This window comes from Segatella bryantii (genome assembly GCF_022024215.1).
Classification (GTDB): domain Bacteria; phylum Bacteroidota; class Bacteroidia; order Bacteroidales; family Bacteroidaceae; genus Prevotella; species Prevotella bryantii.
In genome coordinates this window covers 1,085,172-1,315,857 of sequence record NZ_CP091798.1, presented here as the reverse complement: position 1 = coordinate 1,315,857, position 230,686 = coordinate 1,085,172, and the positions used below count along the sequence as shown (strand labels likewise).

At 39.3% G+C, this 230,686-nt stretch carries 204 protein-coding genes, 2 tRNA genes, 5 pseudogenes and 1 riboswitch (2 of these 212 only partly in view); of the genes and pseudogenes, 111 read left to right on the top strand and 100 right to left on the bottom strand.

What is annotated here, in order from left to right; genetic code table 11:
* A protein-coding gene (locus L6471_RS09600; RefSeq protein ID WP_074548715.1) for an aminoacyl-histidine dipeptidase crosses the window boundary here: on the bottom strand, positions 1-623 show its beginning. It extends 835 nt beyond the left edge of the window; 623 of the gene's 1,458 nt are visible here — the first part of the coding sequence; its start codon is at positions 621-623; the stop codon falls past the left edge of the window.
* An 89-nt stretch (positions 624-712) separates the two neighbouring features.
* Here L6471_RS09600 and L6471_RS09595 point away from each other — a divergent pair, with 89 nt between their 5' ends.
* The 4 genes from L6471_RS09595 to L6471_RS09580 all read left to right on the top strand — a co-directional run bounded on the left by L6471_RS09595 (position 713) and on the right by L6471_RS09580 (position 3,033).
* On the top strand, positions 713-931 hold the full coding sequence (locus tag L6471_RS09595; protein WP_027452820.1) for a hypothetical protein: 219 nt from the start codon (positions 713-715) through the stop codon (positions 929-931).
* Positions 932-949: 18 nt separating this feature from the next.
* Positions 950-1,540, top strand: coding sequence for an OmpH family outer membrane protein (locus tag L6471_RS09590; protein WP_006281096.1), 591 nt, complete (start codon positions 950-952; stop codon positions 1,538-1,540).
* A gap of 82 nt (positions 1,541-1,622) precedes the next feature.
* Entirely contained in the window at positions 1,623-2,279 is a 657-nt protein-coding gene (nth, locus tag L6471_RS09585; RefSeq protein ID WP_027452818.1) for an endonuclease III, read from the top strand.
* A 40-nt stretch (positions 2,280-2,319) separates the two neighbouring features.
* Entirely contained in the window at positions 2,320-3,033 is a 714-nt protein-coding gene (locus tag L6471_RS09580) for a DUF2461 domain-containing protein (protein ID WP_074548713.1), read from the top strand.
* A gap of 119 nt (positions 3,034-3,152) precedes the next feature.
* On the opposite strand, the gene L6471_RS09575 is transcribed toward L6471_RS09580, so the two are convergent.
* Positions 3,153-4,208 (bottom strand): glycoside hydrolase family 43 protein, encoded by a 1,056-nt coding sequence (locus L6471_RS09575; RefSeq protein WP_143067162.1) that lies wholly within the window; start codon positions 4,206-4,208, stop codon positions 3,153-3,155.
* A 1,246-nt stretch (positions 4,209-5,454) separates the two neighbouring features.
* Between L6471_RS09575 and L6471_RS09570 the strand changes: the two genes are divergently transcribed.
* From L6471_RS09570 to L6471_RS09560, 3 genes are all read left to right on the top strand, one after another.
* Complete coding sequence (locus L6471_RS09570; protein ID WP_237797269.1) at positions 5,455-6,390, top strand: hypothetical protein; 936 nt, start codon at positions 5,455-5,457, stop codon at positions 6,388-6,390.
* The gene (locus L6471_RS09565) at positions 6,365-8,488 is read left to right on the top strand and encodes a hypothetical protein (RefSeq protein WP_094448750.1); all 2,124 of its coding nucleotides are present in this window, start codon (positions 6,365-6,367) and stop codon (positions 8,486-8,488) included. Before L6471_RS09570 ends, L6471_RS09565 begins: the two co-directional genes overlap by 26 nt.
* Positions 8,489-8,557: 69 nt before the next feature.
* Positions 8,558-10,648: a beta-galactosidase gene (locus tag L6471_RS09560; protein ID WP_237797268.1), complete on the top strand. Its 2,091-nt coding sequence runs from the start codon at positions 8,558-8,560 to the stop codon at positions 10,646-10,648.
* Between the two features lie 38 nt (positions 10,649-10,686).
* Here the strand turns inward: L6471_RS09560 and L6471_RS09555 are convergent, their stop codons facing one another.
* Positions 10,687-11,769: a hydroxymethylpyrimidine/phosphomethylpyrimidine kinase gene (locus L6471_RS09555; protein WP_074548705.1), complete on the bottom strand. Its 1,083-nt coding sequence runs from the start codon at positions 11,767-11,769 to the stop codon at positions 10,687-10,689.
* Positions 11,770-11,962: 193 nt separating this feature from the next.
* On the opposite strand from L6471_RS09555, the gene pdxS reads away from it, so the two are divergent.
* The 3 genes from pdxS (at position 11,963) to L6471_RS09540 (ending at position 15,298) form a co-directional block, all read left to right on the top strand.
* Entirely contained in the window at positions 11,963-12,835 is an 873-nt protein-coding gene (gene pdxS, locus L6471_RS09550) for a pyridoxal 5'-phosphate synthase lyase subunit PdxS (protein WP_006281087.1), read from the top strand.
* Between the two features lie 40 nt (positions 12,836-12,875).
* Positions 12,876-13,454 carry a pyridoxal 5'-phosphate synthase glutaminase subunit PdxT gene (pdxT, locus tag L6471_RS09545; protein ID WP_006281086.1) on the top strand — a complete coding sequence of 193 codons (579 nt, stop codon included), beginning with the start codon at positions 12,876-12,878 and terminating at the stop codon, positions 13,452-13,454.
* 74 nt (positions 13,455-13,528) lie between these two features.
* Positions 13,529-15,298 carry a beta-ketoacyl synthase N-terminal-like domain-containing protein gene (locus L6471_RS09540; RefSeq protein ID WP_237797267.1) on the top strand — a complete coding sequence of 590 codons (1,770 nt, stop codon included), beginning with the start codon at positions 13,529-13,531 and terminating at the stop codon, positions 15,296-15,298.
* Here the strand turns inward: L6471_RS09540 and L6471_RS09535 are convergent.
* Positions 15,276-16,598 carry a class I adenylate-forming enzyme family protein gene (locus L6471_RS09535; RefSeq protein ID WP_237797266.1) on the bottom strand — a complete coding sequence of 441 codons (1,323 nt, stop codon included), beginning with the start codon at positions 16,596-16,598 and terminating at the stop codon, positions 15,276-15,278. The genes L6471_RS09540 and L6471_RS09535 overlap by 23 nt on opposite strands.
* Before the next feature lie 83 nt (positions 16,599-16,681).
* Positions 16,682-16,909 carry a phosphopantetheine-binding protein gene (locus L6471_RS09530; protein ID WP_006281083.1) on the bottom strand — a complete coding sequence of 76 codons (228 nt, stop codon included), beginning with the start codon at positions 16,907-16,909 and terminating at the stop codon, positions 16,682-16,684.
* Positions 16,910-17,040: 131 nt separating this feature from the next.
* On the opposite strand from L6471_RS09530, the gene L6471_RS09525 reads away from it, so the two are divergent.
* A complete protein-coding gene (locus tag L6471_RS09525) occupies positions 17,041-17,295 on the top strand; it encodes a hypothetical protein (protein ID WP_027452809.1) in 255 nt (84 codons plus the stop codon).
* A gap of 548 nt (positions 17,296-17,843) precedes the next feature.
* Here the strand turns inward: L6471_RS09525 and L6471_RS09520 are convergent.
* The 4 genes from L6471_RS09520 to L6471_RS09505 form a co-directional block, all read right to left on the bottom strand.
* Positions 17,844-19,964 (bottom strand): M3 family metallopeptidase, encoded by a 2,121-nt coding sequence (locus L6471_RS09520; RefSeq protein WP_027452808.1) that lies wholly within the window; start codon positions 19,962-19,964, stop codon positions 17,844-17,846.
* Between the two features lie 188 nt (positions 19,965-20,152).
* Entirely contained in the window at positions 20,153-20,896 is a 744-nt protein-coding gene (locus L6471_RS09515; RefSeq protein WP_051214605.1) for a tRNA1(Val) (adenine(37)-N6)-methyltransferase, read from the bottom strand.
* Positions 20,897-20,941: 45 nt separating this feature from the next.
* Positions 20,942-21,517 carry a TlpA family protein disulfide reductase gene (locus L6471_RS09510; RefSeq protein WP_237797265.1) on the bottom strand — a complete coding sequence of 192 codons (576 nt, stop codon included), beginning with the start codon at positions 21,515-21,517 and terminating at the stop codon, positions 20,942-20,944.
* A gap of 62 nt (positions 21,518-21,579) precedes the next feature.
* The gene (locus L6471_RS09505) at positions 21,580-22,383 is read right to left on the bottom strand and encodes an AraC family transcriptional regulator (protein WP_006281078.1); all 804 of its coding nucleotides are present in this window, start codon (positions 22,381-22,383) and stop codon (positions 21,580-21,582) included.
* A 91-nt stretch (positions 22,384-22,474) separates the two neighbouring features.
* Between L6471_RS09505 and L6471_RS09500 the strand changes: the two genes are divergently transcribed.
* The 4 genes from L6471_RS09500 to L6471_RS09485 all read left to right on the top strand — a co-directional run bounded on the left by L6471_RS09500 (position 22,475) and on the right by L6471_RS09485 (position 27,325).
* On the top strand, positions 22,475-23,305 hold the full coding sequence (locus tag L6471_RS09500; protein WP_237797264.1) for an alpha/beta hydrolase: 831 nt from the start codon (positions 22,475-22,477) through the stop codon (positions 23,303-23,305).
* Between the two features lie 73 nt (positions 23,306-23,378).
* The gene (locus L6471_RS09495; protein ID WP_237797263.1) at positions 23,379-23,870 is read left to right on the top strand and encodes a phenolic acid decarboxylase; all 492 of its coding nucleotides are present in this window, start codon (positions 23,379-23,381) and stop codon (positions 23,868-23,870) included.
* A gap of 200 nt (positions 23,871-24,070) precedes the next feature.
* Complete coding sequence (locus L6471_RS09490) at positions 24,071-25,876, top strand: hypothetical protein (protein ID WP_237797262.1); 1,806 nt, start codon at positions 24,071-24,073, stop codon at positions 25,874-25,876.
* A gap of 153 nt (positions 25,877-26,029) precedes the next feature.
* Positions 26,030-27,325: an NCS2 family permease gene (locus L6471_RS09485; RefSeq protein ID WP_237797261.1), complete on the top strand. Its 1,296-nt coding sequence runs from the start codon at positions 26,030-26,032 to the stop codon at positions 27,323-27,325.
* A gap of 115 nt (positions 27,326-27,440) precedes the next feature.
* On the opposite strand, the gene L6471_RS09480 is transcribed toward L6471_RS09485, so the two are convergent.
* The 17 genes from L6471_RS09480 to L6471_RS09400 all read right to left on the bottom strand — a co-directional run bounded on the left by L6471_RS09480 (position 27,441) and on the right by L6471_RS09400 (position 38,171).
* Complete coding sequence (locus tag L6471_RS09480; RefSeq protein WP_027452803.1) at positions 27,441-28,127, bottom strand: nitroreductase family protein; 687 nt, start codon at positions 28,125-28,127, stop codon at positions 27,441-27,443.
* 87 nt (positions 28,128-28,214) lie between these two features.
* Positions 28,215-28,679 (bottom strand): DEAD/DEAH box helicase family protein, encoded by a 465-nt coding sequence (locus L6471_RS09475; protein WP_237797260.1) that lies wholly within the window; start codon positions 28,677-28,679, stop codon positions 28,215-28,217.
* Positions 28,680-29,197: 518 nt separating this feature from the next.
* Positions 29,198-29,899: a CPBP family intramembrane glutamic endopeptidase gene (locus L6471_RS09470; protein ID WP_237797259.1), complete on the bottom strand. Its 702-nt coding sequence runs from the start codon at positions 29,897-29,899 to the stop codon at positions 29,198-29,200.
* 21 nt (positions 29,900-29,920) lie between these two features.
* Entirely contained in the window at positions 29,921-30,490 is a 570-nt protein-coding gene (locus L6471_RS09465) for a DapH/DapD/GlmU-related protein (RefSeq protein WP_074548825.1), read from the bottom strand.
* A gap of 1 nt (position 30,491) precedes the next feature.
* On the bottom strand, positions 30,492-31,034 hold the full coding sequence (locus tag L6471_RS09460) for a beta-class carbonic anhydrase (RefSeq protein WP_027452799.1): 543 nt from the start codon (positions 31,032-31,034) through the stop codon (positions 30,492-30,494).
* Between the two features lie 19 nt (positions 31,035-31,053).
* Complete coding sequence (locus tag L6471_RS09455; protein WP_237797258.1) at positions 31,054-31,860, bottom strand: YqiA/YcfP family alpha/beta fold hydrolase; 807 nt, start codon at positions 31,858-31,860, stop codon at positions 31,054-31,056.
* A complete protein-coding gene (locus L6471_RS09450) occupies positions 31,857-32,060 on the bottom strand; it encodes a hypothetical protein (protein ID WP_074548693.1) in 204 nt (67 codons plus the stop codon). The genes L6471_RS09455 and L6471_RS09450 overlap by 4 nt, the downstream gene beginning before the upstream one ends.
* A 130-nt stretch (positions 32,061-32,190) precedes the next feature.
* Positions 32,191-32,619 (bottom strand): ribonuclease H, encoded by a 429-nt coding sequence (locus tag L6471_RS09445; protein WP_237797257.1) that lies wholly within the window; start codon positions 32,617-32,619, stop codon positions 32,191-32,193.
* Between the two features lie 508 nt (positions 32,620-33,127).
* Positions 33,128-33,463, bottom strand: a complete 336-nt coding sequence (locus L6471_RS09440; RefSeq protein WP_237797256.1) for a helix-turn-helix domain-containing protein — start codon at positions 33,461-33,463, stop codon at positions 33,128-33,130.
* Between the two features lie 111 nt (positions 33,464-33,574).
* Positions 33,575-33,802: a hypothetical protein gene (locus L6471_RS09435; protein ID WP_237797255.1), complete on the bottom strand. Its 228-nt coding sequence runs from the start codon at positions 33,800-33,802 to the stop codon at positions 33,575-33,577.
* 133 nt (positions 33,803-33,935) lie between these two features.
* Positions 33,936-34,493, bottom strand: coding sequence for a flavodoxin (locus L6471_RS09430; RefSeq protein ID WP_006282629.1), 558 nt, complete (start codon positions 34,491-34,493; stop codon positions 33,936-33,938).
* Between the two features lie 12 nt (positions 34,494-34,505).
* The gene (locus L6471_RS09425) at positions 34,506-34,973 is read right to left on the bottom strand and encodes a flavin reductase family protein (protein ID WP_237797254.1); all 468 of its coding nucleotides are present in this window, start codon (positions 34,971-34,973) and stop codon (positions 34,506-34,508) included.
* 56 nt (positions 34,974-35,029) lie between these two features.
* A complete protein-coding gene (locus tag L6471_RS09420) occupies positions 35,030-36,148 on the bottom strand; it encodes a cupin domain-containing carboxymuconolactone decarboxylase family protein (protein WP_237797253.1) in 1,119 nt (372 codons plus the stop codon).
* Between the two features lie 69 nt (positions 36,149-36,217).
* Entirely contained in the window at positions 36,218-36,613 is a 396-nt protein-coding gene (locus L6471_RS09415) for a putative quinol monooxygenase (RefSeq protein WP_237797252.1), read from the bottom strand.
* Positions 36,614-36,623: 10 nt separating this feature from the next.
* Positions 36,624-36,770, bottom strand: coding sequence for a hypothetical protein (locus tag L6471_RS09410; RefSeq protein WP_237797251.1), 147 nt, complete (start codon positions 36,768-36,770; stop codon positions 36,624-36,626).
* Positions 36,771-37,111: 341 nt separating this feature from the next.
* Entirely contained in the window at positions 37,112-37,924 is an 813-nt protein-coding gene (locus L6471_RS09405; protein WP_237797250.1) for an aldo/keto reductase, read from the bottom strand.
* A 37-nt stretch (positions 37,925-37,961) separates the two neighbouring features.
* Positions 37,962-38,171, bottom strand: coding sequence for a flavodoxin (locus tag L6471_RS09400; RefSeq protein WP_237797249.1), 210 nt, complete (start codon positions 38,169-38,171; stop codon positions 37,962-37,964).
* A gap of 113 nt (positions 38,172-38,284) precedes the next feature.
* Between L6471_RS09400 and L6471_RS09395 the strand changes: the two genes are divergently transcribed.
* Positions 38,285-39,106 carry an AraC family transcriptional regulator gene (locus L6471_RS09395; RefSeq protein WP_237797248.1) on the top strand — a complete coding sequence of 274 codons (822 nt, stop codon included), beginning with the start codon at positions 38,285-38,287 and terminating at the stop codon, positions 39,104-39,106.
* A gap of 58 nt (positions 39,107-39,164) precedes the next feature.
* Here L6471_RS09395 and L6471_RS14275 read toward each other — a convergent pair.
* Both L6471_RS14275 and L6471_RS09390 read right to left on the bottom strand, forming a co-directional pair.
* Positions 39,165-39,245: pseudogene (locus tag L6471_RS14275) on the bottom strand (AraC family transcriptional regulator); the annotation flags it as partial.
* Between the two features lie 209 nt (positions 39,246-39,454).
* The gene (locus L6471_RS09390; protein ID WP_094448772.1) at positions 39,455-39,961 is read right to left on the bottom strand and encodes an STM3941 family protein; all 507 of its coding nucleotides are present in this window, start codon (positions 39,959-39,961) and stop codon (positions 39,455-39,457) included.
* A 131-nt stretch (positions 39,962-40,092) separates the two neighbouring features.
* Between L6471_RS09390 and L6471_RS14300 the strand changes: the two are divergent.
* Positions 40,093-40,188, top strand: a pseudogene (locus tag L6471_RS14300) (IS982 family transposase); the annotation flags it as partial.
* A gap of 93 nt (positions 40,189-40,281) precedes the next feature.
* Here L6471_RS14300 and L6471_RS09385 read toward each other — a convergent pair.
* Both L6471_RS09385 and L6471_RS09380 read right to left on the bottom strand, forming a co-directional pair.
* On the bottom strand, positions 40,282-40,650 hold the full coding sequence (locus tag L6471_RS09385) for a HipA N-terminal domain-containing protein (protein ID WP_237797247.1): 369 nt from the start codon (positions 40,648-40,650) through the stop codon (positions 40,282-40,284).
* Positions 40,647-40,946, bottom strand: coding sequence for a helix-turn-helix domain-containing protein (locus L6471_RS09380; RefSeq protein WP_237797246.1), 300 nt, complete (start codon positions 40,944-40,946; stop codon positions 40,647-40,649). Before L6471_RS09380 ends, L6471_RS09385 begins: the two co-directional genes overlap by 4 nt.
* 272 nt (positions 40,947-41,218) lie before the next feature.
* On the opposite strand from L6471_RS09380, the gene L6471_RS09375 reads away from it, so the two are divergent.
* From L6471_RS09375 to L6471_RS09325, 11 genes are all read left to right on the top strand, one after another.
* Positions 41,219-41,419, top strand: coding sequence for a helix-turn-helix transcriptional regulator (locus L6471_RS09375; RefSeq protein WP_237797245.1), 201 nt, complete (start codon positions 41,219-41,221; stop codon positions 41,417-41,419).
* A gap of 119 nt (positions 41,420-41,538) precedes the next feature.
* Positions 41,539-43,101, top strand: a complete 1,563-nt coding sequence (locus L6471_RS09370) for a type I restriction-modification system subunit M (RefSeq protein WP_237797244.1) — start codon at positions 41,539-41,541, stop codon at positions 43,099-43,101.
* Positions 43,091-44,218 (top strand): restriction endonuclease subunit S, encoded by a 1,128-nt coding sequence (locus L6471_RS09365; protein ID WP_237797243.1) that lies wholly within the window; start codon positions 43,091-43,093, stop codon positions 44,216-44,218. Before L6471_RS09370 ends, L6471_RS09365 begins: the two co-directional genes overlap by 11 nt.
* A 13-nt stretch (positions 44,219-44,231) precedes the next feature.
* On the top strand, positions 44,232-46,172 hold the full coding sequence (locus L6471_RS09360) for an NACHT domain-containing protein (RefSeq protein ID WP_237797242.1): 1,941 nt from the start codon (positions 44,232-44,234) through the stop codon (positions 46,170-46,172).
* A gap of 77 nt (positions 46,173-46,249) precedes the next feature.
* Entirely contained in the window at positions 46,250-49,909 is a 3,660-nt protein-coding gene (locus L6471_RS09355) for a type I restriction endonuclease subunit R (RefSeq protein WP_237797241.1), read from the top strand.
* Positions 49,910-49,935: 26 nt separating this feature from the next.
* The gene (locus L6471_RS09350) at positions 49,936-51,768 is read left to right on the top strand and encodes a DUF262 domain-containing protein (protein WP_237797240.1); all 1,833 of its coding nucleotides are present in this window, start codon (positions 49,936-49,938) and stop codon (positions 51,766-51,768) included.
* A 31-nt stretch (positions 51,769-51,799) separates the two neighbouring features.
* Entirely contained in the window at positions 51,800-52,858 is a 1,059-nt protein-coding gene (locus tag L6471_RS09345; protein ID WP_237797239.1) for a DUF1848 domain-containing protein, read from the top strand.
* Positions 52,855-55,419 carry an AAA family ATPase gene (locus L6471_RS09340; protein ID WP_237797238.1) on the top strand — a complete coding sequence of 855 codons (2,565 nt, stop codon included), beginning with the start codon at positions 52,855-52,857 and terminating at the stop codon, positions 55,417-55,419. Before L6471_RS09345 ends, L6471_RS09340 begins: the two co-directional genes overlap by 4 nt.
* A gap of 56 nt (positions 55,420-55,475) precedes the next feature.
* Entirely contained in the window at positions 55,476-55,733 is a 258-nt protein-coding gene (locus L6471_RS09335; RefSeq protein WP_143007234.1) for a hypothetical protein, read from the top strand.
* Positions 55,734-55,909: 176 nt separating this feature from the next.
* A complete protein-coding gene (locus tag L6471_RS09330) occupies positions 55,910-56,236 on the top strand; it encodes an antitoxin VbhA family protein (protein ID WP_237797237.1) in 327 nt (108 codons plus the stop codon).
* Between the two features lie 264 nt (positions 56,237-56,500).
* On the top strand, positions 56,501-57,382 hold the full coding sequence (locus L6471_RS09325; RefSeq protein WP_237797236.1) for a hypothetical protein: 882 nt from the start codon (positions 56,501-56,503) through the stop codon (positions 57,380-57,382).
* A 287-nt stretch (positions 57,383-57,669) separates the two neighbouring features.
* Here the strand turns inward: L6471_RS09325 and L6471_RS09320 are convergent, their stop codons facing one another.
* The 3 genes from L6471_RS09320 to L6471_RS09310 all read right to left on the bottom strand — a co-directional run bounded on the left by L6471_RS09320 (position 57,670) and on the right by L6471_RS09310 (position 59,855).
* Entirely contained in the window at positions 57,670-58,947 is a 1,278-nt protein-coding gene (locus L6471_RS09320; protein WP_237797235.1) for an ATP-binding protein, read from the bottom strand.
* Positions 58,948-59,042: 95 nt separating this feature from the next.
* On the bottom strand, positions 59,043-59,321 hold the full coding sequence (locus tag L6471_RS09315) for an EamA family transporter (protein WP_237797234.1): 279 nt from the start codon (positions 59,319-59,321) through the stop codon (positions 59,043-59,045).
* A gap of 108 nt (positions 59,322-59,429) precedes the next feature.
* The gene (locus L6471_RS09310) at positions 59,430-59,855 is read right to left on the bottom strand and encodes a hypothetical protein (RefSeq protein ID WP_144263853.1); all 426 of its coding nucleotides are present in this window, start codon (positions 59,853-59,855) and stop codon (positions 59,430-59,432) included.
* 154 nt (positions 59,856-60,009) lie between these two features.
* Between L6471_RS09310 and L6471_RS09305 the strand changes: the two are divergent.
* Positions 60,010-60,168, top strand: a pseudogene (locus tag L6471_RS09305) (ABC transporter permease); the annotation flags it as partial.
* A 242-nt stretch (positions 60,169-60,410) separates the two neighbouring features.
* Here L6471_RS09305 and L6471_RS09300 read toward each other — a convergent pair.
* From L6471_RS09300 to L6471_RS09290, 3 genes are read right to left on the bottom strand one after another with little or no spacing between them, the layout of a single operon-like run.
* On the bottom strand, positions 60,411-61,277 hold the full coding sequence (locus L6471_RS09300; protein ID WP_237797233.1) for an MBL fold metallo-hydrolase: 867 nt from the start codon (positions 61,275-61,277) through the stop codon (positions 60,411-60,413).
* A gap of 24 nt (positions 61,278-61,301) precedes the next feature.
* On the bottom strand, positions 61,302-61,901 hold the full coding sequence (locus L6471_RS09295) for a sugar O-acetyltransferase (RefSeq protein WP_237797232.1): 600 nt from the start codon (positions 61,899-61,901) through the stop codon (positions 61,302-61,304).
* A complete protein-coding gene (locus L6471_RS09290; protein ID WP_039870540.1) occupies positions 61,898-62,200 on the bottom strand; it encodes an acyl-ACP thioesterase domain-containing protein in 303 nt (100 codons plus the stop codon). Before L6471_RS09290 ends, L6471_RS09295 begins: the two co-directional genes overlap by 4 nt.
* A gap of 411 nt (positions 62,201-62,611) precedes the next feature.
* Here L6471_RS09290 and L6471_RS14270 point away from each other — a divergent pair, with 411 nt between their 5' ends.
* The 19 genes and pseudogenes from L6471_RS14270 to L6471_RS09205 all read left to right on the top strand — a co-directional run bounded on the left by L6471_RS14270 (position 62,612) and on the right by L6471_RS09205 (position 79,754).
* A complete protein-coding gene (locus L6471_RS14270) occupies positions 62,612-63,025 on the top strand; it encodes a transposase (protein ID WP_404830157.1) in 414 nt (137 codons plus the stop codon).
* 76 nt (positions 63,026-63,101) lie between these two features.
* On the top strand, positions 63,102-63,266 hold the full coding sequence (locus L6471_RS14265; RefSeq protein ID WP_083350932.1) for an IS3 family transposase: 165 nt from the start codon (positions 63,102-63,104) through the stop codon (positions 63,264-63,266).
* Between the two features lie 60 nt (positions 63,267-63,326).
* Positions 63,327-64,640 (top strand): hypothetical protein, encoded by a 1,314-nt coding sequence (locus L6471_RS09285; protein ID WP_237797231.1) that lies wholly within the window; start codon positions 63,327-63,329, stop codon positions 64,638-64,640.
* Positions 64,641-64,666: 26 nt separating this feature from the next.
* Positions 64,667-65,002 carry a hypothetical protein gene (locus L6471_RS09280; protein WP_074549164.1) on the top strand — a complete coding sequence of 112 codons (336 nt, stop codon included), beginning with the start codon at positions 64,667-64,669 and terminating at the stop codon, positions 65,000-65,002.
* Positions 65,003-65,915: 913 nt separating this feature from the next.
* Positions 65,916-66,719 carry a type IV toxin-antitoxin system AbiEi family antitoxin domain-containing protein gene (locus L6471_RS09275; protein ID WP_237797230.1) on the top strand — a complete coding sequence of 268 codons (804 nt, stop codon included), beginning with the start codon at positions 65,916-65,918 and terminating at the stop codon, positions 66,717-66,719.
* Positions 66,716-66,919 (top strand): annotated as a pseudogene (locus L6471_RS09270) (nucleotidyl transferase AbiEii/AbiGii toxin family protein); the annotation flags it as partial. The gene L6471_RS09275 and the pseudogene L6471_RS09270, both read left to right, overlap by 4 nt.
* Before the next feature lie 56 nt (positions 66,920-66,975).
* Positions 66,976-67,761: a hypothetical protein gene (locus L6471_RS09265; RefSeq protein WP_237797229.1), complete on the top strand. Its 786-nt coding sequence runs from the start codon at positions 66,976-66,978 to the stop codon at positions 67,759-67,761.
* A gap of 18 nt (positions 67,762-67,779) precedes the next feature.
* Entirely contained in the window at positions 67,780-69,288 is a 1,509-nt protein-coding gene (locus tag L6471_RS09260) for an agmatine deiminase family protein (RefSeq protein ID WP_237797228.1), read from the top strand.
* A 55-nt stretch (positions 69,289-69,343) separates the two neighbouring features.
* Positions 69,344-69,763: a hypothetical protein gene (locus L6471_RS09255; protein ID WP_237797227.1), complete on the top strand. Its 420-nt coding sequence runs from the start codon at positions 69,344-69,346 to the stop codon at positions 69,761-69,763.
* A gap of 888 nt (positions 69,764-70,651) precedes the next feature.
* Positions 70,652-71,239: a hypothetical protein gene (locus L6471_RS09250; RefSeq protein WP_237797226.1), complete on the top strand. Its 588-nt coding sequence runs from the start codon at positions 70,652-70,654 to the stop codon at positions 71,237-71,239.
* 57 nt (positions 71,240-71,296) lie between these two features.
* Positions 71,297-71,677 carry a hypothetical protein gene (locus L6471_RS09245; protein ID WP_237797225.1) on the top strand — a complete coding sequence of 127 codons (381 nt, stop codon included), beginning with the start codon at positions 71,297-71,299 and terminating at the stop codon, positions 71,675-71,677.
* Positions 71,678-73,061: 1,384 nt separating this feature from the next.
* Positions 73,062-74,324, top strand: a complete 1,263-nt coding sequence (locus L6471_RS09240; RefSeq protein ID WP_027452767.1) for an ATP-binding protein — start codon at positions 73,062-73,064, stop codon at positions 74,322-74,324.
* A gap of 91 nt (positions 74,325-74,415) precedes the next feature.
* Positions 74,416-74,673: a hypothetical protein gene (locus L6471_RS09235; RefSeq protein WP_237797224.1), complete on the top strand. Its 258-nt coding sequence runs from the start codon at positions 74,416-74,418 to the stop codon at positions 74,671-74,673.
* 122 nt (positions 74,674-74,795) lie between these two features.
* Positions 74,796-75,122 carry a hypothetical protein gene (locus L6471_RS09230; protein WP_237797223.1) on the top strand — a complete coding sequence of 109 codons (327 nt, stop codon included), beginning with the start codon at positions 74,796-74,798 and terminating at the stop codon, positions 75,120-75,122.
* A 213-nt stretch (positions 75,123-75,335) separates the two neighbouring features.
* Positions 75,336-75,590, top strand: coding sequence for a helix-turn-helix transcriptional regulator (locus L6471_RS09225; RefSeq protein ID WP_074549172.1), 255 nt, complete (start codon positions 75,336-75,338; stop codon positions 75,588-75,590).
* A gap of 82 nt (positions 75,591-75,672) precedes the next feature.
* Positions 75,673-75,825: a phospholipase D-like domain-containing protein gene (locus tag L6471_RS09220; protein WP_237797222.1), complete on the top strand. Its 153-nt coding sequence runs from the start codon at positions 75,673-75,675 to the stop codon at positions 75,823-75,825.
* A 273-nt stretch (positions 75,826-76,098) separates the two neighbouring features.
* On the top strand, positions 76,099-76,257 hold the full coding sequence (locus tag L6471_RS09215; RefSeq protein WP_237797221.1) for a hypothetical protein: 159 nt from the start codon (positions 76,099-76,101) through the stop codon (positions 76,255-76,257).
* Between the two features lie 15 nt (positions 76,258-76,272).
* Positions 76,273-79,128, top strand: a complete 2,856-nt coding sequence (locus tag L6471_RS09210; protein WP_237797220.1) for an ATP-binding domain-containing protein — start codon at positions 76,273-76,275, stop codon at positions 79,126-79,128.
* 158 nt (positions 79,129-79,286) lie between these two features.
* Entirely contained in the window at positions 79,287-79,754 is a 468-nt protein-coding gene (locus tag L6471_RS09205; protein WP_237797219.1) for a hypothetical protein, read from the top strand.
* A gap of 277 nt (positions 79,755-80,031) precedes the next feature.
* Here L6471_RS09205 and L6471_RS09200 read toward each other — a convergent pair whose 3' ends face one another.
* Entirely contained in the window at positions 80,032-80,286 is a 255-nt protein-coding gene (locus tag L6471_RS09200) for an Arm DNA-binding domain-containing protein (protein ID WP_237797218.1), read from the bottom strand.
* A 721-nt stretch (positions 80,287-81,007) separates the two neighbouring features.
* Between L6471_RS09200 and L6471_RS09195 the strand changes: the two genes are divergently transcribed.
* The 4 genes from L6471_RS09195 (at position 81,008) to L6471_RS09180 (ending at position 85,463) form a co-directional block, all read left to right on the top strand.
* The gene (locus tag L6471_RS09195; protein ID WP_237797217.1) at positions 81,008-81,811 is read left to right on the top strand and encodes a type IV toxin-antitoxin system AbiEi family antitoxin domain-containing protein; all 804 of its coding nucleotides are present in this window, start codon (positions 81,008-81,010) and stop codon (positions 81,809-81,811) included.
* A complete protein-coding gene (locus L6471_RS09190; protein ID WP_237797216.1) occupies positions 81,808-82,611 on the top strand; it encodes a nucleotidyl transferase AbiEii/AbiGii toxin family protein in 804 nt (267 codons plus the stop codon). The genes L6471_RS09195 and L6471_RS09190 overlap by 4 nt, the downstream gene beginning before the upstream one ends.
* 74 nt (positions 82,612-82,685) lie before the next feature.
* Positions 82,686-83,903 (top strand): PDDEXK-like family protein, encoded by a 1,218-nt coding sequence (locus tag L6471_RS09185; RefSeq protein ID WP_237797215.1) that lies wholly within the window; start codon positions 82,686-82,688, stop codon positions 83,901-83,903.
* Positions 83,904-83,933: 30 nt separating this feature from the next.
* On the top strand, positions 83,934-85,463 hold the full coding sequence (locus L6471_RS09180; protein ID WP_237797214.1) for an agmatine deiminase family protein: 1,530 nt from the start codon (positions 83,934-83,936) through the stop codon (positions 85,461-85,463).
* 956 nt (positions 85,464-86,419) lie between these two features.
* Here L6471_RS09180 and L6471_RS09175 read toward each other — a convergent pair.
* Both L6471_RS09175 and L6471_RS09170 read right to left on the bottom strand, forming a co-directional pair.
* Complete coding sequence (locus L6471_RS09175; RefSeq protein ID WP_237797213.1) at positions 86,420-87,550, bottom strand: type II toxin-antitoxin system HipA family toxin; 1,131 nt, start codon at positions 87,548-87,550, stop codon at positions 86,420-86,422.
* A 12-nt stretch (positions 87,551-87,562) separates the two neighbouring features.
* Entirely contained in the window at positions 87,563-87,898 is a 336-nt protein-coding gene (locus L6471_RS09170; RefSeq protein WP_237797212.1) for a helix-turn-helix domain-containing protein, read from the bottom strand.
* A 341-nt stretch (positions 87,899-88,239) separates the two neighbouring features.
* Here L6471_RS09170 and L6471_RS09165 point away from each other — a divergent pair.
* The 12 genes and pseudogenes from L6471_RS09165 to L6471_RS09110 form a co-directional block, all read left to right on the top strand.
* Positions 88,240-88,374, top strand: a pseudogene (locus tag L6471_RS09165) (DDE transposase); the annotation flags it as partial.
* Between the two features lie 1,226 nt (positions 88,375-89,600).
* The gene (locus L6471_RS09160) at positions 89,601-90,182 is read left to right on the top strand and encodes a transposase (RefSeq protein ID WP_237797211.1); all 582 of its coding nucleotides are present in this window, start codon (positions 89,601-89,603) and stop codon (positions 90,180-90,182) included.
* A 9-nt stretch (positions 90,183-90,191) separates the two neighbouring features.
* A complete protein-coding gene (locus L6471_RS09155) occupies positions 90,192-90,758 on the top strand; it encodes an IS4 family transposase (RefSeq protein WP_262914076.1) in 567 nt (188 codons plus the stop codon).
* Positions 90,759-90,788: 30 nt separating this feature from the next.
* Positions 90,789-90,956, top strand: coding sequence for a hypothetical protein (locus L6471_RS09150; RefSeq protein ID WP_237797209.1), 168 nt, complete (start codon positions 90,789-90,791; stop codon positions 90,954-90,956).
* Between the two features lie 384 nt (positions 90,957-91,340).
* A complete protein-coding gene (locus tag L6471_RS09145; protein WP_317221442.1) occupies positions 91,341-91,892 on the top strand; it encodes a FecR family protein in 552 nt (183 codons plus the stop codon).
* A 32-nt stretch (positions 91,893-91,924) separates the two neighbouring features.
* The gene (locus L6471_RS09140; protein WP_237797208.1) at positions 91,925-95,482 is read left to right on the top strand and encodes a SusC/RagA family TonB-linked outer membrane protein; all 3,558 of its coding nucleotides are present in this window, start codon (positions 91,925-91,927) and stop codon (positions 95,480-95,482) included.
* Between the two features lie 45 nt (positions 95,483-95,527).
* Positions 95,528-97,003: a RagB/SusD family nutrient uptake outer membrane protein gene (locus tag L6471_RS09135; protein WP_237797207.1), complete on the top strand. Its 1,476-nt coding sequence runs from the start codon at positions 95,528-95,530 to the stop codon at positions 97,001-97,003.
* Positions 97,004-97,092: 89 nt separating this feature from the next.
* Positions 97,093-99,024, top strand: coding sequence for a protein-disulfide reductase DsbD domain-containing protein (locus tag L6471_RS09130; protein WP_237797206.1), 1,932 nt, complete (start codon positions 97,093-97,095; stop codon positions 99,022-99,024).
* Positions 99,025-99,054: 30 nt separating this feature from the next.
* Entirely contained in the window at positions 99,055-101,343 is a 2,289-nt protein-coding gene (locus L6471_RS09125; RefSeq protein ID WP_237797205.1) for a TlpA disulfide reductase family protein, read from the top strand.
* 151 nt (positions 101,344-101,494) lie between these two features.
* Entirely contained in the window at positions 101,495-101,908 is a 414-nt protein-coding gene (locus L6471_RS09120) for a hypothetical protein (RefSeq protein WP_237797204.1), read from the top strand.
* 132 nt (positions 101,909-102,040) lie between these two features.
* Positions 102,041-102,238, top strand: coding sequence for a hypothetical protein (locus tag L6471_RS09115; RefSeq protein ID WP_237797203.1), 198 nt, complete (start codon positions 102,041-102,043; stop codon positions 102,236-102,238).
* Between the two features lie 110 nt (positions 102,239-102,348).
* Positions 102,349-102,708 (top strand): protein-disulfide reductase DsbD domain-containing protein, encoded by a 360-nt coding sequence (locus L6471_RS09110; protein WP_237797202.1) that lies wholly within the window; start codon positions 102,349-102,351, stop codon positions 102,706-102,708.
* Positions 102,709-102,824: 116 nt separating this feature from the next.
* Here L6471_RS09110 and rplS read toward each other — a convergent pair whose 3' ends face one another.
* The 10 genes from rplS to L6471_RS09060 form a co-directional block, all read right to left on the bottom strand.
* Entirely contained in the window at positions 102,825-103,190 is a 366-nt protein-coding gene (gene rplS, locus L6471_RS09105) for a 50S ribosomal protein L19 (RefSeq protein ID WP_237797201.1), read from the bottom strand.
* A 106-nt stretch (positions 103,191-103,296) separates the two neighbouring features.
* A complete protein-coding gene (locus L6471_RS09100; RefSeq protein WP_237797200.1) occupies positions 103,297-103,698 on the bottom strand; it encodes a hypothetical protein in 402 nt (133 codons plus the stop codon).
* A 309-nt stretch (positions 103,699-104,007) separates the two neighbouring features.
* Positions 104,008-105,372: a tRNA uridine-5-carboxymethylaminomethyl(34) synthesis GTPase MnmE gene (mnmE, locus tag L6471_RS09095; protein ID WP_237797199.1), complete on the bottom strand. Its 1,365-nt coding sequence runs from the start codon at positions 105,370-105,372 to the stop codon at positions 104,008-104,010.
* Between the two features lie 20 nt (positions 105,373-105,392).
* Positions 105,393-106,265: a nucleoside phosphorylase gene (locus L6471_RS09090; protein ID WP_006283085.1), complete on the bottom strand. Its 873-nt coding sequence runs from the start codon at positions 106,263-106,265 to the stop codon at positions 105,393-105,395.
* 135 nt (positions 106,266-106,400) lie between these two features.
* The gene (locus L6471_RS09085) at positions 106,401-106,769 is read right to left on the bottom strand and encodes a DMT family protein (RefSeq protein WP_006283086.1); all 369 of its coding nucleotides are present in this window, start codon (positions 106,767-106,769) and stop codon (positions 106,401-106,403) included.
* Between the two features lie 12 nt (positions 106,770-106,781).
* Entirely contained in the window at positions 106,782-109,130 is a 2,349-nt protein-coding gene (locus L6471_RS09080; RefSeq protein ID WP_237797198.1) for a bifunctional dihydroorotate dehydrogenase B NAD binding subunit/NADPH-dependent glutamate synthase, read from the bottom strand.
* Between the two features lie 152 nt (positions 109,131-109,282).
* The gene (gene serS, locus L6471_RS09075) at positions 109,283-110,575 is read right to left on the bottom strand and encodes a serine--tRNA ligase (protein WP_027452742.1); all 1,293 of its coding nucleotides are present in this window, start codon (positions 110,573-110,575) and stop codon (positions 109,283-109,285) included.
* A 249-nt stretch (positions 110,576-110,824) separates the two neighbouring features.
* The gene (rpmA, locus tag L6471_RS09070; protein WP_006283089.1) at positions 110,825-111,112 is read right to left on the bottom strand and encodes a 50S ribosomal protein L27; all 288 of its coding nucleotides are present in this window, start codon (positions 111,110-111,112) and stop codon (positions 110,825-110,827) included.
* 17 nt (positions 111,113-111,129) lie between these two features.
* Complete coding sequence (gene rplU, locus L6471_RS09065) at positions 111,130-111,447, bottom strand: 50S ribosomal protein L21 (protein ID WP_006283090.1); 318 nt, start codon at positions 111,445-111,447, stop codon at positions 111,130-111,132.
* Positions 111,448-112,033: 586 nt separating this feature from the next.
* Positions 112,034-114,328, bottom strand: coding sequence for an NADP-dependent malic enzyme (locus L6471_RS09060; protein ID WP_027452741.1), 2,295 nt, complete (start codon positions 114,326-114,328; stop codon positions 112,034-112,036).
* 159 nt (positions 114,329-114,487) lie between these two features.
* Here L6471_RS09060 and L6471_RS09055 point away from each other — a divergent pair, with 159 nt between their 5' ends.
* From L6471_RS09055 to L6471_RS09045, 3 genes are all read left to right on the top strand, one after another.
* The gene (locus L6471_RS09055) at positions 114,488-115,147 is read left to right on the top strand and encodes a TetR/AcrR family transcriptional regulator (protein WP_083331727.1); all 660 of its coding nucleotides are present in this window, start codon (positions 114,488-114,490) and stop codon (positions 115,145-115,147) included.
* Positions 115,148-115,721: 574 nt separating this feature from the next.
* The gene (gene xpt, locus L6471_RS09050) at positions 115,722-116,288 is read left to right on the top strand and encodes a xanthine phosphoribosyltransferase (protein ID WP_027452739.1); all 567 of its coding nucleotides are present in this window, start codon (positions 115,722-115,724) and stop codon (positions 116,286-116,288) included.
* Positions 116,289-116,493: 205 nt separating this feature from the next.
* Positions 116,494-119,019, top strand: coding sequence for a glycosyl hydrolase 115 family protein (locus tag L6471_RS09045; protein ID WP_237797197.1), 2,526 nt, complete (start codon positions 116,494-116,496; stop codon positions 119,017-119,019).
* Positions 119,020-119,213: 194 nt separating this feature from the next.
* On the opposite strand, the gene L6471_RS09040 is transcribed toward L6471_RS09045, so the two are convergent.
* A complete protein-coding gene (locus L6471_RS09040) occupies positions 119,214-119,648 on the bottom strand; it encodes an AT hook motif domain protein (protein WP_237797196.1) in 435 nt (144 codons plus the stop codon).
* A gap of 398 nt (positions 119,649-120,046) precedes the next feature.
* On the opposite strand from L6471_RS09040, the gene L6471_RS09035 reads away from it, so the two are divergent.
* On the top strand, positions 120,047-120,484 hold the full coding sequence (locus tag L6471_RS09035; RefSeq protein WP_006281345.1) for an Hsp20/alpha crystallin family protein: 438 nt from the start codon (positions 120,047-120,049) through the stop codon (positions 120,482-120,484).
* Positions 120,485-120,575: 91 nt separating this feature from the next.
* Here L6471_RS09035 and metE read toward each other — a convergent pair whose 3' ends face one another.
* Positions 120,576-122,879 carry a 5-methyltetrahydropteroyltriglutamate--homocysteine S-methyltransferase gene (metE, locus tag L6471_RS09030; protein WP_237797195.1) on the bottom strand — a complete coding sequence of 768 codons (2,304 nt, stop codon included), beginning with the start codon at positions 122,877-122,879 and terminating at the stop codon, positions 120,576-120,578.
* A gap of 229 nt (positions 122,880-123,108) precedes the next feature.
* On the opposite strand from metE, the gene L6471_RS09025 reads away from it, so the two are divergent.
* The 4 genes from L6471_RS09025 (at position 123,109) to L6471_RS09010 (ending at position 126,584) form a co-directional block, all read left to right on the top strand.
* On the top strand, positions 123,109-123,585 hold the full coding sequence (locus L6471_RS09025) for an Lrp/AsnC family transcriptional regulator (protein ID WP_094448930.1): 477 nt from the start codon (positions 123,109-123,111) through the stop codon (positions 123,583-123,585).
* Positions 123,586-123,728: 143 nt separating this feature from the next.
* Positions 123,729-124,763 carry a threonine aldolase family protein gene (locus tag L6471_RS09020; RefSeq protein ID WP_237797194.1) on the top strand — a complete coding sequence of 345 codons (1,035 nt, stop codon included), beginning with the start codon at positions 123,729-123,731 and terminating at the stop codon, positions 124,761-124,763.
* 21 nt (positions 124,764-124,784) lie between these two features.
* Positions 124,785-125,297 (top strand): DUF255 domain-containing protein, encoded by a 513-nt coding sequence (locus L6471_RS09015; RefSeq protein ID WP_237797193.1) that lies wholly within the window; start codon positions 124,785-124,787, stop codon positions 125,295-125,297.
* Positions 125,298-125,624: 327 nt separating this feature from the next.
* Entirely contained in the window at positions 125,625-126,584 is a 960-nt protein-coding gene (locus tag L6471_RS09010; RefSeq protein WP_027453472.1) for a transporter, read from the top strand.
* Positions 126,585-126,674: 90 nt separating this feature from the next.
* On the opposite strand, the gene L6471_RS09005 is transcribed toward L6471_RS09010, so the two are convergent.
* From L6471_RS09005 to L6471_RS08995, 3 genes are all read right to left on the bottom strand, one after another.
* A complete protein-coding gene (locus L6471_RS09005; RefSeq protein ID WP_237797192.1) occupies positions 126,675-127,907 on the bottom strand; it encodes a DUF4374 domain-containing protein in 1,233 nt (410 codons plus the stop codon).
* 40 nt (positions 127,908-127,947) lie between these two features.
* Positions 127,948-130,170: a TonB-dependent receptor plug domain-containing protein gene (locus L6471_RS09000; protein ID WP_237797191.1), complete on the bottom strand. Its 2,223-nt coding sequence runs from the start codon at positions 130,168-130,170 to the stop codon at positions 127,948-127,950.
* A 198-nt stretch (positions 130,171-130,368) separates the two neighbouring features.
* The gene (locus L6471_RS08995; RefSeq protein ID WP_237797190.1) at positions 130,369-132,051 is read right to left on the bottom strand and encodes a glycoside hydrolase family 9 protein; all 1,683 of its coding nucleotides are present in this window, start codon (positions 132,049-132,051) and stop codon (positions 130,369-130,371) included.
* Between the two features lie 429 nt (positions 132,052-132,480).
* Here L6471_RS08995 and L6471_RS08990 point away from each other — a divergent pair, with 429 nt between their 5' ends.
* The gene (locus L6471_RS08990; protein WP_237797189.1) at positions 132,481-133,815 is read left to right on the top strand and encodes an OmpP1/FadL family transporter; all 1,335 of its coding nucleotides are present in this window, start codon (positions 132,481-132,483) and stop codon (positions 133,813-133,815) included.
* 160 nt (positions 133,816-133,975) lie between these two features.
* Here L6471_RS08990 and L6471_RS08985 read toward each other — a convergent pair whose 3' ends face one another.
* The 3 genes from L6471_RS08985 to L6471_RS08975 are packed head-to-tail and all read right to left on the bottom strand — an operon-like array spanning position 133,976 to position 136,858.
* Entirely contained in the window at positions 133,976-134,884 is a 909-nt protein-coding gene (locus tag L6471_RS08985) for an AraC family transcriptional regulator (protein ID WP_006281355.1), read from the bottom strand.
* A 38-nt stretch (positions 134,885-134,922) separates the two neighbouring features.
* Positions 134,923-136,188: a DUF2264 domain-containing protein gene (locus L6471_RS08980; protein WP_074613691.1), complete on the bottom strand. Its 1,266-nt coding sequence runs from the start codon at positions 136,186-136,188 to the stop codon at positions 134,923-134,925.
* Positions 136,189-136,225: 37 nt separating this feature from the next.
* Complete coding sequence (locus tag L6471_RS08975) at positions 136,226-136,858, bottom strand: hypothetical protein (RefSeq protein WP_027453479.1); 633 nt, start codon at positions 136,856-136,858, stop codon at positions 136,226-136,228.
* Between the two features lie 282 nt (positions 136,859-137,140).
* On the opposite strand from L6471_RS08975, the gene L6471_RS08970 reads away from it, so the two are divergent.
* The 4 genes from L6471_RS08970 (at position 137,141) to L6471_RS08955 (ending at position 146,739) form a co-directional block, all read left to right on the top strand.
* Positions 137,141-138,013, top strand: a complete 873-nt coding sequence (locus L6471_RS08970; protein ID WP_006281357.1) for a sigma-70 family RNA polymerase sigma factor — start codon at positions 137,141-137,143, stop codon at positions 138,011-138,013.
* A 127-nt stretch (positions 138,014-138,140) separates the two neighbouring features.
* Positions 138,141-140,393: a DUF5686 family protein gene (locus L6471_RS08965; protein WP_237797725.1), complete on the top strand. Its 2,253-nt coding sequence runs from the start codon at positions 138,141-138,143 to the stop codon at positions 140,391-140,393.
* 106 nt (positions 140,394-140,499) lie between these two features.
* Positions 140,500-143,847 (top strand): UvrD-helicase domain-containing protein, encoded by a 3,348-nt coding sequence (locus tag L6471_RS08960; RefSeq protein WP_237797724.1) that lies wholly within the window; start codon positions 140,500-140,502, stop codon positions 143,845-143,847.
* A 24-nt stretch (positions 143,848-143,871) separates the two neighbouring features.
* A complete protein-coding gene (locus tag L6471_RS08955) occupies positions 143,872-146,739 on the top strand; it encodes a PD-(D/E)XK nuclease family protein (RefSeq protein WP_237797723.1) in 2,868 nt (955 codons plus the stop codon).
* A 366-nt stretch (positions 146,740-147,105) separates the two neighbouring features.
* Here L6471_RS08955 and L6471_RS08950 read toward each other — a convergent pair whose 3' ends face one another.
* A complete protein-coding gene (locus L6471_RS08950; RefSeq protein WP_094448938.1) occupies positions 147,106-148,113 on the bottom strand; it encodes a patatin-like phospholipase family protein in 1,008 nt (335 codons plus the stop codon).
* Between the two features lie 121 nt (positions 148,114-148,234).
* Positions 148,235-148,498, bottom strand: coding sequence for a GlsB/YeaQ/YmgE family stress response membrane protein (locus tag L6471_RS08945; RefSeq protein WP_237797722.1), 264 nt, complete (start codon positions 148,496-148,498; stop codon positions 148,235-148,237).
* Positions 148,499-148,742: 244 nt separating this feature from the next.
* Here L6471_RS08945 and L6471_RS08940 point away from each other — a divergent pair, with 244 nt between their 5' ends.
* The 3 genes from L6471_RS08940 (at position 148,743) to L6471_RS08930 (ending at position 152,032) form a co-directional block, all read left to right on the top strand.
* Complete coding sequence (locus tag L6471_RS08940; RefSeq protein ID WP_074549322.1) at positions 148,743-149,108, top strand: translation initiation factor; 366 nt, start codon at positions 148,743-148,745, stop codon at positions 149,106-149,108.
* Positions 149,109-149,152: 44 nt separating this feature from the next.
* Entirely contained in the window at positions 149,153-149,413 is a 261-nt protein-coding gene (locus L6471_RS08935; RefSeq protein WP_074613687.1) for a hypothetical protein, read from the top strand.
* 177 nt (positions 149,414-149,590) lie between these two features.
* Positions 149,591-152,032 (top strand): GH36-type glycosyl hydrolase domain-containing protein, encoded by a 2,442-nt coding sequence (locus L6471_RS08930; RefSeq protein WP_237797721.1) that lies wholly within the window; start codon positions 149,591-149,593, stop codon positions 152,030-152,032.
* Between the two features lie 51 nt (positions 152,033-152,083).
* Here L6471_RS08930 and L6471_RS08925 read toward each other — a convergent pair whose 3' ends face one another.
* On the bottom strand, positions 152,084-152,602 hold the full coding sequence (locus tag L6471_RS08925) for a KdsC family phosphatase (protein WP_006281367.1): 519 nt from the start codon (positions 152,600-152,602) through the stop codon (positions 152,084-152,086).
* A 1-nt stretch (position 152,603) separates the two neighbouring features.
* Positions 152,604-153,389 (bottom strand): Rossmann-like and DUF2520 domain-containing protein, encoded by a 786-nt coding sequence (locus L6471_RS08920; RefSeq protein WP_074549218.1) that lies wholly within the window; start codon positions 153,387-153,389, stop codon positions 152,604-152,606.
* Positions 153,390-153,479: 90 nt separating this feature from the next.
* Here L6471_RS08920 and L6471_RS08915 point away from each other — a divergent pair, with 90 nt between their 5' ends.
* The gene (locus L6471_RS08915; RefSeq protein WP_006281369.1) at positions 153,480-154,457 is read left to right on the top strand and encodes a GNAT family N-acetyltransferase; all 978 of its coding nucleotides are present in this window, start codon (positions 153,480-153,482) and stop codon (positions 154,455-154,457) included.
* 93 nt (positions 154,458-154,550) lie between these two features.
* On the opposite strand, the gene ndk is transcribed toward L6471_RS08915, so the two are convergent.
* The 3 genes from ndk to L6471_RS08900 form a co-directional block, all read right to left on the bottom strand.
* On the bottom strand, positions 154,551-155,015 hold the full coding sequence (gene ndk / locus L6471_RS08910) for a nucleoside-diphosphate kinase (protein WP_237797734.1): 465 nt from the start codon (positions 155,013-155,015) through the stop codon (positions 154,551-154,553).
* 78 nt (positions 155,016-155,093) lie between these two features.
* On the bottom strand, positions 155,094-156,137 hold the full coding sequence (locus L6471_RS08905) for a lysylphosphatidylglycerol synthase transmembrane domain-containing protein (RefSeq protein ID WP_094448940.1): 1,044 nt from the start codon (positions 156,135-156,137) through the stop codon (positions 155,094-155,096).
* Positions 156,138-156,148: 11 nt separating this feature from the next.
* Entirely contained in the window at positions 156,149-157,129 is a 981-nt protein-coding gene (locus L6471_RS08900; protein ID WP_237797720.1) for a CDP-alcohol phosphatidyltransferase family protein, read from the bottom strand.
* Positions 157,130-157,487: 358 nt separating this feature from the next.
* Here L6471_RS08900 and L6471_RS08895 point away from each other — a divergent pair, with 358 nt between their 5' ends.
* From L6471_RS08895 to L6471_RS08885, 3 genes are all read left to right on the top strand, one after another.
* Complete coding sequence (locus L6471_RS08895; RefSeq protein WP_074549222.1) at positions 157,488-158,525, top strand: pyridoxal phosphate-dependent aminotransferase; 1,038 nt, start codon at positions 157,488-157,490, stop codon at positions 158,523-158,525.
* Positions 158,526-158,566: 41 nt separating this feature from the next.
* Positions 158,567-159,301 carry a phosphocholine cytidylyltransferase family protein gene (locus tag L6471_RS08890; RefSeq protein WP_027453492.1) on the top strand — a complete coding sequence of 245 codons (735 nt, stop codon included), beginning with the start codon at positions 158,567-158,569 and terminating at the stop codon, positions 159,299-159,301.
* 430 nt (positions 159,302-159,731) lie between these two features.
* Positions 159,732-161,480 carry a glycoside hydrolase family 43 protein gene (locus L6471_RS08885; protein WP_237797719.1) on the top strand — a complete coding sequence of 583 codons (1,749 nt, stop codon included), beginning with the start codon at positions 159,732-159,734 and terminating at the stop codon, positions 161,478-161,480.
* Positions 161,481-161,560: 80 nt separating this feature from the next.
* Here L6471_RS08885 and L6471_RS08880 read toward each other — a convergent pair whose 3' ends face one another.
* Positions 161,561-162,112: a hypothetical protein gene (locus tag L6471_RS08880; protein ID WP_027453494.1), complete on the bottom strand. Its 552-nt coding sequence runs from the start codon at positions 162,110-162,112 to the stop codon at positions 161,561-161,563.
* Positions 162,111-162,217: riboswitch (SAM-I-IV-variant riboswitch) on the bottom strand. (Overlaps the previous gene by 2 nt.)
* A gap of 409 nt (positions 162,218-162,626) precedes the next feature.
* Here L6471_RS08880 and L6471_RS14180 point away from each other — a divergent pair.
* The 3 genes from L6471_RS14180 to L6471_RS08865 are packed head-to-tail and all read left to right on the top strand — an operon-like array spanning position 162,627 to position 164,696.
* Complete coding sequence (locus L6471_RS14180) at positions 162,627-163,553, top strand: NUDIX hydrolase (protein ID WP_317221441.1); 927 nt, start codon at positions 162,627-162,629, stop codon at positions 163,551-163,553.
* 36 nt (positions 163,554-163,589) lie between these two features.
* Positions 163,590-164,153 carry a flavin reductase family protein gene (locus L6471_RS08870; protein ID WP_237797718.1) on the top strand — a complete coding sequence of 188 codons (564 nt, stop codon included), beginning with the start codon at positions 163,590-163,592 and terminating at the stop codon, positions 164,151-164,153.
* Positions 164,154-164,696 carry a hypothetical protein gene (locus L6471_RS08865; RefSeq protein ID WP_237797717.1) on the top strand — a complete coding sequence of 181 codons (543 nt, stop codon included), beginning with the start codon at positions 164,154-164,156 and terminating at the stop codon, positions 164,694-164,696.
* Positions 164,697-164,750: 54 nt separating this feature from the next.
* Here L6471_RS08865 and cbiB read toward each other — a convergent pair whose 3' ends face one another.
* Together cbiB and L6471_RS08855 are read right to left on the bottom strand one after the other, a co-directional pair.
* The gene (cbiB, locus tag L6471_RS08860) at positions 164,751-165,716 is read right to left on the bottom strand and encodes an adenosylcobinamide-phosphate synthase CbiB (RefSeq protein ID WP_237797716.1); all 966 of its coding nucleotides are present in this window, start codon (positions 165,714-165,716) and stop codon (positions 164,751-164,753) included.
* An 11-nt stretch (positions 165,717-165,727) separates the two neighbouring features.
* Positions 165,728-166,747 carry an aminotransferase class I/II-fold pyridoxal phosphate-dependent enzyme gene (locus tag L6471_RS08855; RefSeq protein WP_006281381.1) on the bottom strand — a complete coding sequence of 340 codons (1,020 nt, stop codon included), beginning with the start codon at positions 166,745-166,747 and terminating at the stop codon, positions 165,728-165,730.
* A 155-nt stretch (positions 166,748-166,902) separates the two neighbouring features.
* On the opposite strand from L6471_RS08855, the gene L6471_RS08850 reads away from it, so the two are divergent.
* Both L6471_RS08850 and L6471_RS08845 read left to right on the top strand, forming a co-directional pair.
* A complete protein-coding gene (locus L6471_RS08850; RefSeq protein ID WP_237797715.1) occupies positions 166,903-168,153 on the top strand; it encodes a dicarboxylate/amino acid:cation symporter in 1,251 nt (416 codons plus the stop codon).
* A gap of 11 nt (positions 168,154-168,164) precedes the next feature.
* Positions 168,165-168,671, top strand: coding sequence for a DUF4186 domain-containing protein (locus L6471_RS08845; protein WP_074613678.1), 507 nt, complete (start codon positions 168,165-168,167; stop codon positions 168,669-168,671).
* Here L6471_RS08845 and L6471_RS08840 read toward each other — a convergent pair.
* The 5 genes from L6471_RS08840 to L6471_RS08820 form a co-directional block, all read right to left on the bottom strand.
* The gene (locus tag L6471_RS08840; protein WP_237797714.1) at positions 168,608-168,985 is read right to left on the bottom strand and encodes a MarR family winged helix-turn-helix transcriptional regulator; all 378 of its coding nucleotides are present in this window, start codon (positions 168,983-168,985) and stop codon (positions 168,608-168,610) included. The genes L6471_RS08845 and L6471_RS08840 overlap by 64 nt on opposite strands.
* Positions 168,978-169,364, bottom strand: a complete 387-nt coding sequence (locus L6471_RS08835; protein ID WP_237797713.1) for a C-GCAxxG-C-C family protein — start codon at positions 169,362-169,364, stop codon at positions 168,978-168,980. The genes L6471_RS08840 and L6471_RS08835 overlap by 8 nt, the downstream gene beginning before the upstream one ends.
* 62 nt (positions 169,365-169,426) lie before the next feature.
* The gene (locus tag L6471_RS08830) at positions 169,427-170,008 is read right to left on the bottom strand and encodes a 4Fe-4S binding protein (protein ID WP_237797712.1); all 582 of its coding nucleotides are present in this window, start codon (positions 170,006-170,008) and stop codon (positions 169,427-169,429) included.
* A complete protein-coding gene (locus L6471_RS08825; protein WP_074549238.1) occupies positions 170,005-170,205 on the bottom strand; it encodes a 4Fe-4S binding protein in 201 nt (66 codons plus the stop codon). The genes L6471_RS08830 and L6471_RS08825 overlap by 4 nt, the downstream gene beginning before the upstream one ends.
* 144 nt (positions 170,206-170,349) lie before the next feature.
* Entirely contained in the window at positions 170,350-171,156 is an 807-nt protein-coding gene (locus L6471_RS08820; RefSeq protein ID WP_237797711.1) for a helix-turn-helix domain-containing protein, read from the bottom strand.
* A 176-nt stretch (positions 171,157-171,332) separates the two neighbouring features.
* On the opposite strand from L6471_RS08820, the gene L6471_RS08815 reads away from it, so the two are divergent.
* The 6 genes from L6471_RS08815 to L6471_RS08790 all read left to right on the top strand — a co-directional run bounded on the left by L6471_RS08815 (position 171,333) and on the right by L6471_RS08790 (position 178,557).
* Complete coding sequence (locus L6471_RS08815) at positions 171,333-172,640, top strand: TolC family protein (RefSeq protein WP_237797710.1); 1,308 nt, start codon at positions 171,333-171,335, stop codon at positions 172,638-172,640.
* Between the two features lie 48 nt (positions 172,641-172,688).
* Positions 172,689-173,768, top strand: a complete 1,080-nt coding sequence (locus L6471_RS08810; RefSeq protein WP_237797709.1) for an HlyD family secretion protein — start codon at positions 172,689-172,691, stop codon at positions 173,766-173,768.
* 65 nt (positions 173,769-173,833) lie between these two features.
* On the top strand, positions 173,834-175,369 hold the full coding sequence (locus L6471_RS08805; RefSeq protein WP_006281389.1) for a hypothetical protein: 1,536 nt from the start codon (positions 173,834-173,836) through the stop codon (positions 175,367-175,369).
* Between the two features lie 308 nt (positions 175,370-175,677).
* Complete coding sequence (locus tag L6471_RS08800) at positions 175,678-176,181, top strand: pyridoxamine 5'-phosphate oxidase family protein (protein ID WP_006281390.1); 504 nt, start codon at positions 175,678-175,680, stop codon at positions 176,179-176,181.
* Positions 176,171-176,584, top strand: a complete 414-nt coding sequence (locus L6471_RS08795; RefSeq protein ID WP_051214650.1) for a hypothetical protein — start codon at positions 176,171-176,173, stop codon at positions 176,582-176,584. The genes L6471_RS08800 and L6471_RS08795 overlap by 11 nt, the downstream gene beginning before the upstream one ends.
* 335 nt (positions 176,585-176,919) lie before the next feature.
* A complete protein-coding gene (locus L6471_RS08790) occupies positions 176,920-178,557 on the top strand; it encodes a hypothetical protein (protein ID WP_237797708.1) in 1,638 nt (545 codons plus the stop codon).
* A 570-nt stretch (positions 178,558-179,127) separates the two neighbouring features.
* On the opposite strand, the gene L6471_RS08785 is transcribed toward L6471_RS08790, so the two are convergent.
* Positions 179,128-179,670 carry a hypothetical protein gene (locus tag L6471_RS08785; protein WP_237797707.1) on the bottom strand — a complete coding sequence of 181 codons (543 nt, stop codon included), beginning with the start codon at positions 179,668-179,670 and terminating at the stop codon, positions 179,128-179,130.
* Between the two features lie 251 nt (positions 179,671-179,921).
* Here L6471_RS08785 and L6471_RS08780 point away from each other — a divergent pair, with 251 nt between their 5' ends.
* A complete protein-coding gene (locus tag L6471_RS08780) occupies positions 179,922-182,429 on the top strand; it encodes a TonB-dependent receptor domain-containing protein (protein WP_237797706.1) in 2,508 nt (835 codons plus the stop codon).
* A gap of 139 nt (positions 182,430-182,568) precedes the next feature.
* On the opposite strand, the gene L6471_RS08775 is transcribed toward L6471_RS08780, so the two are convergent.
* The 9 genes from L6471_RS08775 to L6471_RS08735 form a co-directional block, all read right to left on the bottom strand.
* Positions 182,569-183,126, bottom strand: coding sequence for an NADH peroxidase (locus tag L6471_RS08775; RefSeq protein ID WP_006281395.1), 558 nt, complete (start codon positions 183,124-183,126; stop codon positions 182,569-182,571).
* A 77-nt stretch (positions 183,127-183,203) separates the two neighbouring features.
* Positions 183,204-183,632, bottom strand: a complete 429-nt coding sequence (locus L6471_RS08770; protein ID WP_006281396.1) for a Fur family transcriptional regulator — start codon at positions 183,630-183,632, stop codon at positions 183,204-183,206.
* A 201-nt stretch (positions 183,633-183,833) separates the two neighbouring features.
* A complete protein-coding gene (locus L6471_RS08765) occupies positions 183,834-184,835 on the bottom strand; it encodes a rhamnogalacturonan acetylesterase (protein ID WP_006281397.1) in 1,002 nt (333 codons plus the stop codon).
* Positions 184,836-184,873: 38 nt separating this feature from the next.
* Complete coding sequence (gene hisS, locus L6471_RS08760; protein WP_237797705.1) at positions 184,874-186,262, bottom strand: histidine--tRNA ligase; 1,389 nt, start codon at positions 186,260-186,262, stop codon at positions 184,874-184,876.
* Positions 186,263-186,351: 89 nt separating this feature from the next.
* Positions 186,352-187,629, bottom strand: coding sequence for an adenylosuccinate synthase (locus L6471_RS08755; RefSeq protein ID WP_006283261.1), 1,278 nt, complete (start codon positions 187,627-187,629; stop codon positions 186,352-186,354).
* Entirely contained in the window at positions 187,616-188,122 is a 507-nt protein-coding gene (locus L6471_RS08750; protein ID WP_027453511.1) for a Fur family transcriptional regulator, read from the bottom strand. The genes L6471_RS08755 and L6471_RS08750 overlap by 14 nt, the downstream gene beginning before the upstream one ends.
* A gap of 148 nt (positions 188,123-188,270) precedes the next feature.
* Positions 188,271-188,891 (bottom strand): DNA alkylation repair protein, encoded by a 621-nt coding sequence (locus tag L6471_RS08745; protein ID WP_027453512.1) that lies wholly within the window; start codon positions 188,889-188,891, stop codon positions 188,271-188,273.
* 34 nt (positions 188,892-188,925) lie between these two features.
* Positions 188,926-190,884 carry a dipeptidyl peptidase 3 gene (locus L6471_RS08740; RefSeq protein WP_237797704.1) on the bottom strand — a complete coding sequence of 653 codons (1,959 nt, stop codon included), beginning with the start codon at positions 190,882-190,884 and terminating at the stop codon, positions 188,926-188,928.
* Positions 190,885-191,087: 203 nt separating this feature from the next.
* On the bottom strand, positions 191,088-191,564 hold the full coding sequence (locus L6471_RS08735) for a helix-turn-helix domain-containing protein (protein WP_006282829.1): 477 nt from the start codon (positions 191,562-191,564) through the stop codon (positions 191,088-191,090).
* 527 nt (positions 191,565-192,091) lie between these two features.
* Here L6471_RS08735 and L6471_RS08730 point away from each other — a divergent pair.
* The 3 genes from L6471_RS08730 to L6471_RS08720 all read left to right on the top strand — a co-directional run bounded on the left by L6471_RS08730 (position 192,092) and on the right by L6471_RS08720 (position 194,953).
* On the top strand, positions 192,092-194,644 hold the full coding sequence (locus L6471_RS08730) for an ATP-dependent Clp protease ATP-binding subunit (RefSeq protein WP_074549254.1): 2,553 nt from the start codon (positions 192,092-192,094) through the stop codon (positions 194,642-194,644).
* A 155-nt stretch (positions 194,645-194,799) separates the two neighbouring features.
* Positions 194,800-194,872 (top strand) — tRNA-Thr (locus tag L6471_RS08725).
* Between the two features lie 10 nt (positions 194,873-194,882).
* A tRNA-Gly gene (locus tag L6471_RS08720) sits at positions 194,883-194,953 on the top strand.
* A 179-nt stretch (positions 194,954-195,132) separates the two neighbouring features.
* Here the strand turns inward: L6471_RS08720 and L6471_RS08715 are convergent.
* The 3 genes from L6471_RS08715 to L6471_RS08705 all read right to left on the bottom strand — a co-directional run bounded on the left by L6471_RS08715 (position 195,133) and on the right by L6471_RS08705 (position 198,600).
* On the bottom strand, positions 195,133-195,777 hold the full coding sequence (locus L6471_RS08715) for a lactate utilization protein (protein ID WP_094448612.1): 645 nt from the start codon (positions 195,775-195,777) through the stop codon (positions 195,133-195,135).
* 11 nt (positions 195,778-195,788) lie between these two features.
* Positions 195,789-196,688: a tRNA threonylcarbamoyladenosine dehydratase gene (locus tag L6471_RS08710; RefSeq protein ID WP_237797703.1), complete on the bottom strand. Its 900-nt coding sequence runs from the start codon at positions 196,686-196,688 to the stop codon at positions 195,789-195,791.
* A 64-nt stretch (positions 196,689-196,752) separates the two neighbouring features.
* Entirely contained in the window at positions 196,753-198,600 is a 1,848-nt protein-coding gene (locus L6471_RS08705) for a MutS-related protein (protein WP_237797702.1), read from the bottom strand.
* A 189-nt stretch (positions 198,601-198,789) separates the two neighbouring features.
* Here L6471_RS08705 and L6471_RS08700 point away from each other — a divergent pair, with 189 nt between their 5' ends.
* The 3 genes from L6471_RS08700 to L6471_RS08690 all read left to right on the top strand — a co-directional run bounded on the left by L6471_RS08700 (position 198,790) and on the right by L6471_RS08690 (position 204,119).
* Complete coding sequence (locus tag L6471_RS08700) at positions 198,790-199,554, top strand: porin family protein (RefSeq protein ID WP_237797701.1); 765 nt, start codon at positions 198,790-198,792, stop codon at positions 199,552-199,554.
* 195 nt (positions 199,555-199,749) lie between these two features.
* Positions 199,750-201,846 carry a M6 family metalloprotease domain-containing protein gene (locus L6471_RS08695; RefSeq protein WP_237797700.1) on the top strand — a complete coding sequence of 699 codons (2,097 nt, stop codon included), beginning with the start codon at positions 199,750-199,752 and terminating at the stop codon, positions 201,844-201,846.
* Between the two features lie 137 nt (positions 201,847-201,983).
* Entirely contained in the window at positions 201,984-204,119 is a 2,136-nt protein-coding gene (locus L6471_RS08690; RefSeq protein WP_237797699.1) for a cellulase family glycosylhydrolase, read from the top strand.
* A gap of 93 nt (positions 204,120-204,212) precedes the next feature.
* Here L6471_RS08690 and L6471_RS08685 read toward each other — a convergent pair whose 3' ends face one another.
* Positions 204,213-205,763 carry a glycoside hydrolase family 28 protein gene (locus tag L6471_RS08685; protein ID WP_237797698.1) on the bottom strand — a complete coding sequence of 517 codons (1,551 nt, stop codon included), beginning with the start codon at positions 205,761-205,763 and terminating at the stop codon, positions 204,213-204,215.
* 169 nt (positions 205,764-205,932) lie between these two features.
* Here L6471_RS08685 and L6471_RS08680 point away from each other — a divergent pair, with 169 nt between their 5' ends.
* The 7 genes from L6471_RS08680 to L6471_RS08650 all read left to right on the top strand — a co-directional run bounded on the left by L6471_RS08680 (position 205,933) and on the right by L6471_RS08650 (position 215,255).
* On the top strand, positions 205,933-206,469 hold the full coding sequence (locus tag L6471_RS08680) for a chromate transporter (RefSeq protein WP_237797697.1): 537 nt from the start codon (positions 205,933-205,935) through the stop codon (positions 206,467-206,469).
* A gap of 26 nt (positions 206,470-206,495) precedes the next feature.
* A complete protein-coding gene (locus L6471_RS08675) occupies positions 206,496-207,068 on the top strand; it encodes a chromate transporter (RefSeq protein WP_006282840.1) in 573 nt (190 codons plus the stop codon).
* A 674-nt stretch (positions 207,069-207,742) separates the two neighbouring features.
* Positions 207,743-209,041, top strand: coding sequence for a TolC family protein (locus L6471_RS08670; RefSeq protein ID WP_237797696.1), 1,299 nt, complete (start codon positions 207,743-207,745; stop codon positions 209,039-209,041).
* Positions 209,042-209,054: 13 nt separating this feature from the next.
* Positions 209,055-210,164, top strand: coding sequence for an efflux RND transporter periplasmic adaptor subunit (locus L6471_RS08665; RefSeq protein WP_074549275.1), 1,110 nt, complete (start codon positions 209,055-209,057; stop codon positions 210,162-210,164).
* A gap of 4 nt (positions 210,165-210,168) precedes the next feature.
* Positions 210,169-213,294, top strand: a complete 3,126-nt coding sequence (locus L6471_RS08660; RefSeq protein ID WP_237797695.1) for an efflux RND transporter permease subunit — start codon at positions 210,169-210,171, stop codon at positions 213,292-213,294.
* Between the two features lie 65 nt (positions 213,295-213,359).
* The gene (locus L6471_RS08655; protein WP_176759752.1) at positions 213,360-214,040 is read left to right on the top strand and encodes a response regulator transcription factor; all 681 of its coding nucleotides are present in this window, start codon (positions 213,360-213,362) and stop codon (positions 214,038-214,040) included.
* Between the two features lie 24 nt (positions 214,041-214,064).
* Complete coding sequence (locus tag L6471_RS08650) at positions 214,065-215,255, top strand: sensor histidine kinase (RefSeq protein WP_237797694.1); 1,191 nt, start codon at positions 214,065-214,067, stop codon at positions 215,253-215,255.
* Between the two features lie 191 nt (positions 215,256-215,446).
* On the opposite strand, the gene galE is transcribed toward L6471_RS08650, so the two are convergent.
* The 8 genes from galE to L6471_RS08610 all read right to left on the bottom strand — a co-directional run bounded on the left by galE (position 215,447) and on the right by L6471_RS08610 (position 222,268).
* On the bottom strand, positions 215,447-216,484 hold the full coding sequence (galE, locus tag L6471_RS08645) for a UDP-glucose 4-epimerase GalE (protein ID WP_006282846.1): 1,038 nt from the start codon (positions 216,482-216,484) through the stop codon (positions 215,447-215,449).
* Between the two features lie 115 nt (positions 216,485-216,599).
* Positions 216,600-217,202, bottom strand: coding sequence for an electron transport complex subunit RsxA (rsxA, locus tag L6471_RS08640; RefSeq protein WP_006282847.1), 603 nt, complete (start codon positions 217,200-217,202; stop codon positions 216,600-216,602).
* 11 nt (positions 217,203-217,213) lie between these two features.
* Positions 217,214-217,798: an electron transport complex subunit RsxE gene (gene rsxE / locus L6471_RS08635; protein ID WP_006282848.1), complete on the bottom strand. Its 585-nt coding sequence runs from the start codon at positions 217,796-217,798 to the stop codon at positions 217,214-217,216.
* A 5-nt stretch (positions 217,799-217,803) separates the two neighbouring features.
* The gene (locus L6471_RS08630; RefSeq protein ID WP_027453517.1) at positions 217,804-218,406 is read right to left on the bottom strand and encodes an RnfABCDGE type electron transport complex subunit G; all 603 of its coding nucleotides are present in this window, start codon (positions 218,404-218,406) and stop codon (positions 217,804-217,806) included.
* Positions 218,407-218,451: 45 nt separating this feature from the next.
* Positions 218,452-219,444: an RnfABCDGE type electron transport complex subunit D gene (locus L6471_RS08625; protein WP_027453518.1), complete on the bottom strand. Its 993-nt coding sequence runs from the start codon at positions 219,442-219,444 to the stop codon at positions 218,452-218,454.
* Positions 219,445-219,492: 48 nt separating this feature from the next.
* Positions 219,493-220,911 carry an electron transport complex subunit RsxC gene (gene rsxC / locus L6471_RS08620; RefSeq protein ID WP_237797693.1) on the bottom strand — a complete coding sequence of 473 codons (1,419 nt, stop codon included), beginning with the start codon at positions 220,909-220,911 and terminating at the stop codon, positions 219,493-219,495.
* Positions 220,911-221,828, bottom strand: coding sequence for a Fe-S cluster domain-containing protein (locus L6471_RS08615; RefSeq protein WP_027453519.1), 918 nt, complete (start codon positions 221,826-221,828; stop codon positions 220,911-220,913). Before L6471_RS08615 ends, rsxC begins: the two co-directional genes overlap by 1 nt.
* A gap of 26 nt (positions 221,829-221,854) precedes the next feature.
* Positions 221,855-222,268 carry a SoxR reducing system RseC family protein gene (locus tag L6471_RS08610; protein WP_006282853.1) on the bottom strand — a complete coding sequence of 138 codons (414 nt, stop codon included), beginning with the start codon at positions 222,266-222,268 and terminating at the stop codon, positions 221,855-221,857.
* Positions 222,269-222,480: 212 nt separating this feature from the next.
* Between L6471_RS08610 and L6471_RS08605 the strand changes: the two genes are divergently transcribed.
* The gene (locus tag L6471_RS08605; RefSeq protein WP_006282854.1) at positions 222,481-222,927 is read left to right on the top strand and encodes a hypothetical protein; all 447 of its coding nucleotides are present in this window, start codon (positions 222,481-222,483) and stop codon (positions 222,925-222,927) included.
* Between the two features lie 61 nt (positions 222,928-222,988).
* Here the strand turns inward: L6471_RS08605 and L6471_RS08600 are convergent, their stop codons facing one another.
* The 3 genes from L6471_RS08600 to L6471_RS08590 all read right to left on the bottom strand — a co-directional run bounded on the left by L6471_RS08600 (position 222,989) and on the right by L6471_RS08590 (position 227,367).
* Positions 222,989-224,470, bottom strand: a complete 1,482-nt coding sequence (locus L6471_RS08600; protein ID WP_027453521.1) for a glycoside hydrolase family 10 protein — start codon at positions 224,468-224,470, stop codon at positions 222,989-222,991.
* Positions 224,471-224,801: 331 nt separating this feature from the next.
* Complete coding sequence (locus L6471_RS08595; protein ID WP_237797692.1) at positions 224,802-226,400, bottom strand: OmpP1/FadL family transporter; 1,599 nt, start codon at positions 226,398-226,400, stop codon at positions 224,802-224,804.
* 61 nt (positions 226,401-226,461) lie between these two features.
* Positions 226,462-227,367: a hypothetical protein gene (locus tag L6471_RS08590; protein ID WP_039870755.1), complete on the bottom strand. Its 906-nt coding sequence runs from the start codon at positions 227,365-227,367 to the stop codon at positions 226,462-226,464.
* Between the two features lie 137 nt (positions 227,368-227,504).
* On the opposite strand from L6471_RS08590, the gene prmA reads away from it, so the two are divergent.
* Positions 227,505-228,374 (top strand): 50S ribosomal protein L11 methyltransferase, encoded by an 870-nt coding sequence (gene prmA, locus L6471_RS08585; protein ID WP_237797691.1) that lies wholly within the window; start codon positions 227,505-227,507, stop codon positions 228,372-228,374.
* 61 nt (positions 228,375-228,435) lie between these two features.
* On the opposite strand, the gene L6471_RS08580 is transcribed toward prmA, so the two are convergent.
* The 3 genes in view from L6471_RS08580 to rimO are tightly spaced (at most 20 nt apart) and all read right to left on the bottom strand, a layout consistent with a single transcriptional unit that may run on beyond the window.
* Positions 228,436-230,001: an HU family DNA-binding protein gene (locus tag L6471_RS08580; protein ID WP_237797690.1), complete on the bottom strand. Its 1,566-nt coding sequence runs from the start codon at positions 229,999-230,001 to the stop codon at positions 228,436-228,438.
* Complete coding sequence (locus tag L6471_RS08575) at positions 229,994-230,305, bottom strand: HU family DNA-binding protein (RefSeq protein WP_027453526.1); 312 nt, start codon at positions 230,303-230,305, stop codon at positions 229,994-229,996. Before L6471_RS08575 ends, L6471_RS08580 begins: the two co-directional genes overlap by 8 nt.
* A 20-nt stretch (positions 230,306-230,325) precedes the next feature.
* Positions 230,326-230,686 carry the 3' portion of a 30S ribosomal protein S12 methylthiotransferase RimO gene (gene rimO, locus L6471_RS08570; RefSeq protein ID WP_006282861.1) on the bottom strand. 953 nt of this gene lie beyond the right edge of the window, so 361 of the gene's 1,314 nt are visible here — the last part of the coding sequence; its start codon lies off the right edge, out of view; it ends in the stop codon at positions 230,326-230,328.

Genomic DNA, 230,686 nt, shown 5'->3' with positions numbered 1-230,686 from the left:
ATGCTTGCTTCCATAAAGAAGTAATCTGCAGGAGCATCTTCACGGGTAAAGTTAAATGTAGCAGCAGTATTGATACCACCGGCACAAGAAACGAAGATAATACCCTCGTCTTCACTATCAAGATTGATAAGATATTTGCCCGACATAAAACCAGGTTTCATGCCGAAAGCACCTGTAAGACCAGTTTCCTCGTCACGTGTGAAGACACATTCGATAGGACCATGTTCGATGTCTTCGCTGTCGAGAATAGCGAGCTCGATGGCACAGCCGATACCATCGTCAGCACCAAGAGTAGTACCCTTAGCGGTAAGCCACTCGCCATCTTCAATATAAGTTTGAATAGGGTCTGTATGAAAGTTGAAATCTACATCAACAAGTTTGTCGCAAACCATATCCATGTGGCTCTGTAAGATCGTAACAGGTTTGTTTTCATATCCAGGAGTAGCAGCTTTTTTGATGAGTACATTACCCGTCTCGTCTACTTTATATTCAAGATGATGTTCTTTAGCAAAAGTTTCAAGATACGCAATCATTTTCTCCTCATGCTTAGAAGGACGAGGAATCTCGTTAATTTTAGCAAACTGCTCGAAAACACGAGCAGGTTTTAATTCATTTTTATTCATTTAATTATGTTATTTTATTTTGTACTTTTATCCAAAAATTGTATCTTTGTCACGAAATTGCCACTAATGGTAATGCAAAAGTAATAAAAATGATAAAAACTCTGCTCATAAGCGTGTTAATAATTGCTATATGTATGGCATTATTATGCATTAAGTTGTTTTTTAACAAGAAAGTTAAATCACAACATATCCATGATAGTGAATATTTACGCAGTCAAGGTATTCATTGTGTCATGGATCAGGATCGCGAAGCCCGTAGAAGTGGAAAACCGTTCTCGTATGTAGCAGCGCCTAAAAGTAAAGATTAAGAAAAACAACATATTAAAATGAAGAAAAACCTTTTTAAGAATGTCGCATTTGCAGCAATTGCTGGACTTGCACTTACTGCTTGTAATAAGCAGCAGCCACAGGTTGAGGATAAGACCCAAGCTCCTGCAGCTGCATCACAATTGAAAATCGCGTATGTAGAGGTAGACTCTATCATGACTCAGTATACTTTTGCTAAGGAATATTCAAGTCTTCTAGAGAAGAAGAGTGTTAATATTCAGAAGACGATTGCTCAGAAGGGGCAGGCTCTTCAGGCTGCAGCAGCTAACTTCCAGCAGAAGATTCAGCAGAATGCTTATACTCGTGAACAGGCTGAGGCTATTCAGGCTGGTTTACAGAAGCAGCAGGCTGATCTCCAGGGTTTACAGCAGCGTTTGGGTAATGAATTTCAGGCTGAAACTGAAAAGTATAATAAGGCTCTTCACGATTCTATCGCAAATTATCTTAAGGTATATAATAAGGATAAGAAATATAGTCTTATCTTCAGTAAGCAAGGTGATAATTTGCTTTATGCAGACAAGGCTTATGATGTAACCGCAGAGGTTGTTGCAGGCCTTAATAAAGCCTACAAGGGTAGCGCTAAGAAGTAAAATTGTACTTTCATATATTTTAATATGATATGAATGAGGGATACCACTATATTTAGGGTATCCCTTTTCTTATATAAAGAATATGACTAGACAGGAAAGATATACGTTTTTGCTTGATTATTTTGAGCAGCGACAGCCTGAGGTTACTACCGAACTGAATTTCGGTAGTGCTTTTCAGCTTATTGTGGCTACCTTGTTAAGTGCACAGTGTACTGATGAGCGTATTAATAAGGTAACGCCGGCCTTATTTGCTAAATATCCTGATGCGCATGCTATGGCTCAAGCTACCGAGGAGGATCTGCTGGAATATATCCGTTCGGTAAGTTATCCTAATAGCAAAGCGAAACATTTAGTTGCTATGGCTAGAATGATTGAAAGTGATTTTCGTGGAGAGATTCCCGACAATACTGCCGATCTTGTCAAGTTGCCAGGAGTAGGGCGCAAAACGGCTAATGTGCTACAGGCTGTATGGTTTAATAAACCGACGCTGGCTGTTGACACACATGTATATCGTGTCAGTCATCGTTTGGGATTGGTGCCTAAAACTGCTAATACTCCTCTTAAGGTAGAGGAATACCTCATGAAGCATATTCCTGAGGAAAAGATTACTCGTGCACATCATTGGCTTCTTCTTCATGGTCGATATGTCTGCAATAGTGCCCGTCCGAAATGCGAGAAGTGCGATTTCGAGAGTTTTTGTCCCAAGCTACTCGAGGGTAGTAAAGTGGCTAAGGGATAGTTTGTGAGTCAATGATGTAACTTGAATGAATAAGGTAATCATGGATACAAAAAGAATATATAAGTTTTTGAGTAATATAGCCACTCATAATAATCGAGAGTGGATGCAAGAGCATAAGGCTGAGTATCAGTATTGTAAGGAGGAATTTGAAAAAGGTGTAGCGGAGTTAATTGGCAAAATATCAGAGTTTGATCCTGAGGTTGCACATCTTACGCCTAAAGATTGTATTTACCGTTTTAATCGTGACATTCGTTTTAGTCAGGATAAGAGTCCGTATAAGCGTCATTTTGGTGCTTATATCTGTGCTCATGGTAAGAAGTCTTTGCGTGGAGGGTATTATATCCATCTGCAGCCTGGCCGTAGCTTTGTTAGTATTGGGTGCTATTGGTTACCTACCAACATTCTCACCAGTTGTCGTAATGAGATTATGGGTAATATTGACGAATGGCTAAAAGCTGTCAATAATGGAGAGTTTATCCATACGTTTGGTTATCCGGGCGAGGGAGTATTTGTTGATGATGGTGAACTTTCAGATAAGGGATTTGGGCTTCATCTCCTCAAAACAGCGCCTCGTGATTTTCCAAAGGATTATGAGTATCTTGATTATTTGAGAATGAAAGACTATGCGGTATGGCATCGTGTAGAAGATAGTTTTTTCAGTAAGGACAATTGGATGCAAGAAGCTATCAAGATTTTCAAGGTTGGGAAGCCAATGATGGATTTTACAAATTCTGTTATTGATGATTATGAATAACAGAGTATATTTGAATTCTGAATCAAGTATCAAAAAAATGGGGATATTTCCTAAAGAGATATCCCCATTTTTGTATGCTTACAGTTCTTATAAATTAGTATGGTTCTGTAAGAACAATGCTATTTTTTCCAGTATTTTTCGAGTTTTTTAGCCTCTTTTTTGGTGATATGGCATACAGCTCCATGCTTCTGCTCCGAGAAGTTTGTGCGTTTCATTATTCCTTTATCGAAAAGTCCTAAGTCTTTGAAATCTTTAAAGTTAGAAGTCTCTGCGAAACCAAAGTTGTGAGGATTTCTTCGATAGCAGTCATACATCAGCAACCATTTGTTTTGACCGATAAGTTTGTAGATATGAGGAGCCTCGCATCCCCCTTTTTCAAAGTCACAGTAGTCATCGATGTATGTCCATGGACCTGTAATGTGCTTACTTGTAGCCTGCTTGATACCAGCAGTTCCATCGTGCGAACAGTACATCAGGTGATAGGTACTGTCTTCAGGTGTGTATGAAATATCACCATCGATAGCCTCTTTATCTGCTTTAGGGTAGGTGAAAAGTATCTCGGGTTTAGTTTCTATTTGGTTGAAGTCTTCGTTGACATAACTGTAGTAGAGTTTACACATCTTTGTTCCATGGCGCATGGTATAGTAAATCATGAGTCGATTGTGCTCATAGTCCCAAGTTGTCTCTGGTGCCCATACACAGCCTAAATCTTCGTATTCTTTACCGAACTTTGTAAAGTCGATGTTTGCTCTTGTCCAGTGTATTAAATCTGCACTTCGCATCAATACAAGTCCCTTATTGTTTCCCCAACCATATTCTTTTCCTGGGCGTTCCCATTCCGTATCGCGATAGCCCATTTTTTGTGCGTAGATATGTAGGTCGGTCATGGCAAGATAAAAGTAGCCGTTAGGTGCGCGGAAAATATGTGGATCACGAATTCCTTTCTGTACGGCGATACTGTCTCCGGCGATAACTGGCTTATCATCGTTAAGTGCGGTGTAGGTATAGCCATCAAAACTAATGGCCATGTGCAGGCCATGGTCGGCATCTTTGTGGTATACCATAAGATATGCTCCCATATCTTTTTCTTGGTATTGTTTAGCCTGAACGTTTGTTGACTGCAACCCCAAAGATAATATTAAAGCGGTTAGTAGAAGAGATCTAAATTGTTTCATAATTTGTTATATAACTGTTATTTGATTATTATTGGTTATTTGCGAGCAAATTTACAAAAAAAATATTAAATGTGATATTTACACTTCAAAATATGCTATAGAAATTTTATAATGAGAGTAGGTTGTCGGGGTTGAATTTTGTTGACAAGAACCCTCCTGAGGCTTGCGTATTTGAAATTGCCAGAAAGAATGCTTCAAATACGCGAATTTTGAAGGATTTTTGTATCTAATTGAATATCAGTGCGTTATGCGTTTTGTGTTTCGATGGCTAAAAAAATGGGCGCCAAAACCATAGCTCCTAGGGGTCGAAAGCTTAGGGTTGACGCGATAAGGTCATAGAGTTTAGCGAACAAAGTCTTAGGTTTCGACCCCTAGGACCTGTGGTTTTGGCGGAAGAGAGAATCGAGGGGTGAAAAAAAGATCAAACAGGCAGAGCAAAAGTTGAAGATTTTGAGCTAGAATACGATTTTTGGTCATCTTGTTTTTTTGATATTTTATTTGACATACTACTCATTACGGTCAAATATCATCTATTATGGCTCATGAAATAAATAAGGTTTACCCGACATTTCGAGTGATTGATTTATAATCAAGCAAAGAGGTTAATGGCGAATGAGAAAAGTTAAATTTGACGTTTAAGAAAACCAACAGCATTAAATAAAATTGTATTTTTGCAATTATAATAATTTGGAAAAATGGAAATCTTCTTCTTGTGCCATGTGGGTAAAGATAAGCTTTGTGAGAATATGGTCACAGAGCATACACTGGTATATTTGGTAAGTGGTGAAATGAGGAAAGCAAGATAGAATGTGCCCGTCGCCACTTCAAAACCATCAGCGACAACGGTTACATCTATGACGTTGCCAAGGATTATAAGAGTTTGTATGATATAGTAACGAAGTAATTTGCTTATCTTCGTGCTAATCATTTTTGGGCGGGAACTGATGAAATATTGCAGTTTCCGCCCGAAAAGCATATGATGATCAAAAATACACAGAACTTGATGCTGACTATCACGAAGGAAGTAAATTATAACTTATTATGTGATGGATTTGCAAAATGCAAATAACTCCTACTAAATTGTAGTTTTTTTTCTATTTTTTTGTATCCTATATATTTTTTTTGTTCCTTTGCATAGCTGATGAATTTTTGTATTAACATGAACAAGCATTTGGTATTTTATACTATAAAATCGCTTTTGCAGATCAGATGTTTTTTTCTGGTTCTGTTGTCTCTTTTCGTAGGAATGTTTTTCCTTGCTGGTTGCACGTATCAATCTCGTAAGGCTTATGGCGTTCGTTCGGCTTATTATTGGAGTACATCTTGGACCGACATACCTAAAAGTTATACTTTTACGAATCATCTTAATCGATTGTATGTTAGATACTTTGACGTGGTGTTGAATGAAAGTCGAGTGCCGGTTCCGAATGCAACATTTTCCTTTAACTCATCTCATGAATTTGTTGATAAAGAAAATGCAAAATCAGATATTTCTCGTGTGAGCGACAGCTTAGAAATAGTACCTGTTATTTTTATTGTCAACGAAGTGATGAGAAAACCACAACCACAATTGGCACAACAAATACTAGATCGCGTACTTCAGATGAATGCCACTAATGACATACACCGTGTGCACGAACTTCAGATAGACTGCGATTGGACTAATAGTACGCGTCAGCATTTCTTTTCCATGTTACAGCAGTTGCATACTTTAGCCTCAAAGCATCATATTACTTTATCTGCCACTATACGTCTGCATCAGTTGATGCAGAGTGCGCCTCCTGTTGATCGTGGTGTGTTAATGGTCTATAATACGGGTGATTTTACTCGACGTTCATGTGAACATCCTATACTTGATATGCGAGATATCAATCCTTATCTTGACTATTTAAGCGATTATAGTCTACCGCTTACGGCAGCATATCCGCTTTTTGCCTATCGTATAGCTTTCAGAGGTAATCACTATTTAGGTATTCTGCATGCTGATGATGATCTGCCTTTATTGCCTGGTGATACTGTGATTACTCGCAAGTCAACAGCAGAAGAAGTGCTCCTGGTGCAAAAGAAACTTATGGCTATACGTCCAGATATCAACGATGAAGTAATCGTATTCGACTTGAGTAAAAATCATTTATCCTACTATAAATCAAAAGATTATGAGAAAGTTTATCATCTGCATTAGTTTGATGCTGTCACAAGCAATCGGTACATGGGGGTGTGGTCCAATCGGACCTGTACATAATTATTATATGATGGATGTTTTTGGTCATGGGGGACAGGAAGCATTCTATGAACGTTTGCAGCAGTACTGGCGTAATTATACCGGAAAACAAGCTGAAGATTATTTTGACCCACAGTTGACTACCATTTATAAGTCGGCAGTTCGTAAGAATGATCGAGCGATGGCTGAGTATATCCGACTCACAAAGAATTATCGTTCGGTGTGTGATGCTATGAAGGATCGATGGAATTATCCGACAAAGGCAGAATTGTTGAAAATGAAGAGGCAGATGGCTGAAATAAAACGCAAGGCTCTTGCCTATACTCACGGGGCATGTCTGCCACAATATACCTTGCTGCTTATGCGTAGCAATATGTATTATGCAGAGGATGTTAAAAATTTGACTGTATGGAAGAGTAGGGCTTCTAAATTGCCTGCCGGTGTTTATCGGGATATGTGCCGTAATATCTATGCTCGAGCCCTTTATAAAACAGGAAATCGTAAAGGTGCTGCAGCTATTTATGCTCAACAGGGTGACTATGAAAGTTTGCGCTGGTGTGTGCAAAACTACTGGAAGCTTGATGGTATGAAGAAGATATATGCAGAAGATCCTAATTCGCCTACACTTGATTTCTTGGTGCAGAATTTTGTCAACTCAGTCCAGGAAAATTATGACAATTATTGGGAGGGCGAAATACAATCTTACAAGCCGCATGCTGATGCATTTGTACGATTTGCCAATCAAGTGATACGCGAAAATAAAAGCAAGGTTCCGGCTTTGTGGCAAGAGGCTATTGCCATGATACATTATTTACAGGGTAAGCCTCAGCTTGCTTTGCAGGAAAGTGAGAGGGCTATGCAGATGAAAGGTACACAGATGATGCTCGATAATGCCCGTTGTATACATCTGCTGTCTTATTCTCGCTGTATGAATAGGGATGCAAAGTACAGTGATGTGGTAACGCAAGAACTGGCATATCTTGACAGTAAGATTAAGGACAATGATGATGATAGCTATTTTTGTCGTGTTCGCCATCGTATACTTTATCAGAATATCGTGGAGCATTATCGTAAGGCTGGTGATCAGTATGGAGCTCTTGCTACGCTTGGTATTGTCCTTCAACCTAAACCTTCTGTCGAATCATTTTATTCTAATTACGAATATGAAGATAAGGTAGATTCGCTCTCAGCTGACCAGACACTGGCTTATGTTGATTATATCAAACAGCATAATGCTCATATGAAACAAGGGAAAGACGATGCGCTTACTCGATATATTATGCAGTGGTATGTGGGTAAAGGGAGTGTAGACCATTATATTGATGCTAACTATTTTGCTGATAGAATCGGTACGAAGTATTTGCGAGAAGGACGTTTTGCTGAGGCTTTGAAGTTTCTTGAGAAGGTTCCTTTAAGCTATGTGGCTCGTCAAGGATTAGCTTACTATATGGCTCGTCGTAGCTATAATCGTGACCGATGGATTGTTGGTCGACAAGTAGTAAAAGAGCGTGCTCCATGGTCAGAAGAAGAGTATGTAGAGTCTAGTCTTAAAAGTAATCAGAAAGTGGATTTCTGTAAAGAAATGCTTCAGCTGGAGTCTCAGTATCGTTTGGCTAAGAAAGAAACTCGGGCTGATATTGCTTATCAGTTGGCAAGCCGATATTATCAGGCTTCATGTTATGGTGACTGTTGGTATCTTACCCATTATGGATGGTCGTGTATCGACAGTGCTCGCAGCTATGAGAAAGATTTTGCACAAACTGCACTCACATATCTTGTTGAAGCACGCCGGATTTATGCATCGCCAGAAGTGATGAATGCGAACCATCAGGCTATGCGCCATCAGATAGCAACTCTTTATGCAGAAGCTTTTGTGCGTATGGAGATAGAAAGCAGAGTGTTCCATTTTTATGATGAAAACATACATGTGATAGCTGAATATCCTGCTGTAAAACCTTATTATACGCAGTTATTGGCACTTACACGACAATATCGTGACGATACAGAGCAGTATATTACAAGGTGTGATATTCTGAAGCGTTTTGCAACCCGACAATGAGTTTGGGTTGCCATATCCACGATTTAGTAGTTGGGTCTTTGACATCTGATAATCTAATGATAAATAACAATGAGAAAATTATTTTTTTCGATTTATTTCCTTTTTGCGGCTTCTTTAGGTTGGAGCCAAAATGCTGTAGTATCCTGGGATTCGCTCAGTCTCTCGATGAATCATCATCGGGTGTTGCCGGTCATGGGTGAAGTGCATTATTCACGTATTCCTGCAAGTGAATGGCGAAATGAACTGTTGAAGATGAAGGAAGGCGGAGTGACGTTTGTTGCAACATACGTTTTTTGGAATCATGTAGAAGAGCAGAAGGGAATCTTCGACTGGAGTGGTCAGCGTAATCTGCGACATTTTATAGAAATCTGTAAGGAACTGCAACTTCCTGTTATCGTACGCCTTGGTCCTTTCTGCCATGGAGAGGTTCGTAATGGTGGAATACCAGACTGGGTATTTCAGGAGGGGTGTCGACTTCGTTCTGAAGAACCTAAGTTCTTGAGTCTTGTCGAAAATCTCTATCGACAAATTTTTACTCAGATACAAGGTTTGCAGTGGAAGGATGGCGGACCAGTTATCGCAGCTCAGTTTGATAATGAATATCGGGGTAATGGAAGTTATCTTATGGCATTGAAGCGAATAGCTCAAAAGATTGGTTTCGATTTGCCTTTCTATACTCGTACCGGATGGCCTGCCCTTCGTACACCAATTCCTTATGGTGAAATGCTTCCGCTGTATGGAGATTATGCCGATGGTTTTTGGGATAAAGATATAAAAGAAGGTGCTGGCGATTACTGGAAAGCTTTTTCGTTTCGTTCTACCCGTACTAGTACGGCGATAGGTACTGATCTGCTGGGTAAACAGAAAGAACAGCGTAATGAACAGGCTTATCCGTATTTTACTTGTGAATTGGGTGGTGGTATGGTTACAAGCTATCATAAGCGCGTGTATATGTATCCTATGGATGCGTATGCTATGGCTGTAGTGAAGTTGGGAAGTGGTAGTAATCTGCTGGGATATTATATGTATCATGGTGGAACAAATCCTGAAGGTAAACTTACTGCCCTTAACGAGACTCAGCGTACTCCTGGAACAGCAAATAATGATTTGCCCGTAGTAACCTATGATTTTCAGGCTCCGCTCAATGAGTTTGGGCAGCGTAATCAGGTGTATTTTAAGTTGCGTCCATTACATATTTTTGCTAAATCCTTTGGCGAGTTATTGGCACCTATGACAGAGACTATCATTGATGGTAGTGCTGCTCTTAAGAAGGGCGATGACAGTAAGTTGCGATGGAGTTATCGAAGTAAGAACAAGCAGGCTTTTGTGTTTTGGAATAACTATGAACGATTTGCTCATCTTAGTGCCAAGAAAAATATTCAGTTTGAGGTTGAGGGCGTAAAATTTCCGAGTAGCCCAATAACGATTCCTGCTGGTACTGCAGGAATCTTTCCTGTTCGTGTCGAGGGGTTGAAGTATGCTACAGCTCAGTTACTCGATAAGAAAGATGGAAAACTTTATCTTATGGCGATACCAGGAGTAGATACCGAAATAGCCTTGGATAATGGAAAGGTGCTCAAGCATGTAAAGGCAAAAGGATTAAAGAAACCTGTTTATAAGAATATCTATCTACTCGATGAATCTACTGCAGAGTATTATCTGTTGGATGGTAATACACAGAATAAGCGTTTTTCTATGTTGGCGAATGATAATGTAACTGTTCGTAAAATTAAAGAAGCCAAAGAGTTGCGTACTATCATTAAAGGAAAAGCTAAAGTCGCAGAAGCTCCTTCAGAAGAAGATTGGAATCAGGCTGCCGTATATACTATTACTATCCCGAAAGTATTAAGCAACCCAAGCCAATGCACTACAACTGATACTGAATTGAAGTCTAAAAAAATGGCTCATGAGCGAATGTTACTTGAAATCGATTATCGTGGTGATTGTGCTCGTCTTTATGCTCATGGAAAACTTATTGAAGATAACTTTTATAATGGCCAGCCTATGCAGTATGACATAGCTCGGTTACCAGAACATATAGAAGACTTAGAACTTCGTATCCTTCCTAAGCAGAATGGTGCTCCGATATATTTTCCGAAGGAGGCCGACAGTCGTGAAGGTGAAAGTGTCAATAGCGTTGTACTGAAGAAAATCTGGTAAGCGCACGTGAAAAAATCAGTATTCATCACGATTTAAGGTCACACCTGTTTCCTGAATTCAGAAGGCGGTGTACCATATATTTGGATAAAAGCCTTGGTAAACTGGCTTTGTGTCTTAAATCCCAAATCATAGGATATCTCTTGTACGGAGCGAAATGTAGTTTGCAACATCTGTTTAGCTTCCTGCATGAGATATTCTGTGATAATCAATTTAGGCGACTTTTCTACCACTTTATTCGTAATAGATCCGAGATATCGTGTGCCGATGTTCATTTTATTCGCATAAAAGCTCACCTCGTGGTGTTCCTTAAAGTTGTCGGCCAAAATATCCATAAATACATTGTATAAGTCAACAGGTCTTACTGTTATTTTTTCGTCAGAGGTTACATTGTATACCACTTGGGTATGCATGTATTTATGTGCGATATGAACCGCACTGCTGAGGCTGTCTCCAAGCGCTAAACGAGTGGCTATGGCTGCAGACATGGCAGCTCCTACACCATGCCTCTGCCATCCCGCCATGTTAAGAGAAGTATAAAACTGTTTGAATCCATCGTAATAGAGTAAAGCTGTTACACTATTATCCTTAACATGTCCTCCACGTAACATGATACCCTTGGCTCCCATAGCACTGAATTTACGGGCAGCTTTTATCATAGCATCAGATGTTTTGATACTCATATCAAGAACCTTTTCAGCTTCGTCACATTTAATGATGAGCAATTTGGCTTTTGGTATAAGAAATGTTTTCCAGGCATGAATGGCCTCCATAGACATGAGATACTCGCCCTTAGATGACAATATACCGGGAACGATGATAAGATTATCGCAGTGTTCTACCTCCTTGCTCAATTCGATAATCGTCTCCACATCACGTATCATACCCATTTTGATCGCCTTCGGGTGCTGGGTGCTGATGATGCTCTGTACCTGTCGGAGTACTACATGAAAGGGAAGGTCGAATATTCGCTTGATGTGTTTATCGTCTTGTATGGTGATAGAGGTTATAGCTGTGAGTGCATGTCCCCCCATGGCAGATATCGTCTTGATATCCTGCTGTATACCCGTTCCACCTGTGTTGTCAGAACCGGTAATGGTTAATATAGGAGTTAATGTATTCATGAGAGCAAAGGTACATTTTTTTTTAATAGAATAAGAATAGAGTTCCGAAAATGATAAATGAAATTCATATAATCACAAACGATTTGCTGGAATCGGACTAATGTTATTGGGTATAGGAACGTTTTTTTTGACAATTCAGTTTTTGTTCTCACCTTTGCAGTCGGAACGTAAAAATAATAACAGATATAAAAAAATGGAAGATAGAACAACTTTGAATCGCAATCTCGCCCAAATGTTAAAGGGCGGAGTAATTATGGACGTAACCACTCCTGAACAGGCTAAGATCGCGGAAGCAGCAGGTGCTTGTGCTGTTATGGCGCTCGAACGCATTCCTGCTGATATCCGTGCAGCTGGTGGTGTTTCACGTATGAGCGATCCTAAGATGATTAAAGGTATACAGGAGGCTGTTACGATTCCTGTTATGGCTAAGTGTCGTATAGGCCACTTCGTTGAGGCTCAGATTCTCGAGGCTATTGAGATCGATTATATTGACGAGAGTGAAGTTCTCTCTCCAGCAGATGATGTATATCATATCGACAAGCGCAAGTTTAAAGTGCCTTTCGTTTGTGGTGCCAAAGATTTGGGCGAAGCATTAAGACGTATCAATGAGGGTGCTACAATGATTCGTACTAAGGGTGAACCGGGTACTGGTGATGTCATTCAGGCTGTACGCCACATGCGTATGATGCAGAGTGAAATACGTCGACTCACCTCGCTTAGCGAAGATGAGCTCTATGAAGCAGCTAAACAATTGCGTGTGCCTTATGAGTTGGTAGCGTATGTTCATGAGAACGGTAAACTTCCTGTAGTCAATTTTGCTGCAGGTGGTGTGGCTACTCCTGCTGACGCTGCACTCATGATGCAACTTGGTGCAGAGGGTGTATTCGTAGGTAGTGGTATCTTTAAGAGCGGTAATCCTGTGAAGCGTGCTCAGGCTATCGTGAAAGCTGTAACCAATTATCAGAATCCTGCTATCATCGCTGAACTCAGTGAGGATTTAGGTGAGGCTATGGTCGGTATCAATGAGAGTGAAATCGAATTGCTCATGGCTGAAAGAGGAAAGTAACAACAATACAAAATCTAAGTATACTATAAAGCTTAAGATCATGAAGATTGGCGTTTTAGCTTTACAGGGAGCATTTGCTGAACATCAGCAGATGCTCCATCGTTTGGGAGTTGAGTCAGTTCAGATACGTAATTTGGCTGATTGGAACGAGGCTTTGAGTGATGCCCAGCAGCCGATAGTAGGTCTTATTATTCCTGGTGGTGAGAGTACTGCTATGATGAGAATAATGAAAGATGAGTTATTGTGGCAGCCTTTGCAGGATGCTATTGCCAAAGGGCTTCCTGTATTTGGCACCTGTGCAGGATTGATTTTGCTCGATCATACACATCTCAATACAATGAATATTGACGCTCGTCGCAATGCTTACGGTCGACAGTTGGGCAGTTTCCGTGTGGAGAGTGATGTTAAGGGTATCGGTAGTGTTCCAATGACGTTTATTCGTGCTCCTTATATTGAAGAAATAGGTGAGAATGTAGATGTTTTAGCTCAAGTAGATGGCCACATCGTTGCAGCCCGACAGGGAAATCAACTTGTTACAGCCTTTCATCCTGAGCTTGATGAAGATACACATATTCACCAGTATTTTCTTTCTCTTTGCACGCAAGCCAAGGCTGTGTAGTCTTAAGATTTCTATTCCGTTTAAGCGAGTAATCACTCAAAAATGATTACCTTTGCAGACGTTTAAACGTTAAGATGATGATAGAAATCATAGCAGATAATATCATTTCTCCTTTGGGTATTTCCTCAAAGGAGAACTATGAAAATGTAAAGGCGGGTGTCACTGGTCTGCAGAAGTATGAACATAAGTTTAATCTTGATTTTGCATTTACTGCATCGTTGATGCCCGAAAAGTTTTGGGAAGATAGCTCATCTTTTTTAGGACTTAGCAGATTTGAGAAGATGGCTGTTCGTTCTGTTCAGGGTGCTATACGTGAAATACCTGATGGGACAGATTTTGATATTACCTCTGGTCGTACATTATTCATCTTAAGTTCTACTAAAGGTAATGTAGAACTACTTCCTGATGTTGAACGTGTTAGCTTGGTTAATAGTGCTCATGTAATAGCACAGAAGTTAGGTATTACATCTACTCCTCAGGTAGTGTGCAATGCTTGCATTTCGGGTGTGCATGCTCTACTTGTGGCAAAGCGCTTCATAGCGTGTGATGCGTATGATTATGTTATTGTCTGTGGATGTGATGTACAGTCATCTTTTACTATTTCAGGTTTTCAGTCGCTTAAAGCCTTGTCAGCTTCTCCGTGTCGTCCTTTTGACATAGATCGAAACGGATTAAATTTGGGAGAGGCTGCTGCTACTGTGATTCTTCATAAGGCCGATTGGCATCCGGATCATTGGTATCTTGCTTCGGGAGTAGTACGTAATGATGCTTACCATCAGACGGCACCTTCGCCTAAGGCTACTGGTCTGGCTATGGCTATTCATCGTACGATGGAGGATTATCCTGCAGAAATACTTGCATGTGTTAATACACATGGTACATCAACATTGTTTAATGATGAAATGGAGGCTGTAGCTTTATCTCGCGAAGGACTTGCTGATATCCCTGCTAATTCACTTAAAGCTTATTATGGTCATACGATGGGTGCTACAGGCGTGCTCGATATCATTATTACTCGTATGGCTGTAGATGATCATACCGTATTGGCCACCAAAGGATTTGATGAACTTGGTGTCAGTAAACGTGTGAATATTGTGACTCAGAATACGACTACAGATAAGCAGGCTTTTCTGAAGACAATTGCGGGCTTTGGTGGTTGTAATGCGGCAATATTAGTAGCTAAAGGTGCTGTTATTAAACCTGAAAGCTCATCTATTAAACGATCGTTTACTGTTAAGCATCAGTTGAGTATCCGAAATCAGCATATTGTGTTGGATGGACAAGACTATACTATTGCTCTTGAGGATGCCAACGAGCCATTGTCTGAAATGGGTATTTCCTTTCTAAAACAAGTATATAAATTTGAAATAGGCGATTATCCTCGTTTTTACAAAATGGATAATCTAAGTAAACTAGGGTTTGTTGCATCTGAGCTTCTTCTTCATGCTGTCCGGAAGGATTCTTCTGTAGAGGTTACTTCCGCTTCGTCTTTTGCCGGACAGAGTGGAGAAGATACAGCCATTCTATTATATAGCAAGTATGGATCTATCTCTACTGACCATAGTTATGCGCTTTCCATGCAAGATATTCCTAGTCCACATCTTTTTACGTATACTTTGCCGAATATGGTAACCGGAGAAATTGCTATTCGCCAGGGGTATCATGGTGAAACTTCTTTCTGTTTGCTTCATGATAATCAAGATGTTACTGCATTATTGCGTGAAGCGCAAAGCATGCTCTCAAGTGATGCTCCAATAACAAAAGCTATTGTAGGTAGTATAGACTATCTTTCGGATAACAATTTTGAAGCGCAACTCTGCTTTATCGATAGTATTTACGATTGAGTTTACCGTTAAAGGTACGCTCTATCTTATCTACCTTTTCATAGTATATAGGTACTTTATACGATTCTAGTTTGCTGGCAATAAAACGGGCTATTGATTTTTTATCGATTTCGTCTTTCTCGCTGACAATCAAGAGTTTGGTTACGACCCCGATAACTGGATGTTCGGCAGCAATACAGATACACTCCTTGATATCGGGTAGCGACAGTGCAACGTCCTCTACTTCAGTAGGTGCTACTTTGTAGCCACCTATATTAATGACATCGTCTTGTCTTCCTAACATATGTAGACGTCCTTCGCTGTCTATTTCTCCATTGTCAGAAGTATAGATGGTACCATTGTTCAAAACGAGTCGTGTCATCTCTTCATCGCCAACATATCCCAACATCAGTGTGTCTCCCTGACAGGCTATTCTACCTTCTGCAGTAATGAAGAAGTGAGAATGTTTCATCGCTTTTCCCAGACAGTTAGCTTTACTTTCCGGGGTGTTGAAATTATAGGTAGCGATAATGCCCGTTTCTGTAGAAGCATAAGTATTATAGAGGCGTGAAGTAGGAAGTGTTTTGCGAAGTAAATCAAGATCTTTTTGTGAGATAGCTGAAGCTCCAGTCTCGATAAAATCTATTTTGTGGGCATAAGTATGCAGGCGATTGCTACTGAATGTCAGCAAGATACGAATATTGGTTGGAACGAGGAAAGTGGCCATCTTACTGCAAGGATAGTCAAGAGCTGTGTAGAAAGCGTTTAGGTCTTTCATGCCTTGAAGCAGATAGAGGGTAGCACCACACATTAGTGTAGGATACACTTTAGAAAGACTGCCGATATGGTTGAGTGGTCCGCTGATAATAAAGACTAGATCTTTGTTGAATCCTTGAGCCTCTTTTAGATTATCTGCATTTGCAAGTATTGCGCGATGACTAATCATAATACCCTTAGATTTTCCTGTTGTGCCCGTAGTAAAAAGAATATCGGCCACTTCTTTTGGGAATATCATGTGCTCCACTTGCTTTTGAATGGTCGAAAAAGTCTCTTCGGTAGCATCCTTCTCAAGAGGAACAGCAATGTTTCCACTGAGATGAATAGCAAAATAGGTTACCAGAAAATCGATGGTCTGACTACTTCTAAAAACAATCGCACGATGAGATTGATGCTTATTTGTAGCAAAGCGCTGACATATTTCTGCTGCGCGTTTTTTTATCTTATCGTATAGTTGCTCATAAGTTACCTTTTGTCTATCACATATTATAGCAATCTTTTGAGGTTGTTTTTCAGCGAAAAGTTTAATATAGTCTTCTATCATGAATTCAATTATTCGGACCGAGTAATAATAAGCAATCTTGTAATTTTGATCTTGAAAAAACTTGTATTCAACACATAACAAGATTATTGTTGTAATTTGTTCTCAACCATTTTGGTGAGATTCTCTAAGTTTTTGAAGTTTTTAGGTGTCACATCCTCTGATTCCAAGCAGATGTGATATTCCTCAGAGAGCAGCATCAGTATAGTGGTGATGCCCAGTGAGTCGAGCTCACTGAAAAGAAATTCAGAATCTAAATCAACGAGTGGGAGAGCTTCTTCGAGCAATTCACGTATTCTTTCTTTTTTTTCCATTGTTCATTGTTTTTTGGGAACGCAAAGATAACTATTTTGAGTAACATTAGCAAAAAAGTGGCTATAGTTTTCTTGTTATTGGCAATTTTTAGCTAACTTTGTTAACCGTACTAATAAAATCAATTTAAATTATGGAAAACAATAACAACGAACAGTCAGTGACTATTACTCCAGAAATGGCAAAAGTTGGTGAAGAACTTTTTAACGAATTCATCAAGAAATTTAATGAGAATAAGTATCAGCCTCTTGAGGGTTTAGCCGTATTGTCTCTCGTTAGTGCGAATCTTTGTGCTAATATAGATAAAGCTCTCAATATGCCTGCAGGTACTACAGCTAAGGCTTTTCAAAGTACAGACCTTACTTTGGGTGTAGCTGAGCAGAATTAATTTTTACTAACATGATGTTGTAAAAAAATGGAGCATCTCGTATTTTCGCTAAAATACGAAATGCTCCAAAGTCATTTTTTACGTTTTACCAAATCAATAATTTGTTTTTTACTAATCTATTAACTTTTTGAAGTTATCGTTGATTCCCATCAATCTTATTACCTTAAAAAAACTAATCCTATGAAGATCTAAGTGTTTTCAATATTCGTATTTATATAATTCTTATATGGAAAATGCAAAACTATCATCCCTTTGATAGCATGTCTATCATCTTTGATTGACATTGCAAATATAGAAATAACTTCCTGATAATGCAAAATATTTAAGTAAAGTTGATAGTTTTATCAGCTAACTGGTTAATTTTAAGATTTTAAACTTTTAAAATTAACATTTTTAAGAATTAGGAATGTTGTTCTTTAACAGTTTTAAAAGTATGCTGTAGAGTAACCAAAAAAATACTCTGCCAAAGTTTGACAGAGTATTTTATAGATGTAAGCCCGTTTGATAACAAAGGCTTATAGGTTTTTATATGATCTAATAAATCTTTCTTACATACCTCTAGCTTTGAGAAGCGCAGAAGCATCAGGAGCCTTTAAACCTGTGAGGTCTGAGAAAGCCTTCATCAAGTCTACAGTGTAACCTTTACTTAAGATCTTATCGCGCATGGCCTGACCAGTAGCAGGCTTCAGTGCACCATTTTTCTCGAAGAAATTAGCAATGTTAACAGCTAAGACCTCAGTCCAGAGATAGCTGTAGTAACCTGCAGCATAACCGCCACCCCAAACATGATTGAAGTAAGAAGTAGAGTATCTTGGTGGAACTTGACTGTCTAGCAATCCAATTTCTTTCAGCGCTTTTGCTTCGAAAGCATTTGCTTCGCTAGCTAAAGGTACATCCTTAGAAGGTAATACATGCCAAGCCATATCAAGACATGTTGCTGCCAAATTCTCACCGAGAGCATAGGCTGCCTGATAATTGATAGAGCTTAGCATTTTTTCCTTTAAGTCAGCAGGCATAGCCTGACCTGTTGTAGCATGCTTTGCATAGTGGTCGAATACCTCAGAAATAGGAGCAAAGCTTTCATTAAATTGTGATGGCATTTCCACGAAATCGCGAGGTACGGCAGTACCGCTTAGCGTATTATATTTACAATTGCTCAGAATGCCATGTAGTGCATGACCAAACTCATGGAACATTGTACATACTTCATCCCAGCTGGCCAGTGAAGGCTGTCCCTCTGGTGCTTTGGCCATATTACATACATTATATATAAGAGGTAACTGATGGCGATACGTACTTTGTTTTGCGAAAGAACTCATCCATGCACCACCGCGTTTGGTAGGGCGACGGAAATAGTCTACATAGAAGAGGGCGATAGTTTTGCCATTCTTGTCGCTTACCTCGAACACCTTCATGTCAGGGTGATAGGTAGGAATGTCTGTACGAGGCTTAAAGTTCAAGCCATATACTCGATGAGCTGCATAGAATACACCATTAACCAGTACACTGTCGACATTGAAATATGGTTTTACATCATCTTCAGAGAGATTATATTTCTCCTTCTTCATCTTAGCAGAATAGTAGAATCTATCGTAAGGCTGAAGCTTAAAGTCGGCGCCCATAGACTTTTGAGCATATTTTTCTATTTCTGCAGTTTCAGCATCAGCTATAGGTTTGTAAGAAGCGATAAGATTCTTTAAGAAAGCATACACATTATTCGTGTTTTTCGCCATTGTCTTATCGAGCGAATAAGAAGCATAGTCTTTGTAGCCCATGAGTTCACCCTTCATAGCGCGAAGTTTTGCCATCTCACTAACGATAGGGAAGGTATTGAATGATCGGGTACCGTCTGCACGATGTACTGAAGCCTCGTATACGCGACGGCGGAGTTCACGATTGTCAAGCGAAGCCAAGATAGGCTGCTGGGTAGTATTGACAATAACAATACAGTAAGGAGTTTTGCTACCACGGCTCTCTGCGTCTTTTTTACACTGAGCGATATCCGCATCACTTAGGCCAGCGAGTTCCTCTTTAGAATTCACCCATACCACGCTACTGTTTGTAGCCTCAGGTAACAGGTTACCCCAGTCTTGTTGCAGTTCAGAGATACGGTTGTTAATCGTTTCCATACGCTTTTTCTTATCGGCAGCAAGATTGGCGCCAGAGCGTACAAAACTCTTGTAAGTCTCTTCAAGAAGTCGTTTGTCTTCGCCTTTCAGTTTCTTATATTCGTGGTCGTAAACATATTTTACACGTTCCCAGAGCTTTTGGTTAAACGAAAGTTCGTTTTCCAAAGCGGTAAGTTCAGGCATAATCGCCTTTTCAGTTTCAGCGATTTCCTTTGTTTTGTCAGAACTGGTAAGGCAGAAGAAGATGCTAGAAACACGGTCAAGCAGATTACCACTTTCTTCATAAGCGAGAATAGTGTTAGCAAAGGTAGGTTTTGCTTTGTTCTCTACAATGCGCTTTACGGCAGCACGCTGCTGTGCGATACCTGCCTGTAGTGCAGGAAGATAGTGTTCGTACTTAATTTTGTTGAAATCAGGTGCACCAAAAGGCAGTGTGCTTGGGTGCATTAATGGGTTGTCATTTGTGTTTGTTGCCATAGCTAACATCGTACTAGATGCCAAACAGGCTGTTAGAAACGTCTTTTTAAGTTTAGCGTTCATGATGAATTAATAATGTTGTTTTGATAATTTGATAATGTTGTACATTGTTATAATTTGATGCAAAGATAGCGAAATAATCTAATATTTTGAAATAATTTCTGTATATTTGCACAAATATAATATCATTTTGACAAGATTGTGATATGGATACTTATTTAGAATTATAGAGTAATATTAAATGTTGATTTTTATCGATCCAAGTGAAAATCTTTCATCAACTGTAAATACCAGGTAGATCGTTGGCGTTCTTCGTTCAGCATGCAGCATACATGCTCTTGCGGTGCTCTTTCTCTTCCTTTTCGGTGTACTAGAACAAATCGTTTAGCCTCCTTTTCGGGTACTGTCTTAATCTTGTATATATCCTGAAGAGAGAAGCCTACGATGGTACATTCAGCCGAAAAATCCTCTAGTACCTCTTTTGGAATACATACAGAAAAAAATCCCCCAGGCTTGAGGAGCTGATAAGCCCCCTTGATAAGTATTGAAAAAGGCAGACTTGAACTGTGGCGTGCTCTTGTCTTGCTTAGATTGTTACATTCCAAGCTTTTATCAAAGTAGGGTGGATTACATACTACACTGTCATAGATGGGCATTGTATCTTTCACCTCTTTTATATAATCCTGAAATGCTATGTGCTCCAATTTGATACGGTCGGCAAAGGGCGAAGCAACAAAGTTGTCTTTTGCATCGAGTACTGCATTCTCGTCTATTTCTATAGCTTGAATCTGAGCATTGGGAAAACGTTGAGCGAGCATCAGTGATAGAACACCTGTGCCAGTTCCGATATCAAGAATGTTGTTACCACCAGCAGATAGTGTTCCTAAAAGATCACTGTCAGTACCCACACGCATGGCTGCATGATTCTGGGTAATGGTAAACTGCTTATATCGAAAGATATGATTTTCTTCTGTATGTCTGTTTTCTTTGCTCATGTACGTATAATTTAGGTAAAATCAGAATATTTACAGTTATCAATGCTATTCGTTCATTTTAGACTTCAACTCCTCAAGTTTTTGAGCCAATTTATCAATGCTTACTGTAGCAAATTCCACTTTGTTGTCTGGGGTTAAAATATAATAGGTTGGAAGCCAACTGATATGATAATCTTTAGATACCTGCGATTCTTTCCATTTCTTGAGTTCGCAGAGTTCTACAATATTTCCCCCTTTAAAGGTTTCAGAATAGCATTTCTGCCATGCTGCAGAGTTTGTATCAAATGAAATGCCATAGAAGTGAGGAGTGCGATAAGTATTAACAATGTCATTCATTTTTGGTAAGTCTCGTCGGCAGTCAGGACACCATGAAGCCCAAAACTCGATAACCTTATAAGTTTTTGTATCTTGATATAGATTATATTTCTTTCCTTGATAATCTGGCAGAGAGAAGTTAGGAGCTTTTTCGCCCGGTTTAAGCAGATTTTGGGCATAGAGTGCATCGACGTCAGTAGAGTCTATTACTGCAGCAGGGGTATTCTTCTGAGCTGTAGCTGGCATAGTCATCGCCGCAATCAGCAGAGCCATGGAAATCATTTTTTTCATATATCTTGTATTCATAGATTAATATTCTTAGATTTATTATGTACTGCAAAGGTAGTAATAATTTAGTAAATTCAGTTCTATTTTCGCTTAAAGAGTTCGGTAGGCGTCATTCCCATGATTTGTTTGAATGTGCGGTTGAAATTTGCAGCACAACTGAATCCCGTTTCTAAAGCTATCTCGTTGATGTTGAGTCCGCCATCGGCCATCAATTCTATAGCATGGGTGATGCGCTGATAATTCAGATAGTTGTTATAGCGTATGCCGATGTCATGAAAGAGTCGGCTGAGTGTACGTATTGACATATGGGCTGCTCGTGCAACATCCTCCAGCCGTATATCTTCGTGAAGATGTTCATTTATATAGCTAAGTGCTGGTTCTATTCTAGTATCCCGTGTTGCTATAATACCTTTCAGTGGTCTTTCATAGGCCTTACAGGCTAGAGGCATCTGCCTGAAGAACGACAGGGCAAATGTATATGTATCTTTATCAGTAGAATCGTTGAGTTTAGTCTTCATGCTTGATATATAATGCATATTTTCAGATGCCCATCGGTTAGTATTGAAAATGGCAAATTTTTTTCGTTGATCGTTTTGGTGAAATTTAAGGGGTACATAATAAATTATAAGCGATATAGCTTTATTGTTACTTGACAAGGAATGACTTTTCCCAGCCGGTATCCAGCAGATATGGCATTCTGGCACAAAATATATCTTGTCTTCTACAGTAATATGTAGGGTTCCCTGTAGAGTGAATATTATTTGATATTGCTCATGGATATGTTTTTCTAGATCCATTCCTTCTCTGCCTGTGTACTTGATAAGTATTTCTTCTGATGAAGCCTCACTTACTTTCTTAAGATATTTTTTTTGCTCTTCGTTCATTGGCATAAAATGCTAAATAGTTGTCTTAATATGCAAATATGGTGCAAAGATAATGTTTTAATTTTGCATCAAGAAACAGAAAATGATAAAGATGATGAATAAAAAGACATTGTTAGCTATCGCTATAGTATGTTGGGGCTACGTTTTCCCTATGCAAGCCCAGAAAATAGAGAATTTTACTTTACAGGGTTCCAAGGGCAAATTAGCTGCAACATTGCAGGCTCCGAAGCTAAAGAGCGGGGAGAAAGTGCGTTTGGTTGTTATTTGTCATGGCTTTGGATCAGATAAGGAACGTCCTTTGCTCAAGGCTATCGCCGACAGCTTGCAGAGTAAAGGTATTGCTAGTATCCGCTTTGATTTTAATGGTTGTGGCAAGAGTGAGGGTAAGTTTCAAGACATGACAGTTCTTAACGAGATAGAGGATGCTAAGGATGTAGTCGCTTATGCTTTAACGTTGCCTTGGGTTAGTGATATCAGTATGGTTGGCCATTCGCAAGGAGGAGTGGTCACTTCGATGGTAGCCGGACAGCTTAAAGGTTCCATTCGTAGTATAGCTTTGTGTGCTCCGGCCGCAGTACTTCGCGACGATGCCCTTCGTGGAAGTACACAGGGAAGTATTTACGACCCTCATCATATTCCCGAATATGTAGACAGTCCAAGAGGTTTACGTATTGGTCGCGATTACTTTATGACAGCCCAGACATTGCCGATTTACGAGACCGCAAGACAGTATACTGGACCAGTACTCTTAGTGCATGGCACATGGGATGTGATAGTACCTTACACCTATAGCGAGCACTATCATGAGGTATACCAGAATAGTGAACTCCGATTGTTGGCCGGTGTAGATCATAGCTTTACAGGTGAGTCTGCTCGTAGAAAGGCAGCCGGAATGGTCGCAAAGTTTATTCAGGAACATTAAGTACCTCTAAACATTTCAAGTAATCTCTAAATAAATAATAGAAATAAATTCAATTCAATTAAATGATTTAAGTATGGAAAAATTTATAGGAATGCATTTTATTTATACCTATGCTAATGGCTGGGAGTATGAGTTTTATGTAAAGAACGAATCTACGGTAGACTATCGCATACATAGTGGTATGGTAGGTGGCCGATGGGTACGAGATCAGAAAGCTGATATCGTTAAGCTTACAGATGATGTTTATAAGGTATCATGGACAGAGCCAACCGGTACTGATGTTAGTTTGAATTTCATGTTGAAGGAAAATAAAGTACATGGTGTAATCTTTTTCCCAAAATGGGTACACGACCATCCTGAGATTACTATATGTTTCCAGAATGATTATATAGCAAAGATGGAAGAGAGCCGTCTTAAATATGACACTTATCCAAAGTATGTAGTGCCGGAGTTTGCCGAAATAACATATGCCAAGAATGAGGGAGTCAATAATGAGAAAGTTATCGCTATAGCGCCTTATCCTGAAATGGCAGATGATATCCGTTCAGGCAAGCTCACATTTTAGCTAAAGACTACGGTTATATGGGGGCTTCTTTGCTTTTTGCACGTGTTTGGTTGACAATATTTTGGAGTTTATAGATATTATTTCTTAAAATCACATCTCATCTCTATTTTTGCATAAAATTAAAATGTCGTGATTGACATCGTTATTGATTTGTCTATTTGATATTACGGCATGTTTTATGATTGAAAATAAAAAAGTAGATGAAAAATAATGTGATAATAGCAGCTATGCTGCTATGTGCCAGTGTAAATTTGGCTCAGAATTCCAATCAGAGTAAAGGTCATAAGAATATGGGGGCGGCTGTAAATATGCCCGTTCCCTTTACGGTGAATGTTGCAGATTCATTAATGATTAACGATCTACATCTTGATGCGAAACAGGCGAAAAAAGTGAAGAAGCTCAATAAAAAATATGCTAGCATCATCGATGGCACTGGTCTGAAATCTACTAGTAGCAAACCTTCTGGTGATGGTCCTGATGGTGCTTCTCATGGTATAGGTGGTCCTGGTGGCGGCCAACCAGGAGGTTTCGGCGGAGGTATGTCTGGTGGCATGGACAGTCCTGGTAGTGGTTTTGGAAGAGGAGGCATGGGTGGTCCTGGCGGCGGTCGTGGTCAGGGCGGTCCTCAAGGTGGTCCTCAAGGATGGCCTGGGAAGAGCACCTCAACTTCATCGCTTGATCTTGATGCTAAGCAAACTAAATATGAAAAGAAACTCAAGAAGATTCTTACAGAAGAGCAGTATTCGGGCTATCTCAAGATAAAACCTCGTTTCTATGCTCAGCGAAGCATTCGCGAATTTCTTCTCGGCAATCCATTTATGATGGAGCGTAATGATCAGAAACCTCCACAGAATGGGCATCAGATATCAGGTGCACATGGAGGTCCTCATGGTTGGCCTGGTGGTGGAAGTCGCGAGTCTGTAGGTAGTAAGAGTGAAACGGGGTATAGCCAGTCAGAGGGAACGGCTACCAAGAATGGTACATTGACCTCTACCAAAGTTGATGAGAATGCCGTTCAAGTTACAGGTGGAACACTCCAGTTAGTTCAAGCTAATATCAAGAAGATTTCTGGTGACAGCAAAGATTCGGATGGTAGCAGCTTCTATGGCACTAATTCTGCAGTATATGTTAGTGGTAGTGGTAGTATTATTAATATGGATGGAGGATCTGTCACCACCGATGCCATAGGTTCCAATGCTCTATTTGCCTATAATGGCGGAACGCTAAATGTCTCTAATGTAAGTGTCCACAATACCAAGAGTCTTTCACGCGGTATCCATGCTACGGGTGGCGGAATTATTAACGCCCGTAATTTGAATATAGTCACAGAGGGACGTAATTCTTCTGTGGTAGCCACTGATCGTGGTGGTGGAACAATATCGGTTTATGGAGGAAGTTATAGCTGTACGGGGGAAGATTGTGCCGTGCTATATTCAACGGGCCATATAACAGCGAACCAAATATCCGGTGAGTCTCGTCAAGGTGAAATCTGTGTTATCGAGGGTGACAACAGTGTAACTATCAATAACTCCGATATGACATCGGGTGATAGTCGATGGGGAATGATGATATTGCAAAGTGGTTCAGGTGATGCGGAAGGGTATAATGGTAAGATTACAGTAAACCATTCTCGTCTGAAACTAACCGATAGTAAGGCACCGCTGTGTGAAGTTCCAACTAATATTACAGGCACACTTATCCTCAACGATGCTGATCTGCATGTACCAAGTAAGATTTTAATGCGTGTAGAGTATTATAATCGATGGCACACCAAAGGTGGTACAGGAAATCTTATCCTGTCTACCGATTCTTGTAAAGTATATGAAGGGACAGTGGTAAAAGATAACTACGGACATGTGAATGTAACTGTTCGTAAGGGAGTAACTTGGTTGTTGACGGCAGATACCACAATCGATAAACTTACAGTAGAGCAGGGAGGTAAAGTTTTTACAAATGGTTACAGCTTGAAATATTTAGTCTCTGATATTCAGGGAGATATTAATTAATGTCTATTCGATAGAAATGTTTGTGGAAAATTATGCTGAAAAATTTTCTTAATCGAAATATTTAGAGTACTTTTGCACGAGAAAATTTTCCTAGTGATAGGAATTCCAAGAAGAAAGATTCTAAATATTAAGAATATGTTTCTACATAAAAGTATGATAGCGTCATTATTCGGATTTGATTCCAAGCAACATCGGTTGCAAACAGAAATTTTAGCTGGTCTCACTACATTTCTTACTATGGTATATGTTCTTGCTGTTATACCATCGTTATTTAAACCGTTGGCTACTCAAGGTATGGATAATCCAGCAATTTTTACGGTCACAGCACTTACATCTGCCTTGGGTACTTTTATCATGGCGTTAGCGAAACGTCCTTTTGCTCAGGCTCCAGGTATTGGTTGTGCCTCTTTCTTTGTCTTTACGGTTTGTCTCAGCTTAGGTTACGATTGGCGTTTTGCATTGACAGGAGTATTAGTAGAGGGTATAATTTTTATACTTATTTCGTTAACAGGTATCCGCCAAAAGATAGTTGACGCTATTCCTAGAGTGCTCAGGCAAGCTATTAGTGTGGGAATAGGATTTTTTATAGCTTTCCTTGGTTTTAAGAATGCTGGTATTATCGTGCCAAGCGATGCAACTTTAATATGTTTGGGCGACATAACTCATGGACAGGCTCTATTGGCCATTATAGGCATAATAATTATGGAGGTTCTTTTGATGAAAAACGTAACAGGAGGTATACTTATTAGTATTATTATTACTACCATAATAGGTATACCAATGGGGGTTACTCATATCCATGATTTCTTCTGCACTCCTCCTTCGATAGCTCCGATTGCCATGCACTTTGATTTCTCTAAACTGATGTCTGTCGATATGATAATTCTTGTGTTTACATTGCTTTTCATGGATCTTTTTGATACGCTTGGAACTCTTGTAGGAGTGTGTGAAAATGCAGGTATGGTAAACAAAGATGGCTCTATTCCCAAACTTGAAACGATGCTTACAGCTGATGCCGTCGCTACTACTCTTGGTGCTTGTTTAGGTTCTAGTACGACAACAACCTTTGTAGAGAGTGCTTCTGGTGTTGGTGCGGGCGGACGTACTGGAGTTACATCACTTGTTGTATCCATTTGTTTTCTTTTATCGCTGTTTCTCTCACCATTCTTCCTCTCCATTCCTTCAGCAGCAACAGCTCCTGTGTTAGTTATAGTAGGATATATGATGATGAAAACAATGGTACATATTGATTTAAATGATAAATTCAATGCCTTTCCTGCTTTTATCACCATAATTATAATGCCACTTACATTTAGTATCAGCAATGGTATTCTTATGGGTTTTATCAGTTATGTGAGCATCCGAGTTATTTATGGAAAGTATCGCGAAATAAGTCCGATGATGTATGTCCTTGCCGTTATTTTTATCCTAAAATTTATCTTGTTATAAATCTATTATTGCATGCCTCGTTCATGCCAATAAGCTATATAGGTTGTGTCTATCCAACTTTTATCAGCAAGGTCACCCACTTCGTGGTTACCTTGCTGATAAAAAAAGATATTTTTTATACCCATTCAAAATTTTCTTTTCCTGCTCCAATCTCAAAATGAAGTTTGGCAATGCCTAAATCTATCTTGGTATAACCTATCAAAGAAAAGCTTTTTTCTGCTTTAACCCTGTGAATGTTGTTATCGTTAGTTCCAAGATATTCGAAGTGGAACTTCTGCTGATTGACGGCTGTAGGAGCGAGTAGGGCGGCTGCCACTCCATCCTGGAACCATTTAGGTGTGATGTTGCTAATATTGCTCACTTGTTTGGCAGTCTTACGCTTCATGTTTTTCCCTGGTTCTTTACCATATCCAAGGGCAATCATACAACAGAGTTTTTCATTTTTATCAACGGAGTAGGCTTCCTTAACTTTGTTATAGGTCAGACCTACCCAACAAGTGTTGAGTCCAAGAGTCTGGGCAAGCAGAACTAACTGCTCTCCGTAATAGCCAATACGTTCTGCAAGGTCATCAGCTTTCATTCCTACCATGGCGAAGTAGTTAGTCACTCCGCTGAATGTGCCGTAAGCCATCTTTCCCTTAAATGCCTTTGGCTCGTTGATGACGAGCTGAATGTGAAGATTCCCCAACTTGTTACATTCTTCAACTTTTGATTGTAGCATGTGGATGATGTCCTGTGGAATGGGCTTATCTATGTATTTTCTCACGCTATGGCGTGCCTCTATTGCTTCTAATAAGTTCATAGTTCTTTGTATTTATTATCGTTTAAGAATTAGCGATTTTTTACATGCGTATATGTGCAATGGCAGCTAATGGCACGTGATATTTATTCAACACTTTTGTGTCGAATAATTGTATAGTTCATGCATCATAACCATTTGGAATCGGCTAGAGTTGGTAATAGCATATTCCTTTCCATCTTCTTTATCGGGCTGACAATCTTCTGATTCATCATCATTATGTCCGCAAAATGCGGCTAGTAAGGCTTGATACGTAACAATAGTGAGAAAACTGGGGTTATGAATATCGGTTGATACAATTCCAAAATCTTTCTTTTGTAGAAAGGACGTTTGAATTCGTTCCTTCCATTGGTTTTTAATAGTATTCGTCGGACACAGAATCAGGGAAGCCCGATTCAAACGCGAGATGACTTCTATACCCAAGGTGGTTTTTCCGGCACCCGGTGCAGCAACGATGTGAAGTTTACTGTCACGCAGATGAAAATCCAAATCATCAAGAATCCTTTTCTGATAGCTTCTCCAGACTCCGTTAAAATGAAGTATACTTTTCGTCATACATTAATTTTTTAAAAAGCATCCTATTTTTGTATGTAGAATATTCATATTATTGTTGAATCAACCATTTCCAGCATGGAATAATCTCAAGTACTCCATACTCATTTTCAATGATCCTTTCTTTATCGTAGAATTAAAGCCTTCAGTAACCATGTTCCTATGAACAATTTCGTAGCTTTCAATCTCCTTATGTGGTTCTTAAGGAGATTTATTGAGTAGAGTTTTGTCTACATTAATAATAAAATGCCATATTATATTTTGACACAAAAGTATAAAATTCTATTGAAAAGAGCAAGAATTTTAGGTGATTATTATCATTTCTCATTATTTTATTTTTGTCGAAATAACTTTAATACAATACATCGTTTTCTCGAACTACCTGAAAGGATTACTGAGTGTCTAGACTGTTGGCGCACCACGTTGCTCAAATGGTTGTCAGTGATTGCTAACTTGCAATTATTTTGTTCATCATCATTGAGATTTCTTCTTTCTGACTCTTTGATCTGCTAAATTGGAATTTACCTCTCTCTACTTTGCTGTTTTGGGGATGTACCGACAAAATACCACATAACTATCCAATAGACGATAACGCAGATAAAAGCCGCGGTGAAAGTTGTGTCAGAAAACAGGGCACGTTTCGAGAAATTCACGATGCCATGGAATGCCGCGCAGAAAAGCAACGAATGAGTATCGGTTACCACCTTTCCTATTCCCCATGAAGCGAAAAGCAGAAGTAAGAAGAATGGCAATACACTTCGCTGAGATAAATCTAAATGCCACAGGAACCACATTATTGTGATGATAAGTACATACTGCCATACAGGTAATTTCCTGAGTTCGTATTGCAAAAATCCTCGCCAACCATATTCTTCCAACAAACCATACACAAATGCAAAGAAGCATGTCAAGCCTAAGTCCCATCCGCCGATAATGCCAAAAACGATACATGGTATAACTATAGTCGCAATGGATTTCCTGGCAGACTTGCCTACAAGAGTGTATTCGGTTTTACGTTTGAAAAGGAGCATAGCCACCAATGCTCCGATAGCAGGACCAATCCCAGTGGCAAGTGCTGCGGAAACTTGAAGTGCATAGTTCGTCTCAATAGAAGGGAACTTGTTGACAACAAGCAATGATATCAGGCGCACCAATAAGGCAATGATATAAAAAGTTGCTATTGCACCAATATGAATGTTCTTATCACTTAAGTTCAGTTTCATCGTAAATTCCGATTTATATGATTACACTTCAATCTTTTTGATGACCTTAGCAGGTACACCGCCAACAATAGTATTCGGCTCTACGTCCTTAGTTACTACAGCACCTGCAGCTACTACGGCTCCATCACCTATGGTGACGCCTGCAAGAACTGTTGCATTGGCTCCAATCCATACATTCTTGCCAATGTGGATGGGGGCATAACTCATGCATTGACGCTTGGCGGGGTCAAGGTCGTGGTTTATGGTTGCAAGCACGACATTATGTCCAATGAGTGCACCTTCATCAATGTTGATACCACCCTGATCCTGGAACTTACACCCCATGTTGATGAATACTCGTTCACCAATGACGGTATTTTTTCCGCAATCGGTGTGAAAAGGAGGGAATAAGCCGACAGTCTTAGGCACTTCACGACCCCAGAGTTGCTCTAATAAATCGTGAAGCTGCTCTGGTGTATGATAACTGCCATTAATTTCAGCTGTTATTTTCAGTGCTTCCTGTGATAACTTATGAAACATCATGTGGACTTCGCCACCACCAACGACGGGCTTGCCCGATGCCATATAATCTCTAAATTCTTGTATAGTCATATTATCGTATTTCTTCAAGTTCTCCAGTTTCAGAGTCAATAATAAAGCCACGCACCACAATGTCCTTCGGAACAAGTGGATGGGTTTTGATGGTATCGACAGTCTTTTTTACAGATGTAGGGGTGTCCTTGAATCCTTCCAGCCAGTGATGTAGGTCGATTCCACATTTCTGTATGGTTTCGATAGTTTCGTCTGTTACACCACGGCGGGTCATTTCATGGTGGAAATGGTCAAAGCTCATATGACAGGCTCCGCAATGCGAGTGTGCCACCACCATGATTTCCTTTACCCCCAACTCATAGATGGCTACAATAAGGCTGCGCATGGCAGAGTCGAAAGCAGATATGACCAAACCTCCAGCGTTCTTGATAATCTTGGCATCACCATTCTTCAAGCCGAGGGCAGCAGGAAGCAGTTCGGTTAGTCTAGTATCCATACATGAGAGTACTGCAAGTTTCTTATCTGGGTACTTGTCAGTAATATACTTCTCGTAGCCCTTTTTCTCTACAAAAATTTTGTTGTAGTCAATAATCTGGTCAATCATATATGTTCTGGATTTTTGATTATTTGTCTATTTCAGTAAATCTTGCGAAAATTCGTCCGTCGCGCTCAATGTTCTCGAAAAACATCTTCTCTGGGCGTACCCAGTATCGCATTTCATCATATAGTGCCTGATAGATGACCATTCGCTCCTTAGTTTCTGAGTCGAAAGCCGTGCGAATGTAGCGGTAATTTCCTCCTTTGAAATGCTGAAAGTAGCGAATTCCATCCTCTGGAAGTGGATATTTCATCAGCAACTTTTCGATTAAGGGGACATACCAAGTATGCACTTCATCTGCCGTAGGAGTGTGAGCACCAGGAAAATGGAAAGAATGGTTGTAATGTTCCAAAAACAGAGACTCGAAGTGAGCCAGTGTGTCCTGTTCGCCAAATACCCCCCAAACTTTGTCTTTGTAATAGGGGTTACAATAGCGGAACTGTACGGTTTCCTGCTCAGCAAACTCATGAATCAAAGTTTCATCGATGACAAACTGTTGATTGCCATCCTTGCGAGGTGCCTTGTATTCGTGTTTTCCGATACGTTCTTTCAGAAATCTAGTCATCTGGAAGTGTGGGTTGCCAAGCAGAGCAGGGATGCCAACTATGGGTGCCAACATCTGGGCATAAAAAGATCCGCAGCTGTTGCCTACCAGCAAGTCAGGATGCTCTCTGTCACAGATGTTTCGGATTTCTTCTAGTGCCATCTGTGGATGTGTTGGCAAGTCAGGCGTAAGCACCTCTGCACGACCTTCTAATGCCTCTCTCAGTGCTACTGCAGGTACGCATTGACCGCTGGCAAAGAATCCGTGAAGGAATAGTATCTTCTTCATTTTTCTTCTGTGAATTTATAAACTATCAAAGTTGGAATGATGACCAATAATAGCAATACCGTTTCTGCCCATGCATACGAGCCGAAGTAGTCAACCAAGGTCTGGAATTTCATGACTCCATCTACAAGGAAGACCAGGAAAGCAAACCAGCAAAGCAAAAAGATGCTTGCATACTTGATTTTTCGCTTTTTCAGTTTCATTTGGCATTATTATTATGTTATACCTGTTGATATTGTTTGATTCTTATTTCCAGTTCTGCCAGATTGATGAATCCAGATGTGCGATACACCTCTTTGCCTTCCATGAAAAGTAGAACCGTTTTAAATTGGTCTATATCTTTATTTTCCGTCGCTCTTTCATCGCCTCGGTAGATGCATCATGCGTCTCTATGAGTAAGGGACTCTTATGATATTTCACAATCGAAACCATGGCAGAGTGATGTCGTTTTTTGAACTCAATACATTGTGCAATCAAGTCTGCATTGGCCGACTTTGCTGTAGGGGCTTTGTCGAAGTTCTGGATGTATGCAGCATTTGTCAGGAACACAATGTCAGAGCCATCTGGCAGTTCTTGCATTACCTTAACCATGAGTGTAAGTATCATGCGGAACTCTGTTGTGTGAAGGTCGGCTATAACATCCTTCATGACAATGCTCCCGTTTCTTTCTATCACTACAGCTGCAGCTCCAGCCCGTTCCTTGTGACCATAGTCACACGAACCGCCAATCCATGCATAGTATATATTTGCCTTTTGTGTCATTGTTCCTTCATCCACTGAATGTTGGCTTCATAGGTGACGTCCCCTTCAGCCAAAAAAATATAACCAACTTTTGCCATCGTTTAATTGTTAGTTTTTCGCATACGTGTATGCGGATACACGCATGTATTCAGCAACAAAGATATGAAATTTTCTCCGGATTATTATCAAACTCTTTCTGAAATTGTCATTAAAGTGATTTGTAGCAATGAAACCAACTTTACGTAGTAATTGGTTGAAAACAAGTTTGTTTATGTCCTCGATAAGGCAATTTATAGTGATTTCGAAGTTTTTTGCATCCGTTTGTAAATTTCATTTGCCAGTACGCCTTATGTGGACTATCTATTTTTGAATGTGAATAATATTATTTAACAACAAATCTCCGCAGTTCTGGTACACCTCGTCAAAAATTTCCTGGCATCGTTTTGGATTCATCTTGATCTTGGTGCCTACTGCAATGAAGTCTTGCAGGGTAGGGTAACCTGTCTATCTTATTCATGATTCCTGTATTTTATTTTTGAGTCTTGTAGGCTCTGGTCTTACCTTTGTTTTTACGGATTTGAGTCAGCTCTTCCATGGTGGAATACTTCGGCTCAGTAAAGATGCTTTTTACTTCTGATGTATAGTCCATAGACATTGCGAGGCAGATAAGGTTCTTAAGGGAAATGAGCCCTTTCTGCTCAAATCTGATGATGTTACTTAACGCCACCCCAGACTTCTCTGCCACCTGTTCACGTGTCAGATTCTTCTCGATACGACGTTTACGGAAGTCATCTGCCAAAGCCTTGGCGATGTCGTCTGCATTGTCAAGTGTGTAGTTGTTTAATAGTGATAATATATTATCCATAAATCATTTAAACTTATACTTGTTGCTAATATGTTATCAGTTGCAAAGTTACTAATTATTCTTGTAATTCATTCATTTTTATGCGAAAAAAGAAATGTGTGATAGCTATTTTTAACTGAATTTACAACACCAAGCAAGTCCCTGATAATAACCACGGTCAAGGTTTCTGACTCTTGCTTCAATATCAATTACTCCTTCGTCTATTAAGGCGCAGAGAACGAGTAAACACCATCTGATGATGGTGAACATCGCCGCATCCGCACCTAGTACTTTCTGAAACATGGAAATGTCTTTATCCAAGAACATTTCTGCATCATAAGCACTTTCTTGTTGATACATTTCCATCGTCAAATAAGGCGAATAGACATAATAGTGAAGGTATGTTAGATTAAGAATAATGGCAGCAATAGGGAACCCTTTGCTGCCATACCTGGTGTCTTTATAAACTTACACCTATCTATGATAAAAGTTGCTACTTGTTATTCTCCACCCACTTTTTTAAGTCATCTTTCGTTGAGTGGTTCATTAATTTGCCTTCTTTCCAGTTAATGTTAGGATAAGTAGCTTTTAGGTCTTCGCATGCTTTCTTGATGCTGCTACCGCCAGAGGTAGCGAAGGGGATGACGATCTTGCCCTGAAAGTTGTATGCCTCCATAAAGGTATTGATAATCGTTGGGCAGGTGTACCACCAGATGGGAAAACCTACATAGACAACATCATAGTCCTTCATATTCTGAAGTTTTGAAGTGATGGCAGGACGCGATTTCCTGTCTTGCATCTCCACGCTACTACGGCTCTGCTTGTTACGCCAATCGAGATCTGCATCCGTGTAGGGCTGTTCTGGTTTTATCTCATGTAGGTCGGCACCTGCTACCTCTGCCAGTTGCTGGGCAACGCCTTTGGTTGTGCCCGATGCTGAGAAATAGGCAACCAATACTTTCTGTTTCATATTCTGATTTGTTTTCTTTTGTGAGCAGGCACTTAGACTTATTGTCATCAGTGCCGTAAGTATCAAAACTAACTTCTTCATAACAATGCTTTATTACAAAGTTGCTCCATACGCTTTACCCATCTTCACACAATCGCCTATGATGTCGCCAGTACGTAGATATTTGTAGGTTGGCATCTCAAAGAGTACTGGTTTTAGTTTCGCATAGTCGGGTTTGTTTTTCTCGTCAAGCATGTCTTCCTCGACGTAAGTGTTGAGGATAGTGCAGATATAGTTCTTGAAACCATCAATTTCGTAAGTGTCGATAACCTCACATTCCATCACCAATGGAGATTGTTCGATAATGGGCATGCCAGCCTCACCCAGATTGTAAGGGAAGGTGGCCGACTTGTCAGTCTTAGCTCCACTCACAGTCCCAGTGTAGTCGGCAGCGGCCAGAAATGCCTCGTCGATGATGTTAACGGACAGTTTATCCTGTTCTTCGATGGCCTTCACGCTGTGGTGTGACGAATGTATGCTTAGCAGCAGTTTCGAGTGGCTGACAATGCCGATATGTGCCACCAACAGCCAGTTTACTTGCTTGCTGCCACCCTGACGGGTTCCTCGCTCATCATTTTTTATTTGGCTGCCTCCAGGCTACGGATGCAATTCAGTGCATTAAGCGTACGAGGATAGCCGATGAAAGGAAGATTGGAGGAGATGACGGCAATGAGCATGTCCTTGTCGTTGCCTACGTGGTAGTTGCCGGCAATATGTCCCTTTAGTTGAGGTTCGCACCCGCCTTGAGCGGCAAGGAAGCAAAACGTTATCAGCTCGCGCATCTTCAGATTAAGCCCCGTGCGGGTATAGTAGTCGCCAAAGCAGTTATCAGCAAGCCATCTGTTGATGTGTCGGCTATCCTCCGGCCCCGACTTCCAAAAGTCGAGCATCCCGTCGCCGAAGCAACTGACTTGCGCCTGAGTACCAGCCTCACGACGGGTTTCCATTGTGGTGGTCTGCTGAGAAGCTAGGGGAAGAGTGATGCCACGAGCGGACAGAATCTCATTGGTAGCCGTCAGGAATGGGTGGATGCGTCCCATGCCCAAGTAGGCCGTAGCCTGATATACAATTTCTTTCACTTCAACTGGTGTCACGCCCTTGTCTAATGCCGCAGGAAGCAGTTCGCGGTATTTGTCAATGCCCTGACAGCCTAAGAGTGTTGCTATATAGCAGATATAGCGTGTACGGTCGTCAAGCTGTTTTTTCACCTGTTCCACCACCTCATTGTATGCAAAGGCTTCAAAGCGCTCAATGTATTCGGCATCACTCACACTGAGTAACGCACTGCTGGCGGGCAGCTTGTCGTATTCAGCATCGGTGACAGGCTCCAGCCATTCATTAGAAGCGCCTTCTTCCACCTTCGTCATATACGTCAGGTGTTGCATCCAGGAGTCCTTGGCAGCGCCGTGCCAGTGTTTTGCTTCGGCAGGTATGGCTACAACTACGCCAGGGTGTAGTGCTACAGGCTCCTTTCCCTCTTCTACATACCAGCCGTGACCAGCTACGCAGACCAAAACCTGCACCGACTTGTGGTGGATATGCCAGTTGTTGCGGCATCGTGGTTCGAAGGTGACGTTCACGGGTCCGCCATTGTCGGCATCGAGCGGAGCCAGATAACTGTTACCGATGAAATACTTAGCGTAAGCCGTGTTCAGTTTGCCTTTCGGCCATACATTAAAATTTACATTCTCTTTCATCTTTTCTTGTGCATTTATGTTAACCACTGCTAATAGCAGTGCTAGGATGGTTGTGATAATCCTCATATATTATCTTTGTTTTTTGAATATCTGTTTCATCGTCTCCGGGTCGAGTGGCTTCATTGTGGGCAGTTTTAGGTCTTTCACCATGTGGAGTGTTCCCTGCTTGTATTTTTGGAAGTGGTCGGTCTTCAGATGGCTCTGATAGGCTTCCTCAGAGGCATAGATTTCCAGGATGCGAATTAGGCATGAGTCCTCGGTACTCTGCATCGGGAACAGACAGACGACACCAGGCTCTCGTTCCACACTTAGACGATCCACCTCGTTGGCAAATTCGAGATATTCTTTGAGGTACTGCGGATAGACTTCGATTTCAGCCAGGCGGACTATCATAATCTCGTTTCCTTGTGCTACTGCTGTGATTGGGAGTATAAGCATTGCTATTGCTATTATAAATTGTTTCATGATCTTATAACTATTTTGCTTTTTTATATATACCTTTTAATGCCTCTGGCATCAACAGCCGACCGGTTAAGTAGTGAATGTGGACGCTTCCAAATACGGCATCTCCGCCGAATGCTCCTGCGCCCCAGGCCCAGGTTTCTAATGCTATTTTACTCATATCTTTTTATTGTTTTAGATTTGATGGTGCAAAAGTACGGCGATTTCGTTATTCATAGCCTTACTGATTTACTGATATATCAACCTATTTTACAGATTTTGCATATTCTTCTTTTTTATGTCGGTAAAAATATGTAAATTTGACCTTGAAATGGAGAAAATATTAAAAGTTAACCACGTCAACGACTATGCCCGATACATCCACAAGCGAGGCCCTGTTGATGACACCAGAACAGCGACAAAGCATCGTTACTTCCCAGATAGAACAGGTGCTGGAACTCGTAGCCCGCTCTATGGAGTAATCTGCCAACACCCACTAATACTGATACTTGTTTCATGGTCTTATCCGTAGTTTTTGATGAGGTTCTTCACAAACTGAGGGTCGCCAAAAGGTGTTGTGCCTGCATCGTGCTGGTTTATCTTGGCTATTTGAGCCATATCGTCATCACTCAGCGAGAAATCGAAGATGCCGATATTCTGCGCCATGCGCTCCTTATGGCTTGACTTGGGAATAGCCACGATGCCACGCTGGGTGAGCCATCGGAGGGCTACCTGAGCAGCTGTCTTGTTGTATTTGGCACCGATAGAAGCCAGTAATTCACTCTTTACGATGCTGTCAGTGTCTTGTCCACCGAGTGGATACCAAGCCATCATCTTGGTACCAAACTCGCCGTGAATCGGCTCGATTCCAGTCTGTTGAGAGAGTGTGTTGCATTCCAACTGGTTCACCATTGGCTTTACGTCCACATAGTGGGCAAAGTCGAAGAAGCGGCCAGCCTGGAAGTTGCTTACACCAATGGCGCGAACCTTTCCTGCACGATAAGCCTTCTCCATTGCCCGCCATGTGCCGAAAACGTCACCGTAAGCTTGATGAATGAGCAGCAGATCGATATATTCCGTCTGCAACTTGCGCAGGCTCTCGTCGATGCTCTTGGCAGCCTTTTCCTCGCCAGCATTGGATATCCATACCTTTGTCACAAGGAAAAGATCTTCGCGCTTGATACCACTCTTGCGCCAGGCATTGCCAACGCCTTCTTCATTCTGGTAGGCCTGTGCCGTATCAATCAACCGATAGCCCACACTCAACGCATCACTCACACAGCGTTCACACTCGTCAGGGCTTACCAAAAATACGCCGTAGCCTAGTGTCGGCATCTGAACACCATTGTATAGTTTTCCATATTATTCGTTCTTAAAATCCTAAACCATTCAGCCACTTCTCAACCTTTTTCTTCTCTGTGCGCACCTCGTGACCGTAGATGCTGAAGCCATTTGTGACATTTGCAGCAGGGAAGGCATCCTTCACATCCTCCACACAGTTGGCAAGTCCACTGCCTTCATGGGTGGTGAAAGGGATGACTGTCTTGCCCTTCAGGTCGTTTGCATGCTTCTTAGGTTTCACGATGCAAAGGTAAGAGGTTATTTAGATACTTTTGTTTCACAAATTGCCTCATGATTTTCACTTTTTACCTAAATCGGTCTTTTATATACAAAATAATGTGTAATTTCGCAGCCATGAAGGCAGATTTTCAATATTCCACAGACTTCTACGGGATGAATGTCCTTGAGTTAAGCCACACCTGTATGCACCTGATTTGCTTAGCAGGGGAGGGGAGTTTTGTGTTCAACGAGCATTGTTACCACATTGTGAAAAACGACCTGGTAGTGATACCGATGCCTAACAAGGTAAAGAATTTGGCGGCACATGATGACTTGCAGGTAGAATGGTTTGCTGCTGATTACAAGTTCCTGCAAAACCTGCTACCATCGAACAATTACAGCATTGGTGGCAGTATCTCGCTGAACCAAGACCCCGTCATCAACCTCTCAGATGAACAAGCACAGCATCTGCTGGAGGATTTTCATCGTCTGCGTGACCGCATGGACGACAGCCATTTGCAGTTCTATCGCGAACTGATGGGCAGTCTCTGCCTGACGATGATGTACGACATCTTCGAGGCCCATGCCCAACGTGATGCAACAGACACCCATACCGACCGCACAGCCTACATCGTAAAACAACTGATGGCTCTGCTTGCTACTGGCATCAGCCGAACAGAACGTGATGTGAGCTATTATGCCGAGCGACTGAACGTTTCGCCAAAGTGTCTCTCCGCCACCATCAAACGCGTGACGGGACATAGTGTAACCTCATACATCGACCGTTATACTATCCCCATCTTAAAAGACTATCTGAATGATGAACGCCTGTCCCTCACTCAGATAGCAGAACTTATGAATTTCACGACTCTTTCCTACTTCAGTCGCTATTGCACAAAGCATCTTGGCCAGTCGCCCAGCGAGTACCGTTTAAGTCTTCAGCCAACGTTCGAGTAGTTCTTTATTTATGAATTATTATCGGACACATCCCATCCATTCTATTATATCCAAGAGTTCATATTTGTTGCTGCTTGCGATAATTACTCGGGCTCATACCCATGTGCTGAGAGAAGACGTGTATGAAGTGTGAAAGATCATAATGGGATTGACTATACCGACTTGAATAATAATATCTAGATTAGATGATATAATATAATACATTATGACATAACGTCTTTTCGCATTTCTGCGTGCAGAAGTATTTTTATAGTTGTTCCAAAATATCTTTCTTTTCATGGCATGAGTAGTCAATGATATTTCTTCTGCAATTTCAGCATAAGCTTCGTTCAAACCTCTGTATGCTTGTTAGACCAAATTTTGTTTTTGATGGAGTTCTATCTGCTGTTTCAAATTTGTTGCAAATTCTTCTTGCGAACCATCATAATCAAAATTGCTGATTGTAATCATCGCTCCACCCATTTTATAGTTCATCTTTCTCCACCAAGAAGCTTGACGAAGTCTTTCCATAGTATCGTTTGTATCAATAATTACACATTGTTTGTTTCCGTAGATACCCACAATATTTTCCCATGCAACAAACTCATCCCTTATATACATTCCTTCGTCGGTAAAAGCCACCATTCCTCTGCCTTGCAAAGCATATTTGATGTTTTTGTATAACATGAATATAAATGCATATCCAAAGAATCCGATGCCCAACCAACCTATGGGATGAGCAATTAGGTTGGTACCTCTTCTATCATTGCTGAAATCGTGAAGTGCACAAAATAGACTTCCTCCTATTAAGAGAAAACATATAATTATGAATTTTAAATTTTTGAACCATTTGCGATTTGTAATATTTGACATCATATTATAATTGATTAAAAGTATATAAATAACGTGAGCTTGATGAATTATAAATATCTGAAAATTTGTTGATTAGCGAAAAATATTGTAACTTTATAGTGTAAAAAATCAAAGAATTACAAACAATAATCGCTATGATTATCGAGGACAAAATTACAGAAATATTTTGTGTGGCAGATGAATTTTGCAAGTTTTTTGATGCTGTGATGGCAAAATATACTATAAAGAGTATAAACTCAGAATCAATGTCTTTTAATTCTATTTAAAAGAGTAAGTTTTTTTGCTCATTTTTACTATTTTTCCTTATTTTATTGTTGTCGAAGTTAGTTTTTGATTGCTTTGGTGACGTTCTCGATACCAATGAGATAATCGTAATTGGTGAGCATACGTTTCGGTCTGCCTTCCTGTTGGGCAGTCAGTCGCTCTCTGCGGTCAAGCAGTAAACGTCCCCAGCGATCAGGGAATGAATCTTTGACAAAGCCGAATACATTATCATTACCACGAGGATGCTGCAACGAAGGAACATTCAGCAGGTCACCGCTCAGCAGGATGCCGCCATGTCGTTTCAACCACTGGCGCGAATACTCAAATACAAAATGATCCTTGCCGCGAATATGTTCGTAGCCTAATGTTCCTATCTCTTCGGGAGAGGTTAGAAAGTCAAAATCTGCGTAAACTGTAACCCTTTTCATCGTCTGAGTAATTCTGCATCCTGAAGTTGTCTGCCAAGTGCATCGTCAGCAGCCAGCAGGGTAATGTCGTTTTCCAAGTTAAGTGCAAAGAGTACACGCGCATAGATACCCATGGAAACCGTTGGATCGCCATGTTCAACCTTTGAGACAGTCAGTCTTGTCACAGTAGCTCTGTCTGCTATGTCTTGCATAGACAAATGTCTGCGCTTGCGGGCCAACATGATTTGCTCGCCCATAATCTTCAGGTTCTGGCTCAATGCCCTTGGCATCGTTTTACCAAATGTATTCTTACCCATAATTGTATCTTATTGGGCGCAAAAATAAATAAATATGTTTAATATAACAAACATTTTAAGGGATATTTGTGCTTTAACGCATGTTTTTGGTTCTTTTGTCGTGAAAACAGTACTCCATCAGTCAATCTGGTGGGACTATTTGCTGTTCTTGCTTTCAGAATTTGTCAAAAGACCAATATTTTTGTCTGTACGTTTATACTTTTAGCAAAACTTGATATTTTCTGCTGAAAAAAAGTTATCTTTGTACTCAGTATTATGTAATAACGTATAACATGGAAGGTAAAGATCTAAACCGACTGAAAGTGGTACTTGCGGAGAAGAAGCGCACCAACAAGTGGTTAGCTGAGCAAATCGGTGTTGACCAAGCCACGGTATCTAAATGGTGTACTAACAGTGCGCAGCCAAACTTGGAAAACTTGATGGAAATTGCCAGATGTCTTGAAGTTAACGTCAATGAACTTCTGCGAATGTAATATAGAACGAGCATCGGGCAATACAAGCTTATGCCTTCGAAGAAGGCTCGGAGATGACTTGAAGAAGAATGTGTATGACAAGTGAGTGTTTTTGCATACGATAAAGAAAACAATATATAATGGCAAAGAAAATAGCAAAAGAAAAGGCAATAGAGGAAGCGTTATGGGAATCAGCAAATAAACTCCGTGGCTCTGTTGAACCATCGGAGTATAAGCACGTGGTGCTGAGCCTTATCTTCCTGAAATATGCACACGACCGTTTTATTGAACGGCGCAATGAACTGATGGCAGAAGGCAAGGAGGCATTTGCAGACAACCCCGTGTTTTATAATGCGAAGAATGTCTTCTATTTGGAGCCAGAGAGCCGTTGGGATTTTCTGATTGAGAATGCCAAGCAGAATGACATTGCCATCAAAATAGACAAGGCACTGGCTAAGGTAGAGCAGAGCAACCCTACGCTGAAGGGTGCTTTGCCCAGCAACTACTATGCAGGCCTGTCGCTCGACCGTACAAAGCTTGCGGCATTGCTTGATGAAATCAATAAGATTGATACGCTGAAAGACCCTGAAAACGATCTCATTGGTCGCGTCTATGAATACTTCCTCGGTAAGTTTGCCATTGCCGAAGGTAAGGGTAAGGGTGAATACTATACGCCTAAGACCATCGTCAATCTGATAGCAGAGATGATTGAGCCTTATCGTGGTAAGATTTACGACCCATGTTGTGGTTCTGGCGGTATGTTTGTGCAGAGCATGAAGTTCATTGAGGCACATCACGGCAACAAGCGCGACATCTCTGTCTATGGACAGGAATACACCAATACCACCTACAAACTGGCGAAGATGAACCTCGCCATTCGTGGCATTGCCTGCAACCTGGGCGAGATGGCTGCTGACACGTTCCATAACGATCAGCACAAAGACCTGAAGGCCGACTTCATCATGGCAAATCCGCCATTCAACCAGAAAGCATGGCGGACAGAAAACGAACTGAAGGACGACCCACGCTGGGCAGGTTACGACGTACCTCCTACAAGCAACGCTAACTATGGCTGGATTCTGAATATTGTCTCTAAGCTCTCTGCCAATGGTACGGCAGGCTTCCTTCTTGCCAATGGAGCGTTGAGCGGTGACGGTACTGAGTTGGCAATCCGTCGTCAGCTATTGCAGAACAAACTCGTGGAGGCCATAGTAATTCTTCCACGAAACATGTTCTATTCTACGGACATCAGTGTGACGCTTTGGATTCTCAATAACAACAAGAAGGCACGAACCGTGGAACAGAATGGGCAGATGGTGAAATATCGCAATCGTGAGGACGAAGTGCTTTTCATCGACTTGCGCCAATGGGGAGAACCATTTGAGAAGAAATATATCCAGTTTTCCACAGAACAGATACAAAAGATTGCCGAGAACTTCCACAACTGGCAACGTGTGGGCTATGAGCAGAGCTACCACAACGAACCCGAATATTGCTACTCTGCTACCCTCGACGAGATTGAAAAGAAGGGTTGGAGTCTTGTTCCCAGCAAGTATATTGAGTTCCGCAATCGTGATGAGCAGATAGATTTCGATACTAAGATGCGCCAACTGCAGGCGGAAATGACTGACCTCCTAAAACAGGAAGAGGAAAGCAGACAGCAACTGAAAGAACTTTTTGGAAAGTTAGGCTATGGAATATAAGCGTTTAGGCGACTACATCAGAGAAGTGAATGTTCGTAACAAGGATTTAGAGGCTACGAAACTTGTCGGTCTTACGATTGACAAAGCATTCATTCCGTCAGTGGCAAATGTCATTGGCACAGACCTCTCTAACTATAAAGTTATTCGCAAGGAACAGTTTGCATGCAGTTTGATGCAGGTGAGTCGAGATGGAAAGATGCCTATTGCCATGTTTGAGGAAGACGAAGCTATCATGTCACCTGCTTATCCGATGTTCGAGGTTATTGATAAGACCGTTCTGATACCTCAGTATCTGATGATGTGGTTCTCTCGTAGTGAATTTGACCGCGAGGCAAGTTATTATGCCGTTGGCGGTGTTCGTGGTAGTTTAACTTGGGAGGATTTTTGTAATATGAAACTTTCCGTTCCTTCCATCACTCGTCAGCGTGAAATCGTATCAGAATACGAAACGCTGACCAACCGCATCCGTCTCAACAATCAAATGATTCAGAACCTCGAAGCCACCGCCCAAGCCCTCTACCGCAAAACCTTCGTCGACAACATCGACAAAGAAAACCTCCCCGAAGGTTGGAGAATGGGAATGTTGGGAGATTATGTTGAACTATCCCAAGGAATTCAAGTTGAAGTCGAAGATCAATCACCAATTAAACATAATGGTTATAATCGCTTCATTAGAATAATAGACTATACTCCCAATACTTCAGAGCCGCCAAGATATGTAAATATATCAAATGAAAGGTATTTCTCTACAAGAGGAGATGTCATTATGATTAGATACGGTGATGCGGGTACTGTGTGCCGCAGATTGGAAGGAATTATCGCGAATAATTTGTTTAAAATAACTCCAATTAAAACACTTACTCGTAATTATATTTACCATTTCTTAAAGAGTGATACCATACAGAAATTGATAAAGGGTTCTGCTGCTAGTTCTACTATGCCGGCGATTACTCATAAAGCAGTTAAGGATTTGGAGTGCATTATACCACCAATTTCAGTAGTGCAAGAATTTGATACAATCATTAATATCATAGAAAAGGATATTTGCTTAAAATCAGATGAAATCTCAAAACTAACCGAATTACAGTCTTTGCTTTTGGCGAAGATGGGGCAATAAATAATAAATAGTTATGATACCAGAAGCATTATTAATGAAGGCTGCTAAGCCAGTAATAAACACTCTGATTAAAAATGTTATTACTCCCAAAATAAAGCAATTTGCCGAGCGATGTGATATCGCTTATAACGAATTGTTAATTCCTCGTGGAGAACATTTTGAAGAATATTTGTTTCGTACTTACAAAAAATATAGTATAATAAATACTTTGGTTTTCAAGAATGAACAAAGACTTCTTAAGGATTTATACTTGCCTTTGACTATTTCTAAAGAAGATATGCATTCAAGAAATAAGGAAAGTTTCAAGATTGATAAATATCCCCAAGAACTTATACAGAAATATGATAAGATTCTCATTACAGATACTGCTGGTATGGGAAAATCAACTATGACAAAAAGGATCTTCCTAGATGTTATAGATAATGGATATGGCATACCCATTTATTTAGAAATGAGAAGACTATCCGAAGAAAAGACTATACTGGATGAAATACAAGAACAGGTTAATTCTATCGCTAAAGATTTTAACCGTCAGTTATTATTAGAATTTATTCAAACAGGAGGTTTTGTGTTCTTTCTAGATGGATACGATGAAATCTCTTTAAATGACAGGATATCTGTCACTTCAGATGTGCAAAATTTCATTTCTAAGGCAGGTAATAATGTATTTATTATAACATCAAGACCAGAGCAGGCTTTGGCAAGTTTTGGCGATTTCCAAGTTTTTACGATAAATCCATTAGCGAAAAAAGAAGCTTATGAATTACTCCGTAAATATGACAATCAAGGTGGCACATCTAAATTGTTAATAGATGAGCTTAAGTCAGGACAGTATGGAATGATAAATGAATTCTTGAAGAATCCCTTGTTGGTTTCATTGTTATTTGCAGCATTTGACTACAAGCAAACCATCCCATTAAAGAAACATATCTTTTATAGACAAGTTTATGATGCCTATTTTGATTCGCATGATTTGTCAAAAGGTGACCATTACATCCACGACAAACATTCTAACTTGGATATTGATGATTTTGAACGAGTATTACGTTATGTTGGCTTCAAGTGTCTTAAGTCTCAAAAAATAGAATTTGATAAGGATTCACTTCTTTATATTATAGATGAGGCGAAAGAATTTTGTCCTGATTTGCATTTTACTTCTTCAGATTTTTTAAATGACATACTATCTTCTGTTCCTTTATTCTGTAAGGATGGACAATATTTGAAGTGGGTGCACAAATCTTTACAAGAGTATTTCGCAGCTCAATTTATATATAAAGATTCGAAAGAAAGCCAGGATGCTATTCTAAGCGCTTTATATAATAGCGATAATCTTGATAAATACATGAATATGTTAGATATTTATTATGATATTGACAATTGGGGATTTAGAAAAAATATTTTAAAACCATTATGTGAATCATACATAAAGCATTATGAAGCAAATATTTATACATCTTCAATAGTTGATAAAAAGGAAATAGAAGAACGTATAGGTTATTTGTTCATGAGAGATGTTTGCATATTGAGAGCGGAATTAAGTAATACCCTTGATCTTTTTAAAGAAATTAGAGAAAAAACGAAGCATTTTTTTAAAGGAGAAATTTCGACAATGACTCATTTTCATAGAGACGATGTAGCTATTTCCACATCAATAAATCCTAAAAGGAAAATTTTGTCTATCTTAATAAAAAGACTACCCTTTCTGTTCGGAAATTACACGCATCGGAGGCCAACCGACGACTTTAGTTTGCCGTTCGGCAAGATTGTGCTTATTTCAGTTCATAGTGGTGATAGTTGTTTAGATGAGTTCATCTATTATAATTTTTATATGGGAGCTGCAGCTCGTGAAACTCATTCTTATTTTGATTATATGAGATGTAAAGAAGAAATAAGTAAAATAAATAAAATATTACGTAACAAAGAAAAAACATCCAATTTAATAGAAGGATTATAATATCTGTATAAAGATGAATCATTAATGTCACGTTAAAATAGGGACACTAATGGTGTGAAAGAATAAAAAAGAATACAATGGTAAACGGATTCAACGAACATACGCTGGAAATGGCCATCATGGAACTGTTTGAGCAACAGGGCTACAGCTACGTGAATGGCGAGACGATACACAAGGAACAGACGGAGGTGCTGCTGCGTGATGACTTGCGGATGTATCTGATGGACAAGTATGCCCAGGAGGGAATCACACCTTTAGAAGTGGAGCGAGTCATAGCAAAGTTGACGGCAGACAATGGTGCTCCGCTCTATGAGCAGAATGCACAGACATATCGCTTGATGACTGAGGGTTCCGCTATCAAGCGTGAGGATGCTTCATTGCCAGATTTGTTCGTTGAAGTGGTAGACTTTAAGGATGTTGACAGGAATATCTTCAAGATAGTCAATCAACTGGAGATAAAGGGTACAGAGAAGCGTATTCCCGATGGTATCGTCTATGTGAATGGTCTGCCCGTAGTGGTACTGGAGTTCAAGAGTGCTGTAAAGGAAGACACCACCATCATGAATGCCTATACACAGTTGACGGTGCGCTACAGAAGGGATATTCCAGAGCTGTTCCGCTATAATGCTTTCGTGGTCATCAGCGACGGTGTGAACAATAAATACGGCACGCTGTTTACGCCTTACGATTTCTTCTATGCTTGGCGAAAGGTGGAGCGGACGGATAAGGCAAATGACGGTATCGACTCCTTGCACACCATGATGGAAGGTCTGTTCCGTAAGGATAGACTGCTGAGTGTGATGAAAGACTTTGTGTTCTTCCCTGACACCTCGAAGAGTGAAAGGAAGATAGTATGTCGCTATCCGCAGTTCTTCGCCACCCACAGGCTTTATGAAAACATCTTAGAGCACTCGCATATCAATCTGCATGGCGATGGAAAGGGCGGCACATACTTTGGCGCAACAGGCTGTGGCAAGAGCCTCACGATGCTTTTCCTAACAAGAATGTTGATGCGCAGCCGACATATGGCAAGCCCTACCATTGTATTGATAACAGACCGTACAGACTTGGACGACCAGCTTTCAGCTCAATTCGTTAATGCCAAGCAGTTTATTGGAGATGAGACTGTGGTGAACGTCGAGACACGTGAAGAGTTGGGCAAGAAACTGAGAGGGCGCAAGAGTGGTGGCGTATTCCTGACAACCATTCAAAAGTTTAGTGAAGACATCAATCTGCTGTCTGACCGCGCCAACATCATCTGCATCTCCGACGAAGCCCACCGTTCGCAGACAAATGTGGAGCAGAATGTGACCATTACCGATAAAGGTGTAAAACGCAGCTATGGCTTTGCCAAGTACCTGCACGACTCGCTGCCCAATGCCACATACGTGGGCTTCACGGGAACACCGATTGATGCCACGATAGATGTGTTTGGCGATGTGGTGGATAGCTACACCATGACAGAATCGGTGGCAGACGGCATCACTCGTCGCATCGTATATGAAGGAAGAGCCGCTAAGGTATTTGCCGACCACAAACAACTGGAGGCGATAGAGGCTTACTATAAGCAATGTGAAGAACAGGGTGCCAATGAATACCAGATTGAGGAAAGCAAGAAAGCGGTGACACAGATGAATAAGATTCTGGGTGACCCGAACCGTCTGGCGGTGGTGGCAAAGGATTTCATTGAGCACTACGAAAAGCGAATAGAGGAAGGAAGTACCGTTTGCGGTAAGGCAATGTTTGTGTGCTCAAGTCGCGAAATTGCCTATGACCTGTATAAACAGATTATTGCCTTGCGTCCCGAATGGGAAGAGAAAATTGGCTCAGAAGACCAGACACCAGTAGAGCGCATCCGACTTGTGATGACTCGTGAGAAGGATGATGATCCAAAATTGCGCGAACTGATTGGCTCGGATGAAGACAGAAAAGCGCTTGATGTGCTGTTTAAGAATCCTGAATCAAACTTCAAGATTGCTATTGTTGTGTCTATGTGGATAACAGGCTTTGACGTGCCTTGTCTCGACACGATGTATATTGACAAGCCATTACAGAAGCATACGCTGGTACAGACCATTTCGAGGGTAAACCGCGTGTTTGAAGGTAAGGATAAAGGACTGGTGGTGGACTATATCGGTATCAAGAGCAATATGAACAATGCACTGAAACAGTATGCCGGGGGTGGTGACATGGGTGAAAACGTGGAAACCATCGAACAGAGTGTGACGATGGTGAAAGACGAGTTGGATATCCTGCGCCGAATGTTCCATACCTTCGATTATAGCAAGTTCTCAACGGGTACGCCATTGGAACAGTTGGAATGTCTGAAACATGGGGCAGAGTTCGTACAGGCTACGGAGAAAACGCAAAATCAGTTTATGGGACATGCCAAGAAACTTAAATCTGCTTTCAACCTCTGTTCCAACCATGAGACAATCAGCGATAAGGATCGTGAGGACATACATTTCTTTACGGGAGTAAGGTCTATCATCTACAAACTGACAAAAGGTGATGCTCCCGATGCCTCGCAGATGAATCGCAGGGTGAGCCAGATGATAGCAGAAGCATTAAAGTCGGACGGAGTAGAGGAAGTAGCTCAGGTGAATGCGAATACAAAGGATCTGGACTTGCTGAGTGAAGACTATATGACGAGGCTGGAGAAACTGAAGTTGCCTAATACGAAAGTGAAACTGATGGAGAAACTGCTTCGGACTGTTATTACCGACTTCAAGAAGGTCAATAAGATGAAGGGCGTGGATTTCACGAAACGCCTGAATGCATTGGTGCAGAGATATAACGACCGTAGCGACAATGCCGTGTTTGCCGAAGAAGTGCTCAATGAGGTAGCCAAGCAGATGGCAGAACTGCTGAAGGAGGTAAACAAAGAGAAAAAGTCGTTCAAGGATTTGGGTATCACTTATGAGGAAAAGGCCTTCTATGATATTCTGAAAGAAATAGCTCATAAGTTCGGCTTTGAATATCCAGAAGACAAACTGCTGACATTGGCAGCTGCTGTGAAGAAAATGGTGGATGACAAGTCGAAATATACCGACTGGGCCAATCGTTCTGACATCAAAGCAGAACTGCAGATGGACTTGATTCTGATATTGGCAGAGCATGGTTATCCTCCTGTTCCGCAGGACGAAGTCTTTAAGGAAATCTTTGAGCAGGCTGAGAACTTTAAGAAATATGAGCAAGCAGATGAAAATGATACGGGAAAAACAGCTCCAGTCATTTCCATGTATCCTCAATTTGAGGAAGAAGAAATGATGATGGTAGCTGAACCATTTGAGTGCTATAAATGGAATCGCTTTGATCAGGACATTATAGATTTCTTTGGTGGAGATAAAACCATTCTTGTTGGATGTACCAAGAATAAGAAACAGAAAGACTGGATTCTCACGCATAATATATATAATGTAAGGTTGGGTAAGACTAAGGGATCTATGGAAGAGCATAGAGAGATGTTTGGAAGAACGTCCCTGATAGTCCTATATGAATTTGGTAATCCTGACAAGCTGTCTGCCTATACTATTACAGGACATAAGGAGATGGGGAAGGAAGAACTGAAAGCGATGGACTATCCCAACAAGAATCCTCGCAGAAGTTACATGACTTTCTCTATAGAACCACTCGACATAGATTTAAGCCTTTTGGTTAATCATCGAATGATAGAGAAACTGATTGAATTAAATCCTGAAAACGAAAAGGGAACTCCCGTATTTATTGAACTGTAAAAAAAATAGTGATTGCAATATAACATATGAGTACAATACAGAATAAGAAGATAGTGGCCAAAGAATATCCTTTGAAGGACATTCTGAGCAACAATAAGTATTCCATCGACTATTTCCAAAGGGAATATCGTTGGAGAAAAGAGAATATAGACCAGTTAATTGATGACCTATATAATGCATTCCGTGCTGATTATCGGCCAGAGCATTCCACAAAAGATGTTGCTAATTATGCCTCTTATTTTATGGGGTCTATAGTTGTAATTGCTAAGGATGATGCCACTATGAGCATCATTGATGGCCAGCAACGTATAACATCATTAACTCTTTTATTGATATATCTGTATCATGCTATTGGTGTTGCGAAGGGAGCTATCTTGCAAAATATGATATTCAGTGACAGCTATGGAGAGAAATCTTTTAATATCCAAGTACCTGAGCGCAAGGATTGCTTAGACGGTTTGTATAACAATAATGAGTATACACCAAAAGATACAGACGAGGATAGCGTGCGCTTTATGGCAGACCGCTATAATGACATAAAGGACAGTTTTCCTGACGATCTTCAAGGTCAAGCTCTTGAAAGTTTCATGTATTGGGTCATCAATAATATCATCATTGTAAAGATTGAAGCATATTCGGAAGAGAATGCCTATACAATCTTTGAGACGATGAATGACAGAGGACTCAACCTCACCAATAGTGATATGCTGAAGGGGTTCATCCTCTCTAAGTTCCATGATGATGCAAAAAGAACAGCCATCAATGAACAGTGGAAGAGAGATATGCATCAGTTGCTTTCATATGGTAAAGACTATGATAATGCGTTCTTCACTGTATGGATGCGCTCGCAGTTTGCCGAAACAAAACGTCAGAGCAAAGCTGGGGCTGTTGATGAGGACTTCGAACATATTGGCGTGCGTTTCCATAGTTGGTTCCGGGATAACTATGAGAAGGGGCGATTAAAGGACGCAATCAATGGAAGTATGGAAAACTTCCTTGATACCAACTATCGTTTCTTCTTCAACAAATATATTCTAATTCAGGAGGCACAAAAGGATATAGTATCTGGATTGGAATGGGTTTACTATAACCAATTTAGAGGTATCTCCCCATATTTGGCATTCCCGATGATGTTGGCAGGTCTCAAACTTGATGACAGCGATGATGAATGCAAGAGGAAGATGAATTTGGTTGCGCGGTTCTTGGATGGTTTTGTTGTAAGAAGACAAATTAATTTCCGGTCCTATACCGCTTCGTCCATTGCTTACACAATGTTCAATATCATCAAGTCATTGCGCAATAAAACTTATGATGAAATGCTGGAAGTTTTAAGATATCGTGTCGAAGACTTAGACATTGATACAGGTATGAATGACCTTCGTTTGCACGGACAAAACGGCCCATTCATAAAGTATTTCCTATGTCGCATTACTGCCTATATTGAGGAACAGAGTGGAATGGGCAACAACTTCAAGCGCTATATGACAAATCCTGGATGCAAGCCTTTTGAGATAGAACATATTTGGAGTGATCATTTTGACCGACATACTGATGAGTTTGAGCATCCAGAAGAATTTATGCGTTTCCGTAATAAAATTGGTAATCTGGTGCTACTTCCCAATGGAACGAACCAATCATATAATGATATGAAAGAGGATGAAAAGATTACACACTATGTGAAGGAGAACCTGCTGGCAAAGTCCCTTTGTCCTCAGGCATATCAGAATAATCCGAATTTTACGTCCTTTGTAAGTTCTAAGCATCTTGACTTCAAATCTTATGCTCATTTTGACAAATCAGCTATAGAGCAAAGATGTGTTTTGTACTCTCAGATTGCAAAAACTATCTGGGAATTGTAACCTTTAAGTTTCTATAAAGAATAATCAAGATATGGCAACATGGAAATATACCGAAATAATGATAAATGGACAGTCTGTGAAAGCACAGTCTCCCATCATTGTTTCTGCAAGTAGAAGCACTGACATTCCAGCTTTTTATGCTGATTGGTTTTTCCATCGTTTGGAGAAAGGCTATTCAGCATGGACGAATCCCTTCAACGGTGTTAAGTCGTATGTCTCGTATGAGAATACACGTTTCATCGTATTCTGGTCGAAAAATCCTCGGCCATTGTTGCCATATCTACATATCCTCAAAGAACGTAACATTAAGTGCTACATTCAATATACTCTAAACGACTATGAGCAGGAGAAGTTGGAAAAGGTTCCTTCCCTTGCTTCACGTATAGAGACATTCAAACTATTAGTTGAACAATTGGGCAAGGGCGCAGTTATATGGCGGTTCGATCCAATGATTTTGACGGATAACATATCTGTTGACGATTTGCTTCAGAAAGTTCAAAACATTGGTGACCAGCTGAAAGATTATACTGAGAAGCTGGTATTCAGTTATGCTGATATTGGCACGTATAGAAAAGTTAAGCATAACCTTGAAGTGAATGGCATTCCATATCATGAATGGGATACAAAGCAAATGGAAATCTTTGCTGACAGACTGTCCGCCATGAATCGTGAACGAGGCTGGAACTTCCAGCTGGCCACTTGCGGTGAGAAGATTGACATCTCGAAATATGGTATCCAGCACAACAGCTGTATAGATGGCGACCTTATCACCCGCCTTGCATGGGATGACAAGAAGCTGATGGAATTCATGAAGGTGAAGATAGAAGATGTTCCAGCACCGACCCTGTTTGACGAGCCAGAGTTGCCTGAAGGAGCAATTATCCTTCCTCATAATCATTACTTTATCAGTAAGCATAAGAAAGATCAAGGACAACGTCCGTTCTGTGAATGCATGGCCTCTAAAGATATTGGTGAATACAACACCTGTCCACATCTTTGCGAATACTGCTATGCCAACACGAATAAAGCAACGGCTTTAGAAAATTTTCAAAAGCATAAGAACAACCCTTATAACGAAAGTATTGTATGATGGAAGTTCATAGAATAGTAGAGCAGTGTTACAATCGACTACCCAATGAATGGAAAAGTCATCCTTGGGACTTAACCGAACATGGAAGAAAAGTTCTTCAATCAGAAACTGAACTTGATGGATACCTTGCCGCCTATGGTGAAATGCATATCGTTAAGTGTAGGGTTGCCTTGCAGAATTTTCCATGCAGAAACACAGATGATGAAATTAGAAATCATAATTTTGAGGTGTTTGATTGGGGATGTGGCCAGGGAATAGCATCTCTCACTCTCCTTGAATTTCTGCGAGAAAGAAATCTTCTTGGTCGGTTGAATGCAATTACACTTATAGAGCCCTCTCATATTGCACTCGAAAGAGCGAGGAAATGGGTTTCCCAAAATGCGGGCCCCGGTATTAAGGTTAATGCAGTTGAGAAACTTATTCCTTCTGACATTAATGGCCGCATGGATGAAGTCAATTGCAATTCTGCTGTAAGTATAAATCTTTTCTCCAACATTCTCGATATACAAAGTCTTAGCCTACAGTGGATAGCTCACAAAACAGCCTCGTTAGCCAATGTTAACTACATGATTTGTATTGGACCAAAATTTTCAAATAACACTCGAATCAAGGACTTCTGCGGCTACTTCAATCCATCTTCATACTTTTCGAGTATTGAGTCATACTGCTATGGCTATACTCAGAAAACTCATCATCCCTATAGTTGTGAAACAAGATGTTTTGTACACTATAGAAAAGAACATTTGAATGAAACCTATGTTGAAGTTGCCAGTGACACTACGCAAAGAGATGATTATGAATATTCGGTTGAATGTCTTAGAGGGGTTGTTAATGATTCGGCACTATATTTCTATAATAAGGTCAAAAATGAATGTTCGAGCCTTTTTAATGTTTTTATACGTCCCTCTATCGGTATTGATACAACCGATGTTCTAATGACGAACATTAGTCGTGGTATTATCTTGGTGAATATCTGTTATGACATTTCCAAATTGGAAGAAGATTTTAAACGCATTGAAAATATTAAGAGTTACATTTTCAACACACATCTTAAATCCATCAAGATAGATTCGATTATTAACAAAAGCGTATATGGTTGTGTCAAAACAGCCCTTTACTTCCCCAATGCAAGTAAAGAGGAGGTTGCTGGCAGAATTGAAGACATATTATCAAAAAGTAAAAATATAGGTCGAGGTTACGATTATCTCATACAACTATACCCCTCTGATTATTTTAAATATGTTTTTGAGCGGACACGTGCGAATGGTTTAAGGTTCGATTATATTGACGAACTTGTCAAGATTATCGTTGGACATTGGCATCCTTATACAGAAGGAGATACGAATTTCCATCTCACTGACAGACAGAGAAATATCGTAAGAAGTGATAATAATCGACTTCGTGTTAAAGGGGTGGCTGGTTGTGGTAAGACGCAATCAGTTGCTAATAGAGCCGTTGAGAAACATTTGCAGACAGGAGACAAGGTGCTGATATTGACATTCAATATATCCTTGATACAATATATTAAAATGAGGATAAATCAAGTGCCTGCAGATTTCTCTACATCAAAATTTGAAATAACAAACTATCACCAATTTTTCGTGTCTATGGCAAATAGATACTCAGATAAAATGATAAACTTATCGGATTTTGATGATCCAAATTTCTTTGCTTCATGTGCTGGTCAGATAGATAAGTATAAAACGATTATCATTGATGAGGTACAGGATTTTAAATCAGAATGGCTAACATCTATAATCTCTTACTTCCTAACATCTGACGGAACAGTCTCCGTCTTTGGTGATGGAGAACAGAATATATACAATCGCCAAATGGAGGCCGAAACGAAAATGCCATCAATACCAACATTTTCTGGTAGATGGAATGAAATGAGTGAAAGGCTTTCAATGCGTATTATAAATCCAGAGATTGCTTCTCTTTCACATAAGTTTGCAAGAACTTTTGTTGACAGCGGAATTCCTGCATTAAATATTCAAAATGAATTAGTTTTTGAGACTTATTGGATAAAGTATTGGAATGTTTCTCCAGACACAACCGCTTCTCAATTATGTCAAAACATAAGATGGATTTTGCAGGAATATAATATCAGCACTCGAAATTTAGTTGTTATGGCAGAATCTATCAACGTGCTCAGAGATATTGAAAAATGCTATACTACAAAAGATAGTAGGTGCATGACAAACTTTGAAACTGCCGATGAATATGAGAAACTAAGAAGAACACAGACTAGTCCTAGTCTATTCCAGAAAGATTTGAAAGAAATACGCCGTGCGGCTAAAACTCATTTCACTACTGATACAGATGACATGAAATTGTCTACCATACATAGCTTTAAAGGGTGGGAATCCGAATCGGTCATTTTGATTCTGCAACCAGAAATGTCTATAAATGATAGGTACGATGGTTATTATATTCAAGAAAGAGAGAACATTCCTGCTTTGATTTATACTGCTCTGACAAGGGCTAAATGTAATCTCTTTATCTTGAATGTGGGAAATACAAAATATCATTCATTCTTTCAAACAAATATAAGACAATGATAAACGAGCTTAATATATCCGAAAAGAGAGTTATATTTTATATACTCTCTCAAATAATGAAAGCAGACAATATTTTAAATCCTGCTGAAATCACTTTTCTCGATAATGTCTTTGAGAAATTTCAATTAGAAATAAACGAATTTGATCATATGGATGATTTGTCATTTGACGAGTTGTGCAAGGAGTATCGAATTCTTTCGCCTGAAACAAAAAAATATGCCAATATGCTTTTTGTACGCATGGCAGAATGTGACGGATATGTGGATCCAAGGGAACTTGCGATAATTCAAAAATTGTCACAGTGTACCCAATAAACGTAAAGTGTTATAATATGTTGATTATCAAGATGATTTCAATGTGAATGACGAATTGAACAATGTATATTAATAGATATGATGATCATCGGCATTACAAACATTTGTTCGCGCCGGGACCTGTCACGATAACAATGCAAAGATTTTAACATTATAAGAATAAAGTTAATCGTAATATGAGCGGGAATAACGTAAAAGAAAAGTATCTAAACTTTGATGAGTATATCCGTCAGGGTGATCCTCAGAAGAAAGAACGAGCCGAGGCTTGGCGCGTAGCCATCGGTTTGCAGGCGGTGGACGGACTGAAGGTATCCGGCTACTTGTTGGAACTTGTCCGAAGAAATATAGAGGGTGAAATCAGTATGGAAGAGCTTAATAAACTCTTAGATGAGTATTATGAAGAGAAACATAGGATAAGGGATACTTGGAGAGAATATGAGACCTATACAAAGATTGATGTTCATCCAGACCCTGAAGGCTGTAAAAGGGGAAGGCCAATATAAAGGCCAAGTAAAACAGAACGGATTAAATGCGTTATACGAAATATGGACAAAGAGAATAAATTGATACTGTATAAAGATGAAGAAGGCTGGGTGAGTGTGAATACTCGCTTAAGGAATTGAGCGAAGAGGGAACTCGAAAGAAATTCTTACAAGTTCGTCAAGAGGGCAAAAGACAAGTGCGTCGAAACTTGTGAAGCGGTTGAAAAATCTTAATGACGATTCGGATAGTGGCGACCTAATCAAGTGTTAAAACAAATTTTGAATATGATAGACAAGAACGAGATTACCCGTCAGTTGCAAGACTGGATTGATCAGATGGAGAGAAGCGGTAAGCACGTGAACCTGGATGATATTAACTGCCATCTGGGTGAAATCATGCATGCACAGAACGCTGCTCCAAAGCCGGATTTCAACGGATTTTCATCTGAGCAGATGCACCAGATGCTTAACAGACCGTTAGAAGTGGGGTGTCCAGTACGACTCCGTCGATTAACAGAGGAACAGATGGAGCGGATTCCCGTCATGCGACAGACTCTGCACCTGATGAATGAGTTGAGCGAAAAGGAATTGAAACTCACTGCACAAGGGTATATACCTCCGAAGATAGTTGCCGAACTCTATGAATTAGGAAGCCATAGTTGGAACTCTGACTGGTATAAACAGAAGAGCGAACCGAAGACAGAAGAAGTGCAGGTACTCAGGGTCGTGTTGAAGGAGTGCGGACTCATCAAGACTCGTATTGGGAAGTTGTCGCTAACAGCCAAGGGTAAACAATTACGTGTTGACCATAATGAATTGATGAGAACAATAATTCTGTTCCTATTCAGGGATTACAACACAGGCTGGCTTGATCTGTATGAAGACAACGAAGTGGGTAATTTGGGACGATTGTATTCCTTATGGCTCCTACATCACTATGGCGCGGAATGGCGCGACACAGGGTTCTATTCTGTTGAGTATAGTAAAGCTTTCCCAATGCTAAATGCTGGTCATGGGTATGAATATAGAGTATTCAACCGTCTGTTCCGTTTTATTGGTCTCTGCGAGATAAACGAAAGCGATGAATTCAAGGGGAAGAACTGGGGAAAAGAAGTTCGTAAGATGGAAATACTCGATCAGATGTTTTCCTTTGATGAGCCTATATAAACCCACTACTTTCCCACGCAGAATCTACTTTCCGACGCAGAATATTTAATTCGTGCGTGTAATAGGCTGATAATCATTAATTTTATTTTTGATGGAGTTCTATCTGCTGTTTCAAATTTGTTGCAAATTCTTCTTGCGAACCATCATAATCAAAATTGCTGATTGTAATCATCGCTCCACCCATTTTATAGTTCATCTTTGTCCACCTGGGTTCCAAACACAGGGGTAGGGTTCGTCCTTGCTGAACGTGATTCCACTTTTGTAAGGTATGACACTGTTGCTAGTTATTATTGAATCAACCACTTCCAGCATGGAATAACTTCAATTACTCCATATTCGTCTTCAATGGCCTTTTCTTCATCGTAGGTAATGATTACTCTTCGTTTACATGACAATACTTTAGGTAACTTTTGCAAGGCTTCCACCTCTCGTTTCTGAGTCGTATCTGATCCTTCAATAGAATAAGAAACCTGTATGGCAAGTTCATCGTCAGGGATATAGAAGTCAATTTCCACATTCTGTTTATAGAAGAATACACGCTCATTATCATTGTCATTTCCATATTTACGGAAAAGAGAAAGAGCAACAAGGTTCTCCAGTAAAGTCGTTGTTGGGTCCACTAAGAGAAGACTCAATAAGCCGTTGTCAATGAAGTAGTATTTGCTATTTGTTTCACGTTCAGCAAAGGCTGCACTGATATTGTGTAATCTGAGCAAAAGCCATGCATCCTCGCAGTATTCAATATAGCTGCTAGTTGTAGGAATGGTAATCTTACCTCCAACGCTTGATAGAATTTTGGTCACTCTGGAGTAGGATAGTGGCTGTTTTACGCTCTCAGCCATCTTTTTTATCATCAAGCGTAGAAGGTTAGGGTTACTTATTTTATTTCTTGCACAAATGTCACCCAAATAAATTTTCTGATACACAGAACTTAGGCAGCTTCTTTTTACTGGAAGATGTACGCTCTCAGGTAATCCGCCCCAATTCATGTATTCTGCATATTCACGAAGAAATAGAGATTTTCCTGTTGTGCTCATCAGTGTTTCCACGTCATAAGGAATGTTGCGTGAGCGAAGGAATTCCTTGAAACTGAAAGGATATACTTCTATTGGTATATAACGTCCGCCTAGAGTAGTCATTATCTCTTTAGAAAGCATCTTGGCATTTGAACCCGTAATCCAAATCGTTTTTTTGTTATCAGCCATACGACGTGCAAACTTCTCCCACCCACTAATGTTGTGAATTTCGTCCAGGAATAGCATTGGATTATCCTTGCCAGTCATCTCTATGTGACATTCTAAAATGGCATTAAAATCTTCATGGGTAAAGCCAACTAATCGCTCATCCTCAAAGCTTAGATAGAGCATTTCGTCCCAACTATGTCCCTCACGAAGTAATTGCTGCATTTTTTCGTATAGCACAAAAGATTTTCCTGCTCTGCGTACCCCTACGAAAACGTAGCAATTAAAGCCTTCTGTAACAATATCTCTATGAACAATTTTGTAGCTTTCAATCTCCTTACGATTATCAAGGAGAATTTGCTTGAGTAGAGTTTTGTCTATCATAATATTAAAATGTCATTTTATACTTTAACGCAAAAGTGTAAAATACTATTTAAAAGAGCAAGAGTTTTTGTTCATTTTTACTATTTTTCCTTATTTTATTGTTGTCGAAGTGAGTTTTTGATTGTTTTGGTGATGCTTGATACGGCAAACAATGCGCCCAGCGAAGCCAACGTCTTCAGATCTCCTTTCTTGACGCTGAACGACTTACGCTCCACAATGAGCATCACGGCCAGCATCAGGACTGCCATCGAGAAACGATAGAAGAGGACGGATGCCGTGTTGACGCCCTCCTCATAGAGCGGCAAGGCACCGAATGGATTTGTGCCGTAGCAGACAGCCGCCAGAATTCCGCAGATGATTTCTTTATGTTTCATTGTATTTTGCCTTTACTATCTCGTTTTTTATTTGCCCCAGTCTCTTTTCAAAATCATCTTGCATGATTTGAATGTTAGACATTATCCATCTGTTCGACAAATTGGAATTTATTGGTCAAGCGGATAGGGGAAAGAATAATGTTCAATACCAAAAGCGCGAAATTCACCATTGATAAAAGATACTTTCCAAGGATGGTAAGCCTTCAACAGCCGAGTCATTTCTTCGGCAAGTTGCTGATTGTCGCCGGGCTTGAGGACCTTAACTTCACATTCTACAAGATTGCCGTGCATATCAACTCGTGCTTGTCGGATATTGAATATGATGCGTTTGACATTGGCGAGTTCGGGATACTTTTCTGTTTTCAAAGGAAATAACTTCCGTATGTCTGTATTGCTCTTGACTTTATCGAATGCGAAACCGTCAACAACATAGTTGTGATAATCTTGTTTTCCAATGACCTTTCCCTCACGGATTGTAAAGATTTGTTTGTGTTCATAGTTTCGTTCAAACCCCATGTGCTGATAGTAAATCATTTATCTTATCGCTGCCAATGCCGTCAACGGCACCAAGGGGGCGATGGGCTCGGCCTATCTATCACAGATAGTCTGTGCGCCAGACTCAACGTTCTCAGCTGCTTCCGTGCTTACCCTCTACAATAAGCTTCAGAACTACAAAACTCTTCATGATTCCTACATCAACCCCATGCACTACTTCATTGATGTCATCCGCACCGTCTTTATTCGTGGTGGAGGCCTGCACGAAACTGCCCACCAGGTCTTAGCCCTTGCGGGCATTGGCACACTGATGGGCTGTTGGGCGGTGCAGAGCTATAAAAAGAATTCATAAGGTTGATGCTGCAGATCTTTGTGACAATAGTTTATTCAATATGTTGATGTTTTGACATGTGTGAATATCCACAGATCGTTAGTGTATTCTATATTTGAGAATTATAAATTCGGCAGTAAACTAAAATTACCGCCGAATTTATTTTTTTAGAATTGTTATTATTCCATCTTCACGATAGCTTCAATCATTTTCTTCGAAGGCATCTTGGCATAGTTCTGTTAATGTCCTAGCGGCTGAATTATTCATCTAGCTTCGTTTATTGTACCTGCACAAAATGGCTGAAGCTGTTTGCCCATCACGCCCTTCATTACCTCAAACACATTATCACCTGTGCAATGGCTTGTATAGAACCGTGTCGTTGGATATTGTTCTTTCAGTCTTTCTGCCAGTTCCTGTAGTTCTTCTTCCGATTGACTTTGTCGACTTCCGTCACGCCTCGGCCGTTCAATCGAGCTTGACGGCTCTCGCTGCTCCGGAAGTTCCTGACCATCGAGTAAGTGAAAACCACCTACTACAAAATTTACAGGATAAGGGCAAGCAGCAAGAATATTCTCCAGTCCACTATGAGCGCAGCCTGTAAATAGCAGACCATCGACATACAAGGCCAACTCATGACGGAAATCGTCGTGGATATAATCTCCATTGACATCCTGCACATAGAGGTTTTGATTTCCCTTGGGCATTGGATGATTCTGAGGGATATGGGAAATCACATGGATATCTTCTTCTATCTCACAGGTTTGGTCTATCAAGATAAGTCTGTTTTCGTCTATCTCCGGCCACTCCGTGGTAATGCTATGCAGATTACCTCGTTTGGAAAAGAACATTCCGCTCATAGCATCAGGTGAGACAATGACTTGAGCCTGTCGATTATGCTCCAAGAAATATCGTAAGCCTCCTGCATGATCACTATGTCCGTGAGAAATGAAAACATAATCCACATCACTAAGATTTACACCCAGCAACTCTGCATTTTGGATAAATACATCATTTGCTCCAGTATCAAGCAAAATCTTGTGCCGCTCTGTTTCCAACAGGATAGAAAGCCCATGCTCTGTGGATAGACGGCTATTGCTGCTTCGATTATCTGATAATACAGTCCACTTCATTTGCTGAACGAAATTCTGTTTATACTAAACAATAAAACCGACTTTGTCCTTATCTGTAATTTCTCTTATGACACGACAGGGATTACCTGCTGCCAGTACTCCTGACGGGATATCATGTGATACGACGCTTCCAGCGCCGATGACACTATCGTCACCTATGGTAACGCCACTAAGAATAGTGCTACCACCGCCTATCCAAACTCGGTTGCCTACGGTAATAGGTTCGGGAATCAAGGCGCCTGCTATACGCTCTGCGGAATCGAGTGAATGGTTGGCAGAATACATACTTACGTTAGGTCCCAGCAACGTGTTATTACCTATCGTTATCTGACCGCAATCCAAGAGTGTGCATCCGAAATTAATATATACATCACTCCCGATGGTGATGTTCTTGCCAAACTCACATGTAAAGTTCGGCTCTATCCAAACTCGTTCACCTATTTTTTTGAAGAGCCTTCGCATGATGTCCTGACGACGTTCGGTTTCTTCGTCCTCGGTACGGTTAAACTCTTTAAACAACTTTTTTGCTTTAACTCTCAGGTCGAACAAATCTGCATCAAAATCATTGTATATCTGATGCTCCTGCATCTTATCCCATTCTGTCATATTCATTAAATTAATCATTTATTGAACTCAATGATAGCACTCACTTCACTATTGCGGAATCCGAACATGGGCTTCATGCCATAGACGGAGGTTGTCACCGTCAACTCCTCTTTGTAGTCAGGCACACGGATAATCTCAACCTGTCGTGTTGCCAAGAGCTGCGCCATATTTTGCTGCAAGAAGTAGTCCTTGACCTCCGGCTCGCTGTCAATCCACATCTCTGAGCAGTCCTGCATCATCTGGAGAGCGGAGTAGAGTTTCAGCTTTCCTTCGCTATCGCAGGTGCTTGTCGTTACCTTATATTTTAAGCTGTACATATAGATTATATGCAGATAAATTGGAATTTACTTGTTTTTGGATGATGTATATCTGGGGGCAAAGGTAATCATTTTTTTTGCATTTCTGAAAGCAAAACGGCGTTTTTGCCAGAGGACGCTGCGTTTTGGCTACGAATGAAATGCCAAAGCACAAACAGGTTTGACTTTGGTCATTTGGCTTAACGAAAATATTCTTATTCCGACTTCCTCATTGATGACTTTTCCGGGCGAAGCGAGTCACACTTACTTTTTCCGTCGCAAAGTTAGTGCAAGCCGTATTCTGCAAGTACCAGGTGCCTTATTCCCTGAATTTTTTCAAAAACTTTTTGCCGTCTACAGGGCATCCAATAAAAACTTTTCCTGGCCCAAGGGTGAAATAATTCGGTAATTCCTTGCATTCCCATACTTCCCTTGCCAACTCTTAAAGCTGGCATTGAAGGTCTAAAATTCAAGCGGAAGAAGAAAAAGGGGCTCTCATATGAAGATAAATGTAAAATAGTTCGTGAATATCAGGAAAGTGAATTAACTTTGTTCCAGCTTTCAGCCAAATATCAATTGTCAAGCTCGTTAATTGGCAATTGGGTTAAATTGGTTGAGCGAAATGGATTTGAAGCACTGGAATCTCGGCGATCCAGGTATTTCCAAACAGGTGAGCATATGGTTAAACGGCTACCCAAAGAAGAGTACGAAAAGGAGAATGAGTGTCTTCGCAAGGAGAACGAACGCTTAAGACTAGAGAATCTCCTGCTAAAAAAAGTGAGAGCCTTAGTCGAGGAAAGAGAAGCTCGAAATAGAGCGATTGGGAATGGGCCATCCAAGAACTAAGGCGTAATGAGCATGCAGATTTAGCTGTCCTGCTGGAGCTCAAGAAGATGGCGCGTAGTACATTCTCTTTGGTCTTATGAAATCGGAACTGCTGTATTCTGGGAAGTACACATCAGCAGACACCTTCATCAAAGACCTGATAGATTATATAGAATACTATAATAACGAGAGAATAAAACTGAGGCTTAATGGCATGTCGCCCATACAATACAGGAAGATGCTTACAGCTTCGATTGTTTAACTGTCCAAACTTTGGGGTTCACTTCAGTAAAAGTCCCCGGGTGATGATATAAGAGAAGATATGAAAGAACTGTATTTTTTTGATGAGACATTCTACTGGCTCCGCTCCGGCAGGCGGGCCACGGTGATAGAGGCTGAATGTGAACTGACGCAGAGCGTGCGGCCAGATGAACTGCGGGCGGCGGTGGTGAGCGCCCTGAGGGTACACCGCAACTTTAGGGCACGCCCCGTCATCGTGGACCGCCGGTTCCTCGTGGAGGACTCCGAGGCGGAGCAGGTCGCAGTGGTAAGTGAAGCCGACGGACTGCCCCGGCACCTTGGCACTAAGGAGACCGGGGGCCTGATGCTCTATGTCAGTTACAGCGAGCGTCGCTTCACGCTCCATGTGTTCCACGGACTGGCCGACATGCGGTCCATCTGCGGCTTCCTCGGGACCGTGCTGAGGTTCTATTGTCAGGCGGGCGGCGACAGTCTGCCTGCTGCCGACAGCATGGACACCTTCCCCTGCCACGAGTACATCCTCGGGGGAGGCACACCGGGAGCGCCAGAGGGTAAGTTCGTCCCCCAGGAGCACGACATCTTCCATCTGCCCGAAAGGCTGTTCAGCACGAGGACCACGCGGCAGCACATCATCGACATCGACGTGCCACTGGCCCCGCTGCTGGCCTTCGCCCGCGAGAGCGGCAGTTCGGTGGTGCCGGCCTTGAATGCCGTCATAGGCCGGGCCATCCGCCAGCGCTACGACGTGGGGCAGAAGGAGATAGTGTGCTACACGCCCAAGGACCTGCGCCCAGTGTTCCGTTTCGAGACCAGCGGCAATGGCGCCATTCCCTTCTCGCTCCCCTATACGGCAGAGATCGACCGCCTGTCGGCAGGCGAGAGGGCCAGGCGGCTGCGCGAGGAGATGATGGTGCAGACCCGTCCGGAGAACCTCTACGCCACAGTGGCCCAGTTGCGGGCAGACTTCGACCAGATATTCGCCGCGCCGCTGCCCGTGACAAAGGTGTCGCCTATGGTCGTCAAGAGCGGCAGGCAGAAAGACTCCGCCTTCTGCACCTACGGCATATCCTACGCAGGGCATCTCGGTTTCTCCGACTATCAAGGCGAAGCAAGGTGCGGCGATGCCATCGCCCGGCAGGTGCAGGCCGTGGGTGTCAGTGCCGGCTCCTATTCCTATCCGCTATGGATCATAGCCTGCGAGTATAAGGGCATCCTCCGCATGAGGCTCGTGCAGTCGTTTGAAAGCGACCGCCTGGCCAACGTCATCCACCAGGAACTCGCCGCCCTCTTCCCCGGCACGGCCTACACCGACCGCGGACATCACGACTTCGACTCGTTCCCCTTAGGCAGCGTTCCCCGTAAAGACAATAAGTAAGTATAAGCATTTAAACAAAAACATTCATGAGAAAGATGATGAATTGGGTGCTCGCCGCCTTCTTCATTTGCGGCGCAAGTGCATTCACATCGTGCAGTAATAACGATGACAATCCGGTAGTTGATAACAGCCTCGCCGAAAAGATTGTCGGCAAGTGGATTCATGCCGACACCGACGGGGAGGCGGTCACGACTGACATGAAGTCGGTCTATACCTTCACGAAGGATGGCGGCTCCGCGCTGAAGGGCTTCTACAGCATGTCGAAGACGGAGAGCGGCGTGTGGGCCTACAGGCAGGAGACCGACGTGACCATCAGCGGCAACACCATCACAATGACATCGCGTCTGGCCGACGGACATTAGCCGTAGTAGCATTAATTGTCATTGTAGGTGGAGGTATCTATCTTATATTACGTCCATTGGTTTTATGGTATTTCAAAATATACTCGATAGAGTCTGAATTACAAGAGAATAATGCTTTATTAAGGGGTATTCTTGATGAATTGGCCTAAAAGAATGTACAAACGCCATCTTCTAACCAACCAAAAGAAGACTATAGTAAGTATATGCCAAGGTAAAAAGGAAATAGTCAAATGTAAGGTTGAAAAATATACGTTTTTCTATATTATTGCTTTAGTTTAAGAAAACATTTTAGATATATTGGTTTAGTTTGTTCCGCTTTATATATAAAGAGGTTTAAACTAAACCTACTTACCCACGCAGAATCTACTTTCTGCAAATATAAATGGTTGATAATCAGCACAAACGCCTTTGTTTTAGGGTGTCTAAAGTGACTCCGAGGGACGGTGGGGGGACGCAAAACAGGCAAAAATCTGCAAATGACGGAGCTGCGAGAGCAGAGTCAAGCGAGCTTGAACTATGCCGAGTCGTGACGGAAGAAAACGAAGATAAATATGACTGCCGTCAAAAAAGAAAATGCAAACATCTGCAAAATCGATTTTCCAGTTTTTTGCACGTTTACACTTTTTAACGCATATTTTTGCACATTCTTGCATTAAGGTTTAGGTTAGGTTATAGATATTTAATATGGGTATAAACTAAACCAAAGGGTTGCGCTATCAAACAGAATAATTGGCTTCTCTTTCTTTTGGACGGCAATCATATCTCATATTTAGAGTTATATGCGTGTATTTTGCTTCCAAATTCGATAAAAATGCGAATTTGGAGATAAAATTCTATAAAACAGAGTGATTTTAGGCAAAAACAGTACAAAGGTAATGTTTTCCTTATTATATTTGCACCAAAATTACTCAGTATGACATTACAAAAGTGGATTGAAGATAGAGCTATTCATGGTTTTCCTACGTTTTCTGTTGAGGATGTAAGGGCTGCTGGCTTGTGCTCTTCTGAACAGATTCTTCAGAACGAACTTTCTAGACTTAGTTCAAACAAGACTATAGCCAGTGTATATAGAGGGTATTACGTTATTATTCCCGTTCACTATGTTTTACGTGGGTCAGTTCCTGCGACCTACTATATTGATCAGTTAATGTCGTACCTGCAAAAGCCTTACTATGTATGTATGCTTAGTGCAGCAGAGCTACTTGGCGCTGCTCATCAACGTCCCCAGCAATTCTCTGTAATGACGACTTTTCCTAAGCGTAGGACAGTCTCTACTCGTAATGTAACCATAGATTGGTTTTATCGGGATGGACTGCCAGAGGAAGCTCTGATTACAAAAAATACAGAGACGGGAACTATCCGCATATCAAATCCTCTTCTAACCGCCGCTGACTTAGTGCAATATCAGCAACATGTAGGCGGATTGTCGCGAGTCGCCACCATACTTGAAGAACTTTCAGAGCAGATTGACATTAATAATCAGTTTGCGCCACTTGCAACTTATGTGAAAAAGGTTGTATGGCAACGACTTGGCTATATACTTGAAAATGTCGTTGGGGAAAAGAAGTTGGCAGATGACATGTATGAACAGCTTCGAGCATCATCGGGTTATTTCAAATATCAACCTTTGAGTACATCGGCAGAAGATAATCCATCTGTCAGAGACAGCCGGTGGAAGATAAACGTAAACGTAGAAATAGAAACAGACGATATATGATTAATAGAACAGCGATACAGCAGTGGAGCGAACATGCTCCATGGATAGATAATGCACAGATTGAGCAAGATCTGATTATATGTCGTGCCTTGGTTTCCATCTTTAGCGATGAGTTCCTTGCATCGCAGTTGGCATTCCGAGGAGGAACAGCTTTGCATAAACTTTATCTCTCGCCTCAGCCTCGATATAGTGAGGACATAGCTAATATAAAAGAGAGAAAAGTAAGCAAAGATTTACACCTTATATACTTGAGATTATGAATAATAGATTTTTCTTAATAGCCATATTGATATATTTATCTGTGCAAGTTTTGGGACAGGATGTAGTTCCACGTCAGGCTCCTATAGATAATATGTCATCTTTTGAGGATTCGATAAATAATGATAAAGGTGACAATTCTGAATTCACAAAGATTCCAATTATTATTGATTCTACTGAAGGATGGGAGTGGATTGGCAAGGAGGAAAGTGAGGACGTATTTGAAGCATACCCATTACGATTGTCCTACAACAAGTATAAGTCACATCCACAATATCGTGTAATTGGTGAAGAAGTTTATAATGAAAAAGGGCAACTGGTTAGAGTTGTTGACATATTTGATTATAATCGACGTCCAATATCCCAAAGAGTAACAGACGAACTTTTGCGGCAAACATATATTAATGATTATAAGACTAACAAGTACAACTTCAAAAAGGAAAATCAAATTGCGCAGAATTACGTTAAGAAAGAGTTGAAGCTCATAACGTCATCCCGTTTTTATTGGAGTAAGGAAGGAGTAGGGTATCTTCAGCAACTAGAATTTGATCATGCTGATGATTTTGATATTCTCTTAAAAATCGAACGATTGAATGACACATCTTTCAAATTGATATTTGGAGATGTTAAGGGTAATTCAGTGAGCACATGGAAAGTTGCCTATTTACCTAATGGACAATTTAAATCAAAAATCATAGTTACTCATTTGCCGTTAGAGAAAATAAAGGTTCCAATAAGGGTCTATGAGGTTAATAATGGAAAGTGGACAATGCACGAAGATTAACAATTAGCTTCTTTTTATATGAATAACATAGATCAACTCCGACAACTGATGACTCTTGATGCCAACATAAATACAACCGGCATAGAGGAGCGTTTTGAACAAATAGCAAAGATGCTGTTTGAAAGTTTTGCTATTCAAAAGGGTGAGAAGAAGTATCTCTTTAAAGAGATCGAATTTTACTTCTACAATAAGAATCATCGTGATGTCATCACATATCCACGTTCATCAAAACCGCTATGTTGGTATAACAATAGATTTGGGGGAATTGACTTGAATTTTGAAAGTAATATAGAGTGTCGAGAATCAAAGAAATATAATCTTGATGATAATGCATACTTTGGTGGCATTCTCATTCGTCAATTAGTTTGTGTCAATGAGGTTGGTAATGTTAAGGTCTTGTGTGGACCTTTGAAGTGTGCAGAATTATTCAAACACAATGACACGACCAGCAGTTTCAATGAACCACAACTTGTTAAGTACGACAACGGTATGGTAGGATACATTCGTAGACCTCGAATCAATATTCTGCAACCGAAGCAGATTGTCAAGGAAAAGGTGAGCGATATTCTTAACAATTATCATGTGTATCCAGAGAAAGGAAAACTATGCGACGACTTTTCCACATTTAAGGGTAAACTCTATAGATATATACGATGTGATAAATTGCTGCACGATAAAGATACAAACCTCGTGTATTTCTCTCCTTGGTTAAAGGACAAGAAAGAAGGTCACCCTGAGTTTTATCAGCGTCTGAAGGATTTGCTTAACGAAATGGGAATTAAGTCCAAAGAGCTGAAATGCACAAATGATTATTGGGCACGTGACTATATGCCTATTCAGTTGGGTAAAGATGAATTTTTAAATTATCATTATTATCCAAATTACCTTGTAAATATGGATGATATTGAGACGATTACTGATGCTACCAAAGTGTTGCGTGGTATGGGAATAAACAGTCGTTCTACCAATCTAATTATAGATGGCGGTAATATGGTGCCCTGCGGTCCATATATCGTGATGACAGATAAGGTGTTTTCAGAAAACAGAAAAAAGAAAGATGATGCAGATTTTAAGGCTTTATTGGAATCAGAACTTGGTCATCCTGTCATCATTATTCCTTGGACTCCATATGAAGACGATGTATATGGACATTCTGATGGTTTCATCAAATGGTGTGGTGATAATCGAATACTGATGGGTAATCATGGTGACTGCAATCCAGATGAAGCTGCATCCATCCGTAGGATTCTTGAAAGTTATGGTTTTGAGGTAATAGAAATGCGTTTCAAGGATAAAGTTGATACACCTTGTTGTGATCTCAACTGGGCATATATCAACTTTCTACAAGTTGGCAAGAATATCATAATGCCTAAATTCGATATTCCAGAAGATGCAATAGCCCAACAATATATTCAAACTGCTTTCCCTGATTGCAATATTCGTCAAATTGAAATGAAAGAGATAGCAAAAGAAGGTGGCGCTTTACATTGTTTAAGCTGGAATGTATATCTGCCAAAACATGAGTAAAAACGAGAATCACTACCCATGAGATATTTTTGTCTCTCGGCTATTTTTGACTATCTTGGGGCATAAGTTAGATGGAGTTGTTCTTCCTTATGAAAAAGGACAAATTTTAAAGGATAATAAAAGCAACAAAAATGAAAAAACAAAAGAATACAAACCAACAAGAAGCTTTAGAGCGCTACAAGCAAGAAGTGATAAATTATTTAATAAAGAATCACAATTATACCAAAGAGGATATAAAGGATTGTCTAGAATGCAGAAAGACAATTTGGGAGCAATATATGAAAGACTTTTCTCCAGAAACAACGGCATTGGGTATAGCTTCAGGTCTAATTTGACATCAGAAGAGAAAGGTACAACTTTCAGAATAGGAGAGGAATCTCCAAAGACAGATGGGGGACAAAACGGGCGAAAATCTGCAAATATCGAAGTTGAAAATCAAAAATCTGCAAAAATGGATGAAATTCTTAATGCTTGAAATTATGCTATTTATGAGCTATATTTGCAGATGGTATGCTTTTCTTTGCAAAAATCACTTTCCCACGCAGAATCTACTTTCCGACGCAGAAGTTACTATCTGTAAATATAAGTGGCTGATAATCAGTGCAAACGCCTTTGTTTTAGGGTGCCTAAAGTGACTCCGAGGGACGGTGGGGGGACGTAAAATAGGCAAAAATCTGCAAATATGACTGCCGTCAAAAAATGAAAATGCAAACATCTGCAAAATCGATTTTCCAGTTCTTTGCACGTTTACACTTTTTAACGCAGGTTTTTGCACATTCTTGCAATCGCTGAGAAGCGAGCAAGGAATGAATCTGGTATGTCTTTTAGTGATGCTCATTGTCATTTCTATCTTTCTTTAGTAACGAATTTGAAGTACTTTTATTGCTTCATATAAGACGAATACGTTTTTGTCCCCCGTCAGTCTTCCGTCGTATTCGAGTTTGTCCCTTGTAAAGTAATGCTGGTTTCATGGCCGGAAGATAATAGGTTTAGTTTAGGTTATGGATATTTAATATGGGAATAAACTAAACCGTACCTTATCCAATTGAACCAAACCATCTCTCTTTCTTTTGGACGGCAAATAAACTTATATCCTCAGAATCCTTCGTGCGCGTATGCGTATAATAAGGACTGCCGTTTCTGCTTTCGTGAGTCGATGAAATTAGGTTGCAAAGGTAACTGTTGTTCCTTCATCTACCCAAGGTGATCCAATGGTATGACTCTAAATCTCCACACCATACGGGTTGTATTTGGAGCCATAACCTTGTGCTGATGGTCACAACACCTTGTGAAGCAACATAATTTCTAATCACTCCCGAAAGTAGAGAAATCTACAGTAGGGAAATAAAAAAACATCGAGATTATGGCAAATCAAGCAACAACCACCTACAAGGTGACAGGCTCACGCAAAGCAGTGAACGACCTGTGGAGCATACTCCAAAAGATGGAGGTGAACAGTAAGAACATCTGGCTTTACCAGTTGGCAGAGCATTATGGCATCGACTACGAGACAAAGCAAATCAGTGTTCGTGGTCACATCTATTGGGCAGAGTATGAGGAAGACCCAGCCAATGACTACTATCTGCTATCCTTTGAAACAGAAACAGCATGGGATGCTTGCAACGAGTTATTCGAGGAGATTAACCATCTGCTATGGGATGAACTCTCTATCTCATACAGAGTCTGTGAATGTGGCTGTGAGGTCTATTATGTGCATGATGAAGGCGACTTCTTCCCTGAAGAGTGTGCCGTCAGCAGTTATGGAGCACCATTCGACGAAGCCTGTGAAGATGTCTATTCTACCGTAGAAGATGCCATCAAGGAATGGTGCAGCAAAACCGGTATGGAACAGGGAGAGCGTACTAATGAGCAGATGATGGACTTCATTAATGAGTACGAATACGAGGACACTGAGGTTTACTTCTACATCCGTAAGTTTACATTTGAATAATTCACAAGTGAGGGCATTTGTTGTCATAGCTTTTGCCTTCACATAAACACAATCAATATGAAACGTATAATTCCAATCGCCATTATTTCTCTTTTGATGGCAAGTACTATCGCTATGAGTTCCTGCTGCAACGAAGATCTGCAGGAACTGGTTGAGAATAATGAAACTCCAGTTACAGTATGGACGGAGCCATTCCACGTTTATGGAGTCTCTGTCGTTGATGTTAAGAGCTACATGGTATCAGCTATACCTGGACTCTCATTGACAGAGAATGCAACCAAGACCAACATCCAACTGGTATATTCCAAGCCAGGAACGTCTGAAGGCATCCTTTATAGTTTCTCTCCAGTAGATGGTGGCTTGTACTCTGTGATAGATACGGAGCCTTCTACCATGATGAATGTGGTTCTGGAGAGACTGCATAATAGCTATACATAGGTTCCTGTATCATCAGAAGGGCTGTATATGTTCACGAATGCTGACCACACGATGGTCATTAGCGTCGCGAAGCTGTCTGATTTGTATTTCAACGTGAGCTATGACTTCGTGAGCTTGTAATCAGCAAAAAGAGTAGGAGAGTAGCCTGTTTACAAGGGCGGGTTACTTCCTTATATTTTTTACGCACGCGCGACGTGGACGCCCGATGATTACACCATAGTCATGGGCAAATTATGGATCGTCCACTTTCCTCCTCCTTTTAATGCTTCGCCCCATACCAAGGATTGCGCCTGTTTTGACAACTGAGAGTCTTCGCATTCATGTCAGCAGAGCATGACGTGAGAGCGAAGACCCTCTTGCCAAAAGGAGCAAACAAGGACCAACTGTCTGGACTACCGTCAGGATTGGTGTCAAGCCACTGATGCAGCCAGCAGTTCATTCAGTCCATCCTTTTGATGTTTGCTCTGGCAGATGCAATCCTTTCCCGCCCAATTTCTTACAAACAGCGATGCTGAGAGTTCTTTCTATCAAACTTACGCCCACGCCAGCTCAAGAATGGAATGACTGTTTGCCAAAGTAACTTCCCCTGCATGGTCAGCACAAGGCATGACTATGCAGAGAAAGACACTTCAGTAAAGGACTCTAACATGAAACGCTTTCTGTGAAAGCCATTCATCTGATAGTTCGAGACTGGCAGTGATCCCGTTCTTGGCTTACCCAGCCCTTTCTATCTTTTGAAAGCAAATGAATTTGAGTAGTCGCTTTTGAGGTTGCAAAAGCAATAAGGGAAAGAAGGGATGAGATAATTACCTCGTTCCCTGTTGTGCCAGTATCCGTTTTTTCAAGCACCAGGAATCAGATCAGCGGTCACGTCTGTAATCGCTTTCACCGAACCATCCGAAGATCCCCTTCAGAATAGGTTTCAAAACCAATGCCACCACGAAGATGACAACGAGTGCGGTTAAATCATCCATATCTTAATAGCAGCAATGATATGACATCTACTGCTATACAAAATTACTCATTTTTGCGAGAATACCAAGTTAATATGAGGGATTATGGGGCTTGTATACGTTAAAATATCTGTTATTTTAGCGACTTTCTTACTTTGAGTCTTTATATAATTCTTGTGGACCAAGATTGGTTCTTGATTTTGAGAAAACGAAACTAAGTTCCACTAGATTAGGGATTTTTTGTTTAATTAGAAACAGAAGGCAAGTAAAATTGAAAATAAATGTAAACCCTTACTATATTTTGACTGCATTTATGTTAAAAAAGCGCCTAAATATAAAGAATATCGGTTGAAAATTTGTATGGATGAAGAGAAAAATGTATTTTTGTAATCGTTAAAAACGTGTATTTACACAAAATAGACGAGTAAAGTATGGATATAAGTAGAGATAAGTACTTGAATCAACTTATTCACAGTTGTGGTAATGGTTTGATAAAGGTGATAACAGGCATGCGCAGATGTGGTAAATCATATCTGCTATTTACCCTTTTCAAGAACTACTTGCTTGGGCAAGGTGTAAAGGAAGATCATATTATTGGAGTGAATCTTGAAAATCGTCTGAATAAAAGTTTGCGAGATCCTGATGCTTTACTACAATATATCGATAAACGTCTATCAACAGATGGACAATATTATGTGATGTTAGATGAGGTACAGATGGTCAGCGAGTTTGAGGATGTTTTGAACTCATTTTTAAGCATCAGCAACGTAGACGTGTTTGTGACAGGTTCTAATGCTAAATTCTTATCGAAGGATGTTATTACAGAATTTCGTGGTCGTGGCGATGAAATACATGTACGTCCATTGACTTTTAAAGAAGTGGCAGATTTTCGTGGTAATTATTCACAAGAATTGATTCGTGAATATATGCTATATGGGGGGTTGCCTCAGGTTGTACTTGAAGAAGATATTAACAAGAAGGTTAACTACTTAGAGCAACAAATGGAACATACCTATTTGCGTGATATCAAAGAACGTTATGATGTGCGTCAAGATAGTGATCTTGCAGAATTGGTAGATATCATGGCATCATGTGTTGGTGGATTAACCAATCCTCCAAAGATTGCAGATACCTTCAAGAGTGTAAAGCAGAGTAGTATTTCAGTGGATACTATACGTCTCTACCTTGAATATATGGAAGATGCGTTCGTACTTGAACGTGCCACACGCTATGATATAAAGGGACGCAAATACATAGACTCTCCTTATAAGTATTATTTTGAAGACCTAGGTTTAAGAAATGCTCGTCTTGGTTTTAGACAGGTTGAGCCTACACACATGATGGAAAATATGCTTTACAATGAACTACGTGCTGTTGGCATGAAAGTAGACGTTGGCCAAGTATATACTGAGGTTAAGGACGTTGATGGTACTCGAAAGAGAAAAACTTTGGAGGTGGATTTTGTTTGCAACCGTGGGTATGAGCGAGTATATATACAATCTGCTTATGCGATGGAAACTCAAGAAAAACGTGATCAAGAACTTGCGTCTCTGCGTAAGCTTCGCGATGGATTCCGTCGTATTGTTATAGTAAATGGATTACAGCCTACTTACATGAATGAGGAGGGTGTATACATTGTAAATCTTATGGATTTTCTTCGAGAACCAGAGAGGTTCGTGGAATGGGGAATGTGATACTTAGTCTAGTTCTCCATCTTATTTCTGGATTTTGATGTTCGGAAAAGTGAACAAGTGAATATTTTAAATTGATAATTATATTTTTGTTATGCCAGAATTCATCAGAGCAATCGGTATTTACTATAGAAGCGAGTTGAATGCAATTAAGAAAAGTGGCGTTCAACTTCAACCTGTATATGAGGCGTTCTCCAATGCTTGGGAGTCTATTATTGAGAGGTTTTCCAAAGAAAAACTTCGCCATGGTAAAATTCGAATGGAGTTCCACTATACAATGGGACTCTTTCAAGATGATGCAGAGAATCAAACTGCTGCCTTGGATAAGATTATAATTATCGATAATGGTTAGGCATTAATCCTGCAAGTTACAATAGATTACTTACTTTACGTGACAATAGTAAATCCGCCAGCAATAAAGGTACAGGAAGAATTCAATTTGCGCACTACTTTGATGAAACAACTTTTGATAGTATGTATTCCATTGATGAGCATCATGGAAAACATATTATAATGACTTTGTCAAAGAAAGAAGCTTTTTTGAATAATAACGCCATTCTCCGCAAAGAATTAGAAGAGGACGTTACAGATTGGCAACCTTACACCAAAGTTACTTTAAATAGAGTTTTAGATGAGAAGAAAGACGGTAATTTCTTTAGTGCAATGTCTCTTGAGAATATCGTTTTTGAACTTAAGCATCATTTTCTTGCTAGATTGTGTGAGAGTCGTATTAATCTTCCAACAATTGAACTAGTTCGTTTTGAAGATATTCTCTTGATAGATAAATTATTGTCACTATAATATTTCCAATCTTTCGATATGAATTTATGGCTAAAGAATGCTTAAGTTTTCAATTTGAAAGACAAATTATTCCAGTAATTCACTCAAATTATGTGAAAATATGGGGTAATTAAAAGAAAATCGACCTGCAAACAACATTTTTATTGCGAATTAGGCACTATTTAAAATATTAAATAGTAATTTTACAGCAATTATTTATTAAGATGTGAGACTATGATTAGAAAGTTGAACAGAATCAAGACGGCATTGGTCGATCAAGGCAAGACCAATAAGTGGTTGGCAGAACAATTAGGCAAAGATCCTGCTACCATTAGTAAATGGTGTACCAACGCCAGTCAACCATCTTTAGAGATGATGATGGTAATAGCTAAAGTTCTCAATGTTGAGATGAATGATCTTGTTCGTTTAGACGAAGCTCCAGATCCCAAATCTAAGGATATAGCTTTTGATGATACGCAGAATAAATAATTAAATTTAGCTTGTCCCACGAATTGGGACTACTAAAATATAAATTTGCAAAATAGTAATTTATTAAATCTAAGATATACCTATGTCTAAGATATTCGATAACTGTACTGAAGATAAAAAATTCAAGAAAGTACTCAAATATGTTATTGCTGAGGACGGAGTTAAGCGCATTGACATGTGTGTAGGTTATTTTAACTTGCGCGGATGGAACTTCATAGCTGAAGAGGTAGATTAGCCTTGAAGGAGCTTATGTCGACGAGGAAGACGGGCATTACTGTAATGCAGCAATTGCATTATTATCTTCTAATTTATTCTTCTTAAATTATATTATATGGTCAAGTTGTCAGGTTGTAAACAGCCGTGATTTTAATTTCTATTTCAATTTTGATTCATTAAATGAAGATACCTTGGAATCTTTGTCTAGATTGGTAGTTTGCAGCAAAAAGATTATCAAAAAAACAGTCATGTTATTAAGAGAAATTATTCAAAGAAAGGTCCTAATTTTACGATGGAAAAACAGCATTTCTTTATAAAATTTTCTAAGCCAATTATTGATGAAATTGATAAATTATTGGCAAAGCTTTATAAGCTATCTAATGAAGAATTAGACTTCTTTATCAATTACGATATAAAATATCGTATGGGTGATGAACTTAGTAATGAGTAATAGTAGCGTTCAAAGATGGAAACAGTTAAGGACATACTAAATAGAATCAAGACACACACAGATCTCGAGCAAGAAAACAATGTGACTAATAGGTCTATTGGGCGAGGTCGTGTGGTCATGAATGCTAATAATAAAGAACAGGAGATTTGGGTTACTATGGCCAAATATCAATCCTCTTATTACAACAATTTCACAGAGGATGGTAGATTCCGTGGTGATGCTAAGCCTAATATGCATACACTAACTTCAGATGGAACTACCACTTGGAGAAATAGCGCTTGGGGACGTATCCTGCTTGAAGGCAGTAATGGTCCTCAAACAGTAATGACTCCTCGTGGTGCTATGAAGTTTGAGCAACTGAATTCAGCCCATTATACAAACTATGGTAATGAAGTAAAAGACTTGGTTGTAGGTAATAAAAATATGGCTAAATACTTGCATTTTCCAGCTTTGCAGGATGCTTACCGTAAGTATGTCAGCATCATGGACAAGCATGAGGAAAATGAAGCTCGAAAACGAGAAGAACAACGCAAGATAGAAGAACAGCGTAAAGCTGAGGAAGAAGCCAGAATTGCCGCACAAAAAGCTAAAGACGAAGAAGAACGCAGAAAGGCTGAGGAGGAACGGCGTAAAGCAGAAGAGGCTCGTATCCTTCACGAGCAAGAAATGGCCAAACTCGAAGAAGAGAATCGCCAGCATGAGGAAGAAGCAAAAGAGTTTGAGGATACTTATAAGTTTATTCGAACTCAGGCTTCGCTTCGTTTTAATCCTGTCTTAGATAAGAGTCAGAATGCAATCAAATTTGGACATGTATATGATGAAATAGCTTCTATTATCAATGGGGGACCTGGTACTGGCAAAAGTACAACATTGATTCAACGTCTGAAACTTCTTATTGATAGTGATGACTTGCAGGATTACAAGTTGAATCATGAAGATAGTACACTTACAGATGAAAAAATTGCTATCGTTTCAGCACGAAATAGCTGGATATTTTTCTCTCCAACAGAATTGCTTTGTAAGTATCTGAAAAGTGATATGAGCTATGAGGGCCTCACACAATATGAAGACAAAACTTACGTATGGAATGATTATCTTCGCAAAGTTCTCGTTAGAGATGAATATAAAATAGCAGGAACAGGTAAGAGATTTACTTACACCAATAAATTTGGTGAAGAAGGATTATTCATCAATGATCCTATGCAGGTTGTTGCTGATTTCAATGATTATTATCTAGAAACTCTAAAACAAAGATTGCTTAAAGTATCATCCATTGATTATAGCAAATATACATGGAAAGTACCAGGTAAGCGAATCATTGAAACCTGTGCAGAAGCTGCTCATGTAACAGATTTCACAGGAATGGTTAGACTACTGTTTCGTTTAAGTGATATGAAGAGTCTGGAATTTCCTGGATATCCTAATGGTGTAAGAGAGATTGTGTCTACTTACGAGCATAAAGTAAATACTATCACCAACAATTATGTGAACGATTGGAAGAAGGATGAAGACTTCTGGGATGAACTTCTTGATTACGAAGAAGATTTACTAGACAGTGATGAGTATATTCCCCAGGATGAAGATGATCTTGATGGTGGTATGGATAATGAAGACAATGTAGAGGATGTTTACTTGGAATTACTCAAAGATTTAAAACGAGTAATAAGACGTATGGCTTCTACTCCAGAAGGTACAAATATCTCTAAAGATTGGCCATATTATAACCTTTATAAGTTTGTTGAAGATAAGATTAATACTGACGACTTAAAGGAACTTGCAGGTGCTGCTATATTCAATAGAGAAGTGTACCCTTGCATGAGTAACTATGAATCTTTCTTGATGAATAACGACTTCTTCAGTAATACATATATTGCTTTCCGCCAGAAAATGGCTGAGGAACAGAATGCAAACTGGAATCAAGAAGTGTTAGGAAAGATTGTAAGTGTCTCTACAAAGAATTACTTACATCATGATGAATGTTGCCTGCTAGTAGGCTTTATAAACAATCTCATGATCAAATTGGCTAATATTAATGCTACACGCTTTGATAACATGAAGAGCCTCTTCCCTGAGGTGTATAAGAAGATTTGCCGTCCTGTAATTGGTGTAGATGAAGCAACTGACTATAGCTTAATTGATTATTATGCTATTAATTCGCTTCGCCATTATAAGGTATCTTCAATCACACTTTCTGGTGATATGATGCAAAGTCTCTTGGCTTCCGGTATATCAGATTGGAAACAATTGCAACATCCATTACTATTTAATAAGATAGATGTGCAGTCCCTTAAAGTGTCTTACCGTCAAGGGCCAAAATTGATAAAACTTGCTCACTACCTATATAATAATGTTACAGGGAAACGAGCTCCATATTCATGTTATCTTAAGAATGAGAAAAGAACTCCAGATCCTTTATGGCATGAGAGTAGTGACAAGGAAGAAAAAGCAGAATGGATGGTATCCCGTGTCCTCGAAGTTCAAGCAGCCTACAAAAAGGTGCCTTCAATAGCCATCTTCGTTAATACGGATAAGGAAGCTGCAGAACTTGAAAAAGCAATGAAGGAAGACGAGCGTTTGGAGAATGCAGGTATTGACGTGAAAAACTGTACTTTTAATGACGAACTGGAGAAGCAGGATTCTGTACGCATATTCCTTCTTAATAAAGTTAAGGGAATGGAGTTTGAAGTAGTATTCTTCCACAATATAGATAAGGTTGATCAAAATGATTTGATTGATCGATATCTCTATGTAGGACTTTCTCGTGCAACTTTCTATATGGCTGTAACTTCAAATCCTATCAAGGATGAAAAACTAGAAGATCTTTCTGAACAATTCAAAAAAGAAGGAAAGTGGAAAGTTAGAAAAAGATAAAAAATGATGACAGTCGGCAACATATCACTTCTTGACCTTCCTAACATGGTTTTCTCTGCTCAAGATGCACACAGAGCAGTGTGATACTTCCGTGTCTGGACTGGGCTGTGGCTTATGCTAAAGGTAGAGAGCCAATAATAAGCACGTTTCATAGCAAAATGGAAGAATCTATTCTTGATATGTTGTATAATGGTACATGTCCTATAATACTTGTGTTAGGCAGAAAACCATATAAGGTCATGCCTGACAAATTACAGAAATTGATTGAAAGCAATAGACTTTTATTTGTTTCTATTTCTGATCAAAGCCGAATTTCTCGTGAATCTGCATTGTTGTGCAACGAGTATATTTGTAATCAATCCGATGATTTGACATTTGGATCACGCACTCGCCGATGCAGAAGCATGTGCATGGATAGCAAGAGAAATTTTATAATATTAAATTTGAATCGTACGATTATGAAAATTGAAACAAAAGGTATATTTGAGGCTCTTCCCAATTGTTTGTCTCTCCAAGAAATAATAGAATATTTGGATTCGAGAAATTACGACGAAAGGAAAGCGAAAGGAGAATATCACGAAATGTATGAAGAAGGCTCTATAATTCTAAACAATAAGTTTAAGTAAGGACAGAGTTCGGATTAACTATACAGAATTTGAGAGATCTTCTATACTGTTAGATGACCGTATCGTTCATCAACCATCTTGGTTGATTGTACTTACAGCAACAAGAAATGATGTGTTGGTAAGTGGGACTGTCGTTTGTTATTTTCGTCAAAAAGATGAATTAGTATCTGACCCATACTTGGGACAAATTAAATGCAAACATTCAATCAAGAGAAAATATACTGGGGTAGTCCGTTGTCCATATACAGAATTAACGACTGATAAACTCGAGTCAATGTTAACCTTCGTAAGAGCCTTTCTGAATTTCAATCAGTCGCTCAGAACGGATAGTTTCTGCCTTGGTCATTGTCTGAAGGTTCTGTTCCTTGATGGTACGAGAACTGCCTGGCAAAAGATAAAGTTTCAGAAACTCACGGCTTCTTTTGCCGTTGTGCCTAATGTCAAGATACAAACTTGAAGTGCCATCTGAAAGCACTTTCTCACGGATGGTAACGGTCTCCTTTCGACCATTAGATTCAGTCTTTTCTGTCATAGCTGAAAATTTTTAAAACATTCTGATTTTGTCACCTGGGAGACCAAATTGTGGTCACTCGGCCCCTTCGGGTGACCACTGGGTGACAAAATTATGCTTTAAAAATGATTATCAAGAACAAAAAAGACCAAATATTAAAAAATATTAAAAATTGGCAATCATCAGCAATTAAGGGCTTTATACGCTGATTTTTGTCTTTTTTTTGATTTATAAATGGTTGTTTTTTAATTTCTTTATTTCCCCACGCAGAATCTACTTTCCGACGCAGAAGTTACTATCTGCAAATATAAGTGGCTGATAATCAGTATAAATACCTTTATTTTAGTGTATCTAAAGTGACTCCGAGGGACGGTGGGGGGGGACGCAAAATAGGCAAAAATCTGCAAATATGACTGCCGTCAAAAAAAGAAAATGCAAACATCTGCAAAATCGATTTTCCAGTTCTTTGCACGTTTACACTTTTTAACGCAGATTTTTGCACATTCTCGCATTAAGGTTTAGTTTAGGTTATAGATATTTAATATGGGTATAAACTAAACCAAAGGGGTGCGCTATCAAACAGAATAATTGGCTTCTCTTTCTTTTGGACGGCAATCATATCTCATATTTAGAGTTATATGCGTGTATTTTGCTTCCAAATTCGATAAAATAGAGTGATTTTAGGCGAAAACAGTACAAAGCTAATATTTTTTTTATTATATTTACACCAAAATTACTCAGTATGACATTACAAAAGTGGATTGAAGATAGAGCTATTCATGGTTTTCCTACGTTTTCTGTTGAGGATGTAAGGGCTGCAGATTTGTGTTCTTCTGAACAGATTCTTCAGAACGAACTTTCCAGACTATGTTCAAATAAGACCATAGCTAGTGTTTATAGGGGCTATTACGTTATTATTCCCGTTCAATATATGTTGCGTGGATCTGTGCCAGCAACCTATTATATTGATCAGTTAATGTCGTACCTGCAAAAGCCTTACTATGTATGTATGCTTAGTGCAGCCGAGATGCTTGGTGCAGCTCATCAGCGTCCCCAGCAATTCTCTGTAATGACGACTTTTCCTAAGCGTAGGACAGTCTCTACTCGTAATGTAACCATAGATTGGTTTTATCGGGATGGACTACCGGAGGAAGCCCTAATTACAAAGAATACTGAAACGGGAACTATCCGTATATCAAATCCTCTTCTAACCGCCGCTGACTTAGTGCAATATCAGCAACATGTAGGCGGATTGTCGCGAGTCGCCACCATACTTGAAGAACTTTCAGAGCAGATTGACATTAATAATCAGTTTGCGCCACTTGCAACTTATGTGAAAAAGGTTGTATGGCAACGACTTGGCTATATACTTGAAAATGTTGTCGGGGAAAAGAAGTTAGCAGATAAATTGTATGAACAGCTTCGTAGATCATCGGGTTATTTCAAATATCAACCTTTGAGTACATCGGCAGAAGATAATCCATCAAATAGAGATAGCCGATGGAAGATAAATATTAATGTGGAAATCGAAACAGATGATTTATGATTAATAGAACAGCGATACAACAATGGAGTGAACATGCTCCGTGGATAGATAATGCACAGATTGAACAAGATCTTATTATATGTCGTGCCTTGGTTGCCATCTTTAGTGATGAGTTCTTGGCGTCGCAGTTAGCTTTCCGTGGTGGAACAGCCTTACATAAATTGTATCTCTCACCTCAGCCACGCTATAGTGAAGATATCGATTTGGTTCAGATTACCCCTGGACCTATCAAGCCAATCATGTATCGATTAGGCGAAGTTCTTGACTGGCTACCAGACAGAGTAACTAAGCAGAAGCGATACAATAATACGATGTTGTTTCGTGTGGAGTCTGAAATACCACCTACGGTACAGATACGTCTGAAAGTTGAAATCAATTGCTTCGAACATTTCAACGTACTTGGGCTGACAAAGATTCCGTTCAAAGTGGAGAATTCATGGTTCACTGGCGAAGCCGAGTTGACGACCTATCATTTCGAGGAATTGCTGGGTACCAAACTTCGTGCTCTTTACCAGCGAAAGAAAGGCCGCGACCTCTTTGACCTTTATATTGCCTTACAGCGAAAGGATGTGGATGTTGACAAAGTCCTTCTGTGCTACAAGAAGTATATGGAGTTTGTGGTTGAAAAGGCTCCGTCCTATAAGCAGTTCGTCAATAACATGCAGGAGAAGATGGAGGATGCCGAGTTTACCAACGATATGCAATCTCTCTTGCGCCCAGGCATAACATTCAATGCAAGTGATGCTTATACTTTGATTTATAAGACCTTTATAGATAAGATGGAGGGAAAGAGAGATTGAACTATCTTGCTAAGCAGAATCCACAGAAGTTAAGGGATAAAGCAGATAAATTATGTAAGGAAATTCTAAAAAATATGGATATTTTGCAAGAACTATTAAATAATATCAATGCTATCCTTCAAATAGAGGAAGCTGATAACGAGCGAGATAAGAAGAATGGAAATTCGTTAAATCTTTTTTCTTCTCTAAACCTAAAAACGAGTGAATTAATACATTCAAGAATGATTGCCGAACTCCTCAATCCAAATAGTTCTCATGGCAAAGGATCGATATTTTTGAAAAAATTTATTGAACTCCATGATTTTGAGTTTACTTTTGATGTAGAATCTGCATCTGTATCCACAGAGTTTGATATTGGTCCAATATCAAAGAATTTTTCATCAGGTGGTCGAATTGACATATTAATTAAAGACGCAAATAATCATGCATTGATTATTGAGAACAAAATATATGCAAAAGACCAGAAAAACCAGTTGCTTAGATATGCTAATTATGCAAAAAGCAAGAAATATGATTATTGTATTGTCTACTTAACTTTAGATTGTCATGAACCACCAGAGTTTTCCACCGGTAAAAATCCTGATTATGAGTATGTAATGTTTTCATATGAGGACGACATACTTCCTTGGTTGAATCAATGTATGAAGCTGTGTCCTCATGAATCTACATTATATTATTCGTTGTTTCAGTATTCACAATGTTTAAAAGATTTATTAAATCTTATGAATGAAGAGTATAAAAAAGCAATTATAGATATAGCGACCGATGACAAGAATGTCAAATCTGTCCTTGCTTTGTATAAAAATGAACATAGAATAAAAAAAAGAATAATTGATGATTTTGTTGATATTCTATGTTCAAAAGCGAAAGAAATGGGTTTTGTTATAAATGTGGATGATAAATTTGGTGATGATGCCGAAACGTTTATATCATTTTGTATCCCAAAACAATCTGATAAGTGGGCTTTGTTTATTGGAAGCGATAAAAGGTATGCGAAAGATGTTTATTTTGGTATATACCTGTTAGCCGATAAAACATCAAGAATTAAAAAAGCAGACTTGACAAACATTCCTCGCCTTTGGACAGTATTTGAACAAGAGAAAAGTTGTCCATGTGGTTGGAGCTATTTTTGGAGTCGCTCAGGAGAAAAGTATTCGGGAAAATGGTATGATTGGTATGACAATGAAACCATAGAAGCTATGATAGATAGAAGTCTACTAGATTTTATTGTGGAAAACATTTTTTCACCGATAATAAATAAAGGTGTTTTCAAAATTCTAAATCGATATTGATAAGAACACTTAAACTATTTGCCATTGTCAATGAGCATCACAACTCAACTCAGAAAACGAATGACTCTTGATGCCAATATGAACACAAATGACATCGAAGAGCGTTTTGAACAAATAGCAAAGATGCTGTTTGAAAGTTTTGCTATTCAAAAGGGTGAGAAGAAGTATCTCTTTAAAGACATTGAATTTTACTTCTACAATAAGAATCATCGCGATATTATCACTCATCCACGTGTGTCAAAACCTTTATGTTGGTATGTCAATAACTTTGGCGGGATTGACTTGAATTTTGCCAGTAATATTAAGCGTGAGTCTAGAGCTAACAGTAAAGGAAAGAGTGTTGAAAAGTATGTTCTCGATGATAGTGCATATTTTGGTGGCATCCTCATTCGTCAACTAATAAGTGAAGATGGTTGTGAAGTTCTAAATGGACCATGGGCTTGTGCTGAATTGTTTAGGTGCTATGATGCTACTGGTGTCGACAATGAATTTCCTGTTCTTTTGGAGCATGATAATGGTATGGTGGGCTATATTCGTGAACCTCGTATCAATCTACTTACATCCAAACAAACAGTAGAGGGTAAGGTTGATTATATTCTTGAAGAATATCATGAAGTTTCTGAAAGGAAATGTCTATATAGTAATTTTTCGAGATTTGTGGATAGACGTTATAGATATGTGCGTTGTGATACATTAATGCACGATAAAGATACAAACCTCGTGTATTTCTCTCCTTGGTTAAAAGACAATAAAGAAGGACATCCAGAGTTTTATAAGCGTCTGAAGGATGTGCTTAATGAAATGGGAATTGAGTCCAAAGAACTGAAATCTACAAATGATTATTGGGATCGCGATTATATGCCGATTCAATTGGGCGAAAATGAGTTCTTGAAATATCGCTATTATCCTGATTATCTTGTGAAGAGCAAGAATAAAAAAGATATTGAGACAATTACCGATGCTACCAAAGTGTTGCGTGGTATGGGAATAAACAGTCGTTCTACCAATCTAATTATAGATGGCGGTAATATGGCACCATGCGGTCCATATATCGTGATGACAGATAAGGTGTTTTCTGAAAACAGGAAAAAGAAAGATGATGCAGGCTTTAAGGCTTTATTGGAATCAGAGCTTGGTCATCCTGTTGTCATTATTCCATGGACTCCACATGAAGACGATGTATATGGACATTCTGATGGTTTCATCAAATGGTGTGGTGATAATCGAATACTGATGGGTAATCATGGTGATTGCTATCCTGAAGAAGCTGCATCCATCCGTCGGATTCTTGAAAGTTATGGTTTTAAAGTTACAGAAATGCGTTTCAAGGGCAACGTTGATAAACCTTGTTATGATCTCAACTGGGCATATATCAACTTTCTTCAAGTTGGCAAAAACATCATAATGCCTAAATTCAACATTGAAGAAGATGCAATAGCTCAACAATACATTCAAGAAGCATTCCAAGATTGTAATATCCGTCAAATAGAAATGGCAGAAATTGCAAGAGAAGGTGGAGCTTTACATTGTATAAGTTGGAATGTATATCTTCCAAAATAACATGTGAAAGCGTAAATCACCACCTATGAGATATTTTTGTCCCTCGGCTATTTTCTATTATCTCGGGGGACAACTGGGGGACAAAATAGAGGATAATCTGCAAATATCGAAGTTAAAAATCAAAAATCTGCAAAAATGGACGAAATTTTAAATGCCTGAAATTATGCGATTTACGAGCTATATTTGCAGATAATATGCTTTTCTTTGCAAAAAATCACTTCCCCACGCAGAATGTTTATTTTCCGACGCAGAATATTTAATTCATGCGTGTAACAAACTGATAATCATTAAATTGCATTTCTTGTGTCAGACAGTGTTTTGCCTTCGGGTGACCAAATGAGGACTTTATTTGGATTCCCATTGGCAAATATACAAATTTAATTGCAAATAATCAAGAGTCCCAAATTTGTAACGTGGTAATTTTTCATTCCAAATGGTTGATTTCATTTGTCAATGGTTGTTTGTTTAACAATTCAATAAAAACGACCTTTTCAAAAGTCGATAAATCATCGATTTTTGCCTTCAAAAAAAGGGTAAAATGAGGTCTAAAACCATAGGGATTACCCCTCACGAAGTGTTGGTGAAAATGTTATGAACTGTAGTCAAATCATCGTTGGTTATAACTCGTTGATATTGGCGTCATAACCATCTTTATCCTCTTATTTTTATATGTTTAGTATGGTCAATGTATATTTAAAATGGGATTGACCATACCGACTTGAAGAGAAATATATAAATTAGATGATATGATTCATTAGGATATAACGTCTTTTCGCTCTAGCTTATTTAACAATATAACTTATAAATCCTATGTATCTTTCTATTTACATGATTATCTTATTAAGGCATTAGAGATGCTCCATTATGATTTGTTGTAATGATTGGCTAACCTTTTTTATGTATGAACAAAACTCAAACCCTTTTGTGTCGGGAGAGCTATTCTAAGAATAGTTCTTTTACTTGTTGCAAATTTGTTTGTTTAACAATAAATCTCCACAGTTCTGGTACACTTCGTCAAAGATTTCCTGGCATCGTTTTGTGTTCATCTTGATATTGGTGCCAACTGCGATGAAATCTTTCAAGGTAGGGTAACCAGTCTGATTGACAGATGTAGCATGTTGACCATTATAGCCTTCTGTGCAGAGCGTCAGATCGTAAGCTGGAGCCAGATGCCACACGTATTTTCCGTTGACATCCTTTTGCACCAGGAAACTGAAGTTCTTGCAGTGGTCGTCCTTATTATCAGTGAGGTAGTTGAATACCATACGGCGATACATTTCTTCCACGTACTTGGGGCTTTGGGTTAGATACCCAGTTAATGCCAACAGGTTACTGTAATCGAGTACGGGCTCTGAGAGGGAGAGACAGAGCAGGCCCCCGGCTGTGGCGGTATGGATTCGTTCTCCCTCTGCAGTTAAATCAAAACGACGAGTGGTAAAATACTTTTCGTTTATTAACTTGAAATCAGGAACGTCAATGCCGCATTTTCTGGCAACCTCATTATAGTGGTATTCCTGCTGCCCCATATCCTTTGGATCATAAGTATGCCGGAACTTGACAAGCCAATGGCCTTCCTCATCTGAAAATATGGCTTTAGGACGACATCCTCCGCTATTTCCACTGTTATAGAGCAAAAGACCTGCGTCTGAATCTTGCTGCTCTTTTAGAACTTCCAAAGCTTTTTCCTGAAGTAAATCAAAATCTTTAATTCCATCTTCCTTGACGATAATGGTCTGGGGCTCATAAGTCAATGCGCCCATTCCGTTGCTGCCCACGATGCTGAGTCGGTCGATGGCAGAAAGATTTCTATCATCAATACCTTCGCGTAGCAAGGCTTTGTGCAGAAGATATCGGCCATAGCCATCGGGCAGACTGTCCTCGAAGATTCCGAAATTGCCGTACAATGGTGTAGGTTTCGCAAGGAAGAGTCCGCTCTTCAACGGCAACTCCAATGGTGAAATACTGAATCCTTCGGCAATCCATTGAGAATCATACTCAAAAGCCAGTCGCTTGTCGTCAGGAGTAAGCGATAAAACACCCACAACCTCATTGTGATACTTTACGGTCAACCTGTCTATCTTATTCATAATTTCTATATTTTATTTTTGAGGCTTGTAGGCTCTAGTCTTACCTTTGTTTTTACGGATTTGAGTCAGTTCTTCCATAGTGGAATACTTCGGCTCAGCAAAGATGCTTTTTACTTCTGATGTGTAGTCCATAGACATAGCGAGGCAGATAAGGTTCTTAAGGGAAATGAGCCCTTTCTGCTCAAATCTGATGATGTTACTTAACGCCACCCCAGACTTCTCTGCCACCAGTTCACGTGTCAGATTCTTCTCGATACGACGTTTACGGAAGTCATCTGCCAAAGCCTTGGCAATGTCGTCTGCATTGTCAAGTGTATAGTTGTTTAATAGTGATAATATATTATCCATAAAACATTTAAACTTATACTTGTTGCCAATATATTGTCAGTTGCAAAGTTACTAATTATTCTTGTAATTCATTCATTTTTATGCGAAAAATGAAATGTGTGATAGCTGTTTTAACTGAATTTGCAAGTTTTGCAGTACAAATCTGATTCCTATAATAGTTTCTACTTCATGGGATTGATAAAATTCTGTTGCAAAGGTACATGATTATTCTTGCGACCATGCAAGAACAAGCCTTCGGTTCATTAAGAAATCTCCACACCTTCGGGTAGTATTTCTTAATGACTTCTTGCATTGCTTGAACAATCACCTTTGTCGGTCAACATAATTTTTAATCAATCCCGAATTACTTCATCAACAGATCCACTAACGCATCTGCGGAGTCTCTAAATTCTAAATTAAAGGGATTTAGAGCTCAGCTACATGGCATCTCGGACATTCCTTTCTTCATGTATCGTTTGTGCATGATCTTCGGTTAGTCCGGTATGGGGGGGGTAGCCACGGAACTTTTCTCCTGCGCCAAATTTTGCTTATGTTGATGATAATGATGTTTTGCATAAAGTTGGAGGGGAATCGTTGTCTGAAGGACAGTTAAGGGCTTTGATTAATGAATCCAAAGTTATTTATGTTCAAATGTTGGATAATGGAATACAATGGCATGCATTTATAAGAACTTTCCAAGGATTAAAAGGAAAAGAGCCTGGTATACAAGGTTCCGTTCCTCATATTCATTATTATTCCAATAAGAATGGTACCTCAAAAGTAGATTTTGTCGATATGATAAAAAAAAGGCAACTATCCTACAGCAAAAGTGCATGTTCCATTAATTGATAAGCAAATTATAAGTCATTAATATGCAGATATTTACACCTTAATTGAGATATTTTTTGTCCCTCGGCTATTTTCGACTATCTCGGGGGACAGCTGGGGGACAATATGGGTGATAATCTGCAAATATCGAAGTTAAAATTCAAAAATCTGCAAAAATGGGCACAATTCTTAATGTTTGAAATTAAGCGAATTATGGGCTATATTTGCAGATAGTATGCTTTTCTTTGCAAAAAATCACTTTCCCACGCAGAATCTACTTTCCCACGCAGAATGTGACGAGCTGGTTTTGTAAAGTATTGATAATAAAGTGTTTAGAATTAAATTTCGAGGGACAAATTTTACGTCGGGGGACGGAATAGGGCCGGAAAAATGATAAAAAACGACAATAGTTAACCGCCCCAAAAAGAAAGAATGATAACAAATGACAATACGATTTGTCGTTTCTTATCATATAAACACTTTTTAACACTGATTTTATCATTTGTTGTACCATTTTTGAGAAAGAGTTTGTCCCTCCAAAAATTACTTTTTCAATTGTTAATTTTACCCCATTTCGTTTTTTATCATTTAACGCAGATTTTATGCGTTTCTTATCATTTCCATGTAGAAAGTTCATATTTGTCAACTAAATTATCCTTCCGATATACCACAATTAACAATTCCTGATCAAACATAGCTAACTGCTTTAACTGTATCCTCAATGGCATTATGTGTGGCTCATTTGATTTTGCAAAAGTAATAAAAAACACTAGTGTCCACTAAAAATATGCGGAAATGTTTGTAAATTACTTAAACATAGAGTTTTAGAGCGAAAAAATGGTGGTGACGATTTGAATTGACTACCTTTGCAATCCCAAAGCAAATCAGTCATTCGATGAACACCGGAAAATATATCTTCGCTCAGCTCATAGAGTTCTTGCCACAGAGAATCTTTGATAGAATTGTAATGAAATACGAAGGTAACAAATACGTGAAGCATTTCACTTGCTGGAACCAGTTGCTCGTCATGATGTTCGGGCAACCGAGCAACCGTGATAGCCTCCGTGATCTGACTAATACCGTTTCTGCGCTTTCCAACAAGGCCTATCATCTTGGCTTTGGCAAGAACGTGACGAGAAGCAATCTCGCAAAGGTCAACGAAAGACGAGAGCCTCGTATCTTCGAAGAGTTTGCCTACCATATGATAGACATTGCGAGACGAAAGAGAATCTACAAAGAGTTTGAGATAGAAGGGAAGGCGTTTGCCTTCGACTCGACTACCATCGATCTTTGCCTGAACGTCTTCTGGTGGGCAAAGTTCCGTCGTACAAAAGCGGGCATCAAAATGCATACGCTCTATGAAATTCAGACGGATATTCCTACGTTCATACACATTATCGAGGCGAAGGTACACGATCAACGCGCGATGGACGAGATTCCTTATGAACAGGGAGCTTATTACGTGTTTGACCGATGATACTTTGACCTGAAGAGACTCTATCATATCAATGAGATTGAAGCCTATTTTGTGATAAGGCAAAGAGGAAATCTTCAATATCAGGTCCTTAGCGAAAGCGACACCATGCATAACGCAGATGGGGTACTCTCTGACCAGGTTATAAGACTTACGAATTACTTCACCAAACAGAAATATCCTGCTGTTCTTCGTCGCGTCACATACTATGCGGCTGACAAGAACAAGACATTTGTCTACCTGACCAACAACATGGAGATACCAGCCACGCAGGTCGCTCTTCTCTATAAATATCGTTGGCGCGTAGAACTCTTCTTTAAGTGGATTAAGCAGCATCTTAAAATCAAATCCTTTTGGGGTACGACAGAGACTGCTGTCAGAATCCAGATATACTCCGCTATCACCGCATATTGCATGGTGGCTATCATTGAGCATGAACTCAAACTGCACAGAAGTACCTACGAAGTGTTGAGAATTTTGAGTGCTTCGCTGTTGGATAAGACTCCTATTAAGGAACTCTTTACCAAGAAACCTGAGTATGTTGCTGATGATGGTCAATTGACTCTTAATTTTATTTAGTGGACACTAGTGTAGCAAGGTATAAAAGATATGAAAAAGATTCAATATATTATCGCAGCCCTTTTCCTGCTGCAAATTAATAGCGCTGAAGCACAGACACAAATCGTAAACATCAAGGCTCCTGGCTTTGCCCGTCCATTGGTAGAGCGTTGGATTGCCGAATACCAAAAGATCAACAGTGATCTCAGTTTTTATTAGTTCTTCTTTTTTTCAGGTTTTGGCTGTTAAAAAATGCGACATTTGTAAAAAAATACCATATTTATGGTACATCATCTCACCATAACAGGTTATGCAAAATACCATAGTGGGCGTATTTCCCGGTTGTTGGAATCGGCATACCTTTGCACCAGAGATTTTTAATGACTCTGAATGTTAAACATTTTAAACAGAAAAAACGATGAGAACAACAGACTGTAGCATACGAATGCGAATGTGTTGCTGCCCAAGCGGCGATATGAATATAATGAAGAAAATGACGACAGAGAACAGACAACGTATATATTATTTAATATAGCAAGGTCACTAGTGTCCACTAAAAATATGCGGAAATGTTTGTAAATTACTTAAACATAGAGTTTTCAGCTGAGGTATCCTATACACTTCAGCAGTGAGACACGTGAGGTAGAACTGACTGGAGAAGCTTATTTCTTTGTGGCGAAGGATAAGAACAGACCGTTTATCGTACATACTCCCAACGGTGATGTGAAACAATATGGCACAGAGTTCAATATCAATACGAAAGATGAGATCGGCGTTACCCGTATTGTGCTGGTCAACGGTAGTATCAGCATTACTCCAAAGGGTGGAAGAGAGTATATGATGAAACCCAGTGATATGGCAATCTTGCAGCCGGAGAGTGGAGAGGCTATGATCAGTCAGGTGGATATCACACCGTATATCGCTTGGAATATCGGCACGTTCGTGTTCGAGGACTGTACCCTGGAGCAGTTGATGCGGGTGCTCAGTCATTGGTATAACAAGCGAGTGCAGTTTGAGAGTGAGGAGATCCGCCAGATGCGCTTTACGGGTGAGTTTGATAAATACGAGTCGATTGTCCCCATCATGAAGGCAATCCATAAAGTGACAGGATTGCGTGTAGAAATACGTGGTCAGGAAATCATTATTAGCAAGTAAACATTTATATTACTAACATAACAATTAGGAGAATGAAAAGAATCAAAGCAACGAAGCGAATGGTCGTTATCCTGCTGATGACGATGCTGACACTCAACGTGGCTGCGCAGTCGGTGAAGGATAAGACCGTGACACTTGACATGACGCAAGTGACCGTGAAGCAGTTCTTTGCGGAAGTGAAGAAACAGACGGGGGTGAACTTTATCTACAGTGCAGAACTGGCAAAGTCCTTCCCTAAGGTGACTGTAAAAGCTCAAAACCGTCCGGTGAGACAAGTGCTCAACGAGGTGATGAACAGCATCAACTGCACTTACGATGTGGACGGTAACATCGTTACCGTGACACGTAAGCTCTCCGGTGCACGCACCCGTACGGTGAGTGGCGTGGTGAAGGATGATGCAGGTGATCCCCTTCCCGGCGTGAGCATCTGTATCGACGACTCAAAGGTGTGTACGATTACCGACATCAACGGCTTCTACACCCTAAAGGTTCCTTCAAATGCTTGCGACCTGAAATATTCTTTCGTGGGAATGGACAATGCCATCGTTCACATGAAACAGGGCAGTGGTCATGCCACACAGGATGTCGTCATGACTAGCAGTGCCGTTATTGACGAGGTGATCGTGACGGGTTATCAGACTATCTCTAAGAAAAACATGACGGGTGCCACAGCCACCATCACAGCCGAGACGCTGCAAGACCGTTATACCAGCAACATCGTCAGCAACCTGGAAGGCCGTATCGCCGGTCTGTCAACCTATGGCGGTGAGTTGAAAATCCGTGGTACCAGCTCGCTCTACGCAGAGACCTCTCCGCTGCTCGTTGTCGATGGTCTGCCCATGGAAGGCCGTTTGAACGACCTGAATATCTACGACATAGAGACCATCAACGTGCTGAAGGATGCTGCCGCCACCGCCATCTATGGTGCGCGCGCCGCCAACGGTGTGATTGTCATCACCACCAAAAATGCGCGCAAGAAGGACAAGGTGGAAATCGACTTCTCTGCCAACCTGACCTTGACAGAGAACCGCAACCTGGACTACCACGATAACTTCTATGTGAATGCTGCCGAGCAGGTGAAAATGGAGTCTGACTATTATGACTACTTCTGGAGCCTTCCTGACAACACAGCTGAATCATATCTGTCGAACATCACACAGGCCACACAACCCACCTCTGCACTTGCCTACGCTTACTATCGCCGCGCAGCCGGTGAGATTTCCGATGCAGAGCTGCAGAGCATCAAAAGCCAGCTGAGCAAGAACAACTTCGCCAAGGAGTTTGGCGATGCCGTCTACCGTCAGCAGGTATTGCAGGAGTACAACCTCGCCCTGCGCTCTCGCACCGATAAGATGCAGAACAACCTGACGCTGAACTTCAAGCACGACAACAGCGGCATCATCAACCACATGAACCGCCAGATGAGCCTGAACTACAAAGGTAGCTTCGACCTGGCCAAGTGGCTCACGGCCAATGTGAGCGTGAACGCACTCTACAACAAGATGCAGTATCAGGGAGACGACTATAACAGCTATGCCACTTTGGGCGGACGCTCTGGCGGAGAGAACATCTGGGCGCATCCCGCTTACGAGCCTTTCTATAATGAAGATGGCTCACGCCGCAAGTTCTACGGCTGGTTCGACGGTAACTTCTACGCAAATATTTGGGACAAAGAGGGACTGGTGGACACCGGAGCCGACCCTGTGGACGAGTTGTACAATAACGTGATTACCACCAACCGCCAGCACATGCGCTATCACGGCGAGTTGCTCTTCAAGATTATCGACGGTCTGACCGCCAGCGCCCAGTACGTCTACGAGACCGACAACGTCAATTCTGAGTGGTATGCCAACGAGAGCAGCCACGTGGCCCGCGTCCTGCGTAATGCCTACACCATGCAGAATAGCGATGGTAGCATCACTCATATGACTCCCGAGTCAGGAGGACTGAAACGCTTCTCCAATACCCAGGGTCACTACTGGACTGCCCGTGGCCAGCTGAACTACATGAAGACTTTCGGCAAACACGCCATCAACGCATTGGCCGGTGTGGAGTTCCGTGAGACCAAGACTTGGGGAAACAACTCCATCCTGCTTGGCTACGACGACCAGTTGCAGACCAGTCTGACCGATAACATCGAGTTCGGCACGCTGAAGAATACTCGCTACAACGCATATGGCTACCCTGGTCAGAGTGGTTTCCCAAGCCGTCAGTTCGCATTTGAGCCCTATATCGAAAACTCGATGGCACTTATTACCGAAATCAAACACCGCTATGGTTCGGGCTATGCCAACTTCACATATACCTACGATGAGAAATACAATGTATTTGCTTCCTGGCGTAAAGACTATGCCGATGTTTACGGTCTGAACGTTGAGTTGCGCGGAAAACCGCTGTGGTCGGTCGGAGGTGCATGGAACATCGACAACGAGTCGTTCATGAAGGACGTGGATTGGGTGAACTACCTGAAACTGCGCTTCAGCTACGGAGGAACGGGTAACATCTACCAGGGTGCCACTTCTTACATGACAGCCTCTACTGGCGAGAACAACTATTACACCAGCCTCCCCTTTGCCAATATCACCAGTCCGGGCAACCCCGACCTGAAGTGGGAGAAGAGCAACATCACCAACATCGGTATCGACTACTCGCTGTTCGACAACCGCCTGCGTGGTGCCCTCGACTACTATTACAAGAAGTCGAAGGACGTGTTCTCCAACAAGCCGCTCGACCCCACAACCGGTTTCACCAGCCTGGTGGTCAATGCTGCCGAGATGCGCAACCACGGTATTGAACTGTTGCTCACCGCCGAGTGGTTCCGCGCCCGCACGGAGAAAGACTTCGGATGGAGCACCACCTTCACCCTTGCCCACAACGACAATAAGGTGACCAAGGTGGAGAATCCTGCCGTGAATGCTTATCAGATTATCAATAATCCATTTAAGGAAGGTTATCCGGCAAGTGCAGTATGGAGTTACCGCTTTGCTGGTATCTCCGACGGTACCGAGGAGAACGGTCATGGTGCCGGTGCTGGTATGACGCTTTGGTACGGAGCCAACGACGTGATAGCCCACGGTCCTGCCGGTGGTCCCGAGATTTTGGAGTACAGCGGTCAGGCTGAGCCAAAGATTATCATGGGTATGGGCAACGAACTGCAATGGCAGAACTTCACCCTGGGTCTCCAGATGGCCTACTACGGTGGTCACGTGATGCGCGCCCTTGCCGAGACCGAAGGCTTTGAACCATCATATGTCACTATTCCCAGCTATTTTCTGCATGCCTGGACACCAGAGAATCCCACTAACACACCTGGATGGGGACGCTATGCGTCGACAGCTCTTGGCAGCGAGCCTCGTTACAGCAACAGGGCTGTCCACGATGCCTCGTTCCTGAAGATTCGTAACATTGTCTTTGGCTACAACTTGCCCCACACCTGGCTGAACTCACTCGGCATCCACCGCATGAGACTGCAGTTCCAGATTGACAATCCTAAAGCCATCTGGACAGCTAACGACATTGGCGTAGATCCTGAGACACTCGGTGTTCGCTCTCGCTCGAACTATATCTTCAGTCTGAACGTGAACCTCTAATGTGATAAGTAATTGATAATTCATCATTCATAAATGAAGACAGATATGAAAACCAAGATAAAGAACATCAGGAACCTCGCAATTGCCAGTATCATGGGTTGTGCCTTAGCAGCAACAACCACCTCGTGCGATGATTTTACTGACATCCAGCCCAAAGGTGAGAATCTGCTCGCCTCTACTAACGACTTGGAGCTGCTGCTCAATACCGATTCATATGACGGAATTATGAGCAACGACTTCCTCATCATCGGCAGTAATATTATTTACAACTACCAAAACGTGCCATCGTTGCTGGCTGTCGACAATAAAGGCAGACAAGCCCTGCTCTATGGCTATTTTGACGACGAGGTAAGTCTGAACACGATTGCCGCCTTGACAAACAGCGACGCCACGTACACCTATTGCTACAATATCATCGGCCGCGTGAGCAATCCCATCCTGAAGCAATTGCCTATGGCCAAAGGCGATGAGGCGAAAAAGAATGCGCTGAAAGCTGAGGCTCTTGTGGCCCGTGCCTTCTGCCATTATGTGGCGCTCCAGAAATTCGCACCAGCCTATAACGGAAGTAATGGCGATCAGGCCGGTATCATCTATATGACGGAGGACAAGGATATCTTGCAGCAACATGAGAAAAACACCATTCAGGAGTGCTTAGACCAGATGCTGGCAGATGTCAACGACGCTCTAGCCCTGAACAGTTTGCCCACCAAATCCATCAACTATATGCGTTGGGGAAAGGCTGCTGCACTCACCCTGAAGGCACACATCCTGATGGCGATGCGCAACTATCCGGAGGCAGAGGCCGCTGCGAAGGAAGCTCTCTCCGTCAACAACAACCTGTACGACTATTGGGCCAATGCAGTGGAGACAACCAGCATGTACAATCCCACTGCTCCACCATATATGAAAGAGGCCCATGATGATCGAAACATTGATGAGTCACTCTTTATCATTCCCAATATGAACTTCCTGTTATGGACCTCCCCCAACGAGTGGGATGCTATGGAGACAAATTATGGTAGACGCGGATTGAACGAGACTATGAATAAGATGCTGGGCATGGACTATGGTATGGTTTATGTGGGACTGCCCGGTTGGGACTCTCCTTACGATGTGATGGATCAGTTATACACTAACGTCATGGGACTCTCAATTCCACAATCATACCTGATTATTGCAGAATGTGAGTTGCGTGCAGGCAATATCGGAACAGCCATGAACTGGCTCGACCAGCTGCGCGCCAAGCGTCTGCCCAGCGACTTTGAGAAACTGGAGGGAACAGTCACAGCCAAGGCTGATGCCATCAAGTGGATGCAGAAAATCGTTGCCAGTGAGTTTGTCTGGCAGGCATGGACGTTCGTATGGCGCAAGCGCTGGAACACAGAGGCAGAGTGGCAGACCACACAGACTCGTACTCTCGGCGGCAAGACCTACACGCTGCGTCCCGACTCGAAGCTCTGGATATTCCCGTTCCCAGTCAACGCTACCGAGAAGAACACGAACCTGACCAACAACTGGTAGGATGGTTGTGACCATGATATCAAGGCCAGCCTCTCTTCTTTGAAGTTGGCCTTGATTTCATCTTTTCATATAAAAAAACACCAAGACGTATGAAAAAAATCTTTCTGCTCAGCACTCTGCTGCTGACGATGAGCATCACCGTGATGGGTGCCGTCAAGAAAACAAAACTACGCGTGCTCTACGTGGGCGGACACTCCAACCTGGAGACGTTTGCCACCGACTACGACAAGGCCGAGAACGAGCGCAGCGTGAAGGAGCGTACCGCCTCGTTCGAGCAGTTCCTCGGCGAGTATTTCACCATGGTGAAGGTGGTGATGGCCGACGACTATAACTACAAGATGTCGTACGACTACGACGTGACCGTGCTGGACGGACAGCCCAAGCCTCTGGAACAGCAGCAGACCGTGATGGACGGACAACGCTTCGTGAAGCGTATCAAGGCCAAGTATTTCCCCGACGACTTCGACCGCCCCGTCATCACGATGGCCGAACTGGGCGAGCGCGTAGGCCGCCGCTTGGGACTGAAGACCGACTGGTACTGTCTCTGCCTCGACCAGTGGGCACACGGCATGCGCACCAGCCACCCCATCTTCAAAGGTCCCTACCGGGTGAAAATGACGCTCGTTGACCGTCCCACGCCCGAGGGAGCCAAGGAGTTTGCGCCCCTGGTGGGCGAGACGCTGCCCGAGACCACCAAGATGTGGCACGTCAACAGCAAGGGATATATGACCGACAAAGGTTTTAAGGTAGGTATGGTGAGCCGTCCTTGGGGCTTTGAGGACTCGCCCGAGGCCGAATGGATATCGGGTGGAGTAAGCTCGAAGTCTATCGACGCAATGGCTCTGGGTCGCCACGGCTCGTTCTTCCACTGGGGATTTGCCGCCGCTCCTATGGACATGACCGACGAGGCCAAGCCCCTGTTGGCCAACGCCATTGTCTATATCTCGAAGTTTGCCGGACAGCACGTCATCGCCCGCAAGCTCTCTGAGGGCATTGCCACCCGCATCGAGGCCAAAGAGAGCGCCTATCGCGTGACCCACAAATGCTGGGAGGAGTATAAGACAAGCATCGAGCAGTTCAACGCACAGACCAAACTGCAGTCCGACTCGCTCAAGGCAGCCAAGGCCGCAGGCAAGGAGATTGGCCGCCAGATGGCCATGTATCTGCAATGGCAGCCACAGCCCATCCCCACCGCTGACGAGTGGATACGCAAGCAGGCTGGACCTCTCTACGAGAAGTTCGGCACCGACGAGGCCGCCTACGCCAAATATTACGAGGAGAACACGCCTTACTTCTACGGTTCGTTCAACAGCTACGGCCTGCAGCTCGACGAGGATGCCAAGAGCCTGGGCATTCCCAACAACGACAAGCGACTGCTCGACAAGGCCATCTCGCTCTGGGAGAGCGGACAGGACGCCGAGAAGGGCCGCCGCCTGCTGGAGCGTTACACCCTGTTGCGCTACGAGACAGCCAGGCAATACCGCGACTGGTATCAGAAATACCAGAACAAGCTGTTCTTCACCGAGAGCGGCGGATGGCTGTGGCTGGTGAACTCGCAGGACAAAAACGTGCCGGGTAACGACTACTCGGTATTGAAATACAACGAGCTGCCCGAGCAGAAGACACCCGAGATTAGCGGAACTACCGACCGCGACAACCCCGTGCTCATCTCCGGCGTGGTGAACGACCTGCCCAGCGGTGACAAAGAGCTGGTCATCCGCGTGAAGATGCACAACGGTTTCCACATCTACGGCTTTGTCAGCGACCAGGACCCCTACATTGCCACCACCTTCGACATACAGACCGAAGGCAACTACCAGAAGGTGGGCGACTTGCAGATTCCGTCGTTCAAGAATCTGGGCACAACCGGCACCACCATCTACGAGGGCGACGTGCTGTTCCGCCAGCGCCTGAAGGGCAGCGGAAAGGGCAAGGTGACCTGCACCGTGAACTATCAGACGTGCGACGAGCATGCCTGTCTGCCGCCACGCGACGTGGAGCTGAGCTTCGACCTGAAGTAGTGAACATTCACTTTAATAGGAAACAAAAAAATGAAAACAACCAAAATCATCATGATGGTCCTGGCCGTGATGCTATCGGCAACGGCTATGGCCAAAGGCTACAAGATTACGGGTCGCCTGACGGGCAACGTAGAGGGCAAAACCATCTATTTGTGCAAGAGCGGAACCGACGAGGAGATAAAGTATCGTCCGCAGACTATCGACTCTACCATCATCCGCAACGGACAGTTTGTGTTTAAGGGAAAGCTCGCCGAGCCCAGCTTGCTGCTGCTGAAGTATTTCCCCAACGACAACCGGGGCGACGAGGAGAACGGCCGCATTGCCATGCGCCCCGTGCTGCCGCTGCTGATGGGCAACGAGAAAGTGAACATCGAGGCCAATGTGGACGACTGGCAGGAGGACTTCCTGACGGCTGTTTACGACACCTACGACTATAAGAACACACAGATCAGCGGCTCGTCCCTGAACGATCTGTACCGCGAGTACAAGCAGGGACGCACCGACTATACCAAGCGCAGAAGCCGCCTGAGCGACGCTTTCCACAAGCAATACTACGATAAGAACAGCGTGACACCGATGGACTACGTGGTGAAAGAACTGGCACGCCAGGACTCTGCCAAGGCCGCAACTAGCGCCTTCTTGAAGGATTTCATCATGCGCAACAGCGACAACCTGGCTGGTGTGGTGGCACTCGACGAGTCGCTCGGCACTTTCGACAACCCCACCATCGAGAGCCTTGTGGCCGCCATCAGCGACAAGATGAAGGCCACCACTCAGGGACAAACCATGCTGACACATGCCAACGTGATTAAGCGTACCGCCGAGGGAGCCCCGTTTGCCGACGTGACGCTGATGGACGCCGACGGACGCGACCACCAGTTGTCGGAGTATCTGGGCAAGGGCAACTACACGTTGCTGGAGTTCTGGGCATCGTGGTGCGGTCCCTGCCGCGGCTCTATTCCCCACCTGAAACAGCTCTACGGTCTGTACCATCCACAGGGATTCGACATTGTGAGCGTATCGATGGACACCGACAACAAGGCCTGGCACAAAGCTCTGGACGAGGAAAAGATGAAGTGGACACAGCTGATTTGCAAAGACGGTTTCGGACAAGTGGCCAAGACCTACAACTTCAACGGCATACCCTACTGCGTGCTCATCGGCCCGAAGGGCGAGATTGTGGAGACCAACTGCCGCGACGCACGCCTGGACCGACAGATGGTAAAGCTCTACGGCAACAAGCTGGAGACCTTCCACCTGACGGCACAGCAGGAAGACCTGACCGACAGCGTGGTCATCATGCCCATGTATTATGGCGACATGCAGCGCGTGGGATTCCAGAAGTACGCTCTGAAAGACGGCAAACTGGACATCACGCTGCCGCTCGACAAACCGCAGAACCTGGTGCTGATGCGCCCGGGCGACTATATGCACACCATCAGCATCCCGGCCCTGCCCGGAGAGTTTGTCAATCTTACTGGCAGCTTTGCCGACATGAAAATCGAAGGCTCGAACTTCTACGAGCAGTATGCCCCCATCGGCGAGAAACTGAACGAGTATCAGGCCAAGATGTCGAAAGACCGCGAGGCCTACGAAAAGGAATACCAGAGACTGGTGAAGAACGAGAAGAAAAACCGCAAGCAGATGGACGCCAACAAGGCAGCCTACATTGAGTCGCAGGAGAAACTGTATGCCGAGTTGAAGAAAGAGATGACCGACTACATCAAGAGCCATCCCAGCAGCGAGGTGAGCGCCACCCTGTTGCAGGTGGTAGAGTCAGACAGTCTGGAGTCCGTAGTGAAAGGACTCAACTACTATGTACGCAACGGCCGCATGAAGCCGGTCATCGATGCCATGCTGAAAAATGCCGAGAACGAGCGTCTGGCCAAGGCTGCCAAAGAGGCCATCAAGCCCGGTGTCGTGGCTCCCGACTTTACGCTCGACGACATTAACGGCAAGCCGCTCACGCTATCGTCGTTGCGGGGCAAATATGTGGTGCTCGACTTCTGGGGCTCATGGTGCGGCTGGTGCATCAAGGGCATGCCCGACATGAAGAAGTATTACGAGAAATATCGTGGCAAATTCGAGATTGTGGGCGTTGACTGTAGCGACGCCGTAGAGAAATGGAAAAAAGCCGTGAAGGACAATGAGTTGCCATGGCTCCACGTTTACAACAAGTCGGCCGACGGCACACCCGAGAAATATGCCGTAGAGGCCTATCCCACCAAGATCATCATCAATCCCGACGGCACCATCAACAAGATTATTGTGGGCGAGAGCCAGGAATTCTATAAATACCTGGATGAGCTGTTGAAGTAAAAATGGCTAAGTTCTGAAAAGAATCACATACCAATAGCATAAGGCAGACCCGGCGGGTCTGCCTTTTTTGTTGCCCTCAAGAATATCGCCATTCCTTTTTTTTCGGGCTGTTGCCTGTCATAATTGGTTCTTTTTTTGTAATTTTGCGGGCATGGACAAAGAAAGCTATGAAAAACGAAAACTATTTGCGGGAGAGAAGAAACCTTCGATGAAACGCCGTTTTGTAGGTCATGACTACACGCGTCGCGGCATCTATATGGTCACGATGGCTGTCGAAGGTCGGCGCCCGCTGTTGGGCCGTGTTTGTGGCAGCGCCGCCGATCCGCGTCTGGAGCTGACCGAACTGGGGCGCGCGGTAGAGAATGAGTGGTGGAACATCCCCCGATACCATCCCGAAGTCAAGGTCTTTGGGATTCAGATGATGCCCGACCACCTGCATGGAATCCTTTTCATCAGCGAGCCGCTGGCATGCGGGCTGAGCGGCATCATCAGGGGTTTCAAGACGGGTTGCGGGAGGGCCTATCGGCGCCTGGTTGCTCCAGGGTATGTTGCGACTGAGTCGTAACAAGCCATCAAGGAGAGCCACCCTGAGCACGGGCTGTTTTTTGAGCCTGGCTACAACGACCTGGTGCTCCGCACCCACGACGAGTATCAGCGTTGGAAGCACTATCTGCGCGACAACCCGCGGCGCCTGCTCATGAAGCGCGAGCATCCCGACTTGCTGCGCCCCTTCTTCAACCTGGCCCTTGGCTCGCACACCTACAACGGCATCGGTAACCGCGCCCTTCTCAAGGCTCCCCGCAGGCTGGCCGTCAGGCTGTCGCGCCGTCTCACCGGCCAGCAGCTCGATGCCGAGGTGGCCCGTTATATAGCGGCGGATGGCTGTGGCTGGTGAACTCGCAGGACAAGAACGTGCCGGGTAACGACTACTCGGTATTGAAATACAACGAGCTGCCCGAGCAGAAGACACCCGAGATTAGCGGAACTACCGACCGCGACAACCCCGTGCTCATCTCCGGCGTGGTGAATGATCTGCCAAACGGTGACAAGGAATTAGTGATTCGTGTGAAGATGCACAACGGTTTCCATATCTATGGATTTGTATCAGACCAGGATCCTTATATCGCCACTACCTTTGATATCCAGACAGAAGGTGATTGGAAAAAGGTGGGTGAGTTGCAGATACCTTCTTTCAAGAATCTCGGCTCAACGGGCACCACCATCTATGAGGGTGATGTGATGTTCCGTCAGCGGTTGAAGGGTAGCGGGAAAGGAAAGGTTATCTGTACCGTGAATTACCAAACGTGTGATAAACATGCCTATCTGCCACCCCGTGATGTGGAGATGAGTTTTGATCTGAAATAAAGCATACAAATAAGATACAATTGTTTAGATTAATATACAGTGGTATAGGGGTGAAAATCCCCAACAAAAAAAGCCTTGCGTGAGCAAGGCTTTTTGATTTCGTTCTTGAAGATTTTTTAGTTCTCTTTCTTGATAACAGTACGCTTCTCTGCAATACGTGCTTTCTTACCAGTGAGTTTACGGAGGTAATACAGCTTAGCACGACGTACTTTACCGACTTTGTTCACCTCGATGATCTCGATGTTCGGACTCTCGATAGGGAAGATACGCTCAACACCTACAGTACCTGACATCTTGCGAACAGTGAAACGCTTCTTGTCACCATGGCCTACAATCTTGATTACAACACCACGGTAGAGCTGGATACGCTCTTTTGAACCCTCAATAATCTTGTAAGCAACAGTAATAGTATCACCAGCCTTGAAATCGGAGAACTGCTTACCGGTTGCAAATGCTTCTTCAGCAACTTTAATCAAATCCATTGTATTATTTTATCATTTAATGATTATTAGTTTCGCGCAACATAGACAGGCTACTCTTCTTCCTTCCATCGGTTACGTCGAAAAAGCGGTGCAAAGGTACAAATAATCAATGGTCATCCACAAGAATGATATTAAAGCTACAATTAGCTAAAGACAGCCAGCCGTCAGCATCAAACTGAACGTAATTGGACCAAAAGAATCCATTCGGTAAATAATCATTTAGTTCTTCTGAATGCCACAGAAAACCATGAGTTTTATATTCTGACAGTTCTTGCTCTAGCCAATTGTATTCAAGTTCGTCGGATGCACCATCAAGGCAATCCTTTCTTATAAGAGCAAATACTTCGTTTTGTATTTCCTTCTTAGCAAAAGTAAGAACGGTTAAGGGCTGCCCCAACTCTACACCGATTCCATAGACAAACCTGCTTACATCAGCTATAGGTTGTCTTGACCTGACAAGCCATAATACAGGTTTAATAACTTTCTCAAATGAATCAACTATTTCCATACTATGCACGTTTTATTGTGCAAAGATACTTTTAAGATATGCCAATTAGAGGCACATGATTCTACTATTTATAGTAATCCACAAAAAAGATACAAAAAAAGGAGCTACAGCTATAGAGGCAGTAACTCCGGTAGTCTCATTGACTTGATCTGATAGTTAGGTGTTTCCCTGAATTATAGATCTAACATGTGGAAGCAATCTATTTAACTCTTCTATAAATCTGCAAACAGCCGAACAAACTTTAACACTTGAAAATAAGCGATTTACAGCGGTTTATTTGCAGATTTTATATTTTTCTTTGCAGTGGGTTCACTTTCCCACGCAGAAATGCTTAAATATATTTCCTAAAACTTCGTGAGTTGTAATCTGACCTCCTGTTATATCAGCAAGCTCTTGCAAACATATACGAAGATCTTCAGCTAAAAGATCACCACTTAGGCTCATTTTCATACCCTCTATGACTCGCTCAATACTTTCTTTTGCCCTTATTAAAGCTTCATAATGACGGGCACTGGTAACAATAATACTATCTTCATCGATTTCTGGAATATCAGATGCTTCATAAAGTTTTTGTTCCAATTCTGTAATACCTATACCTTCTTTGGCACTAATTTGTAATTCTGCAAATGGTCTAAAGTCATAGAAGTTATAGCTAGATTGTGGCTTAATATCCATCTTATTGCTCAAGATAATTACTTGTTTCTCTTTTGAACGATTTTGGATATCTAATACTTCTTCTTTAGATGGTTGATTGTCTAAAATCCACAATACAATAGTTGCTTCTTCAAGCTTTTGATATGCCCGCTTTATTCCGATTTGTTCTACTTTATCTTCTGTCTGTCGAATACCAGCTGTATCAATAAAACGGAAATTAACTCCATGAATATCAATGGTATCTTCTATAACATCTCGTGTTGTTCCATCTATATCACTGACGATTGCCTTTTCCTCGTGGAGAAGCTGGTTGAGTAGAGTACTTTTGCCTACATTGGTCTTTCCTATGATAGCCACAGGTATACCGTTCTTAAGTGCTCTTCCTGTTTCAAATGAATGGGCTAGGGTGGTAATACGTTTATCTATTTTTTCTGCCAATGCTTGTAATTCACTGCGATCTGCAAATTCCAATTCTTCATGATCGCTGAAGTCTAGTTCTAATTCTAATAGACTTGTTAACTTAAGAAGTTGTTCGCGAAGTGTACTTAACTCGCTGCTAAAGTGACCTTTAAGTTGGCTAAGTGCAAGCTTATGTGTAGCCTTATTAGTAGCTGCTATTAGATCTGCAACAGCCTCAGCTTGGCTTAAATCCATCTTACCATTAAGGTATGCACGCTGGGTGTATTCACCTGGACCAGCTTGACGGCATCCTTTTTCAATAAGTGCTTGTATTATATTCTTAACGATATATATACTGCCATGACAATTGATTTCTATGCTGTTTTCTCCAGTATAACTATGAGGGGCATGAAATACAGAAATTAGAACATCATCTATTGTATTTCCTTCTTTGTCGATAATATTACCATAATGCACAGAATTTGCTTTAACTTCTGTCAATGACTTGCGACCCTGAAATATCTGGTCCGTTATGGCGATACTGTCATCGCCACTGACTCTAATAATAGCAATTGCGCCACCTGCTTTAGTGGCAAGGGCGCAAATAGATTGATTTGTCATGTTTTTTTATCTCTAAATAATTAGATTCTCACTAGTACTTTTTCTATCAAACCGTCTATAGTATTCTTATAACTAGAATTAGCTTCACCTGCCAATCGATTAGCAATAACCATACATACTGTAGTAGCTTTATGTCCCATCAATTTAGCAAGACCTGCAACTGCAGATGATTCCATTTCAAAGTTACAAATACGAAGATTCTGATACTCAAAGTTTTCAATTTTTTGGTTCAAAGTAGGATCTGCTAGAGGTAGACGTAATTCTCGACCTTGTGGTCCAAAGAAACCACCACAAGCGATAGTTACACCACGAACCATATCATCGCCCGCTATGCGATCTACCAACTCTTTATCTGCTACAGATACATAAGGATTGCCAATTTGTGGATTCCAAGAAACTTGCTTCTTGAATTCTTTTTCGAAATCTAAATCGCAAGCCTCATTTCGTCCAGCATAAAAATTAAGCAGTCCATCAAAACCAATACTCTTTACACTTGCAACATAGGTTCCGATAGGGGTATTAGGTTGTAAACCACCACATGTACCGATACGTACAATCGTCAATTCACGATGTTCTGGGTTTTCTGTTCGAGTCTTAAAATCTATATTCGCTAATGCATCCAATTCATTTAAAACAATATCGATATTATCACATCCTATGCCTGTGCTTTGCACAGTAATACGCTTGCCATTATAAGTTCCCGTAACAGTTTTGAATTCACGATTTTCTACTTCATCTTCAATTGAGTCAAAGTGAGAAGCAACTAAAGCAACTCGGCCAGGATCTCCTACAAGAATAACTTTATCAGCTAAGTGCTCTGGTTTAAGGTGTAAGTGAAAGACACTTCCATCTTCATTTATAATTAATTCTGATTCTGCAAAATATTTGCTCATAGTTCTTAGTTTTGCTTATTAATAATTTTCTTCTCTTGGATTTAATTCAGTTATAATGTCTTAAATCTAAAATACAAAGTTACATTTTTTCTAGTAATAGAACAAAAGTTTTGACTTTTTTTACCATTCCATGTTCTACTTCATAAAAACGAAATAAACAGCAGCTAGTAAACATGCAAATGCTGCAAAATGATTCCAATGCAAACTCTGTCCTTGGAAAAGAATATTAGCAATAATAGCAAAAACTATTAATGAGATTACTTCCTGAATAACTTTAAGTTGTACCAATGTAAAAGGTCCACCATTATCTATAAAACCTATACGATTTGCGGGTACTTGACAACAATATTCAAAAAAAGCAATACCCCAACTAAATGCGATAACAGCTAACAGAGGCCAGTTGTTACTGACCCCTGTTTCTTGTAATTTTAAATGTCCATACCAAGCTAATGTCATGAATGTATTACTTAGTAGGAGTAATAATACTGTATAAAATGCGTTCATTTCAAATTTTAATTAAACATCAGCCTGAAGCTTCTTATCCATGTTGGCTGCTGCCTTACGTCCATCACCCATGGCGAGAATTACAGTTGCACCACCACGAACAATATCACCTCCTGCAAAGAGATCGCTACGTGATGATTGCATTTCGTCATTTACGGCAATTGTATTTTTGCGGCCTAGCTCCAGACCAGGAATACTATTAGGTACCAGTGGATTAGGTGAAACACCTATAGCCACAATTACCTGATCACATTCCATAGTAACTGTCTCACCTGTAGGAACAGGACTACGACGTCCAGATTCATCCGGTTCGCCTAGTTCCATCACTTCAAGAACTGCAGCTTTTACTGCACCATTCTCATCTACAAGATATTCTTTTGGATTGTGAAGGGTCATAAAGTTGATACCTTCTTCTTTTGCATGTTTTACTTCCTCAAGACGGGCTGGCATTTCTTGTTCAGAGCGGCGATATACGATAGCGACCTCTGCACCTAAGCGTTTAGCTGTTCTACATGAGTCCATTGCAGTATTTCCACCGCCAACAACGATTACCTTTTTACCCAAATTAATAGGGGTATCTGTTGTTGGGTCTGCTGCGTCCATCAAGTTTACACGAGTAAGATACTCGTTGGAAGACATAATATTTAAGGCATTTTCGCCAGGTATATTCATAAAGCGAGGCAAGCCTGCACCTGATGCTACAAAAATACCCTTAAATCCTTTTTCTTCTAACTCCTCTACAGAAATAGTTTTACCGACTATACAGTCTGTAATAAAATGAACTCCCATTTTACGAAGGTTCTCTATTTCTACATCAACAATACGATTTGGTAATCTGAACTCTGGTATACCATATTTCAGTACGCCTCCTATTTCATGAAGTGCTTCGAATACAAATACATCATAGCCTTTCTTTACCATATCACCAGCAAAACTTAACCCCGCAGGGCCAGAACCAACAACTGCAACCTTAATGCCATTAGGAGTGGCCATTTGTGGTAATGCAACCTGTCCGCTCTGTCGCTCATAATCAGCAGCAAATCGTTCCAAATAGCCAATAGCAACAGCTTTACCACCCATTTTAATGTGAATACATTTACTTTCACATTGCTTTTCTTGTGGACAAACTCGTCCACAAACGGCAGGGAGGGCTGATGTATTTTTCAAGACTTTAGCAGCTGCAAGAAACTGGCCGCGCTCTATATTCTTAACAAATGAAGGAATGTTGATATTTACAGGACAGCCTTCTACGCATGAAGGTTTACCGCAATCTAAACAGCGTTTTGCCTCAAGTAGTGCCTGTTCTTTTGTTAATCCTATATTAACTTCTTCCAAACGTGTAGTTGCACGATACACAGGATCGAGTTCTGGCATGATTGCACGGTCAATAGCAGAGCGTTCTTTAGGTTTCATAGAAGCACGTAATTCCTTTCGCCATACAGAGTTACGATCAGTAAGTTCTTCTACAGTTTCATTTGTAGGCTCTACGTCCATCGCAATATCTGTTTTTTCGACAACCAAGTTATTATCGACTTGATTAATATGGTCCTGATAGTGCTCCATCTCTTCACGCTCTACAGCTTTGAATGTACCCATTCGCTTGAACATTTCGTCCCAATCAACAAGGGCACCATCAAATTCTGGTCCATCTATGCAGACAAATTTGGTTTTACCACCTATTGTCAGACGGCAAGCTCCACACATACCGGTACCATCCACCATAATAGTGTTAAGCGATACATCAGTAGGTAGATTATATTTTTGAGTAAGAAGACAGCAGAATTTCATCATGATAGGAGGCCCTATGGCAAATACTTTGTCGATGTGCTCCTGCTTTATAAACTTTTCTATACCAACAGTAACCACTCCTTTTTCGCCAGCGCTACCATCATCTGTCATAATGAGAGTTTCATCAGAATTTGCGCGTACATCATCCTCCATAATAATAAGATCTTTATTACGACCCGCAAGAACGGAGAGTACACGGTTACCTGCAGCTTTTAGGGCTTTTATAATAGGAAGCATTGGTGCAACACCAACACCACCACCTGCACAAATAACTGTTCCGAAATTTTCAATATGAGTTGGATTTCCAAGAGGTCCAACAATATCAGCTACGTTATCACCCTCGCTGAGGTTACAAAGTTTAGTAGATGACAGTCCCACCTCTTGTACAACGAGAGTAATTGTACCTTTCTCGACATCAGCATCAGCAATAGTCAAAGGCATGCGTTCACTTTTTTTATCTACACGTACAATTACAAAGTTGCCGGCTTTTCGACTCTTTGCAATCAAAGGAGCCTCTATTTCAAATTTAAAGACTCTTTCAGAGAACTGCTGTTTACTTACGATCTTGTTCATTCTTTTAGTTTTACTGGTATTATAAATGTTATATTTGTTTCTTGTATAAAATTGAGGAGTTAGTTAGATAGAAAAATAGATCTTATGAGAGAGTTGATAACAAAATAGAGTAGAGGTAAGGTTTAACCTCTACTCTATATCTATTTTAGTTTTTAATCGAAATTCTTATCGTCAAGCATTTCGAAGCCACAGTAAGGTACAAGTACCTTAGGTACACGAATACCCTCTGGGGTTTGATTGTTTTCAATGATAGAAGCTACTATACGTGGAAGAGCTAAAGCAGATCCATTCAAAGTATGAACAAGCTCTGTCTTTTTAGTTTCACTTCTGCGGAATCGACACTTCAAGCGGTTAGCCTGGTAGCTTTCAAAATTAGACACTGAAGAAACTTCAAGCCATCTTTTCTGAGCTGCGCTCCAAACCTCAAAGTCATAACAGATAGCAGATGTAAAACTCATATCACCACCGCAAAGACGAAGAATATGGTATGGCAATTCGAGTTTCTTTAATAAGCCTTCTACGTGATCCATCATCTCTTTCAAACTTTCATATGAATGCTCAGGAGTATCAAGACGAACGATTTCCACTTTGTCAAATTGGTGAAGACGATTCAAACCACGTACATCTTTACCATAGGAGCCTGCCTCACGACGGAAGCACGCTGAATAAGCACAACGCTTTATAGGAAGGTCCTTTTCATCAAGAATAACATCGCGGAAAATGTTAGTAACAGGTACCTCTGCAGTAGGGATAAGATAAAGATTGTCAAGGTTTGCGTGATACATCTGACCTTCTTTGTCAGGAAGCTGACCTGTACCATAACCAGAAGCTTCATTAACGACATAAGGAGGTTGAACTTCTAGATATCCACTTTTACGAGCCTCATCTAGGAAGAAAGCTTCCAGCGCACGTTGGAAACGAGCCATTTTACCAAGATATATTGGGAAGCCAGCACCGGTAATTTTAACACCAAGGTCAAAATCAACCAAATTATATTTTTTCAGAAGATCCCAGTGGCATAGAGCATCTTCTGGAAGTTCTGGCTTAAGTCCACCTTCTTTAACTACTACATTATCAGCTGCATCTTTACCTTCTGGTACATCATCATTTGGTACATTAGGGATAGATAACAGTGTTTCTGTCATATTCTTTTCGGCCTTGTCCATTTCGGCCTTAAGTTCTGCATCTGTTACCTTAAGAGCAGCTACTTGTTCCTTTATGGCATTAGCTTCGTCTTTTTTGCCTTCTTTCATCAATCCACCAATCTGCTTGGCCAACTGATTTTGCTGGGCCTTATTATTGTCGAGCTTCTGTTGAGCTTCGCGACGTGCTTTGTCAAATTCCAAAACTTTTTCGATAGCCTCTCGTGCACCATCAAAGTGTTTTTTCTCAAGGCCCTTGATCACCTTTTCAGTATTTTCGCTGATCAGTTTAAGTGTAAGCATATTCTATACTTTTTCTTTAAAATTTTATTTTATATTTAATCGCAAAAATACAAAAAACATAGGGAATAGCCAAAAATTTGTTTAGAAAAATAGTTGGCAAAAAGAATAAAGATCAAGAACAGGGTAGAAAATATAAAAATTGATAAGTGAATTATACAATTTCAGTAAGGTGGAAATAATGCATACGAAGAAAGCCAACTCCATAGAGTTGGCTTCTATTGTTTGTTTGGAATAAGATATTATCTTTAATTAAGCTTCAGCCTTTGTTTTAGCTGCGTAAGCTTCTGGTGAAAGAACAGATACTGTACTCTTGTTCTTCTTGCCTTTGTGGAAGTATACCAATCCATCTGCAAGAGCGTAAAGAGTATCGTCTTTACCCTGAGCAACATTCTCACCTGCATAGTGCTTATTACCACGCTGACGAACGATAATGTTACCAGCGATGATGCTCTGACCACCCCAGATCTTAACGCCTAAACGTTTTGAATGAGACTCACGACCGTTCTTAGAACTACCAACACCTTTTTTATGTGCCATCTTGAAATCCTCCTAATTTAAGCGATTACTGATTTAACTGTTACTTCAGTGAACTGTGCACGATGACCATTGCGAACGCGATAGTCCTTGCGACGCTTCATCTTGAAAACGATGACCTTGTCACCCTTAACAAGTGGGTTCACTACTTCTACTACTACTTTTGCACCATCTACAGTTGGAGCACCTACTGTGACATTGCCTTCTTTGTCTACAAGAAGAACTTTGTCAAACTCAACAGTTTTGCCAGCTTCTGCATCTTTGATGCGGTGCACGAAAAGCTTTTTGCCTTCCTCAGCTTTGAACTGCTGACCGTTAATTTCTACGATTGCGTACATTATTTTATAATATAAACGGTTTTCTCTGCCAGGCGGTCGACTTTTGTCTACACTTATTTGAGCCCGAACAGACTAAATCGGCTGCAAAATTACGAATATATTTTTAATTAATAAAGAATGAATTAACAGAAAAATGTTTTTTTAAGAAATATTATAGATTGTCGCCTATGTTTGATAAAAAAAAGCGATGACCTTCGCAGGCAACCGCTCCAAATCTTCAATAGGTATTAGTTTTTCTTAAGGTAAAAAGATTGTTTTCAGGATAACGGTAGCAAATTTAAATCTTTTTTTATAGTTTGCAAACATCTTCCAAGTTTTTTTTAAGATGATATGATTGTGTGCGTTAACATTAACATCTTTTAAAAAGAAATTAATGCAATCGTTTTAATTTTAGTATTTTTGGACCTAAAATGACCTTTCTTTAGTGTTTTTTAAAAATATTAATTTTACACAGAATAAATGTTACTTGATTAAAGTTTACTATATTATATAGTTCTTGCTATATATAAATAAGTCCTTCAGACAGAAAGAGTCTGAAGGACTTATACCTTATTTAAACGCTAATAATTAGTTTTTACTAATATGATTAGTCATCATTGTATTTTTTTACTTTTTCTACATATGCATCAATACATGCTATAGCCGTAACATTTACCACATCAGCTACACTACTTTCAAAATCAGTAAAGTGAATAGGTTTGTTCAATCCCATCTGAATAGGACCAATGATTTCAGAATCAGGGCTCAAACCTTGAAGGAATTTATATGCACCATTAGCACTACTTAAATTTGGGAATACTAAAGTATTGACATCCTTACCTTTAAGGCGAGTAAATGGATATTTATCATCACGTAATTGCTTGTTTAGAGCAAAATTAACTTGCATTTCACCATCTATCGCAAGGTCTGGATACTTTTCTTGCATATAGGCAACTGCATCATGTACTTTAACTGGACTACCACCTAAGTCTGTACCAAAGTTACTATAACTTAACATAGCAATAACAGGCTCTTCATTAAAGAAACGTACAGTATGCGCACTAAGTTTGGCTATATCAATAAGTACATTTTGGTCGGGATGACGATTAATTAGAGTATCAGAGATAAAATAAACGCCCTTAGGAGAGTTAACAATATGCATTGTGCCGAATGTATTATATTCTTTACGAATACCAATAACTTCCTTAGCTACTTTAATAGTATTACTATATCGGGTATACAAACCTGTAATGAAAGCATCTGCATCACCATTTTCTACCATTGACATACCAAAGTAGTTACGCTCATACATCTTATCGTAAGCTTCCTCAAAAGTAAATCCTTCGCGTGCGCGTTTTTCTGCTAAATGCTTTGCATAAGTAGCGCGACGTCCTTGCTCTTGGTCTGCACGCATATCGATAATCTGAATTTCGCTCAAATCAAGCTTTAGACGGTGGGCCAAACGATTAAGGCGATCTGGATTACCAAGCAAAATAGGGGTACAGAAACCTTCTGTCTTTGCCTGAACAGCAGCTTTCATCATTGTAGGGTGACCACCTTCTGCAAAAACAACACGCTGTGGATGAAGACGAGCTGTTTCATGAATCTTTCGTGTCAACTTGGTTTCTTGTCCCAAGAGTTGGCGTAATCTATCTTTATATGCATTCCAGTCAGTAATCGAAACACGAGCGACGCCACTATCCATGGCCGCCTTAGCTACTGCTGCACTTACTTCAGTAATAAGTCGTGGATCAACTGGTTTTGGAATAAAATATTTAGGGCCAAATGTTAAATCTGTTACATGATATACAGAATTTACGATATCTGGAACAGGCTGTTTTGCTAAGTCCGCAATAGCACGAACCGCAGCAAGTTTCATTTCTTCATTGATAGCTTTTGCATGAACATCAAGAGCACCGCGGAAGATATATGGGAAACCAATAACATTGTTTATTTGGTTAGGGTAATCGCTACGTCCTGTACTCATTAGTACATCAGGACGGCTTTCCATAGCTTCTTCATAGCTTATCTCAGGAACAGGATTAGCCAAAGCAAAAACGATAGGAGTGTCTGCCATAGAGCGAACCATGTCCTGTGTCAGGACATTACCTTTGCTTAAACCTAAAAATACATCAGCACCCTTAATAGCCTCTTCAAGAGTATGAACATCACGACGATCTGTAGCAAAGTACTTTTTCTGTTCATTTAAACCCTCACGATCACTAGTAATAACACCCTTAGAATCGAGCATTAATATGTTTTTACGCTGGGCTCCAAGAGCACAATACAATTTTGTACAACTAATTGCTGCTGCGCCGGCACCATTAACAACGATTTTTACATCCTCAATTTTTTTACCAGCTACTTCAAGTGCATTAATCAACCCAGCAGACGAAATAATAGCAGTGCCATGCTGATCATCATGCATAACAGGGATGTCAAGCGTCTTTTTTAGTCTTTCTTCAATATAGAAACATTCAGGAGCCTTAATATCTTCAAGGTTAATTCCGCCAAAAGTTGGAGCAATCTTTTCAACAGCTTCGCAGAACTTTTCTGGATCTTTTTCATCAACCTCGATATCAAAGACGTCTACACCACCATAAATTTTAAAGAGCAATCCTTTGCCTTCCATGACTGGTTTACCACTCATAGCACCGATATCACCAAGGCCTAATACTGCAGTACCATTACTTATAACAGCAACGAGATTACCTTTGTCGGTATATTTGTAGACATCATTAGGATTTGACTGGATTTCCAGACATGGAAATGCCACGCCAGGCGAATACGCTAGACTTAAATCTGTCTGTGTACGATAAGCTTTAGTAGGCTTTACTTCGATTTTTCCAGGGCGCCCATTCTCATGATAGGCGAGCGCTGCCTCCTTTGTAATCTTTACCATAAATTGTCGTTTGGTTTAGAAGTTTTTAGAAGGTGTTTGTGCAACACATGCATTTTTACCTTAATTATTGTAGTCTGTTTACAAAGTTAATAAAAAACAATAGAAAAGTAACGCATTTTTCATTTTTTTTGTAACTTTGCAACGTAAACGTTTACTTTTATGACACGAGCAGTTAAGATTCAGAGAATTAAAGGTATGTCTAAATACCGCATTGAGTTGCGTGGTAAAATACTTGATGTGGCTATTGAGGAATTTTTAGTTAATGGTATTAAGACCGTTAAAATGGATGATATCGCTAGTAAAATGGGTATCTCTAAACGTACTATGTATGAACTATTTACTGATAAAAAGACTTTAGTCTACCAGGCATGTGTCAAGCGAACTGAGGAATTTAATATCAAAATGAAGGAGTATGCTAGCCAGCCAGGACATAGTGTAATGGATATTTTACTAGAATACTTCCGTGAAAAGATGACTAACAATCGTAAAATTAGTTCAGAGTTTTATAGTAATTTGCACGATAAATTTCCTGAAGTCATAGAATATTATAAGGAGGTGCATGAAAAAGATCAACTTCAGACAAGAGAGTTTATCACTCGAGGAATAGAGGATGGATACTTCAGAAATGATATTGATTATGATGTGCTTACACATTTAATAAATATAACTATGCTCAATGTCATGAATCAAAAATTATATCATTCCTTGAGTATTAATTCCATAATTCGTAATTATTTGGTTGTCATTATTCAAGGATTCTGTACGTCCAAAGGATTCGATGAGATGAATAAAATTGTTTCTAAGTTAGATGAATTGTAATTTGATCTAATTCCCCATATTATATCTTTTTACTGTGTAAACAACATTATTATTGTTTTTAAAGTGGATTCATGAGTTAATAGTTTTGACTATTTTCTGTCTGTAATGGATCTGCTGTCAAATAATTTGTTAAAAAACAGCGTTTTCAAAAATCGTCATCTAGCTCAAAATATTCAACTTTTGATCGGCCTGTTTGGTCTTTTTTCTTCCCCTCGATTTTTTCTCCCGCCAAAACCACAGGTCCTAGGGGTCGAAAGCTAAGACTTTGTTCGCTAAACTCTATGACCTTATCGCATCAACCCTAAGCTTTCGACCCCTAGGACCTGTGGTTTTGGCGCCCATTTCTTGAATCGAAGAAATGCTAAATGTGTAACGTGTTGATATTCAGATAGATACGAAAATTCTTCAAAATTCACGTATTTGAGACATTCTTACATCGCAATTTCAAATACGCAAACCTCATGAGGGTTCTTGTCCGTAAAATTCAAAAATGCGGTTTAATGCACTTGATAAATTTGAGATAATTAAAATATTTTTTGTACATTTGCATGCATCAAATATTAAAAAGCGAGAAATGGACATATTAAAAGAGCGTATACTGAAGGATGGCAAATGCCTTCCTGGAGGTATCTTAAAAGTAGACAGTTTCGTTAATCATCAGATGGATCCTAATTTACTCAAAAAAGAAGCCATCGAGTTTATTCGACTATTTTCGGATACTAAAATTACTAAAATTCTTACAATTGAAGCTAGTGGCATAGCACCATCTATTATCGTAGGTTTACTACTAGATTTACCTGTTGTATTCGCAAAGAAAAAGACTCCTTCTACAATGGATAATATGTATCGCACAAAAATACATTCGTTTACGAAGCAACGTGATTATAATGTTGTAATTGCCAAAGAATATTTATCTCCCGACGATAGGGTTCTTTTTATAGATGATTTCTTAGCTTATGGAAATGCTGCTAAAGGTATTGCAGATATATGTCAGCAGGCAGGGGCAGAATTAGTGGGCATGGGCTTTATCATAGAAAAAGCTTTTCAACACGGTAGAGAGGTTCTTGAAAATATGGGCATTCGTGTAGAAAGTCTAGCTATAGTTGATTCTCTTGATAATTGTGAAATAAAACTTAGATAATGTTTATATTTTCTAGGTAAAATTTTAAAAACTATCGATGGCACTCATTATTTGAGTGCCTTTTTTTATCTAATGTAACAATAGATAAACTATTTGAAAATATTCGCAAAAAATAATCAAAGAGTTATTATTACCTTTGCATTCGCAATACAATTGCGATTTTACTCATAATATAAGTCTAAAAACTTAAATAATCAACTTAATAATGAAAAGACTAATTATTTCTGTATTTTGTATGTTTTCAGCTACAATATCATTTTCAGCTGAAAAATTTATTTCATATGCGCCTAGCGTAGAATCGTTTGCCCTTGCACAAAACGGGCAAGTTGTCAATTTGCTATGTGACTCTCTAGAAGATGAGGGTATACAAATGGCCATCAATAATTTACAAAATGACTTTCAATCAGTTACTGGTAATAAACCCACATTGCAGTCGACCGCTACATGCAGTTCGTGCATAATCATTGGTAGCTTAAAGTCCAGTTTTATAAAGAAACTAATGGCTACTGGCAAAATCAATAAGAAATCATTAGTCGGCAAACATGAGAAATATATTATTCAGCTGGTAGATAATCCTATGAAGGGGGTAAAAAAAGCTCTAATTATAGCGGGCAGTGATAAAAGAGGCACTATATATGGTGTATACGAATTATCTAAACAGATAGGCGTATCACCTTGGTATTGGTGGTTAGATGTGCCAGCTGAAAAACATAAGAATATTTATTTTAAAAAAGGAATTTATACAGATGGTGAACCTGCTGTAGCATATCGTGGTATATTCATTAATGATGAGCATCCATGTTTTGCACAGTGGAGTAATGAGAAATTTGGAGGTCAAAATCACAAGTGTTATTCACATATATTTGAGCTTTTACTTCGCCTTAAAGCCAATTATATGTGGCCAGCTATGTGGGGAAATGCGTTTTATGATGATGATCCTGAAAATGGTGTATTAGCAAATAAGATGGGAATCATAATGGGCACATCACACCATGAACCTATGGCATGTGCACAACAAGACTGGAAAAGAAGAAAAGGTCATGGTGAATGGAACTATATGAAAAACGGAAAAGAATTACGTGAGTTTTGGCGAGGAGGTATAGAGCGTGCAAAAAATTGGGAAACAATGGTAACTATAGGTATGCGCGGGGATGGCGACGAAGAAATGGATGGTACTGGAAACATAAAACTCATGCAGAATATCATCGACGATCAACGTAAAATTATAGCAGATGTAACAGGAAAAAAAGCAGAAAAAACTCCACAAGTTTGGGCCTTGTATAAAGAGGTCATGGATTATTACGACAAAGGTATGCGTGTACCTGATGACGTTATTATGATGTTATGTGATGATAACTGGGGAAATGTCAGACGTGTACCTACCGGAAAGGATCTTAATCATAAAGGAGGATGGGGATTATATTATCATGTAGATTATGTGGGAGCGCCTCGCAATACTAAATGGCTCAATGTTACACCTACTCAAAATATGCAAGAGCAATTGTCGCTTGCCTTCAATCATGGTATTCAGAAAATGTGGATACTAAATGTAGGTGATCTCAAACCTATGGAATATCCTATAAGCTATTTTCTTGACATGGCATGGAATCCTGATAGATTTTCTTGTACAGATGTAATTGAACATACCCAAAATTTCTGTGCCCAGCAATTGGGAGTTAAATATGCAAAACAAGCAGCAGATTTGCTTAATAAAAATGGTTGGCTAAATGGTAGAGTCACTCCAGAGATGCTTGATGCTAATACATATAATGTAGAAACTGGTGAATGGAAAGAAGTAGTAGGAGAGTATATGACTCTAGAAGCAGAAGCTTTGAGACTATATAACGAGTTGCCGAGTAATCTTCATGATACCTATAAACAGATTATTCTTTTTCCTATCCAAGCTATGGCTAATCTTTATCAGATGTACTATGCTGTGGCTATGAATCACTATTTGGCAAAACTTGGTGATATCTCTTGTGAAAATTGGGCTAAAAAAGCAGAAGAGGCATTTCTTCGAGATTCATTACTATGTGCAAGTTACAATCATGAGATTGCAGGAGGTAAATGGAACCATATGATGGATCAAAAACATATAGGCTATACTTCGTGGAATGATGCGTTCCCTAAAAACAAATTGCCAGAACTCATGCATTTATCTGCTCCTCAGAATGGTGGATATATTTTTGATGATAAAACGGCATATATATCAATAGAGGCCGCTCATTATTATAGTAAATCTGATGCCAATAATGCTCAATGGAAAGAACTTCCTTTCATAGGAAGAACCCTAAGCGGTATGGCTGTTCAACCATATACAGAATCGACAAATAATGCGTCTTTAACCTACAGATTTCGTCTAAATCCTATGGAAGATGGAGCAAATACATTTAAAATTCATGTTATAGTGAAATCTACATTGGATTATTTGAATAAAGGAGGAATGGAATATGAAGTAGCGCTTGATGGATGCAATGTTAAAACCGTTAATTTTAATGGAGATCTGAACGAAAAACCTGAGAATATATACAATAAATATTATCCAACAATCGCAAGGAGAGTCGTTGAAAATGTCATTGAATTGCCCGTTGAAACCGGTAAAGCGGGAGAATGGCATACTTTGACAATACATCCTAAAGATGCTGGCATTGTCTTTGAAAAAATAATCGTAGATGCAGGGGGATACAAGCCTTCATACTTATTTATGAAAGAATCAGCAAAACATAAATAAGAGCTATTAAATGATTTTTAGGTTATCTTGCAGAGAAATTTCAATATTTTCTCTGCAAGATAACCTAAAATGCCTTTTGGCTATTTATCATAATAATTATGTACATATTCAGAAAACATCAAGATAACATCAAAGATATAGAGCAGTCTAATAAATATCAATCTAGAGAAAAAATAGATAATTTAAAGAATAATTTATTTAAGTATTAACTTTAAGTAGTAATCTTTATTATAGAATGTTTTCTCGTTCATATAATAAGCCTGTTTCATAATAGATAAGTCGTATGCGTCTACGATTTCTGGACATAAAGATGAATACAACTGTATAACAGCTGATACTTTAGCTTTCATTTTTGGGGAATTTCCAGCCAATTGGTCGCATGCTTCTGAATTTTGAATTTTTCGAGGACGACCACGTTTCTTTTGAGGCACAGGAAGGCCTGTTATAGTTACTGGCTCAATTTTATTCTTGATATGCTCATTGGCATATCGATCAAAAAGATAAAAAGGCACTCCGCGACTAACACAGAACTCTATAAGCGGAATATTATTTGGAGCACCTTCCATTTGATACAGAAACCATAATCGTTCCAGTTCTGCATCTGAAATTGTTCTTTCGTCTGTTTGCATAATCGTTTTATTTATTGACCATGCAAAGTTAAAAAGGGTCGTTTTTTACCACAAGGGTCGAAATTGGACGCTTACTAAAAAAGTACTCCGCGACTAACTATCATATTAGAACATAATCGGCATTATGATAAATAGGTGTTATTATATTAAAAATATAGATATACAAAAGTCCTCTATCATTATAAAGTTATTTATCTACACATATAAAACTGCTATTTTGGCAGAAAAGTTTAAAATAATTATACTTTGATGTCAAATCGGCATAATACTACTCGGTGGCATATTCATTGCATAATATCAAGTGAAACGAAAGCTAGATTTAAGGCAGATGAGCCTGAAATTAAGTAATAGTTTCAATAGATAAATAAAGGATAAAAAAATAATTGGAGGTATTAATTATGTTGTTAGCTCGTAGAAACAATGAACAGAATTGGTTAAACAATTGGTTTGATGACAGTTTCTTTGATACCGACTTAATGCCACGCATCAACGCTACTGCACCAGCTGTTAATGTAAGAGAAAATGAAAAATCTTATATTATGGATATCGCTGCTCCTGGTTTGAAGAAAGAGTTTGTTCGCATGGATTTAGATAACGATGGAAATTTGAATATCGCTATTGAGAACAAATTGGAACATAAACAGGAAAACAAGAAAGAACATTATATTCGTCGTGAATTCTCGTATTCAAATTATCAACAGGCTTATACCCTACCAGAAGATGTTGATAAAGATAAAATTTCTGCAAAGGTAGAAAATGGTGTTCTTGAAATACTATTGCCAAAGCTTAATCCTAAAGATGAGCCCCGTAGCACGAAGAAAATAGAAGTTGCATAAGTGTAAATAACTAAAATTGTAGATTTAAAGCAATGAAAATGCCTGAAAGATAGCATATTATTTAAGAATATGCTTCTTTCAGGATTTTTTGTTAAATAGCTCTTGCTTCCTTTGCTGCCTGTACCATATTCAATAATGCAGCTTTAGTTTCTTTCCAACCTCGTGTTTTAAGTCCACAGTCTGGATTTACCCATAACCTTTCGGCAGGTATTAATTTTGAGGCTTTATGAAGCAGTACAACCATTTCATTGACTGCAGGAACACGTGCAGAATGAATATCATAAACACCTGGTCCTATCTCGTTAGGATATTTAAATTCTCGGAAGACATCGAGTAAATCCATCTGTGAGCGCGAACATTCGATAGTAATAACATCTGCATCCATTCGTGCTATGTGTTTAATAATATCATTAAATTCAGAATAGCACATGTGAGTATGTATTTGAGTTTCGTCCTTTACTCCTGCTGCTGACAATCTGAAGCAGTCTACTGCCCATTTCAAATAATTATCCCAATCTTTGCGGCGAAGTGGTAATCCTTCACGTATAGCAGGTTCGTCTATTTGGATAACACTTATACCATTTTTCTCTAAATCAAGAACTTCATCACGTATTGCCAATGCAATTTGCTTGCAAGTATCCTCGAGTGGTTGATCATTGCGTACAAAACTCCACTCGAGAATTGTAACTGGACCGGTCAGCATTCCCTTCATCGGTTTATTACTAATACACTGTGCATATTTTGTCCATTTAACAGTCATAGCATGAGGTCTCTTCACATCACCATATATTATAGGAGGTTTCACGCATCTGCTTCCATAACTTTGTACCCAGCCCTTCTGTGTGAAAGTGAAGCCATCTAATTGTTCACCGAAATATTCAACCATATCATTGCGCTCAAATTCTCCATGAACAAGCACATCGAGGCCTATTTCTTCTTGCCACTTAACACACTTACGTGTTTCTTCCTCCAAAAGACGTGTATACTCCTCGTTTGTTAAATGTCCTTTACGATAAGCTGCACGCCAAGATCTTACCTCTGAAGTTTGAGGAAAAGATCCTATAGTAGTTGTTGGGTATTGTGGCAAGTGTAAATGTCTACGCTGAACTATACTTCGTTGAGCATATTCACTTTTTCGATTAAAGTCAGAAGACTGTATCGCAGCAATACGACTTTTTACAGCATCATCGTGGATTTCTTCAGATTGACGCTTGCTTCGCATATCATTTTCGTTGGTGACAAAAGCCTTAATACATGAATCAACGATTTGACCTGTAGTACGTGTTTTCAATAATGTTAATTCGTCTATTTTTTGTCGTGCAAAAGCCATGTATCGTTTGATACTTTTCGGTAAGACTTGCTCATTATGTTCAACTTCAAGATCGTATGGTACATGAAGTAGCGAACAACTTGTACTTAATATAACACGATTATGTCCTAAAGTACATATTGCCTCATGCGCCTGTTCGTGGACAGTTTCAAGATTACTTTTCCAAATATTGCGTCCATCTATAAGACCAAGTGAGAGTATCTTATCTTTTGGTAAACGCTTAACTATGTTCAACTGCTCTGGAGCTCTTACAATATCTACATGAATTGCTTGAACAGGAAGACTAATAGCCAAAGATTCATTATCCCCAAGACTACCAAAATAAGAGGTTAAAATAATATTTGGTTTAACCTTATCACTCAAATAGTTATAAGCTTCAGTATATGCTTTCTTAGTACGTTCATCTAAATCAGTAACCAGACATGGTTCGTCTATTTGAATCCACTGAGCTCCTCTAATCTTCAACTGTTCTAGCAATTCTGCATAAACTGGAAGCAACTTAGGTAAGAGATCAAGTCTGTTAAAATGTTCTTCTTTCTCTTTGCCTAAAAGAAGATAGCTAACGGGGCCAATAAGCACAGGCTTGGTCAATATACCTAGCGATTTAGCTTCCATAAATTCATCGACGATTTTTGTATCGAAGCAAGTGAATAGCATATCGTGAGTAAATTCTGGCACTATGTAATGATAGTTCGTATCAAACCATTTAGTCATCTCCATAGCTATAACATCCTGTCCATCTTTTTGATACCCACGAGCCATTGCAAAATATAATTTTAGCTTATCCTGACATAAAGAATCATAACGTTCTGGTATAGCCCCAAGCATAAAGCTCATGTCCAACATCTGGTCGTACAAAGAAAAGTCATTGCTTGGAATTAGATCTATACCTGCCTGCTGCATTAGTTTCCAATTCTCCGCACGAAGATTTTTTGCAACTTCGAGTAACTCTTCTTTTGTGGAATTTCCTTTCCAATAGCTTTCTAGTGCTCGCTTCAGTTCGCGATCCTTACCTATGCGTGGATAGCCCAACACATTAGTCTTTACAATGTTCTTGTTTGTCATCTTTCTTATTTATACGATAATTTTGTTCTATGTTTATTTCTTTGACAAAAGTAGAAAAAAAATATTAGCAAGACAAAATTTCTTGAATATTCGGAAAAATATACTAACTTTGTAGCAAATAATATGTTTTAGCAGAATAAAATTCTGCGTATATGAGCAATATAGGAATATTCAAGTAGGATTTGAATAACTTATAGAAAACAATTAAATCAATTTAATCGAAAATTATATGGAAAGTAATTACACATTAGATGATGTTGATATCAAGATATTGAGAATTCTTCAACAAAATTCTGATTTGACCGTCAAAGAATTGGCAGCTCGGGTTCACCTTTCACCATCACCAACCTTTGAAAGGCAAAAGCGTTTGGAGCGTGAGGGATATATACAACGATATATGGCTGTCGTAGATCCGCAGAAAGTTGGCAACGGAATACTTGTGTTATGTAATATCAGGCTTAAACAACACACTCAGAAACTTATTCAAGAATTTATGGATGCAGTACAATCTATACCAGAAATAACAGAATGTTTTAATACAAGTGGTGATTACGACTTTTTAATAAAAGTATATTCACGCGATATGAAAGCATATCAGCAATTTATGCTTAACACTTTGGGAACTATAGAATGTGTGGGTAGCCTACACAGTATCTTTGTTATCGATGAAACCAAAAATACAAGAGGTGTGACTATACCTAGATAAATAGTTTTTTTTGAAATAATATACTTTTAATTTTGCCTTCTTACAGCGAAATTTAAGCCTAAATGTAAATTTAAGCTCGATTTTAATTAGTCTTCCATAAAAAATTACTACATTTGAAGCAAACAAAATAGGCTAAGGTAAAAATGATATCGTTTGAAAGTGATTACGACAATGGCGTGCAGCCAGAAATATTGAAGAGATTTGTTGAAACCAATAGTGAAAAAACATCCGGATATGGATTTGATGCATTTTGCACGAGTGCTAAAGAAAAAATAAAAAAGGCTTGTGGACTAGAACAAGCTGAGATTTTTTTCCTAATTGGTGGAACACAGACTAATGCAACTGTTATAGACGGACTTTGTGCAGGATATGAGGGTGTAATTGCAGCTCAAACTGCTCATATTAGTGTACATGAATCAGGTGCAGTGGAAGCTTCTGGCCACAAGGTGCTTAACATTCCAAGTAACGGAAGTAAACTTCAAGCAGAAGAAATAGACCATTACATGAAGAACTTCTTAGCAGATGAAACTTACGAGCACATGGTACAGCCTAGAATGGTTTATATCACTATGCCTACTGAATTAGGTGACATCTATACTCGACAGGAGTTAGCAGATATATATGAAGTGTGTCGCAAACATCATCTCTACTTGTATATAGACGGAGCACGATTAGGCTATGGACTTATGTCTCAAAAATGCGATTTTGATTTGCCTTATTTAGCTTCTCACTGTGATGTATTCTATATTGGTGGAACCAAGGTTGGTGCAATGTTTGGTGAAGCTGTGGTATTTACTAATATGCGTGCACCACGTTACTTCTTTACTCATGTTAAACGTCATGGTGCTTTATTAGCCAAAGGAAGAATGCTTGGTATTCAGTTTGATACGCTGTTTACAAATAATCTTTATTTCAAGATTTCAAAACATGCAATTAACTGTGCCGAGGAACTAAAGGAAGTGTTTGCCCGACATGGCATTAAGATGGGGGTAGACTCCCCTACCAACCAGCAATTTGTTATATTAACTAAATCACAGAAAGAGCACTTGATGAAGCATATTGCTTTTGAAATTTGGGAACCGATTGATGACAAGCATCTTTTGTGTCGATTTGTAACAAGTTGGGCAACTACAAAAGAAGATATAGAAGGCTTAGATAAAGCTTTGGCACAATTATAAAAAACAAGTAAAAAAAACAAGATGACTATTCGCAAAATTATCGTAACAAGTATAGTAGTTCTTTTAGGAACCTTTGTTTATGCACAGACCCCACTGAAAAAGGTCTATGATGAGACTATCAATCCAATAGAACAAATCGATCAGGCTCTTTCTAAAGCAAAGGGCAAACATAAATATATAGTATGTCAAGTAGGTGGTAACTGGTGCCCTTGGTGTCTTCGCTTTGCAGATTTTATCACAAAAGACCAAGATATAGCCCAGCTTATTGCCAATAACTTTGAGTATATTCATGTCAATTATAATCCTCGAAAGTCTACTGGTGCAGAAAAAAATGCACAAGCAGAGGCTATGCTCAAACGTTTGGGTAATCCGAGCAGATTTGGTTATCCGGTATTTGTGGTATTAAATTCTAAAGGGGATGTACTTCATATTCAAGATTCAAGTTTTCTTGAAGAAGGACAGGGATATAGCAAAGATAAGGTTATCAGATTCTTCAAGAACTGGACACCTCAAGCTGTAGAAAGCGGGAAGTAAACAACTCCCGCTTCCCCCCTACCAACCACAGAAAAACACATTATTATAGAACACAACATTAAACATCATGACTATATTCCACCACACATCTAATTATCAAATCAGATCCGCAGTTGCGGCCAATCAGTTTTATACAAGTAATGCCCAAGAGTTAGAACAGCCAATGCTATTCTTTCGCAAGATGTAAACACTTTTTTACAGATACTTAATTGGGGATTGGGCAATGTTGAGTAATTTCATTATATAAAATGAAAGAAACATAAATAAGACCATACTTTTTACTAAAAAACTAGTAACTTTGCAATCATACAAAAAGATTGTAAATTCATGAATATTATCCAAATTTTCAAAAAGTGGTCCCTGCTATGCGCGATAGCTGTAGGTATGTCGATATATTGCCTATTCTACTATACTCCAATACTCGTCCCCGTAGGAGAGATTTGTGGCCCAGCATTGCAAGGACTCATGCCATGGATACTCTTCACTATTCTTTATGTTACATTCTGTAAAATTGAAGTGAAAGAGATGCGGCCTCGTACATGGCATTTTATTCTTCAGGGATTACGGACGTTAATTTCAGGTCTGTTGGTACTGATTATCATGTATACTAGTAATCCAGAAGCGAAATTAATATGGGAAGGATGCTTCTTGTGTGTCATTTGTCCGACAGCAGCAGCTGCCGCTGTTATTACAGAAAAACTAGGTGGAAATATTACATCTCTTACCATTTACACAATTATAGCCAACTGTGTAACCAGTATTATTATTCCACTCTTCTTTCCTTTAGTAGAGCCATCTGCCAACGTTCCTTTTCTTACTATGTCAGGCATGATTCTAAAGCGTGTATTCATAGTATTAATAGCTCCACTAGCCTTAGCCTTCCTCACTCGAAAGTTTGCAAATCCATTAGCTATTTGGGTACGTAAAACCAAGAATTTAGGCTATTATCTTTGGTGCTTCAATCTCACCATTGTCAGTGGTGTAACGATGCATAATATTCTCGCTTCTACCGTTTCTTGCTTCACGTTGTTAGCATTGCTGATTTCGCCACTATTCATCTCTGTAATTCAATTTGCAATAGGAAAGGCAGTAGGTAAGCCATATGGTGATAATATTACAGCAGGTCAAGCTTTAGGTCAGAAAAATACAGTAGTCGGTATATGGCTTACTATTACTTTTCTGAACCCACTTGCTGCCATAGCCGCAGGTGGCTATTTAGTTTGGCAAAATATCATTAATGCTTTGCAAATAAGGTACAAAGAGAAATATGGTTATTTAAAGTGGTAATTACACTTTAAGATAAAAATTTAGCCCTCGATATGTCTTTTACATACCGAGGGCTTTGTTTGCTGCATCTTTTGAAACAATTTTATAAATTTAATCAAGTTTGAAGAGTCCTCCTACAAATGTTGCAGCTATTTTAGCACCTTTTACAGCCTGACCTGTTGTAATATCCGTACGATATACATAGAGTCCTTCTGATGTACCTATCGGAGCATAGACATAATTGCCTTCTTGGAAAGCAACGAATCGGCGACCACCACTACCATTGTGTATAGGTATTTCTACAATATCCTGTGAAGTCTTGTTTACAAGATCGATTATACAACACTTTAGATCGGCGTCACTCCATGCACTAGCATCCAGGCGTGTAGTTACTTCTGCATAAACCTTACCGTTACCTAAATAAAGCCAATGTGCAACTTTCTGTCCAGTTAATGCCTGATAATCAAAACTATAATTTGGATCAAATTTAGTTTCTCCAGAATTAATTTTTAAAAATCCTGAGTTTTTAGTAGACTGTGAAAAGCCATTAGCTAGTGACGAATTAGACATCGCATAAATATCGCCATTTTCATCCTTTTGGAGTCCATTGAAAGCATTCCATGAGCCTATATTGCCAAAACGAGGGTCCTTAATAAGAGCCTTGAACTGACAATCAGGATAGCTATATACTGCTACGTAAGCTGTATCTACAGCTGGTGTTGCAAAGGTGGTAGTACTCATTGGTACATAACTTACATACAGATTACCACCTGCGTAAACCATGCCCGTTACAGAAGGCCATTCTTCTTCATCCATTGGCGCTACAGGTGTTGTTGTTATTTTATTTTTAAGAGCTAATGACTTAATATCAACGCTGTAAAAAGTTAGATTTTGATTTTTTCCTGCAGATGTAGGCAATTCAAGTGCTGCCATCGTATTATTATCAACCTGACAAAATCCAATCGGAGTATTATTGAATTGGAAATTACTTACTTCCTGAATGTATCCTTCTGTATCGCGTTGTATACCTACAGCCTCTGTTACACCTAAACCACCAATCGAAAAGATGGTTTGTTCTGCTTGTTGATAATCACGATAACCATTCTGCTCGAGACCTTTCCCGATAGCATCGATAGTACCATCCATCAAATCTGAAGTGGTTACTGCATAGTATGTAGTAGTGCCACTATTGGTGATACCAAGTGCCATAACATAAGGTTCATTAGCAACTTCTGTGCTGCCCATATCGTCATCGCAAGAAGCAAGAAACGTTAAACTTGCTAAGAGTGAAGATACTAAGACAATAGATTGTATTTTATTTTTGATAATTGTCTGAAAATTCATATTTATTTGTATTCTTTTAAATGTTAAATTGGCTATATAATTACATCTTAGAGAGGAATAGGCGGAATTTAATATTAAATGCACGACCTGGCTTCTGCAGGCGATAGTTATCATAGAGTTTCTCATCCGTAAGATTTGTGCACTCAAGAGATACACTATATTTACCCTCATTCATCAAATAGGTAAGCGATGCATTATGTGAGAACTGTGTAGGAATATATTTCTTACTTGTAGGACGTCCCAAGCCAGGAAAACTTAGATAATATTTATAGATATAATCACAATTATAGCCCAATGTCAAGGTATTGCCTTTAGCTAGTATATTGTGAAAATTCCATGATGCATCACCATTCATAAAGAAATATGGTATATTAGGCATCCGCTGACCATAAGTTACATTCTCTGATACACCTGTATCTACATACGAATTGTCTACAGTCTCTGTCTTCTGTCTGTCCTTAATATCCTGATAAGTAAGATTAAAACCTACATTTAGATTATTGCGCCAACTATACTGTAAACTTGCTTCTAAACCATTAGTTATGGCTTTACCTATATTCTCATAAGAAGTAGTTGGATCACTAGTAAGACTTACACCTTTCAGAATGAAGTCTTTTGTATTGCGATAGATGTAGCTTACTTCAGCCATAAGGTGATGTTCATCAATCTGCTGATCAAAGAGTAAACCAATGTTCAGATTTCTAGAAATCTCCGGACGAAGATCAGGATTAGCTTTTTGAATAAATCCATCACCAAATATTTCAACTGCTTCAGGCATACGATAAGCTTGCTCGAAGCTAGCTTTCAACTGCAATGAAGGTAATATAAAATAGGTAGCAGCAGTTCCATAGCCGATCTTACTTTTGTTATTTTTCACTTGTTCATAATGCTCAGTTTCGAGGAACTGATCCATAAGTTTATGAGTAGATGTGTGTAAGAAATAAGCCTTTCCGAAAACATTGACATTCCATCGATCATATCGTAGTTGATAACCTAGCCCTGAAATATTCTTTGTGAGATACTGAGAGATATTATTCATTGCATAGTCAGGATATTCTTTATCATCTTGCTTATGTCGCATACTACTGAATACATGATTAAAAGTAATGCTCTGATGATCATCAATCACATAATTAAGATTAGCATTAACTTGCCACTGACGCTCATGGATTGTAGCGTTAGTTAGATATCCTTCACCACGACTATTGCTAGCAATTGATTCTCCACGCCAATTATAAGTTACAGCAGCTGTATCTACATTGTTAGTATTAACTATACTGTATGTTGTATAAAGAGACAGATCGAGACCTGGTATGAAGAGGTTAGTTTTATGATAGCGGATACTAGGAATGAAAGAAATACTCTTGGTTGTAGGTTTACCATATACAGCATCCATTGTAGCGCCAGTCTGAATATTTTTATCATTTGCAGACAAGATGGCTCCAACAAGAAAATAATCCGCCCACGACTTACCTATTATACCCGACTCTACTTTTAAACCACCAGACTGATATTGATCATGGAAACGTTTTACCCATTCATCCCCTAATTGCTCACCTGTATTTAAGTCGACAATAGGAGCATATACTTTAAAATTATTCTTAGAGTAATTATAAAATGCATTCGTACGAATAGTAAATCCTGTGTTTGTGTTGGTATAAGCACCATTTAAACTTACTTTATGTGTACCAAATGAACCTATAGAATAAGTTGCATCAAGGTAATTTGCATTCTTTCGAGTTACAATATTCACAGCTCCTCCAAGTGCATCACCTCCTAAATAGACTGGTAATACTCCTTTGAATACCTCTATATGTTCTGCGATATTCGCAGATAAGTTGGCAAGATTAAAACTGCTACCGAAGTTATCCATAGGTATTCCATCAAGGAAAAATTTTACTTGATTGCCACTAAAACCATTCATAGAGAAAGTATAGTTACTTCCTACTCCTCCATCTTCTCGCACGCGAATACTACTTACTGTATTCAGAACTTTATCAAGAGGTTTAATTGTAGTATATTGTTTTGATAGATCTACTACAGATACCGCATAAGCTTGCTCTTGCAATTTCCTAGCTTTTGACTTAGCTATGACAACAACATTATCAAGATTCTGCTCAGAAAAATAGCCCTTACTACTATCTTTCGATGCAGTTATATCTTCACTATTAAGTTTAGTAGAAGGTGATACTATCTTTGCTGCAACCATCTGCGATGACAGCATCATTAATCCAATCGTTAATACCTTATTATTTTTTACCATATACCTATTATTTATATCAATACTTCAACTTTTCAATTCTTTATCGAAAGCGATGCAAAGATACCATGATGCTTAAGAATTTGCAATACTAAGAAATAGGTAAAATATAGTATAATTCAAACAAATATATTGTTATTTTGGGTATTCTATCATTATAAGTAAGTATTCGTTGGTGATGTTGGCATACTAATGAATTGTCTACTCTAAACTTGCCAGCCATGAAGCAAGTGCTACTAAAGAAGCCTGCCAGTTAATTGCGATTTCATTAGAAGCATAAGACTCTGTAACATCGAGATATGATAATGCAGGTTCCTTACTTGGATAAAGAATGTTTATCTTATCCAAATCTTTTTTATCCTGTTGCCCTGGATTTGGTCCACCTACCAACAGGCCAGGAAATGGTTTTGCTATAGCATCTGCTGCCGATAAACGATGATGAGGATGCATGACAGGTTTGATGCCCATGGCTGTTACAAAGCAATAGCCTGTAGGATTATGACCTAAGATGTATTGCATATTTGCGCGAGCGATAGCTTTATAATCATTAGACTCCTTGCGCTGTTTACTGCGGCGTATTTTCAAAGAATTAATCCTACTACGTTTGCTCTGTTTTTGAGTTGAACGACAATGCCTACGATGAGGCATCGATGAAGCTGCTACAGATTTACTTTTGTCTATTGTTTGAACTTTATCCACTAATCGATGTTCCTGGCGTGACGATTTGCGGCTCGCGCGTTTATCAATATGATACTTATCTGCCATCAATAAAATATAACCTTGTGTGCACGCATTAGCAAGACTTCCCCAGTAGAAATCTTGAGGACGAGTACCGAAACTTGCTCCTATCGATGATTTCATTGATAAGCGCGCAAGATGTTTGGCAAAATGATGTAATCTGATGATAGCTTTATCGTGTAGTATACCATGTCCATGAACAATAGCCTCCAGCGAACCTAAAGTAGCAACAGAAGCCCATGAAGGCACATTCATTTGAAATGGTTGATTACGAATAGCTTCAAAATAATAAGTATACTTATGCGTCATTAAAAAAAGTTCAATTGATGCCCAAAAGCATTCATCACTAGCATTATTGTCACCATAACTACCTGTAGTAATAGCAGGCTTAAATGTATTATTTATTTTGTTTTGGTCATAATAGGCATATGGATGTTTTTTAGCCCAGTTATATGCTTTTTCAGCAGCAACTAAAGCCTGGGTAGAAAATTCCGGATAATCAAGATTTCCCTTAAAAATACGGGCTGCTTGCGCCATAATTGCGGCGAAGTCATATGTTGCAGTTACACTTTTTTGTACAACATAGCGCTGTTGTTTACATTCTGATGGCATAATAAACTCTTCAAAATGTGGAGTAGTCAATTTATGATATACTCCTCCATCTTCTGGATCTTGCATGGTAAGCATCCATTTCAGGCTAAACATAACTTCATCCAGTATATCTGCTGTTCTATTACTACTTTCTGGAATATTTGATCCATGCTGTTTAAAGTAATCGGGTATTTGCTCATACGCCAGAAGCATTAATCCACAGGAATAGGCACAGTTTACCACATACTTATTATAATCACCTGCATCATACCACCCTAAAGGCGAGGATATCACAGTACCAGCTGGTCTATCAAGGGATGCTGCCGAAGGATGAATAAGCACATGGGTATCTTTGTGACTTAGAGGTCTGGCGTATTCTCCAGCATACTGTGTTTCGATGGGTACACCCGAACGAATAAGATAAAAGGCCTTAAGGGATGCCTCGGCTATATCCTTGAATGTTGGTTGAGATACAGCTGTTTGCGATGAAGCTTGCAATGAATAACCAAAAAAGCAAACGATTCCAAATAAGATTGTTGCAAATAGTTTTTTCATGTTATCAATTAATGCTAGATTATATCTTTCCAAGATAAACGATGCGCTGATGATCTGAATGATCACCAAACCATGTTACAAAGTTAACAAAAAAACATATACTTCCAAATATATATGATATAAAAGCGTAAAAGCCAACTTAATTATACAAATCGATCATTGTTATTTTATTCTGCAAACCTACGTTATAAAACTTTTGTAACTTCATTTTTATTCCATATAATCAAGAGTTTTTATCTATATTTCCACAAAGTTTTAGTATATGGGAAAACCATAGAAAAACGCTTTCATATTACATTTTTTTGTCCATGTCTTTTTATATTTTTGCAAACGTTTTTTATCTTAAATATTGAATCGTATACAGAAATACTACGTTTTAATAAGCAATAAATTTACCAATAAACAAAAATGAATGCATTACCAAAACAAGTGAAAAGATTGAAAGTGTGCGGAATGATTGCTATGATGGCGTGCTGTAGCGAAGCTATGGCTGGCGGATTAATGAGTAATACGAACTACCATATCGCGTTTGACCGAATGATGGCTCGCGGTGCTTCTTTTGAAGTCGATGCAGCCTATAGTAACCCTGCTGGCTTAGTATGGGGGCACGAAGGATGGCAACTCTCATTTAATTGGCAGATACCTACTCAGAATCGTGATATAGAGTCTACATTCCCACTTTATACAGAAGAAAACCAGACCAAAACTTTCCATGGTAAGGCTTCTGCTCCTTTTGTCCCTGGTCTTTTTGCTACTTATCATAAGGATAATTGGGCTATCTCAGCTATGTTGGGTATCGTAGGTAGTGGTGGCTATGTACGTTATAATGAGGGCTTGCCGATGTTTATAGCTCCTCTTATGGCTGGGATCGCCAAATCTTCAGGCTCTATTACCCCTGAAATGTATGATATCGATGCACAAGTTAAGGGTAAACAGTATATATATGGAGCACAAGTAAGTTTTGCCCATAAGATAGGCGATTATTTTTCTGCTTCTGTAGGTTTTCGTGTCAGCTATTATCAAGGATACTATCGTGGGCACGTCAAAGCTACACTTAAAGATGCCATTATTAAAGGACTTGCTTCTCAGGGAATTAACAGGACTGCAGAATTGATTAACTATCAGCTAGACTGCGACCAGAGTGGATGGGGAGTCAATCCAATATTAGGTGCTAATTATCATAATGGTCCACTCACATTGACAGCCAAGTATGAATTCCGTACCAAACTGAATATTCCTAACAGTACTTCCGTAAATAGTGATCCTGACGGCTTACTGTCTGCATTTAAAGATGGCAACAAGACTCGTTATGATATACCTGCACTACTAAGCATTGCTGCTGGGTATGAGTTTACTCCTAAACTTCGTGCCACACTCGAATATCATTGGTTTGACGATAAACATGCAAAGATGTCTAATAATCGCCAAGAGGCGCTAAAGAGAGGAACAAATGAGTTTTTGGCAGGTGTCGAGTATGATATTAATAAAACATGGACTGTAAGCGTTGGCGGCCAACGTACAGACTATGGACTATCTGATGATTACCAAACTAATACATCGTTTGCATGTGATAGCTACTCAATTGGTGCAGGTGTAGCGGTCAACGTTAATGAACATGTACGCATCAATGCTGGATATTTTACAACTCTCTATAGTGATTATGAGAAGCAAGTAGATAATTATTACGATACTAAATTGTCGGGCACAGAAACTCTTAAACGCACGAATGGGGTTATAGGCTTTGGTATCGATTACAAATTTTAATTATTAAAGTGAGATCTCTTAAAAAAATACATATATTTAGCAATACATAAACATACCATACTGCATTTAAAAAGATCTCTCTAAGCTAAAGAGCAGCACACAGCTTCATTTTATACAGAACCTTCTGAAGCGAGTGCTGCTCATTTATTTTTGTCGGAGCTTATCGCTTGTTCTCATTCCGTAATTCTCCAGGAGTTTTACCAAAGTATTTATGCACATAGTTTGCAAAGAAAGAAATATTAGCAAATCCCATTTTATTACAGATTTCTTTCATTGATAAGGTGGTATTACAGAGGTTAAAACGAATATCCTCTTTTGTATATTGCCTGATCCATTCAGTTGCAGTTCTATTACTATATTTACTACATAGCATCGATAAATATTTTGGAGTAATCGATAATTCTGCTGCATAGCGCGATACTGGACCATATTTGACAGAACTTGACGATAGTCGATCGATAAAACGATCAAAAAGTATCTTGCCATGTGAATGGTCAGCCTTGGTATCACTCAGATAATCATCCATAACACTACACATATCTAACAATAATCCTTTGATAATTGCTCGCATAGCCTCTACCCGATTTGTCCCCTTGGCATATTTTGCCTTAAATCGAATAAGCTCATAATAGCACAAATACTGTTGGCGAAAAGATTCTGTCAGCTGCATAATATGCATCTTCTGATCGTAAACAAAGAGATTCCATTGGCCTATTTTGCTGCCTAATAGAGAGTGAATGATATCTGACGATAAACAGATAGCTTTACCTTTAAAGTCATCACTCATATCATAGTCCTTAAGCGTAGAACCAGGAGGAGCAAGTACCACCTCACCCGCGTGTAAATGTTGACTTTGTCCATTAAAGTCAAAGCTACAATTACCCTGCGATACTAACACTACACAATATGCATTCAGATGAAGATTATGAAGATGCTTCTCCTTAACGATACTATCCACAAGAGCTATTTCGCCATCATGATACGATACAAACTTAAGTTCTTGACTTAACCGGGCCAAGTCAAGTTCGTATATTTTGTTAGAGATATTTAAGCTCTTATTGGTTTTCATTATTCACAGTTTAAAGAGAATCACCTTCATTCATCATTTTAATATCTATCTTTAGTCTTGATATCATCAGACCATCGATGATCCTTAGGGAAAGCTAGACCACCCCAAGCCTTAACTTGAGTCCAAGGCTGAGCAGCATCTGTCCAGAATGGAGCATCTGCAGGCAAACCTAACGGCATAAAGCTTAAACTTGTCATATACAGACTACCATTATTGGTATACCAGTCTGCTGTACCAGGTTGATTTCCACAGAATCCAATAGTAAGGAAGCCACCAGCATTATAATTATTCTGTTCATCAAACATGCGATGCATTACCTTAGTAAGAGCTGCACGAACTTGTCCATTACTTAAATCTTTTGGCAGAGTCTGATACCATGCCATGAGAGCTAATGGCTGCAAAGCAGCAAGACGATATGGTGTAGAACGACCGATAACAGGAAAGGTACCTTCTGGCGAAATGAATCGCTCAAGGATAATAGAAAACTTCTGTGCCCGTTTCAGTTCGCGTTCCCAATATTTCTTATAATCTATGCGATTATGAGCCTTAGCTTCATCCATTGCTTTTAAAGTTTCAAGATACATCGGATGGAATACATAGCTACTATAGTAATCGAAAGCAAAGTCTGGTCCATCTGCATACCAGCCATCTCCCACGTACCACTCCTCCACTTTTCTCACAGCAGAGTTAACACGATATGTGTCATAGGGTGCACCAACTTTAGCAAGAAAACTTTCGATGGTTGAAGAGAATAAAACCCAGTTTGTATATGGTGGATCTATAGCTCTTACACCTAAGAAATTGTTGATATATCTTTTCTTAGTCTGTTCATCAAGCGGAGTCCAAAATGTATCAAAACCTCTGAGGAAACTTTCAGCGATGTATGCTGCATCTACCATAAGTTGTCCCTCACCTTTCCATAATAGACAGTCTGGCGAATTAGGATCAACTGCGTTTTTATAGCTTTCTAAAGCCCACTCTCTCAGCTGTTTCCGTTGTTTGCTTTCAAGCGTGTTATCATCTGGCAAACTCAACCAAGGTGTAATACCTGCCATTAAACGTCCAAAACATTCCATATAGGCCACCTTTTTATTTCGTCCATCCCATGTAGGTGAAACTTCGAGTTGCATATTCTTTTGCAATTCACCTTTTGCCATGTTTTCAAGTACAGGCTTGGCCATCTTATAGGCTTGACTGCACCAATACTCACGATCGGTTGTATGTTTGTTACTTCTTTTTGCTAGCATGCTAAAAGGAACAAACATCAACAAAAGTAACACTAAAACTGATACGTTTTTTTTCATTGTGTAATTAGGTTTAGATATTATAGTTTATATAGAATTATCGTTTATCCTCATAAGTATACCCTGGATAATCAGATTTTTTAAAGAGAAAAATACTGTTATCATGAATATTTGGATGAAAATGGCTAATATGTATAGTCGCCCAAATAAATGCCACTTTAACCTTGACCGACATCGGGTAAAGAGTCTTTTTATCAAGCAACACTTTGGCATGCTTTATAGAACTAGAAGCTCCTTTTTTAAGGTTGAGTGAGATTAAAAGCCCCCCCTTAGCATTAGCAATGCTATAATCGTAATCATGCTCATTAAAAGTAAACTTACTAGCATATTTACTTTTTTTATTAGCATTATATATCTCTATGACTTTGCGCTTAAGATCTACCTTATAATAGTTTACACCATCTCGATAACCTACATATTTGGGCTCTATATATTTTTGCATTTTACCTTTCGTCCAAATCGTGCCATTAGCCTTATAGAGACCTGCAATATTCAACTTATAAGACAACGAGCAACCTTGCGGATTTGTAAACTGATGATACGTCTGAAAAAAGAGTTTTTTAGCCTGACGCTCATTAGGAGTTTCCTGGCAAAAACTAGTTAACGTAAAACACAAAAATAATAGAGACAGAACTGTTCTATCCCAAAAGGTTATTTTCAATCGATTCATGAATGCAAAATTACGAATAATTGTCGAATAACCAAAAATCAATAAACAAAATTAAATTCACAAAGATGAAGTAATAACAATAAAAGCGCGATAGTAAGGGTTTTAAATATGGATTATCATGTATTTTAGCTCTTAAAATGTTATTTTTTACTAAAAATTTATTTATTATATATTAATGTATAATTTAAATAAATATCTTTGTACGTTTTTCATAATGAAAAGAAGGTTAGACGTTTGAATTTAGGTAAAAAAGATAGATTTAGGAGGTAATTTTAGTTTGGTATGAGGCAATTAAAGATACAAAAAAGCATTACTAATCGTTCAAGTGAAAGTCTGGATAAATATCTCGGCGAAATTAGTCGTGCACCAATGATTAGTATTGAAGAAGAAATCGATTTAGCACAACAGATTAAACGTGGTGGTCGCGAAGGTGAACGTGCAAAATCAAAATTGGTTACAGCAAATTTGCGATTTGTAGTATCTGTAGCTAAACAGTATCAGCATCAAGGACTTACACTTACTGACCTAATCGATGAAGGTAATATTGGCTTGATTAAAGCTGCAGAAAAATTTGATGAAACACGAGGATTCAAATTTATTTCTTACGCAGTATGGTGGATTCGCCAAGCTATCTTACAAGCTATTGCCGAGCAGAGCCGCATTGTTCGTCTTCCACTTAATCAGGTTGGTTCTTTAAGCAAGGTTAATCAAGAAATTAATAAGTTTGAGCAAAAGTATCAGCGAGTACCAACTATTCAAGAGTTATCACAGCGCACTGATATCGATGAAGAAAAGATAGCACAAAGCATGATGGCTAGTGGCAAACATGTAAGTATTGATGCTCCTTTCCAGGAAGGTGAAGATAACTCCATGGTGGATATTATGGCCAGTGGCGAAGACAGTCGTACAGACAAAGAAGTTGACCATGAGAGTATGTCATATGATTTAAATCAGGTACTCGAAACAGTGCTCAATGAGCGTGAGATTACTATTATTCGCGATTGTTTTGGTATTGGCTGCCCTGAAAAAGGACTTGAAGAAATTGGTGATTTGCTTGGTCTCACTCGTGAACGTGTAAGACAGATTCGTGAAAAGAGCATTACTAAATTGCGTGAATCAGGCAAGATTGGTGTATTGATGAAATATTTAGGTTAAACAATATAATTAATAGTCAAGATTGAAAAAGTAATACGCAATATTTAGCTTGTTAAAAGATATAAATTTGAAAATCCGTGGTTTTCGTTTGGAGTCCACGGATTTTTTTTATAACTTTGACTTCGTTATGAACACGAAGAAGTATCTATACATCCTTATCTTTTTACTGTTTGGCATTTTATCTGCCATAGCAGAAGATCGTGATGACTCTGATATAAAGATACTTCGTCGTATATGGAGTTATCGCTCCTCAATAGACACCTCGCTCATCAAAGCAGATACTACCTATAGTTACAATCGATTCTATATTCGTACCCAGCGTCGAAATATACTTCTCTTAGCCATTCCATCAATGTACGAAGTGGCTCACGGCAAACGTCGTGAATTCATGTTTGAGAACTATAATCGTGTTATCTTTAACGATCTTGATAACTACAAGCAGCAGACGCAAGTCTTTCTAAATACCATTCCGCACCGTCGACACACAATGTCTACGTTGAGCCAGTACATGACTCCAAAGATTTATGACGTCTATATGTTTGCCAATGAGCGTCTACTTTCGCCTTTTAATCGTGGTAACCGTCAGTATTATCGTTATTATGTAGGGCATATGGTTGGCAATGTTATAGATATTGAGTTCCGGCCAAAGACGCATAATACGCAATTAGTCTCGGGCCATTGCATTGTACATCCAGAAACAGGAAGAGTTGAATTTGTAGAGTTTGATGCAGAATTTGATATGATCAATTTTCATCTTTCACTCACGATGTCTTCTGAAGATATGAAAAGTATTCTCCCAACCCAATGTCGACTTAATGGCAGTTTTAAACTCTTGGGAAATCGTGTATCGTGTTCGCTTTATACTTCTTACGGACTAAAGAAGACATTACCAGACAGTATCAATAATGTGGAATCTACAGAATTAATGAACATAGTTCGTCCTTTTCCTCTTACTCACGCACAGACTATTGTTTACGACAAATATTACAGCCGAGAATTAGCCAAAATGTGGAAAAAAAAACATGGCAATTCTGCTTATATCGCCCCTACTCCAATAGCATCCACAAATTATACAGACACCACTTATATTGATACCATAAAGTTCAAAACCACTCATCCCAGTACTCATTTTTCGGATTCTTCTTATGTCAGCCATCCTAAATCACCATTGATGGTAGTAGGTGCTTCTGGGACAATCCACGAATCTGTCGATACAGTAGTGACGACAACCATTGTGAAGACAACTACCCCATTTTATCATGTCGTCGATGATGTTGCCGACCATCTATGGAATCGTATCAGAGGGCATTTTGGCAGTAAGAAACAGGGTGAAATACGACTTAATCCACTTTTTAATCCACTTTATTTCGGCTACAATTCTCGTCGGGGATTAACCTATAAGTTTAAGGCACGAGGCACTTATAGATTTTCTGAAAATTCAGATATCAGCCTTGAACTAAAAGCCGGTTATAGCTTTAAACAACAATTAATCTATTATTCTATCCCTGCAACGATATTCTTTAACCATCGCAAGAACGCTTATATTCGTCTGCAACTAGCCAATGGTAACCGTATCAACAATTCACTTGTCGTAGATGCTTTAAAACAGGAAAAAAGAGATTCTATTAATTGGGATAAGATGAATCTTGATTATTTCAAGGATTTCTATTGGCGTACATATTTCAATTATGACTTTTCTACCCGACTAGGTATGCAGTTGGGAGTTATCTGCCACAAACGTTCAGCTGTCGATAAATCTGGCTATAATGCCCTAGGACAATCTGGCCGATTCAAGTCCGTTGCCCCTAATGCTAAACTCATCTATCGCCCAACTGGTTATAGTGGTCCTGCCATAGCTCTCTGTTATGAGCGAGGTATTAAAGGACTAATCGGTGCAAATCTTGAATACGAGCGTTTTGAAAGCGATATACAATATGTTTATCGCATGGCTGGACGTAAATCATGGAGTTTTCGTACAGGTGGTGGATTTTACACCGACCGCAGTAAAGAGTGGTATTTCCTCGACTATGAGAATTTCTATGATGAAAATATCATCGGTGGATGGAACGATAAGTGGACTGGCAGTTTCGAGTTGCTTAATTCTCACTGGTATAATTCTTCCAAATATTATATTCGTGCAAATGCTGCCTATGAATCGCCATTACTGTTCTTGTACTGGGTACCAATATTGGGCCATTACGTAGAGCGTGAGTCGCTCTATGCTAGTCTGCTTCATGTTAGTAAATTAAAAGCTTACGGTGAAATCGGTTATTCTTTCAAAACACGCGTAATGACTCTTGCAGCTTTCATGGCTTTTGCTAATAAGCACGTCGATGGATTGGGGGTTAAGTTTGCTTTCGAACTTTTCAGAAGTTGGTAATGCTCATACTATAGCTTCATAATTTATAATGCAAGATCAGCATATACGATTTAGGCATAACCTAATATTACCTGATAAAAGAAATAAAAGATATACAAAATATACAATGATAAATCATCCTAAACCATTAACGGTATACAAAGCATCAGCAGGTTCGGGAAAAACATTTACCTTGACCAAGGAATACATCAAATTGGTTATCAAGGATCCTACTTGTTATCGCAATATTCTTGCTGTTACCTTTACTAATAAGGCCACAGAAGAGATGAAAATGCGAATTTTAAGCACTCTCTATGGCATTTGGAAACAACTTCCCGATTCAGTCGACTATTTGAAGCAAATTACGAACGAAATCGATGTTTCGCCCGAACTCGCTTCAGCACAAGCAGGCAAAGCACTTTCGTTATTGGTTCATAATTATAATTACTTTCGTGTAGAAACCATCGATACATTCTTTCAGAGTGTATTACGTAATTTGGCTCGTGAGCTTGATTTAACAGCAAATCTGCGTATTGAGCTCAATGATTATCAAGTAGAAGATATGGCTGTCGACGAACTCATCGAGAATCTAAACACGACTTCTCGACTTCTACTTTGGATTATGGAGTATATACGCGAAAATATCAATGATGACAAAAGTTGGAATGTTATCGGCAAAATTAAGAGTTTTGGTATCCAGATTTTCAAAGAGTACTATAAGCAGCATAGCAAACAGCTCAACGCTACCTTGTCAGAACCTAACTTCTTCAAGACTTTTACAGACAGTATGAAGGATGTTATTAATAATGCTGATGATAAAGTAAAAATGATAGTGTCGACTTTTGAGGATATACTGCAAGCGTACCACCTCGACATAACCGATTTTTCATACGGAGCTTCGGGTGTTTGTAGTTATTTTGTAAAACTTAAAAAAGGGATTTACGATGAAAGTTTGCTCACATCACGCGTGCTTAAAGGTATGGAAGACCCAAAGGCTTGGGTCAAAAAGTCTGGTCAAAATCGAGATTTAGCGCAAACAGCTGTCAATGAAGAATTATTCCAACTTCTCAAATTTGCGGAAGAAAAACGTCCTACCATCTGGCGAATGGCACAGAGTGCAAAACTCACCATGCGACATATCAATCAGCTGCGTTTGCTCAATAGCATCGAAGATAAAGTACGTGAGATGAATCAAGAAGCTAATCGGTTCTTGCTGAGTGATACGCAGACATTACTCCATTCACTTATTCAGAATAGTGACTCACCATTTATCTTTGAGAAAATTGGTACTCAATTAGAACATATCATGATTGATGAATTCCAAGATACCTCTACTATCCAATGGCAAAACTTTAAGGTGTTATTAGAGGAAACTATGAGTCATGGTAAGGAAAACCTGATTGTAGGTGATGTAAAGCAAAGTATTTATCGATGGCGAGATGGCGACTGGCGACTACTTAATGAAATACAAAACCAATTTGATAACAATGAACAGCAGTTGCAGATACAGCCACTGATGTACAATTACCGTTCTAATCGTAACATTGTCGAATTTAACAATCTGTTCTTCAGAGTAGCAGCCGATTACGAATATAATCAGCTCAAAAATGAAAATCCATTGGAGGCTGAACAGATGAAGTTAGCCTATGCCGATGTAGAACAGCGGGTACCTGAGGGAAAACCTGCAGCAGGAAAAGTAGAGATGCATTTACTTGCAGACGAAGACTGGTCTGTCCGTACTCTAGAACTTACTGCACAGACTATCAATAATTTACACGACCAGGGTGTTCCATACAACAAGATAGCAATACTAACGCGAACTAATGGTAATATTCAAAGTATTGCCGATGAATTCATGAAAAATTATCCATCAATTCCATTGGTCAGCGATGAAGCCTTTCGTTTAGATGCGTCTATGGCTGTCAATGTCATTATGGATGCCTTACATTTGCTTACTCACCCCAACGATATTCTTACTCGTGCTAATCTGGTGAAATCATATCGTAAGATTGTCGATGCAGAAGGCGTTACCGACACGCAATTATTCGTCATTCCATCGATAGATGATCGACAAGAACGAGAAAATGCTCTTATTGCACACATGAATCAATTTCTGCCATCAGAATTTGTGGAAACTAGCGATGAATTGGTTAGAATGCCGCTATTTGATCTTGTAGAGCGCTTGTTCGCACTCTTTGCCCTCCATAAACTGAGCGATCAAAGCGCCTATATCTGCGCCTTCTACGACACCCTTAATCACTTCATTACAGATTACACTACAGATATCGATGCTTTCGTAACTGAATGGGATAATAGACTGCATATCAAGACGATACAGAGTGATGAAATCAATGGCGTTCGCATACTTTCTATCCATAAAAGTAAAGGTTTGGAATTTGATCATGTTATTATCCCGTACTGCGACTGGCGTTTAGAGAAAGTAGGTACTAACATCTGGTGCGAACCTCAAGAAGAACCGTTTAATAGACTACCGTTGGTGCCTGTAGATTTCAGCAAAAAAGAGATGATGGGAACTATCTATGAACACGACTATCTGCACGAACACCTCCAAAATGTGGTTGACAATATGAATTTGCTTTATGTAGCCTTCACACGTGCTTCGCGTAATCTCTTTATTATCGGCCGACAAGGAAATGAGAGTATGCGTTCTGCGGTTATTCAAGAGGCTATGTATGATGACTGCTGGACACATGCCAAAGTGCCAGTCTTTATCGAAGGCTTACCTGATAAGTCTATTGATAAGAAGAAAGTGAAGAAGACTGATTCTGCAGAAGAACCAATTGATATTCTCTTTGAATATGGAGAACTCGATATCGCATCTGAAGAAAAACAGGAGAAACAATCTGACAACGTATTCAAGCAGCATATTGAGCCTGAATCACTTCAGATAACTAACTATGTAAATAAGGTTGAATTTAAACAAAGTAATAAAAGTCGCGATTTCATCGGGGGTGAAGACGATGACGAATTCATCCGTCAGCGTAATTATATTCAAATGGGTAATGTGCTTCATAATCTATTTAGTACTATACATACTGCCGATGATATAGAATCAGCTCTGCAACAACTCGAACTCGATGGTGTAATCTACGATAAAAATATCACTAAAGAAAAAATAGAAAAGATGTTGCGTAAGCGATTGGAAACTAAAGAAGTATCCGATTGGTTCTCCCCTCGTTGGACGCTTTTTAATGAGTGCTCTATCCTCTATGTAGAAGACGAGAAGGATGAAGAAGGTAACATAACGAGTAAAGTACAGGAACGGCGACCTGACCGTGTAATGACAGATGGTAAAGAAATGATTGTGGTCGACTTCAAATTTGGCCGTTACAAAGAGGAATACGATAAGCAAGTACGCGAGTACATGTCGCTACTTCAAAGCATGGGATATCCCCAAGTTAAAGGCTACCTCTGGTTTGTCTATAAGAATGAAATTAAGGAGGTTACCTTATAATATCTATAAATACATCATAGCAAAATGAAAACATTTTTACAATATATAGCGCAAGATATTATCTCGAAATATGGCACTAATCTCTCCAGAATAGCTGTTGTATTCCCTAATAAGCGTGCAAGTCTGTTTCTCAATGAAGAACTTGCACGGTTGGCTGATAAGCCACTTTGGAGTCCTTCTTACATTACTATTAGTGATTTGTTTCGCCGTCATAGCAAACTACAGGCAGGAGATCCGATAAAACTCATTTGCGATCTTCACAAAGTATTCTGCAGCTGTACTGGTAGTAGTGAATCTCTCGATGAATTTTATGGTTGGGGGCAGTTGCTAATCGCTGATTTTGATGATATCGACAAAAATATGGCCGATGCAGATAAGGTATTCGCCAATCTGAAGGATATTCATGAACTAGATGACGTTACATATCTTACTGACGAACAGAAAGAAATGCTGCAGAAATTTTTCAGTAACTTCTCCGAGGAACATAATACCAAGCTGAAGGAACGTTTTCTTAGTCTGTGGAGCCACTTCGACGATATCTATCATCAGTTTAATACACGACTTATAGAACAGGGTATTGCTTATGAGGGTGCACTTTACCGTAAGGTTGTAGAAGATGACGATATTGAATTTAATTTCGACACTTATCTTTTCGTCGGCTTCAACATGATGCAGAAAGTAGAGTTGAGTTTATGTGATCGCTTGCAGAAACAAGGAAAAGCAAAATTTTATTGGGATTACGATGATTATTATATGCAAACAGAGGCTGGCACTTACATTCGCCAATATCTCGCCCATTATCCAAATGAACTCGATAATACAAACAGCAATATCTATCATAATTTTGCCAGACCCAAACAGGTTACATATATCAGTGCTGCCACAGAGAATATTCAGGCACGCTATGTAAGCGAATGGCTCAAGGCGAATAATCGTATAGAAGCAGGACGTCGAACTGCTGTCGTTATGGCCGACGAAGCATTGCTCAATACTGTTATTCACAGCTTACCTGAAGAAGTAACCAAAGTAAATGTTACAACAGGGTATCCTCTGGCACAAACTCCAGTAAGTTCGTTTGTCGAAACTCTTATCCAGTTGCAGACCATAGGTCATCCGAAGGATACAGACCGATTCCGCCTACACCAGGTTAATGCTATCTTGCGTCATCCATACGCTCGTTATATTAGCGATAACTGCAAAGAGGTATACGACAACATTAATATTGTATCAAAGCGCTACTATCCTAGTATGAAAGATCTTGCCGGAGAAGACGAAAATCTAGCTTTACTCTTCAGCGACCTTTCTGCTGAGACTCAGTATCTGCACACAAAACGACTTGTTACCTGGCTTTGCGATGTGTTACAGTGTACCGGTCATCATGCCAAGGACGATAAAGATGCACTCTTCCAGGAATCACTTTTCCGCATGTACACCTTACTCAACCGTCTAGCAGGATTGATGGATACTGGAGATCTCGAAATAGATATCCAAACCTTTACCCGATTGCTTACACAGCTTATACAAAGTACGACCATCCCATTCCATGGAGAGCCTGCAGTAGGTATACAGGTTATGGGCGTACTCGAAACGCGAAATCTTGATTTCGATCATGTACTTATTTTATCATGCAACGAAGGCAATCTTCCTAAAGGTGTAAACGATTCATCATTCATACCATATTCCATTCGAAAGGCTTATGGACTTACTACAGTTGATAATAAAGTAGCCATATATGCCTACTATTTTCACAGTTTACTCCAGCGAGCAGGAGATGTAACACTCATATATAATAACTCTACCGAAGATGGTCATACTGGCGAAATGAGCCGCTTTATGCTACAAATGTTGGTAGAGAGTCCCTTCCAGATAAAGCAGAAAAGTTTGCGAGCAGGACAGATTCCGATCTCTACCCATCGTGAGGCTATACCTAAAGATGAAATTGTACTTAACAAGTTACAGCAAATCAATACGTTATCCCCATCAGCCATTAATCAGTACCTATTTTGTCAGCTTCGCTTCTACTATCGCTATATAGCAGGTATAAGTGAGCCTGATGAAAACGATGAAGATCAAATAGATAACCGTATTTTTGGTAACATTTTCCACCATGCATCCGAACTATTCTATAACCAGTTTGGTAAAGGTGTCGTTATACAACAAGGCGATATTGATGAATATCTCAAACGCCCAGAGTTATTAGGCAAACTTGTAGATGAGGCGTTCAGAGAGGATCTCTTTAACATCAAGGATCCGCATGGTTATCTGCCAGAGTACAATGGCTTACAGATTATCAATAGAGAAGTAATACTCAATTATCTACTACAGTTATTGCGGCTCGACCGCGAACTAGCACCATTCACCATACTTGATACAGAAATAGGTGTCTATATGGATACTCAGATAAAGATTTCTACTGGTCAGCGTAGTTTGCGAATAGGCGGACTTATTGACCGTCTCGACAGTATCAATACGATGCCTGAAGGCGAGCGTATCAGAGTTGTTGATTATAAGACAGGTGTTTTGCCATCGCGCAAAGTATCATCCATAGAAGACATTTTCGGCACTGAGTTTATACATCAGATGCACTCTGATTACTATCTTCAAAGTTTCCTCTATTCGTATATAATACGCCATAACCAGAAATACAATGCTGACAATCTGCCAGTAAGTCCCGCTCTTTTATTCATTCAGCATACTGGTGGTAAAGACTATGATCCGACCCTTATGATAGGCAAGGAAAAAGTGATAGATATTGATACTTATGCCGATGAATATAGTAAGAAATTACACGAAGTACTTTCTGATATCTTTGAACCTGTCCTCAGTTTTGAGCCGACAGAACATAAAGACCGTTGCACCCTCTGTCCATATAATAAGTTATGTGGTAAATAAAAGGACTTAAGTTTATCCTAAGCCCTAGAGCAAAAGTACTACAGTATAATATATCTACTTGAATATCAATATGTTATATGTTTTTATATTTTCGATTTGAAAAGGCTTGGCATAAGTATGGTTTTTATGAGTTAAAAACATAGTGTTTAGGTAGTAAAAACATAGTGTTAGTTAGCTATAATCTATGTGTTTACCCTTCATCGACTATGTTTTTTTAATATTTTATTTAACAATCTGCCCTTTTTGGGCTATAAAAATTAGCAGCAGTTCAACGATTATCATTGCGGCAGAATTCTGTGCATTGGTACTATTTACCCAGCTGCAGTCCTTGGGGCTGAGAATCCCCGAGGACTGCAGCACATGTTATCATTTTCCTTTCATTACTTTCTTTTTCAGTTTCTTAAGCTCACTAAGTGCTGCTTCACCAGCCTCAACCCCTCGCTGAATCATCATGTCGATTTTACCAGGTACAAAACTAGTCGCTTCAAAGCCCTTCAAGTCTGGATTGATATATATATCACAGTTAGCGCGGTTCTCATTATATTTAACGATATCTGGACGTGCTCTAAGCCATTGATATACTCGCCCTGTTAGAGTCTTACGAGCCTTAATTTCCCTCTTTACGCGCTCATGTTTATTTTGAGTAAGATCAATAGCAATGATTACATCTGCACCCATCGCCCTACATACATCTACGGGTAGATTATTAAGAACTCCACCATCTACCAAAGTCGAATCACCCATCTTCACGGGTTTAAAAGCTCCAGGAATAGCCATCGACGCACGCATAGCCGTAGACAGTTTGCCACTACTGATTACTACTTCTGACATTGTTTTCATATCGACAGCTACGCATCTGAACGGGATAGGCAACGCATCAAAGTTGATAGAATCGTGCAGATTTGTTATAGAGTCGATTAGTTCTACCACCTTATCACCACGAGAAGCACCAAAGCCTCTATCACCAACTTCGTCCTTATTTTTCTTACCCACAGGATACCCAAAGAAATAGGTTATTCCGCCCACCTTCTTTAAGGGCTTGCTTTTATAATCCATCTCACGATCATAGAGAAGTGATTTCCATTGCTGTGAACGGAAGAGCTTCTCGATGTCAGTTGCATGATAACCACAAGCATAGAGCCCACCCACAATAGACCCGATACTAGTACCTGAAATGAAATCGATAGGAATACCACTCTTCTCAATAGCCTGAAGTACCCCCGTATGAGCAGCACCTTTAGCTCCACCTCCACCTAAAACGAGACCAACTTTAAGGCGGCGCTTATACGCATTCAAGGGAGTGCTTGCTACAGCAGAAGATATTACAGATTGCAATAACAGAACGGCGGCTAAATAGTAAATGATTTTTTTCATTGATTTGTGCTGGTAAAAAGCATAATAAAAAGTAGTAAATTCTATTAACTTACAACTTTTCCTTCGTATTTTTTATATTGATAGATCCACTAATCTATCAATCATTATGATATAATCCGTCTTAATCAAAGAGTTTTTTCCAGATCCACAATACAGCTACAGCACCAACCACACAAAATACGAAATTGGTAAAGTAGCCTTTGCCAAACAAATCGATATTCAGTAAATGACTGATAAAAGTACCAGCATAACTACCTATGATGCCTACAAAAAGATTCATACAACATCCTTTGCCTTCACCGCTCATAATTCGGTTGGCAATGTAGCCAATAAAGATACCTGTTAGTATTGGCCACGCAATAAAATCAATGATGTGATCTAACATATTCTGAATTCTTTTCTTGCAAATATAAGTAAATTTCCTATATGTTATTCTTTTTTATATAAGAAAATGCACACTCAAGTGTTTTTATCTCTTGATTACTTTGGTAAATCAGCGTTTTTTGTAACTTTGCACCTGTTTGATTAAAACATAAGCTATGACAGGGACTGATTGGAAAAGCGCATTAGCTGCACTGGGTGGAGCTAGCGATAACGAGAAAGAGGACACTTCTATTAATAATAATGGTATTAATGTAGATACGGAAAAAAAAGATAAGAAAGACGTTAATCGAAAAAAACGAGTTGGCGTGGTCTACTCTACTAATCCTGATTTCGGCTATGCTGAAGAAGAGAAGGAAAAAACAGATACTCTACCAAATAATCAACAAAAACTGCGCCTGAACATGGAACGTACAGGCAGAGGGGGAAAAACAGTGACGCTGATAAAGGGATTTGTAGGATCTGATGACGACATTCTCGCTCTTTGTAAACTACTGAAACAAAAATGTGGTGTTGGCGGAAGTGTAAAAGATGGAGAAATTATAATTCAGGGAGATCATCGTACGCGACTGATACAACTACTGAAGAATGAAGGTTATACACAAGCTAAATAACTTAACTTACGAAATTCACTTTTTACAATCATATACATTCAATAATGAAATCATTGTTTTTACGACTTAAGGCATGGCTACAAGGACTATCTTTCCGCACAGGAGCAATCATTCTTCTGATGGCCATTCCCTTTTATATTTTATCGTTTGCTCAAACGCTAATTCCTTCTGAATATCTGTCTGTTAAGGATAAAGGCATTCTCTTTACTGTATTTTTCGGTTTAGCTAAAACATGCCAATACGGTGGTCTTACCATTCTAGGCACAGAAGGATACAAAAAGGTAAAAAGCTGGTTAACACACTAAAAAGCACGACACAAGATTATTATACCGACTATAGACTTAGGACTGATACTATTTTTTGATATTCCACTACTATTTTTTCAAGAATATAAATTCGTAGGCCTAATCACTTTGTATTTTCAATTATTATACTTATATTTGTTGAAATAATATAACTAATACTATTAGTCCTAAATCTATATGGAAAATAAACGTTATGGTCATTTCGATGATGACAATCGTGAATATGTAATCACAGACCCCAAAACTCCTTGGCCATGGATTAACTATCTTGGCAACGATGATTTTTTCTCACTAATATCTAATACAGCTGGTGGCTACTCTTTTTATAAAGATGCTAAGTTCCGTCGCATTACACGCTATCGCTATAACGATGTACCGATGGATAATAACGGGCGCTACTTCTACATTAAGGATGGCGATACTATATGGAATCCTGGCTGGAAACCATGCAAGACTCCTCTCGACAGTTATGAGTGTCGACATGGCATGAACTATACTCGCATTATAGGTAGCAAGAATGGAATAGAGGCTAACGTTCTCTTCTTTGTACCTTTACACACCTGGGCTGAGGTACAAAAGATGACCATAACTAACAAGAATAATACGACGAAGAGCCTAAAACTCTTCTCGTTTGAGGAGTGGTGTCTTTGGAATGCTTCTACAGATATGGAAAATTTCCAGCGTAACTTCTCTACTGGAGAAGTGGAAATCGAGGGAAGTACAATCTATCATAAGACGGAATATCGAGAACGAAGAAACCATTTTGCTTTTTATCATGTCAACGTTCCTATTCAGGGCTTTGATACCGATCGCGAGAGTTTTGTAGGGCTATACAATGAATACGCAGAACCTCAAGCGGTTATAGATGGAAAACCTACCAATAGCTATGCCCATGGCTGGAGTCCTATCGCTAGTCATTATATCGAGATTACCTTACAACCTGGCGAAAGTCAGGATCTCATTTTCATCCTTGGCTATGTAGAAAACGAGCAGGATAAAAAATGGGCTGGATATCAGACTATTAATAAGGAAAAAGCACACGAATTGATAGCATTGTATGATACAACAGAAAAGGTGGATACAGCCTTTGCTGATCTTAAACGCTACTGGGATAAACTACTCAATATCTATCGTGTTGAGTCGGGCAATGAGAAACTTGATCGTATGGTTAATATTTGGAATCAGTATCAGTGTATGATCACCTTCTGTATGAGCCGATCTGCCTCGTTCTTTGAGAGTGGTATCGGGCGCGGTATGGGTTTCCGAGATTCTAATCAAGATCTTGTTGGCTTCGTACATCAGATACCTGAGCGTGCCCGTCAACGTATCATCGACATCGCCAGTACCCAGTTTCCAGATGGTGGATGTTATCATCAGTATCAGCCGCTCACCAAGCGAGGCAATAATGATATCGGTGGCGGATTCAACGACGACCCGTGTTGGCTCATCTTTGGTACCGTAGCTTATATTAAGGAGACTGGTGATTTCAGTATACTCGACGAGCAAGTACCTTTTGATAATACACCTGGCACAGAGGTAAGTCTTTTTGAGCACCTACGCATATCACTCCATCATGTTATCAATCATCTTGGACCTCACAAGCTACCACTTATCGGCCGTGCTGATTGGAATGACTGTCTTAATCTCAACTGTTTCTCATATGATCCTAATGAAAGTTTCCAAACTACAGAAAATAAAAATGAAGGTAGTCAAGCAGAAAGTGTGATGATAGCTGGACTCTTTGTGGTTACTGGTCGCGATTATGTGGAACTTTGCAAGGCGATAGGTAAAAGCGATGAAGCTGAGCGTATGCAGATAGCTGTAGACAAGATGGTGCAAGCCATAAAAAAATATGGATGGGATGGCGAATGGTTCCTTCGTGCCTACGATTTTTATGGCAATAAGATAGGTAGTAATGAGAATGAAGAAGGTAAAATATTTATCGAGAGTCAGGGCTGGTGTACGATGGCTGGAATTGGAATTGAAGATGGACTTTGCGATAAGGCTTTAGACGCTGTAAAAGAGTACATGGAGTGCGAACATGGTATAGTACTCAATCATCCTGCCTTTACTACTTATCATGTAGAAATGGGCGAAATATCTTCTTATCCAGAAGGCTACAAAGAGAATGCTGGTATTTTCTGTCACAACAATCCATGGATCATTATTGGTGAAACCGTAAATGGACGTGGCGATGATGCCTGGAGTCATTACACCAAGATATTACCATCTTACGTAGAAGAAAAATATCAGACTCTACATAAAGTAGAACCATATGTTAACTGCCAGATGGTTGCCGGAAAAGATGCATTTCGTCCAGGCGAAGGTAAAAATTCATGGCTTACTGGTACAGCTGCATGGATGTGGTATACTATTAGTCAATTTATATTAGGTATTAAACCCGACTATAACGGTTTACTTATCGATCCTTGTCTCCCTAAAACAGCTAAAGAATATACCGTATACCGTAAGTTCCGCGAAGCAGAATATACCATTCACATCAGTAATATGAATGGCAATAACAAGGGGGTTAAGCAGATTTCTGTAGATGGAAAGGCGATAAAAGGTAATCTAGTGCCTTATGCAGCAGGCAAACATACCATAGAAGTGTACATGTAATAATATGAATTCCCAAGATAAGGAATACTAAACCCTATCTTGGGAATTCGTTTACCAACCGAAAGCTTTGGCACCATTCATCCATTTATGCTGAGCACGCAACACTTGCTCGATAATATCCCTGCCAATACCCTCTCCACCATTCTTATTACTCACATAATGAGCTATAGACTTAATGTCGGCACAAGCATCAGCCGGACAACAGGCACATCCACACCGGCTCATTATCTCATAGTCGGGAACATCATCGCCAACATAAATAATCTCTTCATCCTTCAAATCATTCTTTTCGAGAAATTCATTGTAGGTTTTAATTTTCACGGCACAGCCCATATAGATATCTTCTACACCTAAACGAGAATAACGTAATCTGATAGCTTCTGTTTTCCCACCTGTAAGAATAGCTATACGCAACCCCATCTTTACAGCCAACTGAATGGCATAACCATCTTGAATATTGACCGTTCTGAGAGGTTCTCCATCTGCCGATAACGTAATCGTCTGCCGAGAAAGTACACCATCAACATCAAAGATAATAGCTTTAATTTGGGATAAATCATAATTTATCATATCATTCACCCTTTCTTCTTAATTCCGTACGATGTATACTAACGCTCATGCGATCGTATAAGTCTTTCATAAGTGGATTATCCTTGAGAAGTAGCGATTGTGATCTGATTACATTCTCATCATAACGCAGGGCGGGACCTGTTTGGGCGTCAGCTGGAGACAGATGATGTACTTTTTGTGCAGTCTCGTCAATCAATGGTAGCATGACGTCAAACGGGATACCATGGGCTTGCAACACTTCAGACGAAAGTTCATAACAATGATTTACAAAATTACAAGCAAATACAGCACCAAGATGTAGATATTTACGATCTTCAGACGACAGTTGATAGCATCGATCTGAAAATGTATGTACAAATTCTTCAAGTAGCTGAAGTGTATAATCATCATTACCCTCGATAAAGCACGGTATCACAGAGAAATCTACTTCTTTCTGTTTCGAAAATGATTGCATAGGATAAAGTACACCATAGTGAAGCGCCATACCTTGAAACAAATTCATTGGCATACTACCAGCAGTATGTACAAACACCTTGTTTTCACGCCCAGCACATACCTTAGGAATCAATTCTGCCAGTACACTGTCTTTTACAGACAATATATAGAGGTCTGCATCAGCCCTTACCGACGTAATATCAGTAGTAGGCGCTCCACCCGCCAATGTAGCTAAAGCTTGAGCCGATTCCATGGTTCTGCTATATACCTGAATAATATCATGACCTGCCTGCAATAAAGCTTTGGCAAGATTTGTTGCGAGATTTCCCGCACCGATAAAAATAACTTTCATAAATTAATATTTCATTCTTTGTACCACAAAGATAATAATTCTTCATCATAAATATGAGTGCACTTCACTTATTTTTTGTATTTTTGCATTATGAAAGGTGTAACCATTAAAATATTTACAAAAGCTAAAGATTTGCCCCATTTATCCAGCCGCAAATTTTTTCATAGCAAAGAACTCTTCGATATCACAGCGCAGAGTCCAGGCTGTTCACCTTACATGTTCGTCGCTTATAATGAGCAAAGCGAAATCATTGCCCATCTGTTAGCCACCCTTCGCCATAGAGGTTCATTACTTCCACCTTATATATATACCCATGTACGTGTATATGGTAAGGGGGAATATGCAGCGGGAGTTAATCAGGAAGAATTATTCGATCTATTTGTTAAGGCTATAAATCGTAAGTTCAGATGGCATCTATGTTTTTACATGGAATTTTCGGATATTCACCCTAAAATGTTTGGTTATGGTGTGTTCCGTCGCAATGGCTATTTTCCGATACCATGGCAAGAAGTACACAATTCACTCCACAGTCATACACCAGAAGAGCGGCTTACCAACAAGCAGATAAAGCGTATTAGGCGCCTGGAGCAAGTGGGCGTATCGACTTACGAAGCAAAAACCCCGGAGGACCTGGACAATTTCTATCAGATGCTCAAAAGTTTTAGCGCTACACGACTTCGCCGATATATACCACCTAAGGAGCAGTTTTTACAACTTCGAAAAAACGAGAATGCTCGCATCTTGATTACAAAAATACACGATAAGATTATCGGCGGATGTGCGCTTGTATTTAGCGAGAACAATGCCTTTTTATGGTATCTAGCTTCCAAGAAAAGGCGTTTCTTACTTTATCATCCTAACTTTATGACAGTATGGGGCGCTATCAAGTATGCGCAAGCTAGTAAATGTGATCATATCTATTTTATGGATGTGGGGTTACCATTCCGCAAAAATCATTTTCGCAGTTTTATCCTTAGTTTTGGAGGTAAACCTGTAGCTAAATACCGCTGGTTTAAGTTTTGGTGGGCATGGCTCAACCGACTATTCTCGTGGCTTTATCGCGAATAACTGTCTTAAACAGCATAAAAATAGGGCGTACCCTACGAGAAAAGGTACGCCCTATACTTATTATTATGTATGATAGCAACTACACTTTAGTAATTACACCTCGTCACCCGCATATAAGAATGGCATCATCGGTGTAGAATACTCAAAGAATTCATCATCCTTAAAGAATCTCTTCAATTCTATCTTCGCATTTTCTACACTATCGCTAGCATGCACAATATTTTCTTGACCAGAGATTGAGAAGTCGCCACGAATAGTACCAGTTGCTGCCTTACGACCATTGGTGGCACCCGTGATAGAGCGAACTACTTCAACAGCATCAAGTCCTTCGAATGCACATACGATAACCGGACTTGCCATCATAGCATCTTTTAACATCTGGAAGAAAGGTTTGCCTGCAAGATGAGCATAGTGCTCACTAAGTTGCTCGTCTGTGAGCTGAGCCATTTTCAAACCAATCAAATGCAAGCCTTTACGTTCGAATCTTGTTAACACTTCACCTATCAATCCACGCATTACACATGAAGGCTTCAAGATAACCAATGTTTTTTCCATTATGAATATAATTTATTAAGGATTATTGTAATCTGCTGACAAAGATACAAATATTTAAATTAATCTCCAAATAATAATTGTTTAATCATTGTTTCCAACTTTCATCAGCATGATACCAATAAATATCCAGATAATCTCTCGCACACGGCAGATGATACTGACAAAGATACCCAAGGCCGCTGATAACCCCATGGTGGCTATCGAAATAACAAAGCCTCCCTCTTGCACGCCCAACTGCATTGGAAGAAAGCCTATTAGATTAGCCAACAATGTGGTAAACGATAGTATCAAGATGGAATGCATAAAGGTAAGAAATAGTCCACTAAAACCTCCACCACAATCAATGCCGAAAAGGAGTAACATAAACATGATCTCTAGGCTTTGCACGATACGTGATAGATATTCCAGTGACAAACTGCTATAGAAGGCTTTCTTTTCCTGAGCATGCAAGGCTGCTATCTGATGATCTATATGCTGTAGAGTATCAGCATGGTTAGCTTGGAATCGCAAACTCCAATTTTTTAAGCCAGGAATCTTACCGATTAATCTAATTAATTTTACGACTAAACCGTTACGATAACCCTTACTGAAGAAATAAAAAGCAATACTACAAAATACAGCAATAATGGCCAGTACAGTTGCTGTAGGTACATTCATCGGCATATCACCAATAACGACCAGCCCAAGATAAAAGAAAATAGAGGTAAACCAGAGCCAGAAATGAGCAAAAATATGCATCATCGCGTACAGAATAACGGATGAGGTTGCATGTTCTTTGCTCATATTGCGCGTTAACTCTACGATGCGATAAGGCTCACCGCCAAGACCACCAACTGGTGTAGCATAGTTAAGCGCATATCCAGTAATGGTCAGTTTGAAAACTCTTAAGAAACTAACATGTTCATCATCACTCTTATTACCCTGAATAATACAATACCATGCCCATGCATTAATGCCGTAGATGACAACCCAAATACCAATAATTGGAATAAGCCAATAACCGGCTCTTTTGAGATGCCCCCATAGCTCCACGAAACTTACATCAAAGGTAAAGAGCATAATGACTACTGCTGCTATACCGAGGATAAAAAAGAGATTATTGAGCCCTTGTTTTGTTAACTTCATAACTGATGGCTTTACAAGTTCTGAGCTATCTTCTTACAGAAAGCCTCATGACGATGATTAATATAATAGGTAAGCAAAGACATACCGATAATCTCAAACAGGAAGTTGGCTACAGGGATATCAAGTAGACAGAAGATAAAGAACATTCCTGAGCGGAAATTAAAGGTAAGCAACCCATTCCACTTCATGATAGCCAATGAGTTACGATGAATTTCTTCACGCACTTCTGCAGGTATCTTATCTACCGATCCATACTTATCCTTAAGCTTACCCATCAGCTTCTGAAACTCAGGAGTAGCCTTCTCTTGCTTCTGCGTGTAGCCCACATATGATTTTAGGAAATACTTCCAAATAAGGTTGCCCTTCCACGGAGTCTCGTCATAGAGCTTTTGCTGCTGTGCAGAATTATCAAGCTCACTACCCTTTTCACCCTTTAAGAAGAAAAGATGTATCTGAATATAGTAGTCAGCCAATCTCTGCTGACCACCCATACCAAGAAATCCAGAAATAAGAGCGAGCACGAATACTACTCCCGTTGCGATATAGGTATTATCCATCGTATTATCGATATCCAACCACGAAAACTCTATTTCATGATAGTTATAGAATCGATATACCAAACCAAGATAAATAGGCACAAACCATACGAATCCCGCAGCCCCATCCAGGATACGTCCCATTTGACTCTTCTTGCCTGTCATACGAGCCAGCTGACCATCGGTACAATCGTATATATCAGCCCAAATAAGTAGGAAAATGGCGATAAGATTATACACCAAACCCTCCATACCTTCATAATAATAACATCCATGTGCATAAAAATAGGTACTAGCCGCACCAATGATCATCGACATGATCGTTACCATATTCGGGTGAACACCCAACTTCGCAAAACCTACAGCACAATAATAACTAAGAGGTCGTACAAAATGATAATCAAGCCAGTCTTCAGTCTCAGAAGACTTTAGTGTTGATTGTACTTTTTCGTTCATTTTTTATCAATTTTTTGTTTTGTAAGGCAAAATTACGGATATTAGCTGAAAGATACCCCTTATAATTGTTAATATTTGTTTATTGTAACTAACTATCCAAGCGAAAAACAAGATATCTTTTCACAAAATGGTCTATTTTTCATCAATAATAGTCATTTTTCCCCGTCTATACTAATAATTTACACCTCACCAAGCAGTTTTAGCATAAAAATAACCCTTCATTTAATATATTTTTAGTAATTTTGCCGTGCTTGTACGAGAAGATAAGCCTGTAATATGTGCATACTAATAATCGACAAGTAACCATCGGGCCATATAAGCCAAAACATGAGTGATAACAAAAATATAAGATATAAATATGAATTTTCTTGATAGAAACGAATTTAATTTCAAACCTTCTCAGAAGGTAATCGATGCTATTAAGAGTTTTGACCCTGAGACTCTTTGTTTTTACACCCGTATTTACGACGAAGGTAAGAAAAGTGTAGTATCAGTACGGTTGAGTGAAATCTATGGTGTACCAGAAGAGCAGGTACTACTAGGTTATGGTGGTGAAGATATACTGAAAAACACCGTACACTACTACTTGTCTAAGGGCGACAACAATACCATTATGATACCACAATTCTCATGGTGGTATTATAACCGTATCGCTGGCGAATGCGGCGGAACTTTCGAGATGTACCCACTCTATGAGACAGGTGACACCTTTGCATATGATGTCGATGAAGTTATCGCATACGCTAACCGCATCCACCCACGCATGGTTTTGTTAGCTTCTCCTAACAACCCTACAGGTAACTCTCTCACATCAGAAGAAATCGGTCGCATTGCCGATAATGTACCTTCAGACACCATGATCTTGGTAGACGAAGCATACGCCTCTTTCATCACTTCTGATGTAGACTATATTGCTCCACTGGTTAACAAACACCACAATCTTATCATTTCGCGTACATTATCTAAGTTTTACGGTCTTCCTGGGCTTCGCATGGGCTTCGGATTCATCGGTAAAGGCAATGAAGACTTCTTAAACTATGCCAATAAGTACTTAGGCTATAACCGCTTTAGCGAGGCTGTAGCTTTAGCTGCTCTCGAGAGTGACGAGCACTATCGTAGTGTTGCTAATGATATGGAATGGGATCGACAACTCTTCAAGAGTGAACTCGGCAATCTTCCAGGTTTTAAGGTATATAAGAGTGTAGCCAACTTTATTCTTGTGAAATACCCTGTTGCTATTAAGGAGAAATTACAAGAAGAACTGAAGGCTCAAAACTACAAGATAAAATTCATGACTGATAAAGGTCTCGAAGACTGCCTTCGTATTACTCTTGGTCGTCGCGAACAGATTCAGGTAGTGGTAGACACCATTAAACGTATTGCTACTGCTCTATAAGATGTACAACAATAGCAGAATAAAGTCATAACACGATCGATATGAAAGCAGTAATATTAGCAGCTGGCACAGCATCGCGTCTACGCCCACTTACAGAGCACACCCCAAAGTGTCTGCTCCAAATTGGTGAGCGGTGCCTATTGCAACGAAGCATGGATGCCCTTATCCAGAATGGCATCGATCAATTTGTCATCGTAACCGGCTATCTCCATGAGATGATCGAGAACTTTGTAGCTCAGCAGTATGGCGACAGCATCAGTGTGAAGTATATTCACAACGAAGTATACAGCAGCACCAATAATATCTACTCACTATGGCTGGCTCGCCCAGAAGCTGAAAATCAGGATTTTCTCTTACTCGATAGCGATTTGCTCTACGATGCCAATATCGTGAAAGAAGTACTTGCCTGCGATGCCGACAATGTACTCACCCTTATCAAGCACGAATTGGGAGAAGAAGAGATGAAGGTAGTCATCGACGAGAAAGGTGTAATCCGAGAGATTAGTAAGACCTGTAACGTAGCCGATGCTGCAGGTGAAAGTCTTGGTATAGAGAAAATCGGTAAAGCCTACTCTACAGCCCTTTACCACGAACTTGAAGTCATGATGAATCAGGAACATCTTGAAAACAAATTCTACGAATTAGCTTTTGAACGACTTATTCCACAAGGTCATAGCTATCGTGTAATCGATGTAACCCGCTATTTTTCATGCGAATTAGACACTGTAGAAGACTTTAATAATGCCAAAGACAAAATACCGGCAGAATTATACTAATCATCATTAGAGTCTATATCTTGGGGTTCGGTTAAATTATTATTCACCGTATTCATGAAAAATGACCCCACCTTATTATAATATAAAAGAGGATGAGTCTATATTTTTAGGCACATTCTCTTTTTTTATTCCTCCTCCCCCTCGATAGTGAATTTATTCTTTCTGTTAATCATATTTCATTTTTTGAAATTTCAAGCAAATTGTTCTATTATGTCTTTAACAGAATAACAAGTCCATATATATCTTTCGAAGATAAAAGTCACAACATATATAAAGAGTAAAGATTGTCATATTATGAGGAAATATTATCACTTGTAGTTTAGATAAGAACAATAATAAACGATAAACGACTCTGTTTCGGACATTTTTAGTAAATTTGCTTTTGAATTCTAACAAACAAATCAATCATTTTACACAATAATATTATAATATGAAACGAATTACTTATATGGTTGTGGCTATGACCAGTTTTCTGCTTAATACCACACCCATGAAAGCTCAGTCACCATCAAATACTTGGAATCCGAATTTACCAGGTGGTAAATATCGAAATCCAATAATCGATGCTGACTATAGCGACCCCGATGTTTGTCGTGTAGGCAACGACTATTATATGACTTCTTCTTCATTTGCTAATTTCCCGGGGTTACAGATTTTACACTCCACCGACCTCGTCAACTGGGAACTAATAGGTTCAGCCTTCAAGGATGGCTACCCTGTGTTACCAGAGTATCAAGGTACCGACCTCGACTGGCATAAGAAGATACAGCATGGCAACTATGTATGGGCCCCATCCATACGTTATCACGATGGCTGGTTTTACATCTACTGTGGCGATCCTGACCAGGGACTTTTCATGACAAAGACTAGAAATCCGCGTGAAACTTGGTCTGAGCCTGTATGGGTAATGAAAGGTAAAGGTCTTATCGACTGCTGTCCACTCTGGGATGAAGATGGCAAAGCCTATCTCAGTCACGGATGTGCAGGTTCACGAGCAGGAGTAAAGTCAGTACTCTTCGTAGCCCCTATGTCTCCAGACGGTACCAAAGTTATCGGTCCGTCTCAAATTGTATACGACGGTCACGAAGATCAACCTACTATCGAGGGAACAAAGTTTTATAAGCGTAACGGCTATTACTACATTTTCTCACCAGCTGGAGGTGTCAAATATGGTTGGCAAGTAGAACTCCGCTCCAAGAATCCCTATGGCCCATACGAAGAATATGTTGGTTTGGCGCAGGGCAAATCTAAGATTAATGGTCCACACCAGGGGGCATGGGTAGACACTCAGAATGGTGAAGACTGGTTTTTGCATTTTCAGGATAAGCACGCTTACGGGCGCGTAGTACACCTACAGCCAGCACGATGGAAAAACGACTGGCTTGTTATCGGTGAGGACAAAGATGGAGACGGCTGTGGCGACCCTGTACTAACTTGGAAGAAACCTAATCTGCCATCAAGTGGTAATTTTCAGCCAGCCGAAGATGACGATTTTAACTCTACTACATTAGGTTTGCAGTGGCAGTTTGAAGGCCCCTACAGTCAATATTGGTACTTCTGCGATGCGGCAAAAAGCAAACTTCGCCTCTATGGTGTACAGGCACCTGACAACTATAAAAACTTATCAGACCTTCAAAATGCTTTGATGCAGAAATTACCAACAGAGAACTTTACAGCTACTGCTAAACTAAAGTTTATTCCAAATCCATCATACAAGCAGAAGGGCGAAGAAGCTGGCTTTATGATTAAAGGTCTAGACTATGCTGCCCTGAAATTTGTATCTACAGAGAATGGGTGCGTACTGCGATACGTAACCTGCCTTGGAGCACAAAAAGGCAAAGCCGAAAAGACAATAGCCGAAATACCGGTAAAGATGGTAAAGCAAGCCAAGCCATACACCCAAAAATATGCAGTAGACGACATACCACAGCCTAGAATGGGCACAGTAGATGTATATGTTAGAGCAGAAGTAAAGAGTAGTGGCATTGGCAATAACATTAAGAGTCATGCACAATTCTACTACAGTCTTGATGGCAAAAAATACAGCAAGATGGGTACACCGTTCGAAGTAAAAGAAGGCAAATGGGTAGGTGCTAAAATTGGATTCTTCAATATGCGCCCAGAGTCTAAGAATGATGCAGCCTTCTTAGACATAGATTGGATCAGATTTACAAAATAATCCCTCCCCATCAATACAAACGAGCTATATATAAAGCTAAAAAACATTAAGAGCTGAGAAAGAATCTCAGCTCTTAATGTTTACACACGTAAACCCAATAGTGGATGAAGGGCCGTACGCACAAACCCTAAAGGAATGTTACCATTTCGCAATATTCTATCAGGCAATAGTATTAACTTTACCGATAAATCGCGAATAGACTCTTCGAGAGAATGCAATTGATATAAATGTTCAAGATACTCAAATGATAATTCATCGGCCACAGTACGGCTTTCCTCACTATCATACTTCTCATGAAGCGAGGCCAGTTGTCGAGACAAAATATGCTTTCTCTCCAAGTAATCAGGATAAGCATCGCGAATATAATCCTCTTCGAGTATAATTTTCTGACAGTTGAGATATATCTGCCTAAGCAAATCATGAGCAGTTTCGACACCATATTCATCGAGATAACTATAAGTCTCTGATGCCGAATACTCTAAGTCACGTCTCAGTCTTACCCCCTTAAAAGGTACAGTCATCTGTACTTCGATAGAAGATGCTGAAATGTAACTAATTTTACCTATTAATTCTATCCCGTCAAAATTAACTCTGACCGTTTTACCGATACTTAAAATAGTTTTTGCACTCATAACGTTTCTTTTTTAGTTAAAACACTCACATCATATATCCCACCGTGGCTACGCTATAGTAAGCTCGGTTGGTGGCAACACACGTTGCATCTCTTGATATTTATTTTCGACTACAAAGATAAGCTATTCTTCCCTATTCGGAAATACCATTTATTAGCCATTTTTTATGGCATATAATAGGTATCTAAATCGACGTAACACACATAAAACTATGGAAAAAGGAAACATGAAAGACTATTATGTATATTATCATTAGTATTTTGATAGCTACTTTAGCGGCTCTAGATACCACCAGGTGCATGGAGCCCCCTTATATCTAAATACATTAAAAGGATAAGCAAATCGCTGTATATAAACTAAGCGAAGTAAAAAACAGATTACTACCAACACCCGAAAAATAAGAAAGTTTAATATTTTATAAAAAATGAATGTTGGTCGGATAAGAAATTATTCGAAGAAAAATTTATACCTTTGTGCCACATATCAGACAAACTGCCTTGATAGAGAAATTAACATGTTAGACACCATAAAAATGACCAACGAAATAGAACCACACCAAGTATTCAATGACGATATTCCTTACGAGGTAAGGATGAAATATATAATCGAGTCCTATCGTAAAGACATAAAAAGGCTGGAGCAACTCACCAAGTATACGAAAGGGCTAGAAGAAGAAAATGTAATGCTGCAGAAGGAACTTGATACTGTCCATGAATGGAACGAAACATATCATGAAAAGATGGCTATTATTAATCAGCAGCAATCTGAAATCAACAGGCTGAAAGGTTTGATAGTCAGAACTTTCCCAAAAAGAGTATTACAAAAACGCCTCTTAAAGCAGAAAATCAGAGATTTAGAGGTATATTCGGCTTATCTAAAAAAAATGCTGCATGATAACGACATCGAATATAAGGAAAAAATGCCTAACTCCAATCGCAATGTTGAAAAAATCATAGCCGACGAGATAAACGAATTTGCAATAAGGGGGCATAAAGAGAATTACTTTGTGTACGATTACCCTCGACCTGCATTAACGGCAGACTGTATTGTAATCACAAAAGAAGCTAAGCCCAGGGTGCTACTGATACAACGTGGTAGAGATCCCTATAAGGGGTGTTGGGCTTTCCCTGGCGGATTTTTAAATATGGATGAGACTGTTGAGCAATGTGCTATCAGAGAACTGGAGGAAGAGACAGGTCTAAAAGTGACAGCAGCTGAGCAAATTGGTACATACTCTAAGATAGATCGTGATCCAAGAGGACGTACTCTAACGGTGGCCTATCTGGCTATTATCGATGCACCTATAGACGTGAAAGGTCAAGACGATGCCGCCAAGGCACAGTGGTTCTCGATTACAGAGTTGCCACGTCTCGCTTTCGATCACGCAGACATCATAAGAGACGCTTTTGCATGCTATATTTGCAAAGTCGGCCACAAGTAAAAATGATATATTGTATTAACAAAAATATTACATATTATGAAAAGTTTTAAATCTACTGCGTGGATGCTACCACAACCTGTGCTTGTTATAGGCACCTACGATAAAGAAGGTAAAGCTAATGCGATGAATGCTGCTTGGGGTGGCCAGTGGGATCTGAAGGATATTATGATATCACTGGGTTCTCACCAGACAACAGATAATTTAGCTACAAACGCAGAGTTTACGGTGACATTTGCCACTGCCGACACTATGGCGACTGCTGACTATGTTGGCATCGTAAGTGGCCGAAAAACATCCGATAAAATGGAGAAAACAGGCTGGACTATAGAGAAAGCTCCTCACGTGAACGCTCCGCTCTTTAAAGATTTTCCTATGACACTGGAGTGCCGCGTTAGGCAGAAAATCGATGAAAGCGAGACAGGCTATTTCTTGATTGGTGAAATCGTTAATATCCTCTGTGATGAGCAGTATCTGGCTGAAGACGGCAAACCTGATGTAGAGAAGATGAATTTAATTACTCTCGACCCTGTACACCATAACTATATTCAGCTAGGCAAGGCTGTGGGTAAGGCTTTTGCTATAGGCAAAGATGTTATTTGAATGAATAAAACTGACAGTTACACACTCATCAATATAGATGAACTACGACAGACGCGTAGTGAATGTAATGCACACAAGTTATATCAGCGGGTAAAAGCAGGAAACGATTTTCTTGCATTTACCCGTATCTATGCGCTCAACTCTGATGAGTTAGTGACGAGAAATGCCCTGTGGATACTGACAAAAGCTCGTAAGAAAGAACTGGCCGTGCTACATGAACTACTCTCCACGCTTATAGATCAGGCCATGCGGACGAAAAACTTATCTGTTAGGCGATTGACACTTTATATAATAGAGCGACAAAAGATGGAAGTAGACGACTTACGCACCGACTTCCTTGACTTCTGTCTCGACCAAATGAAACGTATAGAGGAGCCGCCTGCCATCCAAGCCGTCTGTATGAAACTAGCTTACCGTATGTGTAGGTTCTACCCCGAACTGTCAGCCGAACTGAAGCGTACCCTCGAAACGATGGAAATCGACTATTACAAGCCCGCCGTAAAATGCGTAAGAAATAGAATATTGAGCGGAAAATTAAAATAGCACAGTAACACAAGCATTTCTCGCCGTTCGAGCAGTAATACTCTTGAGCTTATACTAAAAGTGATAAATAAATAATGTAAGAATAAAGACTGAAATGATTGTAATAAGTTCTACTCTAAAACATACTTTTATACTGGTGTGCATATCTTTTAGGGTAAGAACCCGCGGATTATTTCCTATAAAGGGTTTGTAACAATCCTCGCCAAAATATGAGTGAGTGCCCCCAAATCGACAACTCAATATGCCAGCCAAAGCTGCTTCTGGCCATCCACTATTGGGCGAAAGATGGTTGTTGCCATAATGGCAGACAAATTTAGCCAACTGGCTAAGCGTATATGAAGTATTTAGATGATTAACCTTATAATATATGTAACCACAGATGACTATTAGCAATGCTGTAATACGAGCAGGTATATAATTGGCAATATCATCTATATGAGCTGCCCAGCAACCATAATTCTTAAACCTATCTGTGCGATAAGCGATCATACTATCCATAGTGTTTATCATTTTATAGGTAAGCATTCCGGGCAATCCTAAGGCTAAATACCATAATAATGGAGCTATAATCCCATCACTTAGATTCTCTGCCAATGTTTCTAGCGCAGCTGTACACACCTCTTGACGGGATAACATCTTGGTATCTCGACCTACTATTCTGGCAACTTGCTTTCTTCCTTTATCGAGGCTTTCATCTAAAGCCTCAAATACGAGTTTTACCTCTTTACGTAATGTATGACCAGCTAGACTGAAAAATACAAAAACGGTTGATATAAGTATATATACCTTTTCATCATCAGTAAGCCAACGCTTCACCCCCCATGCTAAAACAAATATCAAGACTATACTCGTAACGGCAAAACATGCACCTTTTGTCTTCTTATACTTGCCATGATTGGTATGATGTTCCCAGAACGAGATCCATCGGCCCATATAGACTACAGGATGTGGCAAATATATAGGATCACCTAAAAGTAAATCAAGTAACCACCCCAATAGAAGAGGTATTAAAAATGTCATTATTGTATGGTCTAAAAGCATGTTCTATTTATATATTGTATTAGGGCTTGTATAAGTAAATTATTTTCTTCTGGCAACTGAATAGCTATACGAAAATGGGCTTCACTGAGGGCGGCAAAGTTAGAAGCATCACGGATAAGTATACCGTAATGAGTCATCAAGAACTGCTTTAAATCTGCAGCGTTGCCTCTAGTAAGCTTACACAGAATAATATGAGTATCTGTGGGATAAACCTGCAGTCCATCGATGGTAGATAATAATCGGTATACCCGCTGAGCTTCATCCATATATGTCGAGATATTTATCTGATATTCTTGAGCATGATGAAGTAAATAACGACCGGCATCTTGTGCTAGCTGATTAACAGACCATGGTATCCGATAAGCTTTCACTTTATTGAGCAATGATTCTTCTGCAGTAATATACCCTATTCTCAGTCCGGGCACAGCGTACTCTTTAGTCATGGAATGCAGCATGATAACATGTGGAAATAACGAGGCTTCCTGAACTGTAAGTAAGGGTTGACGCGTAAAAAAAGCATAACTGGCATCAATGATGATGGTCTGCTGTTGATGCTTGTAAATAAAATCTAGCAAAATACTCTTAGGGATAACTTGTCCCGTCGGATTATTCGGATTACATAGCCATAAGATGTCTGCATCTGAAGGCATCTGGTCTAATTCTGTTATCATGGTTATACGATGGCGATGCATTCTGCAGGCATCAGCATATTCAGAAAATGTAGGCGTAAAGACAACAGAGTGAGCTTCAGCAAAGGTCTGTGCTAACAGATAGATTGCTTCTGTCGCTCCATTTGTGGCCATCACTTCGTAAGATTCTAGCCCTAAATGCAAAGCTATCTCTTTCTCTAAAGTTATAGGTGCTGCTTCTGGATAATGGCTTACCTTATATAGTTGGGAGCTAAGATAGCTAAAAAGGTCTATATGCGAAAAATGCCCATAAACATTAGAGCTAAAATTTATCTTCACTTCATTATATCGATATACATCATCACCATGTCCATTAATCATTGTCTTACTTTTTTAATTACAAAGGTACAGTTTTTTGTCCTATCCTTACCACACCTATGGTATTTTTTAAGCAATCAGAAAAAAAATCTGATTACATCATAAAAAGTTAGTATCTTTGTAAAATACGAAAACATGGATATATAATCTTAATCATTATGACAGAAAAGATAACGGTAAAAAAGGATAATTCAGAAAGAGCTATAAAAAGTAATAAAAGACAAATTATTATTTGGGTAAGCGCTTTAATTATTGGAGCTTTACTGGGCTTGCTTCAGCTACATTGGCTGAATGAGTTGATGACATTTATAGCTACTGTTTTTACACGACTATTCCAGTTGATAGCTGTGCCGACTATTGTTTTAGCAGTAATCACAACTCTTGCAACTTTTGGTACGCATAGAGAAACGGGCAGGATATTTAAGCATGCTGTCGTATATACACTGCTTACAACGATTATGGCAGCTACCGTGGGACTATTACTGTATCTAATCGTAAAACCAGGTAATCTTCCTGCAGATCTTGCTAATATAGAAGCAACAGATATTCCGAAGATGATGGGCAATGAGAGTTACCATGATCATATCATTGGCGCTATACCTAATAATATCGTAAAACCCTTTCTCGAAGGTAATGTACTCTCATTGTTACTCTTAGCTTTTGCTGTTGGCTTCGGATTAGCCAAGTTACCAGAGTCTGAAAATAAGTCTATATTGGTAAAAGGTATAGATGGTTTACAATCCCTACTTTTTCTGCTCATCAAAGCTCTTATCTGGGCTTTACCTATAGGCATTGTCGCTTTTTCTGCCCAGTTATCAGCACAGGTGTCTGCTGGTGTCGCCGCAGAGTCCTTGGGAAAATACGTTACTATTATCCTTGCAGGTAATATGATACAATTTTTTATTGTGCTTCCGCTCTTCTTATTAGCCAAAGGTATCAATCCTGTAAAACACCTCAACAGAATGATGCCTGCAGTACTCATGGCTTTATTTACCAAGAGTTCAGCAGCCACACTTCCTGTAACCATTGAAACCGCAGAAAACAAAGCTCATATCTCCAAGCAGGTAGCAAGATTTGTACTACCCATTTGTACCACCATTAATATGAATGGTTGTGCCGCATTTATTCTTGTTACCTCACTTTTTGTTATGCAGAATGGTGGTATCCATCTATCTATCATACAAATGATAGTATGGCTTTTTATAGCTGTTATTTCTGCAATAGGTAATGCAGGTGTACCTATGGGGTGCTTCTTTCTAACACTGTCACTGATGTCTGGACTAAATGTACCTGTCAATATCATGGGTATCATTCTGCCTATCTACACGATTATTGATATGATAGAAACTGCAGAAAATGTGTGGAGCGACAGTTGTGTAGCTGCTATGACAGAAAAGGACAATGGATAAATATTAATACTATGACGAGAAGAAAAAATAGTAATACGGGCGAACAGGAACTCGATTTGTTCGCATCGTCTGATTTTGAGGATGAACAAGCAAGCCATAAAGAGGCTGAAGCACTCGAAACCTCTCCCATTATATCGTCTGATGTGAATGAGGATTTTAATCGTCTCTTTGACCGTTTGGCCCAATCCACTTTTCGCAGTCGATTCTACTTAAACAACAAAGATAAAGCCTATATCCAGGCGAAGGGGCTGAATACGATTCGCCAGCATGCAGCCGATTTTATCGCCAAAAGACTTGCTCCTGCTTATATTCCTAATGATGGCAAGCAGACGCCTATGCGACACGTACATCCTGTATTTCAGGCACAACACGCCACAGGATGTTGCTGCCGGGGGTGTCTGGAGAAATGGCATCATATACCTAAAGGTAGGCTTCTCACCCCAGCAGAACAGGCTTATATTGTAGCTGTCATCATGGAGTGGATTAAGCGAAAAAGTGGTTCTGGTAGCTCTACATGATCACAGTCAATCTGAGCCAGCATCTCTTCGCCACTCTTAGAAATACTGAATTTCATACACCGCAGATCTTCTTTGCAGGCGTGGCGCACTATGAGTTTACGCTTTTCTAAGGAAGCTATTACTTTAGAAGCATTAGATGGGGTTAACCCCATTTCTGAAGCTATTTCGCTCGAGGATATATTGATCTTTTCAGACACGATGATAAGCAGCATGACCTCATTGATATTGAGGCCAAACTGCTTTTGTAAGGTCTGTTCGAAAGAAGCTATCGTGCGATAGATACTTCGAATATAACTTAAGCATTCTTTATTCATTTGCTATTTCTTGCTCTAAGAATTCTGCTGCATCAGCTACACAATCGTTACATGGTCGGAGCACCTTCTTGGTCTCTATACCCTTCAGTACTTTACAAATCGTGCTACTATTGCGTTTCTGAAACTTCTCCATGATTATGCGCATAGCCTTCATTGCCTTGACCTTATCCTTATGGTGAAGTCCCAAGACAACTCCGGCACCTATCAATGAGCCGCACGTACCTTCCATACATCCCATACCAACGCCAAATGCATTGGTCACATTCTTCATCATCTCTTCGTCTATGCCAGCAATATCGCAATAAGTGCAAGCTATAGCTTGAGCACAATTAAAGCCTTTCATCTTGCGTTCGACAGCATCTTTTACTTTTGATTCCATTTGCTAAGTATCTTATTTATTGGATATTAATGTTTATCTATTCAAGTATTTGTAATATGGCATTACTTCTTTTTATTTTTGACTTTACAAATCATCTGTGTCATATTTCCCATCGGACAGAATGTGCACCAGGTACGTGGGCGAAATACGATAGTAAGAAATACACCTACTATCAGCGAAGTAAGCATAATACCATACAGTCCGAAGGCAAACTGAGCCACCCACGGCTCTACGCTTACAGGATAAGCCCAATGCCAAGGCACATCGAATGTCCAAAGCAGAAGTAAAGTTTCGTGCAGACTATCGGTGCCCCGAGCCACAGCAACAGTCAACATTACCATTTCAATGAAAAAGAACATAAACCATACGAGGAAGGCATTTCTAAACCATACAGACGAAATCCATCGAGGCGCCTGTTTTCTTGTAGTAATTCCGAGTGTATTTCCAAGAAGCATAAACAGTTGTCCCCGTCCACAATACTTATTACACCACGCTTTATTACCACCAATAATGGCTACCAGCAACGGTATAATCATACAGATTAAGCCAAGCCAGGCAAACACAATATTAAAAAACCCTAAGGTAAAATATGCAGCCGATACGACCCACATATAATCATACCATTTCTTCTCTTTTTTCATCATACTCTCCATTTAGTTGTAATGGCACCAGCAGGACAATGCTTTTCACATTTGCCACAACCGACACATAATTGTTCATTCACTTCGGAATTACATCCCCGATCAATTGATACTGCTCCCTTAGGACAAACCGTCAAGCAGACGCCACAGGCTACGCAATGACTGAGGTCTACTATTGCTACTTTTTTACTAATACCCATATTAACATCTCTATATTATACATATATATTATCTAAAATATCTTGCATATTATTTTCCACTGGAAAACATCTGCAAAAATAATATTAATAATTGAAATAAACAAGTTTCCAATGGAAAATATTTATATACTCTACTTATTTTTTTTATTTAAGCCGATATTGTTGAGGAGATATCCCTACATGTGTACGAAAATAGCGTGTAAGTGCACTCTGATCTGAAAAATGATATTCATCGGCTATTTGCTTCAGACTATTTTGAGAAGTACGCATCTTCAGTTTCAAATGCAAAATAATGTATTCATCTATAATCTGCTTAGGCGTAAGCCCTGTCTTATTCTTAACAATAATACCCAGATATTTTCGAGTAATATTCATGCGATCTGCATAATAGTTTACCTCGTGCCCCTTATGATATTCGTCTTCCAAGAGTTGCATAAAACGGGTAAAGAGTTCCTCTGTACGCTGTGTACTCTTACCCATACTTTTACTTCGAATATTTGATTGTAAATAATCATAAAAACCAAGGAAAAATGCCTGGAGATGTAATGTTACTATACTATCAGTCATCTGATAATGCTCTACTCTAAAATAGAAAGCAAAGATACGAAACATACTGTTTACCACTTCGTCGATGAGTTCTCGATAATCACAGCGTCGATCGGCTTTAAGTTGTTCGTATATTGCATGCTCGATATGTAAACTCGCAGAACGCAGTATATCTGAACTATAACGTATCGCCTCGGCCGAGAAATTATCAGATACTTGTTCCCATTTTACCACATCTCCTGGAAAAAAGATGAGTACATCACGCTCTTGCAGTTGCCAATGATCAAAATTGATTCGTACAGAGGCTTTACCAGTGTGTGAGTAGATGATGGCTCCATAATCGATTGCGTGTACATCGCGGTATAGCGATGTATGGTCTATGGTTGTATATATGGTTTCGTTCATAACTATAAATTACGTTTTATATAGAGTTATTCAGGTAGTTTAATGTAGTAACTAAAGTATTATTATAGAGCTACAAAAGTACTACATTATTCTCAAATTGTCAAATTCTGTCGAAATTTTATTTCCCTATCTCCTAAGAAAACTCAGTACTTTTGCACACGAATTAAAAAGATGGTATGAATAAAAAATTAATTTCTACGATGGCGTTAACTTTCGCCATTATCTTATCAGCAAATGCTCAGACTCGCAAGATGAGTATGAATGAGCTGTTTGAATTGATAGGGCAAAACAACAAAAGTATTAAGGCAAGCAGATCTGCAGCAGCAGCTGCCATAGAAGGTATTAAGGCTGCCAAAAGTGAGCGACTTCCTGATGTCAATGTACAGCTCAGTGCCAGCTATATTGGTAACGCTATTATGATGGATCGCGACTTCTCTGACTGGCAAAACTTGGATTCGCCTCACTGGGGTAATCAGTTTGTCGTAGATGCTCAACAGACTATTTATACTGGTGGCGCTATTACTGCTGGTATCAAACTGGCTGAGCTTGGAGCCAATCTGGCAGATATTAGGGTAACGCAAAATGTACAAGACCAGCGTTTTATCGCGTTGAGCCAATATCTTGAACTTGAGAAGATTACTCATCGTGAGAGAGTGCTCGAAAGTAATATTAATCTTACCCAAAAACTTATCGACAATATTAAGGAGAAGCAGCGACAGGGAGTAGCACTCAAAAATGATATTACTCGATATGAGCTGCAGATGGAAAATCTGAAACTGAATCGCACCAAACTGCAGAATAACAGAAAAATACTAAATCATCAACTCTGCAATACGATAGGTATATCAACTGATGAAGAAATAGTACCTACAGATGATATAGCTGGAGTTATTTTTAACAAAGAGGGCGAAGAGCACTGGCAAACGGCCGCACTAGGAGTAAATCCTCAATTGGCGATGGCTGGCGTAAACGAGCAGATGGCTAAGCAACGAGTAAAATTGGCCAAGAGCGATATGCTACCTAAGGTGGCCGTAGTAGCTCAGAATAATTTTAATGGACCGATCACTTTTGAGCTGCCTCCTATTGACAAAAATCTGAATATCTGGTATGTTGGCATTGGTGTACAATACTCACTGTCGTCACTATTCAAGAGTAATAAAAAAATATCACAAGCTAAACTCCAGTCGCAAGCTGCCACTGAGCAGAAAGCGGTAGCAGCAGAGTTACTCAATAACCAGATTCAGGCTGCTTATACCAACTATCTGCAGAGCTATGTGGAACTCGAAACACAGCAGAAAAGTGTACAGCTAGCTCAAGAAAACTATCAAGTAGTAAACGATCGGTATCTTAATCAACTTGCACTGATTACCGATATGCTTGATGCTAGTAACATGAAACTTGATGCTGAATTGAGCGAAGTAGATGCACGCATTAATATCGCTTATGCTTATTATAAAATGAAGTATACTGCAGGAAATCTGTAAAAGCAATGATAAAAACTATTAACTGTTATCAATAGACTAGTAAAAATTATGAATAAGAGAAAACAAGTATTAAGAATTTACAATATTATCGTTATCGCTCTTCTCGCTTGTGGAGTAATATTTGTATGTAGTCGATTTATTCATTTGGGTAGTACCGAATATACCGACAATGCAATGGTACATCGCAATCTTATCCCGTTAAATACACGCGTGCCTGGATTTATCAAAGAGATACGTTTTAACGAGTTTCAGTATGTACATAAAGGCGATACCTTAGTGATTATCGAAGATGCTGAGTTTCGCTTGGCACTGGCTCAAGCTGAAGCTGGTATGAAAGGGCAAAAGTCGGGAACATCTGTTGTAGATGCCAGCATGAACACTGTATCTGCCAATGTAAATGTAGCAAGTGCAGGCATAAAAGTGGCTTCTGCTGGTATTGCTGAGGCTAAGGAGGGCATGGACAATGCTAAGAAAGATTATGACCGTTTTGCTGCATTACTTCAGAAGGGTGCTGTTACTCAGCAGCAGTTTGATCATGCGAAGACTCTCTATGAGCAGGCACACAGTCGCTATCAGGCTGCTCAAGCTCGTCTAAGCCAAGCTGCCGCTTCACGTAAAGCTACGGCTATCGTTAACAACGAAACATTGCATCGACTTGGCCAAAGTAAAGCTGGAGAAAGTGTGGCCGAAGCTCAACTTAATCTGGCTCGTCTTAACTTAAGTTATACTGTTATCACGGCTCCATGCGATGGTTATGTAGGACGTAAAGATATTCACGTGGGCCAGCTTATGCAGCCAGGCCAGTTGCTTGTCGATATTATCGACCAAAATGATGTATGGGTTATCGCCAACTATCGTGAGAGTCAGATGCATCACATTACCGTGGGAGCTCCTGTAAACTTTAAGGCTGATGCTATCCCAGGGGTAACCTTCAAGGGTAAAGTCAAGAGTATCTCTGCAGCAAGTGGTTCTGCTTACAGCAATATGCCTGTAGATAATGCTACTGGCAACTTTGTCAAGGTAGAGCAACGTGTACCTGTACGCATAGAACTCACTACGAATAACAACCAAGCTGATATCAAAAAACTTCTCAGTGGTCTCAATATTACCTGCGAAGTAGACTATTAAGTTGAATCTAGCTCCTTAAAACAGAGCCAGATTATTAAAAAGTTGATAAAATAAAAAATGAAACTATGGCAGATCCTATGATAGGGCGACCATTCGCCATGCCCATGATGAAGCCTTTCATACCGAAGAAACTTCAGCCATGGATCTATCTACTCTTCGCCATTATCTTTCAGCTGGTCAATGTTACCTACATGGGTAACATGCAGCAAGAGATAGGCGATATGAGTATCATGCGCGAAGACGCCACCTTTATATTTATTTGTGGAGTTGTGGGGGTAGCCATGCCCTTCCCCATCCTCTTCAGATTGAAATTTCGCTTCACAAATCGCTCTCTTATGCTGTTTTCGGTATCAGGTATGATAGTCTGCATATTATTATCGCTCACTACTGAGTTGATACCTGTATTATGCATATTATCTTATTTGTGTAGCTTCTTCAAATTAATGGCTACCTTTGAGGCACTAAGTAATATCCAACTGTGGATAACTCCAAAGCGCGATTTCGAGATTTTCTTTCCATTGCTTTATATCATCGTGTTAGGCGATATGAGTGCCAGTGGTTGGATATCTCAGCAACTCTGTTACTACTGTGGCGATTATCATGCCATGCAGTATTTTATCGTCGCTTTATTGCTTCTGGTACTCCTTTTTCTATATACATGCACTCAGCATTTCCGATTCATGCGTCCAATGCCTTTTATTAATATCGACTGGCTTGGCTGTATACTATGGTCTACTACATTACTAGAGATTGTGTGGCTGTTTACCTATGGTGAATACTATAACTGGAGCGATTCAGGCTTATGGTGTAATGTGGCCTGTGCTCTACCAGTAACGGCGTTCTTTGCTTATGGCAGAATGACGCACATACACCATCCATATATTGATCCGAAAGCTTTCAGATATAAAACACTGGGAGCTATCCTTTTCTTTTTTGTCGTAGAAGAGTGGATGAACTCTACTCATAATGCTTTAGAAGGTATCTTTACTGGGAGTATACTACATTATGGTATGCTCACCTCTTCCCGATTCAATCTCATAGGGTGGGTAGGTTCGCTTAGTGGTTGTCTGTTCAGTCTCTGGTGGATGAAGATGCTTAAGCTTCGCTATACTAGTCTACTTACTATCGGTTTTGCACTGATGCTTGGCTATCAGGTGCTCATGTATTTTTACATCACTCCTGAGCTCAATATCGAGCGTCTATATGCGCCTACCTTTGTACGCACTTTCGGTTATGCCATTTTCTTCTGCACACTTACGGTATATCTCGAAGAACTCTTGCCTTTTCAGCATTTCTTTATGGGGCTAACCATCGCAGGTTTTATCCGTAATAGTGTAGTCGACTCTATCAGCGGCGGTATATATAGCTATCTTTTCCGCTATCATGTAGCCGACAACTTTGCCCGTGGCTTGCAGATAGACCCTGTACAGAGTATTATGCTCTCTATAAAATATCTATATGGTACCACTTGCTTGATAGGGTGTTTTTTCTTGTTACTTCTTATGTTATGGCGTGTTCAGCCAGTACGCTCTATGCTTAAGCATATACCTTACTGGAACAAAGTAGGCCAACAGATGCGCAAGGAACTGGAAAGTGAATAAAAATAATCACACCTTATTATATGACATCATAAGTATTTCATACCTACACTATATTTTATATGAATAGGAAGTTAGCTCATTGCTAGCAATCCATTCTTCCCCTTTCGATCCCTTCTTGAAGCCAATATAGCAGCAAGAAGGGATTTTTATAGACATATTCAATAATAAGGCTGCTATATTTTTTGATAATCATAATGCTGTATATTATCCTTTTTATGTATCTTTGTGTTTAACAAATCACATCAGTAATATATGATAAAGATTATATCAGTATTCAATAATTGAAATCATATCAAAATTAATAATAAATGTCAGAATTTAGAGAAATGCGCAGAAAGCGCCAATTGCTGTCAGAAGCAGACAGCATAGCAATATTACAAAAGGCTACGTCAGGAGTTCTCTCTCTGCTTACAGAAGAAGGTTATCCTTACGGAGTACCTATCAGCTATGTCTATACCCATGGCAAATTATATTTCCACTCAGCACTGAGCGGCCACAAACTCGATGCCATTCGCTTTCACGAAAAAGCAAGTTTTACCGTTATCGACAAAGATGATATCGTACCCGAAAAGTTCACTACCTTTTTCCGTAGCGTTATCTGTTTTGGTAAAGTACATATCATCGATGATAATGAAGAGAAAATGCAGACCCTTCGCTTACTCTCTGCCCGTTACTGTCCTGATCAACCAGGTACAGAGCATGAAATTGCAAGCGGATTCAACCATATGTGTATGATATGTTTCGAGATAGATCATATTTCTGGTAAAGAATCGATAGAATTGGTAAGAGCTAAGGAAAACCATGCTAAATAAGATAATTATCATCGCCACCATGGTGCTCACACTTACTTCATGTGGTGTGAGCAATACCGATCAATCTATCCATGAGCTCATTTCAGATATGTATAACAAAAGTTTATATAACGACTATGCATATCTTAAAGCTCATTGTACTGACAAAATGCTGAAAAAATTGCAAGATAAATATGATTACGACTGTGATAGCGGTGACTGCTACGCTGTATGGCTCTTCCGTACAGGCTTTAATGACGGAGAAGGCACAAGCAAGATTATCTGTATCAAGCCGCTAGGCGATTCATGGTATCGCTATGATTTTTATGATGAGGGGCACCAAGGCGCTAATAAAATAAAAGTGATAGAAAAAAAAGGCAAATGGTACTTTGATGATATTGTAAAGATATACGAAAAAGAGTAGAAACAGCACAAATCATACAGTTAAATTCTACAACTTTTTTTGCGAAAAACTAAAAAAAATAATAAATTTACTTGCCTTTATAAAAAATTATACTTATATTTGTGGCACGATATATATATGAATAAACAAAATACAATTAAGGACGAATAAATAAAATAGATATGTGTTAAGCAAATAGGTATTAGAATAACATATTCTGTATCATATTTTAAAACACTAGCAGTAAAAATAGTTCTAAATGAATGATTTATTGCGAGATATTTATTTAAAAGATGATTTGTCTAAGATTGCGTAAATAATAAGATTTTTAAAACTTTCAACTAAATTATTAAGTGATGAAAAAGCGTATAACACTTCATGTAGTTGCGGCTACAGTATTATTTGGTACAACCATGTTTACTTCATGTTCTAAAGATGACATGGCTGGTATCGACAATCTGACTAATGCAAATTCAGAAGTTGTAATTTCACCGGTTAAAGAGACCCAAATCCAAGCATTTTCTAAGGGTAATCTGCTTAATGCTTCTAAAGTCATCAGGTATGCTGCTTATCAAGGTGATGCGCAAGCTAATGTAAACTATTTTAAAGTTAGCGATCAGAATATGTCTGATGATCAGTTGTATTCGCAGCGACGTGCTTATTATCCTTATCGTAATAATGCTCCTGAAACTACAGACAGAGGTGAACAAGTATCAACTGATGAATATAATTTTGTCATTAATTATATCAAAGAACATCCAAATGATGGGGGTCAAGAATGCGACCTAGAAAACTACTTCATACAAAACGTAGGTTCGAGCTTTGATTCTTATACTACAACTCCTGATCAAAATGGTTCTACAGAAATAGTAAAAGGTGGAAAACAAATGGATTACCTCACTATTGGCGGTATACACTTTCTCGACTATAATGCTTCCTACGGGCCACGTGCGTTGGTATTAGGCATTCGTGCTGATCAATCTCCAACCTATAAGGATTCGTACAGTGATAATAATGAAAATGTTAAAGAGGATAAATATAAATTCTATAAGATTACCTATAACAATGAAACTAATTGGTACTTGTGTTTCGACTATACGACTCAGAAGCATGATGGGAAAAATGGTGCTGTAGGTAAATCTCATGCAGGCGATGGCGTATATAATGACTGGGTTGTTAAATTGACACCAGCTGATGGATCTAAAATTACTCCAAATCCTGATCCTACATCTGTAACAGTAAATAAAGGTGAGGTTGAAGTTAATTTGGCATTCAATGCGCCTAAGACAACAGATGATTATATCTCTTCTCATTTGTCTATCCACGTACGTGATACAGCTGATGTTGAAGTATTTATCCCAATCAATCAAAAGTACTATTGTACTGAGGATGATATGTATATCGTAAAAAATCATGATAAAGTAGATGAAACATTCAAGTATGCGCATAAAACACAAACTTGGAAAATCGCTAATATTGACGTCGTCCTTACTGTGGCATATGAACCAAACGGTATTCGCATAACTACTAACGGAATATGTGCTGCTGTACTCCAGGAACTACGAAAAACATATCATGATGGTATTACATTTGAAGTTTGGAACTACTATAATTCTGAAATTGATGAAAATGGTCAAACAAAATCTTTAGATCGTGACTTCTATCTCGACTTACTGAAAAAAGAAGGTTCACAACCTACCATAACTTTCAAAAGTGATAATGTATACCAGTATACAAATGCTTTCGGCAAAGATAAAGATGATTGGACCTCAGAAGGAACTCCTTATACAAAGGTTAATGAGTTAGCTGTAGAGGTTAAACTGCTGAATACTCCTTATACAGAGCAAAATGATTGGGAAGAAAAAATTGGTAATAATAAAGTAGAAATGATCTTTACTAACGACAATATCTATAAGGATTTAATTGAAAAAGGTATTCAACCTCTTCCAGCTGCTGCTTATATAAATGCCATTGACGAAGCTATTAGCAAATAAAGCTACAGTTTCTTCTGATTCTGACAAATAAGTTTATTCAAAACTTTCATATATATACATTAGAATACTGCCCAGAGGAATTTTGTTCCTCGGACAGTATTTTTTTTTGAAGTAATAATATTACTAGATAAACTATAGTTATTTTCTTGAATTATGTTGACAAGAACCCTCTCGTATTTTGCTTATTTGTAGCTGGAATATTAGAAACCCTTAAATATGCAAAATTTACGCTACATTACATCTACCTGATTATCAACGTATTATCTATACACGCTATCTATTTTTACGTTGTCGATTTGATAAAGACATAGCATAAGTATAGTTTTTATGAGTTAAAAACATAGGGTTTAATCTATGAAAACATAATGTTAGTCTGCTATAATCTATATGTTTACTCTTCATTGGCTATGTTTTTGCTGGAAATAAAAGTAAAATACGGTAGCAAAACACTAATAGTCAACCCAAAAATTGAAGATTTCGAGCTAGATGAAGATTTTTTGTGACTGTATTTTTTGACATTTTATTTAACAGCCTGCCCATTGCAGGCTGTATAAACATAACTTACTTGAATTAATTATCAATATTCCTTTTTACAAAAGCTATAAGATCGGCAGCTCGCCAAACCATCTTCTCACCTGTCTCACTATTGTGAACACCAAGTTCATATATACAATGCCAACGGTGTGAGCCGCTTTCACATCTCAATGTCATATCGATAGCACCTCCTTGCTGATAATTATAACTTATTCGCTTCACAATGTAAATAGTACTTTCAGCTTGCGTTGTAATCGAAATATTATAATCACCTTTACTTATTTCTACACGATTTATGTGACATTGAGGCACTTCACCCGATGTATCGTATACATAAACATAATTATTATCGTATGCTGCGAATACTTTTTCGTTCTTAGCATCTTGAAATATATAATAGGTAAGAAATTTTTCACTGATTGTGTATTCACGGTTTACCTCAAGACGTGTATTATCACTGTTGTCAAGTACATGAGCACTCGATCTTGGAATATCTGCATTATCCTTGGCACAAGAAATAAAACTGATTATAATACTCCCCGTAAGGGCGATAACCGCTAAATGTTTGAAACCTTTCATAAGTAATGCGAAATTAGATGTTTATAATGCTGAAAAAAGCTTAATGCTTCATGTAAATATGTGCAAATGCTATGCTTATTAAGGCAAGTGCAAAATGTTTGATACACTACAAAGATAATATTTTTTTGCTGAATACCAAATAAATTATCACATTTTTTATTTTTATAAAAAAAAGTATTTTTTTTATTAAACCTTTCGTGGTTTTATACGTCAAATTGTCTGATATAAAAAAACGTAATAACTAAAATTGGATGAAACGTACAACATTACTACTCCTAACAGCCATGAGCATAAGTGGTGCTTGGGCTACAGAAGGTAACATTAAGGGAAAGATTCTGGATAGGAACTCGAATACTCCACTGGAATTCGTAAATATCAAAATTACCTCACAGTCTGATTCTGCCAAAATCGCAGGTGGAGCTATTTCTGATATCGACGGAAAATTTAATATTGGCAAACTTCCAAATGGTCAATATACGATTACTCTTACTTGCATCGGCTATAGAGATGTCACTCGTAGATTTACTATTTCTGATAAAAACCAAAATATTTCATATCCTGCTCTCTATATGACTGAGGATGCTAAAATGCTAAAAGAAGTAACGATTACTGGTCAGCAGTCTACTATGAAGCTGGAGGTGGATCGTAAAACTTTCGATGTAGGATCCTTGGTATCAAATGCCGGTCAGGCAGCTACTGATGTACTCGAAAATATTCCTTCAGTCGAAGTTGATAACGACGGAAACGTATCGCTCCGAGGTAATTCGAGCGTGGAAATATGGATAAATGGTAAAGCAAGTGGATTAACAACAGATAACCGTGCACAGATATTGGAACAACTCCCTGCAGAAAGTATCGAACGTGTAGAGGTCATCGATAATCCATCGGCTAAGTTCTCAGCAGAAGGTAGTGCAGGTATCATCAATATCGTACTGAAAAAAAATCGCAAAGCAGGTTACTATGGTAGCGTACAGGCAGGGGCTGATACAAGAGGGGGTGCCAACACAAGTTTCAATATAAATTATAACAGCAGTAAGCTGGATGCTTTTGCCAGTGTCGGCTATCGCCATCGTGAAAATGTAGGCAAAACCGACTCTGAGCAGGAGTATTTTAATACTCACCAGTATCAAACTTACCATGGCACTTCACCTAACTTGGGTAATAATATTTTTACTCGCGCGGGACTTACTTGGCACTTGACGGATAAAGATGATATGGGTATTACAGGAATGCTCATGACCGGCAAGATGAACAATTGGCAGTTTCTACCCTATCACTATGGTGTAATTGGAGCCGATATGGATACACGCATGATGTATCGACGTAGCCATACCAATGGTCGTATGCTCATGCAGCACGTGGAATATAATTATCGCCATAACTTTACAGAAAGACACTTCCTCGATTTCACAGCTAGTTACAACCGATGGAAGATGAATATGGATAATCTGTATCAGGACTCTACAACTTATTATGGTGAGGATGCGAAGGCTTCTGAATACGCTTATCAGTCTCGCCCAATGAAAATGAACAATCGAAATTGGGACTTTAAGCTAGATTATGAAAACCCTATTACGGATGCTTTCATGTTGCAGGCTGGTTATCAAGCTACTCTCTCACACGAAAATTCTCCACAGGAATCGTGGATTGATGATACTTGGGATGGTGTGAATAAAACAGAAGATAAACTCTACTATAACCGTTTCATCTACGACATGGATTTACATGCTGGATATCTTACCTTATCATACAAGTTTGGTAAATTCAGCCTGATGGGAGGGCTTCGCGGCGAATACTGGAAGGTGAATACCGAAAGCTATACTTGGGATCAGGAACACGATGCAACAAAGCGTGACCCTGCTTTCAAGAAGGATTTCTTCAAACTCTTCCCTAGTGTATTTATGAGCTACCAGCTTACTCCTAATGATCAGTTACAATTAAACTATACTCGCAGACTTCGTCGTCCTTGGGGCGGTCAGCTTAATTCTTTCAAAGATACAAGAGATGCTACTATGATATCTTTCGGTAACCCTGAACTTACTCCAGAATACTCTAACTCGTTCTCTCTTAACTACTTGCGCACATGGACACAACACTCACTGCTTATAAGTGCGTACTATCGCCCTACTACAGACGTTATGCAGCGCATAAGTTGGCAAAATTCTGCTGACAATATTATGTATAGCACTACCAAGAATATTGCCAAAAGTCAGAGCAGCGGCTTAGAGATGACTCTTAAAAATAAGTTTGGAAAGAATTTCGACTTGACTACTAATGTGAATGGCTACTACTACAAGCTCGACGGTTTCAGCTATAATATTGATGGGCAAACAATTACAGGCGAGGAAAGAGATAATTTCCAATGGAATGCTCGAATGACAGGTAGCTTGATTCTGCCTTACGACATTAGCTTGCAACTGAGCGGTCGATATAATTCACGACAGACAACGGTGCAGGGGTATCGCAAAGCGAACTACAGTGTAGATCTAGGTGTTCGCAAGAATTTCTTTAACAAAAAGTTGAGCCTTTCAATCAGCTGTCGTGACTTGCTGGATACTAGAAAATGGCAGACTTATACTGAAACAGATACATTTACACGTTATCAGTTGAATAGACGTGGTGGACGTAAGGTAAACTTCACTCTGACCTGGAACTTTGGTAATAATAATAGTAAAAAGAAGGGTAAACCTGATAGCCAAAATATGCAAGACGATGATACAGATATGACAGGAGGATATTCTGGCGGTGGTGATATGTAAAAATCAGATTAATAATACAATTACAAAAAATCCTCGGGTCTTATATGACTCGAGGATTTTTTTTATCTTTTTATAATTTCGAATAAAACAAATATATGATTCAATTATTTGTTATATTCTATTCGCTAAATTCTTAGCATTATTCAAAGAATCTCTTATAAAGACCTAAGAAACCTGCAGCATGACGAGCTTCGTCTTTAGCCATCTCGTGAATAGTATCATGAAGAGTATCATTGCCTTCTTTCTTAGCCAACTTAGCCATTTCGAACTTTTCAGCACAAGCACCCTTCTCTGCTTGAATACGAGCAAATAAATTCTCCTTGGTAGAACCTAAGACCTCACCCAAAAGTTCAGCATAACGAGCTGCATGTTCTGCCTCTTCGTAAGCATAGTGCTCATATGTACGAGCTACTTCTGGATAACCCTCACGATCAGCTTGGCGAGCCATAGCCAAATACATACCTACTTCGCTGCACTCGCCGGCAAAAGTATCCTTACAATGCTGGATGAGTTCCTGAGAAACACCTTCCTTATAAGCTGCACCAAGATAATGTACAGTAGCGAGTTCAAGATCAGGAGTTGTATTTTCCATCTCTTTAAACTTGTCAGAACTAGCTTTACAAACTGGACATGCTTCAGGAGCTTCTTCACCTTCATAAATGTAACCACAAACGGTACAGATAAATTTTTTCTTCATAATTGTTTAGTTGTATAATAATGTTTAATGGATAATAAAGACTATTTGGTAGCCTATAATTATTTTCCTATTTTAATTCATACGTGTTTTTTTGCTGCACAATCAGCACAAATTCCTTTATAATAAAGGTGCTGCTCTTCTACTATATTACCTAGAATAACTCGTGGCTTTGATGGTACTGGAGCATCTTCGTCAAAAAAGTCAATAACCTTACCACACTGTTTGCAAAAGAAATGTACGTGAGAACGAGTATCACCATCATAGCAAACACGATGATCGTCTATGGTAAGCATCTGTGCTGCATTATGATCTGCAAGAAGTCGTAACGTGTTGTACACTGTAGTCTTACTAAGTGTTGGAATGTCGTCACAAAGTCCTTGATAAACATCATCTACAGTAGGATGAGTATGATGTGTAAGCAAATACTCCATAATGGCAATTCTTTGAACCGAAGGACGTACTCCTCTATCTGTTAAGCGTTTGAGTGCTTCTTCTCTATCTGTCATATATTTCTAATAACCTTTATTATTGCAAATATAATATTTAATTTATTATAATCCAAACAATTTTGTAATTATTACAACATTATATTTAAAAAAATTACATTTAGCAATAATAATTAAATAAATAGAACATCAAGTACGACTTCCAATAGCTAGGTTCAACAAAAAAAGCCGATATTCAGAAATACGAATATCGGCTTTTAACTATTTAGTAATCTTTACTGAAGAATACTTAATCAATTTTATTTTTTTGCTCTTAGCAATAACTGGTTTCTTCCAGGTACCATCGAGAATAAGAACTTCGCTTTTCTCTTTTTGTCCATCAGGTACTGCATCAATAGCTTGCTGCAAATCCATATAGTTACCTCTACCCTCTGCAGACACAACATATTTATAATGATGAATATGTTTCTGCAATTGAGGCACTAGTTTACCCAATTCATCAACAATAGCTCCTGCTACAATACGCGCACCTTCTATATTATAATGTGTATTATCTTTTTTACCTTTTGGCACTTGTGCATTCTCACCAGGTAAGTACCACATATGCAATTTTCGGCTTCCTATCACACCCAACCTTTGCTCTATATCGTGGGTAATCTTAGTAGCATTTATAAATGGAACTTTCATCTTCCTTGCTACATTTTTTGGAGCAACAACGTAAGCACCATGAGTATCAATCAATGTGTCGCTGGTAATACGCTCCTGACCATCATAAGTGGTATTGCGAAGTTTTTCATCATCGTCGTTCTTAGGTGCATTTGTCCAAAAACATCTACGAACTACAGCATTGAGCAATACCGGATAAGCACCTTTGGCACGTGTCTCATTAACGAAACGTTCCATATTGTAATCGAAGGTAGTGCCAGGATCTGTGTGTCGGGTTTCGCCAGACTTTTCATCATTATGACCAAACTGAATAAGTACATAATCACCAGGCTTCATATTGTCTAGCACTTTCTGCCATCGACCCTCATTGATAAAACTCTTAGAAGAGCGACCATTACGAGCATGATTTTCTACACGAATATCTTCATCAAAAAAACCTTGTAGCACCATGCCCCAACCACGTTCTGGATCTGTTTTATATTTGTCTTTTTCAGCTGCTGTACTATCTCCAATAACAAAGATAGTAGTCTGGTGCTTACCTGAGGTAAGCGCCAGAGCTATCAGCAACATACTAAGTAGCTGCGTAATTTTTTTCATTGTAGATTTGTAGGTTTATTAATTCATCAGGGGCAAAATTATGCCTCCTTGGCAATTTTGGTGCCATTAGAAACGATAGCAATCAGCTCTTCGGTAGAAACCAATTTCTGACCACCCATCTCCATATCCTTAACAGTTACCATGCCTGCTTCGATTTCGCTATCCCCCGTAAATACAGCATAAGCTATATGCTTAGCATTTGCATAATTCATCTGCTTCTTCATTTTAGCTGCATCTGGGAAGATTTCTGCACGTATACCTGCCTCACGACATGCCTTAAGTACTGGTAAAGAATATGCTGTCTCTTTATCGCCAAAATTTATAAAAATAACTTGTGTAGCATTGATAGAATCCTTAGGATAAAGATCAAGTGCATCTAGTACATCATAGATACGGTCAGCACCGAAGCTGATACCAACTCCACTAAGACCTGGCATACCGAAAATTCCAGTAAGGTTATCATAACGACCACCACCAGTGATACTACCCATAGGAGTATCAAGTGCCTTAACTTCGAAGATAGCTCCAGTATAATAATTCAAACCACGAGCCAAAGTTAAATCGAGTTGCATCTCATTCTTAAGACCCATAGTCTTAAGGGTATCCAATATAAACTTCACCTCTTCTACTCCTTTAAGACCCGTTTCTGAATCTGAAAGAACTGTCTTGATAGTAGCAAGCTTCTCATCATTGCTACCACTTAGGCTAAGGATAGGCTGCAACTTAGCAATAGCATCGTCACTCAGACCGTCTTCCTTAAGTTCAAGGTTAACATTGTCAAGTCCAATCTTGTCGAGTTTATCAATAGCAACAGTAATATCAACCATTTTCTCTGGTGCACCGATAACTTCAGCGATACCAGCAAGAATCTTACGGTTATTAATCTTAATCTGAACACGAATACCAAAGCGAGTAAATACGGTATCGACGATTTGCATGAGCTCAACTTCATTGAGAAGAGAGTCTGATCCTACAATATCAGCATCGCACTGATAGAATTCACGATAACGACCCTTCTGAGGACGGTCTGCACGCCATACTGGCTGAATCTGATAGCGCTTGAAAGGCATCTGAAGTTCATCACGATGCATCACCACGTAGCGGGCAAAAGGCACGGTAAGGTCATAGCGCAAACCTTTTTCACAGAGCTTAGACTGAAGTTTGAGTACATTTCGCTCAGCAAGTTCCTCATCTGATATTTTTTTGAGATAATCGCCTGAATTAAGTACCTTAAACAACAATTTATCACCTTCGTCACCATACTTACCCATCAAAGTTGATAGATTCTCCATACTAGGAGTCTCAATCTGTTGGAAACCATACAGCGCGTACACTTCTTTTATCGTATTGAATATATAATTGCGCTTGGCCATTTCTACTGGGCCAAAGTCGCGTGTTCCCTTAGGAATACCTGGTTTTTGAGCCATCTTATTCTTTATTTTTATTAGACACGTTAGGCATGAAACACACTGTTAAGGTGTATTTCATGCCCACGTATTATTATTACAATAACGTATTACTTTCTTACGATGGTTTGATCACGGTCTGGGCCGATAGAAACCACCTTAATAGGAGTTTCGAGGAACTCCTCGAGGAACTGTATGTAAGCCTTGAATTCAGCAGGGAATTGATCCTCACTAGTCATCTTAGTCATATCTGTGTTCCAACCCTTAAATTCTTTGTAGATTGGCTCTACCCCGTCGATTTCATATGGCAACTCCTGTGTTTCTTCACCATTAGGGAGTTTGTAACCTACACAAGCTTTAATTACAGGGAATGTATCAAGCACATCACTCTTCATAAGGATAAGCTGAGTGACACCATTAATCATGCATGAATAACGAAGCTGAATCAAGTCGCACCAGCCACAACGACGCTCACGACCTGTAACTGCACCATATTCATGACCGAGATCACGTATCTTCTTGCCAACTTCATCAAACAATTCTGTTGGGAAAGGACCAGCACCTACACGTGTACAATAGGCTTTCATAATACCATATACATTGCCTATCTTGTTAGGACCAATACCTAAACCAGTACATGCACCTGCACATACGGTATTAGAAGAGGTAACAAACGGATAGCTACCAAAATCTACATCTAGCATAGTACCCTGAGCACCCTCACAGAGAATATCTTTGCCACTGCGAAGGATGTTATTGATTTCGTGCTCGCTATCTACAAACTTAAAGCTCTTCATATATTCAACACCCTCCATCCAAACTTTTTCAGTTTCTTCGAGCGTAGAAAAATCTGTCCAACCAAGTTCTGCTAGACGCTTCATGTGGCGTTCCTTATGCTGAGCATACTTTTGCTCAAAGTTTTCGAGGATATCACCTACACGAAGACCATTACGGCTAATCTTATCTGTATAAGTAGGCCCGATACCCTTACCTGTGGTACCTACCTTATTCTTACCCTTAGCAGCTTCAATAGCCTTATCGAGCAGACGATGTGTAGGCATTATGAGATGAGCTTTCTTAGAGATATGCAATCGACTCTTAAGATCGTGACCACTTTTCTCTAAATCCTTAGCCTCTCCCATGAAAAGGTCTGGAGCTAAAACAACACCGTTACCGATGATGTTAACCTTACCACCTTGAAAGATACCAGAAGGAATAGAACGAAGTACATACTTCTGACCTTCAAACTCTAACGTGTGACCAGCATTAGGACCACCCTGGAAACGAGCCACAACATCATACTTAGGTGTCAAAACATCGACAACCTTACCTTTGCCTTCATCGCCCCACTGCAAACCGAGAAGGACATCTACTTTACCTGTGTTCATTTTTATTTGGTTTCTTAGATTTTTCTTCTTCATCCACTAATATACGTTTGGAAAATTTCGCTTGACAATGGCCACATACCCCATATATATATAAGGTAAAGCCATTTTTACGAAATCCTTTTAATTCTGCATCATGGACCGCCTGTGTTATCTGTGGTACATAAATCTCTGTAACCTTACCACACACTGTACACACTTGATGCACATGGTCATCTCGATCATCACACACTTCATACTTGGTGCCATCGAGCAGATTATGACGAGTAAGAATACGGAGTTCAACAAAGAGGCGCATAGTATTATAAAGGGTAGCTCTACTAACTCGAAAATTACGTTTTTCGAGAAGGCTTCCTAAATCTTCTAGAGAGAAGTGCCCTTTAAGACTATAACAAGCTTCTAAGATGTTATAGCGCTCAGGTGTCTTCCGATGACCTCGGGCTACCAAATAATTATCAAGGATTTCCCTTGCTTTATTTACTAAATTCTCTTTCATCTTGCATATACATAACACAAAACGCCTCCAAAGTTACTAAATTTTCGCCACATATAACAAAAGAATGTAAGGAAATCGACAGAAATGATAATTTTTTGTTGCTTTTAGCAAATAACTATAATTACTGTCGTACAATAATTGAGACATTTCAGAAGATTTCAATCAGATCCTTAAGTGCAGACTTTGCCATACGCTTGTATACTTCGCCTAATTGTGCAAACCGCTGAACACAGTTGGCTGCTGCATGCTTCACATTAAGCTGATTACTCTGAAGGGCTACACCAACCTGATCGAGAAATTCATTAATACCACGCTCGTTTGGTTGTTGCCCATTCATAAAGAGTCGAGACAAAATGTGATAAGCTGCAATCTGGTAATATGGGCGATTTTCGGCCATCCACTGATAAGCAATAACTGGTGCATAATTAACATATTGCAGCAGATTAAACACCAATTGCTCTACAAGTTCTTGATTATCTACACTTTCCATCCAGATATCTGTGATTTCCGGCAACATTTTATCAACAGGCATGATCATTGTTGCTAATAATTTGCATTCTCGCACATGGTCTTTCCAAAGTTCGATAGCAAGATCATAATCCTTGCCATACTCTGTCGACATACGTTTTAGTTCCATCAATGGCACGCCCCAGTTAATCTTATAATCGATTCCCTTATCACGCATAGATTGTGAAACAGGTCCGTTCATCAATAATCGGAAAGATGAACGGATCTCTTTAAGTTTATCTTGAGTTTCTTGTGATACCATATTTTTTATTTATAGTATAAACATATAACTAACATTATAATGTGCCATATTCCTTACTATATCGAAGATTCTGTTCAGCAAAGCTCTCACTGTAATCAAGCACAATATCAGTAAGCTGACGATGCGCATCATATACAGGAGTCATCTTCGGATTAATAAATCCTTTATACGGCGCAATGTTCAGCTTAGCATACCGATCAAGCACTTCTTTATGAAGCACTGGATCTACCTTTACGGCGTATTTCTCTACAAGTTCTCGAGCCGCATCGAAATCGCCTTCGCTCTTGATACGCTGAACCTCAGCTAGGAGTTTACCGAAAAGTACACGTAACTGTTTATAATCGTTAATCTTCACGTAGGTTTTATGATCACGATGAACAATCTCTACACAGCCATTGCCTTGTTCAAGTACCCAATAAGCGATAAGCGCACGATTACGCATATGAGCTTCCTCTATATTCAATCCCGGTTTGATGCGCACTAGCTGAGTTATCAAACCATTCATAAGATAGGTATAATACTGACTCTTATAAGCTTCATCGTTTGGCGTAAGCCCAAGCTCTACCAATTTATGATCTGCGATATAATAGAGGCCAAAGAGATCTGCTCTTGCCTCTTCCATCGTGTTACCATAGGCCTTGAGAGCATCAGGATCTGTACCAGGAAGTAGTCTACCACTACCATGACCAAGACACTCATGTAGGTCGGTATGCAAATCATCGCAAACATCACCATACTTTTCTATTAATTCTCGAGTAGACTCATCGATTACAAACTCTTGGGTAAAACCATTGCCATGAGCAGCCTTAGTATAAGCTTCGGTAAGATTACCAATAGTAACACTCTTGCTTCCATATGTACTACGAATCCAGTTAGCGTTAGGCAGATTGATACCGATAGCTGATGCTGGATACTCGTCACCACCAAGCATTGCAGCACAAATAACCTGTGCTGAGACACCCTTTACCTCAGGCTTACGGAAACGAGGATCTACGGGCGAATGATCTTCAAACCACTGGGCATTGTTTGCTATCGTACGTGTTCGAGCCGTTGCCACTTCGTCTACATATTCTACAATGCCTTCCCACGTACCTTTCAGACCAAGCGGATCGCCATATACTTCTATAAAACCATTAATGGTATCAACTACCCCTTCTTGCTGAGCTACCCAAGCTATCGAATAATCATCAAAGTCGTGAAGATCGCCAGTATTATAATAAGTAATTAGCTTCTGAAGAACTATCTTCTGTTGCTCATTCTCTGTATATTTAAGTGCTTTGTTCAACCAAAACACAATCTGCTTAATAGCAGAACCATACATACCATCAACCTTCCATACTTGTTCAATTAGTTGATTATTTTGTTTCACCAATTTTGAGTTAAGTCCCCATGAAGGCTGTTCATCCTGAGGAAGTTTTTTCTGAGCATAAAACTCTTCTACTTCCTTCTGATTTACCCCCTCATAAAAATTACATGCTGAGGTAAGGATCAAATCTTCACCATCTGTTTGGTTCACACGCTTTGGTAAAACAGTAGGATCAAACATAACAGGCACAAGCTCATCTATAAGTTGCTGCTTAGTTTGTCCCTTACGCAAGGGTAATACACTATCATCTAATCGGACCACCTGCTCGCGAAAGAAATCTTCTGAAAATTCAGGCAAAAATTTCTCGCAACCATAATGATGATAGATTCCAGAAGAAAACCATACTCTTTTAAGATAGACCTCTAGACTGCTAAAATCATTTTGATTGCGAGATGTTTGATCTGCATTTACGTAGATTGCTTCGATCACTTTACGAATTGTCAGATTATATTTTCCTTGTTGATCGAAAGTAATATCACGTCCAAACACAGCCGCCTTACTTAGGCAGAAAATAAGAGATTTCTGTTGAAGCGAGAGATTTTCAAAACCATTCAGACGATATCGAAGCATTTGCAAATCTGCGAACTTTTCTTCTGAAAAATTGAAATCTTCTTTCATCAAATTCATTATTATCAATTCTATTATACCACTTGTCTCCAAGAGAGAAAATAGCAAAAAACTAAAAAGGTACTGTAAAGTAATGCTAAAACAGAACCCCACATAGCCCAAAACAGCAGGACTCGTCCTGCCATATTATGGGAAATAATCTCTTCGAGACTGTGATAAGTTCATAGATACCATCAAGATATCCCTACACCATATACTAACAATTACTTGTCATCTTCAGGAGTCCAGCCTTTTGGCTTGCGACCACGTTTTTTAGGAGTCTTTTCAGGCTGCATATGCTTCAGCTTGTATTCTCGTGGTGTAATACCAGTAAACTTATAGAAAGATGCATAGAAACTCTGACGATTAGAGAAACCAACCATATCAGAAATATCTTCCATGTTATAATCTTTATAACGACGATCTACAAGAATAGCCATTGCGTCCTCTATACGATACTTATTAACAAATGAAGTATAGTTCGTGTGAAATTTTACACTAACTACTGCCGAAATATAACGGGTATTAGTGTGTAAATCCTCAGCCAGTTTCTTTGCAGAATAGTCTTTGTCTTTATACTTCTTGTTAATTAAAATAATCTCTAGGATTTTCTCCTTCAAGTCATCCATTAATCGAGGGCTTACGAGCGTACGATAAGCAGCCTCCTTCTCTTTTTTCTCTGTAATATTATACTTTGACATAATAGAATGTAAGTTTATTATTTTAATAATTATTATCCTATTTATTGCAAAGATAATATCTTTTTTTTAAACTGCAAGCAAAAATCATTTTTTTTACATTATTTTGAGCAAATAAATTAAATTGAAGTGTATTTTATATTGTACATCATGTTGTAAAGACTTTATACATAAATAGAATCATTATTTCTTGTACAAATGCAAAGAATATAGATACTTACGCAAAAACTATAAGTAATTTCGTGTTATATAATATTTGATGTTTATTGGTAACGTACACACTCATTTCGTCAAGTAAATTATAGGATGTAGAACATACACGTAATTCAACCAAAAATTGACAAAATTGCACTTATTTATCAACATAAAACAACAAAAATAGCAACATTTCACATTCATAACCAAATTTCAATACATCTTACATTTAAATAAAGAAGTAAAATGTATACTTAAAAACTTGGCACACCTTTTGCTTTTATACTAAAAAATAGTAAATTTGCATTTAATTAAAAAGAAAGGATATAATAATTATGACTAGTCAGTTTTCACCAAGAGTTTCTCAGGTGCTTGCCTTCTCAAGAGAAGAAGCAACCCGTCTGGCCAGTCGCTCAGTAGGCCCAGAGCACTTGTTATTAGGCTTGTTGAGGGAAAAAGAGGGTATCATATTGGAACTGATAACCCGATTTGATGTTAATGTAAACTCTGTTAAAACAGAACTCGAGAACCGAGTGAGCGAGAATGAACTTCAAGAGCCACTGATTACCACAGAACTGGTACTCAACGATAAAGCTAATAATATCTTGAAACTCGCTGTGCTCGAAGCTCGCATACAACACACACAGACGGTAGACATACAACACTTATTCCTTGCAATTCTACATGACCAAACACAGAATGGTGCAAAGGAAGTACTTGAATTTAACAATATGAATTATGAAGATACGCTGAATTACCTGCAGAAACGCACCAATTCAGCTCCTATAAAAGATGGACTACAACTGCCTGACGAAGAGGAAGAAGATGACGAGGAATTCGCTAATTCAAACTCTAACGGCGGTGCATCGAGTAAAAGAAGCACTATACAAGCTGCTCCGCATTCAAACGGAAAAACTCCTGTTCTCGACAACTTCTCTACAGACCTAACCAAGGCTGCAGCAGACAATAAGCTAGACCCTGTTGTGGGACGTGAGAAAGAGGTTCAGCGTGTTATAGAGATTTTAGGACGTAGAAAGAAGAATAATCCTATATTAATAGGTGAGCCTGGTGTAGGCAAAAGCGCTATTGTTGAAGGGTTGGCCCAAATGATAGTAAAGCATAACACTTCTCCTATCCTATTTAACAAAAGACTTGTTAGTCTTGACATGACTGCCATTGTGGCGGGAACAAAGTATAGAGGGCAGTTTGAAGAGCGTATTCGCGCACTAATCAAAGAGCTTGAGCAGAATCCAGATATTATTATTTTCATCGATGAGATTCACACTATTATTGGTGCAGGAAGTACTCCTGGTACAATGGATGCTGCCAATATACTGAAACCCGCTTTAGCACGTGGAACCATACAGTGTATCGGTGCTACCACTATAGACGAATATCGTAAGAGTATTGAGAAAGATGGTGCGTTGGAACGCAGATTCCAAAAGGTTATTGTAGAGCCTACATCAAAAGAAGATACATTGCAAATTCTACAAAATATTAAGGGACGTTATGAAGATCATCATCACGTTACATACACAGATGATGCCCTTGAAGCTTGCGTCAGATTGACAGACAGATATGTCACAGACCGTTTCTTCCCTGACAAAGCTATCGATGTTCTCGATGAAGCAGGCTCACGTATACATTTACAACATGCTACTATTCCACAAGAAATAACTGATAAAGAAAAAGAAATAGAAGTAGTTAAAGGTAAAAAACGACTAGCCGTATCTAACCAGAACTTCGAATTAGCTGCTAGTTTCCGTGATACTCAGGCTGAACTTGAACGTGAATTGGCTCGCATGCAGAATGATTGGGCAAATGGCGTAGATGTACATCGCGAAGAGATTACGATAGCCGATATTGAGGATGTAGTAAGCATGATGACAGGTGTACCGGTACAGCGTATCGCACAGTCGGAGGGTATCCGCCTGAAGAATATGAATAGCGAACTTAAGAGTCTTGTTATAGGTCAGGATGGAGCTATTGACAAGATGGTTAAGGCTATCCAAAGAAACCGTGTAGGGTTGAAAGACCCTACTCATCCAATCGGTGCTTTCATGTTCTTAGGTCCAACGGGTGTTGGTAAAACCTACCTTGCCAAAAAGTTAGCTGAAAAAATGTTTGGCAGTCAGGATGCTTTGATTCGTATCGATATGAGTGAATATACCGAGTCTTTCAACACATCAAGACTTATCGGTGCGCCTCCAGGATACGTTGGGTACGATGAAGGAGGACAACTGACAGAACAAGTTCGTCGACATCCTTACTCGATCGTACTGCTCGATGAAATAGAGAAAGCTCATGGCAACGTATTCAACATGCTTTTACAGGTTCTCGACGAAGGTAGACTTACTGACGGAAATGGCCGACTCGTAGATTTCCGCAACACAGTGATAATCATGACGTCTAATGCTGGTACACGCCAGTTAAAAGAATTTGGCAAAGGTGTTGGATTCAATGCAGGTAATGCATTGGCTATTAGTGAAAGCGAAGCCGATAAAGAATACGCTCGCTCTATCATTCAAAAGAGCCTCAGCAAACAGTTTTCGCCAGAATTTTTAAACCGCTTAGACGAAATCATCACATTCGACCAGCTCGATATGACTTCTATCAAGAAGATTATCGATCTCGAATTGAAAGGCCTCATCAATCGTATCGAAACCTTAGGATATCACATAAATGTGACTGACAAGGCTAAAGAATTTGTTGCAACTAAGGGTTACGATGTACAATTTGGTGCACGTCCACTGAAGAGAGCCATCCAAAACTATATTGAAGATGGTATATGTGAAATGATACTTAGCGATAATTTGAAACCTGGTGATAGCATTACCGTAGGGAAAAGTTCTAGCAAAGAGGAACTTACATTTAAGAAAGTAAATTAATATTTGTTCAGACAATGTTAATATAAGCATTATTCCATATGTAAAATATAACTGTCTAACCAAATAAAACATATAAAAAGCTCATGTTTTTGAAAAAAAACATGAGCTTTTATTTTGTAAATTAAAATATTAATAGTATATTTGCATTCGCAATTGCCGATATGGCTCAGTTGGTAGAGCAACGCATTCGTAATGCGTGGGTCGGGGGTTCGAGTCCCCCTATCGGCTCGCACATGTTGCGGGATTAGCACATCGGTAGTGCACGGGCTTCCCAAGCCTGGGAGGCGGGTTCGATTCCCGTATCCCGCTCTGATAGATAATAAAATTCTTAATTCTCTTTTTTTCTCTATTATTTTTTTTAGAATATTAATAAAAAAATAAGTATTAATCCCTAAGGAAACATTATATTATTACATTTAGGTATAACAATAGGTATAACAAAATCACTGAAGTATATAGCATATACAAATAGTGTCATATCAAAGGATTTAAAACCCTAACTCCTCACCTACCAACACCACTATATGGCGACCTGCAGGAGCTGACATACGTTGAATAGAGATAAAATTACAGATACAGCCAGGTGATTTACAATCATGACATACACCATCGATTTGACATGGAGCTTCAAGACCAAAACGAGTGGCATTAATAGGAGCAGCAGTACTGCGTGCACGCTTAATAGCCGCATCAAGATCCTGACATACCTTATTCATACCTACCACATAAACGACATGACGTGGTCCCCAAGTACAAGCCGCAACACGATTGCCATTACCATCAATATTTACAATTTGACCATCTTCGCTAATAGCATTGACACTAGCTAGATAGTAATCACAATCCATTGCCTTAAGTGCTATTGTACGCTTTTCTTCAGGTGTCGAGGCAGCATCTCGATCGGAAAAATCATAATTGCCCTGACGTATCATATCGAGAATGCCAGTATCACGAATAGACACAGAACCACCACAACTAACACTACACCCTTCTGGAATAAGCTCATGAATCTTATTCAGAAGTTCTGAAGTATTCTTGCAATAGAAGGCATCAAAATGTCTTGCCTTCAGATTTTTGATCATCTTTGCTGCAAGACGGTCATTTCTTAATTCATTAACCTCTTGAAACGTCATAGTAATACTATTTAATTATTAATATTTGCACTATTGATTACATTTTTGGCATCTCTATCGAGTTTTACGATTTCATTGAGAACGATACCCGTAATAGCCATACCAAAGATAGCTGTAATATGGCAAAGAGAACCATTAATCTGTGCCTTACTAGTACACCATTCATGCTCTACTAAATTCTGATCGCCAGGAGCATCATATACAGCAGTATCTGTCCCACGGACACCACTCAACAGTTTAGCCTTCGGACACATACATCCACTTGTACCACAAGAATGGTTTTCCCCCATATTCGACATCGGTTTCTCCTCACTATATACACAGAAGAATTTGCGGGCTGGACGAACCTTCTGTTTCTTGAATTTTTTACGTATAGCACGAGCCAAAGGATCACCTTTAACCTTCCAGAATTCAGCCTTGCGAACCTGGAATGGATCTATCCTAAGAGCTGCACCCATAGAAGAAATAAAAGTAATATGTTTGGGTAAACTTGTCGCACGAAGTATCAAATCGGCTTTCTCACTAAGAGAATCTATTGCGTCTATGATAAAATCGTAATCTTCCATATGAAAAGAATCAGCCGTTGCTGGTTCATATATTTTCTGCAGCGCTTCTATTTGTGCATTCGGATTAATCTCGAGAAGACGATTACGGAGAGCTTCCACTTTCACTTCACCAACAGTCTTAGTAGTAGCCATCAACTGACGATTACAGTTAGTAACACATACACGATCTGAGTCTACAATAGTTAGTTTACGAATACCACTTCTCACAAGACTTTCTGCACACCATGAGCCTACACCTCCTAATCCGAAGATGAGTACACGTGTTTCAGCTATCCTATCAAGATTATCCTTACCCAAAAGCAATTCTGTACGGCGCTGCGTACCACGTTCTATATCTGAAATCATATGTATAAATATGTTTAATTTAACTGCAAAAATACACAGAAAAGTTCAAATATGCAAACATCTCCTATTTTGTTTCATGAAGAAATTCATCCTCAAGAATATTCTTCAATAGATACGTAGCATTCTGATTGCAAGCTACTCCATCTGATATTTTATACGTATAATTTATCTTATCACTTAACTGTATCTCAAAACAGTAATTACTGAATCTATCAGGACGTTCTTCTGACAAACGAGAAAGCTCCAAATCGTGAGTTGCCACAACTCCTGTTACAGGAAGCGAAGAAATATATTCTAGAAACAAACGAGAACCATTCAACTTATCAAGTGAATTCGTACCCTTAAGTATCTCGTCGAGGATAATAAACGTGCTACGATGTTCTTTACAATAAGCTATAAGTTGTTTTAATCTAAGTAGTTCTGCATTAAAATAACTGATACCTTGGTTCAGATTATCAGTTGTGCGCATACTACTGAAAAGAGCAAAACAAGATATTTGTAGAGTCTCAGCAAACACAGGCATTCCACTAAAAGCTAAAACACAATTGATACCCAAAGCTCGAAGAAATGTACTTTTGCCCGCCATGTTAGCTCCGGTAACAATATAATAATGTCTGTCTTCCACTTTGAAATCATTTCGGACTGCCTTTGCACCAAGAAACGGATGATACAGTCCCCTAGCCTGATAGACCACTTTATTAAAAGCTACAGGAGACTGTTTGATATCTATAATTTCGGCATCCCTACTGTCAGGCTCATTAAATCGAAATGTAGCCATACTTACCAGTGCATCAAAATGACTGACGGCATCTATCCAGTCCTCTATATTGGCCATATAGTTCTGTTGCCATTTTAAGTATCTGCGTACAATAAAGAAATCGCTCAAATAAAGCATATTTGACAGAAATATCCAAATAGAATTTCGTTTATCCAAATCATCAAGTATACTCTTCAACTGATTAAAAGCAGTAACAGCATCATCATTCTGCATTTGAAATTTAGCTTTGATTTCATCTATCTCTGCACTTTTCAGCTGACTTTCCATAATCAAGATGATCAAACCTATATATTTGCTCAAACTTGGCAAAATGAAATGGATTGTTTTATTCACTAACGATAGAGGACGAGACAAAACTATTAAGGTCAAACTAATAAGAAAAAAAATCCACATCAGTACCAACGTTCCCGACACGCTGCCCCATATAGTACCAGCAATAAGACCATAAGACATTCCTAAACAAAGAAAAGCTACAACTAAAGCTATAGATTGCATCGCAAAACGAGGAATACGAGTATTTTTAACCTCTTGTAATCCTCTGAATATTTCTTCAGTAACTATATGCTCACCCTTACTTCCGGCAATAAAGGCTGTGCGCAAAGGCTCTTGCTTCGCTAGTTCGGCTATCGCTTCACGCCGCTGGTCTATCGCTTTTTTAGATGGAACAGCAATATTAGATATAGTTTGAGCAAGAAAAGTACTTCCACCGGTTGTAACTGTACGATTAATACGATGATAAAGAGAATTCTTGCCAAATATATCCATATCAAAAGAAAATGGGTGATGAACATCCACAAATTCTTCACCAGCATCAAAAGCACTGAAATCACCAGACAAATACTGTAACTCATGTTCATAGACACGAAGCTGATGCTGGAGCATATCCACTCTTTCACTTGTAGCAACATCTTTGTTACGTATCACAATATATACAGCCATAAATACAGCAGCCAAGAAGAACCAAAATATCCCAACATCTGTCAAAGTATACGCTACAAAACATACTATTATAAGAGCAAAAGCTATCAATTCTGTTATAATATAAGGTGTAGAATATTTTTTTAATTGAACGATTTCTAGATGGAGTTTAGATGCACGCTCACTATAAAAAGTATGTAAGTCTTTTTTTGTCATTGTTATAATTATATAGAATTCATTATCATGAATACAAAAATACGACATTTACAGCAATACCTGTAATTTTTTCAACAAAATTATATGAAGACTATTCTTTTTATAAAAAAATATTTACCTTTGCATCATGTATGCAATAAACTCATTAAAAAAACATTATAATAACCATTATAAACAAAACTATCAAGTATGAAAAAAACTTTAATAGTAGCAGCTACATTACTAGGAGCTCTTACTGCGAATGCACAACAGCCTGTTGGCAAATTTTCGATTACACCAAAATTTGGTTTTAGTAATAATTACACTTCAAGAGATATGCCAGCATCCTTTTACTATGCCACATTCATCCCCATTAGTGAAGAGGATTTCTTAATTCATAATAGTAGTTCTGATATAACAGCCGGTAGTTTTACATTTTATAATAGTAAATCAAAAACAGGTATTACCTTTGGTGCTGAAGCACAATACCAATTTACTAAAGTATTTGCTCTATCTGGAGGCGTAATGTATACTCAAAAAGGAGCAACATATGATACCAAAGGTTTTTCCACCAATCTAACAAATTTGAAAGGAAACACTTATAAATATAATATTGATGAGGATATTAAACTGAAACTTGACTACTTAACCATACCGATATTAGCCAATGTATACGTTGCAAAAGGCTTAGCGCTCAAAGCTGGAATACAGCCTGAAATTGCTATTAATAAGAAAATGCAAATTCAGACAAGTATAACACCATCTGATAATCCTTTCATAACTTCAACAAACTCAGATGTAAAGAATGTTTCTACATTCGGACTTTCTATACCAATCGGCATAAGCTATGAATACCATAATTTTGTTGCTGATGCTCGTTACAACCTAGGGCTTACAAATATTGAAAAAGAAAAAGCCTCTGGTGCAAAACATCAGAATATAGCCATTACTATTGGATATAAAATTATACTTTAATAAAAGCCCCAATTGGGGCTTTTAGTTGTTTTTACAAGAAATGCTTACCTCAGCACATTATCGCTATCACGACAGATGAAAGTTTTTGCTGATGATTATGAACGTTTAGTTGATTTATTTTTCATTTACAAACTTTTTTTTATATATTTGCTTTTATCATAAATAACAAATTAGAAATAAATAAGAACGCAGTAGATGAAAAAATACCATTATAATAGTCCTTCCATTCGTATAGCCTCAATTGTTGCAACACGAATTATTATTATCACCTTATTTATAATGAATAATTATACCACATCAGCAGGTCCCGCAATGCGTAGATTTAAAACTGTGACACAGTCAAATGGAGACACGCTCACACTTACTAAAGCTGGCGATGAACATCACCACTTTTATTTGACACGTGATAATATTCCTGTAATCAAAAAAAATGGAGCGTTTTTTTACGCTGATCGTATCGGTCCTGACATGAAAGCCAGCTCTATTATGGCGCACAATAAAGCTCAACGAACACAAGTTGAAATCGCTCATATTCAACAGATGAAACAAAATACAACAAGCCTAAAGAAAATAAGTTCTTCTACAAACAACCCTTCAAGCGAATCAAGCTCAACCTCTACTACCAATCGCAAAAAAACATTACGTAAAGCCTCATCTGTAAATTATAAAGGCAGTAAAAAAGGACTCATCATCCTTGTACAATTTACTGATCAGAAGTTTTCTATGAGCGATCCAAAAAGTACCTATGAGGCCATAGCTAACCAAGAGGGTTACGTAAGTCCTTATGGTACTACCGGCAGCGTACACGATTATTTCAAATCGCAGAGCTACGAACAATTTGACTTAACTTTCGATGTTATTGGTCCAATAACCCTTGATCATGCCTATTCTTATTATGGAGGGAACGATGATAGCGGTGATGATATTTATCCAGGGCGAATGATAATCGATGCGCTCAACCAAATTTCCTCGTCTGATCTCGATTTTTCAAAATACGATTGGAATGGAGATGGCGAAGCTGACCAAGTTTTTGTTCTCTATGCAGGACAGGGTGAAGCATCAAGTGATATTGAAGAAACGATATGGCCTCATGAATGGAGTCTACAATCAGCTTGCTACTATGACTACCTCTATACTTTAGAACAATTACAAGCAAGTGCAACATCAGTTAATTCATATAGAAACGGGTATTCTGATCGTCCAGGAGATTTAGGTCTAACAGGTGGAAGTTCCAGCACAAACACGGTAAATGCAGACAGTCTTTATCGTGCAATTTCCTCTTACTATAGTGTTAGCATCAATGGCATCACCTTCGATACCTATGCATGTAGCAACGAATCGTATGTATATAATAAAAAAACTTTTCTGATGGGAATCGGCACTATCTGCCATGAATTTTCACATTGTCTTGGCTTTCCTGACTTCTATGATACAACAGGCAGTAACTATGGTATGGGGTATTATGACGTAATGGATGCTGGCAGCTATAATGGACCAATGATGCTCGGTTGGGTACCAGCTGGTTACACAAGCTATGAACGACATACTGCGGGGTGGCTTGACTACTCTACCCTTAATGACAACACAGAAGTATCGTTATCGCCACTGAACAATCAGGCTACTGCCTATATCATTCCTAATGAGGGGTATGAAAACGAATACTTACTGCTTGAAAATCGACAACAGACAGGTTGGGATACCTATATTCCAGGCAAAGGATTACTTGTACTTCATGTAGATTACGATAAGGATGCATGGGAGAACAACACGGTTAACTCTACTACTGAGACCACAACATCATCTGTAAGTTGGAAAAAACAACAAACTACCGAAGGACACCAACATCTTACTATAATCCATGCCGATAACGATGACGCTATACGGTATTATTCGAATGTCATTGACTCTAGTGAGATATATGACACTTACCCATACGTCGTCAATAACACTGTGCGTAATGACAGTTTGACAGATTACAGTTCACCAGCAGCAATTCTCTATCATACAAATACAGATGGTAGTTATCTTCTGCACAGTCCAATCTATGCTATCACGCAACAGGACAATGGTGATATTACCTTTGTCTATAATCCTTTAAATGGATATCAAGAAGTAATTGAAGAAGCTACAGAAGATGAAGAGACTAATGCTATAACAACCATAAAGACATCAAACAATGTTACTGTTGTTGCTCGATACAATGCAGCAGGAATAAAAATAAATCAGCCCATTAAAGGCATAAATATTTTAAGAATGAGTAATGGTAGCATTCAAAAAGTCATTGAGAAATAAAAAATGAGAAAAAATTAACAATATTTGATGCATGAATATGAAAATGTAACTATTTATAAACTATTGGGTACTTTAGGAAAAGCATAATTTTGGTGAAAGCTATACCTTTGCAGACAAACGAATAATAAACTAATATTATGAATAAGAAAATTATTATTGTCTGCCTAGCTTGCGCCATATCATTATCGTCCATGGCTCAATATCGAACTCTAAACAATTTACACGTAGAGGGCAGAAATCTGAAAGATTCTCAAGGACATACAATTGTGCTTCATGGCGTTATGGATACGCCGAGTCCCTACTTTAATGATTATCGTTGGACCAAGTGGGTACCTGAATTGACATCGAATAATATACCTGCTTGTCTAACCTATTTTGATAAATTATTCTCCGCTATTACCGACACTAGCCAAGGAACTTATTGTGACGCTTTCCGCCTACATATGGATCCCTGCTGGACGAATGATCCTAACAAAACGGCCACTAATGGTGGAGGTGAAAACGATATATCACGCTTTAGTGAAAGTAGGTACGAATATTATCTACAGAATCTCTATGTGCCTCTTGCTAAAAGTGCCAATGAACATGGGCTCTATGTCGTAGTTCGTCCACCTGGAGTATGTCCTACCAACATTTACGTAGATGGTGATTATCAACAATATCTTCTCTATGTTTGGGATCAATTCAGCAAGAATACATATATACAAGAACACGCTGGTGTCATCGGAATCGAACTGGCTAATGAACCTGTCAATGTACTTAATGCCGATGGAAGTAATACAGCTAATACCTTGCACGATTTCTTCCAACCTATTGTTGATAAAATCAGAGCAAATGGTTTTAAAGGTATCATCTGGGTACCGGGATCTTCATGGCAAGCTAATTATACCGGATATGCAACATATCCTATAACCGATGAACTGAAAAATATTGGCTATGCGGTACACGATTATGTAGGATGGTATGGAAGTAATGAAAACAATCCGAATGTAGATGGCGCTATCTCTCAATTTAAAAGCCAGGTACCTGTCGTAGAAACTAATCCTATTATGATAACGGAGGTAGACTGGAGTCCACAGGTTGCCAACTTCGATGAGAATGATGCTTCTACCTATCATGTCAATGAACATGGTGAAAAAATACCTAATAATCTGGGAACATGGGCTACAGGTACCACAAGCAACTGGGGCAATGCATATAAAAAACTCATGGAACACTATGGTAATATCTCCATGACACTGTCCGGTACAGGATGCTATATTGATATCGATTCATACATCAATAATAATAAGGTTATTCCTGCTTTCTCAAACAAAACTGGAGGAGACGAAGCATGTGGTGTAGCTTGTTTTAACTGGTACAAGACGTATGCCGAAGAAAACATGGAACGTATCAACTATGTGCCTACAACAGAAGATCTCGATATAGAAAGTATCACAGCTAGCTCGAACAATTTTACCATTTCAGTAGGAAGCAATGCTGTCGTAACGATCATTAGTCATGCTAAAAGCGGTAAAGAGGAAGAAATAACAGGAAAATGCACAGTAACAAGTAGTGATGAAAATGTGGCATACTACAATGGAAGTCGAATCATCGCCAAAGAACAAGGTGCATGCACGGTTACCTTTAAGTATACAGACACAAATGGTAAGACACTAACCACAACGGTAGATATTCATGTTCCGGAGTATTTCCCACTCACTAATGTAGGTTTAAACCCAAGCATCTATGGTAATGGATTTTTCGATGAAACTACAGGAAAACTTCAGACAGGCCAATATGGTTTTGGTGGATGGAAATTTGCATCAGGTCTCGATCTTTCAGCTTACGACTATCTCACTGTAGAACTTCAAGAGGCTAATACAAGTTGGGGGTTGTCGTTCCGCCTATTCGACAATGATAATTACTGGAGTAATCCATATAGTAAGACTTTCGACGGAAAAACTTCTATTACCATAAATTTGAACCATCTTGATATAGAATACGAAGATGCCAACAAAGTAAAACAGTATCGCACTGTAGATCCTTCTCATATCTATATTGCTGGTTTCTGGACAATGGGAGACTCTCCTATTTATATCAAGAGTATTACGCTCACAAAAAAAGCAACATCCGGAATCAGTCAGCTTGACAATAATGAAAAAGATGAAATTGCATCTGTGAAATACTACACTGTGGATGGCCATGAGGTTAATGATGGATACAACAAAGGCATGAAAATCAAAAAAATAACTTATAAGAACGGTAATGTTAAGATTAATAAATGCTTATAAAGCATAAGACCTAAAAACTTGTACAAAGGAATAAATTACAAATACACCCGGCCTATGATATTCTGTATGATTGGTCGGGTGTTTTGTGACAGGCTATCGAACTAGGATTTTTTTTGAATTCCATAGATATATTCCAGGCTTCTTTTTAAGAAGTTGATTCTGAGTCATTACCCCTAAATAATGTCCCTGTACATCATACACTTTGGCAGAAGAGTCAGTACTTGTTGTCATGGATACAGTATTAATACCTGTAACATAACTATTACAATTTCCTATTATTTCTGCTTGATATTGTTCTTCTATAATTTTAGAAGTCGATTTTGAATTAATAATCTTACAACCATTAATAAAATTGATATTATCACAATAAGCCACAAACATACCCTTCTCTGCTTGAACAAGAACATTATCAAAAGTAATATTACGTACATGTTCTTCGGGCAGACCATAGATATAAACCGGAAAATTACTCTTGGAACTCTTCTTGTAAGGTGTACCAACAGAGGTAACATTCTGTATAAGAATATCATGAAAATTAGGAGTAGTACTCGTTTGCAATGCAGAAGGAGCATAAGGAGGTTCAGGCTTAATACTCTTATCATACCAACACTCTATATAAATTGGATTATTCACATTCTTCATCATACAATTACGAAAAGTAATATTGTAAACTTCCCCGCTTCGTCCACGTTGAGATTTCAAGCGAAAACCACTTTCTGTATTAAAAAAATTGATATTCTCCCAAAGTATATCATGCATATTAGAGGTATAGCTACCCATCGATGCACCATGACCATTTCCAAATGTACAGTTCCACACATGAACAAACCGACCATCTGAATCAACCACGACATTATCATCACCATTATCAATATCACAATTATAGATATTAACATAAGGCCCCCATACAGAAATACCATCCGTATTATGAGATGGTTGTTCGGTCTTAGTCGTCGAAGCCGGCTCACGAATGATAACATCGTGTACAGTACCATGACTGCCTTTACCATTTTGACCAATTGAAATATTCACGCCTGGAGCATTTTTCACCATCACATTACGTATAAGAAATCGAGTACCCTTAGACATACGTATTACCGCACCACGGCTTATACTCTTATTATTCTCATAAGCAATCCACCACTCTTTACCTTGGCCATCAAAAAGAGAAGTATACTTATCCTCTCCTTCTATAATTATATCTGTAGCATTTTTCTGCACATCAATAAAATTATCAAACTTTATACTACTTGAAGTTATAGCCGGGTAAATCCCATAAGGTAAAAGTTTAAGAGTAGCATGAGCAGCCAGATGCAATATCGTTTTAGATTTTAATTTCACGGGACCACACAACCACTCACCTGCGGGAATAACGACCATCCCACCAGATGCAGGCACTGCATTAAGAGCCTTTTGGATAGCAATAGTATTATCTGCCGACGATATTGTAGCACCATAATCTGTGATATAAATAGTATTATGCGGTGTTATGTCAGGAATAATCGGTAAATTCACCGTCTGCCAACCTTCTGGTGTATTCTGACTTGCTTGTTCCGCAACAACATGATTATCAGCCTCCCCCCTTATTGACAATAATGTCAACAACGATAAGAAAAATGTACGTTGAAGTAAATTTGTTTTCATTATTATTTAAAATTGATATTAATCGACGACAAAAATACTACTTATATATCGCTCAAAAATATCTTTAGAATTAGAAGTCTTTAATTTGATATTAGAATCTTCTAATCGCTTGTAAAGGCTCTACTCAGGATAAAATAGTACCTTTGCATCAGGTAAAAGATAAAAAAACATGTTATTAAAATTTTTTCTTATTTGTTGTAAGATTGGCGCCTTTACATTAGGGGGTGGATATGCGATGATTCCAATTATGGAAAAAGAATTCGTAGATAAAAAACAATGGATGAATAAACAAGAATTTTTGGATATAATGGTAGTTGCCCAGACAACTCCAGGTATTTTTGCTATTGATATGGCCAGCCATATCGGCTATAAACTAAAAGGGATATGGGGAGGTATTGTTGGTGCACTCGGTATTGCTTTGCCATCAATCATTGCAATATTACTTATTGCCATGTGCTTTCATCATATTGAAGATAATGAATATATAGCCAAATTTTTTAAGGGAGTTCGCCCTGCTGTAGTAGCATTGATAGCTGCGCCATGTTTTACGATGGCAAAGACAGCTAAAATCAACAAGTACAACTGCTGGATTCCTGTAGTAGCTTGCCTACTCATAGCTCTATTCAATGTGTCTCCGATTTGGATAATTATGGTTGCAGGAATCTCTGGCTATCTGTATGGCCAACTCAAAAAGGACAAAGCATAATACGTATAAATTAAAATTCAACATAAATGATTTTACTAAAATTATTCATTGTATTTAGCAAAATAGGTATCTTTAACTTTGGTGGTGGATATGCCATGCTTTCCTTGATTTATGGTGAAGTAGTAATGAAAAATCATTGGCTCACCAACTCTGAATTTACAGATATTGTTGCAATCAGTCAATCTACTCCTGGACCTATCGGCATCAATGTAGCAACCTACGTTGGCTATACTGCTGTTATTAATGATGGCTATGCACAATGGGTAGGTTTTCTTGGTTCTATTATAGCCTCCTTATCAATCATGTGGCTACCATTTATTCTTATGATTGCCATTAGCCATTATCTCATAACGCATAAAAATTCTCCTATCGTTAAAAATATTTTTGCTGCTCTTCGTCCAACGATTGTTGGTCTTATTGCAGCAGCAGCCTTACTGTTGATAAATAAGGAAAACTTTGGAGCCCCACAAGAAAGTCTATTCACTTTTATTGTCAGCATTTTTATTTTTACAATCGCATTTTTTGTTACTAAGCGGTATAAGGTCAACCCGATTCTCACAATGCTCTTCTGTGGTATTATCGGTTTATTTCTTTATTAAAAATAATGTGAGTTAGACGAATATAAGTGTCTGAAAAATTGGCAATTAGTGAAAAATTGATGTCACATTATTGTGATGCCTATAATCACTTGCAATCTTTTTCTTATAGAAAGTTGTATCTGCGTGATAATTACTGTTTTGTCCGTATTCTGTTTCAACAACATTATCCTCCTTTTCATGGTTCTGAAACATATAAAAAAGGGGTTAACCGTAGGATAATAGTATGTCATTTCATATTTAAAACTACAAATCTTAGAGTGATTTGTACAAATCTCACTGTGATTTATAAATAATAACTATATAACAGCTATTATTTAGATAGCTTCCATCTCTTTTATACTAAGAGTATGAACAAAAATTTATTGATTTAACAAACTTTCTATATATAAACTACGATATCTTAGAAGCCTTGTTTCAACGTAAAAAGGACTATTGATACACAGCTTAATTTTGAGTATGTCAATACATCATTGACGTACTCTTATTACTTTGATCAATATAAAGTTATTACACATTCATAGTTATACCCCTTAATAAGGATAAAAACAAGCAATTCAGTACATTAGAAACTTCTAATTTCATATTAAAGCCTTCTAATGAATATTTTTTCTATACCAAAATAAGGTTATTTACCTTTGCATTCGAAATTACAAATCTAATAAATAGAATGCAAAATGAATATTACTAAGTTTAACATTGTATTTCTTATCATGGTAGGAATTTCAAATAGTACCATGGCTCAAGGGTTATTATTAGCAAATACAAATAAAGTCATGACACTAACATTTGAAAAAGCAAAGCAGATGATGCGTGAGCACCATCTGCTTCTTCTGCAAAAAAAACTTGACATAGAAAAGGCTGAAGCTCAACTAAAACAAAGTCGACTCTATGAAAACCCTACTATTGAGACAATGTATAATATCAATAATCCTGTAACACATCGCTACTTTGATTCTGGTTACGAGGGGGAAATTGACATTCAAATAAGTCAACCAATTGCTATTGGCGGACAACACAGCCAACAGGTTAAATCAGCTCACAACCAGCTGGAATCTACGAAATATGAATTCATCGATACAGAACGGGAATGCATAGCCCAATTGTATGCTAAGCTGATTGAGCTTTATTATACACAGAAGAAACAAGTAATCTATTCACAGGAACTTCATGCTATACAACAAGTAATCAATGCTTACCAAGAGGAAAATACCAAAGGGAACATTTCGCATTTAGAATTACAACGTATCAAAAGCATGTATCTTCAACTTCAAAAAGAAGCATACGACTTCCTTCAGCAAGAACAGACTTTAGAACGAGACATCAAACTAATGATAGGTATAACTGACGATGATGACAAAATACGACCTACACTAAACGAAGATAATATTACCGAACAACACATACAGAATATACATATAAACGAACTTCTGTCGCTGGCCAAATCGAGACCTGATTTAGTTGCCCAGGGCTACGATGTAAAGGCCAGCGAACATGAAGTGAAATACCAAAAAGCCATTGCACTGCCTATTATCGCTCTACAAGGAGAATATGACAAAAATGGAAGCATAGGCCATAACACATATCTTGTGGGCTTATCAGTAACAGTACCTATTTTCAACCACAATCAAGGTAATATCAAGAAAGCAAAATCTGCACTCCAACAAGCAGTAATAAGTAAGCAGATGAAAAATCAACAAATTGAAGCAGATGTGACTACATATTATAATCTACTTTGCACCCAGACACAACAAGTACAAGAATTAAAACAACTCCATAATACTCCTATGAAACAGCAGATAGATCAAGTAAAAGAACAATATTTAAAAAGAAATATTTCTCTTCTTGAATTTATCGACTTATATACTTCTTTCAAAGATACCTATTTAGCTGAACAAGATATTAAAAATCAACTGATTCAAACAGTCAACGAATTGAATACGACAGTGGGTACAGAAATCATTAAAATAAAATAAATATTAATACAATATGAATAAAATAATTTATAATGTAGCATGGCTGATACTGACAACCTATGCAATAAACTCATGCCAGCACTCACCACTAGAGCAGAATAAAAATGAAAAAGAACAAATCGCTGATAGCATTACCAAAATTCTATCAACATCTTTAGCACAAAATGCATTAGTAAGCAATGAACTGATTCTAAATGGTAATATAACATGTGATGAAAGCAAAATTGGTAAGGTTTTTATTCCTTGCAGCGGCAAGATAAGCGACATCCAACTGCAAATCGGTGACTATGTAAGTCAAGGTAAGCAATTGGCCATCGTTCATTCAGCTGAAGCAGCAGAATACAATAAACAACTGCACGAAACTGATGCCGAAATCAGACTGGCACAACGCGAACTTCAGATGAAACTTGATTTGCAACGAAGTGGAATGTCTACTAATAAAGAGATAGAAGAAGCACGTGAAAGACTAAAGGTTGCTAAAGCCGAGAAAATACGATTACGGTCAGTAGCCAACATCAACAATTTCGGCCAACTTTCACATGCTGTACTCACAGCACCTATATCAGGATACATTATCACCAAGAATATTTATAATAACTCGTACTTTGACTATACCAACAACGATGAACCAGCTTTCGAGATAGCCAATTTGGATGATGTATGGGTAATTGGCAATGTCTATGAAAGCGATATCGCTAAGATACACCAAGGAGAAAGGGTATACATTACAACCCTATCCTATCCAAATGAAAAATTTACAGGAACAATACAACGCGTTTATAGTATCATGGATACAGTTAGCAAAACCATGAAAGTACGCGTTCTATTACATAATCCGAAAGGAATGCTTAAACCTGGCATGTTTGCAAATATACATATTCAGACAGGTAATAACGTCAGTAGAACAAGTGTGCCTGAAAAAGCGATAGTCTTTGAAAACGGACATCAATATGTTGTAGTTCAAGACAATGATAAAAAACAAAAGAACCATTATCATAAGCAAGAAGTGAAAATAGACCATCAGTCCAATGACATCGTCTATATTAGTCAGGGACTCAAACCTGGTAAAAAGGTGGTATGTAAAAATGCACTTCTGATATTCAATGCCCTCAACAACCAATAGACTTATGAATAAACTTATAGACTTTATCATAACATTCTCACTGAAGAAAAAATACGTTATATTTTGTATTACTGTAATAGCAGCTATCGCGGGTATACTGAGTTTTTCTGATACCCCAGTAGATGCTTATCCTGACGTAACCAACACGAAAGTAACTATTATAACACAATGGCCTGGTAGGAGTGCTGAAGAAATTGAAAAGTTCGTAACCATCCCTATCGAAATTGCAATGAACTCAGTTCAAAAGAAAACGGATATCCGGAGCACTACCCTTTTCGGCCTGTCTGTAATAAATGTCATCTTTGATGATCACGTGGATGATGAATTCGCCCGTCAACAGGTATTTAATATGCTTCATGATGCCGATTTACCAAATGGAGTGACACCCGACGTGCAGCCTTTACAGGGTCCTACAGGAGAAATTTACCGTTACACATTGAGTAGCAAAAATAAAAGTGTACGTGAACTGAAAACATTGCAAGACTGGGTTATTGAACGCAAACTGAGATCGGTTTCCGGCATCGCTGATATAGTTAGCTTCGGTGGTGAAGTAAAAACTTTCGAAGTTAGTGTAGACCCTAACCGACTAGCTTCATATGGCATCAGTTCATTAGAATTGTATGAAGCTATTGCCAAGAGTAATATAAATGTCGGAGGTGATGTAATCGAGAAAAGTTCGCAAGCCTATGTGGTACGAGGTATCGGTATGATTAATAATATTGAGGAGATTGGAAATATCGTTGTCAAGAATATTAATGGAACACCTATCCTCGTCAAAAATCTGGCCCATATTCACGAAAATAATCAGCCAAGACTGGGACAAGTGGGAAGAGATAATACAAATGACGTAGTAGAAGGTATTGTTGTCATGCGCAAAGGTGAAAACACCCAGAAAGTCATTGCTGCTCTCAAAGACAAAGTGGCAGAAATACAAAAGGAAGATTTGCCTGATGACGTAACCATCACACCTTTTTATGACCGTGAAGAACTGGTAAATCTCTCTATTCATACAGTTCTTCATAATGTGATAGAAGGCATCCTGTTAGTTACACTTGTAGTATTCCTCTTTATGAAAGACTGGCGTACTACAATTATTGTTGCAAGTGTCATTCCACTGGCTCTTCTGTTCGCCTTTATATGCCTGCATATCACTGGCATGAGTGCTAATCTGCTATCAATGGGAGCTATTGATTTTGGAATTATCATCGACGGTGCAGTCGTCATGGTAGAAGCAATCTTTGTAGCACTAAGTGACAAGGCTAAATATTTGGGTATGGCCGCATTTAACAAATATGGAAAATGTGGTCTGATACGTATCACGGCACGCAGCAAAGCAAAATCAGTTTTCTTTTCAAAACTTATTATCATTACAGCTCTCCTGCCAATATTTAGCTTCCAGAAAGTAGAAGGGAAAATGTTTTCTCCACTTGCTTTCACATTAGGTTTCGCTTTGTTAGGTGCACTCATCTTTACCATGACCCTAGTACCAGCTATGGCTTCTGTACTGATGAGTAAAAATATCAGCGAAAAGAAAAACAGATTCCTTGAATTGATCTACAAATACTTTGACTGTTGGTTTGCATTTCTGCATCGCCATGCAAAAAGTACTATTATTGTAGCTATTTTCACTATGATTTCCGGTCTTTCGAGTTACATGTTTTTGGGATCAGAGTTTTTACCAGAGATGAATGAAGGATCTATCTACATCAGGGCTACACTTCCACAAAGCGTCTCGCTCAAGGAATCAGTAAAACTATCCGATATATTCCGTAAAATAGTGAGAGAGTATCCTGAAGTAAAAGAGGTAATTACCCAAACTGGTAGACCAAACGATGGTACAGACGCAACTGGTTTTTATAATATCGAACTTTTTGTTAAGATGTATCCAGAAAATGAATGGACTACAGGACGTAATAAGGAGCAACTCATTGATGCTATGAACAAAAGCCTGAACGCTTATCCAGGTATCGACTTTAATTTCTCTCAGCCTATCAGTGATAATGTGGAAGAAGCTGTCAGTGGTGTCAAAGGTGCCATCGTTGCTAAAGTATACGGACCGGATCTTTATGAGAGTGAACGAATAGCCAAACAGATATACAAAACCATGTTGCCTATACAAGGTATTACCGATTTAGGGGTCATAAAGAATATAGGACAACCTGAACTGCAGATTAATATCGATGAAAACAGACTAGCTCGATATGGCGTGAACAAGGAAGATGTGCAGAGTATCATTGAGATGGCAATTGGTGGAAAAGCTGCATCACAAGTTTACGAAGATGAGCGTAAATTCGATTTGGTGGTAAGGTATGATCAGCCATTCCGCAACAATGAAGAAGAAATTGGAAAAATCAAGGTACCTGCAAGTGATGGAAGTATGATTCCAATCAAGGAACTGGCTGATATTCATACCATAACAGGTCCATTAATTATTTATCGAGAGAATCATACCCGTTATTGTGCCGTAAAATTTTCTGTCCGTAATCGCGATATGGGTTCGGCCGTCGATGAAGCAAGAGCTAAAGTAGCCCAAAACGTAAATCTTCCTGATGGCTATAAAATAAGCTGGAATGGAGATTTCGAAAATCAGAAACGTGCTACAAGCAGACTGTCTCAGGTAGTCCCAATCAGCATTCTTCTTATATTCGCCATACTTTATATGCTCTTTGGAAACAGTCGCGATGCCATACTTGTACTGCTCAATGTACCATTTGCTGCCGTGGGCGGATTACTCATATTATTACTCACCCACTTCAACTTTAGTATATCTGCAGGTATCGGCTTCATCTGTCTCTTTGGGATATGCATACAGAATGGTGTCATTATGATTATGGATATCAAGCATTATATTAGGCATGATCAGGCTCTACCCGATGCTATTTCAAAGGGAATGCACTCTCGTATCAGAGCTGTACTAATGACAGCACTAATGGCTATATTAGGTTTGATGCCTGCTGCACTGAGTCACGGTATCGGAAGCGAAAGCCAACGACCTCTGGCTATCGTAATCATCGGAGGACTCATTGGTGCAACCATATTTACCCTATTTATCTTCCCTCTCTTTGTGGAGAAAATATATGGACGAACTGTTTTCAATAAGAAAGGTAAATTAAAACAACGAAAACTGTAAGAGAAGCCTAGACTATCTAAAAAATATTAGTATTTTTGCAGAGCATGATTAATGATTCTGAATATATGTCTACATCTTATATTTGCATGGTTGAGGATGAACTCAATATCTCTGATTTCGTATCCCGAGGTCTTAAAGACTTCGGATACGAAATCGATGTATTTCATAATGGACAAGAGGCTTGGAACAAACTCAAGGCTGACAATAGATATGATCTACTGCTACTCGATATCAGAATGCCAGGCATGACTGGATTGGAAATATGTCAACACTATCGTGAAAAATATGGTTATCATACTCCTATTCTAATGCTTACTGCACTGGGTACTACAGAGGATATTGTCATGGGATTACATGCCGGAGCTGACGACTACGTTGTTAAACCATTTAAATTTGCAGAACTCATAGCACGAATAAAAGCAATGCTGCGACGTACACAGGCTTTACAGCAAAACTCTCTGATCTATCATGACCTAACTATAGATCCATCAACTCACAAAGCCATCCGTAGCAATATAGAAGCAGATCTAAGTGTCAAAGAATATAGACTTCTGGAATATATGATGCAACACCATGGCGAAGTCATTTCAAGAAGACAACTTCTCAAAGATGTATGGGATAAAGATTTCGACACGAATACAAATATCGTAGATGTATATGTTAAATATTTGCGCACTAAAATAGACGATCCTTTTAAAACCAAACTCATACACACTATCATTGGCATGGGATATATGCTTAAATAAAGAAAAATGGTCATTAAAAATGAAATGAATACAGGACACAAAATATCTATTACATATTCGGCCATAACCATTGGACTTGTTCTTTTGGCAGGTTTGATATTTTATATAATATTTTCAAAATATACTGAAAATCTATATTTCGAATACCTTCAGGAAAAAGCTCACGTAGTAGCTACAGAACGATTCGAAAAAGATGAACTGTCTCCTGAGAAATATAAACAAGTGGTTCAACTTCGAAAAAGAGCCATTCCTACTTCACAACAATATTTTATTAATTTGTCAGATCATGTTAAGGCAAGAGGTATGATTAGCAAATATCTATCCGATACCCAATTATCTGATTTATTTAAAGGAAAGGATATTAATTTTAAATATGGAGACGAAGTGGGATGCGCATTCACTTATGATGACAACGAAGGTATGTTTGCTGTTATAGTAATGAGCCGCAATCCTTATGGTGAGGCGATAAATCAATATATTGGGATTGCAATTATGGCTATCATATTCGTATCCGCTATTATTCTATATCTCATCAGCAGACTATATGCTATAAAAGTAGTGAACAGAATTGATAAGAATTATCAAACCGAAAAAATGTTTGTCAATAATGCATCACACGAAATAAATAATCCACTTACAGCAATTCAAGGTGAATGTGAAATAACACTTATGCGTGAACGAACTCCTCAAGAATATATTAATACACTACAGCGTATAAACGAAGAAACTGATCGAATTATCAATATCATGAGTCAACTGCTTCAGTTCTCTCATACCCGAATGGAGAAAATTAACGAAACTGAAATAGAAAATGTAAACATGGCTGACTTCATGCAAACATTTACTAATGAGCATACTTTACTGACAATAGAAGATAATTTTTCTGTTGCTATAAAAGAGAATCTACTTCATATCGCCATACGTAACTTAGTAAATAATGCTCACAAATATTCAGGGGAAAAGCCTATATCTTTAACACTAGGACATCGTCAACTAATCATACAGGATTATGGTATAGGTATACCTGAAGATGAAATTCAGCATATATTTGAACCTTTTTATAGAGCAAGTAATACAACATCTATCAAAGGACACGGCATCGGATTGGCGCTTGCTCATGAAATACTAGAAAAATATGGCTGTAAACTTACTGTTTCATCAAAAAAAAATAATGGAACTAAAATTTGTATTACTTTCAAAAAAACATACTATTAAAAAATCATCTATCAATTTATAAGGCTAAACAAATAACTAAAAAAATTAGCCCACGATTCACATCGGGGGCTAACAACAACACAAACACAAAATTCAAATGCCTTATAAAAAGGACATTTGCTATATCTTATACAAGCCCAAATAGGCCTACGATATCTAGTCTAAAGTGTATATTCTAATAAATACAAACTCTACATAACTCCATCTTCACGAAGTTTCTGCTGCCATTTCCAAGCTGACGCCAATACATCCTCAAGTGGAGTTTTAGCTTCCCAACCCAATACTTTATTGGCCTTAGTACAATCACCCCAAATCTTTTCGATGTCACCCTCACGACGAGGACCATATTTCCAATTCAACTTCACACCGGTTGCCTTCTCAAATGTTTCAACAATCTCAAGTGTAGAATTTCCACGTCCTGTACCGATATTGAAATACTCAATTGCATCGGTATCCTGATCGAGTACACGTGCCATAGCAGCAACATGAGCCTTAGCCAAATCAACTACATAAATGTAATCGCGAATACAAGTTCCATCAGGGGTATCATAATCCTTACCAAATATCGTCAATTCCTTACGGATACCCATAGCTGTCTGAGTAACATATGGTATCAAGTTAGCAGGAACACCATTTGGAAGTTCTCCTATAAGAGCTGTTGGATGAGCCCCAATTGGGTTAAAATATCTTAGAACAATGCTCTTAATAGCAGCACCACTATGGATATAGTCAAAAATAATCTGCTCATTAATCTCTTTTGTATTGCCATAAGGTGATGTAGCTTTCTGATGAGGTGCATTCTCTGTTACAGGAAGATTCTCTGGCTTTGGCTGTCCATATACAGTACAACTTGAAGAAAAAATGATTCCCTTAACATCATACTGTGGCATCAACTCGAGAAGATTAACTAAAGATACAATATTGTTACGATAATACAACAATGGCTTCTGTACACTCTCGCCTACGGCTTTACTTGCTGCAAAATGAATGATACCTTCAATCTTTGGATACTTCTTGAATACTTCCTCTGTAGCATCTTTATCACGTAAATCAACCTGTTCGAATGCAGGACGTACACCGGTAATTTTTTCAATACCATCAAGTACTTCTATCTTAGAATTGCTTAGGTTATCTACTATTACTACGTCATATCCGGCTTCTATCAACTCTACAGTAGTATGAGAGCCTATAAAACCAGTACCACCTGTAACTAATATTGTCTGTTTCATATATTTGATTACTTAGTTAACAACAAAGGTACGCATTTATTTTAAAAAATGCGTACCTTTTTCAAATATTTTTATCGAAGTAAATAATATTTTTACTCTTTCGAAGAAAATTTCATTAGTTCAAACCAAACAATGTACGAAGACCACCCTCAAGACCACTAAAGCCCATGAAAGCGAGAGCCAATAAACCAGCTGTAACTAGTACTATACTCATGCCTTGCATGCCTTTTGGGATTTTAGTTAATGCCTGTTGTTCACGAATACCTGCAAAAAGTATCAATGCCAAAGCAAAACCAAGAGCTGTAGAGAATGCATAAACTACACTCTGAAGTAATGAGTAGTCTTTCTGAATAACAAGAATTGCAACTCCAAGCACTGCACAGTTGGTTGTAATCAAAGGGAGAAATACACCTAATGCCTGATAAAGAGCTGGTGACGTTTTCTTCAGAATAATTTCAATCATCTGTACCAAAGCAGCAATAACCAAAATAAAGGCCAAAGTCTGTAGATACTGCAAATGAAATGGAGTTAACACATAGGTCTGAATGAGGAAGGTTACAATTGTAGCTAAAGTCATAACAAAAGTTACAGCTGCCCCCATACCTAATGCTGTATCAATTTTCTTAGATACACCAAGAAATGGACAGATACCCAAGAACTGTGACAATACAATATTATTAACGAATATTGCAGAGATAAATATCAATAAATATTCCATAATTGTGCTATTTAACGTTTAATTTTATTGATAATAGCTGAAAGATATCCTAAAGTGATAAATGCACCTGGAGGAAGGATAAACAGCAAAATATTGGTAGTCTCTGGCAATAGATTGATACCGAAGATACTACCGGCACCAAGAAGTTCACGAACACAGCCTAAAAGAGTAAGAGCACCGGTAAAACCGAGTCCTATACCTATACCATCAAAGATGCTAGCCAACGGTGAATTCTTGCAGGCAAAACTCTCTGCACGTCCCAAAATGATACAGTTTACTACTATCAGCGGTATAAATAGGCCCAATGCCTGATTAATTGAATCTGGAGCATATGCACTCATAACCATCTGAAGAATAGTAACAAATGCTGCTATCACGACTATGAAAACAGGTATACGAACCATATCGGGGGTAATCTTCTTGATACAAGAGATTACAAAGTTAGTACAAATCAATACGGCCATTGTAGCCAAGCCCATAGAAAAACCATTGATGGCGCTTGTCGTTGTAGCCAATGTTGGACACATACCAAGGGTAAGAACAAATGTAGGGTTCTCCTTGATCATGCCATTCAAAAGAACTTTAATATTACTCATAGGGCTTATCTTTTCTTATTAGATTTGATATACACGGCATAAGCCTGATTGATAGCCTTCAGGAAAGCACGTGATGTAATAGTACTAGCTGTGATGGCATCTACAGCATTACCGGTTTTATCATCCTTGCTTACATGGAGGTCACCATCAGCTGGATTTTTACCTATAATATTACCTTTACCACCCTTCTGGAACCAATCACCTGCTTTAGCACCAAGACCTGGTGTCTCTGCGTGCTGAAGAATGGTATAGCCTAAAATCTGACCTTCTGGATTGAAACCTACGAGTACTTTCAAATCGCCACCAAAACCACCAGTAACACTTTCTACTGCTGCACCGAGGTTCTTGCCACTCTTATCGGTTGTAGCGTGAATGGTAAAACTTACTGGCTTACCATCAATAGTCTCTGTTACATTAACAGGCTCAGCAACTTGCAAATCATTGGTTCCCATAACGTTCTTGATACCTGCAGCAAGGGTCTTTTCTGCCTTTTCAGCTATTGGACCTTCTGTAAGATGGTTGATATAAGCTAACAAACCACCGATTATCAAACTTACTCCTACCAGTACAAGAACCATATTTGTCAAAGATGATTTTAATTTTTGCATCTTTTTATAACTTTAATTCTTTGTAATTTCGTTGAATACTCTCTATTACTTAGCTATACCGTAGCGCTTAGGCTTCATATAGTGATTAATCAGAGGTGTAAAGCCATTCATGATTAAGATTGCAAATGACATACCCTCTGGATAGCTTCCCCAATTACGGATTACTATAGTGAGGAAACCAATAGCAACACCATAAATAAGCTGACCTTTCTTTGTCATCGGACTTGTAACATAGTCGGTAGCCATAAAGATTGCACCCAACATCAAACCGCCACTCAGCAACTCATATACAGGGTTAGCATATACAGGATTAATCATATGCATTAAACCACTAAATACAAAAACTGTGCAAAGAATAGATACAGGAATATGCCATGTGATAATTTTCTTCACAAGCATATAAATTAAACCTAAAAGAAGCGCAGCTGCACAAACCTCACCTATAGTACCTGCACCCATACCATTCGCAGGATTACCAAGCAACATAGTAAAAGTATCAGGAAGCTTATCCAATAAAGATGCATCGCCTGTCTTGATAGCTTCTTTCATAACACTTAATGGTGTAGCACCTGTCTGTGCATCGAGATAACTACCTAACTGTCCCACTGTAGGCCAACTTGTCATCTGCGCAGGGAAGCTAACAAGAAGAAAACAACGACCAACCAATGCTGGGTTAAAAGGATTATTACCAAGTCCTCCAAAAGACATCTTACCAACTCCAATAGCAATAAGCGCACCCAGGATAATTATCCAAAGAGGTAAATTACTAGGAAGATTCATACCCAAAAGAAGACCTGTTAGCATAGCAGAGCCATCAAGTACTTGCGGCTTAGTCTTTAGCATATATTTAGCAATTGCCCACTCAAAAAATACGCAGGCAGCCACACTAGTCAGCAACACAACAGCTGAACCTATTCCGAAATAATACAGAGAAACGAGAACAGCAGGAATCAACGCTATAATGACACCGTACATATTTCTTTCTACACTATCATTTCCATGTGCGTGTGGTGAAAGAGAAACTATTAATTTTCCCATTTTATTATTTAAATTTCTTGATTCTATTATTTATAGGTAACACTCCACTTAAGCCTTAACATCTGCAGGCTTAGCTTTTTCAGCTTCTGCCTTAGCCTTCTCTGCTTCAGCTTTTGCCTTCATTGCACGACCGCGAATAATTCCCATAACAGCGCCTTTTCCATTAGCGATATTATCGAGTAAAGGACGGTGAGCTGGACAAGTAAACTGACAACTTCCACAAGATATACAACTTACAACTTCCTCTTGCTCAAGCTGATCAAACATCTTGTTAACAGAAAGTGTAGCCAATAAATATGGTTCCAGTCCCATAGGACAAGCTTCGACACACTTACCACAACGAATACAAGCCTGTGCTTCTTTTCGATGAGCATCTTTTCCTGTAAGTACTGTAATGGCATTGGTACCCTTACATACAGGAACATCAAGGCTAATAACAGCCTTACCCATCATCGGACCACCTGCAAGAACTTTGTTATCATCATCTGGAAGACCACCACATGCTTCAATAAGTTGACTCATTGGTGTACCCATACGAACTAAGAAGTTACTTGGATTCTTAATATGCTTACCTGTTACAGTGGTATATCGTTCAAAGAGAGGCTTATTCTTCATAACAGCTTGATAAACAGCATATGCTGTACCTACATTCTGAACAATTGCACCAACATTTACAGGTATTGCAGGTGGAGCTGGAACTTGACGCCCAACAACTGCATCTACTAACTGTTTTTCACCTCCTTGAGGATATTTTGTCTTCAAAGGAACAACTTCAATTCCTGCATGTTCTTTACATAATTCTGTTAGCAGACGAATAGCTTCTGGCTTATTCTCTTCTATACCAATAAAGCCTTTATCTACCTTAGCTGCTTTCATCAAAAGCTCTACACCTACAAGAATCTCATCAGCATGCTCCATCATCAAACGATAATCAGAGGTGATATATGGCTCACATTCTACAGCATTTATAATAACAAATTCAGCTTTAGCTGTAGGTGGAGGACACAACTTGATAAAAGTAGGGAAACCAGCACCACCCATACCTGTAACACCTGCAACCTTGACACGATTAACAATTTCTTCTGAAGTTAATTCAGGATGAGCTGCAAGTGTCTCAAGAGTATCACTACGATCAATGCTTTCCTCCCACTCGTCTTCTTCATCGACATTAATAATAATAGCTGGCTTGCGATAACCTGTAGCATCATAAACATTGTCAATTTTAGCTACAGTACCTGATACTGAACTATAAACAGGAGCAGAAACAAATCCACCTGCCTCAGCCAACAACGTACCAACCTTAACTTTATCACCACGCTGAACTACTGCTTTAGCAGGAGCACCAATATGCTGAGAAAGCATAAAAATGGCTTGTTTTGGCAATTCTGCTACCTTGGTAGGTATCTCAGCAGTGATCTTATTTTCCTCTGGATGTACACCGCCTATTTTAAATGTATGTAGTTTCATTACTTTTTCTCCTCTACTTTAGTTTCTTCGTTAACAGAAGCAGCAGCAGGCTGAGCAACTGTTTCAACCGATTTCGCAGGCTGAGCTTTCTTCACAGGGAAGTTAACTTTGATAATAGCGCCTGTAGGACATTCATCAACACACTTGGTACACATGCGACACTTGTTGAAATCGATATAAGAAAGGTTGTTTTCAATAGTAATTGCCTCAAACTTACATACCTTCTGACATTTACCACAACCGATACAAGCTGCAGTACAGCTCTTACGTGCAACAGCTCCCTTATCCTTATTGACACACTGTACATAAACACGGCGTCCCTTTGGACCTTTCTTACGAAGCTCTATAATATGGCGTGGACATGCCTTGGTACAAGCACCACAAGAAGTACACTTCTCTTCGTCTACTTCAGGGAGACCTGTCTCTGGATTCATATGAATAGCATCAAAAGCACAAGCTTTGGTACAATCACCACAACCCAAACAACCGAAACCACATCCGGTTTCACCACTACCATTAGCATTCATTGCCTGACAGGTACGAAGACCGTCATACTCAGCAATACGAGGACGATTTGTACATGTTCCATTGCAACGAACCACTGCAACCATAGGTTCAGTATTAGCAACAGCCATACCCAACAGGTCGGCTACTTTACCCATAACAGGATCACCTCCAACAGGGCAACGAATACCCTCGATAGAACCTGCATCGGCACCTTTAACAAGAGCTTCTGCAAGACCACCACAGCCTGCGAAACCACATCCACCACAGTTAGCACCAGGAAGTATTTCTACTACCTGAGCAATGCGGGGATCTTCTTGCACAGCAAATTTCTTGGAAACGATATAAAGGATTACAGCTGCAACCAGCGCTATCGCTCCAAGAACTAGAACCGCAATTAAAATAAAGTTCATAATTTTTGTATTTGTTTTAGTTTAAATTATTTCGATTCAATTTTAAAATCAACGATTTCGCGTATCTTATTGCGCATCAGGTAGATAACAAAAAAATATGGTATTAATGCTGCAAGGCCGCAAAGGGCTGCAGTCCCATCGTTTCCTGTTAAAGCCCGAACAACAAAAAGTACTACTACCATAATAACAAGAGGTAGTCCATAACCTAACATAGTAGCACGATACCCTACTGTTGTATTAGTATACACCATAACGTTCTGACCAATTTTATAGGAGCTAGTGTCATGATGAAAAACGTCTATAATCTTTTCTTTTTGTTCTGAGGCGTTACAATGTCCTGAAATCTTACATGCACTACACGAAGCTGACTGAAGGATGCGTACATGTATACAGTCATCTTCTATCGAATCTACAATTCCAGCGTGAGTTATTTTCTCCATTTCTTGTGTTCGCTTTATTTAGATCTTTGTATATTAGATTTTGCAAAGTCCACTTTACAAATGCAAAGATAACAACATATATCGAATAGAGCAAATAAATCAAAAAGAAATTATTCTTTTTTCTATACCACTAGAAAAATTATTAGTCAAACATTTTGATTTTCATGATAAATACCTTATCTTTGCTTTAAATTTATAACAAAAAAATAGAAATGGAAGCAAACGAGCAGATAACACAGCAAGTTGGACGCTTCATCAGAAAAGTAGCAGAAAAATTTCCTATAACTGATGAGCTATCTTTGATAACCGATATCCACGTAAGAGCCAATCAGGAAACAGGGGAACTTTTGGCTTATGACGATGATGACAATGAAATTACTCGTGTTACAATAGAAGCATGGTTTAACTGTCAGGATGAAAATTTTGATAATATTGTAACTTCCATCCTTCGCGAAGCCCTTCTGAAGAATGAGCAAATAGTAGGAAATCTTGGTATTCTTAAACCTTATAACTTTGTTCTCGAATCGTACGAGGAAAAAGAATATATCGCTGAACTTTTTCTAGCAGATGATGATACGGTTATTATAGGGGGTGATTTGATGCCAAATTTGGACGAAGATTTGAATCATTTTCTTGACGAGCTTCAATTGGAAGATTAAACATTCAAATTATTATATATAAAAAGAGCTTGCCATAGTTTAGCAAGCTCTTTTTATTTAATTATAGCTTTATCTTTTTTTTAGTAATTTTACTTTCATTACCTACTCTATCGAGCGAAGTTACAACATAAGTATATTTTGTTTTTCCATTCTCATATGGTAATCTGTACATCGTTTCAGAAGTAATTGCAAGAATCTTTTCTGTATTCTCTACATCCACTTTCTCACCAGGATTAAACTTATATACGACATAACGCTCTGTTGCATCACCCCATTTTTTTGCCTTTGGTGCTTTCCAGAAAAGTATATAACCATCACTAGTCCATACTGGCTTAAGACTTTTCACTTTCTGAGGAGCCTTATTATCTAAGAATGGCATTAATGGCGGTAAAGCTGGATTTTTCCAATAGTTCTTACGAAGTACCGTACCATAATTGCCATAATTATCTACTGCTAATCGGGAATACCATAATACAGTACCATCAACATGCTCCATTTGCTGATGTAAGCGGTATTTTGCAGCCATTTGATTGCTCTGTGGATTATTAAGATCCGCAAACTTACAAGTACGTTCGATGTCTTCACCTATATATAAAGGACGATTACTTGCGTGTTTATTCCACCACTTGATAAGAGTCTCATAATCTGCTGTTGTATGGCCAATTTGCCAATAGAGCTGTGGCACATTATAATCCACCCAACCATTATTTACCCACATTAACACATCGGCATAAAGATCATCATAATTCTGCAAACCTGCTGTAGCAGAACCATTTGGTGAATTTTTCTGATTACGATATATACCAAAAGGAGAAACACCAAATTTGACCCATGGCTTTGCTTTATGAATGGTTTCACCTAACTCCTTAATAAAAATATTCACATTATCACGACGCCAATCTGCAATATTACTAAAACCGTGATTATACTGTTCAAACTGTCTACTGTCGGGTATTTGTTGACCTGGTGCTGGGTACGGATAAAAATAGTCATCAATATGTAAGCCATCAATATCATAACGATTCACAATATCCTCTACTACCCGATAAATGTATTGCCTATTCTCTGGCATACCTGGATTTAGAATAAATAGATTATCATAAGAGAATACGCGTTCTGGATGCTTGATGGCAATATGATTACTTACTAAGTTTGTTGTACCTTTTGTTTTAGCTCGATATGGATTTATCCAAGCGTGAAGCTCCATACCTCGTTTGTGACACTGTTCCACCATCCATTGAAGAGGATCCCAATATGGTGAAGGAGCTTGTCCCTGTACACCCGTAAGGAATCTACTCCAAGGTTCGTACTTGGACGCATAAAGAGCATCACACTCTGCACGTACCTGAAAAATGATAGCGTTAACACCATCTTTCTGTAATTCATCTAACTGATGAAGCAGATTACTCTGCATAGCCTCAGTAGACATTCCCTGAAACTGTCCATTAACGCACTGTATCCAAGCGCCACGAAACTCTCGCTTTCGTGCTGACACTTGCAATATAGAAACTAGTAATAAAATCAGTAAAAAGATTTTTTTCATTGTTAGGATTTTATATTTTAAGACTACAAAGATACAACTAAAAATTGAACGCACAAAATAACCAATAGAAACGTATAAAAATAAAATAGAGTTTGTCATCACGACAAACTCTACTTACATACTTACTAAAACTAAATTAACCACTAAAAAAACTAATCTTATTTAAAGTTTTATCTTTAATCAAATTTGTTTGAAATAAGCAGAGGCTATGAATCCTCATTCTTAATTCTGATGCAAATATAAGACTAAAAATTGTAACTACCAAATATTTTTAGGGAAAAGTTTAATTAAATCCTATTTTTTATAATAATCCTAACAATTCTAATTTGAATTAGAATCTATATCCTAATGTCACCAACAACTGATTACGCTTGTTGCTGACTGATGTTGGAGCTACATCGTTTTTACCCTCTTCTCCTCTATCATTGAGACTATAGTTCATAAATGGATAAAAATCACCATTCGTCTGACTATATTGATAGGCCATATCTAAGTACAACTTATCAAACGTAAAACCAACACCTGCTGTAATGCGATTAGTTGATTTCCAATTGGTATAATCGGTTGAGGTTGCGTAGGCTACACCTTGAGAGTATAGAGTCTGATCTCTGAAACCATCACTTTCAAATTTAGGTGATACATAGTTGTAACCCAAACGAAGAGCTATTGTCGAAATGGGTTTATATTCAAAACCCAACTTCAATGTATGTACACCTTTTAACACCATATCTGTATTACGATTCATGACCTCATCACTTACAGATGTTGATGAATAAATGTCATAATAGTAATCATAGTAGCCGCCATAATCGATACGATTATCCATTGAACTGTAATCTGAGTATTCGTACGTAAAGCCTAAAGCCAGATATCGTCCTACGGTGTGCCCTAAACTTAATCCAAATTTCCAAGGTGTATTCATTTTATAGTCCAATCGAACATCACTTCCTCTCTTAATCCCATCTGAACCTATCTCACCTCCTTCGACATCACTTGAAGCCGCAAGAGATAAATTATAGAATGTAGGAGTATTAATATAAACACCAAATCGGAACGGAGAGGTCTCAATAGGACGGAAAATAGCACCCACTTTCATATCAAAGCCTGTACCTGTAATACGTAAACTTTCCCATGCCTGACCATACGTGTTATTCTCTAATGTTTCCGCATAGACTGAATTAGATGTATAATGCACATCATGAATACCTACAGAAAAACCTAAGAAAACACGATCATGGATGTTTCCACTAATATTGAAATCATAAGTACCAATGTATCCTTTCTGATATTGACCAAAACGAAATTCTTGACCATTAGAATAATCAATATGGCGATCATCACCATCATAATACTCATAAAGACCCTCCACATACTGACCTTTACTGTTATTAGCACCACCATAAGCAGCATCAATGGCTGTCGTGTTCCTATCTTCGAGAATTTTTCCATTAAACTTATTAGATGTAAGTTTATTCTGAGAAGCATTATCCAACAGACCTGCAGCACTCAAAATTTGGTCAAAATTCTTACTTTTATGAAAATTGAAAGACAAATTCAAGAAAGAATTAGCTCCTGATCGCCGAGCTAAGACAAAACCAGCTTGATCAAAACTTGCATTTGTTTTATTGCCATTAAAACTAAATCCTACTCCATTAGCAAAAGGATCCAAAGAAGTCTTTGCGCCAGACTGGCCTACCATACCAGCAGAAATAGCAATCTGGCTACTCTTAAATAATCCAATACCTGCAGGGTTACTACTTATTGTAGAAATATCTGCACCCAGCGCTTCCATCGCACCACCCATCGCAACATATCTTGCCGTACCATTCAGATCATTAGCAATCATTTTTTCATTGCTATAGGTGTCCTGTGCTGCAGCAGGAATTGTCACTAGTCCCAAAGCAGCTATGTAAATATATTTTTTTTTCATAATTCCATATCATTCAAATTTCAAAACCAATAATCACCAAAATGTTGTAATACGTCATCCTTTAGCGATGGCCACCGCCAAGGTGACCACCACCGCCACCAGAGCGACTAGAGCCTCCGCCTGAATAGCCACCACCACTACTACGAGAGACGCCGCCACCGAAGCTTGATCCTCCAAAATTAGAACCACCAAAAGAACGGTTATTATAAGAACCACTACTATAAGTAGAAGTATTATTATTAATTACTTGGCGATTGTTTGATGAATTGTAACCTCTATTACGTCCTGCTCCACCCCATGAACGACCAGGCAACACTCCTGTTCGAGCTGTGAAGCGAGCTTGACGCTTACTATAGCGAGATACATAAATACCACGATAAGGCCAATAATAAGGACCTACATAGCCGTAATACCACGGATCATACCAGCCATAAAAACCATAGTAATAGCCAGGATACCAACCATAATAATATGGATCATACCAAGAATCAAACCATGGACTATACCAGCTGCTATACCAACCGTATCTCCAAGAAGGGCCATATCCCCAATAAGGACCGTAACCATAACGATAACGATAATACCAAGGATCATAGAATCCATCCCAACGACGCATGTATTCTGTATTGTCAAAATCTTCCTTCTGACTATAATACTGATACAATTTTCCTGCAAAAGTTGTATCAACGTACATAGAATCTGGATAAATACCTTTACCCATGGTCATTTGAATGATATCGTTACCTAAACTGTCTGAACCTATCTGCTGATAATGACTCCAAAATTTTCCATTTCTGTTATACTCATCAACATCACGGTCAGAACCACTATAGTATGCTGGTTCAGCCTCTTCATAAGAGCTCACAACCTTACCCTTTGTAGGTGTAAAGTAAAGGTCGTCGTCCTGTGCCATTGATGACAATGGCATAACTCCAGCAAGGACTGATAGAAGAATTATTCTTTTCATCTAATGCAACTTAATGATTCATATTTTATTATCAAAAATATTTCTATTTTCTTTGCAAAAATAGGGAAAAACCCTAAACGATGATAGGTTTTTCCCTATTTTTTATATCTTTGCATTGAATTTTAACTATTTGAACAATGAAATACCAAGTTGCGACTTTTCAAATCGAATGCGAAGACTCTTTAATGGAAACAGCTCAAGACTTACTAGCCGATGCTGCTGCCGAAGCTGGGTTCGAATCTTTTGAACCAACCGAATTAGGTCTGAAAGCTTACGCCCAAAAGAATTTACTCGACAAAGAGAAACTTGATGAGAACATCGAAAATTTCGATTTGCCTGGAGTCAAAATCACTTATAATATAGCGGATGTAGAAGATCAGAACTACAATCAGGTTTGGGAGGATCAAGGTTTTGATCCCATCATAGTCGATGACGACATCATTATTTATGATGCAAAGCATGCTGAGACATTCCACCCAGAACAGAGCAAAGACCATATAGAAATTGGCATCGATGCCGTACAAGCTTTTGGCACCGGAACTCATCAAACTACTCGTATGATTGTTTCGGCTCTACTCCATATGGGAGTACACGACAAGCGTATCCTTGATTGCGGATGTGGAACAGGCATTCTTGGACTAACTGCAAGTAAATTGGGGGCTAAGGATATCGTCGGTTATGATATAGATGAATGGAGTGTCGAAAATGCAAAACATAATGCAGAAATCAACGGCGTAGAAAACATGGAAATATATCATGGTGATGCAAATGTACTTAATCACATCAGTGGTATTTTCGATATTGTTCTTGCAAACATCAACCGTAACATCTTGCTGAATGATATGGCAAAATTCAAGAGTGTTATGGCTGCTAACGGAACATTAATACTAAGTGGTTTCTACGAAGAAGATGTGCCATTACTCCTTGATAAAGCTAAAGAGTTAGGGTTACATGAGAAATCTCGTAGCATTGATGAAAAATGGACTTGCCTTAGTCTTGAGGCATAAATATAAAATTCTTTATAAAGAAATAGAGTACGGTCTAGTAATCGTCGTACTCTATTTCTTTTTATTTTAATCTCTTTTTCAATACAAGTTTCGGTATTTTCAAAACCTGACCTTCTTTTATCGAACCTGCATCATTCAGTGCTTCCACATAGCACTCCATACCAGGACCTAAATTACTTCTACTTATACTAGAAAGAGTTTGTCCTCTTCTTACCGTAACTGTCTTTTCTACTCCTACAATCGCATAAGCACCAGTACGAATACGCGGATCACTGTCGTATTTCGTAGTAGTCTGCGGTGTAGCCTTCCGGCTATCAACAGACTGACTTACCCGTTTCTTTGAAATTGAATCTTTTTTATCTTCATGTATAGCGACTTCTTTCTGCAACTCCTTTTGAGTAGCCTTTTCTGCCAAAGCTACAGCCTTAGCAGTCTGCTGCATTCGAACACTATCCTCTTTTGCCTTTTGAAGAACAGCTGTAGATGCTGCATCAATAGTATCCGGTTTAGCAACAGTTTTTTTCGCAGAAGCTTGAGTAATATGCTGAATATTCTGCAAAGCTATAGATTTACCATATTGATATGCAAAAAAGCATGCAGATCCTAACAAAAGAAAGACACTGCAAACCCAAAGGATGAGTTTTCTCTTTGGCATACGAATAGACTCATCTTCATCATTGTCATCCATATCAGTAGCCAGCAGTTGCTGATCTTGCTCTTCTTCTTTCTTATCAGAATGTTTAGGAATATCTACTTTAACATTCAATTTATCTGAAGAAATTTCAAGAACATTTTCGTCCTCAGAATTTACTTCTAAACTTTCTACAGGAACAGTATCTTTCTGATTTTGCTCAATTTGACTAGAATCAACTGTAATCTCATCTGACTCAGATAACATAACAGATTGATCATCTGTTGCTGAGGCAGAATACGACATTGAAGGTTCTTCTGCAAGATCATTTTCTTGTTCAAAATTTTCTTTCTCCTGAGAGTCGATAAGAGCAACCTCTATACCGGAAAATTTATGATCTTCGTCAGCCTGTGTTCCCGTTTCTCGCTCATTTTGCGTATGGAGTTGTTGTCTGAAAGCAAGTATCCCTTCTCCATCTGAATTAGCAATAGATACGGCTGATTGCTCTGCTGATTCTGTGCTTTCATCCTCTACTTCTGGCTCAATTTCCATCACCTTAGTTACAGGTTTGACTACACGTTTTTCTTTTCGGAATGCTAATATACCACCATCACCAATTTTTTGATGATCAGTTTCAGAATCCGAATATTTTTCGTCTATAGCATCAAAATCAACCCCATCATTCAGCTCGACAGTTTCAAACTGTGCAAAAGGCTTGTTTACAATATCCTTTACAATAGCATCAGGAGTAAAACTTATTTTATCACGACCTTCAATAATTATACGCTCACCGGTATTAACATCGACACTTTCGCGATCTTTCACAGATAAAACCTTAAAGGTTCCAAACCCTTTAATTTTTACTTGCTTATCCTCCTGTAAACCCTCATTGACAGTATCAAACATTAGGTGCACAAATTGCTCTGCATCATCTACAGAGAGTTTATGCGTATTCACCAGAACCTTGGCCAGCTCGTTAACACCTATTTTACTCATCAAGACCTCCCTCCTCATCTTCAAAAGATGCATTTTTGAGTTGTTCCTTAATAGACTGAACAGGCTTAAAACCCAGAACTAACTTTGGTGGTACCAACATGCGCTTCTTGGTAGCAGGATTAACAACAATTCGCTCCAATCGCTTCTTCACTTCAAATGTTCCAAATGACGGAATAGAAACAATATCAGTTTCCGCAAAATGGTCGGTCATTTCATCAATAACCGTTCTTACCAACTTTTGCGTATCACGCTGATTATACCCACTCCGTTGGGCCAGTTCTGTTATGAATTCCTTATTGTTCAATGTCGATAATATTTAATAATTTATTTTGCTTTACTAGAAACTACAGTTCCAGTAAGATCAAACTCACTACTATCCACAATCTTCACCTGATAAAAACTACCTACACGCAGTTGACGTTCATTGACAGGAATAAGAACCTCTGGATCGACTTCAGGACTACTAAACTCAGTACGACCAATATAATAGTCACCTTCTTTTCTATCGATAATCACTTTCAATACTTTGCCAACTTTTTCCGCTTCTATTTCTGTAGAAATCTGCTCTTGAATTGCCATCAATTCATCAAGTCTATGTTGCTTCACATCATCAGGTACATCATCCTCATAATGTTCAGCACTATAGGTACCTTCTTCTTCAGAATAAGCAAAAGCACCCATACGC

Bases quoted from the DNA above. Each gene is read 5' to 3' on its own strand.
- L6471_RS09595 (WP_027452820.1), top strand. From the start codon at position 713: ATGATAAAAACTCTGCTCATAAGCGTGTTAATAATTGCTATATGTATG.
- L6471_RS09590 (WP_006281096.1), top strand. From the start codon at position 950: ATGAAGAAAAACCTTTTTAAGAATGTCGCATTTGCAGCAATTGCTGGA.
- nth (WP_027452818.1), top strand. From the start codon at position 1,623: ATGACTAGACAGGAAAGATATACGTTTTTGCTTGATTATTTTGAGCAG.
- L6471_RS09580 (WP_074548713.1), top strand. From the start codon at position 2,320: ATGGATACAAAAAGAATATATAAGTTTTTGAGTAATATAGCCACTCAT.
- L6471_RS09575 (WP_143067162.1), bottom strand. From the start codon at position 4,208: ATGAAACAATTTAGATCTCTTCTACTAACCGCTTTAATATTATCTTTG.
- L6471_RS09570 (WP_237797269.1), top strand. From the start codon at position 5,455: ATGTTTTTCCTTGCTGGTTGCACGTATCAATCTCGTAAGGCTTATGGC.
- L6471_RS09565 (WP_094448750.1), top strand. From the start codon at position 6,365: ATGAGAAAGTTTATCATCTGCATTAGTTTGATGCTGTCACAAGCAATC.
- L6471_RS09560 (WP_237797268.1), top strand. From the start codon at position 8,558: ATGAGAAAATTATTTTTTTCGATTTATTTCCTTTTTGCGGCTTCTTTA.
- L6471_RS09555 (WP_074548705.1), bottom strand. From the start codon at position 11,769: ATGAATACATTAACTCCTATATTAACCATTACCGGTTCTGACAACACA.
- pdxS (WP_006281087.1), top strand. From the start codon at position 11,963: ATGGAAGATAGAACAACTTTGAATCGCAATCTCGCCCAAATGTTAAAG.
- pdxT (WP_006281086.1), top strand. From the start codon at position 12,876: ATGAAGATTGGCGTTTTAGCTTTACAGGGAGCATTTGCTGAACATCAG.
- L6471_RS09540 (WP_237797267.1), top strand. From the start codon at position 13,529: ATGATGATAGAAATCATAGCAGATAATATCATTTCTCCTTTGGGTATT.
- L6471_RS09535 (WP_237797266.1), bottom strand. From the start codon at position 16,598: ATGATAGAAGACTATATTAAACTTTTCGCTGAAAAACAACCTCAAAAG.
- L6471_RS09530 (WP_006281083.1), bottom strand. From the start codon at position 16,909: ATGGAAAAAAAAGAAAGAATACGTGAATTGCTCGAAGAAGCTCTCCCA.
- L6471_RS09525 (WP_027452809.1), top strand. From the start codon at position 17,041: ATGGAAAACAATAACAACGAACAGTCAGTGACTATTACTCCAGAAATG.
- L6471_RS09520 (WP_027452808.1), bottom strand. From the start codon at position 19,964: ATGAACGCTAAACTTAAAAAGACGTTTCTAACAGCCTGTTTGGCATCT.
- L6471_RS09515 (WP_051214605.1), bottom strand. From the start codon at position 20,896: ATGAGCAAAGAAAACAGACATACAGAAGAAAATCATATCTTTCGATAT.
- L6471_RS09510 (WP_237797265.1), bottom strand. From the start codon at position 21,517: ATGAATACAAGATATATGAAAAAAATGATTTCCATGGCTCTGCTGATT.
- L6471_RS09505 (WP_006281078.1), bottom strand. From the start codon at position 22,383: ATGAACGAAGAGCAAAAAAAATATCTTAAGAAAGTAAGTGAGGCTTCA.
- L6471_RS09500 (WP_237797264.1), top strand. From the start codon at position 22,475: ATGATGAATAAAAAGACATTGTTAGCTATCGCTATAGTATGTTGGGGC.
- L6471_RS09495 (WP_237797263.1), top strand. From the start codon at position 23,379: ATGGAAAAATTTATAGGAATGCATTTTATTTATACCTATGCTAATGGC.
- L6471_RS09490 (WP_237797262.1), top strand. From the start codon at position 24,071: ATGAAAAATAATGTGATAATAGCAGCTATGCTGCTATGTGCCAGTGTA.
- L6471_RS09485 (WP_237797261.1), top strand. From the start codon at position 26,030: ATGATAGCGTCATTATTCGGATTTGATTCCAAGCAACATCGGTTGCAA.
- L6471_RS09480 (WP_027452803.1), bottom strand. From the start codon at position 28,127: ATGAACTTATTAGAAGCAATAGAGGCACGCCATAGCGTGAGAAAATAC.
- L6471_RS09475 (WP_237797260.1), bottom strand. From the start codon at position 28,679: ATGACGAAAAGTATACTTCATTTTAACGGAGTCTGGAGAAGCTATCAG.
- L6471_RS09470 (WP_237797259.1), bottom strand. From the start codon at position 29,899: ATGAAACTGAACTTAAGTGATAAGAACATTCATATTGGTGCAATAGCA.
- L6471_RS09465 (WP_074548825.1), bottom strand. From the start codon at position 30,490: ATGACTATACAAGAATTTAGAGATTATATGGCATCGGGCAAGCCCGTC.
- L6471_RS09460 (WP_027452799.1), bottom strand. From the start codon at position 31,034: ATGATTGACCAGATTATTGACTACAACAAAATTTTTGTAGAGAAAAAG.
- L6471_RS09455 (WP_237797258.1), bottom strand. From the start codon at position 31,860: ATGAAGAAGATACTATTCCTTCACGGATTCTTTGCCAGCGGTCAATGC.
- L6471_RS09450 (WP_074548693.1), bottom strand. From the start codon at position 32,060: ATGAAACTGAAAAAGCGAAAAATCAAGTATGCAAGCATCTTTTTGCTT.
- L6471_RS09445 (WP_237797257.1), bottom strand. From the start codon at position 32,619: ATGACACAAAAGGCAAATATATACTATGCATGGATTGGCGGTTCGTGT.
- L6471_RS09440 (WP_237797256.1), bottom strand. From the start codon at position 33,463: ATGGATAATATATTATCACTATTAAACAACTACACACTTGACAATGCA.
- L6471_RS09435 (WP_237797255.1), bottom strand. From the start codon at position 33,802: ATGTATCAACAAGAAAGTGCTTATGATGCAGAAATGTTCTTGGATAAA.
- L6471_RS09430 (WP_006282629.1), bottom strand. From the start codon at position 34,493: ATGAAGAAGTTAGTTTTGATACTTACGGCACTGATGACAATAAGTCTA.
- L6471_RS09420 (WP_237797253.1), bottom strand. From the start codon at position 36,148: ATGAAAGAGAATGTAAATTTTAATGTATGGCCGAAAGGCAAACTGAAC.
- L6471_RS09415 (WP_237797252.1), bottom strand. From the start codon at position 36,613: ATGAAACAATTTATAATAGCAATAGCAATGCTTATACTCCCAATCACA.
- L6471_RS09410 (WP_237797251.1), bottom strand. From the start codon at position 36,770: ATGAGTAAAATAGCATTAGAAACCTGGGCCTGGGGCGCAGGAGCATTC.
- L6471_RS09405 (WP_237797250.1), bottom strand. From the start codon at position 37,924: ATGCCGACACTAGGCTACGGCGTATTTTTGGTAAGCCCTGACGAGTGT.
- L6471_RS09395 (WP_237797248.1), top strand. From the start codon at position 38,285: ATGAAGGCAGATTTTCAATATTCCACAGACTTCTACGGGATGAATGTC.
- L6471_RS09390 (WP_094448772.1), bottom strand. From the start codon at position 39,961: ATGATGTCAAATATTACAAATCGCAAATGGTTCAAAAATTTAAAATTC.
- L6471_RS09385 (WP_237797247.1), bottom strand. From the start codon at position 40,650: ATGAAAAGGGTTACAGTTTACGCAGATTTTGACTTTCTAACCTCTCCC.
- L6471_RS09380 (WP_237797246.1), bottom strand. From the start codon at position 40,946: ATGGGTAAGAATACATTTGGTAAAACGATGCCAAGGGCATTGAGCCAG.
- L6471_RS09375 (WP_237797245.1), top strand. From the start codon at position 41,219: ATGGAAGGTAAAGATCTAAACCGACTGAAAGTGGTACTTGCGGAGAAG.
- L6471_RS09370 (WP_237797244.1), top strand. From the start codon at position 41,539: ATGGCAAAGAAAATAGCAAAAGAAAAGGCAATAGAGGAAGCGTTATGG.
- L6471_RS09365 (WP_237797243.1), top strand. From the start codon at position 43,091: ATGGAATATAAGCGTTTAGGCGACTACATCAGAGAAGTGAATGTTCGT.
- L6471_RS09360 (WP_237797242.1), top strand. From the start codon at position 44,232: ATGATACCAGAAGCATTATTAATGAAGGCTGCTAAGCCAGTAATAAAC.
- L6471_RS09355 (WP_237797241.1), top strand. From the start codon at position 46,250: ATGGTAAACGGATTCAACGAACATACGCTGGAAATGGCCATCATGGAA.
- L6471_RS09350 (WP_237797240.1), top strand. From the start codon at position 49,936: ATGAGTACAATACAGAATAAGAAGATAGTGGCCAAAGAATATCCTTTG.
- L6471_RS09345 (WP_237797239.1), top strand. From the start codon at position 51,800: ATGGCAACATGGAAATATACCGAAATAATGATAAATGGACAGTCTGTG.
- L6471_RS09340 (WP_237797238.1), top strand. From the start codon at position 52,855: ATGATGGAAGTTCATAGAATAGTAGAGCAGTGTTACAATCGACTACCC.
- L6471_RS09335 (WP_143007234.1), top strand. From the start codon at position 55,476: ATGAAAGCAGACAATATTTTAAATCCTGCTGAAATCACTTTTCTCGAT.
- L6471_RS09330 (WP_237797237.1), top strand. From the start codon at position 55,910: ATGAGCGGGAATAACGTAAAAGAAAAGTATCTAAACTTTGATGAGTAT.
- L6471_RS09325 (WP_237797236.1), top strand. From the start codon at position 56,501: ATGATAGACAAGAACGAGATTACCCGTCAGTTGCAAGACTGGATTGAT.
- L6471_RS09320 (WP_237797235.1), bottom strand. From the start codon at position 58,947: ATGATAGACAAAACTCTACTCAAGCAAATTCTCCTTGATAATCGTAAG.
- L6471_RS09315 (WP_237797234.1), bottom strand. From the start codon at position 59,321: ATGAAACATAAAGAAATCATCTGCGGAATTCTGGCGGCTGTCTGCTAC.
- L6471_RS09310 (WP_144263853.1), bottom strand. From the start codon at position 59,855: ATGATTTACTATCAGCACATGGGGTTTGAACGAAACTATGAACACAAA.
- L6471_RS09300 (WP_237797233.1), bottom strand. From the start codon at position 61,277: ATGAAGTGGACTGTATTATCAGATAATCGAAGCAGCAATAGCCGTCTA.
- L6471_RS09295 (WP_237797232.1), bottom strand. From the start codon at position 61,901: ATGATTAATTTAATGAATATGACAGAATGGGATAAGATGCAGGAGCAT.
- L6471_RS09290 (WP_039870540.1), bottom strand. From the start codon at position 62,200: ATGTACAGCTTAAAATATAAGGTAACGACAAGCACCTGCGATAGCGAA.
- L6471_RS14265 (WP_083350932.1), top strand. From the start codon at position 63,102: ATGAAATCGGAACTGCTGTATTCTGGGAAGTACACATCAGCAGACACC.
- L6471_RS09285 (WP_237797231.1), top strand. From the start codon at position 63,327: ATGAAAGAACTGTATTTTTTTGATGAGACATTCTACTGGCTCCGCTCC.
- L6471_RS09280 (WP_074549164.1), top strand. From the start codon at position 64,667: ATGAGAAAGATGATGAATTGGGTGCTCGCCGCCTTCTTCATTTGCGGC.
- L6471_RS09275 (WP_237797230.1), top strand. From the start codon at position 65,916: ATGACATTACAAAAGTGGATTGAAGATAGAGCTATTCATGGTTTTCCT.
- L6471_RS09265 (WP_237797229.1), top strand. From the start codon at position 66,976: ATGAATAATAGATTTTTCTTAATAGCCATATTGATATATTTATCTGTG.
- L6471_RS09260 (WP_237797228.1), top strand. From the start codon at position 67,780: ATGAATAACATAGATCAACTCCGACAACTGATGACTCTTGATGCCAAC.
- L6471_RS09250 (WP_237797226.1), top strand. From the start codon at position 70,652: ATGGCAAATCAAGCAACAACCACCTACAAGGTGACAGGCTCACGCAAA.
- L6471_RS09245 (WP_237797225.1), top strand. From the start codon at position 71,297: ATGAAACGTATAATTCCAATCGCCATTATTTCTCTTTTGATGGCAAGT.
- L6471_RS09240 (WP_027452767.1), top strand. From the start codon at position 73,062: ATGGATATAAGTAGAGATAAGTACTTGAATCAACTTATTCACAGTTGT.
- L6471_RS09235 (WP_237797224.1), top strand. From the start codon at position 74,416: ATGCCAGAATTCATCAGAGCAATCGGTATTTACTATAGAAGCGAGTTG.
- L6471_RS09230 (WP_237797223.1), top strand. From the start codon at position 74,796: ATGTATTCCATTGATGAGCATCATGGAAAACATATTATAATGACTTTG.
- L6471_RS09225 (WP_074549172.1), top strand. From the start codon at position 75,336: ATGATTAGAAAGTTGAACAGAATCAAGACGGCATTGGTCGATCAAGGC.
- L6471_RS09220 (WP_237797222.1), top strand. From the start codon at position 75,673: ATGTCTAAGATATTCGATAACTGTACTGAAGATAAAAAATTCAAGAAA.
- L6471_RS09215 (WP_237797221.1), top strand. From the start codon at position 76,099: ATGGAAAAACAGCATTTCTTTATAAAATTTTCTAAGCCAATTATTGAT.
- L6471_RS09210 (WP_237797220.1), top strand. From the start codon at position 76,273: ATGGAAACAGTTAAGGACATACTAAATAGAATCAAGACACACACAGAT.
- L6471_RS09205 (WP_237797219.1), top strand. From the start codon at position 79,287: ATGGAAGAATCTATTCTTGATATGTTGTATAATGGTACATGTCCTATA.
- L6471_RS09200 (WP_237797218.1), bottom strand. From the start codon at position 80,286: ATGACAGAAAAGACTGAATCTAATGGTCGAAAGGAGACCGTTACCATC.
- L6471_RS09195 (WP_237797217.1), top strand. From the start codon at position 81,008: ATGACATTACAAAAGTGGATTGAAGATAGAGCTATTCATGGTTTTCCT.
- L6471_RS09190 (WP_237797216.1), top strand. From the start codon at position 81,808: ATGATTAATAGAACAGCGATACAACAATGGAGTGAACATGCTCCGTGG.
- L6471_RS09185 (WP_237797215.1), top strand. From the start codon at position 82,686: ATGGATATTTTGCAAGAACTATTAAATAATATCAATGCTATCCTTCAA.
- L6471_RS09180 (WP_237797214.1), top strand. From the start codon at position 83,934: ATGAGCATCACAACTCAACTCAGAAAACGAATGACTCTTGATGCCAAT.
- L6471_RS09175 (WP_237797213.1), bottom strand. From the start codon at position 87,550: ATGAATAAGATAGACAGGTTGACCGTAAAGTATCACAATGAGGTTGTG.
- L6471_RS09170 (WP_237797212.1), bottom strand. From the start codon at position 87,898: ATGGATAATATATTATCACTATTAAACAACTATACACTTGACAATGCA.
- L6471_RS09160 (WP_237797211.1), top strand. From the start codon at position 89,601: ATGAACACCGGAAAATATATCTTCGCTCAGCTCATAGAGTTCTTGCCA.
- L6471_RS09150 (WP_237797209.1), top strand. From the start codon at position 90,789: ATGAAAAAGATTCAATATATTATCGCAGCCCTTTTCCTGCTGCAAATT.
- L6471_RS09140 (WP_237797208.1), top strand. From the start codon at position 91,925: ATGAAAAGAATCAAAGCAACGAAGCGAATGGTCGTTATCCTGCTGATG.
- L6471_RS09135 (WP_237797207.1), top strand. From the start codon at position 95,528: ATGAAAACCAAGATAAAGAACATCAGGAACCTCGCAATTGCCAGTATC.
- L6471_RS09130 (WP_237797206.1), top strand. From the start codon at position 97,093: ATGAAAAAAATCTTTCTGCTCAGCACTCTGCTGCTGACGATGAGCATC.
- L6471_RS09125 (WP_237797205.1), top strand. From the start codon at position 99,055: ATGAAAACAACCAAAATCATCATGATGGTCCTGGCCGTGATGCTATCG.
- L6471_RS09120 (WP_237797204.1), top strand. From the start codon at position 101,495: ATGGACAAAGAAAGCTATGAAAAACGAAAACTATTTGCGGGAGAGAAG.
- L6471_RS09115 (WP_237797203.1), top strand. From the start codon at position 102,041: ATGAAGCGCGAGCATCCCGACTTGCTGCGCCCCTTCTTCAACCTGGCC.
- rplS (WP_237797201.1), bottom strand. From the start codon at position 103,190: ATGGATTTGATTAAAGTTGCTGAAGAAGCATTTGCAACCGGTAAGCAG.
- L6471_RS09100 (WP_237797200.1), bottom strand. From the start codon at position 103,698: ATGGAAATAGTTGATTCATTTGAGAAAGTTATTAAACCTGTATTATGG.
- mnmE (WP_237797199.1), bottom strand. From the start codon at position 105,372: ATGACAAATCAATCTATTTGCGCCCTTGCCACTAAAGCAGGTGGCGCA.
- L6471_RS09090 (WP_006283085.1), bottom strand. From the start codon at position 106,265: ATGAGCAAATATTTTGCAGAATCAGAATTAATTATAAATGAAGATGGA.
- L6471_RS09085 (WP_006283086.1), bottom strand. From the start codon at position 106,769: ATGAACGCATTTTATACAGTATTATTACTCCTACTAAGTAATACATTC.
- L6471_RS09080 (WP_237797198.1), bottom strand. From the start codon at position 109,130: ATGAACAAGATCGTAAGTAAACAGCAGTTCTCTGAAAGAGTCTTTAAA.
- serS (WP_027452742.1), bottom strand. From the start codon at position 110,575: ATGCTTACACTTAAACTGATCAGCGAAAATACTGAAAAGGTGATCAAG.
- rpmA (WP_006283089.1), bottom strand. From the start codon at position 111,112: ATGGCACATAAAAAAGGTGTTGGTAGTTCTAAGAACGGTCGTGAGTCT.
- rplU (WP_006283090.1), bottom strand. From the start codon at position 111,447: ATGTACGCAATCGTAGAAATTAACGGTCAGCAGTTCAAAGCTGAGGAA.
- L6471_RS09060 (WP_027452741.1), bottom strand. From the start codon at position 114,328: ATGGTAAAGATTACAAAGGAGGCAGCGCTCGCCTATCATGAGAATGGG.
- L6471_RS09055 (WP_083331727.1), top strand. From the start codon at position 114,488: ATGACACGAGCAGTTAAGATTCAGAGAATTAAAGGTATGTCTAAATAC.
- xpt (WP_027452739.1), top strand. From the start codon at position 115,722: ATGGACATATTAAAAGAGCGTATACTGAAGGATGGCAAATGCCTTCCT.
- L6471_RS09045 (WP_237797197.1), top strand. From the start codon at position 116,494: ATGAAAAGACTAATTATTTCTGTATTTTGTATGTTTTCAGCTACAATA.
- L6471_RS09040 (WP_237797196.1), bottom strand. From the start codon at position 119,648: ATGCAAACAGACGAAAGAACAATTTCAGATGCAGAACTGGAACGATTA.
- L6471_RS09035 (WP_006281345.1), top strand. From the start codon at position 120,047: ATGTTGTTAGCTCGTAGAAACAATGAACAGAATTGGTTAAACAATTGG.
- metE (WP_237797195.1), bottom strand. From the start codon at position 122,879: ATGACAAACAAGAACATTGTAAAGACTAATGTGTTGGGCTATCCACGC.
- L6471_RS09025 (WP_094448930.1), top strand. From the start codon at position 123,109: ATGGAAAGTAATTACACATTAGATGATGTTGATATCAAGATATTGAGA.
- L6471_RS09020 (WP_237797194.1), top strand. From the start codon at position 123,729: ATGATATCGTTTGAAAGTGATTACGACAATGGCGTGCAGCCAGAAATA.
- L6471_RS09015 (WP_237797193.1), top strand. From the start codon at position 124,785: ATGACTATTCGCAAAATTATCGTAACAAGTATAGTAGTTCTTTTAGGA.
- L6471_RS09010 (WP_027453472.1), top strand. From the start codon at position 125,625: ATGAATATTATCCAAATTTTCAAAAAGTGGTCCCTGCTATGCGCGATA.
- L6471_RS09005 (WP_237797192.1), bottom strand. From the start codon at position 127,907: ATGAATTTTCAGACAATTATCAAAAATAAAATACAATCTATTGTCTTA.
- L6471_RS09000 (WP_237797191.1), bottom strand. From the start codon at position 130,170: ATGGTAAAAAATAATAAGGTATTAACGATTGGATTAATGATGCTGTCA.
- L6471_RS08995 (WP_237797190.1), bottom strand. From the start codon at position 132,051: ATGAAAAAACTATTTGCAACAATCTTATTTGGAATCGTTTGCTTTTTT.
- L6471_RS08985 (WP_006281355.1), bottom strand. From the start codon at position 134,884: ATGAAAACCAATAAGAGCTTAAATATCTCTAACAAAATATACGAACTT.
- L6471_RS08980 (WP_074613691.1), bottom strand. From the start codon at position 136,188: ATGAAAAAAAACGTATCAGTTTTAGTGTTACTTTTGTTGATGTTTGTT.
- L6471_RS08975 (WP_027453479.1), bottom strand. From the start codon at position 136,858: ATGAATCGATTGAAAATAACCTTTTGGGATAGAACAGTTCTGTCTCTA.
- L6471_RS08970 (WP_006281357.1), top strand. From the start codon at position 137,141: ATGAGGCAATTAAAGATACAAAAAAGCATTACTAATCGTTCAAGTGAA.
- L6471_RS08965 (WP_237797725.1), top strand. From the start codon at position 138,141: ATGAACACGAAGAAGTATCTATACATCCTTATCTTTTTACTGTTTGGC.
- L6471_RS08960 (WP_237797724.1), top strand. From the start codon at position 140,500: ATGATAAATCATCCTAAACCATTAACGGTATACAAAGCATCAGCAGGT.
- L6471_RS08955 (WP_237797723.1), top strand. From the start codon at position 143,872: ATGAAAACATTTTTACAATATATAGCGCAAGATATTATCTCGAAATAT.
- L6471_RS08950 (WP_094448938.1), bottom strand. From the start codon at position 148,113: ATGAAAAAAATCATTTACTATTTAGCCGCCGTTCTGTTATTGCAATCT.
- L6471_RS08945 (WP_237797722.1), bottom strand. From the start codon at position 148,498: ATGTTAGATCACATCATTGATTTTATTGCGTGGCCAATACTAACAGGT.
- L6471_RS08935 (WP_074613687.1), top strand. From the start codon at position 149,153: ATGAAATCATTGTTTTTACGACTTAAGGCATGGCTACAAGGACTATCT.
- L6471_RS08930 (WP_237797721.1), top strand. From the start codon at position 149,591: ATGGAAAATAAACGTTATGGTCATTTCGATGATGACAATCGTGAATAT.
- L6471_RS08925 (WP_006281367.1), bottom strand. From the start codon at position 152,602: ATGATAAATTATGATTTATCCCAAATTAAAGCTATTATCTTTGATGTT.
- L6471_RS08920 (WP_074549218.1), bottom strand. From the start codon at position 153,389: ATGAAAGTTATTTTTATCGGTGCGGGAAATCTCGCAACAAATCTTGCC.
- L6471_RS08915 (WP_006281369.1), top strand. From the start codon at position 153,480: ATGAAAGGTGTAACCATTAAAATATTTACAAAAGCTAAAGATTTGCCC.
- L6471_RS08905 (WP_094448940.1), bottom strand. From the start codon at position 156,137: ATGAAGTTAACAAAACAAGGGCTCAATAATCTCTTTTTTATCCTCGGT.
- L6471_RS08900 (WP_237797720.1), bottom strand. From the start codon at position 157,129: ATGAACGAAAAAGTACAATCAACACTAAAGTCTTCTGAGACTGAAGAC.
- L6471_RS08895 (WP_074549222.1), top strand. From the start codon at position 157,488: ATGAATTTTCTTGATAGAAACGAATTTAATTTCAAACCTTCTCAGAAG.
- L6471_RS08890 (WP_027453492.1), top strand. From the start codon at position 158,567: ATGAAAGCAGTAATATTAGCAGCTGGCACAGCATCGCGTCTACGCCCA.
- L6471_RS08885 (WP_237797719.1), top strand. From the start codon at position 159,732: ATGAAACGAATTACTTATATGGTTGTGGCTATGACCAGTTTTCTGCTT.
- L6471_RS08880 (WP_027453494.1), bottom strand. From the start codon at position 162,112: ATGAGTGCAAAAACTATTTTAAGTATCGGTAAAACGGTCAGAGTTAAT.
- L6471_RS14180 (WP_317221441.1), top strand. From the start codon at position 162,627: ATGTTAGACACCATAAAAATGACCAACGAAATAGAACCACACCAAGTA.
- L6471_RS08870 (WP_237797718.1), top strand. From the start codon at position 163,590: ATGAAAAGTTTTAAATCTACTGCGTGGATGCTACCACAACCTGTGCTT.
- L6471_RS08865 (WP_237797717.1), top strand. From the start codon at position 164,154: ATGAATAAAACTGACAGTTACACACTCATCAATATAGATGAACTACGA.
- cbiB (WP_237797716.1), bottom strand. From the start codon at position 165,716: ATGACATTTTTAATACCTCTTCTATTGGGGTGGTTACTTGATTTACTT.
- L6471_RS08855 (WP_006281381.1), bottom strand. From the start codon at position 166,747: ATGATTAATGGACATGGTGATGATGTATATCGATATAATGAAGTGAAG.
- L6471_RS08850 (WP_237797715.1), top strand. From the start codon at position 166,903: ATGACAGAAAAGATAACGGTAAAAAAGGATAATTCAGAAAGAGCTATA.
- L6471_RS08845 (WP_074613678.1), top strand. From the start codon at position 168,165: ATGACGAGAAGAAAAAATAGTAATACGGGCGAACAGGAACTCGATTTG.
- L6471_RS08840 (WP_237797714.1), bottom strand. From the start codon at position 168,985: ATGAATAAAGAATGCTTAAGTTATATTCGAAGTATCTATCGCACGATA.
- L6471_RS08835 (WP_237797713.1), bottom strand. From the start codon at position 169,364: ATGGAATCAAAAGTAAAAGATGCTGTCGAACGCAAGATGAAAGGCTTT.
- L6471_RS08830 (WP_237797712.1), bottom strand. From the start codon at position 170,008: ATGATGAAAAAAGAGAAGAAATGGTATGATTATATGTGGGTCGTATCG.
- L6471_RS08825 (WP_074549238.1), bottom strand. From the start codon at position 170,205: ATGGGTATTAGTAAAAAAGTAGCAATAGTAGACCTCAGTCATTGCGTA.
- L6471_RS08820 (WP_237797711.1), bottom strand. From the start codon at position 171,156: ATGAACGAAACCATATATACAACCATAGACCATACATCGCTATACCGC.
- L6471_RS08815 (WP_237797710.1), top strand. From the start codon at position 171,333: ATGAATAAAAAATTAATTTCTACGATGGCGTTAACTTTCGCCATTATC.
- L6471_RS08810 (WP_237797709.1), top strand. From the start codon at position 172,689: ATGAATAAGAGAAAACAAGTATTAAGAATTTACAATATTATCGTTATC.
- L6471_RS08805 (WP_006281389.1), top strand. From the start codon at position 173,834: ATGGCAGATCCTATGATAGGGCGACCATTCGCCATGCCCATGATGAAG.
- L6471_RS08800 (WP_006281390.1), top strand. From the start codon at position 175,678: ATGTCAGAATTTAGAGAAATGCGCAGAAAGCGCCAATTGCTGTCAGAA.
- L6471_RS08795 (WP_051214650.1), top strand. From the start codon at position 176,171: ATGCTAAATAAGATAATTATCATCGCCACCATGGTGCTCACACTTACT.
- L6471_RS08790 (WP_237797708.1), top strand. From the start codon at position 176,920: ATGAAAAAGCGTATAACACTTCATGTAGTTGCGGCTACAGTATTATTT.
- L6471_RS08785 (WP_237797707.1), bottom strand. From the start codon at position 179,670: ATGAAAGGTTTCAAACATTTAGCGGTTATCGCCCTTACGGGGAGTATT.
- L6471_RS08780 (WP_237797706.1), top strand. From the start codon at position 179,922: ATGAAACGTACAACATTACTACTCCTAACAGCCATGAGCATAAGTGGT.
- L6471_RS08775 (WP_006281395.1), bottom strand. From the start codon at position 183,126: ATGAAGAAAAAATTTATCTGTACCGTTTGTGGTTACATTTATGAAGGT.
- L6471_RS08770 (WP_006281396.1), bottom strand. From the start codon at position 183,632: ATGACAGATAGAGAAGAAGCACTCAAACGCTTAACAGATAGAGGAGTA.
- L6471_RS08765 (WP_006281397.1), bottom strand. From the start codon at position 184,835: ATGAAAAAAATTACGCAGCTACTTAGTATGTTGCTGATAGCTCTGGCG.
- hisS (WP_237797705.1), bottom strand. From the start codon at position 186,262: ATGGCTCAAAAACCAGGTATTCCTAAGGGAACACGCGACTTTGGCCCA.
- L6471_RS08755 (WP_006283261.1), bottom strand. From the start codon at position 187,629: ATGAACACAGGTAAAGTAGATGTCCTTCTCGGTTTGCAGTGGGGCGAT.
- L6471_RS08750 (WP_027453511.1), bottom strand. From the start codon at position 188,122: ATGAAAGAGAATTTAGTAAATAAAGCAAGGGAAATCCTTGATAATTAT.
- L6471_RS08745 (WP_027453512.1), bottom strand. From the start codon at position 188,891: ATGGTATCACAAGAAACTCAAGATAAACTTAAAGAGATCCGTTCATCT.
- L6471_RS08740 (WP_237797704.1), bottom strand. From the start codon at position 190,884: ATGAATTTGATGAAAGAAGATTTCAATTTTTCAGAAGAAAAGTTCGCA.
- L6471_RS08735 (WP_006282829.1), bottom strand. From the start codon at position 191,564: ATGTCAAAGTATAATATTACAGAGAAAAAAGAGAAGGAGGCTGCTTAT.
- L6471_RS08730 (WP_074549254.1), top strand. From the start codon at position 192,092: ATGACTAGTCAGTTTTCACCAAGAGTTTCTCAGGTGCTTGCCTTCTCA.
- L6471_RS08715 (WP_094448612.1), bottom strand. From the start codon at position 195,777: ATGACGTTTCAAGAGGTTAATGAATTAAGAAATGACCGTCTTGCAGCA.
- L6471_RS08710 (WP_237797703.1), bottom strand. From the start codon at position 196,688: ATGATTTCAGATATAGAACGTGGTACGCAGCGCCGTACAGAATTGCTT.
- L6471_RS08705 (WP_237797702.1), bottom strand. From the start codon at position 198,600: ATGACAAAAAAAGACTTACATACTTTTTATAGTGAGCGTGCATCTAAA.
- L6471_RS08700 (WP_237797701.1), top strand. From the start codon at position 198,790: ATGAAAAAAACTTTAATAGTAGCAGCTACATTACTAGGAGCTCTTACT.
- L6471_RS08695 (WP_237797700.1), top strand. From the start codon at position 199,750: ATGAAAAAATACCATTATAATAGTCCTTCCATTCGTATAGCCTCAATT.
- L6471_RS08690 (WP_237797699.1), top strand. From the start codon at position 201,984: ATGAATAAGAAAATTATTATTGTCTGCCTAGCTTGCGCCATATCATTA.
- L6471_RS08685 (WP_237797698.1), bottom strand. From the start codon at position 205,763: ATGAAAACAAATTTACTTCAACGTACATTTTTCTTATCGTTGTTGACA.
- L6471_RS08680 (WP_237797697.1), top strand. From the start codon at position 205,933: ATGTTATTAAAATTTTTTCTTATTTGTTGTAAGATTGGCGCCTTTACA.
- L6471_RS08675 (WP_006282840.1), top strand. From the start codon at position 206,496: ATGATTTTACTAAAATTATTCATTGTATTTAGCAAAATAGGTATCTTT.
- L6471_RS08670 (WP_237797696.1), top strand. From the start codon at position 207,743: ATGAATATTACTAAGTTTAACATTGTATTTCTTATCATGGTAGGAATT.
- L6471_RS08665 (WP_074549275.1), top strand. From the start codon at position 209,055: ATGAATAAAATAATTTATAATGTAGCATGGCTGATACTGACAACCTAT.
- L6471_RS08660 (WP_237797695.1), top strand. From the start codon at position 210,169: ATGAATAAACTTATAGACTTTATCATAACATTCTCACTGAAGAAAAAA.
- L6471_RS08655 (WP_176759752.1), top strand. From the start codon at position 213,360: ATGTCTACATCTTATATTTGCATGGTTGAGGATGAACTCAATATCTCT.
- L6471_RS08650 (WP_237797694.1), top strand. From the start codon at position 214,065: ATGAATACAGGACACAAAATATCTATTACATATTCGGCCATAACCATT.
- galE (WP_006282846.1), bottom strand. From the start codon at position 216,484: ATGAAACAGACAATATTAGTTACAGGTGGTACTGGTTTTATAGGCTCT.
- rsxA (WP_006282847.1), bottom strand. From the start codon at position 217,202: ATGGAATATTTATTGATATTTATCTCTGCAATATTCGTTAATAATATT.
- rsxE (WP_006282848.1), bottom strand. From the start codon at position 217,798: ATGAGTAATATTAAAGTTCTTTTGAATGGCATGATCAAGGAGAACCCT.
- L6471_RS08630 (WP_027453517.1), bottom strand. From the start codon at position 218,406: ATGCAAAAATTAAAATCATCTTTGACAAATATGGTTCTTGTACTGGTA.
- L6471_RS08625 (WP_027453518.1), bottom strand. From the start codon at position 219,444: ATGGGAAAATTAATAGTTTCTCTTTCACCACACGCACATGGAAATGAT.
- rsxC (WP_237797693.1), bottom strand. From the start codon at position 220,911: ATGAAACTACATACATTTAAAATAGGCGGTGTACATCCAGAGGAAAAT.
- L6471_RS08615 (WP_027453519.1), bottom strand. From the start codon at position 221,828: ATGAACTTTATTTTAATTGCGGTTCTAGTTCTTGGAGCGATAGCGCTG.
- L6471_RS08610 (WP_006282853.1), bottom strand. From the start codon at position 222,268: ATGGAGAAAATAACTCACGCTGGAATTGTAGATTCGATAGAAGATGAC.
- L6471_RS08605 (WP_006282854.1), top strand. From the start codon at position 222,481: ATGGAAGCAAACGAGCAGATAACACAGCAAGTTGGACGCTTCATCAGA.
- L6471_RS08600 (WP_027453521.1), bottom strand. From the start codon at position 224,470: ATGAAAAAAATCTTTTTACTGATTTTATTACTAGTTTCTATATTGCAA.
- L6471_RS08595 (WP_237797692.1), bottom strand. From the start codon at position 226,400: ATGAAAAAAAAATATATTTACATAGCTGCTTTGGGACTAGTGACAATT.
- L6471_RS08590 (WP_039870755.1), bottom strand. From the start codon at position 227,367: ATGAAAAGAATAATTCTTCTATCAGTCCTTGCTGGAGTTATGCCATTG.
- prmA (WP_237797691.1), top strand. From the start codon at position 227,505: ATGAAATACCAAGTTGCGACTTTTCAAATCGAATGCGAAGACTCTTTA.
- L6471_RS08580 (WP_237797690.1), bottom strand. From the start codon at position 230,001: ATGAGTAAAATAGGTGTTAACGAGCTGGCCAAGGTTCTGGTGAATACG.